This is a genomic window from Enterobacillus tribolii, from assembly GCF_003363015.1.
Taxonomy (GTDB): Bacteria; Pseudomonadota; Gammaproteobacteria; order Enterobacterales; family Enterobacteriaceae; genus Enterobacillus; species Enterobacillus tribolii.
This window is the reverse complement of record NZ_QRAP01000001.1, coordinates 573,830-804,515: the sequence shown is the minus strand read 5'-3', so window position 1 is coordinate 804,515 and position 230,686 is coordinate 573,830. Positions and strand designations below refer to the sequence as shown.

Here is a 230,686-nt window from a genome sequence, read left to right as displayed (position 1 = left end):
AGACCGCGTCAATTTGTTGGTGATCTTTTTGCCCCGGCGCGGTTTCCACGCCGGAGTTAAAATCCAGGCCGGCACAGCCCAGCGCGGCGGCGCTGGCGGCATTGGCGGCGCTCAGCCCGCCGGCCAGCAACACGTTGTCCAGCACGTTGCCCAGCAGGGCGGTCCAGTCGAAGCATTTGCCGGTGCCGCCTGCGCCGTTGTCCAGCACATAACGCTCGACGTGCATCAGATTGCGTGGCGGAATTTGTTCGCCTACGCTCAGCGCTTTCCAGATCTGGCAGGTCAGCGGCAACCGTTGGCGCAATTCGCTGATGTAAGCCTGTGATTCGTCGCCGTGCAGCTGTACGGCGCTCAGTCCGAGCCGTTCTGCTGCGAGAATCACGGTTTCCTGCTTGGCGTTGCGGAACACGCCGACGTACTTCAGCGGCGCGGCGGCGATCACCGCGCGGGCCTGCGAAATATCCACATAACGCGGCGAACTGCCGACGAAAATCAGCCCGCCGTAGACAGCGCCGGAACGATAAGCGGCGGCGGCGTCTTCGGGGCGGGTCAGTCCGCAGATTTTATTGTCGCCCAGCAGGACGCGGCGTACCGCCAGGCGGAGATCCGGTTCCGACATCAGGGCGCTGCCGATCAAAAAGCCGTTGGCGTACTGGCTCAGCTCGCGGGTCTGCGCGTAAGTGTGAATGCCGGACTCGCTGATAACCGTGACGCCCTGCGGCAGGCGCGGCGCCAGGCGGCGGGTGCGGTTCAGGTCGATGGAAAGATCGCGCAGGTCGCGGTTGTTGATGCCGACCACTTTTGCCTGCAATGCGATGGCGCGTTCCAGTTCCTCATCGTTGCTGACTTCGGTCAGCACGCCCATGTTCAGGCTGTGCGCCACTTCCGCCAGGTGGCGGTATTGCGCGTCGTCCAGCACGGACAGCATCAGCAGAATTGCGTCTGCCTGATAAAAACGCGCCAGGTAAATCTGGTATTCGCTGATGATGAAATCTTTGCACAGCACCGGCTGATGCACGGTTTGGCTGACCAGCGTCAGGTAGTCGTAGCTGCCCTGGAAATATTTCTCGTCGGTCAGCACCGAAATCGCGGAGGCAAAGTCACGATAAATGGTGGCAATGGCGACCGGATCAAAATCATCGCGGATTAATCCTTTGGATGGCGACGCCTTTTTGCATTCGAGAATGAACGCCGTGTTGTCGCCTCCCAGCGCCTGATAGAAGCTGCGGGTGCTGGGCGTGACCTGATCGCGGAAGCTTTCCAGCGGCTGACGCGCCTGGCGGTCGGCCACCCAAATCGCTTTATCACGGACGATTTTGGTCAATACAGTCTCTTGCATTTCTGTTTATCCCCTTGCAGCCAGTGCGGTTACTCTCTCGAAGGCTGTTCCGCTATGAATCGTGTCAATCGCCAACTGTGTGTTATGACGCAAATTTTCCTGGCCGAAGAGTTTCAGCAGCAGGGCTACGTTGGCGGCTACGGCAGCAACGTGTGCTGCTTCTCCTTTACCTTGTAATAAGCGGGCCAGAATGTCACGGTTTTCCTCCGGCGCGCCGCCGCGCAGGGTGTCCAGCGCATAGCTGTCGAGGCCGAAATCCTGCGGCGTCAGGCGGTAGGTTTCGATCTCGCCGTTACGCAACTCGGCAACGTCGGTCGGGGCGTGGATCGCCACTTCATCCATGCCGCCGCCGTGTACCACCGCGGCATGCTGATAACCGAGCACGCGCAGCGTTTTGGCGATCGGCTCTACCAGCTCCGGGCTGTAAACCCCAATCAGCGCCTTGGGCGGACGCGCCGGGTTAATCAGCGGCCCCAGCACGTTAAAGATGGTGCGGGTGCCAAGCTGTTTGCGCACCGGCATTGCGTGGCGGAAACCGGTGTGATACTGCGGCGCGAACAGGAAGCAAACGCCCAGGTCGTCCAGCGCGCGGCGTGAATCTTCCGGCGACATATCCAGACGGATACCGAACGCCTGCAACAGATCCGAGGAACCGGAACGGCTGGAAACGCTGCGGTTGCCGTGTTTGGCGACCCGTGCGCCGCTGGCCGCCGCCACGAAGGCGCTGGCGGTGGAAATGTTGATGCTGTTGGTGCCGTCGCCGCCGGTGCCGACGATATCGGCAAAGTCATAATCCGGGCGCGGGAACGGCTGCGCATTGGCGAGCAGCGCGCTGGCGGCTCCGGCGATTTCATCAGGGCTTTCGCCGCGCATTTTCATGCTGATCAGCGCCGCCGCCAGTTGGCTGTTTTCCAGTTCGCCGTGCATGATGGCGCTGAACAGAATCTGGCTCTCTTGCTGGCTCATGGCCTGGGCATTGTAAAGCTTGTTCAAAATCGGTTGCATGGTGTGTACTCCTCGTCTCACGCCAACGCCCAGTTCAGGGTCTGCTCAAGCAGACGCGCGCCCTGAGTGGTTAAAATTGATTCCGGGTGGAACTGAAAACCGCATACCCGATCGGCTTCGCTGCGTACCGCCATCACCATGTCGCGGAAGGTGGCGTTAACGGTCAGCGCATCGGGAATCTGGCTCCCGACCAGCGAGTGATAACGCGCCACCGGCAGCGGTGAAGGCAGGCCATGGAACATCGCTGCGCCATCATGCTCAATCAGCGAGGCTTTGCCGTGCAGAATTTCACCGGCCTGGCCGACGTAGCCGCCGTAAGCTTCCACGATGGCCTGATGACCGAGGCAGATGCCGATAATCGGCAACTGGCCGCGCAGCGCGCGCAGGAGCTCGGGCATACAGCCGGCCTGAGACGGCGCGCCCGGCCCCGGAGAAAGCATCAGCACCGGCTGGCTGAGGGTGCCGAGCTTGTCGATGATCGCGGCAGCCGGCAGCTGGTTACGGTAAATCAGCACCTGATGACCGCCGGCACGCAGTTGATCGACCAGGTTATAGGTAAAAGAGTCAACGTTATCGAGCAACAGGATGTTAGCCATCAGCACACCTCCGGCGCATTGTGCGCACTGGCGATAGCGCGCAGTACGGCCCGTGCTTTATTGCGGGTTTCATCCGCTTCGGACTGGGGAACGGAGTCCAGCACCACGCCGGCGCCGGCCTGCACGGTGGCGATGCCGTCTTCCACGTAGGCGGAGCGGATAACGATGCAGGTGTCCAGATCACCGTGCGCGGTGAAGTAGCCGACGGCGCCCCCGTAGCTGCCGCGCCGTGTGCCTTCTGCGTCGGCAATCAGTTGCATGGCGCGCACTTTTGGGGCGCCGCTGAGGGTCCCCATGTTCATGGTGGCCTGATAGGCATGCAGTACGTCGAGATCGGCGCGCAGCGTGCCGACCACGCGGGAAACCAGATGCATAACGAACGAGTAACGGTCGACTTTGGTCAGATCGGCAACGTAGCGTGAACCGGGTTCGCAGATGCGGGCCAGGTCATTGCGCGCCAGATCGACCAGCATCAGGTGCTCGGCCAGCTCTTTGTGATCGGTGCGCATGTCGAGTTCGATGCGGCTGTCCAGATCCCGGTTCAGGCTGCCGTCGGCGTTGCGGCCGCGCGGGCGGGTGCCGGCGATCGGGTAGATTTCGATTTGACGGTCAGTGGCATTATATTTCAGCGCGCTTTCCGGCGAGGCGCCGAACAGGGTGAAGTCGCGGTCCTGCATGTAAAACATGTACGGGCTGGGGTTGTTCAGCTTCAGCGTGCGGTAGGCGGCCAGCGGCGCGGGGCACGGCAGGCTGAAACGGCGCGACGGCACGACCTGGAAGATTTCACCCTGACGGATAGCCTGTTGCAGGGTGCTGACGACGTCGCCGTAGGCTTCGTCGCTGAGGTTGCACATCAGCGCCATCTCTTTGACCGGCGTGGTGGTCAGTTCCGGCGCCGGCTGGGCCATTTGTTGCTGTAATTGCTGCAGGCGCAGGGTCAGGCGCTGATGCTCTGCCGGATTGTCGCCGAAAACGGCGGCCTGGAGGCGGGCGCTGTGATGCTGGTGGTCAAGAACCAGCAGGGTTTCCGCCAGATAAAAACAGAAGTCCGGGCAGTTGTGCTCGCTGCGCACCGCGGGCAGGTCTTCGAAGCCGGCAACCAGATCGTAGGCAAACAGTCCGCCGAACAGCATGGCTTCGCGCTCGTTTTCCGGTACGCTGACCAGCGTCATCAGGATGCGCAGGGCGTCAAATACCGACAGGGACTTCAGCCGCGCGTCTTCATCCTGAAATGCATCAATCGGCGGGAAGTGCAGCGTACGCTGATTGGGGCTGATGAGGTTCTCTACGCCGGCGGGCAGGGCGTTGTCCAACAGCGCCAGCAATGCCATGCCGTTGTCGCTCAGGGCCTGAAGCGTTACCCGGCGGCCCAGGGCGGAGATGCGTAATGCGCTGTCAACGATCAGCAGGCTTTTCAGATCCTGCTTGCTGTCAATTTCGGCTGATTCCAGCAGCAGTGTTGCGGGGCGTGTGCCGCACACCTGATGGAACAAAGCGGTAGGGTTGTTGTGGTAAGCGGCTGGCGCCGTAATCAGTTGTAATGCAGGTTGCTCATTAATCATTTTATTCTTTTTCCGCTTGATGCTTTATTCCGGTGGTTGAGCGGACGTTTTTTAGCCATAAAAAAACCCGCTTTAAGCGGGCGGTGCTGATGAAGGACCGATATGCGTCATCACGCCGCCCGAACAGGGAGTGAGCTATGCCACCAGATTGCATTTACGGTCATTACGGATACGGACATCATCTTCACCTCTGATTCATTACCACTTAACGTTGCGTTTGGTCGTTTTGTTCTCTCCGACCTTTCGTACTAGTAAACTAGTTTGGTGGTTGTGTGTCAAGAGGGGAATACAGAGAAAATTCATCTATTTTTCCGGGAGAGATTCGGGTTACTGATTTGTGATCATAGGCAATGCATGCGTATGATAGACCTTACGATCATGACGGAGCGCTATCTTGGCCGAAATACTTCCAGAAGAATTACCGGAGCTATACGACTTACATAGCCATACCACGGCTTCAGACGGTCTGTTAACGCCCGCGCAGCTGGTTTTGCGCGCCGCGGAGATGAAGGTGACTACGCTGGCGATTACCGATCACGATACCGTGGACGGGCTGGCGGAGGCGCAGAAAACCATTGATGACGCGTCGTTGCCGCTGACGCTGATCGCGGGCATTGAGATTTCCACCCTGTGGGAAAATCACGAGATCCACATCGTCGGCCTGAATGTCGATGCTAACGCACCGGCGCTGAGCCAGCTTATTGAGGTGCAGAAGGCGCGGCGTCAGGCGCGGGCACGGGAAATCGCCCACCGGCTAGAGAAAGCGCGTATTCCCGGCGCCTGGGAAGGGGTCAACCGCATTGCCGGCGGGGCGGAAGTGACCCGCGGCCATTTTGCCCGTTACCTGGTGGAGCAGGGATATGCCGTCTCAACGGCGAACGTGTTTAAACACTTTCTGGCAAAAGGGAAAACCGGCTATGTCCCGCCGCAGTGGTGTACAATTGAAGAAGCGGTTTCAGTTATCCATCAGGCCGGCGGCCGGGCGGTGCTGGCGCACCCCGGACGTTACCGGCTGAGCACGAAATGGCTCAAGCGTCTGCTGACGCTGTTCAAGGCGTGCGGCGGCAATGCGATGGAGGTTGCGCAATGCCAGCAGGCGCCGGGCGAACGTGAGCGCCTTGCCGCGTATGCCGTACAGTTTGAACTGCAGGCATCGCAGGGTTCCGATTTCCATCAGCCCGTACAGTGGGTTGAGCTAGGGCGCAAGCTGTGGCTTCCCGACGGCCTTGAACCGGTCTGGCTCGGCTGGAATGCAGCGCGGCCTGATTCTGAATAATAACGAGGAAGATAATGGGGCAATTTTTTTATATTCATCCTGACAACCCGCAGCCGCGGCTGATTAATCAGTCCGTTGACGTGTTGCGTAAGGGCGGGGTGATCGTCTATCCCACCGATTCCGGCTATGCGTTGGGCTGCATGCTGGAAGAGAAAAACGCGATGGAGCGTATCTGCCGCATCCGTCAGCTCGACAGCAACCACAATTTCACCCTGGTGTGCCGTGATCTGTCTGAAATCTCGTCTTATGCTTTCGTGGACAACGCTGCGTTTCGCCTTATCAAGAACAACACGCCGGGAAACTACACCTTTATCCTGAAGGCGACCAAAGAGGTGCCGCGCCGCCTGATGAGCGAAAAGCGTAAGACCATCGGCCTGCGCGTACCGTCGAACCCGATAGCGCTGGCGCTGCTTGAAGCGTTGGGCGAACCGCTGATGTCCACGACCCTGATGCTGCCGGGCAACGACTTTGCCGAATCCGATCCGGATGAAATCAAAGAGCACCTGGGCAAGCAGGTTGACCTGATTATTCATGGCGGATTCCTCGGCCAGCAGCCCACCACGGTTATCGACCTGACGGAAGAGAGCCCGCAGGTGGTGCGCGTCGGCGCCGGCGATCCGAAGCCTTTCGAATAAAGAGCGGCTGAAAAAGCGATGACTGATAAAAACCTCGTTGATAAAGAAGGAAAGCGCATGTCTCAGATGCTGACTGAGAGCGAAGAACTGGCCTCTGATCTGGTGGCCTGCCAACTGGTGATAAAGCAGATTCTGGACGTGATTGACGTAATCGCGCCGACGGAGGTGCGCGATAAGATGGCGCATCAGCTGAAAAGCATTGACTTCGACAAACCGGGGATCGATCAGGTTACCCGTCGCGGCGTGCAGAAGGCGATAGCGTTGATTGAACTCAAGTTTTCCCAGCAGGATGTGCAGCATTAATCCGCATACGGCGCCCGTCGGGCGCCGTTTCTTATCGTGACGTTGTCACCGAATTTCGTTTAACCAGATACGCATTTCTCCCTCGCCGCGATTGGCCCAGCAGAACCACGGAATCAGCGTGAGTTTTTGCGGCGCCGCATCAGGCATTCCCGGCATGTCATAGCGGTAGAGCGGCGCGTTACGCGCATTTTCGCTGCTGATGCGTTGCACCGGGGTTTGCAGCAGCAAGCTTCCCTTCAGGACGCCTGCGCCTTCAATCACCCGGAATTCCGCCCGTGGGTCCAGCCAGAGATTGTGCAGTGCGCTGCCGTTGTCCGCCTCTTCCGCGCAGTAAACCAGCGGGCCGCGCTGGATGGCGACTTTACCGGCGATATGGCGCAGTAAAGGGTTGCCATAGACGCGCCGGACCGGCATCGGTAAATTAATCGTGACACTGTCACCATCTGACCATAACCGGCTGATGTGGAAATAGCCGCGTTTTACTTCCCCGGCACACGGTTTGCCATTAAGCAACACGACCGGGTCTTCGCACCATTCCGGCAGGCGCAGCGCCAGCGTTTGCTGAACGGGCTGCGCCGTTTTGACCGCGATTGTGACTTCGCCGTGCCATGGGTAGTTGCCGCTGATGCTCAGCGTCAGGCCATCCGGCAACTGCGTGGTATTGCCGACGTACAGGTTAACGTACAGCGCATCTTCACGCCGGGTGTAGATATAGTGCCCGAGCGAGGTCAGGATGCGGGCGATATTGGGCGGGCAGCAGGCGCAGCCGAACCAGCGTTGCCGCACCGGTTTAACGTGATCGTAAATATGGTTGAACGGAATGCTGCGCGGATGCACTTCCAGCGGGTTTACGTAGAAGAAGTGCCTGCCGTCCAGCGCCATGCCGCCCAGCACCGTATTGTACAGCGCGCGCTCCATGGCGTCGGCGTAGCGGGCGTCGCCTTCGAGTTGCAGCATGCGGTTGGCGAACATCATCAGGCCGATGGAGGCGCAGCTTTCCGCGTAGACGGTATCGTTGGGCAGATCGTATTCCGATGTGAAAGCCTCGCCGCTGCTTTGTGCGCCGATACCGCCGGTAATGTACATCTGGCGGTTCACCATATCGTCCCACAGGCGGCGGCAGGTTTTATGCAACTCCGCGTCGTGGTTCAGCCGGGCGAGGTGGGCGGCGCCGCTTAACAGGTAGACGAAACGCACCGCGTGACCGATGGCGCTTTGTTGCAACGCCAGCGGCAGATGAGCCTGGCTGTAGGCTTTGTCTTTCACCATCCAGGCCGGGCCGTGGGTCGGCCAGTAGGCGGTGCGGCCGCGCTTTTCATATTCGGCGTCGTAATAATGGGGCTGTTTGCCGCGTTCGCTGATGAAATAATTCACCAGCGCCATATAACGCGGGTTGCGGGTCACTTCATACAGCCGCATCAGGGCCAGCTCGATTTCCGGATGACCGGGGTAACCATGCAGTTGGTGTTCTGCGGGGCCGAATACGTCGTCGATGTGATCGGCCAACCGGCATACGACGTCCAGCAGGTTGCGTTTTCCGGTGGCGCAGAACCAGGCGACGCCGGCTTCAATCATGTGCCCGGCGCAGTACAGCTCGTGGCATTCGGCCAGGTTGGTCCAGCGCTCCTGCGGCGCCTTTACCGTAAAGTAGGTGTTCAGGTAGCCATCTTCGCACTGTGCTGCCGCAATCAGGGCGATAACCTCATCGGCGCGTTGTTCCAGTTCGGGATCGGGCCGCTGGCACAGCGAGCCGGCCACGGCCTCCAGCCATTTGGCGACGTCGCTGTCCTGAAAAATCATGCCGTAGAATTCGCCCTGTTGCTGACCGGCGGCAATGCGGAAATTTTCGATGGCGTGACTTGGCTCGGTGTCTTCCAGACGATCGTTGAGCGCGTCCCACTGATAAGGGATCACGACGTCGCGCACCAGGCGCTGATATTGCCCCAGAAACGGATCGTTGATATTTACCCGGTGTAAATCCAACTCCTGAACGGGGTCAGCGGTAGCTAAAACGGTCATTGAGGGTCTCCTGATATTAACGATTCTGATGACGATCGCGCAGATCGGCAGCAATGCGCGCCATCATGGCATTGTCGAGGCGGCAATAACGGATGGCGAACGCCAGGGCCAGATGGAACAGGGCCGGCAGCAGGGACTCCATCGATTTGATCCCCGCCAATGAGGCCGGCGTTTGATTTTCCATACCGGGTTGGTAAGCCACCCAGATAAACACCAGGCTGATGATGCCCGCGCTAGAGGCCCAGGCCAGCTTGATGAAAAACAGGTTGAAGGCGAAATTCATGCCGGAAGAACGGACGCCGGTTTTCCATTCGCCGTAGTCGTCGGCGAATGCCATGATGGCGAAGTGCAGCGGCAGGGTGAAACCAAGAATGATGCCGTTGCCCAGGATGACGGCCAGCCACAGCGTCTGCCAGCCGGGGCCGGTGGGCAGAAACCACATGCCGGCGGCCAGTGCGGCCAGCACCAGGTTGGTGATGCAATAGAGGCGTGAGGCGTCAATGCGGCGTGATATCGGATTAACGATGATGGCGCCCACTATGGCGGCCAGCGTCACCATGGTGAAAAACAGCGAGGTGTAACCGGTGCCGCCCTGCAGCGCATAGGTAATGAAGTACATATAACCGCCGCCGCGCAGGTTGAACACGTTAATCAGCAGGAACGACATCACCAGCATCAGGAGCAGTTGATCGTTGCGGCGTAATCCGGCGAGGTGTTCACGCAGGGTGAATTTTCCCATTGCGGTGAGGGAGATACGCTCCCGAACCCAGAAAAAGCAGCACAGGAACATCACCACCGCGAGCGCGCACAGCAGGCCGACGCCGGTTTGATAGCCGAGCGCCGCGTCGCCCTGGCCGAAGCGCGCGACCAGCCAGGGCAGCCCGACGGAAACCAGGAAGCCGGCCCCGCCGCACAGCACAAAACGCCAGGACTGACAGGCGATCACCTCATCATGGCGGGTCGTCATAGTGTTGATCAGGGCGCAATAGGGCACGTTGATGGCGGTATAGCTGATCGACAGCAGGAAGTAGGTGACGAACGCCCACAAAATCTTCATGTTCATGCTGACGTCCGGCACGGTAAACGTCAGTACGCCGATGATGCCGATCGGGAACGCGATCCACAGCTGCCACGGGCGGAAGCGCCCCCAGCGGCTGTTGGTGCGGTCTGCCAGGATGCCCATCAGCGGATCGGAAATCGCATCGACGATGCGCAGGGCGATAAACAACGTGCCGACCAGCGCCGGCGTCAGGCCGAAGACGTCGGTATAAAAGAAGGTCAGAAAGTTCATGATGAGGCAGGTGATCACCGTGCCTCCCGCGTCACCCAAGCCGTAACCGACTTTTTCTTTAATCGTCAGGCCCGGAACGGTGCTCGGATTAACGCGTTCCGTCTGCTGCTCAAGGAGAGAGGTACTCATAGTGATTCCTTGTTTTTAGCGACATATTCCCGTCGTGTTTCGCGTTGTGGCCAGGTGCGGATGACTCAGGGAAAAAGAGCGCCGGGAATGGCATCTGGGCCGGTTCCGGCGGGCGGTTAGGGTGTCGACGGAGGTAATTTGTCACAGACGCCGGAGAGCAACAAGATAAGGAAAAAGCATAAAAAAGGGGGTAATTCCGACTTATGGCGTGAAATGTGAGTTGGATCAATGGTGGAAAATTCAGCAATGCATCATGTGCAGTAAACGTACTACCATGACGTCTCGTTTCCGGGCAGAGGGGCGTCATGATCACCATTGATATTGATTTACCGCTGAAGGTACAAAACGGCGGATTGTTTATTTCGCGCGGCATTGGCCTGCATCCGGAGCGTGTTCTGGATTCCTGGGAGCTGATTTTCGTTGAGAAAGGCGTTTTATCCATACGTGAGGAGGGGCGTGATTTTCATGTCCGCGCCGGCGAATCCCTGCTGCTTTATCCTCATCGTCACCACATCGGAATAGAAACATTTCCGACTGACCTGCGTTTTTACTGGATTCACTTTGAATGGAATCATCCGCCGGCAGAAGGAGGTCATGTCTCGCGTCTTTCTCTGCCGCAGTACCGGAAAGTCCATGATGGGAACTACATCGTCAGCCTGTTCCGCCAGTTTCTGAACGAGCAGGAGAATAACGTGCGTCCGCCGGTGCTGGAGCTGATCCTGTTACTGATTTTGCAGCGGCTGTCTGACGCGTTTCCCGATGAAGATCAAATCAGCGACGGCGGCATGGCGTTGGCCTATAAGGCGCGCCAGTTGATCCGCACGCGCTTTCATCAGTCACTCAGCACCGCGGCGATTGCGGCGCAACTGCACTGTAATCCGGATTATCTGGGGAGGGTCTACCGTAAAACGTTCGCGATGACGTTAACGCAGGCGATCCACCGGCAGCGCATTGGTCACGCGGAAAAGTTGCTGATTAACGATGCCTGCCCGTTGCGTGAGGTCGCGTTGCGCTGCGGCTTTAGCGACGTCGGGTATTTTCGTGAGATTTTTCGCCAGCTTACGGGAATGACGCCCTCGGCGTATAAGCGTCGCTATTGTAAAGAGCACATCAATTCGGACTGAAATCAGGGAAAAAGACGGGCGGGAAGTTGATCTTTCTCACAATACAAAGAAAACAAATTGTTAATAAAATGTATTGTGATATTCTAACTTTGTTGAATAACTTCGACATAGAGTTTCTCATTGCATTTGCACCCGCTCATCGTAGCGGGTTTTTTCTTTTCTGCGCCGGGAGAAGATGCCCCTGAAAAGCGTCAGGGACATCAACCGGTTACTCGTAACGACGGTAGTAAACTTCCAGGCGGGTTTGCAGTTTGCTCAGTACGGTGCTGAACAGCAGGTAAATCAGCGCGGCTTCAACGTAGAGCACCAAAGGCTCATAGGTCACGGAAACGATACGTTGCGCTGCCAGGAACATCTCCGGCACCGTGATGACTGCCGCCAGCGAGGTATCTTTGATTAATGAAATGAATGAGTTGGAGAGCGGCGGCAGGGAAACGAAAACCGACTGCGGCAGGATCACCCGGCGCATCGCCTGGGAACTGCTCATGCCGATGGAGTAGGCGGCTTCCCACTGACCTTTCGGGACGGACATAATCGCGCCGCGAATAATTTCCGATGTATAGGCGCCCACGCTGACGGTAAAACCAATCAACGCGGCGGGGAAGGCGTCCAGCGTAATTCCTGCGCTGGGCAGGCCGTAAAAAATCAGGAACAGCTGCACCAGCAGCGGCGTACCGCGGATCACCCAAACGTAAAAATCGAACAGCCACTTGACGGGCTTCGGCGCATACAGGCGCGCCAGCGCGGTGATAAACCCGACGATCAGCCCGCCGATGAACGACAGGATCGCCAGCGGCACGGTAAAGGTCAATCCGGCGGAGAACAGGCTCCAGAACGAATCGATCATCAGTTGGAGCCAGGGAATACCGGCGGCGTAGTCGAGGGGATGCTGTAGCCAAAGAGGCATTGGTGCTTACTCCTGATAAAACATAAGCCTGCCCCGGCGTTACCGGGGCAGGCTCTCTAACTGAAAAACAAGGCTGTTACTTGGAAACGTCCTGACCGAAGTAGCGGACGGAAATTTCTTTGTATGTCCCGTCGGCTTTAATCTCATTCAGCGCTTTGTTCAGGGCGCTGACCAGCGCCGGCTGATCTTTACGCACCAGAATCGCGGAGTTTTCCGTGTTCTCATCGGCGGCCACCACTTTTACCTTGGCGTCCGGCTTGTGCTTCTTAAAGTCGAGGAAGGAGAGGTTATCATTCAACGTTGCCGCAGCGCGACCACTTAATACCAAATCCAGCGATTGGTTAAACCCATCGGTCGGTACCAGATCGGCGCCGTATTTGGTCGCCAGCTTAGAATAGTTGCTGGTCAGGCTCTGGGCGGACTTCTGGCCTTTCAGATCGGCGAAGCTTTTAATCGTGTCGTTATCATTACGGACGATCAGTACGGCTTTGGAACCAATATAAGGCTCGGAAAAATCGAATTTGGCCTTACGCTCGTCGGTAATGCCGACCTGGTTGATGACGGCGTCGTAACGTTTGGCGCTCAGCCCGGCGATCAGGCCGTCCCAGCGGCCTTCGATGAACTCGGCTTTCACACCCATTTTTTCTGCGACGGCGCGGGCGACATCAACGTCAAACCCAACCAGTTTGCCGCTCTGATCATGATAGGTATAAGGCGCGTAGGTGCCTTCCGTTCCGAATTTTATGACGCCGTCAGACTTGATGGCCGCAAAATCATCCGCCGCCTGAACCAGTGCGGTGGTGGCGAACAGGGAAGTGGCGAGCAGCGCTAAGGTGATTTTTTTCATAGGTATCCCAGTGTCTTACTGTCGAAGAGGTGTGCGTTTGATTTCGCACCGTTATGGATGATGAAGCTAAACCAAAATTCACGCCGCACTAAATCACATTCTGCGCTTATTTAGATTAAAAAAGAATAACGCGCTGAACGCATCCGGTGCGAATGAGGGTTAAAAGGACATGCATCAACCATAGCTACGCCATCATGAAATGCAAATATTTACCCTGACGCCGGCAACAGCAGCCAGCCGAGCAGCGCGGCCAACAACAGCGCGGGAATGGAAAAGGCGTGAAAGCGCAGCCAGATCCGGCTTTCATTGGCCAGACGCAGGGCGATCAGGTTGGCCATCGAGCCCAGCGCGAAGCCGAATCCGCCGATGTTGACCGCGTAGGCCAGCGTGACGCCGGAAGGCACGAAGTTGAGCATCATGATGGTCGCCGGAACGTTGCTGATGACCTGGGAAAGCAAAATACCGGTCAGGTAGAGGCCGCCGTCATGCAGGGCGGCGGCCTGCGCCGCGACCGGCTGCAGGAAAGGTAACTGGCTGAGCAGTTTGACGTCGATGAACATGGCGATAAACACCAGAATCAGCGGCCAGTCGATGGCCAGCAGCACCCGGCGGTCGAGAAACAGAAGGGCGATGGCGACCAGCAACAGGCCGGGGAACGCCATTTTCAGGTCGACCAGCACGATGAACGCGACATACAGCAGTAAACAGGCCCACAGCAACGTCCGCTTTCCCGTCGCTTCGGCATCGGCCGTGGCCGGGCGGATGGTCCGGGAGGGGAAAAACAGCCAGACAGCAAGCCATAACAGCACCATCAGCACGGCGGCCAGCGGCAGCATAGACTGAATAAACGTCAGGAACCCGACGCCGCTGCGGTTCCACAGCAGGATGTTTTGCGGGTTGCCGATGGGCGTCAGTAACGAGCCGACGTTGACCGCCAGCGCTTCAAAGATAATCAGCCGGCGCACCGGAATGCCGACCAGCTTCTTGAGCGTGACCGTCAGCGGCACGACGATAAACAGCGCCACGTCGTTGGTCAGAAAGGTGGACAGCAGGGCGGAGGTGGAAACCAGAAACAGGGCCAGCGTTCGCTCGTTACGCATGCGCAGCGTCAGCCGGCGGCCCAGCCAGACAAAATAACCGCTCAGTTCCACGCTTTTGGTCAGCAGCATCAGACCGATCAGGGTGACGATGGTCGGCCAGTCGATCCAACGCGGAAATGAAGAAACAGCGGCCGGCTGATACAGGGTCAGCACAATGCCGGCAACCAGCAGAATATGCAGCAACCGGTCGCGCAAAAAGGGTTTCAACAGGGCAGTAAGCGGTGAAGGCATGTTTCAGGCGACCAAAGAAGGGCTGTCAGGCACTCTCACGTAACAGCACGTGCAGCGGTTGAAGCGTGGAAAGTTGCAGATCGTGTTGCAGCCGGTAGTTGGTCGGCGTGATACCGAAATGTTTACGGAACATATAGGTAAAATGCGACTGGGAGGCAAAACCGTAGAATACCGCGATGTCGATAATGGAATCTTCGGTATGACGCAGGCGGTTAGCCGCGCCGGAGAGTTTGCGTTCACGAATATAGCGCCCCAACGACATGCCCGTGGTTTCACGGAAAATTTTCTGCATATGCCACAGAGAGTAGCCGGAATAACGGGCCAGCTCATCCAGATAAATATCCCTGCCCAGATGTTGTTCTATCCATTCGCTCAGGGCGCATACCAGGGCAACGTTGCGTTCATTTTGTGTCATACGGTATCCCGTTGGTAGCGATTCTCATTTTACACATTTTACCGATCCCCTACTGCTATGCAAACCGGCGGCGGACCCTGGGGCACGTACGGATCATAAAAGAATGCACCAACCGCATCAAAAAATAAGACGAATCCAATCTAATTGATAGGATGGGGGAAAGCTAACCGTTGGATTTTGTTATGAATAGTGATTTAAAAATTTTCTTGCGTGCTTGTGCTGAATTTCTGATCGTCGCAGGAATAACAGGATTCGTCTGCCTGTTGCCATATATCGATATCAATATATTGCACAACGGCATCAGCGAATTTTCTCTGGTTGAGCTGGTGCAGGAATTATTCTTGCTGAGCAGCGCCTTGTTGTTCTTTCGCGGTGCGCGTAAGCGGCCTGAGGTGCGCGGCGGGTTAATTTTGGTCGGCGGATTTTTATTCTGTATGTTTATCCGCGAGCTTGACGTTTTGTTTGATCTGATCTCCCACGGAAGCTGGTTCTGGTTCGCTATCGCCGCCACGCTGATTTGCGTGACATATGCCGTAATACACCCCCGCACGACGCTGCGCGGGCTGGTGGACGTCGTCTCCTGGCGGGGGTATGCAATGCTGCTCGCCGGGCTGATGTGCGTATTGATTGTCTCCCGCGTGTTCGGGATGCAAGTGCTGTGGGAGCATATCTTACAGGAAGGGTATCTCCGTATCGTGAAGAACGCCGTAGAGGAAGGTACGGAACTGTTCGGCTACACGCTGATTTTTATCGCTTCGCTGGGCTATGCCTTTCAGCAGCGTTTGCCGCTCCGTTAAGCGGAAACGTGCGTTTGTGGCTTCTTGTTGATTGTCATGAGCGGCCGTTGGTGCGGGATTACCTGGAGCGGCATATTACCCGCTGAATAAGGTGTATCCCGCCTCACTGGCCTGACCGCTGCGCTCCGTTTATTTCCCCTGCTTGGGTTCATACGGCATTGTCGGCAGTTGCAGCGTCCGGTAATACGTCAGTCTTTCGCGAAAGTAAGCCCGGAGCGCCTGCGGTTGCTCCTTTTCCACCAGCTCCGCGACGACCGGCATGTTGTAGCGTTCTTTGTATGAAACGCCGGATGCGGCCAGGTCGACGTTGACTTTGTCCATCTCTTCTTGTGAAAGCGTTGCCAGATTGATGCTCATATTGCCTCCTGTAAACCGCGCCATTATTCCAGAATTTCCCGTTGCTGGCATCCCCGTATCACGCAAGCGCTTGCCGGCGGCGGCAGTTTGACGTCATCCGGCTTTTCTTTTAGTGGAATGTACATTTTTGCTACTTTTTATTTATCTTTTATGGGGTATTTTTACAGATACTTAACCAAGCTGGTGGTGTTGTGGCGGTCATTCGTCAGTGGATGATCATGTGGTTTTTATAAGCAGCGGACTGGTTTCATGAAATATGTAGTGTTGCTTTTGCTGATATTGTGCGTGGTTTATGTTCATCGCAGGGGGAAAGTGCGTTATCCGTTCTGGCGGCAGCTTTCCGATCATTCAACGTTTGTATCCCCGATCAACGTATTCATGTACCTGTTTTCCCGGGTGCCGGCTAACCAGCCTTATCTGAATCTGGCTGATTTCCCTGAGCTGCGGCCGTTGCAGGAGAATTGGGAAACGATTCGCGCCGAGGGGCAGAAGCTGATGGAGATTCAGAAAATCTCGGCGTCTGATAAATATGATGACGCCGGATTTAACTCCTTTTTCAAAACCGGCTGGAAGCGTTTTTATCTGAAGTGGTATGAAGACAATCATCCTTCCGCGATGACGCTGTGCCCGGAAACCACCGCGTTGCTGCGCGCCATTCCGTCGGTAAAAGCGGCGATGTTTGCGGAATTGCCGGACGGCAGTCGCCTGCCGCGCCACCGCGATCCCTATGCAGGGTCGCTGCGTTATCATCTGGGGCTGCTCACGCCCAATGACGACCGCTGTTTTATCGACGTTGACGGCGTGCATTACAGTTGGCGCGATGGCGAGGGCGTGATGTTTGATGAAACCTATATTCATTATGCGGAGAACGCCAGCGGGCGCGATCGTCTGATCCTGTTTTGCGACGTGGAGCGCCCGATGAAATACCGCTGGGCGCAGCGGGTGAACCACTGGTTCGGGCGTCATTTACTGAGTGCGGCGTCGGCGCCGAATGATGAAGGCGATCGTACCGGCGGCATCAACCGGATGTTTAAATATATTTATGCGGTGCGTAAGGTGGGTAAACGGCTGAAGAAATTTAACAAAGCGCTGTATTACGCCATCAAATGGGCATTATTCGGCGGTATCGCCATTCTGGTGTTCTGGGCCGTTTGAGTTAATGTAAAGTTCGGTCTTGCCGGCGGCGTAATCGCGGGGAAACTGTTATGTTTCCTGAATCTGACTGCCGGGAGCTGATGTGAAAAAAAATCCTTACTACGATGCCAGTCGTGCCCACCATACGCCGCGCGGGTTCCGCAACCCGGAGCCATCGCAGCGGCGTCAGGGGGACGTTGAGCGCTGGCATAAGGAACGCAAGCAGGCGGGTTTGCCTCATCCGCCGGCCATGGGGTATGAGGCGTTCTGCCGCCGTTGGTGGCAGCCTTGTGATTTCAGCCACACCGGCGACGGCGCCTGGTGGCTGGGCCATGCCGGGGTGCTGCTGCGCAGCGGCGGCCGGCATATTTTGCTGGACCCGGTGTTTTCCGAGCGAGTCTCCCCGGTCAGTTTTTATGGTCCGCGGCGCAAGACGCCGCCGCCGGTGTTGCCGGACGCACTGCCGCCCATCGATCTGGTGCTGATATCCCACAATCATTACGACCATCTGGACACTCCCTCCCTGACAGCGCTGTTGCGCCGCTTCCCTGACATGCATTGCATGGTGCCGCTCGGCCTGAAGCGCCGCCTGCTGCGTTGCGGGTTCCGGAACGTCAGCGAGCTGGACTGGTGGGATTTGCAGGCTTTCGGCGGGCTGGAGGTGCATCTGGTTCCCGCCCGTCACTGGAGTATGCGCACGCCGTGGGATCGTAACCGCAGCCTGTGGGGCGGTTGGGTGATAGCGGGCGCGGGCGGTCGCTTTTACTTCTCGGGCGATACCGGATATTCCGCCAGTCTGGGCGAAATATCCCGCCGCCTGGGAACCATCGATCTTGCCGCATTACCCATTGGCGCCTACGCGCCGCGCTGGTTTATGGCGGAGAATCATATTGCGCCGGAGCTGACGGTGCGTCTGTTTCAGGAGCTGGCCTGCCGGCAGGCTTTCGCTATGCACTGGGGCGTGTTTGAGCTGGGGGATGAGCCGCTGGACGAACCGCCGCGGCTGCTGCAGGAAGCCCTGGCCGCCGCGGGTATTCCGGATGCGCAGTTCAGCGCGCTACCCATCGGCGGGTTCGTCGCCATGTCTGCCGGTTAATGAATACCGGCGTAACGCAGCAGGGCGGTGACCAGCGCGGCAGCCAGTATCACCACGATCAGCGGTACTTTCCGCCAGGTAAGAAAAACGGCGACGGCGACGCCGGAAACGCGGGCGATGCCGGAGAAATGCCCCCCTTCATAAAAGGTTGTGACCAACGCGACGGCAAACAGCAGCGTGGTGGCCGCGTCGGAAAGCAACGCCTGCGAGCGTTCGGTGAAGGTCAGACGGTTTCCGAGCTTCGCGCCGCCAAAGCGCATCAGATAGGTGCCGAGTGACAAAACGGCAATGCCGATAACGATCATAAGCGTGTCGGCCATCATTTCTTCCTCGCCAGCAAACCGAACATAGACAGCAGGGCGGGCAGCCCGACCGGCGTGAAGGGAACCGCCGCCAGCGAAATAATCGCACCGGCGGAGGCCCGGATTAACGTCGTTCTGTTTTTAAACGCCGGGATCACCAGGGCCAGCAGAATGGCCGGGAATACGGCGTCCAGCCCGATAAGTTCGGTGCTCGGCAAAACTTTACCGATCACGCATCCCACCAGCGTGCCGACAGGCCAGAAAACCGCGACGCCGATACCGCACAGCCAGTAGGCCGCTTTACGTTTTTCTGCCGTGGGCTGCGACAGGCCGAAGGCCACGCTCTCGTCATTCATGATATGGCTGCCCAGCAGCGCGTTGAAACGGGTGCCGACCAGGTTGCGGACGGCGACGCCGAACGGAAAATGGCGGGCGTTGACCAGCAGCCCGGCCAGCGCGCCGGCAAGGGGATGACCGCCGCCGGCGACAATGGCGATAAACATAAACTCTGACGCGCCGGCCAGGACGAAAAACGATGAGAACAGCGGCACCCACAGCGGAAATCCATAGGCCGTAGCCAAAGAGCCGTAGGAAACCCCAACAACGCCGACGGCCAGGCAAACAAAGAAAATGGCTTTTTTGGCGTCTCCGTTCAGGCAAGAAAAACGTTGGGTGAACATGCGTTACCTATCTATCGAACATTTGGTCTATTATAATGAACATAACTACGCTACAGTTCAAGACGAACATTATGTTCATTTTATCGAACATTGAGAACATTGTTATGACACAGCCGATCGACGTGATTGCGAAAAGCCTTGTCCGTGAGCGTACCAGGGTTGGTTTGTCACTGACAGAGGTCGCAAAACGCGCCAATATTGCCAAATCCACGTTATCGCAACTGGAAGCCGGGAACGGCAACCCCAGCCTGGAAACACTCTGGGCATTATGCGTCACATTAAACATTCCGTTTGCTAAGCTTCTTGAACCGGTGGCAAACAGCACGCAGGTGATACGGCGCGGCGAGGGGACGAAAGTCGTCGCCGAACAGGCGCATTATCAGGCGGTATTGTTAGCCGCCTGCCCGCCGGGCGCACGCCGCGATATTTATTTACTGACGGCCCAGCCGGGCGCAGACCGTATATCAGAACCGCATTCCCCTGGCTCCGTAGAGCACATTATTGTGACGCAGGGGCGGGCGCTGATCGGCCTCACCGAGGGGCCGGAAGAGCTGGAAGCGGGAGACTATATCTGTTACCCGGCGGATCAGTCGCATATTTTCAAAGCGTTGGAGCCGGATACGATGGCGATTCTGGTCGCGGAACAGAATTAGCCGCCGGCTTGCTTTGCCCCGGAGCGCCATGGGGCTGGGGCGTAAATAATAAAGGTAGTTACAGTGTGGGTAAAACAGGGTATAATAGCGAATCTCAAATAGGTTAACTTATTGATTTATTTGAGGTTATCGAATTCTTTCCGACGCCTGTGAAGGCGGCATCAGAGGTTGCTCAATGAGCGAAAAATTACAGAAAGTGCTGGCCCGCGCCGGCTACGGTTCCCGTCGTGAAATCGAAGGGATGATCCAGCAGGGGCGCGTCAGCGTCGACGGCAAGCTGGCTACGCTGGGCGATCGCGTTGACGTGACGCCGGCAATGAAAATTCGTATTGATGGTCATGTTGTTTCCATTCGTGAGTCTGCGGAAACCATCTGCCGCGTTCTGGCTTATTACAAACCGGAGGGTGAGCTGTGTACGCGCCACGATCCGGAAGGCCGCCCGACGGTGTTCGATCGTTTGCCGAAAATGCGCGGTTCGCGCTGGATCGCGGTTGGGCGTCTGGATATCAATACCTCCGGGCTGTTGCTGTTCACTACCGACGGTGAACTGGCGAATCGACTGATGCATCCGAGCCATGAAGTAGAGCGTGAGTATGCGGTGCGTGTCTTCGGTCAGGTTGACGATGAAAAGCTCAACCAACTGAGGAAGGGCGTGCAGTTGGAAGACGGCCCGGCCGCGTTTAAAACCATCAGCTTTCAGGGCGGTGAAGGGATTAACCAGTGGTATAACGTTACGCTGACGGAAGGCCGCAACCGCGAAGTACGCCGGCTGTGGGAAGCCGTCGGCGTGCAGGTCAGTCGCCTTATTCGCGTGCGTTACGGCGATCTGCCGTTGCCCAAAGGTCTGCCGCGCGGCGGCTGGACCGAGCTGGCGCTGAAGGACGTCAATTATCTGCGTGGGCTGGTAGCGCTGTCGGAAGAGACGGCCAGTAAAGTGCCGGTTGAGCGTGAACGCCGCCGGATGAAGGCGAACCAGATTCGCCGTGCCGTGAAGCGTCATGGCCAGCAGGTATCCGGCGCCGCCCGGCGTAATAACAGCACGGGTAAAGGCGCGAAGAAGGGATAAGTCGCACTATCCGGAACACTAAAAACCGCAGCGGGGTTATCTTTGCTGCGGTTTTTTTATGCCGTGAATCCTACCAGTCAATGCCGCGCTGCGCCTGGATGCCGGCGTCAAACGCATGCTTAACCGGGCGCAGCTCGCTGACGGTGTCGGCCATTTCCAGTAGCTCGCGGTGGCAGCCCCGGCCGGTGACGATCACCGTCTGGTGCGCAGGCCGTTGTTGCAGCGCCTGCATAACCTCCTCCAGCGGCAGGTAGTGATAGCTGACCATGTACGTCAGCTCATCCAGCAGCACCACATCCAGCGTCGGATCGGCCAGCATACGCCGGGCGTGCTGCCATACTTCGCGCGCGGCGAGGGTGTCGGTTTCGCGGTTTTGCGTGTCCCAGGTAAAGCCGGTCGCCATCACCTGAAACTCCACGCCGTGCGGCTCCAGCAGGTTACGCTCGCCGTTGTCCCAGGTGCCTTTAATGAACTGGATCACGCCGGCTTTCATGCCATGCCCGACGGCGCGGGTGACGGTGCCGAATGCGGCGGTGGTTTTGCCCTTACCGTTGCCGGTGAACACAATCAGAATGCCGCGGGTTTGTTGTGCGGCGGCGACGCGCGCTTCCACCTGTTCTTTCAGGCGCTGCTGCCGTTGTTGATGACGCTGTTCTGAATCGCTCATTCCGCCGGCCCCGGTTTACGGCCCGGTTGGGCGTCAAAGCTGATGCCGGTTTTACGCCGGCTGTCGTCGCCCATCAGGTAAAGATAAATCGGCATGATGTCCGCCGGTGTTTTCAGCTTGTCCGGATCCTCCAGTGGGAAGGCGCTGGCGCGCATGCCGGTACGGGTGCCGCCGGGGTTGATGCAGTTGACCCGCAGCGGAGTATGCTGATACTCCTCGGCCAGCACCTGCATCATGCCTTCGGTGGCGAACTTCGACACCGCATAAGCGCCCCAGCCGGAGCGGCCTGCACGCCCGACGCTGGAGCTGGTGAAAATCAGGGAGGAAGACGGAGACTTCAGCAGCAGGGGGAGCAGCGCCTGCGTCAGCATAAAGGTGGCGTTAACGTTAACCTGCATGACGTCGTGCCAGGTGTCGTAGGCCAGCTCGCTCATCGGCGTGATCTCGCCCAGCAGGCCGGCGTTATGCAGTACGCCGTCAAGATGCGGATAGTCCGCCGCGATGCGTTCTGCCAGCGTGTGGCAGGACGCCGGCGTGGCGGTAAGCAGATCGAGCGTATACGTACGTGCGGGAAGGCCGCCTTCATCGGCGATTTGCTGGCGGACCTGCTCAAGCTTGTCCGGCGTACGCCCGAGCAACAGCAGGCGGGCGCCGAAGCGTGCATAGGTCAGGGCGGCTTCGCGCCCGATGCCGTCACCGGCGCCGGTGACCAAAATGATACGGTTTTGCAGAAGTGCGGGCTGCGGTTGGTAATGCATGTGTAATCCTCGCAGGCGTGTCCGGCATTACCGGAAGTCATCATGGGGGAAATGCCGGCATAAAAGCCCGGGCATCCCCGGACAACAATAGCGGAAATGTTCAATTGTTGCCGCAGAAAGAGGTGATATATGCCTGACTCTGATATAAATTTCAACGGTATTGTTCTGAACCGTGCGGCATTCGCGCATCCTGGGTTACACTGTCGCGATCAGTAACTGAATGAATCTTAAGGCGGTAAATTGTGGAGTGGTTATCCGTGTACGGGTTGTTTCTGGCTAAAGTGGCTACCGTCGTTGTGGCGATAGGCGCCCTGATTTTATTGATCTTTATACTGCGCCAGAAAAAAGGTGGATATAAAGGAGAGCTGCAGCTTTCCGATTTGGGAGAGGAGTACCGCGCCATGCGCCGCAGTATGCAGGAAGCGCGCATGGATGATGCCGCGCTGAAAGCATGGCAAAAGCAGCAAAAGAAAGAAGAAAAAGAGAAAGCGAAACGGCAGAAAGACGCGGCCAAAAATGGCGGCGGCGAGATCAAACCCTGCCTGTATGTGATTGACTTCAAAGGCAGTATGGATGCCCATGAGGTCGGGGCGCTGCGTGAAGAAATCAGCGCAGTGCTGGCGGTGGCGAAAAACGGTGACGAAGTGTTGCTGCGGCTGGAAAGCCCCGGCGGCGTGGTGCATGGCTATGGCCTGGCCGCTTCGCAGTTACAACGTCTGCGTCAGGCGGGCGTCCGCCTGACGGTGGCCGTTGATAAGGTTGCCGCCAGCGGCGGATATATGATGGCGTGTGTGGCCGATCGCATTGTGGCGGCGCCGTTTGCTATCATCGGTTCTATCGGCGTCGTGGCGCAGATCCCCAACTTTAACCGTTGGCTGAAAAAGAATGACGTGGATGTGGAGCTGCATACCGCCGGCGAGTTCAAGCGTACGCTGACGATGCTGGGTGAAAACACGGAGCAGGGCCGGGAGAAGTTTCGCGAGGAGCTGAATGTGACTCATCAACTGTTTAAGCAGTTTGTGTCCCAGCAGCGCCCTTCGCTGGATGTCGACAGCGTGGCGACCGGAGAACACTGGTATGGCGCGCAGGCGAAGGACAAAGGGCTGGTTGACGCCATCGGCACCAGCGATGACCTGCTGATCGCTGAAATGGAGAATCATGACGTTATCGGCGTACGTTTTGCGCCGCGTAAACGTTTAATGGATCGTTTCGCCATCGGGCTGACAGAGGGGGCCGACCGCCTGATGCTACGCTGGTGGCAGAGAAGCGTGCGACCTGAAATGTAACGCCGTAATCCAACCCCGCCGCCATGGCGGGGTTTGTTTTTTCGTGCGCTTACTTGGCTAAATGGTATTTTTCCGACAAAACTTCAGCCAGATGTTTGAACATATTAAAAACCGCGGTGGTTTTCGGCGTGGGAATGCCGTCTTCATCGAGAAAATATTCGCCGCGGAATACCAAGACATCGCCTTTTTGCTCTACGTCGGTGGCTTCCATTCCATGTATAAAATCTTCATGCTCACGGATAATTTTATTGGCTTCCGCCAGCAGCGTTTCGCGATCGATTGGGGTCGTATTACCAAACATTTTTTTCTCCAACTGGGTGTTACATAACATATTCTACCGTTCAGGATGAATCATTCGCAAACAAAGGTGTAAAAAACTGTCTGAGCGTATCTTATTGGCAAAAAAGACCATTCCGTGCTAATTAAGTTGCGTGACATTCTTATTCAGGTAGAGTGAGTGCCTTTGTGAGGCCGGCGTTTGGCCTGCTTTTTGCTTACAAAACATTAACAATTTCATTCGTACAAAGGTGTACGAGTAAAATTTACGGCGATTTTCAGTATATTGCGTCCGATGCGAGCGGTTGAATGCGGATTATAAAAAAACAACTTGATCTCCGGGCACGCTGACGCAATATAAAAAAAGAGTTTTTAATAGCGCCCGGAATAACGGCGCACCAAGTCTCCCGGAAGCGGGGGAGTTCATTCAGGTAAAGGGTATTATGGGTAAAGCTCTCGTTATAGTTGAGTCCCCGGCAAAAGCCAAAACGATTAATAAGTATCTGGGCGGTGACTACGTGGTTAAATCCAGCGTGGGGCATATCCGTGACTTACCGACCAGTGGCTCGGGCAGCAAAAAAAGTGCCGCCGAGGACAAAACCACCAAGCCGAAAGTAAAGAAAAATGAGCGAGATGCCCTGGTAAACCGGATGGGGGTAGACCCTTATCACGGTTGGAAAGCGCATTACGAAGTTTTGCCGGGCAAAGAAAAAGTCGTGGCGGAACTGAAAAGCCTGGCGGAAAAAGCCGACCACATTTATCTCGCAACCGACCTTGACCGCGAAGGGGAAGCTATTGCCTGGCACCTGCGGGAGGTGATCGGCGGCGATGATAATCGCTATAGCCGCGTGGTATTTAACGAAATCACCAAGAATGCCATTCAGCAGGCGTTTAACCAGCCGGGCGAACTGAACGTCGACCGCGTTAACGCACAACAGGCGCGTCGTTTTATGGACCGCGTTGTGGGCTATATGGTGTCGCCGCTGCTGTGGAAAAAGATCGCGCGCGGCCTGTCTGCCGGCCGTGTTCAGTCCGTGGCCGTGCGCCTGGTGGTCGAGCGTGAACGCGAAATCAAGGCGTTCGTGCCGGAAGAATACTGGGAAATTCACGCCGATCTGAACGATAAGAACATGGCCGTGTTGCAGATGCAGGTGACGCATCAGCATGATAAACCGTTCCGTCCGGTTAACGGCGAGCAAACGCAGGCGGCGGTGAAGCTGCTGGAAAAAGCGCGCTATACGGTGCTGGAGCGGGAAGATAAACCGACCAGCAGCAAGCCGTCGGCGCCGTTTATCACCTCGACCCTGCAGCAGGCCGCCAGCACCCGTCTCGGCTACGGCGTAAAGAAAACCATGATGATGGCCCAGCGCCTGTACGAAGCAGGGCACATCACCTATATGCGTACCGACTCCACCAACCTCAGCCAGGACGCGCTGAACATGGTGCGGGGATATATCGGTGAGCAGTTCGGCGATCGTTATCTGCCCAAGCAGGCTAACGTGTATGCCAGCAAGGACAACTCACAGGAAGCGCACGAAGCGATCCGTCCTTCCGACGTGAATGTACAGTCCGAGCAGTTAAAAGATATGGAAGCGGATGCCCAGAAGCTGTACCAGCTGATCTGGCGGCAGTTCGTTGCCTGCCAGATGACGCCGGCGCAGTATGACTCGACGACGCTGTCGGTGCAGGCCGGTGACTTCACGCTGAAAGCGCGCGGCCGTACCCTGCGTTTCGACGGCTGGACCAAGGTGATGCCGCAGCTGCGCAAGGGCGATGAAGACCGCACGCTCCCGGCGGTGGAAGTCGGCAGCGTGCTGGATTTGCAGCAGTTACTGCCGAGCCAGCACTTTACCAAACCGCCGGCCCGCTTCAGCGAAGCGTCGCTGGTGAAAGAGCTGGAAAAACGCGGTATCGGGCGCCCGTCAACCTATGCCTCCATCATCTCCACCATCCAGGATCGTGGCTATGTGCGGGTAGACAACCGCCGTTTCTATGCGGAAAAAATGGGGGAAATCGTTACGGATCGCCTGGAGGAAAACTTCCGCGATCTGATGAACTACGATTTTACCGCCCGCATGGAAGACGAGCTGGATCAGGTCGCCAATGCGAAAGAAGACTGGAAAACGGTGCTTGACGGTTTCTTCAGCGATTTCAGCAAACAGCTGGACGTTGCCGGGCAGGAGCCGGAAGAAGGGGGAATGCGCCCCAACCAGATGGTGCTGACCAGCATCGACTGCCCGACCTGCGGCCGTAAGATGGGTATCCGTACCGCCAGCACCGGCGTGTTCCTCGGTTGTTCCGGCTATGCGCTGCCGCCGAAAGAGCGTTGCAAGACCACCATCAACCTGGTGCCGGAAGCGGAAGTGCTCAACGTGCTGGAAGGCGATGATGCGGAAACCAACGCGCTGCGCGCCAAGCGTCGTTGCCCGAAGTGCGGGACCGCGATGGACAGTTATCTCATCGATAACCATCGTAAGCTCCACGTTTGCGGCAATAACCCGGCCTGTGACGGTTACGAAATCGAAGAGGGCGAGTTCCGCATCAAGGGTTATGACGGCCCGGTGGTGGAGTGTGAGAAGTGTGGCTCCGAGATGCACCTGAAAATGGGGCGTTTTGGTAAGTACATGGCCTGCACCAACGACGAATGCAAGAACACGCGCAAGATCCTGCGTAACGGTGAAGTCGCGCCGCCGAAAGAAGATCCGGTGCCGTTGCCTGAGCTGCCGTGCGAAAAGTCGGATGCTTATTTCGTTCTGCGTGACGGTGCGGCCGGGGTATTCCTGGCGGCGAATACGTTCCCCAAATCCCGCGAGACCCGTGCTCCGCTGGTTGAGGAACTGGCTCGCTTCCGCGATCGTCTGCCGGAGAAACTGCGTTATCTGGCGGATGCGCCGCAGCAGGATCCGAACGGCAACAAGACAATGGTTCGCTTCAGCCGTAAGACCAAGCAGCAGTATGTGGCTTCGGAGAAGGATGGAAAAGCGACCGGCTGGTTGGCGTTTTACATCGATGGTAAGTGGACCGAGTCAAAGAAATAGCCCGTGGGTAACATTGTATAAAAAAGCGCCCTTTGGCGCTTTTTTTGTCTATAGACAGTCTTTGTTATTCTTTTTCTGGATAGATTTGCGTTAAGATTGAATGAATAGTTATGATATTGTTACCAGAGCTATGCAGCCGAAAGTAAAATGATGTAGTGATTATAAGCTTAATCAAATAATACTTTTCAGTTATTAGCTTCCTCCCGGAGGCCGCGCGGCGCTTGAACCCGGAACGCGGGGAAATCGTCAGGTGATAACCGAAACCAAACTGCCCGTTAGCAGTGTTTCAACCTAGGATGGTCTAAGCTATGAAATTGCAGCAGCTTCGTTATATCGTTGAAGTTGTGAACCATAATCTGAATGTTTCTTCAACGGCGGAAGGCTTATACACCTCACAACCGGGGATCAGTAAGCAGGTCCGCATGCTGGAAGATGAATTGGGTATTCAGATATTTTCCCGCAGCGGCAAGCATTTGACGCAGGTTACACCGGCAGGCCAGGAAATCATCCGGATTGCGCGTGAAGTATTGTCTAAGGTTGACGCGATTAAGGCGGTGGCCGGAGAGCATACCTATCCGGATAAAGGATCGCTGTACGTTGCCACGACGCATACCCAGGCTCGCTATGCGCTGCCTGCGGTCATTAAAGGGTTTATCGAGCGTTACCCCCGTGTTTCCCTGCACATGCATCAGGGCTCGCCTACGCAGATAGCAGAGGCCGTTTCCAAGGGCAGTGCGGATTTCGCCATCGCGACGGAAGCGCTGCATCTTTATGACGACCTGGTGATGCTGCCTTGCTACCACTGGAATCGCGCCGTGGTGGTGAAACCGGATCACCCGCTGGCCGGGAAATCCGGAATTACGATTGAAGAGTTGGCGGAGTACCCGATCGTGACTTACACCTTCGGGTTTACCGGGCGTTCGGAGCTGGATACGGCGTTTAACCGCGCCGGTCTGACGCCGCGCATCGTATTTACGGCAACAGACGCCGATGTGATTAAAACTTACGTCCGGCTGGGGTTAGGGGTTGGCGTTATCGCCAATATGGCCGTGGACCCGGTTCAGGATCCGGATTTGGTGACCGTTGATGCGAGCAACATCTTTACTTATAGCACAACGAAGATCGGTTTCCGCCGCAGCACCTTCCTGCGTAGTTACATGTATGACTTTATACAGCGTTTTGCTCCGCACCTGACGAGGGATGTGGTGGATACTGCTGTTGCGCTGCGATCCAATGAAGAGATCGAAGCGATGTTTAAAGATATCAAACTGCCGGTAAAATAAGGCGATATTGCCGCGGTGAAGTTTATTTTTCCCCGCGGCATATTTTCCAGAGTAATCCTAATTACATCTTCGGCGTAAAATATTCTCCCCGATTATTTCTGTTATTCATTAATATCGTGCAGGAGATTATTTAATCACTCCGGGTTATCCGTTGTTAAAACTGCCAACGCAGCCATGTAAATAATACGTTCCCGTTATTGTATGTGCCGGGAATATAGGTTGTTTGCACCGAGACGCGGTTGTATTCAATCGAGAGCAACGGCAATACGATAGGAATCGGTATATACAGATAGTCGGATCGTGCGGTTATGCTGGCGGTGTAACCAGCCCCGAAGCGCCAGCCGTCCCTGTCACCGGGGATCCACATCCACTGGAAGCCATAGCCGGCGATGGGTTCAACGTGGCTGTGTGAGTCCAGGAACGCCATGGCGTAAATAGAGTGCCAGTTGTCATTCTCATCAAAACGATACGTGCCGTACCCGATGCCCCAGGGGCGTTCATTATATTTATCCGTTTTGGATTTATCGTACATCGCACGGTTATGCCAGGTGTTCAGCGGAACATAAAGCTCACGCCCCGGCGCTTCCCAGGTCTTGCGGACTTGATCTTTTGTTTTTGCCCAGAAGCCGGTGTCGGCGGCGGTATGTTCTCCCTGGTCGCCTGACGAAGCAGAAACGGGCGCGGTGGCCGCAATGGCGTAATGCACGTTTAGGGTTAACATTATCCCAAAGAACGGACCGTGTTTCTTCAACAGTGTCATTTAGTGTCTCAATAACAATATGCTAGTCACATCACTGAAATATAACAAAGGTAAAAACGAACATTTAAATGTGGGTAGACTACCTTGTCCCATTCTTTATAAATCCTAGTTCAACATGCTACCGGACTCAATATGAATGAGGGGTAAACGTCTCCACACTTCGGGTTTTCTTTAATTATAAGAAATGTCCCGGATTCTTATAGGGGAATGAAAGCAGGGGGGCAGTCGGGCTGTGACAACGTGGGAAATGTCAAGTTTTGTCTTTATTATTTTGAAAGTCAAAATAAATCAGTGTGCTAATAATCTAAAAATCATATTTATGCCAATGTGGCATAACGTATGCCACAAATGGCAAGAATATAGGCAATTGCCGTACAGCGAAACCGGTTTCCTTCAGGGAAAAACGCATTCATGTAACGAACTTGTTGGCTTATGCCCATGGTTTTTGGTCATTAAATACATTTTATGCATATCACGGTAAAAAAGAGTCCAGACTATTAATTAATTTCATGGCTTTAACGGATGACGTGAGGGATAAAATAGCGTAAAAAGAAAGGGACGGAGAGATGGAGAACACGTTGTCACGCCCGTTAGGTTCCAAAGTCCCGGCAGCAGAAAATGTTACTCGGATCAAGGAATTTTAGCATAAGCGCGCACAGTTTTCCGTCGACCGTTTTATTTATGTGCGACGTGTCGTTCACTGGATAAAAATGGCTTGCCATTGAATAAATAGTGTGTGATAACGCATTTGGGTAAAACGAGGTACAGTTCTGTATATGTGTGGCATTTTCAGTAAAGAAGTCCTGAGTAAAGACGTTTGCGTTGACTACCGCTTCTCTGCCGATCCTTATCTTAGTGCCTCAAGCAGTAACGACTCTAGTTTGTCTATGTAACGCCCTCGGGCGGGTTAAACAATCCAAAGGAAATACTCAAGATGGCTAAGATTAAAGGTCAAGTTAAGTGGTTCAACGAAGCTAAAGGTTTCGGTTTCATCACTCCGGCTGACGGCAGCAAAGACGTGTTCGTACACTTCTCTGCAATTCAGGGTAACGGTTTCAAAACTCTGGCTGAAGGTCAGCAGGTTGAGTTTGAAATCCAGGACGGCCAGAAAGGTCCGTCTGCAGTTAACGTAACTGCCATCTGATAAAACAGCGTCAGCTGCTAAAAACCCGCGAATGCGGGTTTTTTTATGTCTGCGATTCGGCGTCCGGGTGGCGCGCTACGGCAGGATGACTAAGCCGGAGTATTGGTTTCTGCCTTTGATGCCGGGGTGAGACGGGTTGCGTTCCCGGCGGTGGGTGTTGCGGCGAAAGCTGGTGTAGCGAAAATGATTGACCGCCGCGCTGTCGCTTTCCGGCGTGCAGATGGTGCATTGTCCGGTGGTTTCAGCGCTGGCAAAGCCCATTTCGAGCAACTTGGCTCTGGCGATGGCGGCCAGGTCAAGATAGCGCGGGCGTGGCGCGATGAGCGACTGCGCATAGGGCAGCTCCTGACAGAAACGCGCATACAGCGCCTCATCGACTTCGTAGCAACAGGGCGCGGCGGCAGGGCCGATGATGGCATGCCAGTGCGCTAAATCGTCGTCACGGGCGATACAGGCGGCCGTACGCTCCAGGATGCCGTCAATAAGCCCGCGCCAGCCTGCGTGCGCCACAGCGATGCGCTGGCCGTCCCGGCGGCTGAACAGCACCGGCAGGCAGTCCGCGGTTAATACGGTCAGCAGAATGCCGGAGTGGCGGGTATAGAGGGCATCTGCGTCACCACAATGCTCGCCGGCTTCGGTGACGTCACAGATACGGGTGCCATGCACCTGTTTTTTCTCTGGCATGGAGGCGCGAAAAGGGTGCAATGACTCCGGCATCAGCGCGGTTTTATGGCCGAAACCAAAGCGGATCCCCGGAATCTGGCTAAACATACTGCTCACGCATGGCTCCTTCGTGGCGGGAATGATAATCACCAAAGAGTGTAGCAGAGCCGGTTGCAACGCCGTAATCCCTTAATTAGACTGTGTGACTTTCCTTGTCCGCCCGGATTTCCGCTATGTCCTATCTGTGTCCCTTGTGTCACACCCCGCTGAATGAACACGACCGCCAATGGCGCTGCGTGAATAACCATCAGTTCGATCGCGCCAAAGAAGGGTACGTCAATCTGATGCCGGTACAGTTCAAGCATTCCCGTCAGCCGGGTGATAATGCGGACATGATGCAGGCGCGCCGGGCTTTTCTGGACGGCGGATTCTATCACCCGCTGCGTCAGGCGGTGTGCACGCTGCTGGATCAGGCTTTGCCCGCACAGGCCGGGCAGGTGCTGGATATTGGCTGTGGGGAAGGGTATTACACCGCGCAGATTGCCTCAGCGCTGGAAAGCCGGTCGATAAAAACGTTCGGCCTGGATATCGCCAAAGTCGCCGTGCGCTATGCCGCCAAACGTTATCCGCAGGTTTCTTTTTGTGTGGCGTCAAGCCATCGTCTGCCGTATGCCGATGCTTCAATGGACGGCGTTGTGCGTATTTATGCGCCATGCCGTGCCGGAGAGCTGGCGCGGGTTGTCAGCGCCGGCGGTATTTTAGTGACAGTGTCACCCGGTCCGCGCCACCTGTATCAACTGAAGGCGCAGGTTTATGAGCAGGTGGTTCTGCATGCGCAGAAAGAGGAAATATTGCCGGGATTTGCGCTGGAGCGTGAAGAGACGCTGTCTTATGTGCTGGAACTTCCGGGAGAGCAGGCGGTGAACTTGTTGCAAATGACGCCTTTTGCCTGGCGGGCCGCGCCGGCGGTGTTTCAGTCGCTGGCGGCCCTTGAGCGGTTTTCCTGCGAGACGGATTTCACAATCCGTCTCTACAGGCGCAATCCTTAAGCCGCGCCGCTCAGGTGTTCACTCAGTATCAGGCAACCGATGCCGATTAACACCAGGCCGCCCAGAATCTCCGCGCGTTTGCCCAACAGGGGGCCAATAAAGCGGCCAATCATCATGCCCACCGTCGCCATCAGCATGGTGGCGAAACCGATAGCCAGCGCGGTATGCAGGATGTTGACCTGCAGGAACGCCAGCCCGACGCCGACGGCCATTGCGTCAAGGCTGGTTGCGACAGCGGTGGTGACCAGCAGCCAGAAGCCGTGGCGGCGTATCGCGGGCGCATCATCCTCGCGGCCTTTGAGGCCTTCGTAAATCATGCGTGCGCCGAGCACGAACAGCAGGGTGAAGGCGATCCAGTGATCCCATTCCATCACGTACTGACTGGCCAGCAGGCCGATGCCCCAGCCGATCAACGGCGTAATGGCTTCGACCACGCCGAAAATCAGTCCGGTACGGAAGGCTTCACGAAAACGGGGTTTATGCAGAACGGCGCCTTTGCTGATGGAGGCGGCGAAGGCATCCATAGACATGCCAAATGCAAGGATCATCGTTGCGGAAAAGTTCATACCAAAACCTCGGCCGGGAGCTCCATATACACGCAACCCACCCCCAACCAACGACGGAGCTGCATGCCTATGGTCTCGCCTACCGTTCGGTTGCCCGCACCACGTTCTGTATGAACGAGTATGTTGATACGGGCGCTTATGGGCGGATGGATTATCCTGTCACCACAAGCCGGCTACTCCCCAAATGACGGGGCGATGATAGGGTATTTTCCACGGGATGACAATAGCAGAGTATCACCAAAGTTGTTGTTAGTATTGATAATTATTATCATCGATTCAGGGGTGAGGCGGGATGAGCAAGTAACAAACGGGTGGGCAAAGCAAGAGCGGTGTCCATATGCCACCGCGATGTGTCTTACTGGTGTTCCACAAAAAACTTCAGGATGTCATCCAGATCGTCCATACGGGCAACCTGAATTAGCAAACGACGCTTTTCCAGATCGATAACCAGGTAGCCATCTTCGGATAAATTCATGTTTTTTATGCGGCTGTAGAGAATAAAGACGTTGCCGTAGTAAAACCCTTCGGCCTTAAACAGCAGCTTAGGCCAGCGGATGTAAAAGACGTAAATAACGATAATCGCCAGGGTACACAGCAGCCAGGTGGTGAAGGCCGTACCGTGATCGGTGATGTTTTTGTAAGCGAGGATGGCCAGCAGGGCGACGAAAATCAGGCTGTCGATCTTGTTTCTGCGCCGCAGATTCACCCTCAGCAACGTTTTGCCATTACGCGCGGACATAATGATTTCATCGTAAACCGCATAGAGCAGAAACAGAAAGATAAGAACCAGCAGGGCGACGTCGGTTAATGTCATGAAAACTCCGCGGAGAATAAAAAAGCCGGGTGTGCGTGCGCAACACCCGGCCAGAGAACGGATTATTGACCCAGCAGGCCGATCCAGTAACCGAAGATACCGATGAAGAAGAAGCCGATGATGATCCACAGCGCGTTAACTTTCTTACGCAGCAGCCACATACAGCCGAAGGTCAGCAGCAACGGCACCAGGCCAGGCATCAGCTGATCGAGAATGCTCTGCACGGTGGTTACGTGCTCGGCACCGGTCTGGTCGGTGATTTTTGACACCACAAGTGGAATATTAACGTGCGTCCACTTGTTAACCAAGGCCCCCATAACAAACAGACCGAGAATTGACGCCCCCTCCGTCAGTTTCTGCAGGAAGCCGCCGCCCATATCGCTGACGATGTCGATCCCTTTCTTATAGCCGTAAGCGACGCCGTAGTAACGTACCAGCAGACGCACCAGGTTAAACAGCACGAAGAACAGGATCGGGCCGAGCAGGCTGCCGGTCATGGCGATGCCGGCGCCCAGCGCGGCGAATACCGGACGGGCCGTACCCCAGAAAATCGGGTCGCCCACGCCGGCCAGCGGTCCCATCAGGCCCACTTTGATACCGTTGATGGCGGCATCGTCAATCGCTGCGCCGTTAGCACGCTGTTCTTCCATCGCCGCGGTAACGCCCAGGATAGGCGCGGCCACGAACGGCTGGGTGTTGAAGAATTCCAGGTGACGTTTAATGGCCTGGCGGCGTTCTTCGTTGTTTTCCGGATACAGGCGACGGATCACCGGCACCATGGAGAAGCAGAAGCCCAGCGCCTGCATACGTTCGAAGTTCCAGGAACCCTGAAACAGGTTCGAACGGAGAAATACGCCACGCAGATCGCCCGCGGTGAGTTTCTTTTCACCTTTGGCGGAGGCAACAGATGAAGTTGTATCAACCATTTCGCTCACCTTATTAATCTAATTCGTTATCGAGGTCGCTATTGCCGGCAGCCTGAACGACCTGGGATTTGTTGTATTTCGGGCTGAGCTGGATATACAGGATAGCCATCATCAGGCCCAGAACACCCAGGGCAACCAGGTTGAAGTTGGTGAATGCGGCGGTAACGAAGCCCAGATAGAAGAACGGCATCAGGTAGCCGGCGCGCATCATGTTGATGACCATCGCATAACCGACGACCACGATCATGCCGCCCGCGATACCCAGACCGGTGGTGACCACTTCAGGGATAGCGTTCAGCATGGAGTGAACCGCGTCAGTACCCACGGATACCGCAACGACCACCGCCGGAATGGCGATACGCATGGCCTGCAGGATCAGGGCGGAGCAGTGCAGAACGGTGATGGAACGCAGGTCGCCGCGCTCGGCCGCGCCGTCAGCCGCGTGCTGGAAGCCCACGGTGATGGTACGAACGATGATGGTCAGAACCTGGCCGGCAGCCGCCAGCGGAATCGCCAGGGCGATACCGGCGCCGACGCTTTGGCCGCCGGCGATAACCAGAATGGTAGAAATAATGGAGGCCAGGGCGGCATCAGGGGCGACAGCCGCACCGATGTTCATCCAGCCCAGCGCGATCATCTCCAGAGTACCCCCGATGATGATCCCGGTTTTCATATCGCCCAGCACGATACCGATTAAGGTACAGGCGACCAGCGGACGGTGGAACTGAAACTCATCAAGGATGGATCCCATCCCTGCGATACAGGCAATAATAAATATCAGCACAATCTGAAGAGTTGTGATCTCCATTGTACTTCTCCTCTAAACCAAAGAGCCGAGTAAAAAACGCAAGCCATGCAACAATGCCAGCCGGGCGTTAGTTCATTTTATTGATCAAGTCCATCATGTTCAGACGGGTATCGGTGGAAACCTTACGGACTTCCAGTTCGATACCGCGGGCATTCAGCTTTTTGAATGCTTCGATGTCTTTTTCATCAACGGATACCGCATTGTTTACCTGCGTTTTACCCTGACGGAATGCCATGCCACCGATGTTGACCGAGGTGATTTTCACACCGGCCTCAACCAGACGCTCAACGTCGGTCGGGTTGGTGAACAACAGCATGACGCGGTCATTACCGTATGTCGGGTTGTTGTAGACGCGGATCATTTTCTCTACGTCCACCACGTGGGCGGTTACGCCGGGAGGAGCAACCTGCTTGAGCAGGGTGGAGCGCACCTGATCTTTGGCGACTTCGTCACTGACCACGATGATGCGTGCTACGTTGGTTTCCTTGGTCCAACGGGTTGCCACCTGACCGTGGATCAGACGGTCATCGATACGGGCCAGGCCGATCTTCATGTGGTCTTCCGGTCCCATCGGCGCACGGGGCGCTGCGGGGGCTTTAGCCTTCGGTTTAACGGGCTCCGGCTCCGGTTCTTTGGCGCGCAGGGCGCGAACGCCTTCGCGGCCGGTTTCCAGCGCGTGCGCCACCAGTTCGTCAAAACCGGGGTTGTCGTCGCGGGCCATAAAGGTCTCAACCAGCATCGGTACGTTAACGCCGGTGATGACCTCATAGTGCTCTTTATCAAGCACTATGCGGCTGGCGGCGTTGAACGGACTGCCTCCCCAGGTATCAACCAGGAAGATCACGCCTTCGCTGGTATCCAGATGGGTCAGGCGCTCGTTGTATTTTTCAATTAACGTTTCAGCATTTTCACCGGGCACGAAATCGATATAGGCGACGTTACTCTGTTCGCCCAGTAGCATTTCTGCGGTCTTGAGCAACTGCTCCGCCGCTGCCCCGTGAGTGCCGATGATAATCGCAATACTCACTGCTACCTCCTCTCTGCTTGCTTGCGCGTCATGCATTTACGCAATAAAAAAAATCGATAAAAAACATGACATAAAGGTAAAATATTTGTTGTAAGCAACATCCCTGTAGAGCAACCGCCTGATGAACCAACGCATGGATCTGACCGATGTATACTAATATAGCCTATAAGTATCAATCTGTTAGTTTCATGAATCGATTCAAGTAAAACTTACCGGGCTTATGCGTCGGTGCGATTTATTTTAGTTAGTAAAAAAATAAATTTTGTGACCTTCCTCAGCTATTAGCACATGTAATTTATAAGATTTATGCAAAAGCTCGCTTTGAGCGATTTATAACCTTAATGATGAGCTTACAAAACATGACAAAATCATGTGATATCGGTACTGTCTGGGGCGGGAATTTCTTGTTAACATACGGATCCTTTTCGTAATTAGGAGGTAATGGGTATATCCCAACTTTATGGACCGTCACCGATGTGGCTTTAATCTGAACGCCCGCCTTTTGCCCGGCTTTGAGCTCCGCGGCATCCCTTCATTAGTACGTTTTTCACCCGCTGTCCGCCACAGGCGCTGTTTCCCCGCATCCGGACCGATGCAAAACCGGGACGCCGCCGTGCAGACGCGTTGCAATCCAGCTGATTCAGGATGGAACCGCACATGGAATTTTTAATGGACCCCTCAATATGGGCAGGCCTGTTAACGCTGGTCGTGCTGGAAATCGTACTGGGTATCGACAACCTGGTTTTTATTGCCATCCTGGCGGATAAGCTGCCGCCGAAGCAGCGCGACAAAGCGCGTATCATCGGCCTTTCTCTGGCGTTATTGATGCGCCTGGGGCTGCTTTCCGTTATTTCGTGGATGGTGACCTTAACGCGTCCGTTGTTTAGCGTAGCTGATTTTTCGTTTTCAGGACGAGATCTTATCTTGCTGGTAGGCGGTATCTTCCTGTTGTTCAAGGCAACGATGGAGCTGCATGAACGGCTTGAAGGGCAGGCTCATGAGGTTAACCAGAAAGGCTATGCCAGTTTCTGGGCGGTCGTGGTACAGATTGTGGTGCTGGACGCGGTCTTCTCCCTCGATGCGGTCATCACCGCCGTGGGGATGGTCGACAACCTGGCGGTAATGATGTGCGCCGTGGTGATTGCCATGGGCATTATGCTGCTGGCCTCAAAGCCGCTGACCAACTTCGTCAACGCCCATCCGACGGTTGTGGTGCTCTGCCTGAGCTTCCTGCTGATGATCGGTCTGAGCCTGATGGCGGAAGGTTTCGGCCTGCATATTCCGAAAGGGTATCTGTATGCGGCGATCGGGTTCTCTATCCTCATTGAATTCTTTAACCAGGTGGCGCGCCGTAACTTCCTGAAAAATGAACGCCGTCGCCCGATGCGTCAGCGTACCGCCGAAGCCATCATTAAGCTGATGGGCGGCGATCGTTCCGCACCGGGCACGCAGGGCGAGGAGCGGCTTACCATCGCGGATCGCGATGAAACTTTTGCCGCCGAAGAGCGCTATATGATCAGCGGCGTGCTGACGCTGGCCTCCCGCTCGCTGCGTACGATCATGACGCCGCGCAACGAAATTTCCTGGGTGGACTGCCGCAGTTCCCCGCAGGAAGTCCGCAGCCAGCTGCTTTCCACGCCGCACAGCCTGTTTCCGGTGTGTGACGGCGAACTGGATCAGTGGATCGGCGTAGTCAGGGCCAAAGATTTGCTGGTGGTGCTTGATGCCGGGCAGTCGATTGAAGAGTACGCCGCCCAGCACCCGCCGATTGTGGTGCTCGACAGCCTGGACGTTATCAACGTGCTTGATGAACTGCGTCAGGCGAAAGGGCGCTTGGTGATGGTGAGCGATGAATTCGGTATCGTGCAGGGCGTGGTAACGCCGCTGGACGTTTTGGAGGCTATCGCCGGCGAATTCCCGGATGAAGACGAAACGCCGGATATCCTGGTTGACGATCAGGGCTGGCTGGTGAAGGGCGGTACTGATTTGCATACCCTGGAACAGGCGCTGGCGTGCGATAACCTGATCAGCGAATCCGGGGATTATGCTTCGCTGGCCGGGCTGCTGCTGGCGCATTTCGATCAGATGCCGCGACCGGGCGAGTCGCTGGTGCTGAACGGGCTGCGTTTCCGCGTAATGGAGATCGATGAATACCGGATAGAGCTGGTGCGCATCGAGCGCATCATTTCGGAAGAAGAACACGACGACGCATAAATGATGGCGGCGGGCATTCTGCTGATGCCCGCCGCAAATCAGGCCATCGACTTCGCCGCAAGGCTGCGGCGATAGTTGCTGAGCCACTGGGGAAAATCTTCCAGCGGCATCGGCATAGAGAAAAAATACCCCTGTATGCATTCAACGTTGCGCTGCTTCAGGTAATCGACCTGCTCCTGCGTTTCGACCCCCTCCGCGACCAGCTTCAGCCCCAAATCCTTACCCAGCGAAATCATGCTGTCCAGCACCCTGGCGTTAATGGCGTCAGTACCGATTGTGGCGCAGAAGCTGCGATCGATTTTCAACACGTCCGGCTGCAACTGCTGCAAATAGCTGAGGGAACTGTGTCCCGTGCCGAAATCATCAATGGCGAGCCTGGCGCCCAACTGGTGCAGGCGGGTCAGCAGTTGATTGTCGATCCGTTCCAGGGCAGTCCTTTCCGTTAATTCCAGCACCAGTGTCGGGGCCGGTAAATGGTGGAACCAGTGGGTCTGCAAATCATCCAGAATCTGGCCCTGCGTAAAATGCTCCGCGGCGATGTTGATGCTGATGGTAAAGTCGCAGGTACGGGGAAACAGGTAAAGGCGCTGAACCAGCTGGATCAGCAGGTAACGGGTCAGCGACTGGATCAGACCGTGCTGTTCCGCCAGGGGAATGAATACGTCCGGAGAGATCCATCCCTGCCGCTCGTCGTGCCAGCGCAACAGGATCTCCACGCCGGTGCAGTCGCCGCTGTGAGTGTCGATTATCGGCTGGCAATAGAGCAAAAACCGTTTTTGCTGAATGGCGGAGGAGATGTGATAGGCCAGATTCAACCGGTTGGCCGAAGCCAGATAAACAATACCGAACGCCAGCAGGAAAACCAGCAGGAACAGGGGGATATGCTGGGGTAATGAGCGTATCGCCAACTGCCAGTCCGGCGCGGAGAAAATCGACACTGAATAGGGGAAACGCACCGACGCCTGGCTGTAACAGGCATCGTCCTTCACGCCGTCGCCGAAGGGCAGAATGGCGCGCTCGCCATAAAGCAGGCGTGAATGACCGACGTTCAGCGCCATGCGATCGACGTAAGGATGCGGCTCAAGGATGAAGTCGGACAGCATGGTGATATGCAACGAATGGACGATGCCGCTGCGCGGGGCGCCTGGCACCGGAACCCAGAAAATCAGCGTCGGGCTGCCTTTGTCTACTATCAGGGCGCTTTTCAGCATCAGGGTTTGCCCTGATTGGGTCAGATCGGGAAACATTTTGGCGAAGTCATAGTCGCGTTTGCCGAACAGACTGGAACAAAACACTTCATTATTTTTGACCAATAGAACGGCGCGCGTAACCTGCAGTTGCACCGAAATATTGAGCAAGCGTTGCTGAACCAGCGGACACGTCGTGTTGACCAGATCAAGGTGCTGCTGCGATATCCGCTGCACGTTGGCAAGCATGCGGTCGAGCCGTTGTACGGTGTCGGATGCCGCCTGACGCTGGGCGTCATGCACCAGATTGATTTCCTGGAAGTAACGGCTGCCGATGGAAATGACAAAAGCCAACGTCGCCGCTCCTGTCGCAAGCAACAGACGGTGTAACCGGTATTTTTTTATTGCTTGCTGTGTAAAACGCATTGGGCGCCTTTGTTCTGCCGGAAGAGTGATTTCATACCGTCACTATCCATCATCTGCTGAACTAAGTGTAGCTATGACAGCAGGGTTAGGAAAAATGTACGAACTTTCCGGGATAAATGTAAAGGCATAAAAAAGCCGGATGCGTGTGGCATCCGGCAGGTTAGGTGCGGCGAAGTCACGTGATCAGGTGCATTGTACCTTGATCGCCAGACCGCCGCGGGAAGTTTCACGGTACTTGGCGTTCATGTCTTTACCGGTTTCGTACATGGTTTCAATCACTTTATCCAACGATACGCGCGGCTCGGAGGTCCGGCGCAGCGCCATACGCGCTGAGTTGATCGCCTTGACCGAGGCGATGGCGTTACGTTCGATGCAGGGAACCTGAACCTGTCCGGCAACCGGGTCGCAGGTCAGGCCGAGGTTGTGTTCCATGCCGATTTCCGCTGCCACGCAGACCTGCTCCGGGCTGCCGCCCAGCAGTTCGGCCAGGCCGGCCGCGGCCATGGAGCACGCCACGCCGACTTCGCCCTGGCAGCCGACTTCCGCGCCGGAAATTGATGCGTTCATCTTATACAGCGCGCCGATAACGCCGGAGGCAAAGAAGTAGCGCACGAAGATGTCCGGCGTAACCGGCTCGATAAAGTGGTTGTAGTAGGCCAGCACTGCGGGCACGATGCCGCAGGCGCCGTTGGTCGGCGCGGTTACCACGCGGCCGCCGGCGGCGTTTTCTTCGTTGACCGCCAGGGCGAACATGTTGACCCAGTCAATCACGTTCATCGGATCCTGAGAATATTTGTCGCTGGTCACCAGCATACGGCGCAGCGCAGAAGCGCGGCGGGGAACGCGCAGCGGGCCGGGCAGAACGCCTTCGGTGTTCAGGCCGCGATCGATGCAGGCCTGCATCGTGTCCCACACGCCGGTGAAGTAAGCATATATCTCTTCTTTACTGTGCAGCGCCAGTTCGTTTTGCATCACCAGCCCGCTGAGGGAAAGGCCGGTTTCATGGCAATGGTTCAGCAGATCCTGCGCCGATTTGAACGGATAGGGGACGCTGACGCTGTTCGCGGTCTCTTGCCCGAAGTGATCTTCGTCGACGATAAAACCGCCGCCGATGGAGTAGTAGGTTTGGGCGTAAACTTCCTGGTCGCCGGCAAAAGCGTGAATTCGCATCCCGTTTTCATGCAGCGGCAGGTTATCGTTATGGAAGTTCATGCCGCCTGCGTGCGGAAAATCGACTTCATGGCATCCGTTCGCCAGCAGCAGACGCTGACGTTGCTCCACATCGCGGATAAAGCCGGGAATGGCGTCAATATCAACGCTGTCGGGCATGTTGCCCGCCAGTCCCATAATAATGGCGATGTCGGTGTGGTGCCCTTTGCCGGTCAGGGCCAAAGAGCCGTAAACATCAACGGACACCCGCGTGACGGAAGGCATCAGCCCTTTTTCTGTCAGATCGTCGACAAACTGTTTGCCGGCTTTCATCGGGCCCACGGTATGCGAACTGGAAGGACCGATGCCGATCTTGAACATGTCGAAAACACTAATCACGCTGAAAACTCCTTAGAGGCGAATAACGGTGTTGAAATTGCGGCGGGCGGATTGGCCACCGCCGGGCCGCGGACGCCGGCCGGAACGCAGACTTCGCATGAATAAAATTTATCTTTAACGCGAAGCCGCCGCCGGGGCGCGCCAACAATAACCGAACTCCGGCACAGACGCACGCGCAATTCGCAAACCGGTGAGGGAAAATGCCGGTAATGGCCGATTACCCCCGTAAATGATGTTGGCTTTTCTCCTGCACCGGCGGGAAATTGCGTCAGGCCTCATTTCTGACGTATGCCGCCGGCGCGGGAGACTGTAAGCCAAATTCATCACAGCGACTTATTATGATATTGGTGCGTCATACAGATAAATCAAGCTGCTGTTGGCATATTTGGCAGTGTTTACTCCAGGTATGATAGCGCCGATTTAGTGAATCCGGAGAAAAAGAGAGTGACCGCGATCGCGGAACCGTATGTTTTTTTATCCGGCAGCGGAGAATAAGGCAGGGAAAAACGCTCGCATTAGCTAAAGTAAGGCAAAAATCAGACGGCGATTTGCTGGGCCAGACGCCGGATAATGGCGGCGGTCAGCCCCCAGACGAAGAAACGCTGATACCAGGAAAGGTAGACGCGGTGATGCCCGCCGCGGCGGTGGATGTCCAGCGGGTGATAGCGTGACAGCGCCAGGGCTTCGCGCAGCGGCATTTCGAACATGGCGGCGACTTCGTCGTCGCTGGCGCTGAGCGTGATATCTGCGGGAAGAATACCCAGCACCGGCGTAACCTGAAAGCCGGTGACGCTGTTTTCCGCGGGGAGGCTGCCGAGGATATGGACGTTTTCCGGCGCGATGGCGACTTCTTCCTGTGCTTCCCGCAGTGCGGTGAAAATCGGCGAACCGTCGCCCGGATCGGCGGCACCGCCGGGGAAGGCAACCTGCCCGGCGTGCTTGCGCAGCTGGCTGGAACGCTGGGTTAACAGCAGAGTGGGTTCCGGGCGGTTAATGATAGGGATGAGCACGGCCGCCTGGCGCAGCCCCGGATCGGATGAACGCCAAACCGGCATCTGCAACTGAAAGCGGGTGATGAACTGCTCCAGCTCCGGGGAAAATGTCATACGTTCTGCGCCTTGGGTTCACTGAGGATGGGTAATATTTTAGCCAGTTTATCAAATGATTCCTGATATTCCGCATCGGAATGACTGTCAGCCACGATACCACCGCCGGCCCAGCAGTAAAGGCGGTTTTGTTCTGCAATCAGCGTGCGGATGGTAATGCTGGTATCCATATTTCCGCAGCGGCTGATATAGCCGATGCTGCCGCAGTAGGCGTTACGCCGCTGCGGCTCCAGCTCTTCAATGATCGCCATGGCCCGGATTTTAGGCGCGCCGGTAATCGAACCGCCGGGAAAACAGGCGCGCAGCAGGTCCGTGGCATGCAGATCTTCCTTCAGCCGGGCGGTTACCGTGCTGACCAAATGATGCACCGCCGGAAACGGTTCAACGGTAAAAAGTTCGGGTACGCGCACGCTGCCCGGCGCGGCAACGCGGCCGATGTCGTTACGCATCAGGTCGACGATCATCAGGTTTTCCGCACGGTCTTTTTCTGACGCGGCCAGGCGGGCCGCCTGAGCGGCATCTTCATCCGGATCGGCGCAGCGCGGCAGGGTGCCTTTTATCGGGCGGGTGGCGACTTCTCCCTGACGCAGTTCAAGGAAACGCTCCGGCGAGAGGCTGAGGATCGCCGCATCGGGAAAACGCAGGAAAGCGGAAAACGGCGCCCGGTTTGCCTGGCTCAGGTGCATGAAAGCCTGCCACTCATCGCCTTCGTATGGCGCGCTGAAACGCTGCGTCAGGTTGATTTGGTAGCAGTCGCCGGCGCGGATGTAGTGCTGGATGCGCTCAAAGCGTTCCCGGTATTGCGCCTGGGTCATATTCGCCTGCCAGGGGCCGGTGAGCCGGAAAGCATCAGCGGCGAAGGCCGGTGTATTTTCGAGCCAGCGCAGGCGGGCATTGCTATCGCCATGGCAGAGTAAAAACAGTTTTTGCGCATGATGATCGGCAATTAACGCCCAGTCATAGATACCAACGGCCATATCAGGTGTGACAATGTCACTTTCACTGCGTGCCGGTAAACGTTCGAAGCGTCGCCCCAGATCGTAGCCCCACAGCCCGACGGCTCCGCCGTAAAACGGCAAATCACCCGGCGCAGGCAGTGCGGGCAACAGCGTATCCAGTTGTTCCTGAAGCAGTTGCAGCGGATCGCCGGCCGAGCGGGTCGTTGTTCCGTCAGCATGGCCTATCAGGGTTTCGCTGCCGCGGGTCGTCAGGGTGGCTAACGGCCCGGCGGTCATGATGTCGAAGCGGTTATGGGCATGGAGGGCAAAGCCGGAGTGCAGCAGCATTGCCCAGGGCGTTGAGGAAAAAGGCGCGAATGCCTTCAGGACAGCATCAGGGGTGTACGGGAGTTCACGAAGAGAAAAAGCGCAATCAGGCACGGTTTTGGCACTCATACAAACGGCGATGGTGGATCGGCGTTGGGCCGGAAGGCCGCTTTGCCGTATAATTCTGCTCTCTATTGTGACACAGCCGGATAGCATTGAGGAGTACGCCATGAGCAGCGGAATGCCTGCCTTATCTCATGAAGAACAGCAGAAAGCCGCCGAGCGCATCCATCAACTGATGGAAGAGGGGCTGAGCAGCGGCGAAGCCATTGCCCGGGTTGCGGCGGAAATTCGTGAACGGCACCAGGGTAACGCCGTTCACGTAAGGTTTGATGACGAGGACGAAGAGGAATAACGCTCGCCGAAAACGACCACCCCGCCGTCAGCGGCGGGGTGCGGGGATTATCCTTCGGCAACCACGCCGCTGCTGACTTTCTTCGCCAGCGCTACCGCTTCTTCTACGCTGTCGCCGTAGGCCAGCGCGACGCCTAAACGACGGGTTCCCTCAATTTCCGGTTTACCGAATAACCGCAGCTGCGTTTTCGCTGCCAGGGCGGTGTCGAGTTGTCTGAACACCACGTCGTGGCTATGCAGGCTGGGCAGCAGTACGGCAGAGGCGCTCGGCCCGAACTGGCGGATTACGCCGATCGGCATACCAAGGAAAGCGCGCACATGCAGGGCGAATTCCGACAGATCCTGGGAGATCAGCGTTACCATGCCGGTGTCATGCGGACGGGGCGATACTTCGCTGAAAATGACGTCATCGCCGCGCACGAACAGCTCCACGCCGAACAGGCCGTAGCCACCCAGCGCTTTAACGACGTTACCCGCAATTTCCTGCGCCCGTTGCAGGGCCAGATCGCTCATGTGCTGTGGCTGCCAGGATTCCCGGTAGTCGCCGTCCTGCTGACGGTGACCGACGGGCGCGCAGAAGTGCAGGCCGTCAACCGCGTTGATGGTCAACAGTGTGATCTCAAAGTCAAATTTGACCAATCCTTCGACGATAACCTTGCCGTGACCGGCGCGGCCGCCCTGTTGGGCATATTCCCAGGCGGCGGCGAGGGCAGCGGGTTCGCGGATCAGGCTTTGGCCCTTGCCGGAAGAACTCATTACCGGCTTAACGATGCAGGGAAAACCGATAGCGTGCGCCGCCTCGGTAAATTCTTGCTCCGTGGCGGCGAAACGGTAAGGGGAGGTCGGCAGCGCCAGCGTTTCTGCCGCCAGGCGACGGATGCCTTCACGGTTCATGGTCAGGCGTGTCGCATCGGCGCACGGCACGACTTTCTGCCCGTCGTGTTCCAGGGCTACCAGGGTTTCCGTTGAAATCGCTTCGATTTCCGGCACGATGTAGTCCGGCTCCTCGCGTGCTACGATGTCCCGCAATGCTTCTCCGTCAAGCATATTGATTACGTAGCTGCGGTGAGCGACCTGCATGGCCGGTGCGTTCTCGTAGCGATCGACGGCGATAACTTCGATTCCCAGCCGCTGGCACTCAATTGCCACTTCTTTCCCCAGCTCGCCGGAGCCTAATAACATCACGCGGGTTGCGCGCGGGCACAATGCGGTTCCAATAGATAACATCTGCTCACCCTGTCAAAACGATTGTTTCAAAAATGATGGTTTTTCAAAAATGATGGTTTCATGGCTCCCGAAGAGGCTGACAGTATATACGAAAACGTTTGCGTACACAGCAGGAGATTTGTTTGCCGCCAGTCTGAAAAGTGAGTATCGCCGCTCTTGCTGTAGGAAAATTCATCAATAACGCAGGCTACGTAACGGGAGAAAAAACGAGCGTTAAGAATGCGTTATATTTCGGCATAAAGGGAGTTTATAGTTTTTCCTATTCAGAGGATCTGTCATTTGAAGAATATGCTGCGGATATAGATATGAACATTATGGCAACCTTAATATACACTTTGATTCTGATTAAATATTCTTCAATGATATAATCAGGTAAATAAATTATGTCTTTTTTCATGCCGGAATTGCGGATAAATGTGATCTGTGCCTGATTATTCTGAATAAATTTTTTGCATTTTCTTACGTGGTGATTAATGGCATGTGTTCATTTTATCATCATGATTTATTTGGTATTAATGGCTTTTCATATTGTCTGGAATCGTTACCGGATGTTGATGAAAATATACGCGTCATATTTATCATTTTTATCACGAAAGGTTTGCGCCCATGCTTAAACTGTGCGTTAATGCTTGCGCTCTGATAATTGATAGAGTGTGTTCTGAATGCGATAAAAAGCATTTTATGTTAGGTGGCGCAATACTGATTCTGTCACTTTCATAGATGGTTTTTATATCATCGCGGCGTCATGCGATAATTATCGGTGTATATTTATGCCCTGCGGGCAGGTTAGCCAAAGTAAAGGAAAGTTCAATGAGCAAGAAAACTGGTCACGTTAAATGGTTTAACGAAAGCAAAGGATTTGGGTTCATCACCCCGACCGACGGTTCCAAGGATGTTTTCGTCCATTTCTCCGCTATTCAGTCTGACGGGTTTAAGACCCTGGCTGAAGGCCAGCAGGTTGAGTTCTCTATTCAGGATAGCCCGCGTGGCCCGTCCGCGGCGGATGTCGTCGCACTGTAATTCAGCCTGCGTCTATCATGCTGAAAAAAACCCGCTTCGTGCGGGTTTTTTCTTTCCTGTATGCTGTGAACCGCGATTAAGGAGGCATGACGCCATGAACATTCAGTTAGCACAGGAACACCATTTGAGTTCGCTGGCCGGCATTGAGCTGGAGGCAGTGAAAGTCTTTCCGCCGGGAAGGTTTCCGGAAGCGTACCTTACGCATACGCTGCCGCTCAGTCAGTTAGAGGAAGGACGGCAGCGGTCGCTGCTGTGGGTCGCACTCTCAGGTGAAACGGTCGTGGGGTTCGCGCTGGTGGAAAGCCAACATGACTTCGCGCACCTGGTTGAAATCGGCGTTCTCCCGGCGTTTTCCCGCCGCGGCATCGGGCGGCAGCTCGTTGAACACTGTCTTGCCGCCGCGCGCGATCGCGGTTATCGCGGCATGGGGCTGACGACCTTTGAAGATTTACCCTGGAATGCGCCGTTTTATCACCGTTGTGGTTTTCGCATCGTGGATGAACGGGATTATCCGCTTCTGAAACAGGCGCTGGACGCCGAACGGGCAGACGGATTGCAGCATCGGGTAGCGATGTTTGCGGCTTTCCTCTGAAAAGCAGACGGCAGGTGCATTTTTGTCATCAAAAGCGTTAACATAGTGTTAAGATTCACAAGGCGTTTACGCATATGGATCTATTATGAAACGTAAAGCAACCTTTTTTGCCGTTTTTGGGCGTGTTCATCCGCCGCAATGCTTGTTACGGCAACGCAGGGTACGGCAACGCTTCAGGCCCCGGAGCCGGGCGGAATCAGGCAGTTTGTCCGAAGGAACGGTAGGTATTGCATCTGAAGACGTTTGCTATGCGTGGACAAGAGGCAACAAGAGAGGAATGAAAATGAACAAAATTGCATTAGGTTTGGGTGTTGCTGCAATGTTGGTTACGGGCCTGGCACAGGCGGTGCAAACGGAATCCCGCACGGCCAAGATCGCCAGTTGCGAAAGCGCGAAACCGGCCCAGATGGTTTCGATGATCAAAAATGATTTCCTGCAAAATCGCCTGCCGCGCTGGGCGGATGATAAGAAACTGCTGGGCACCTCAACGCCGGTGGTGTGGGTGCAGGACGATCAGATCGTGCAGAACGGCGATAGCTGGCAGATTCCGCTGAAGGTGCGCGGCACCAAGGTTGACCGTACCTATACGGTGAAGGTCGATTGCAAGGCGGGCGATCTGGAATACTCCCTGCCGGAGTAGCGCCACGTTCTCTCCGGGTCACCCCTGCGGTGGCCCGATCTGACGGGGTCTTTCCAAAAAAACATCGCCTTTCCCGCAAATTCCCTTCGTAGCGTTAACTTTTCTTATCATATACTAAGCAGATATCGCGCTGCCGGGGGCTTCTGGCAACGGGGTATCCGGCTGAATCGTTTTCTTGTCATTTTGCCGTTCGTGAACGGCGCAACAGGTTCCCAGATGAAAAAAGCTCCCGTCGCTGCAAAACACCCGTATGAATTACGCCAACACGGTGATGTCCGGATCGATGACTACTATTGGCTGCGTGATGACGAACGCAGCGATCCGGCGGTACTGGATTACCTGAATGCCGAAAACGCCTACACCGATGAAATGCTGAGCGGCGAAGCGCCGCTACGCGCCGCGCTGTACGATGAGATGGTAGCCCGTATCCCGCAGGAGGATGAATCGGTTCCCTATACCCGCAACGGGTATCGCTACCAAACCCGTTTCGCGCCGGGGCAGGAGTATGCCAGCTATATCCGCTGCAAGGCGGACGGCGGGGAAGCCTGGAGCACCATTCTGGACAGCAACCTGCGTGCCGAGGGGCATGAATTCTATGCGCTGGGCGGGATGGAGGTGAGTCCGGACAACCGCCTGCTGGCGGTGGCGGAGGACTTTCTCTCCCGGCGGCAGTTTGACATCCGGGTCAAGCGGCTGGCGGATGACGGCTGGCTGGAAGAGGTGCTGGAAAATACCGCCGGCCAGTTTGAGTGGACCAATGATTCCGCGATGCTGTACTACGTGCGTAAACACCCTCAGACACTGCTGCCTTATCAGGTTTATCGTCATCGTCTGGGAACGGCGGTTGCCGATGATGAACTGATTTATGAGGAAACGGACGACACGTTTTACGTCGGGCTGGAGAAAAGCATCTCCAACCGCTACGTCATCATCCATCTCTCCAGTACGACGACCTCGGAGATCCTGCTGCTGAATGCCGACGATCAGCAGGCGCAGCCGGAAATATTCCTGCCGCGGCGTCGTGACCATGAATACGCGCTCGATCATTACCGCGATTGCTTTTATATCCGCTCCAACCGGGAGGGGAAAAACTTTGCGTTGTATCAGACGCATGAGAAAGCGGAATCGGCATGGCAGCCCCTGATAGCCCCGCGTGAAGATGTCATGCTGGAAGGATTCTGCCTGTTCCGCGACTGGCTGGTGGTGGAAGAGCGTGAGCGGGGGTTAACCCGTCTGCGCCAGATTCACTGGCAGAATGGCGAAGACCGGCAGATCGCCTTCGATGATCCCACCTACGTGACCTGGCTTTCGTTTAATCCGGAGCCGGAAACCTCATTGCTGCGTTATGGCTACTCTTCCATGACCACGCCCTCATCGGTGTATCAGATCGATCTCGACAGCGGCGAGCGGCAGTTGCTGAAGCAGCAGGAAGTGAAGAATTTTAATGCGGCGGATTACCGCAGCGAGCGGGTGTGGATCCCGGCGCGTGATGGCGCTGAGGTGCCGGTTTCCCTGGTTTACCGTGCGGATTTGTTCACGCAGGGGGGGAATCCGTTGCTGGTTTACGGTTACGGCGCGTACGGCAGCAGTATGGACCCGGCGTTCAGCATCAGCCGCCTCAGCCTGCTGGACCGGGGCGTCGTTTTTGCTCTGGCGCATATCCGCGGCGGCGGCGATTTGGGGCAGCAGTGGTACGATGACGGGAAATTACTGCATAAACAAAATACCTTCAGTGATTTTATCGATGTTACCCGGGAACTGGTAGCCCGGCGCTACGGCGATAAAACGCGGGTTTTTGCCATGGGCGGCAGCGCCGGCGGCCTGCTGATGGGGGCGATTGCCAATCAGGCTCCGGAATTGTATTACGGCATCGTGGCGCAGGTGCCATTCGTTGACGTTGTGACGACCATGCTGGACCCCTCTATTCCGCTGACGACCGGGGAGTACGATGAATGGGGGAATCCGGAAGAGAAGCGCTATTACGATTATATTCTGCAGTACAGTCCTTATGATCGGGTTACGGCGCAGGATTACCCCCATATGTTGATCACCACCGGATTGCATGACTCGCAGGTGCAATATTGGGAGCCGGCCAAATGGGTGGCGAAACTGCGCGAGCTGAAAACCAATGACAATTTGCTGTTGCTCTACACGGACATGGACGCAGGCCACGGGGGAAAATCAGGACGCTTTAAAGCGTATGAAGATATTGCCCTGGAATATGCGTTTCTTTTGACGTTGTCGGCAACGGTCTGACATTTCCGTCGTTGTACGACGGTTTAAATTGTTTTAAATCAAACGGGAGTGGGTATGCCAACTTTGCAACTACATCAGCGCCGGATGCACTATTTGGATCAGGGCAAGGGATTTCCTTTGTTGCTGGGTCACAGCTATCTGTTTAACGCCGCCATGTGGGCGCCGCAGATTGAAGCGCTGAGTCAGAATTACCGGCTCATCGTGCCGGATTTGTGGGGGCACGGCGACTCGGAGGCGTTGCCTGACGGGCACCGCGATCTGGACGATCTCGCCGATGATTATCTGGCGCTGATGGATGCGCTGAATATTTCCGAATTCGCCGTTATTGGTCTTTCCGTCGGCGGCATGTGGGGAGCGGCGCTGGCGGCGAAAGCGCCGGAAAGGGTTAAGGCGCTGGTGCTGATGGATACCTTCGTCGGCCTGGAGCCGGAAGTCAGTCATCAGAAGTACTTCGCCATTATGGACGCCATTGAGGCGAGCGGTCAGGTGCCGCCGGCCATGGCCCAACAGGTTGCCGCGATGTTCTTCCGGCGCGATTTCCCGGACGAAGCCATGATCAGGGTACTGACGGAGCGCCTGATGGCGATGCCGAAGGAAACGTTGCTGAACACGATTGTCCCGTTGGGAAGGATGATTTTCGGCCGCGCCGATGGTTGCCCGCAACTGGAAACGCTGAAGATGCCCGCGCTGGTGATTACCGGTGAGCAGGATCAGCCGCGCCCGCCGCTGGAAGGGCATCTGATGGCGGAGATTCTGGGATGCCGTCAGGAGGTTATTGCCGGCGCGGGGCACATTTCCACGCTGGAACAGCCAGAGCGGGTGAATCAGGTACTGGCGGAATTTTTGGCGTCGGTATTGTAAAAAAAAAGAGCGCCTTACGGCGCTCTTTCTGCATATGCGGTTGGTGCTATTATGCGCTGGCGAGCTGGGCAATCAGCGCCTTGGCGTCTTGCTGGGCTTTGCTGGCCATATCCGGACCGTAAGCGATACCTTCTTCGAAAACGAATTCCACGTCGGTCAGGCCGATGAAGCCCAGGAATACGCTCAGGTACGGCGTTACCAGGTCGGTCGGGGTATCTTTATGAATGCCGCCGCGGCTGGTCAGAACATAAACGCGTTTGCCTTTCAGCAGGCCTTCCGGACCTTTTTCGGTGTAACGGAACGTCACGCCGGCACGGGCAATCAGGTCAAAGTAGTTTTTCAGCTGCGTTGAAATGTTAAAGTTGTACATCGGCGCGGCAATGACGATAACGTCGCTGGCCTGCAGTTCTTCAATCAGCGTATCGGACAGTTTCAGGGCTTCCTGCTGGCGCGGCGTCAGCGGCGTTTCGGAAGGACGCAGGGCGCCAACCAGTTCACCATCCAGCACCGGCACCGGATTGGCGGCCAGGTCACGTACGCTGATTTGGTCGTCGCTGTGCTGCTGGCGCCATTGCTCAACGAAGTAGTCAGCCAAAACGTTGGACTGAGAGTAGTTAGCCAGGATGCTTGATTTCAGAACCAGTACTTTACTCATTGCATTTTCCTTTGTCAGTTGTGCCGTCCGGACCCTTGCCCGAACGCCTGAAGTAATAGGTTGTGTGAATGATTGCGCTATGGGGGATACTCTATTCAGATTTGCCGGGCAGTGATAGCGCAATATTTCGAGGCCTTTGTTCGATTTTGTTGAACAACTTTATTGAACAACTTCCGGCAGAGGAAAGTGAGTGACGGGCTGAGGCTGTGTTACCATTAATCCAACAGAATGATAAAACCGGCGACCGGCCGGTATCCGCGAAAAGCAGTAAGGAATTTTTCATCGTGAAATCCCCGTTTAGCGCGCTGATGGCGCAGCTTGATACCCTCATGCTGCGCGACCGTCAGCGCCTGATGCGCCGCATTCAGGGCGCCAAAAAAGTGCATAATCCGCAGGCCCAGCAGGGTATCGCCGAGGCGATTTCTGCGGAGATCGCGACCGCGCGCGTCCGTGTTGATGCCCGTCGTGCCGCCTGTCCGGCGATTACTTATCCGGAAAACCTGCCCGTCAGTCAGAAGAAAGACGACATTATGGCGGCCATCCGCGATCACCAGGTGGTGATCGTCGCCGGTGAAACCGGCTCAGGAAAAACGACGCAGCTACCCAAAATATGCCTTGAGCTTGGGCGCGGCGTCCGTGGCCTGATTGGGCACACGCAGCCGCGCCGCCTGGCTGCCCGCTCGGTTGGCGAACGCATCGCGCACGAGCTGGATACCACGCTGGGAGCCAGCGTGGGCTATAAGGTTCGCTTCAGCGATCAGGTCAGCGACACCACCATGGTCAAGCTCATGACGGACGGGATTCTGCTGGCGGAGATCCAGCAGGATCGCCTGCTGATGCAGTACGACACCCTGATCATCGATGAAGCGCATGAACGCAGCCTGAATATCGACTTCATTCTTGGCTACCTGCGGCAGCTATTGCCGAAACGCCCCGATCTGAAAGTCATTATCACATCGGCAACCATCGACCCTGAACGTTTCTCGCGCCATTTTAACAATGCGCCGATCATTGAAGTTTCGGGGCGTACTTATCCGGTTGAGGTGCGCTATCGCCCGATCGCGGATGACGATGATGACGGCGACCGCGATCAGCTGCAGGCTATTTTTGACGCCGTGGATGAGCTTCAGCGCGAGGGGCCGGGTGACATCCTGGTCTTTATGAGCGGGGAACGGGAAATCCGCGACACGGCGGATGCGCTGATGAAGCAGAATTTGCCGCACACCGAGATTTTGCCGCTGTATGCCCGCCTGTCCGCCGGTGAGCAGAACCGGGTGTTCCATAGCCATACCGGGCGGCGTATCGTGCTGGCGACCAACGTGGCGGAGACGTCGCTGACCGTACCGGGGATCAAATACGTTATCGATCCGGGCACTGCGCGCATCAGCCGTTACAGCTACCGCACCAAGGTTCAGCGTTTGCCGATTGAACCGATTTCCCAGGCGTCGGCGAATCAGCGTAAAGGACGCTGCGGCCGTGTTTCCGAAGGGATCTGCATCCGGCTGTATTCCGAACAGGATTTCCTGTCACGGCCTGAATTTACCGATCCGGAAATTCTGCGCACCAACCTGGCATCGGTTATTTTGCAGATGACGTCGCTGGGGTTGGGGGATATCGCCGCGTTTCCGTTCGTGGAAGCGCCGGACAACCGCAATATTCAGGACGGCGTGCGCCTGCTGGAAGAACTGGGTGCGGTTTACAGCACGGAAAAAGGACATCAGCGCCTGACGCCGCTGGGCGCACAGCTGGCGCAGTTGCCCATCGATCCGCGCTTGGCGCGTATGGTGATCGAAGCGCAGAAAAATAATGCCGTCCGGGAGGTGATGATCATTGCCTCAGGGCTGTCGATTCAGGACCCGCGCGAACGTCCCGCCGAGAAGCAGCAGGCATCGGATGAGAAGCACCGTCGCTTTGCCGATAAAGAAAGCGACTTTATGGCGCTGGTCAATCTGTGGAATTATTTGAAAGAACAGCAAAAGGCGCTGTCGTCCAATCAATTCCGCAAGCAGTGCAAAAGCGATTATCTCAACTACCTGCGGGTGCGGGAATGGCAGGATGTTTACACGCAACTGCGTCAGGTGGTGAAAGAACTCGGTTTTGCCGTGAACTCGGTTGATGCGGACTACCGCAGTATTCACACCGCGCTGCTGAGCGGACTGTTGTCGCACGTCGGTCAGAAAGACAACGACAAACAGGAATATACCGGTGCACGTAATGCGCGCTTCGCGATTTTCCCCGCGTCAGGCCTGTTTAAAAAGCCGCCTAAGTGGGGCATGGTGGCGGAGCTGGTGGAAACCAGCCGCCTGTGGGGGCGTATTGCCGCGCGCATCGAGCCGGAGTGGATTGAACCGCTGGCGCAGCATCTGATTAAGCGCAGTTACAGCGAGCCGCACTGGGAGAAGTCCCAGGGCGCTGTGATGGCCGTTGAGAAAGTGACGCTCTATGGTTTGCCCATCGTGGCTGCACGTAAGGTGAACTACGGTAAAATCGATCCGCAAACCTGCCGTGAGTTGTTTATTCGTCACGCGCTGGTGGAGGGCGACTGGCAGACCCGCCATGCTTTTTTCCGTGCTAACCAGAAACTGCGCGACGAAGTGGAGGAGCTTGAACACCGCACCCGCCGCCGCGATATTCTGGTCGATGACGAAACCCTGTTCGAATTCTACGATCAGCGTATCGGCCATGACGTGGTTTCCTCGCGTCATTTTGACAGCTGGTGGCGTAAAGCAAGCCGCACCGATCCCGAATTGCTTAACTTCGAAAAATCGATGTTGATCAAAGAGGGGGCGGAAGGCGTGAGCACGCTGGATTACCCCAATTTCTGGCATCAGGGCAACGTTAAGCTGCGCCTTTCCTATCAGTTCGAACTGGGGGCTGATGCGGACGGGGTGACGGTGCATATTCCGCTGCCGATACTGAACCAGATCGAAAACGTAGGATTTGAGTGGCAAATTCCGGGAATTCGCCGCGATCTGATTATTGCTCTGATCAAATCACTGCCCAAGCCGGTGCGGCGTAACTTTGTTCCCGCACCAAACTACGCTGAGGCGTTTCTGGCCAGGGCTACGCCGCTGGCAATGCCATTGGTTGAATCGCTGGAGCGGGAGCTGCGGCGCATGACCGGCGTGACGGTGTCACCTGATGAGTGGCAATGGGATTTGGTGCCCGATCACCTGAAAATGACCTTCCGCGTGGTCAGCGAGAAGAACAAAACGTTGGCGGAAGGGAAAGATCTTGAGGCGCTCAAAAATCAACTGAAAGGGGAAGTGCAGCAGACGCTCTCCGCCGTTGCCGATGATGGCCTGGAGCGGCAAGGCCTGCACGTCTGGAGCTTTGGCACGCTGCCGGAACGTTATGAGCAAAAGCGGGGGGGTTACGAAGTTCGGGCCTACCCGGCGCTGGTTGATGAAAAGGACAGCGTAGCGATTAAGCTGTTTGAAACCGAGCAGGAACAGCAGCAGGCCATGTGGCAGGGGTCGCGCCGGCTGTTGTTGCTCAACATTCCTTCGCCGATTAAATACCTGCACGAAAAATTGCCCAACAAGGCCAAACTGGGGCTCTATTTCAACCCATACGGCAAAGTGCTGGAGCTGATTGACGACTGCATTGCCTGCGGCGTGGATGCGTTGATCGCCCGTGCCGGCGGCCCTGCCTGGACGGAAGCGGGGTTTGAGCAACTGCATGAGAAAGTTCGCGCGGAGCTGAATGAAGAGGTCGTCGCTATCGCCCGCCAGGTGGAGCGGATTCTGACCACCGCGAATGGCATCAATAAGCGGCTGAAGGGACGGGTGGACATGACCATGGCCCTGGCGCTTTCGGACATCAAAAATCAGATGAACCATTTGATTTACCGCGGGTTCGTTACGGCCAGCGGCGCCGATCGTCTGGCGGATATCGAACGTTATCTTCACGCCGTGGAGCGGCGTCTGGATAAGCTTGCCATCGATCCGCACCGCGATCGCGCACAGATGCTGAAGGTGGAGCAGATGCAGCAGGCCTGGCAACAGATGGTCAACAAGCTCCCGCCGCAAAAAGCTGTGCTGCCGGAGGTGCAGGACGTACGCTGGATGATTGAAGAACTGCGCGTCAGCTACTTCGCCCAGCAATTGGGAACGCCTTATCCGGTGTCGGAGAAGCGCATTCTGCAGGCGATCGATCAAATCGCAGGGTGATGCATTCCGCCCCGGTTTGTTGGGGGCGGAAAGTCACGCTATTTTTCGCCGGAATCGACGGGTTGTTGCAGCAAGGCTTTTAGCTCGTCATTGAAGGCGGTAGCGGAAACCGCACGGTTGTCGGCCCGGTAACGGTTTTCCGGCGCCGGGGCGGAACTCTGTATGGCGACCAGGCTCCAGAGGCCAGAGGCATCTTTCAGCAATAATGGAGAGCCGCTGTCGCCGGGTAAGGTGTCGCATTGATGGTTGAATACGCCTTTCTGCGCCCAACCGGTGATCAGGCAGTTTTCATGGCTGTACAGGTCGTCGAGAAAATCCTGCGGGTAGCCCGCCTGAGTAACATGGCGGCCGGTTGCCTTCAGGGCTTCGTTTAGCTGAGAAACATCGCCTTTCCAGAGCGGAATGGGACGCAGCGGTGGCAAGTCGTCGCTGTCGATCCTGATCAACGCATAGTCCTGCGTGGCGGCGGAAGGGGGAACGACCCAACCCTCTCCGTCGGGCTTCAGACGTTTGCCGAGCCGCATATCGACCAGTGCTTTCAACTGAGTAATTTCATAACGCCATTTGTGATTGCGGGATACAAAACGCAGGGCGACAGGGCGGTCCAGCTTTCCCGGCGGGGCCAATACGCAGTGGCCGGCAGTAAGAACCAGATGAGGCGCGATCAGCGTAGCCGTGCACAGGTTGCCGCTTTCCGTCTCGATTTGCCCGATGGCCTGCCAGGGCCAGTCGCCGACGTCTTTAATTTTGATGCGGTCGTCCTTACCGTAAAACAAGCGCAACTGCTCGTCAGGCGACAGGGTGTCGTCGTCGGCATAGGCGAAAGTCAGCCATAACGAGGAGCAGATGACCGGAAGACACAAAAAAATCAAACGCAGTATTCGCATAGGTTGACCTGATAACGGATATCCTCTGACAGGAATTCTACCTAAATCCGTGTGATCTACCGAATTTTTTCGCAACGGCAGTCTTTCTTAAACCGTAAAGAGGGTGGAACCCCGGTTTTACAGGTAGAAGCACGCAATAATCACAGCACATACGATGAGCGAGACCAGCAAAATCTCAAACAGGTGGCGACGAATCATAGGGTTCCTCAGACAGAAAGCCAAAAGGTTATCCTGGCGATGGAGAGCTCCGGTAGCTGGCGTTACCTGGTGATATACATTTGCCAATGCCCGGCTGCGGGAAGAATAGCGCTATGTTAAGCAGGCACGGTGTGCGGTGCTGTGAGTCATTGGTTTCGGCGTGTAACGTTATGTACTTATTTTAGTTACAACATACATTTGTTTGCTTTCCTGTATCGTCATTAACCACTGTACACTTTGTTTTTTCTTTCAGGCGAGAAGGGGGAAGGGGCATTCAAAGGGGAGTTCCTCTCCTATCTCTCTATATTATTATGGTTTATGCATGTCGTATATTAAGTATTGCCAATGAATAAAACATATTTCCCTAATGAACATATGGCGCCTTAATTATTAAATGAATTAGGCGTATCCGGTTATTTTTAATTAATTAAATCGCTCTTGTTTGCAAATAAAATTAAGTGTGGTAGATTGCGCTTGTTCTCTGATGAATGAACTTTGCGTTTCTAATTAACGATTTCTTTAATTAATATATTAAAGTGGTTTATTCACGAGAAAACAATGACGTTATATATAACATATGAAAATAAAAGGGAGTTATTATGAAGCAGGCTTCAATGAACGACGTTGCGCGTGTTACCGGTGGCGCCAGTTCCAGCTGTAGTGTTATTGGCTATAGCAGGACCAGCAATGGTAGTTGCACGCAGCTGTTCCAGTGCAGAGACAAGCATGGAAAGGTAAGCGGTAATTACAATTCTGCCGTCAGTGATAGCTACTGTAAAGGCAAGTGAGTAAAAATGAAATAAAAAAGGCTACGCTCTTTTTTATTTCCCCCTCTTTGTATATTTATATTCAATGATTGAGTTATTATCCCCATAGTTAAAGGAAATTATTATGAAGTTTACAACCCTTATGGATATTGAAAATGTCGTCGGCGGTGGTAATACGTGTTATACCCGCTATTACTTTGGCTCGCCTGCCGTTGCCGGTGGTAAAACGAACTGTGTAAAAGATGATTCATGCTATGATAAGCATGGCCGGCAGGTATCTTCAAGCTGGAAACCCGTTGATTATAGCTACTGCAAATAACGTATTGTGCTGATATTGTTCTGTCGGTAAATACAATAAGCCGATAGTTCAATGACTGTCTATATATTCAAAGCCGCGATAGATTATCGCGGCTTTCTGTCATTCAGCGCTAAATTAAATCTGCTGATACCGGTAGAGAGATCAATAGGTATCCGGCATCACGGATTGTGCACAGCTGTTACCCGCTCCGTTATCAGGACCATCACAGGTTTGTAAGTTATCATGAGGAGCAGAGCCATCTGAAGACGGCTGAGATCCTCCCGGTGATAGACAACCTGAGAGGACACAGATCGCCAGGGCGATAAAGATGGATTTCATAGAAACACCTCCGTTCATTACCCTGCAATTATAGGTGCCATAAAGTATCTGTGCGATGCGCCCGGTGAATATGGCTGCTGAGGGCGTCATACCGGCAGAGGCGGTGGTATTGGATGTCCGGGATGATGTCAAACATGATACGTGCGGTGCCAACCCTGGTTATCCTGATGCATCCAGATATAACCCGGTGCGGGCATGGCATAAACCGGCGGAACGGAAATTAACGCCGGGCATTGACCCGGCGTTAAAGTCTGTGTCAGAAGTGAAAATCAACTGAGGTAGCGTTGTTCAATATGACGGCGGAACCACTCCGGATTCAGCGTCTCTCCCGTGGCGTTACGGATGAGGGTATCCGTGTCAAAGCGTGAACCATGCTGCCAAATGTTTTCCCGCAGCCAGGTGAACAAAAGGGACAGATCGCCATGGGCAATGTTTTCATCCAACGAGGGATGGCAACGGCGGACAGCGGCGAAAAGCTGGGCGGCATACATCGCTCCCAGGGTATAGGTCGGGAAGTAGCCGAAAGCGCCATCGGTCCAGTGAATATCCTGCATACAGCCGTCACGGTAGTTACCCCGGGTGTCTAATCCAAGGTAGTCCATCATCTTTTTATTCCAGATTTCCGGAATATCCCCGGCTTCAATCTCTCCCTCAATCAGCGCACGTTCAATTTCATAACGCAGGATCACATGTGCGGGGTAGCTGACTTCATCCGCATCAATACGGATGAACCCCGGCTGAACGCGGTGGTTGATGCGGATAAAATTCTCGCCGTGGAACGCATTCTGATCGCCGAAATGTTTTTGAACATATGGGCGTAGTACGTTGAGGAACGGAGTTCCGCGCGCCAGCTGCATTTCAAACAACAAGCTTTGCGATTCGTGTATTGCCGTTGAGCGGGCTTCGGCAATCGGCAGTCCGGCCCACTGACGGGGCAGATTCTGCTCATAACGGGCATGGCCGGTTTCATGAATAATGCCCAGTAAGGCGCCGAGAAAGTCTTGCTCGTTATAGCGCGTCGTGATGCGTACATCGTCAGGGACGCCGCCGCAGAAGGGATGGGCGCTGACGTCCAGGCGCCCGTGGTTAAAATCAAACCCCAGCAGACCCATCACATCGACGCCCAGCGCCCGCTGTTGCTCAACGCTGAACGGCCCCTGAGATTCGGTAAGTGTCTGGCTGCGCTGTTTTTCGATGATTTGTTGCAGCAATGACGGAAGCCATTGCTTTACCTGCGCAAAAATCGCATCAAGACGGGCGGCGGTCATACCGGGTTCATAGCGATCAAGCAAGGCATCATAACGGCTGAGGCCGCTGGCTTGGGCGCGAATTTGCGCTTCTTCCCGGCTCAGGCGCACCACTTCGGTGAAATTCTTCAGGAATCCCTGCCAGTCATTGTTGCGCCGTTGCTCACGCCAGGCATGCTCACAATGCATCCCGGCCAGCGCCTGGGCGGAAACCAATGATTCCGGCAGAACGACGGCATGGCCGTAACGACGCGCCATTTCCCGCAGACTGGCGTGCTGCTCGTCGCTGAGTGGCTCTTGCTGCGCCTGCTGCAATAACTCACCGACGTGCGGATCGGTCAGGATCTGATGGCTGAGGATGCGTAATTCCGTCAGCGCTTCAGTTCTGGCGGCACTGCCGCCGGAGGGCATACAGGTCTGCATATCCCATCCGGCAATGGCGTCGAGATGGGAAAAACGCGCAAGGCGGGTAAAGGTTTCGCACAATCGTTGGTAAGCATTGCTCATAAGCGGTAGCGGTCCTTTGTGGAGAGGAGAAGTGGTCGGTCAATTCGTTGAGTCGACGGGAGCGTTGGCTTGCTGAATCAGTATTTTGCGCGGCCAGGTGAAGCGAAAGCAAGCCCCGCCCAATGGGCTCCCTTCAACAGAAACCTGCCCCTGATACGCCTGGGCGATACTGTGCACGATAGCCAGCCCCAGCCCGCATCCGCCGGTTGCCCGGTCGCGGCTTGGGTCCAGGCGTACAAAAGGTTCAAATACGCGCTGACGCTCTTCGGGAGGAATCCCCGGACCGTCGTCTTCAACCTGCAAGCAGGCATCGTTGCCGTTGAACCACAGCCCGACGCGCAGTCGTTCGTTGCTGTAACGCAGGGCGTTGTTGACCAGATTATCCAGCACCCGCTCCATCAGGCGTAAGTCTACGGCGCCAAAGTTTCCCTGATGGGGGATGTCCAGGCCGATGGTGCGTTCCGGATGTACCAGTTGCATGTCACTGACTTTTTCCTGTAGCCAGCCGGACAGGTCGATCTGTTCCATTTTTATCGCAACCTGGGGCCGATCGAGGCGGGCGTAGGTCAGCAGCTCATCAATTAAGGCCTCTAACTGACCGATATCGCGGTTCAGCGCCTGCTGTTCATTTTCGGTCAGATTATCGCTCATCGCCAGGCGGTAACGCAGCCGGACCAGCGGCGTTCTCAGCTCATGGGCAATACCGTCAATCAGCTGTTTTTTGCTGGCGATCAGGGTGTTGATGTTGTCTGCCATCTGGTTAAAGGCGATGCCCAGCCGGCTCAGGCTGGACGTGCTGTCGAAATGGGTTCGTTCATTCAGGTGCCCTTCACCGAGCCGCTGCGCGGCGGTTTCCAGCTTGAGCAGATCCTTCCAGTGCGGGCGCATCCAGAGGAAAACGGGCAGGGCGAGAGAAAGGCCGATGAACAGTAACAGCGCAAAGTCCAGCAGGCGCATTTCATGCAGGTAAAACAGATAGGGGATCGGACCGACGGCCAGTACGTAGTGGCTGCGTGGAATACGCTGAATAAAGGTGTACTCACTGTCCAGCGCGACGATTTCGCCATTATGTAACCGTTTTTCCTGAGCAGGCGTTAGCTGCCGTTTTCCCTGTGGTTCAATGTGCAGTTTAAACGAGAGATTCCAGTCCAGTTTGTTGATGGTTTTGTTCCAGTCCCGCGGCGGGATTTCGCGCAGTTCGCTGCGGATCAGGTAGAGCGAACTTTTCATCAGGTCGTCCATTGACTCCCGCCCCGCACGTTCGGCCGTGATCTTGTACACCAGGCCGACCAGCATCGCCATCACCAGAAAGCAAACGAACAGCAACAGGTAGAACTGTACGAACAGCTTTTTCATGGCCGCTATTCCCAGGCATTAGGGGCGAACAGGTAACCTTTGTTGCGCACGGTTTTTATTCTGAATGGTTCCAGGGCATTGTCGTCAAGCTTGCGGCGCAGGCGGGAAACCGCAACATCAATGCTGCGATCCATGCCGTCATAGCTAACGCCGCGCAGGGTTTTCAGCAGGGCGTCGCGGTCCATGATTTTTCCCGCATGGGTCGCCAGTTCCCATAACAGATCGAAATCGGAAGTGGAAAGACTGATATTTTCCTCTTTCAATATCACCTCGCGGTTTACCGGATCGATGCTCAGTTGCCCGAAGCGGATGCTGTTATTGGTGTTGATTTTCTTGGTGTTGTTTTCTTCTGGTTGCGTCTGGGGCTGATGTTGGCGCAGATGCAGACGCAACCGGGCCAGCAACACGGCGGGCGGTGTGGTTTTCAGAATATAGTCGCTGGCGCCCATCTCCAGGGCAAGAATATGGTTCATGTCGCTGTCCAGCGAGGTCAACAGCACAATCGGGCCATCGTAGAGCGGGCGTAAATCCCGGCACAGCGTCATGCCGTCTTTACCCGGCAGCATGATGTCCAGCATCACCAGATCAGGCTTCAGGTTCTGGATCGTCTCCAGCGCCGTATCGCCGCGGGGTTCGATCACCACGGTAATATCATGCTTACCCAGATACGCTGCAATTAACTGACCTACATCCTGATCGTCTTCAACAAACACTATGGTATTCATCATGTCTTCTTTATGAGGTCATTTATCGGGCGACGGGCTAGCGCAGGGGGCGCCCGCCATCTACTGCTATGGTACGCCCGGTAACAAAACGGCTGTTCAACAGAAACTCAATAGCGTTGACGATTTCTTGTTCGCCCGGCGCGATCTTCATCAATGATTTGTCCAGCGCCTGACGCCGGTATTGCTCGTCATCACCGGGGTTGAACATGATCAGCGCTGGCGCGATAGCGTTAACTTTGACTTCCGGCGCCAGTTTTCGGGCGAAAGAGCGGGTCATATTATCCAGCGCTGCTTTACTGGCGGCATAAGCGATATGCTTGTCGCTCCCTTTCTCTACCACATAATCGGTCAGATGAATAATATCCGCGCCGGCTTCCCCCTGGCCGCATAACAGAGGTTCAAGTAGCTGATTGAGTAAATACGGAGTATAGACATGGATCTGCAACATGGTTTGCAGCGTTTGCTCCGGCGGCGTCCCGCTGTTCTCGGCCAGCCAGGCGCTGGCATTATGGACAATACCGCGCAGCTTCGGCGTAAGCGCTGCGACACGGCGGGCAAAATCATAAATCCCTTCATGTGCCGAGAAATCCCCCTGTAAGCAATGCGCCCCGGCGGCCCGTAATCCCTCCAGGGCGGGGTATTCGCTGCGGTATGCGACGATAACCGGCTGATGCCGTGAAAGCAGGGCATGCGCCAGGGCAAGACCGATGCGCCGTGCGCCTCCGGTAATTAAAATCGGCTGGGGAGCGGTATTTGTCATCGCACAAGCTTCCGTTTTGTTAATCGCATTGTTTTCCACCGGATATCATATCAATGAGATATACCCATCTTCTATTTTATTTTAGCGGTATATAGTGCAGTGTCTGGTGGAGAAAGTCACGGAGTGTGGTGAACATGGGAAGAACAAAGACAAAAGCCCCGATTATTTTCGGGGCTTTTACATTTAAGAAAGGCTATCAGAACTGATAAACCAAACCCAGGGCAAATATATCATCGGTAGAGATATTATTGTTCCGGGTAAAATCATTATCATCAAGCAGGTTAATTTTATAATCTGCGTAAGTAGACATGTTTTTGTTGAAATAGTAAGTAGCGCCTACCTCAACATATTTCACCAGATCCTGATCGTCGCCATAGGCGCTGTTGAGGTCCTTGCCTTTTGATTGCAGATAAGCAACCGAGGGGCGCAGGCCGAAATCGAACTGATATTGCGCGACGACTTCAAAGTTTTGCGTTTTGTTGGCAATACCGCCGCCTTCCGGGCTGTCGGTGCTACCGTATGGCGTCATATTGCGGGTTTCTGAGTACATGGTCGCCAGATAAACGTTGTTGGCATCATACTTCAGGCCCGCGGTCCAGGCATCGGCTTTATCGCCGCCGGCATAAGTGCCGCCGTGGTTGACCTGGGCATTGGTACGATCGGACGACGTATAGGCCGCGCCGGCGCTGATGCCCATTCCCAGATCATAAGTCGTGGAAAGGCCCCAGCCATCGCCGTTTTCAAAACGGGTGTCGCGGCCATTATTGGTGCCTTCATTGCCGTTACCCGTCGATTCGTTATTGCCCTGATATTGGACGGCAACGTTCAGGCCATCCACCAGTCCGAAGAATCCGCTGTTGCGGTAGGTCGCTACGCCGTTAGCGCGCCCGGTCAGGAAGTTATCAGCCTGGGTGTAGGTGTCGCCGCCGAATTCCGGCAGCATATCCGTCCAGCTTTCAACATCGTACAGAACGCCATAATTGCGGCCATAGTCAAAAGAACCATAGTCGCCTAACTTCAGGCCGGCAAAGCCGAGACGCGTCCAGCTTTGGTTTTCACCCTCTGTGGTGTTGGCCTGTACGTTATATTCCCATTGCCCATACCCGGTGAGCTGATCGGTGATTTGGGTTTCGCCTTTAAACCCCATACGAATATAGGACTGATCGCCGTCTTTGCCTGCATCATCTGAGAAATAATGCAGACCATCTACTTTTCCGTATAAATCCAGCTTATTGCCATCTTTGTTATAAATTTCTGCGGCCTGCGTGGCTCCTGCCGCCAGAATGGCCGGAATAACGATGGCTAATACTTTTTTGCTCATATTGAGGCCCTTTTATGAGTTATATATGAAGTAATGTAACGCGCATAATATCTTGCAGTGGCAGCGTTATCATACGGAATGGAGGAATTAAGACGAACGTGCCATTTATTTCAGGATATTTTTCCTGTGCGTGATTATAATATTCTCATAGTGAATGGTTGTTTATTCCTTATTTTTATTCTCATTGAATTTGGTATTGGCATTTGTGAGCCTCATCAAACATAATTTTTCTTTTTTTGAAATGCCAAAATAATTGTTAATGATGGCTTTATAAAAAATTAAAAAAATGTTCAAAATCATGCGAATGGAAATTATGCTATTTCTTATTGTGAGAAATAAATAGAAACATTTGGTTGTGTTTTGTACGACTTTTTATTACTGCAAGGCATAAATATGCAGGAATGTATCACAAAAGTAATGAGATCAATCCTGTTATTCACAAATTTGAAACAATCAACTTATCTTAATTATATGATTTATATTGAGAATTAGTTTTATTCAGAATGGTGGTTTTTCTAATCAAAAGGTGACATGATAGCCAACTGAATATATGCCTGTTAATCACAACAACACTGTGGAAAGAGGGTTGAGGGAGATGTCTGGCGATCATCTTACAATCAGGAACAGTGAACGGGTCTGCTTTGATTATACGGATTTTCTTTCTGCATCATGCAAAAAGCACTGGAGTTTTGTAGATGCAATTTATGGCGTAATGCCGTTATTTGGCATGGTCACACGGACAAAAGCGGAAGCAATCGATCAAAACAGCCGGCTGAAATCACTGGCACTGCAGGTGTTATCGACTCAGGTCAGCGATGAAACGAATATCATCCGGTTGATTGAGCTTGCACAGCAGCAAGGGTTCGATGGCTTGGATATCCAGTTGCCTTATGCGCTGGATGACGCCCAACTCACTTCAATCGTCCGCGGTTGCGGCCTGCGTGTTTTCCTGTCTCAGGAGAACGAACACCTGAAGGTCCAGCTGGCGGGCTGAGTCAAACGGAATCGGGGCGGTTAATCCGCCCCGATTGTTATCTGGCTGCTGTTACCTGGCTTGTGTTATCCGGCCCGGCATTTATCCTCAGCCGAACATAAACCATCCCGCAGGCAGCGTTGCCGCCAGCAGCAGAAAAATACCCGTACGTTCAAGCAGGGAGAGCGCTTCTCTTTCCGCGGCGTTACGGCGCGCATACATAAAGACCAGCAGCCCGGGCGCATATAACAGGACGGACATCAGCAGATGCGTTAACCCGGAGGCATACAGCAGCCACAAGCCGTATATGCAGGCGCCGGTTGCGGCGATAAGAATACGGGTGTCTCCCTTGCGCTTCGCGACTTTAAACAAGAAGGCGCCGACCAGGAAATAAGGAACCAGAATCATTTCTGACGCGACGGTCAGCAGATTGTTATAGTTGGCGCCCGTCAGCCAGATGATAACCAGCGTGACCTGAACCGCGCCGTTGGTCAGCCACAGCGAGGACGCCGGCGCTTCCCGGGTATTCTGGCGTCCGAAAATCTTCGGAAACGCCCCGTGCTGTGCGGCAAGGTAGGGCACCTCCGCGGCCATGATCGTCCAGCTCAGGTAAGCGCCGCATACGGAAATAATCAATCCTGCCGCAATGATAATCTCACCGACCGGCCCGATCATGTTGACCATCAAACCGGCCATCGATGGGTTGCGCACTTCAGCCAACTCCGCGCGGGGCATTACGCCGAGCGAAAGCAGGGTAATCAGCAGATAAATTGCCAGCGCGGAAACCACGGCCAGCATCGTTGCGCGCCCGACGTCTTTCTTCTCACGCGCGCGGGCGGAAACCACAATCGCACCTTCCACGCCGATAAATACCCACAGGGTGAACAGCATGGTGTTTTTTACCTGTTCCCAAACGGGTACGCCAAGCGCGACGCCGGTGAAGTCCAGCTTGAATACCTCGGTCTTGAAGGCCAGGGCGGCAAGAATGATAAACAGACCGAGCGGCAGCAGCTTTGCCAGCGTGGCGGCTAAATTAATGCCGGCAGCGGTTTTAACGCCGCGTAATACCTGAAGGTGAACGATCCAAAGCAGCAGGGACTCGCCTAACAGCGCTTGCCAGGTATTGCCGTCGCCGAAAATAACGTGTTGCGGCGAGTCGGTGAAAAAGCTCAGCGCGGCAAACACGATAACCAGATAGGACACGTTGGCGATCACGGCGCACAACCAGTACCCCCAGGCGGAGCAGAAACCAATCAGTTCGCCGAATCCTTCGCGGGCGTAGGTGAAGATCCCGCCATCAAGATCGGGGCGCAGACGGGTTAACAGCAGCATGGCGAAAGCCAGGAACAGGATACCGACGCCGGTGATCCCCCAGCCGATCAGCAACGCGGCCGGGCTTGCCGCTTCCGCCATATTTTGCGGCAGACTAAAAACGCCGGCGCCGAGCATGGAGCTGAGCACCAGGGCGGTCAGCGCGGTAAGTCCAAGTTTCTTTTCCAATGAGATGTTCCGGTAACATAATTAACTAACGGATAACATGGTGTCAGCGTAAAGCAATAATATTCCGGCTGACAACGAGATAACCGACTATGGAAGCCGCGCAGATTTTACGGAGTGTGTGCAGGGGTTGCAATGGATGATTATGCGCAAAGGACAAAAAATTATGCATGACAGGGGCGGGATCGCAGGTATAAAAAAGGGCGGCAGCGCCGCCCCGGAATCTGCCCCGGCCTTATTTGAACAGGTCAGCGCTGACGGTCAGGTTGCCGCCGCTCTTGTTCTGCCACTGGCGGGTGATGTGATAGTACTTCGCACCTTTCTTCGCCGCGCGTTTGGCGACTTCTTCTGATACATCGGTCATGCTGTTGTAGTGACCGGTGAAGGTAACAGAGTCAAACGGCACCATCTGCGCCGCGGTGATTTTGTTAACTTCCTGAATTTTCGTCCCGTCAGAAAGCGTGACAGTGTAACGCTTGCCGGTAGAAGACTGCGTTTCGAAGAAGCGCCCGACGCTGTCGCTCGGCGTGCCGGAAGAAGCTACGCCGGGGATTTCAACGTTGGCGGCAGCGGAACCGCCGGCGGCCAGGGCCGCGCGTCCGGCATCGGAATCTGCCGGAATGGCGTCAGGGCTTTGTACCTGGCGTTTGGCCGCGTCGGCTTTGTAGACGTATGCGGTAATGTATTGGTTGCCGCCGCTGTTGGCGTCAATTTGACGGACGATATAGAAAGAAGCAGCGCCTTTGTCTTTGGCGGCTTTGGAGATTGCGTCGTTCACGTCAGGCTGGCTGCGGTAGAAACCGCTGATGCTGACGGTGTCGAACGGTTGCAGAACCAGGGCTTCAGACTTGGGGAGTTCTTTTATGCCGTTAAACGTGCGGTATTGCGTCTCTTTGGAAACTTCAGTGGCGTCTTTAGCATAGAGATCCGCCGTAACGCGCCAGTTGCCGCCGTTGTTATTGCTGTTGATGTCCTGGATATAAAAGTACGCGGCGCCCAGCTCATCGGCGCGGCGTGAAACGGCGTTGGCGGCTTCATTGATGGCGTTGAAGCGACCGGTCAGGGTAATGCGTTCGGAAGGTTTAAGCTCGGCGGCTTTTTCCGGCGTCAGCTCCTGCGCTGCCTGTACGGACATCGCGGTAAGGGAAAACAACGCTGACGCGATAATTGTGGTTTTCAGCTTCATAAAAAATCCTTTACACCTTGCACATTAACGGGTGTTGCGAGCGAATCCGCAGGGGAAACGCCGGGCTTACGCCAAACCATCGTTGTTGAATAATGGGATCTCAGAAAAGATTGGGGCAGATTATTGCACGTAATAAGCGACTCTGCTTCAGGAATTTATGCGGTGAGTGTGACATAAGCATCACACCGCATGTTTTCATCGATATCGTAATTCGCTGATTATTCCGGATAACGGGTATGTTGCCCGCTAATTATTAATAATTCATTAACATCGGTACGCTACCGGCTGGGGAGTGCAGAAGATATGTCGGTAAGATCGCGTGATTAGTGGCGTGAAATCATGCTGACGCGGTGTTTTTTCGGCATTTTTTCCCCGGATTTAGCCCGGGAGTTTTCCTAAGCGACGGTTTTTAACGATTATCTGCATTCCGGCGATGTTGATGAGTGGATCATAAGTCTCATTTTCAGTAGTTTATAGAAAGCTATGCCCGGCGTGTTTCAAGCTACCGCCCGTTTAGGGTGGCAGCCTGAAAGACAAAGGGTCTATTTGGCTAAAATAACGCCTCCGGTGGTGGTTAGCCGGAGGCCGGTGGTTGTCACCGGTCGGAGTCGGGAGCGGTGAAGCCATCATCACAGACATCTCATCACAGACAGATGAAAGGGAATACTATGCGTATTGGTGTACCAAGAGAGCGGTCAGCCAATGAAGCCCGCGTGGCGGCAACGCCCAAAACGGTGGAGCAGTTGCTGAAACTGGGCTTCACCGTCGCGATTGAAAGCGGTGCGGGAAAGCTGGCAAGTTTTGATGATAACGCATTCCGCGAAGCGGGAGCGGAGGTTGTCGGTTACGAAGATGTTTGGCAGTCGGACATCGTCCTGAAGGTTAATGCGCCTGAGGATGAAGAGATTGCCCTGATGAAAGCGGGGAGCACGTTAATCAGTTTCATCTGGCCAGCGCAAAATCAGGATTTGTTGAAAAGACTGTCTGACGCCGGCGTTACCGCCATGGCGATGGACTCCGTTCCGCGTATTTCACGCGCGCAGTCGATGGACGCGCTCAGCTCTATGGCTAACATCGGCGGTTATCGCGCCATTGTGGAAGCCGCGCATGAGTTCGGCCGTTTCTTTACCGGGCAGATTACCGCGGCGGGTAAAGTACCGCCAGCCAAGGTGATGGTTATCGGCGCCGGGGTTGCCGGATTGGCGGCAATCGGCGCTGCCGGCAGCCTGGGGGCGATCGTACGCGCTTTTGATACGCGCCCGGAGGTTAAAGAACAGGTCAAGAGCATGGGGGCGGAGTTCCTTGAGCTGGACTTTGAAGAAGAAGCGGGCAGCGGCGACGGTTATGCCAAAGTGATGTCCGAAGCCTTCATCAAGGCCGAGATGGCGCTGTTCGCCGAACAGGCCAAAGACGTGGATATTATCGTCACGACCGCGCTCATTCCCGGGAAACCCGCACCGAAGCTGATCACCAAAGAGATGGTGGATTCCATGAAACCGGGCAGCGTGATCGTCGATCTCGCTGCGCAAACCGGCGGTAACTGTGAGTACACCGAAGCGGATAAGGTGGTCAACACCGCCAACGGCGTGAAAATCATCGGCTATACCGATCTGCCCAGCCGTTTGCCGACGCAGTCTTCCCAGCTTTACGCCACCAACCTTCTGAACCTGCTGAAGTTGCTGTGTAAAGAGAAAGACGGCACGCTTGACGTCAATTTCGAAGACGATGTCATTCGCGGCGTCACCGTCGTTAAAGCCGGTGAAATTACCTGGCCGGCTCCGCCGATCAAAGTTTCTGCCGCGCCTCAGGCCGCGAAAGCCCCTGAGCCGGTAGCAAAAGCGCCGGAAAAACCGGCGTCTCCGGTGAAAAAATACGTACTGCTGGCATTGGCGATTATCCTGTTCGGCTGGCTGGCCAACGTCGCGCCGAAAGAGTTCCTTTCCCACTTCACTGTATTTGCCCTGGCCTGCGTGGTGGGATACTACGTGGTCTGGAACGTTAGCCATGCGCTGCATACGCCATTGATGTCGGTCACCAACGCCATTTCGGGAATTATCGTGGTCGGTGCGCTGCTGCAGATTGGGCAGGGCGGCTGGATCACGTTCTTTGCCTTTATCGCGGTGCTGATCGCCAGCATCAACATATTCGGCGGATTCACCGTTACTCAGCGCATGCTGAAGATGTTCCGGAAAAATTAAGGGGTAACATATGTCTGGAGGATTAGTTACAGCTGCATACATTGTTGCCGCTATTCTGTTTATTTTCAGTTTGGCCGGATTGTCCAAACACGAAACGTCCAAGCAGGGCAACATTTTCGGCGTCGTCGGGATGGCGATCGCGCTGATCGCCACTATCCTGGGGCCGGATTCCAGCAACGTTGGCTGGATCATCGTCGCGATGGTGATTGGCGGCGCGATCGGCGTTTATCTGGCGAAGAAGGTAGAAATGACCGAAATGCCGGAGCTGGTCGCCATTCTGCACAGCTTCGTCGGCCTGGCCGCCGTGCTGGTCGGCTTCAACAGCTTTATCGGGCATGACGCGGGAAGCATGCCGCAGGTGATGGAAAACATTCACCTGACGGAAGTTTTCCTCGGCATCTTTATCGGTGCGGTAACCTTCACCGGCTCTATCGTGGCATTCGGTAAACTGCGCGGCATTATTTCGTCCAAGCCGCTGATGCTGCCGCATCGCCATAAGATGAACCTGGCGGCGATGGTGGTGTCCTTCCTGCTGATGGTTTGGTTTGTGAAAACCGACAGTATCGGCGTGGAAGTCTTCACCCTGTTGCTGATGACCATCATCGCGCTGGCTTTCGGCTGGCACCTGGTGGCGTCCATCGGCGGTGCGGATATGCCGGTCGTGGTATCTATGCTGAACTCCTATTCTGGTTGGGCGGCGGCGGCGGCGGGCTTTATGCTCAGCAACGACCTGCTGATCGTGACCGGTGCGCTGGTCGGTTCTTCTGGTGCCATTCTGTCTTACATCATGTGTAAAGCCATGAACCGTTCATTCATCAGCGTTATTGCCGGTGGTTTCGGTACTGACGGCTCTTCGACCGGCGACGATCAGGAGATGGGCGAATACCGTGAAGCGAGTGCGGAAGACGTGGCGGAACTGCTGAAAAACTCCACCTCCGTCATCATCACGCCGGGCTACGGCATGGCGGTGGCGCAGGCGCAGTATCCGGTGCATGACATCACGGCGAAACTGCGCGCGCGCGGCATCAACGTGCGCTTCGGGATTCACCCGGTGGCGGGGCGCCTGCCCGGTCATATGAACGTGTTGCTGGCGGAGGCCAAAGTGCCTTACGACATCGTGCTGGAGATGGATGAAATCAACGAAGATTTCCCGGAAACCGATACGGTGCTGGTGATTGGCGCCAACGATACGGTCAACCCGGCGGCGCTGGAAGATCCGCGCAGCCCGATTGCGGGAATGCCGGTGCTGGAAGTATGGAAAGCGCAGAACGTTATCGTATTCAAGCGTTCGATGAATACCGGTTATGCCGGCGTGCAGAACCCGCTGTTCTTTAAAGAAAATACCCAGATGCTGTTTGGCGATGCCAAAGACAGCGTTGAGGCGATTTTGCGGGCGCTGTGATGCGTCAGAGAAAAGAGAAGGCCGCATAATGCGGCCTTTTTTCTATTCAGCGGATGGTGTTCAGCGGATGGTGTTCACTGATAACGATTTATTCATCGTCATGTTCGTCGTCATCATCGGCAATTTCGACCGGGCAATTAAACCCGTCAGGTTTGATGGCCAATAAATCACACTTCAGATGATCAATCACATGCTCTGCCGTATTACCGATAAAGGCGGCGGAGATACCGGTACGCCCCAGCGTGCCGAGCACCACCACACCGGCGTTTAAATGCTCGGCGACATCCGGTAATACCTCTTCAGGCAACCCTTTTTCGACGTGAGTCACCTCTTCCCGCAGGCCAAATTTTTGCCGCAGGGCCTTCATCGCCAACAAGTGTTGGCCGCGAATCGCATCGTTATAGACGCTGGGATCGAAGTCGGGCAGATCGATGGCGATATTGATCGGCGTTACCGGGTACGCGCCCACCAAATGGACGGCGGTTTGGTCGACGTGTTCGGCCAGTTCCAGTGTCTCTTTTACTAATTTTTCATTCAGCGGATCGTGATAAGGCTCTTCGGAGGAGAGGTTGACCGCCACCAGCGCCACGCCGTCAACCGGCCAGGGCTGATCTTTCACCATCCAGACCGGGCAGGGGCATTTACGCAGCAAGTGCCAGTCGGTAGGGGTAAAGATAACCGACTCCAGACGATCGTGCTGATGCGCCATCTTCAGCAACAAATCATAGCCGCCGCTGACCACTTCCTGGATGATGGCTTCAAACGGGCGGTTATGCCACACCACCTTGATGTCGATGGGGATACCCTCTGCCAGGTAAAAACGGCACTGCTCCTGAATCCAGGCGGTACGCTGGCTGATAACGCCCTGACGCATTGAGTGGCGTTCGTCCGGCGACAACAGCGTGGTCATCTCGTAGGAAAGATCGTAAATCGATAAGAAAGCCGTAATATGGCCGCCGTTGCGCTTAACCAGATAGACCGCACGGCGCAGCGCCGGTTGATCGTCCTGATTGGGGTCAATCGCCACCAGCAGGTTTTGATACTTTACCATTGGACCTCCTCATTGCGGCTGCATAAACAGTCATACCGGCAGTGTCATAATGCAGAAACGACGCAGACATTGTCATCGTGGTCTGCTCCTAAAGAGTAAACCATCGGGAAAGAAGAGGATAGGAGAAAGAAGGGAACCGGATCAACTATTATAGAAATAAATGATCCGGTTTATTATTAAATTCAGCTTATTAGAACGGCTTACTCAACCTGATTGCGCGGGGTGCCGGCCAGCTGCGCCAGCGAGTCAACGTCCTGAATGGTGATGTATTTCCCTTTGACGCTGAGGATATCGCTTTTCTGGAAACGACCGAGCAAGCGGCTGATGGTTTCCACCGTCAGGCCGAGATAGTTACCGATATCGCCGCGCGTCATCGTCAGGCGGAACTCGCGCGGAGAGAAGCCGCGCTGGGCGAAACGGCGCGACAGATTATAGATGAAGGCCGCCAGGCGTTCTTCGGCGTTTTTCTTCGACAACAGCAGGATCATATCCTGATCGCCTTTAATCTCTCCGCTCATCAAACGCATCATTTGTTGGCGCAGACTGGGCATCTTGCCGGAAAGATCGTCAAGGGTTTCGAACGGAATTTCGCACACCATGGACGTTTCCAGCGCCTGTGCAAAGCTGGGGTGCTGCTGGTTGCCGATGGCGTCAAAGCCCACCAGGTCGCCGGCCAGGTGGAAAGCCGTGATCTGCTCATCGCCTTGCTCAGTGATGGTGTAGCTTTTAATGGTTCCGGAGCGGATGGCATACAACGATTTAAGCTCATCACCCGCCTTGAACAATGCCTGCCCTTTTTGAATGGGTTTCTTGCGCTCAATGATATTATCGAGCTGGTCCAACTCATGCTCATTCAGTGTGAAAGGGATGCATAACTGGCTGATGCTGCAATCCTGACAGTGGATCGCACAACCACCAGACTGTATACGGCGGATAACGCGTTTTTCCGGAATCATAAACTCTTGCCCAGGCCAATATTGATATCGGTCAATTTTAACATCTTTTTCTGAAAGTGATAAGTCCCATACTCTGTCAGGGTGAGAATATGCGAATTGAAACACACTAATCCCCCGAAATTGATGGGAATTAATGAAAAATAGCAAAGAGAAAATTTAAATTTCAAATTTATCTTTGATAAACAATATATTGGATTTGTCTGATCAGGAGGGATTGCGCTGCTTGAAATCTGAGGAATCAGATTAAGGGAAATCCCCCGTTTTTTATCCTGCGTCACCAAGAGTTAATACAACATAATATTTACATATGTGGTGTGAATTTAATGGTTTAATAACAATGGCGGGTAAAATATTTCCCATGCAAAAACAGGAGAAGTGAAGTACTTCTCCTGCCCGGGGGTTAATTAATCTTATTCACCTGTTTTACGTCTATTTCCGTGGAGTTCCAGTCTTTATCCACTTTACCGCGGATCTCAATGGTGTCCTGCGGGGTAATGGTTTGGCCGTTCCAGCGTTTACGATCAATTTCAACGTTAATGGTGCCGGACTTATCGCGGAATATGTAGGTGTCTTCGCTGATACGGCGCTCAATATTCCCGCGCAGAATCACCCAGGCGTCGTCATTGAGCGATTTTGCATTTTCCACCGTCGTCAGGCTGCTGCCCGGTCCCTCGAATCCTCCCCGGGGAGCGCTCTGCGTGGTTTGCGTCGTCGTTGCATTCGGATCAACAAAACCACCGTTTTGTGCCAGCGCCGGGGCGCCGATCAGTGCGGCGGCCAAAACCATAATCGTCATCTTTTTCATTTTCTTTTCTCTCATCTGTTGAATGGCTCATTAGCGTAAGCCAGAAAAGTAACCGGTCATCTGCAACAGATTAAAGCAGACAGTTATTAACGAAATCTTAAGGGAAAACGTGAAATAGCCGTTTTGTGCAAAATTATGATCGGGAAGGGGAAATAGCGGATTGGTGCTGTACAAGCGCTTTTGCCCCGTCTTACATTACAGGCGGGATGAAGCGATAAGGTAGCAGCAAATGCGCATTTTACTGATAGAAGACGACGCCCTGATCGGCGACGGCATTAAAGCCGGACTGATTAAACTGGGGTTCAGCGTAGACTGGTTCACCGAGGGAAAAACCGGACTACAGGCGCTGGATGCCGCACCTTATGACGCCGTGGTGCTGGATCTCAGCCTGCCGGGCCTGGACGGACTGGATATTCTGCGGGAGTGGCGTAAACGGGGGCATCAGGAGCCCGTGCTGATCCTGACGGCCCGCGATGCGCTGGAGCAGCGGGTTTCCGGTTTGCAGCAGGGGGCGGATGACTATTTGTGCAAGCCGTTCGCGCTGGCGGAGGTTGCCGCACGCCTGCAGGCGCTGATTCGCCGCAGTCACGGTCAGGTAACGCCGGCCCTGCGTCATGGCGATGTCTGCTTTGATCCGGCTTCGCGCAGCGTTACCTTACGTAAACAGCCTTTGATACTGAAACCCAGGGAGCTGGCGCTGCTTGAGCTGTTTTTGCTGAATGCCGGCCGGGTGCTGCCGCGCGCCCTGATTGAAGAAAAACTCTATAACTGGGACGAGGAGGTCAGCAGTAACGCGGTTGAAGTTCACATTCACCACCTGCGCCGTAAGCTGGGTAACAGCTTCATCCGTACGGTACACGGCGTGGGTTATATCCTGGGAGACGGCGCATGATACGTTCCAGTCTCCGCGCCCGCCTGATCGTCTCATTCGGCCTGCTGGCATTGCTGACCTGGTGCGTCGCCAGCGTTCTGGCCTGGGATCAGACACGCAGCCACATCAATGAACTGTTCGACACCCAGCAGATGGTGTTCGCCAAACGCCTTTCCGTTATCGATCCCGGCCATTTACGCGGTGAAGGCCAACTGCGTGAAACCAAAAAGACGGTGCGTAAGTTCCGGGGTGAACAGGATGACGATGCGCTGGCCTTCGCCATCTTTACCCGCAACGGCGATATGGTGCTTAACGACGGCGACAACGGCCGCGATTTCATCTTTAACTATCAGCATGATGGCTTTGTCGACGCCCTGATTGATGACAGTAATGATCCCTGGCGTATTGTCTGGCTGGCGTCGGCGGACGGCGAGCATGTGATCGCCGTCGGGCAGGAGTGGGAATACCGTGATGACATGGCGTTTGCTATCGTGAGCACTCAGCTTTTGCCATGGTTGATTGCTCTGCCAATCCTGTTGGTGCTGATGATCGTGCTGATCGGACGGGCGCTGTCGCCGCTGCGCCGTATTGCCGGACGGCTGCAGGCGCGCAGGCCTGATGAGACTGAAACCCTGGAAACGGACAATTTGCCGAGCGAAGTGCTGCCGTTGCTGAATGCGCTTAACGGACTTTTCATCCGCACCGGCGCAATGCTGGAACGGGAGCGGCGCTTCACCTCGGATGCGGCCCATGAACTGCGCAGCCCCCTGGCGGCGCTGAAAGTGCAGGCTGAAGTGGTTCAACTGTCCGGGGATGACGAGCACGTCCGCCTTCATGCGCTGAAAAACCTGACCATCGGTATTGACCGCGCCAGTCGGGTCGTCGATCAACTGTTGGTTCTGTCGCGACTGGATAACCGGTTGGCGCTGGACGATGCTGAAACCGTGCAGTGGGATGCCTTACTGCAAAGCACTATCGCCGATATCTACCCCTATGCCGCACAGGCCGGGGTGGAAATTGCCCTGAAACGGGAAGGGGAACCGGCACCGCTGCGGGGAAATTCCGTCTTATTAAGCGTCATGATCCGCAATTTACTGGATAACGCTATCCGCTACGGCCAGGCAGGCGGCAAAACGGACGTCGTGCTGACTGTCCGGGGATTCCGTGTGGAAGACGATGGCCCCGGCGTTGACGCCGAGGCGCTGGCACGGATCGGGGAGCGGTTTTATCGCCCGCCAGGTCAGGAGAAAACCGGCAGCGGACTGGGATTATCCATCGTACAGCGTATCGCGGATCTGCACGGGCTGCAGGTTACCTTCGGCAACCGGCCGCAGGGCGGTTTTCGCGCCGAGGTAAATGGTTAAGCGGGGGATTCGTCGCCGGCAGAGGTGGTGTGCAGATGGATTAAAAAGCGCTGCAACACGCCGGAGGGCGTTTCATTTTTACGCCAGAAAACGCCTACGCTGCCTTTTTGTTCAATACGGGGCAGCGGTAAAATCGCCAGTTGCCCTTGTTCCTCGTAGCGCTGCGCCAGCCGTAAAGAGAGGATCGACACCATCTCGCTGGCCTGTACCATATTAAGGGTGACACTCATCGATGAGGATTCGAGGTAATTCTCCGGCAGCATGACGCCGTGCTCGACCAGCGCATTATCGATGCTGACCCGGATCGGCGTGCCGGTCGGCCAGACGATCCAACGGTAATCCAGCAAGTCCTGCCAGGTGATGCTTTTCTTGCACGCCAGCGGATGTTCGCGGTTGCTGACGAAGCAAACCGGTTCGGTATACAGCACCCGGTAGTTCAGCGGCAGCTCCAGCGCCCGCCCGCCGACGCGGCCGACCACCACGTCCAGCTTGGCGGACAGCAGGCTTTGCAGCAGGGGCGTCATCACGTTTTCCACCACCTGTAACCGCAGCGTCGGGTAGTCGGCGGTCAGCGGCAGCAGCGCCTGTGCGACGCAGTCGGTCGCTACCGGCGAACAGCCAACCAGCAGGCTTCCCTGCGCGCCTTGTTTAAACTGCTCGATGTCTGCGCGCGAGCGTTCCAGATCGTTCAGGATACGCCGGGCATGTTCCAGCATCAGCCGCCCGCCTGCTGAAGGGCGCAGCCCTTTACTGTGGCGTTCAAACAACGTCAGTCCGATATCGTCTTCCAGCGCGGCAAGCCATTTCGACAGCGCCGGCTGGGTGATGTTCATCATACCGGCCACCTGCGACAGATTCCCCTGTTCGCCGATGCATATCAGCAGCCTTAAATGCTGCACCTTCAGTTTTTGCGTCCAGTCGCTCACTGATATAACCCCCAGGTTATAGGTCGGGCCGAAATACCATTATCTTTTCACACCATCAGAATACATAGTACTTCTCATCACATTGAATACACATTTTCGCAACGCAACTCACAAAACAATCACAAATAAATCCTCAACCTACAATTGCGAGGCCAAAAGATGAACCAACCCCGTAGCATGACAATTCAGGAGGTCATTGATGCTGCGCCCGTATCCGCCTTTCAGTGGCGGGTGCTGGTCTGTTGCTTTCTGGTCGTTACCCTGGACGGATTTGACACCGCAGCCATCGGCTTTATCGCACCGGCAATACGCCATCAATGGCAACTGGATGCAGCGCATCTGGCGCCGCTGTTCGGCGCCGGCTTATTCGGCCTGACCCTCGGGGCGCTGATGTTCGGCCCGCTGGCCGACCGCTTCGGGCGTAAAAACATCATGTGGCTGAGCGTGGCGTTTTTCGGCCTGATGAGCGTACTTTCCGCCTTCGCGCAGGACATGAGCATGCTGACGCTGCTGCGTTTCCTGACCGGGCTGGGGCTGGGCGGCGCAATGCCCAACGCCATTACGCTGACGTCGGAATTCGTTCCCGCCCGCCGGCGCGCCGGGTTGGTAACCCTGATGTTTTGCGGCTTCACGCTGGGGTCCGCCTTGGGCGGCGTGGTCAGCGCCCAGTGGGTGCCGGTGATCGGCTGGGAGGGCATCCTGATTCTGGGCGGCGTGCTGCCGATAGCATTGAGCGTGGTGCTGCTGTGGATATTGCCGGAGTCGCCGCGCTACCGTGTGCTGAGCGGCAAACAGCCGGAAAAAATTGGCGAAGTGCTGCACAGAATTACCGGGAAAGACTATACCGGCGTGCAGTTTCATCTGGATGAGAAAGAAGCGAAGGGCAATAACGGAAAAAGCGCCGTCACCACGCTGTTCGCAGAAGGCGTTTTTCCGGTCACGCTGCTGCTGTGGTGTGTTTTCTTCATGAGTCTGCTGATCATCTATTCACTGTCGAGCTGGCTGCCAACCATGCTCAACAGCGGCGGTATCGATCTTCAGCATGCCGCCTGGGTGACCGCCTCTTTCCAGATCGGGGGCACCGCCGGCGCGCTGCTGCTCGGTCAGTTGATGGACCGCTTCAATCCTTACTGGACGCTGGCCATCAGCTATGCCTTTGGCGCCGTCTGCATTGTTTTAATCAGCGTCAGTGAAGGCTCGTTGTGGGCCATGTCGCTGGCGGTATTTGGCACCGGCATCGGCATCAGCGGATCGCAGGTCGGGCTGAATGCGCTGGCCGCCTCCCTGTACCCCACGCGCTGCCGGGCGACCGGCGTAAGTTGGTCGAACGCCATGGGCCGCTGCGGCGCCATCGTCGGGTCGCTGAGCGGGGGAATGATGCTGGCATGGAATATCTCCTTTAGCGCGATGTTCCTGGTGATCTCCCTGCCAGCCGTAACGGCTGCCGTGGCCCTGATCGGGCTGTGGATATACGGACGACGTACGCAGTTCGCGGTTTCCGCCACCCGCGTGTCCGCACTGAGCAAATAACACCGAAGAAGGAGTCTGATATGTACGAAATTCATGCTACCGCGCCAAGCCGCCGGGAAAGCTTTTATCAGGAAATCGCCACGCTGAATTTGTCTCCGTTGTGGGAATCCCTGCATCAACTGGTGCCGCCGTCGCCGCATACGCCGGCAGTGCCCGCCTTATGGAACTACCAGCAGGTGCGCCCGTTCCTGATGAAAAGCGGCGAGCTGATCGGCGCTAAAGAAGCGGTGCGCCGGGTGTTGGTGCTGGAGAACCCGTCGCTGCGCGGTCAGGCGTCGATTACCTCCTCATTGTATGCCGGCCTGCAATTAATCATGCCGGGCGAAGTGGCGCCGAGCCACCGCCATACCCAGTCGGCCCTGCGTTTTATCGTAGAAGGACAGGGCGCCTTCACCGCCGTGGACGGCGAACGCACCATGATGCATCCGGGCGACTTCATCCTGACGCCGCAGTGGCGCTGGCACGATCACGGCAACCCCGGCAACGAGCCGGTGGTATGGCTCGATGGCCTGGATCTGCCGCTGGTTAACTATCTTGGCTGCGCCTTCGCGGAAAATTACCCGGAAGATCAACAGCCGGTTACCCGTCCGATGGGCGATTACCTGCCGCGCTATGCCGCCAACATGCTGCCGGTGCGCTATCAATCCGGCAATTCGTCGCCGATTTTCAACTATCGCTACGACCGCAGCCGCGAGGCGCTGGAGCAGCTCAGCCGTAACGGCGATCCCGACGAATGCGAAGGCTTCAAGCTGCGTTACGTCAACCCGGCCAACGGTGGCCACCCGATGCCGACCATGGCGACGTTCATGCAACTGTTGCCGCGCGGGTTAACCACGCAGCCGATCCGCGCTACCGACAGCACTATCTATCATGTGGTGGAAGGGGAAGGCCGGGTCACGATAGGTAAAGAACAGTTCACCTTCGCGCCGAAGGACATTTTCGTCGTGCCGTCATGGCAGCCGCTCAGCATTGAGAGCCTCGCCGACACCGTACTGTTCAGTTTTTCCGACCGTCCGGTGCAGGAAGCGCTGGGATTGTTCCGCGAAATGCGCGGTTGATACGCCATTCATATTTACGTTGATGATTTTTTAAGGAGTTCGCTATGAGTCAGTACGTTTTTTCTCCCGCCCCACAGGTTGCCGTACCGGTTGTTGGCAGCGATGCGCTGTTCCCGGTTCGCCGTGTTTATTGTGTCGGTCGTAACTACGCGGCGCACGCCCGTGAGATGGGGTTCGATCCGGATCGTGAGCCGCCGTTCTTCTTCTGCAAACCGGGCGATGCGGTTGTACCGGTGAAAGAAGGGGAAACGCTGACGCTGGATTACCCGGCGCAAACCGACAACTACCACTACGAAATCGAACTGGTGGCGGCGATTGGCAAAGGCGGCAAGGACATTCCGGTCGAGAACGCACTGGAGCACGTTTACGGCTACGCCACCGGGCTGGACATGACGCGCCGCGATCGTCAGATGGAAATGCGCAAAATGGGGCGGCCGTGGGAAATCGGTAAAGCTTTCGACCGCTCCGCGCCCATCGGGCCGATTTATCCGGCGGCGACCTGTAACAACGTTGAACAGGCCGGGATCTGGCTGCAGGTCAACGGTGAAGACCATCAGCGTAGTGGCGTGAATTTCCTTATCTGGTCGGTGGCGGAAACCATCAGCTACCTTTCCGCGTTTTTCGAGCTGCAGCCGGGCGACCTGATCTACACCGGAACACCGGAAGGTGTTGGCCCGGTGGTGAAAGGCGACACCATCACCTGCGGCGTTGAAGGGTTATCGGATCTGACTGTCGTTATCCGCTGAAACGGTACGGGATAAGGATGAAATGATGAAGTTATTCACCTTTTTCAACAGCTCGGCGTCGTACCGCGTGCGCATTGTCCTGGCGCTGAAGGGCATTGACTACGACGCCCTGGGGGTCAACATCCGCAACGGCGAGCAATTCCGTGAGGACTATCTGCGCCGGAACCCGATGGCGGTAGTGCCCACGCTGATCACCGATAACGGGCAGGATATCGGCCAGTCGCTGGCGATAATCGACTATCTGGATCGCCGTTATCCCGCGCCTTTACTGGTGCCGGATGACGAGCGGCAGCGGGCGCAGGTGCTGGAGATCGCGCTGGCGATCGCCTGTGATATTCATCCGGTGAACAACATGCGCGTTCTGCGCTACCTGAGCGATGAGCTGAAGGTATCCGACGCGGAGAAAAAACGCTGGTACGCCCACTGGATCGAGCAGGGGCTGAGCGCGGTAGAACGTCTGCTGGAGCAGGCGGACTCCGGCGACTACTGCGTCGGCGGGCGTGTAACCCTGGCGGATTGTTGCCTGATTCCGCAATGGGCCAACGCCAAACGTATGGGATGTGAGCTGTCCGCATACCCGCGCTGTCAGCGGGTTTATCAACATTGCACCGGACTACCGGCATTTATTGCCGCGGCGCCGGAACATCAGGCAGACGTGATCCCCGTGTAAAGCGGGGTTCCGGGGAAAGTTACCGGGGAAAATTGCTGAAGGAGAACAATTATGAGCAAAACGCAAAGTGCCATCGTTGTCGGTGGCGGTATTGGCGGCGCGGCAACGGCGCTGTCTCTGGCCCGTGCGGGCATTAATGTGATGTTACTGGAACAGGCCCATGAAATCGGCGAGATCGGCGCGGGCATTCAGCTGGGGCCGAATGCGTTTTCCGCGCTGGACAGCCTGGGCGTAGGGCAGGTGGCGCGCGAACGTGCGGTGCATACCGATCATATTTCCATGATGGATGCGATTGACGCCCACGAAGTGGTGCGCATCGAGACCGGGCAAGCGTTCCGCGATCACTTCGGCGGGCCTTACGCGGTTATCCATCGCGTCGATATTCATGACACCGTTTGGCAGGCCGCGCTGAAAAACCCGCGCGTCAGTTATAAAACGTCGACGAAAGTGGTTGATATCCGGGTGAATGACGACAACGTCGAGGTTTTTGACGAGGAAGGCAATCGCTATGAAGCGGATATTCTGGTCGGCTGCGACGGCGGTAAATCAGTGGTGCGGGCTTCCACGCTGGGCGACAAACCGCGGGTGACCGGGCACGTGGTTTACCGCGCGGTTATCGACAGCGAAAACATGCCGGAAGATCTGCGCATCAATGCGCCGGTGCTGTGGGCCGGCCCGCGTTGTCACCTGGTGCATTACCCGCTGCGCGGCGGGAGCCAGTATAACCTGGTGGTTACGTTCCACAGCCGCAAAGAGGAAGAGTGGGGCGTGACAGACGGCAGTAAGGAAGAGGTGCTCTCTTACTTCGAAGGCATTCACCCGCGTCCGCGTCAGATGCTGGACAAACCCACCTCATGGCGGCGCTGGGCCACGGCGGATCGCGAGCCGGTCGCATCCTGGGGGCACGGCAGGGTAACGCTGCTGGGCGATGCCGCGCATCCGGTCGCGCAATATATGGCGCAGGGTGCCTGTATGGCGCTGGAAGATGCGGTCACGCTCGGCGAAGCCATTAAAGCCTGCGACGGCGATGCGGTGAAAGGCTTCCGGCTGTATGAGTCCGTTCGTATTCCGCGCACGGCACGTATCGTGTGGTCAACGCGCGAGATGGGGCGGCTTTACCATGCCGAAGGCGTGGAGCGTCAGGTGCGTAATTTGCTCTGGCAGGGCAAAACCCAGCAGGAATACTACCGCGCATTAGAGTGGCTGTATGGCTGGAAAGAGGAAAATTGCCTGAAACCGCGCTGATTTCACGGCAAAACACGACAAATTGGTTCACGTTTATGACGTGAACCAATAATTTGCCTTAAAGCGAAAATTCCCGGCGGCCGTTTTATTTACTTTGATCGTCGCTTCACCTAACGTTTACAGCAGATAAACGGCAGATTCCAGGGGATATCTATGAATAAGAAAAGTGTGTTGCTGATGGCGGCGATGGCGGTCAGTACATCGGCGTCCGCCGCCGCTTTCGGTTATAAGGACATGATCGGCAAATGGCGGGTGACGGGCGTTCAGTTGGCTAACGACGGGGCCATTCAGGCACTGGTTGAGAACGATCCCCTTTATATGGGCGCTGAGCTGCAATTCAGCGCGGACGGCATTGTCTGGCTCAAAGGCGGCGGCGACAGCCCGGGCGAGCATCTTCAGGACAACTGCTATTCCCGTCCGCATCTGACGCCGGCAGACGATAACGATCCCGATGCCGGTTACCGTGTGGCGGGCGGGTTCAACGTCATCTGCGGCGACACCGTCTGGGGGCCGGGATCGGGGGCGGTGATCAAACCCGGCAATACGCAAACTGTTCAGCTCTATTGGTACGATAACGGCGTACTTACCCTGACCAAAACGTCCTGATCCAAAAATTCCCGTCCGGCGTACAGGCCGGGCGGAAAAGGCTACCGCCCTAAAATTCGTTTCAACCCCGCTTTCTTCATTTCTCCCGGCCGGGCGAACATCACCAGATTGCCTGTCAGGATCAGCATCAGGCCGATCACCGCGTTGATCCGCCATTCGTAGCCCTCGTAAACCGTCGATAAAGCCAGCGCAACCAGCGGGAACAGCAGGGTGCTGTAAGCGGCCTGTCCGGCGCCGATTCTGCCGACCAGGCTGAAGTAGGCCGTAAAAGCGATCACCGAACCGAATATCGCCAGATACAGCAGCGAACCGACATACTGTGCCGATCCTATCAGCGTGAATGTCTCCTGACGCCACAGCGCCACGCCGCCCATCAGCACGGCGCCGTAGCACATGGCGTAAGCATTGGTGGAAAGCACGTCCAGCCCGCGTTTCTGATGGCGCGCACTGATCATATTGCCCAGCGAAAAGCAGTAGGTGCCCAGCGCACTCAGCCCGATTCCTGTCAGCAACTCAGGGGAAATGCGCGCAGCGGTTAAATCGTGCCAGAACAGCGCTACGATGCCGGTCATGCCGAGAATGCCGGCCGGCAACAGGTTAGCGCCGGGCTTTTGGCGGAAAAACACCATGCCGTTCAGGGCATTAAACAGTACCGCCATTGAGAAAATCACCGACTCCAGCCCGGTGCTGATATAGGCGGCAGCCTGGTAAAAGCAGAGAAAGTTAAGCCCGAACACGCAGCCGCCCTGCAACAGGCAAAACAGATGATCGCGCGGCGTCAGGCGGCGTAACCGCCCGGTCAGCAGCAGTAACGTCATCATCACACCGCCGGCGATTAAAAAACGGTAAAAGACGGAAACCGGCACCGCGACAACCCCCTGCTGCATGGCGATCGCCAACCAGGTCGTTCCCCAGATAACCACAACGGAAAGGTACAACAACGCATTCATGACGCTACCCCTGTGAAGTTTGAAAGAGGGAGTATGAAGCAAAACGAAAAAGGCGGCTTTCAACGGCTTGCCGGTGGTTGCATAATCTTGCGCTTTTTTTGAAGGCTGCCCGTCGGCGGCTGGAATGCCGTGCGTGGAGACAGTAAACTGAAAAAAACAGCGATCCCGGAGCCAACGGAATGCCCAGCTACGACGCATTTGAGAACCTGAGGCAACAATTCAAAGCCACACTGCACGACAGCGTGTGGTTGGGATCAGGTATTCAGCTCGCAGCCTGGTCGAATAAACACGATCGCGTGACGCTGCAAAGCAATCACCATACGCTCAGCCTGTATGTTGCCGACGGTTACGAGTGTTACCAAAAAACCCCGCGCGGCTGGCGTAACGGCGGCGGCCCGGATCACTTCTGCCTGATGCCGAAAGACAGCCTGTATTCCTGGGATATCCGTGACGATCTGTCGTTCGTGCACCTCTATTGCACGGACGAACACTTGCGCCATCTGGCGGAACAGATTTGGGATCGCAGCCCGGCCTCGATTCAGATTGATGAGCACATATTCGGCCGTGATGAACACATTACCCTGCTGTACAGGCAGTTTTTGCTTAACTGCCGCTGGCAGGATACCAGCAATCACCTGCAACTGAGCAGCGCCACGATGTTGCTGATGACCCACTTGGTGCGCAACTACACCCAGCTGCAATGGCAGCCGCCTCCGGTACGTGGCGGTCTGGCGCCTTCGGTGCTGAAACGTATCCGGGAATATATCGACGCTAATCTGTCACGGCCTTTACTGCTGGCCGATCTGGCGGCGCAGGCCGGGCTCAGCGAATATCATTTCGCCAGGATGTTCAAGCAGAGCACGCAATTTGCGCCTCATCAGTACGTGCTGCATCAGCGGTTGGAACACGCCGAGCGACTGCTGCGCTGCAGCGCGCTTTCCTTACAGGATATCGCCCTGGAATGCGGGTTCAGCTCTGCCAGCCACTTCAGTAACCGGTTTCGGTTGTTCTATGGCCAGTCTCCGTCTTCGCTGCGCGAGAATCGCTGAGTTGGGGGGGAGATGGGAATAAAAAACCCCGCCGTAATGGCGGGGTTTTGGTCAGGCTTCAATCAAACGCTTGAATAACAACTGCTGGATGTCCTGTCGTTGCGACAAAATTACGTGGACAGTTACCGTGTCAGCGGATACTGAGTAGAACACCCGGTATCCGTTGGCAGTGTTGCACTCACGATAACGATCAACACCAATTTTTACCAACTCCGGCGAGACCGGACATCCCAGAGGGAACATTTGGTCTTATCGCAACTGAACAGAAAACCACTGTCCGCGTTAAACCCACCAAACCAGACTCTATGTTAATTAGTTGATTTATATGGAATGAGGGCGCCACGCGTGTTGTCTTCCGCCTGACCAAAAATCATTAACACACTGATTTTAAAAGGATGACAAATAAAGAGGTTATTAAAATACGGCATTTATGACTACAATATGCCGCGTTTTTTCCTTATCCCGTTGACGGTATCCCATGCTTTTATCCAACCAGATCGAACTGCTCAGCCCCGCCCGTGACGCCGAGATTGCGCGCGAAGCCATTTTGCACGGGGCTGATGCGGTCTACATCGGCGGCCCCGGCTTCGGCGCCCGCCATAACGCAGGCAACAGCCTGAGTGATATCGCCGCGCTGGTCGAATTTGCCCGCCGTTACCGGGCCAAAGTATTCGTTACCCTCAACACCATTTTGCACGACAATGAACTTGAGCCGGCCCGCCGTTTGATTCATCAGCTGTATGACGCCGGCGTTGATGCGCTGATCGTGCAGGACATGGGCATTCTGGAACTCGACATTCCGCCGTTTGAACTGCATGCCAGTACCCAAACGGATATCCGCAGCGTGGAAAAGGCGCGCTTTTTGTCCGATGTCGGTTTCTCTCAGTTGGTGCTGGCGCGTGAGCTGAATCTCGCGCAAATCCGCGAAATCAGCGATAACGTCGATGCGGCGGTTGAGTTTTTCATTCATGGCGCGTTGTGCGTGGCGTTCTCCGGGCAATGCTATATTTCCCATGCCCAAACCGGCCGCAGCGCCAACCGCGGCGACTGTTCGCAGGCCTGCCGGTTGCCGTATACCCTGAAGGACGATCAGGGGCGGGTAGTGGCCTATGAAAAACACTTGCTGTCGATGAAGGATAACGATCAAAGCCGCAACCTGACGGCGCTGATTGATGCCGGCGTGCGTTCGTTCAAAATCGAAGGGCGCTATAAAGACATGAGTTACGTGAAGAACATCACCGCGTATTACCGTCAGCACCTGGACGCCATCCTCAACGAACGCGCCGATCTGATGCCGGCTTCGTCGGGCCGCACCGAACATTTCTTTATTCCGTCGCCGGACAAAACGTTTCACCGCGGCAGCACTGACTACTTCGTCAACCAGCGTCAGATCGATATCGGCGCTTTTGACTCCCCCAAGTTCGTTGGCCTGCCTGTCGGGGAAGTGCTGAAGGTCGGTAGTGATTATCTGGATGTTGACGCGGCCGAGCCGTTGACCAACGGCGACGGGCTGAATGTGCTTATCAAGCGCGAAATCGTTGGCTTCCGCGCCAATAAAGCGGAAAAAATCGCCGAACGCCGCTACCGTATCTGGCCCAACGAAATGCCGGCAGAGCTGCACAAGCTGCGTCCGCATCATCCGCTCAACCGCAACATGGACCACAACTGGCAGCAGGCGCTGATGAAAACCTCTGCCGAGCGCCGTATTGCCGTTGACGTCCTGCTGACGCAAAGCGATGAGGGATTAACGCTGACGATGATCAGCGAAGAGGGCATCAGCGCCAGCCGTACGCTGACCGGAACTTTCGACGTTGCCAATCAGCCGGAAAAAGCCTTGAGCACGCTGCGCGACGGCATCAGTAAACTGGGGCAGACGCTCTACTATCCGCGCGATGTTCACGTTGAACTGGCGCAGGCCTGTTTCGTGCCCAACAGCCAAATCAATCAGCTGCGCCGTGACGTAACGGCGGCATTAGACGACGCGCGCCTGGCTGTGCAGGAGCGCGGCAGCCGCAAAGCGGTTTCCGTACCGCCGCCGGTCTATCCTGATACGCACCTGACGTTTCTGGCAAACGTGTATAACCAAAAAGCGCGTGAGTTTTATCACCGTTACGGTGTCACGTTAATTGACGCCGCTTACGAAGCGCACGAGGAAAAGGGCGATGTTCCGGTGATGATTACCAAACACTGCCTGCGTTTCGCCTTCAACCTGTGCCCCAAGCAGGCCAAAGGTGTTCAGGGCGTGAAGGGGCGCGCTACGCCGATGCAACTGGTGCATCAGGATGAGGTGTTGACGCTGAAATTTGACTGCAAGCCCTGTGAAATGCACGTTATCGGCAAAATTAAGAACCATATTCTGAAGATGCCGCTGCCGGGCAGCGTGGTCGGGGCGATATCGGTAGACGACCTGATGGCGACGCTGCCGGGAAAGCGCAAATAAAGAACGGATAAAACGCCGGGCCATATGGCCCGGCGTTTTGCATTTCATCCCGCGCTTTTTTCCTGTGCTTTTGACGCGACGCCGGGAATCACGGCAATCGCTACGGTATGGTAATATTTACGCCATTTTTAAGGTCGAAATTTAAGGACGAAACCATGACCCGCATTATTCCCCGGCTCCGGCTTATTCATCCCCTTGCCGCGCTGATCGCGCTGGCCTGTGCCGCTCCGGCATCCGCCGCCCTGACAGAGGCGGTGAAACTGGAGAACGTGACCGTTTTTATCCGCGGCGCAGAGTTGTTTAACAGCGGCAAAGTCACGCTGCCGGCGGGTGAGAGCGAAGTGGTTTTCACCAACATCGCCGCCGATCTGAACGAACAAAGCCTGATGGTGGAAGCGGATAACGGCGTGGTGGTGCAGTCCACCGGAATTCGCCGTGATTTCCTGAGCGAAAACCTTTCGCCGGACGTTGAGGCGCTGAAGCAGCGCGTGGATGCCGCCGCGCGGGAAAAACAAAAGCTCGAAGCCCGCCGTAATGTGATTCAGGCGCAGCTTGCGGTGCTGGAAGAAAACCGGGCGATGGGCGGGGAAAGCGCCGGGGTTTCTGTCGACCAGGTGAACCAGATGCTGCAACTGATCGGCAGCAAAATGGATGAGCTGCTGACGGCTGATATTGACCTGAACCAGCAGTTGGAAGAGGCCGGGAAGACCCTGGATAACCTCAGCAAACAGTTGGCGGAAGCGCAGCAGAAAAACGAGCGGGCGATCAATCAGGTTGTCGTTAAGTTTTATGCGGAAAAAGCCGTTACCAGCAATATCCGGCTCTCTTATGTGGTCAACGATGCCGGTTGGGTGCCCGCCTATGACGTGCGGGTGGAGAGCATCAGCAAGCCCGTGCGTCTTGATTACCGGGCGAACGTTTACCAGAACAGCGGCATCAACTGGGACAAGGTTCGCCTGACGCTTTCCAGCGGAAACCCGAGCGAAGGCGCGCAGGCGCCGGTATTGAGGCCCTGGTATATTGACCTGGACAAAGTGACGGTACTCAGCAGTTTGGATCGCAAAACGGCGTCCGTACCGCCGGCGCCCGCGCCGATGGCGGCCCCGATACAAGAGGAACGCGCGCTGATAGCGGGCGGCGGCGCGAGGCGGATGAAGAAATCGCTGTCGGAATATGTCATCACGGATGCCGGCGGCGTAAATACCCGGTTCAGCATCTCTTTGCCCTATAACATCGCCTCCGACGGTAAGTCGCATGCCGTGTTGATTAAGCAAAACGAAGTGCAGGGCAATTACCGCTATATTGCCGTTCCCAAACGGGAGCAGGACGCATTTTTGCAGGTACAGCTCAAAGAATGGGAAAAACTGAACTTACTGCCGGGTAAATCCAACGTTTTCTTTGAAGGATCGTTTGTCGGCCAGGGGATGATTAATCCACGCGCGGTGCGTGATACGCTGGATATCTCGCTTGGCCGTGATAAAAAAATCCTGATTAAACGCGAGGACGATCGCCTTACTACCGATAAAGCAGAGTTTTTCGGTAACAGCAGCAGTAAAAAATTCTCGTATGCCATCGAAGTGAAAAACACCCGCCAGGAGCCGATCAGCCTGACCGTGCTGGACCAGATACCGCTCAGCCGCAACAGCTCGGTGGTGGTGGAAGACATCAAATATACCAACGCAGATTATAACAAAGATACAGGGGAAGTTAGCTGGACGCTGGAGCTGAAGCCCGGAGAAGATCGTAAGCTCGGGCTTTCCTATGCGGTTAAGTATCCTCAGAACGAACACGTGCGGGGTCTGTAAAGCAGGCCGGGGCGATCTTCGCGTCGCCCCGGCTGACAGGCGCCTGTGAGTGTGACAAAATAATCATTTCATATGCACCTTTAAGGATTTCTACACCATGGCAAACCGTCCCGATAATTACTACACCGAGAAATACGCGCTGACCGCCACCCATTCCGAGGTGCTCAATGCCTGCCGCTTTATCGCCCGCGGCGACGCGCTGGATCTGGGCTGCGGTCGCGGCCGTAACGCCCTGTTCCTCAACCTGAAAGGGTTCAACGTGACGGCCTGGGATAAAAACCCGATGAGCATTGCTGCGCTGAACGACATCATCACCGGAGAAGGTTTGCAAAACATCCGTGCCGCGGCGCGTGACGTTAACGTGGAGGCGATCGAAGGCAGCTATGACTTCATCCTGTCCACCGTGGTGCTGATGTTCCTCAACCGCGAACGCATCCCGTCGCTGATTCGCGAAATGCAGGCCTGCACCCGTCCGGGCGGTTATAACCTGATCGTCTCCGCCATGGATACGCCGGATTACCCCTGCACCGTGGATTTCCCGTTCACTTTCGCGCCGGAAGAGCTGCGCAATTATTACCACGGCTGGGATTTCATCAAATACAACGAAGATGTCGGCGAGTTACACCGCGTAGACGCTAATGGTCAGCGCATCAAGCTGCGTTTTGCGACGATGCTGGCTATCAAACCGGAATAAAATCAGTGCGGAAATTTATCCGTTGATCGGGCAAACTAATAAGTGTCACTGACCTGCACGCATCGTGCGGCATTGCAATGATTACCGAAAGGGAGCTGCCATGAGTCATCTGTTTTCACCGGTTAAAATAGGATCGCTTGAACTTGATAACCGCATCGTGATTGCGCCGATGTGCCAGTATTCCGCGGAACGGGGGCTGCCGACCGACTGGCATACCCTCCATTTGGGAAATCTGGCGCTGTCCGGCGCCGGATTGTTAATCATTGAAGCCACCGCTGTCGAACCCGCGGGGCGGATCAGCGATCGGGATCTGGGGCTGTGGAACGAAGAAATGACGGTGGCGCTGACCGGCATTATTCAAACCCTGCGCCGTTACTCTCCGATTAAGATTGGTATTCAGCTCGGCCATGCGGGGCGTAAAGCGTCGAACGCCGTTCCGTGGCTCGGAGGAAAAGCCATTGCGCCGGATGAGGGCGGTTGGCAAACGCAGGCGCCTTCAGCGCTGGCGTTCGGCGATCATCCCGTACCACAGGCCATGTCGCTGGCGCGCATCGGCGAAGTAAAACAGGCGTTCGTGAATGCGGCGCGCCGGGCGGTACAGGCCGGCGTGGAGCTGATAGAACTGCACGCCGCGCACGGCTATCTGCTGCATCAGTTCCTTTCTCCGTTGTCCAACATCCGTGATGATGACTATGGCGGTTCGCTGGAAAACCGGATGCGTTTGTTGCTGGAGGTATTTCGCGAGGTGCGGGAGGCCATTGGGGAGCAGGCGGCTGTCGGCGTTCGCGTGTCTGCCTCCGACTGGGTTCCCGGCGGTTGGGATCTGGCGCAAACGCAGGTGTTGGCGCAGCAGCTGGACGCGTTAGGCTGCGATTATATTCACGTTTCCAGCGGCGGCCTGGATGCCGCGCAGCAGATCCCGGTCGGGCCGGATTATCAGGTGCCGTTTGCCCGTCAGATTCGTGAGCGTGTCACTATGCCGGTTATTGCGGTGGGGCTGATCACCGAGCCGGAGCAGGCCGAGGCCATCGTCGCTACCGGGCAGGCGGACATGATTGCCCTGGCGCGCGGAATTCTCTACGATCCGCGCTGGCCATGGCATGCCGCCGCTAAACTGGGGGCGACCGTATCCGCCGCGCCGCAGTTTTTGCGCTGTGAGCCGCATAACATGCGCGGCTTGTTTAAATAACCATTATTTCAGATAGCTGCCGCATCCAGGGAAGGCATGATTACTCTTCAGTATGTGATTCATCCGCATGGCGTGCCGGCGCTTGCCCGGCAGGTCTGCGGCCAAAACGGTGATTTGCAGCCTGCTGAGCGGCAGCGGCGGCTTTTCCGGTTTCTGTGGCGGGGCTATTGCCGGGTGGCGACCCTTTTTGTTCTGATTTTTTCGCTGGCGTGTTTGCCGGAGCACAGATCACAATAAAATGATTTTTCCGGGACAAACGTTCTCTGACCCATTCAGCCAGCTTGCCAGACCACACAAAGTCATTTAGTGGCTTCAGGAAAATTGCTTACCATAGACCTCAAGATTTGTTTACACTATCAACCAGGTGGAGCAAACAGGTCTTGGTATGGAACATATTTTAACCAAACGGCGCTACTTTGACATTGGGCTGCAAATAGAAGAATTACTCTATTCCGGTGTTTTCAAAGCTGGCGAGCGTCTTCCCGCTGAGAGAGAACTTAGCGAACGCTTCAAAACAAGCCGAACAACAATCCGTGAAGCTATTATTATGCTTGAGCTTAAAGGTGTTGTAGAGGTCAAGCAGGGGGCTGGCACTTACTTTATTGACAGCACGGAGAAAATCAACCAAAAGGCGCTGTTGCCCTATTCAGATATCGGCCCCTTTGAACTGTTGCAGGCCCGGCAGGTTATCGAAAGCAACATTACTGGTTTTGCTGCCACGCAAATCAGGTTCAACGAGCTAAAGGAACTTAAGCGCATCATCGAACAGCAGGAAAAACAGATCGGTGGCGACAGTGACAAGTTCGAAGAGTTAGACCGCCAGTTCCACAATATCATTGCGGAATCCACGCAGAACAGAGTATTGATGAAACAGTCCGCCGAGCTTTGGCGGGCCGTCAGAACCGAAAACCCGCGCTGGAAGCAGCTAAACTATAAGTATCTGCATAAAAAAGAGTTAAGAATGAAGTGGGTGGAAGACCACCGCAGCATCTTTCTCGCTTTACAAAAAAAGGATGCCGAGCTGGCCAGACAGGCGTCCTGGAACCACCTTGAAAACAGCAAGAATGAACTGGTGAAAATTTTCCAGCAGGATAGTTCGTTGGAAGATTTTGACGATTTTTTCTTTGCGACCTGAATTTCCGCAATTCGTTAAGTCATTTGCCGGGCTCGCCGTTAAAAACACAGGCCCGGCAGGAATGAATCAGACTTCGTACGGACGCAGTTTATCCCAATCAAACTCTACGCCAACGCCGCAGGTATCCGGCGCAACGGCGCGGTATTTTTCCACGACCAGTGGACGTTTGGTGTATTGATCAATAGGGAAGCTGTGAACCTCCAGCCAGCCGGTATCAAATGCGGAAACCAGGCTGACGTGCAGTTCCTGCATGCCGTGAGAGCATACGGAAAGGCCGTGGTTTGTCGACAGACGCGCAGCCTTAAGCCAACCGGTAATACCACCACAGTTCGACGCGTCGGGCTGAATGTAGCTCAGTTTAGCCCTGTCCAGCGCATAACCAAATTCGTGGATAGTGTGGAGATTCTCACCCATCGCCAGAGGGATGGTCGTCTGTTCCGCTATCTTTGCATAGCCGTCGTAGTCATCAGGGATGGTTGGCTCCTCAAACCAGGTGATATTGCAGGACTCCACCGCCTTCGACAGCGCGACGGCCTGCTCCACTGAAAGGGAGTAGTTAGCGTCGATCATAAACGTCACATCAGGCCCGATGAGCTTACGTACGGCTTTGATTCGCTCAATGTCTTCCTTCGGGTCCTTACGGCCAATCTTTATTTTTACGCCGTTAAACCCGCTGTCCAGATAGCCCTGAATATTGCTTAACAGCTTTTCTAGCGAAAACGCCAGGTCGATTCCACCACAGTAGGCTTTACAGGTATTATTCTTACCGCCAGCCATTTTCCACAGCGGCAGCTTTTCTCTTTTGCCCTTCAAATCCCAAAGAGCGATGTCTACCGCAGACATTGCAAATGACGCAATGCCTCCCCGGCCAACGTAATGAATATGCCATTCCATAAAGTCATAGATATCGTCAATTGCAGCGCCGTCTTTCCCGACGAGTACCGGTGCAAGGTCGTGGTCGATCATCGCCTTAATCGCATAGCCTCCTTTTCCTCCGGTATAGGTATATCCGGTGCCCGTCGATCCGTCTTCCAGTGTAATCGTCGTGGTGATCAGCTCAAAATGGCTGTGGTCGCCATGCTTTGCATCCACCAGCACTTCAGCCAAAGGGACTTTGAAAAGCTTCGTCACAACGTTTTTAACCTGCGTCTTCATTAACTCTCTCCTTTTTATAACTCTCTATATTAATCAATGTGTTAATTCATTATAACGTCTGCGGCGCTACGTATCCCTTCACGCTGACCAACTTACGCTTTTACGTTAGGAACCACATCGGTCACCAGTAAATCCGTCTTGATTGTTGTACCAATCGCCGCATTTACATTTGAAATATTCACGGTGTTTATCTATCAGGGTTTTAATTAATTTCATATAAATCAGCTAATTATTGCTTATTTGTACGCAAGTTTTTTGGTTTACCAAATCAAGCAATACATTAAACCAATATGAGCAATAATATATGGAATCATTGTGCTACTGATGATAACAGGCTGATATTCAATGTAATAGTAAATTCCAGGACCTAAGTGCATTAACGCCGAATGGTATACCAATGAGTGATCGTGTTTTATAACCGAAATCACATTTTGATAAATCTCAAAATTTCACTTTTGGAGGTTGCTTTATAGCTCATTGATTAATATAAATTTATTGTATTTCTGGAATGAGAGCGGCATGTCGATTCACTAATCAAGCATTACGTTTGTGATCAAATTCACGGATTTTGGTATGGTGATTAATCAAAATTGGTCGACAAATAACAAAGGAAAAAAGTTAATGGAAATGCTCTCTCATCCAATCAACGCCGCGAAACACCCGTTGAAAACGACTTATTCGCGCGCAGAGATGGAAACCAACATCGTACACATCGGTTTTGGCGCTTTTCATCGTGGTCACCAAGCGGTTTATAACGATCTCTCCAACGAGATAACCGGAAAACTTTGGGGTATTTTTGAGATTAACCTGTTTGGCGATGCGGGTCTGGTTGACGCGCTAAACGAACAAGACGGTTTGTTTACCGTGGTGGAGACCTCGGCGAGTGCCGTCAACAGCCGCCTGGTTCGCACCGTTACTGGCGCGTTGCACACGCCGAAGTCCGGGATTCAGGCCGCTATCGACAAGCTGACGGAACCACAGGTTAAAATCGTTTCGCTGACGATAACGGAAAAAGGCTACTGTACCGATCCTCAGTCCAGATCGCTCGATCTCAACCATCCGCTCGTCAAACACGATCTTGCCGACCCGAATCATCCCCAATCAGCCCTTGGGCTGATTGTTGAAGCCTTGCGGATACGCCGCCAGCGGGATCTCATGCCTTTTAGCGTACTGTCATGCGACAACATTCCGGAAAATGGTCATTTGACCAAAGCGGCGACCATCGCGTTTGCCGCTTGCCTCGACCCGGAACTGGCAAGCTGGATAGAGCAACACGTCACCTTTCCCAATACGATGGTAGACCGGATTGTTCCGGCAATGACGCCTGAGCAGTTTGAAACGATCGACGCTGAAACCGGTTACCCCGACCCCTGCGGAATTGTATGTGAAGATTTTCGCCAATGGGTTATCGAAGACAACTTCGTTGCCGGTCGGCCCGACTGGGATAAAGCCGGTGCGATGTTCGTATCAGACGTGCTTCCTTACGAAGAAATGAAACTGCGCATGCTCAACGGCAGTCATTCATTTCTTGCTTATAACGGCAGCCTGGCCGGGTATGAGTTTATTTACCAGTGTATGCAAGACGCCGTTTTCAAGGCTGCTGTACATCACCTGATGCTCGAAGAGCAGGCAAAATCCCTGGATCCAAATTTGGCTGTAGACGTCAACCAATATGCGCAGCTGCTTATTGAGCGATTCAGTAACCCAAACGTAAAGCATAAAACCGGCCAGATCGCTATGGACGGCTCTCAAAAGCTTCCTCAGCGGGCGGTTGATCCTTACCTGACGCTCCAAACGCGCGGCATTAAAGGCAGGGCGTTAGCAGTGCTGATTGCGGGCTGGCTCCACCACGTCATTAATACTATTTCACAAGGCAAGAGCGTTTCCGATCCGCTCAACAATGAATTCAATTCATTGATTAACAGCAAAAAAATGCCATGGGAACAGGCTATGTCGTTACTCCGGATAAGCAGCATCTTTGGAACGCTGGCGAGCGATAACGCTGAGTTTTTAGACGACGTCCGGAAGGCTTTTGACAGTATTGAATCAGATGGCGTCATCGCCACCGTTAACCGTTTATCTTTATAGGATCAAACATGAAAACGCTTATTTGCAACAATCCGGGAAGTATTGAATATATCGAAAGAGACCTTCCGCCATTTAAAGAAGATGAAGTCTTATTAAAAATAAAAGCCGTTGGTATTTGCGGTACCGACATCCATGCTTTCGCAGGGAGGCAGCCGTTTTTCTCCTATCCACGGGTATTAGGCCATGAAATTTGCGGCATTGTGGAGGCGTCAGGCAAGTCGTGCCGCACGGCGAAAGTGGGTCAGCGCTATAGCGTGATTCCCTGTATCCCCTGTGGTACTTGCGCCGCGTGTAGGGAAGGGAAAACCAACTGCTGCGAGAAGGTCTCACTGTACGGCGTTCATCAGGATGGCGGTTTCACGGAATACCTGGCCGTTCGTGAGCAAAATCTGGTTGAGCTGCCGGAAATTCTTACTGACAGCGCGGGCGCACTGGTCGAATGCTTTGCCATTAGCGCCCATGCGGTGCGCCGTGCTGACATTAAGCCACAGCAGAATATTCTGGTGGTCGGCGCTGGGCCTATTGGGTTGGCGGCGGCGGCAATTGCGAAAGCAAAAGGCGCTTGCGTCGCCGTTGCGGATATTGATGCTGAACGCCGTCGTCAGGTCGCCGAGAAGGTTGGCGTCGAAACGCTCGATCCTTCATCTGAGGGCTATATTGATGCGCTGAGAGCCTGCTTCTCCGGTGAACTGGCCTGTACTTTGCTTGACGCTACTGGCAACAAATCCTCTATGAGCCGCGCTGTCGAACTTATTCGCCACGGCGGAAAAATCGTATTTATCGGACTCTATATCGGCGAACTTGTCATCGACGATCCGACCTTCCATAAAAAAGAAACCACGCTGTTAAGCAGCCGCAACGCGACGCGCGAAGATTTCGAATGCGTCATTGAGCTCATGGCCCAAGGCGCCATTAGTGAGACGATGATGAAAAATCATGAGTATGACTTCTACACGTTCGGCCATCAGTACAAGGAAAACGTGGTAGAAAACAAAAAATTAGTTAAAGGCGTTATTAAATTTTAATAGTGGAACAATTATGTCAATGGTACTTGTTAAAGAAAACGACTTAAAAGCGCTGGCGTTTAATAAATTAGCACAGGCAGGTCTGGATGCAGAGACCGCGCAGCAGGTAACGGACGTTCTGGTCCATGCCGACATGACTGGCGTCCATTCACACGGCGTCATTCGGGTAGAACATTATTGCACTCGCTTGAAAGCCGGTGGCCTTAACCCAAAGGCGAATTTCAGTATTGAGCAAATTTCCCCTTCAGTCGCTATTTTAGACTCTGACGATGGCATGGGGCACTCAGCGTTGATCGCCGCAACGGATCACGCCGTCAAGCTGGCGAAAGAAACCGGCTTAGGGTTCGTCAGTATCAAGAACACCTCTCACTGTGGCGCGCTGTCCTACTTTGTCGAGCGAGCCACCGCTCGGGGAACCCTCGCCATCGCCATGACGCAAACCGACACATGTGTTGCTCCTCATGGCGGCGCCGAGCGGTTCCTGGGGACGAACCCGATCGCCTTTGGGTTTCCTGTAAAGGACAGCAGCCCAATGATTGTCGACATGGCTACCAGTGCGATCGCTTTCGGAAAAATTCTGCACGCCAAAGAAACCGGTAAACCTATCGGACACGGCCTGGCTTTGGACAAGGACGGCAACGTCACCACCGATCCCCACAAAATTGAAAACCTGCTGCCCTTCGGCGGGCACAAGGGGTCCGGCATTGCGCTGGCGATCGATGCGCTAACGGGCGTGCTGATGGGGGCAAATTTTGGCAACCACATTGTTCGCATGTACGGCGACTATGACAAAATGCGCAAACTGGCAAGCCTGGTGATCGTTATTGACCCACAGAGGCTGGGCAACCCTTTCTTTGCCGCAACCATGAGCGCGATGGTAAACGAGCTAAGAGCAGTAAAACCTATGCCCGGTGTTGATAACGTGCTGGCGCCAAACGACCCTCAGGTCGCTTACAAAGAAAAGTGCTTAAAAGACGGGATACCAGTGGCTGAAGGTATTTATCAGTATCTCGCCGGCCAATAATTACAACTGCTGTCATTAATCCTATAGGACAGAAATACCATGTTATATGGAAATATAGAGCGACTTGCCTTACTACCTTACGTTAATAACATTATTAAAACGCTTATAAATGAAGCAATAGACGTATCCAAAAGCAAGGGTTTTGGAAAGTATGAACTCTCTCTGCCGGGAACATTTCTTATTCTCAGTGAGGGGGAAACGGATTTGCCATCAAACCGAAGGGCCGAAGTTCATAAAGAATATGTAGATATTCAGATTTTATTAGATGGCCAAGAAAAAATTGGCTATTCAAATGAGTTTGATGATGAAATAAAGAAATCTGAGCGTTTTCCCAACGACATCATGTTTCTCGATCTCGTCGTCAATGAGCAGTTTGTTACGTTGGTTCCCGGTGACTTTGCGCTCTTCTATCCTCACCAGATTCACCGTCCGCTCTGTACGCACGGCGAACCTGCGGTGGTTAAAAAAGCGATAGTCAAGATTCCAGCATCAACGTTTAGTGAGTTAACCTCGCTTGACCAGGTGAAGGAATAAGAAAAGCGTCAAATGAAATGAGGAAAAAACCGCCAATATGATATTTATTATCTGTATTGCGGCCAGAGGAAGATTAAAACCTTATTAATAATAAGAAAACCTTTATCCTGGAGAATGAAATGTATACAAAACGCAGGTATTTTATCCTGATATTGCTTTTCATCGCATCGATGATTAACTATATCGACCGGGCGGCACTCTCTATTCTTGCCCCCTATATAACAGCCGATCTTAATGTTAACAAGGCTGAATTGGGCTTAATATTCAGTAGCTTCGCTATTGGTTACGCCGTATTTTGTTTTATCGGCGGCTGGCTGTCAGATAAATATGGGCCACGCCGGATCTTTGCCGGCGCTATGGGCCTGTGGTCGCTGTTCGCGGGCCTTACCTGTGCGGCATTCAACTTTGTTTCCCTGTTCGTCATTCGCGTTATATTCGGCGCTGCCGAAGGGCCAATGGGATCAGTAACTAATAAAACTATCGTTAAATGGTTTCCGGCAAAAGAGCGTGCAAGGGCGGTCGGGGTATCTTTTTCCGGCAACCCGCTGGGTGGGGCGGTATCGGCGCCAATCGTCGCCGCCGCTGCGCTGGCTTTCGGCTGGCGACTCACTTTTATCGGCATGATGCTGGTTGGTTTTGTGTGGGTTGTTATATGGCTGGCGGCAACAAAAGATTCTGAAGGTAAAAAGAGCGATCAACCCGCCGCCGATGCGCCATCAGCCGTTGACGATGCAGGAGAGCCAGATAAAAAGCTTTCCGATTATTTGAAGCAGCCTATCATTCTTTTTACCGCACTGGCATTCTTTGCCTATAGCTACATTTTATTCTTCTTTATGACCTGGTTCCCAAGCTATCTGCTGGACGCCCGGGGGCTTAACATGCGCGACATGAGTATTGCCAACGTGTTGCCCTGGCTGCTTGGTTTTGTGGGCCTGATTTCCGGCGGTTTTATTTCAGACTACATCTATAAAGTCACCAACAATCTGCTTTTTTCACGCAAGGTCATTATCGTTACCGGGCTTATTATCGCCGCTATTTGCATCACGGCCTCCGCACTTGTCGCCAATCTTTACGGCGCAATCGGGCTAATGTCTGTCGGTATGTTCGCCATGTATGTAACGACTTCCTGCTATTGGGCTATCGTACAGGATACAGTAAAAGGTAATAACGTTGGCGCCGTCAGCGGTTTTATCCACTTCCTCGCGAATTTGGCAGGTGTATTTGCGCCGATGATTACAGGGTTTATCGTTCAGGGGACAGGGCAGTACTATTCGGCTTTCTACCTGGTTGGCGCGCTAGCGATAATATCAGCAGTTTTATTAATGCTGGGAGGGAGAAATTCGAATCCTAAATACATTGAGTCAGAAAATTGATTCTAAGAATTTCATCTGTATTTTTTATACATCAAGGGGCTTTGTTGTATAAATCAAAACCAACCGATAATGGTTCTCCTTACGGAGATTCTATTGCGTAATACGAGAGCTATCCGGCATCCTTAATGTGGGAATACACGAGAAGGCTATCCACCGAAAAGGTTATCGGGGTTTTATATTTTCTAATGATTGTCGTCATTGCTGAACATTTCGCATAACCAGGCCAGAGGCCTGGTTTTTTTAATTTTGTTACGCCACACGCCTTATTCCACCGCAATATGAGAAATCTTGCTGCGCATGATCCACTTTCTCAGTAACGGGGAGGTCAGTACCGCAGCTTTGAGAATTTTCCCGTACAGCTTAAGGCGCAGTCTGCGGGTTGCCGCCCAATAACGCCGGTTGAGGTTGCTGCCGTCGTCGGCGTGGTTCAGGAGCCGGCTGAGAATTTCTGAGCTGTCGAAGGCATAACTGATCCCTTCCAGTGAGCTGGCGCTGATAAATCCTGCGGCTTCGCCGATAAGGAAGACGTTGTCTTGTCCACAGCGAAAATCGCAGAAACGTGAAGGGCAGAGCACGATGCATTTTTCGCTTTTTACCGCCTCACCGAAACGAAAGCCGAACCCGCCGAGTTTTGCCTTCATCTGTTCAAAGTTGGCCGTGGCGCTTTTTAGCGGGAAAGCGCCGCCGATGATGAAGTAGCCGTCTTTAGAAATACTCCAGGCATAACAGTCGGTCAGCGCGGCGTCGAAGATGCAGGAATAGAACGGCACCGGATGGCGATCGGGAAACCATTGCTGAACCGCAAGATATTGGCGGATGTGATGATCGGGGTACAGATTGCGCCGTATCATGGAATTCGCGCCGTCGGCCCCAATGAGGTAACGCGCGGTGATAACTTCCTCTCTGCCATTCTGACTAAACGTTACCCTGTAACGTCCATCATCAAGACGCCCGATACGGCGGCACAGGGTGTCGTGACGCACGTCGACGGCGGGCGGGATCAGGGTTTTAAGCCAGAGATCGAATGGATGCCGGTTGATATTGACGTAAGTTCGCTGATAGTTGCGGATCAGCCGGGTGTTCAGGTCGTAAGTTTTTACGCTGAAAATCTGTGGGTTAGCCAGTACGTCGGTGGGCAGATTCAGGTTGAAGCGAATGAAACCGCGCTGGGCATCGGTCGCCAGCAGGCCGCCGCAGGGCTTTTGAAAGCCTTCATCGCCGTTGTCGCGTTTCTTATCCAGTGCGATCACCCGCAGCCGGCTGTCAAGCAGGCGCGCCAGCGTAGCGCCCGCCGGACCCAGCCCGATAATGGCGATGTCGTAGTCGTTCATATTCCGTTCCAGTCACAGGGATTGCACGGAAGTGTGAACGTGGCGGGTGAAGTCTTTGTGAAGCCGGGATGAAGCGACTTACATTTTCTGCCGCATTTTCTCCAGCAGGGCAGTTTTCACCTGCGGCCATTCGTCGTCGATGATGCTGAAACGCACGGAGTTGCGCTTACGCCCGTCCGGCATGATGCGCTCATGGCGCACGATGCCTTCCTGCACGGCGCCGATCCGCAGAATGGCGGCCCGCGAGCGGGCGTTCAGTTCATCGGTGGTGAACTGTACTCGGACGCAGTGCATCACCTCAAAGGCGTGGCTGAGCAGTAAAAATTTTGCTTCGGTGTTGATACCGCTGCGTTGAACCGACGCGCTCAGCCAGGTATGGCCGATTTCCAGCTTGCGGTTTACCCGATCAATTTTCCAGAAACGGGTGCTGCCGACCACCACGTTGTCGGTTTTACGCACGATAACAAAAGGCATAACGCTGCCCGCGCGTTCGCCCTCTGCGGCTTTGCTGATATAGGCATCGACGCTGTCCGGGCCGGGGACGACGGTCAGCGTCATATTCCATAGCTCACCGTCGGCGGCGGCATTCAGCAACAACGGCGCGTGTTCTTGGCGCAGCGGGCGCAGTTCGGCCAGACGGCCGCTCAAAACCGGGGTGATACAAGGCTCCATGATCGCATTCTCTGTGACGAAAAGCGCATTATAGCGGTTTGATCCCGAAACCAGGAAAGCGGAATTATTGTGCCGGTAGCTTTAATTCAAGCAAACTGCTCAGCGTTACAACCTCTTCATCACCACGGTAAACACGCACAGTGCTGTTCATCAGCGAAACGCTTTTGGGCACCGGCGTTATTTCCGCGCTGAATTTTAAAACCGTATCCGCACAGATCAATTTTTCTGCCGAAAGCTGGGTATTCTGTACACAGAAACGCACGGCTTCACCGTATTTTTCCCTGAGCAACTCGCCGGTGACCTGAAAGGCCGTTTGTGAAATGATGGCGACCGGCCAGCACGGATAGCCGGAAAAATGCCCGGCGCATTGCTGGGGAGAAAGCGGGCCGGCATACGCATCCAGCTTTGCTTCCCGCAAGGTCAGATTGTGAAGGGGAATCAGGTGCTGGTAAGGGGAGATCGGCGGAAGGGGAACGTCGTCGCCGGCATAATGCCTGAAGTTACGCTGAAACAGCGCCGGCGAAAGAATGGCATATTCGCAGATAAGCTCGGCAACAGGCGCATCGCACCAGGCCTTAGCGGAAACTTTCAGCGTACGTTTGTCGATATTCAACACCCTGGCGCTGGCATGAAAAATATCTTGTGCCGGGAGCGACGCCTCAGGTTGGCGGATGAAATGCGCCTTCGTCGCCAGATAGTAACCTTCAGGAGCGTTATGCAACGCAACGGCGCTGCAGCTTCCCAGAATAGCTAAATGCCTTCCCAGTTCACCGGCGGTGATAAGACCGGTTTCATAGGCCAAAGGTTGTTCGGTCGCAAAGTTGCCCACCAGCGATTCGCCATCCTGCCACAGTTGCCAGAAGGCAAAATAGGGTTTTTGTACCTTGATGCGTTGAGAAATTTCATGAATATCAAAGAAATTATCCTGGAGTTTTATGCTCATACATACCTGGCCTGTGTGGAACCTGAATAAAGGGAAATGGTATAGCCAGTGGGTAAGCATAGCCTCTCTTTGGGTAATTAAATAATTTGGATGTAAATATTATTATTTTGTAACTATTTAGTTTTGCTTCACTGTAATGTGCTGTTTTATTCCGTTCCTTCCGGGCCTGGAAGCCGTCGGGCTGGCGATTGCCCGCCATTTCCCCCAGGACGTCCTGAGTCTTAAAAAGATGCCGCTGTTCGGCAGGTAACGCGCACAAAAAAGCAGGAACTGCGATTTTTGCGGTAAGCCTCTATCCATTGAAATATGGGTTGTGACATAGTATCCCGTTGACTCATTTAACATTTAATTAATAAATGTATTGTTTATCAGGGATGGCTCCATGTCTGAATTGGCGTTAACGGGTATTCTGACGGTTGTGATCGTCGGCCTTTGGGCCACGGGGAAATTGCCGGAGTACTATGTCGCGCTGCTGTTTTTCTGCGTGGCGATGCTGACAAAAATCGCGCCGGCGCCGGTGGTGTTTTCCGGTTTCGCTTCTTCTGCTTTTTGGTTGATTCTCAGCGGCTTTATCCTGGCCGCAGCGTTGCGTAAAAGCGGACTGGCGGATTGGTTGGCCTATCGCTTCCTGCCCGTGATGTCTGGTTCCTGGCTGCGTATGGTGGCCGGCGTGGTGGTGCTGAGCTGGCTGCTGGCGTTTCTGATGCCGTCGAACATGGCCAGGATCACATTGCTGATGCCGGTGGTCATGGCGTTGGCGGATCAGGCCGGGGTGGCATCCGACGCCCGCGGACGGATCGGGCTGGCGCTGGCCGTAGGGCTGGGAACCTTCGAGCTTTCCGCCAGCATTTTGCCCGCCAACGTGCCGAACATGATCATGATTGGCGCTATGGAAAGCGGTTACGGCGCGCACATCACCTACCTGCCGTATTTGCTGCTGCATGCCCCGGTCATTGGCGTCATGAAGGGGATCGTTCTTACGTTCATCATCTACAAATTGTTTCCCACCCGGATGGAAAAAAAGACGTTTGATGCAACGTACCCGCCGTTAACCGCGGTGCAAAAACGGCTGGGCGCGATACTGCTGGTGACCGTGATGCTGTGGGTTTCGGAGGGGGTGCACGGCATCGCGCCGGCGTGGGTTGGTCTGGGTGCAGCCTGCCTGTGCCTGCTGCCGCGTGCGGGCTTCCTGACCTCAGAGGAGTTTGCCGCCGGGGTTAACGTCCGCAGTTGCATCTATGTGGCGGGCATCATCGGTCTGACGGCGGTGGTGACCATCAACGGGCTGGGCGACTGGATGGGTAATCAGCTGATTCATATTATGCCGGATACCCGTGATTCGCCGTTTCTGGCCTACCTGAGCAACACCTTCATTGCCGGCGCGCTGAGCTTTGCGGTGACAGCAAATGGTGTACCGGCGTTGTTCACCCCGCTGGCGCAGTCGCTGTCTGAGATCACGTCGTTGCCGCTGATGACGGTGCTGATGACGCAGGTTATTGGTTACAGTACGCCGTTCATTCCCTATCAGGCGCCGCCGCTGGTGATCGCGATGGCGATTGGCAGGGTGCCGCTGCGGGAAGGAATTCGCGTGTGTACCATTCTGGCATTGGTAACTTACCTGTTTCTGGTGCCGATGAACTACGTGTGGTTTGCGATCACGGGCTGGATTTAATGTATGGCGGGGTGGGCGGAATGGAGATAAGGCAAAGCGGGATCCGTGACGTAACGTGCGGTAATAACGTCGTCGTGTATGAACCGGCAAATATATACGGCTGCACCCTGTACGATGAGGTTTTCGTCGGGCCGTTCGTTGAAATACAGCGGCATTGCGTGATTGGCCGGGGAACGCGCATTCAGTCCCATTCATTCCTGTGCGAGTACGTAACGGTCGGGGAGCGTTGCTTCATCGGCCATAACGTCACGTTTGCCAACGATTTATTTAAGCGCGGCGGCCCGGACGCCGATGCGGCAAATTGGCTGCGCATCCGCATCGGTCATGATGTCACTGTCGGCAGCGGCGCCGTTATTCTGACCGACTTCGTCTGTGATGGCGCAGTGATTGGCGCAGGGAGCGTGGTGGTTAAGCCCGTTACCGTGCGGGGCGTTTATGCCGGAAATCCGGCACGGTTGCTGCGTACGCTGTAGCCTGTTGCGATCAGATTTATCCCCCTTCCATTTGTCGATATTGCGCTATTTCCTCCCGTCCGCTATTCCTTAATAGTTCACACTTATTTATGAATCAACGGCGACGGGGAAAAGCACGATGTCTGAAGTGAAAACCGCACTGATTGCGGGGGGCGGCATTGCCGGTATGACGGCGGCCATTGCATTGAGAAAAGCCGGGGTTCACGTTGATGTTGTGGAGAAATACGGGCGTAATCCGGCAATCGGCGTTGGGATTATTTTACCGGGCAACGCGCTCAGGGCATTGGAGCAACTGGGGCTGGCGGAAGCGACGATACGTGCCGGTTATCCGTTCGGCGGCAGTTGCCTGCACGACGCGCAAGGCAACCATCCCCGCGACATTCCGGAGTACCGCATGGCGGGCGAAAAACTTCCCCCGCAGTTGGGCATTACGCGCACCGCATACAGCGTACTGTTGACGGACGCGGCGGAAGCCAGCGGGGCGCGCATCAGTTACCACAAACACATTACCGGATTTGAGCAAGATGAGCACGGCGCTGAAGCGCATTTCTCTGACGGTTCACACGGGCGCTATGATTTGGTGGTGGCCGCAGACGGTATTCATTCAACGCTGCGCCCCCGGCTGTTCGGGGATCTCGGCGCGCCGGTGTACAGCGGGCAATCTTCATGGCGTTACAATCTGCCGCGACCGGAGTACGTCGACAAAATCATGATGTACCTGGGTGAGGACGGAAAGACCGGTTTTGTGCCGCTGCGACACGACCTGATGTACCTGTTTTTGACCGACAGACAAACCCATCAGGCTCCCCCCCGTGAAGACGCCTTAAACGTTTTGCGGGCCAGGCTGGCGGAGTTCGGCGGACCCGTCGCGTATTACCGTGACACCGTGATCAACGACCCGGATCAGGCATTGTGGAAACCGTTTGAAACCGTGGATTTACCTTCCCCCTGGTATCGGGGGCGGACGATTGTCATCGGCGACGCCGCGCATGCTACGACCGCGCATTTGGGACAGGGGGGCGCCATGGCCGTTGAGGATGCCGTAGTGCTGGGCGAAGAAATCGCTAAGCCCGGTGCGTTACAGGCGGCGCTGGAACGTTTTATGGCTCGCCGCTTCCCGCGTGTCAGCTTTATTCAATCGGCCTCGCGGCAACTTTGCCGTTGGGAAATTGAACATACCGCCGGTGCGGATTTCGTCGGCCTGATGGGGGAAGCAAACCTGAAGGTGAGGGAACCGATATAACGGACACCGGGACGATAAAAAAAACGGCAACCCTTGGGTTGCCGTTTTCGTCCGGAGAAGGAACTATTTTTCCTTGCCGTGGCGGGGCAGCATGCTCTCCATCACGCCATCGCGATCGATAAAGTAGTGCTTGAGCGCAAGGAGAATATGACCGAGAACCAGCGCGCCGGTTATCCAGGCCAGCCAGATGTGCACCTGCTTGGCCAGGACATAGTAGGCCGGGTTGGGATCGACCAGCGGCGGAAGCTGGAACAGCCACAGCACCATAATGGGCTTATCCGCAACCGAGCTCCACATCCACCCGGATACTGGCAGTGCGATCAGCGCCACGGCATACAGCAGGAAATGCCCCCAGTGAGCGGCGCGCTTCATCAGTGGCGTCATGGAGTCCGGTAGCGCGGGGGCTGGGTGCGTCAGGCGCCAGAAAACGCGGATGACGATCAGGAACAACAGCGTGGCTGCCAGCGCTTTATGCGCGGCGGTCAGCCCGTGGCCGGGGTTCAGGGCTTCCCGCCAGTTGGCTGCAGCGTAACCGATGATCCACACGGCCAGCCAGAGAAAGCCCATCAGCCAGTGCAGCAGGCGGGCGACGGGGGTGAATTTTTGCAGGTGGGGGGGTTGTGCTTGCATTATTATGATTTCCCTTAATCAATTTCAGTACAGCCTTGTTCGTGCCGCGCATAATACACGACCGATAAGCCGGATGAATCGAATTTACAGAAAAATTACATTTCAACCCTATGAAAAGGATATCTATTTTAAGAAAAACGGACAAAACGGCGGAAAGGGAAATTAAATGCCGTGGGGCGGCAAAAAAGGGCAAGGAGTAAACTGCCGTTGCTTATAGCGGAAAGGCTATGTTATCCCGCAACCTTTCTTACTTTTTAGTGACTTTTCCCCGAAATCGCCCCCTGGGCTAAACGGCCACCCCTGCGGAATATTCGAACGATTATCATCCTGATATACCTCGTTTTATCAATCTGAAACTAATCCTGTCATCCATGATAAAACCCATGTAATTACGTATGAGTATTAATTATTGGGTTTAATGAATTTGTGTGAGCGCTATCACAATGATTCGATGCGGAAACGTCATCCCTGTTTTTTGGCATACGTATTGGATCTTTTCAGGGTGGATAACCATGACTTGAAGAGTGGCGAACGAGGCAATCAGGTTCGTCTCTGACAAAAATAAGAAGGAGAATGCGATGCGAGCTTCACGTTCTGCGTCTGTCCGGCGCGTGGATGGATTGGCTAAAGTCCGAGGTACCGCGGTTTACGGCAACGATGTTACGTTACCCGGCATGCTGTACGGGGTTTGCCGCTATGCGGATATCGCGGCCGGTAAAATTGAGGAGATCGATCTTAGCGAGGCGCTGAACGTCGACGGCGTGGTTAAAATCGCAACCTATCAGGATATTCCCGGCGAACCCGTGGTCGGCATTATCGTGAAAGACTACCTGCCCATCGTTAAAGACGAGGTGGTGTTCCACGGCGATGTTATCGCGGTGATTGCGGCAAAAACCTACGAAGCCGCCTGCGCCGCGGCGGATAAAATTCGCGTCCGCTATACGCCCTATACGCCGCTGACTGATGTCGAGCAGGCGCTGGCCAGCGACGCCCGCCTGATTCATCCGGATCTGGGCAGCAACGTCGCGGCGCATCACCATACGCTGAAGGGCGATGTTGATGAAGGGTTTGCCCGTTCGCGCCATATCCTGGAGCGTGAATATGAGGTCGGCTTTCAGGAGCATGCTTATATCGAGCCGGAAGTCGTCCTGACCTGGCTCGACCCGACGGAGCGGCATCTGGTTATTTCCGGTTCGATTCAAAACCCGCACCGCGTGCGCAGCTTCGTCGCGCGTTTTATGGGGTGCCCGCAGAGCGACATCAACATTAAGCGTGCGGTCATGGGCGGCTCTTTCGGCGGCAAGGACGATGTGATCGATCACCTGGCCTGCCGCTCAGCGTTGCTGACCCAACTGACGGGGTGCCCGGTCAAATTTACCTATACCCGCGAGCAGTCCATTCTGGAAAGCTGCAAACGCCACCCTTATAAAATGAAATACAAGGTCGGCCTGGATGATGCGGGGCATATCCTGGCGATGAAAATCAATATCCTGGCCGACAGCGGCGGTTATGCCGCCTCGACGCCGTTCGTGACCTGGCGCAGCTCCGTGCAGGCGGCCGGCCCCTATAACATTCCGAACGTCCATATTGATGTGACGGGCGTCTATACCAACAACAGCTACACCTCCGCCATGCGCGGATTCGGCTCCCCGCAGGTGGTATATGCCAACGAATCGCTGATGGATGAAATCGCCGGGCACCTGAATATGTCTCCCGTCGAAATCCGCCGGATTAACGCGCTGCGTCAGGGAGACACCTCTGTAACCGGGCAGGTGTTCGACAAACATACCGTCTCCGCCCTGGAGGTGTTGGACAAGGCTGTGGCGGCGTCGGAGTTTGAGGCCAAACGCCGTCATTATCAGGAAATGAACCAGCGCGGCGGGGTGTACCGTTACGGTATCGGCCTGGCGCTCAGCTACCGCGGATGCTCCATCGGGGCGGAAGGGGTGGATACCTCAACGTCGTTGATTCAGGTTAACGAAGACGGCAGCGTCAACATCGCAACCTCGGTGTCTGAAAACGGCCAGGGGCTGCAGACTACGATGTCCCTGATTGCGGCGGAAGCCTTTGGGATCCCGATGTCCGTGATCCGTTTCTGCGAACCGCCGACCTCGATGATCGGCGACGGCGGCTCTACGGCCGCCACACGCGGGACGTTGGTTGGCGGCGGCGCGATTCTGGATGCCGCAAAGAAGATCAAACAGCGCATTTTGAGCGTCGTCGGTGAAACGATCGGCACGCAAAACCTGCCTGATACGCTGTGGCAGGACGGTTTTATCATCAACCGTCAGGACCCGGAAAAACGCATTGCATTTAACGTTGCTGTTAACAAAACCAAGTGGGCCAGCGTCAGCCTGACAGAGTACGGCTGGTTCGTGCCGCCGCCGATCCACTGGGATGAAGAGAAGGGATGCGGCAGCCCGTATTTCACCTGGGTATATGGCTGTCAGGTGGCGGAAACCCGGACGAATATCAGCACCGGAAAAACGGATTTGCTGCATGTGACGGCGGCGCATGACGTCGGGCACGTGATTAACCCGGTCGGTTTTGAAGGACAGGTCAGCGGCGGCGTGGCGCAGGGCTTCGGCTATGCGTTGCTGGAAGATTTCAACATTGAGCAGGGCGAAGTTAAATCCGAGAACTTCGACAGCTATCTGCTGCCCACGATCAAGGATATCCCCAAAATCACCGTGATTGGCGTTGAGAACCCGGACGGCGCGGGGCCGCTTGGGGCAAAAGGTATCGGCGAACCCGCAACGGAACTGGCGGCGGCGGCGATCAACAACGCGGTCAGCGAGGCGTTGGGTACACGGCTTAACAAGCTGCCGCTGACGCTTGAGCAGGTGATTCTGGGCTACAACCTGAAAAAACCGGCCAGGCAGAGTGAGCTGATGATTGAACCATCGGCCAGAAAGCAGGTGCTGCGCTTAACCGACGTCACGGTGATCCGCCCGGAGAATCTGGAGGACGCGCTGGCGCGGCTGGCGGCCGGGGGAATGGGCGTTATTGCCGGTGGTACGGACGTCATCGTTCAGGGGCGTTTGCAAACCAAGCCGATGAATCTGATAGATATCTCCCGTTTGCCGGAGCTAACGCAGATTACGGAAGATGCTGCATCCGGGGAGGTATTCATCGGCGCGGCGGTAGCGTTTAACCGCATTGTCGAACATCCGCTTATTCGCGAACGTTATCCCTTACTGGCCCAGGCCTGCCGCACGGTGGGATCGAACCAGATCCGTAACCGGGCCACCATTGGCGGAAACATCGTGAACGCGGCGCCCTGCGGGGATTCAATCCCGCCGGCGATTATTTATGACGCAAGCATCGAACTGCGCTCCTGCAATGGCATGCGCCGCATGCAACTGAGTGAATTTTTGCTGTCAGGTTACAAAACGCAGCGCCAGGCGGATGAGTTATTGACGCAGGTGATCCTGCCGGCGCCAGCGGTGCCGTCCGCGCAGGGCTTCTATCACCAGTTGGGCCGCAGAAATGCCCTGAATATTACACGCCAGAGCCTGACATGCCTGATCGCCTGTGACGAAACCGGCGCCGTTAGTTATTGCCGGTTGGTTGACGGTGCGCTCTTTAGCAAACCTCAGCGCCTGCTCGATATTGAACGGTGTTTGTCAGGGCGGAAGCTTTCTGACGACATCGTCGCTGAGGCCTGCCAGATCCTGGACAAACTTATCTATGCCGCCATCGGCAAGCGTTGGTCAGCCGCGTACAAACAGCCCGTATTCGTCAACATGTTCCGCGACATGATGGCTGAGGTGAAGCAACGTCTGGGTTAACAGACGAACAGCACCAGAGTACTGGATAAATATCAGGTAACCCTATAACCGGGTACTGAACATAAAAATCGGTATCCGGCATACAGTGGAAGAGATGCTATGAGTACGATAAAAGTGAAAGTAAACGGCAATGTCGTAGAGGCCCAGGTCACGGGAAATATGCGCTTGCTGGATTTGATTCGCGACAAATTTCAGCTCACCGCCACCAAGGAAGGGTGCGCAATAGGCGAGTGTGGCGCGTGTACGGTAATGATGGATGGTAATGCTGTTTGCTCCTGCCTGGTATTGGCGGAGCAATGCCATGGCGCGGAAATCATGACGCTGGAGGGGCTGGCGGATAACCCGGTTACCCAACAACTGCAGGACGCATTCGTTGAGCGTGGCGGCGTACAGTGTGGCTTTTGCACGCCGGGCGTGCTGGTGAGCACGACGGCGTTGCTGGCCCGGCATCCTGAGCCGAGTGAAGAGCAGTTGCTGGATGCGTTGGAAGGAAATATTTGTCGCTGTACGGGATATCAGCCGATCCTTGACTCGATAAACCACGTTCTGAAACGTAACTAGCAGATAAAAAGAAGCCGGCGTAAGCCGGCTTTTTAATCGCAGTGGTTACTGGTAGGAGATAAGAAAAACGACGGTAGCATCGGCGCGGCCCGGCGTCAGCGTATCTTCCGTCTGAATGTAACGGGCGACCAGCGGCAGCGTCTGCGTGGAGGCGTCTTCGCTGCGGTATATCTTGATGCCGCCGAACGAAACCGGAGTCGGGGCCGCATCCGATGTTGTGCCGTGAGCCATTTGTATACCGACGCCCTCGGCGCTGTTTTCTGAATGCTGGATTGACAGTATGCCGTTGTTGCTGTCGATAACGGTGGTATTGGGGGTCAGCATCAGCCAAAAGGTGTTGGGCGTAAATGTCCCGGTTCCCGTGGTGCCGTCATCGGAGGCGAAGGTTTTTTCGCCGTTGTTCAGCGTACCGTAAAAACGCGGGCAGTTGGTCAGCTTGATGGAGGAATCTACCCAGGCTGACGTACTGCCTTTTCCGGTGAAAGAGTGGTTGATGTCATATTGCCCCAGGCTCACGTAAACGTCTGGCGTGGTGCAGGTTTGCGACACGACGTTCAGCGAGCCGGAAAAGCTGGCCGTAGCGATCCTCGTTTTTACGCCGCCAAACTCAAAGTCATAGGCGATCGTGGGCAGGTTGCTGCCTGAGATGATCCCCGGTGAAATCGCGCCGGTTTTGATCAGGTAAATATCAAACGTAGGTGATGAGCGGTGTTTAAAATCCGTATTGCTGCCGCTGTGAAAGATATCCGTCGTGTCAGAGTACGGGAAGCCGTTACCGGCATACCAGGCGACGATGCCGATGCCGGGGATTCCTGTTTCATAGACCTGGCCGCCAACGGGGCTGGAGCCGCCCGACAACGGCAACGGCGTGTTGAGATAGCTGTAGGTATTGGAGTAGGAATATGTGGTATTGGGCGTGAGATCGGAACAATACCCCACCGGCGTATAGGACGGCTTGAAGGTTTGCCGGAACAGCACGCTGCCGATGGCGACGTCCGGACCCGCCGTAATATTGCCGCCCTGCAAAGGCAACGTAGTGGTAATCGCATTCACCGGATTTGAGAATTCATCCGTAGTGGTACAGGTTATGGCAGCGCTGTTGCTGCTGTAAAAAAAAGACGCCATCAGCATGAATAAGCTAACCGGACCTGTCTTACGATTGAACGCAAATGTGTATTTCATAGCGAATTATTCCTGATCACGTCATTACTCGCAGACGGTATTGAAGCGCTGCGTAGTGTTATTGACTCGTCCCGGCTTCGTCGGCATCAGGCGGTAGGACACCTTACATTGTGACGCCGCGTTGTTCCCCCAGCGGACGGTTAACTGGCCCTGATCTTTCTCCACGCGGGCGTAAATCTGTCCGCCCTGGCCCACAGCGCCGATGCTGCGTCCTTTGGCGTCAAGCACTTCCGCGCCGAAGGGCAACGGCGCGTCTTGCCAGGTGGCCATGATTAATACCGGCGTTCCCCGTTTGGTGCCGTATTTCAGTTTCACAACTGCGCCGGAATAGGGGGCGACTTTTTGGTCGGTATATTCCAGTTCGACATCTGTCCCGGTGTCTTTCGGATCCAGCGAGACGCTGTTGAGCCGGTATGGGCTCAGGTAGGGCACCAGAGCATACCCCCAGCGATCGATGCGGACGCCCGGATAAGAGGAGACGGAAGCGCCTTGTGCGCCTTTGGCTTCGACCAGCGCAAGCGTGTCAGAGACGTAAGGTGTGAAGGTGACGCCGCCGCTGTGCGCTACCATCGATCCCATCATGCCGAGGGAAGCGCTCTGGTAGTGCTTGCCGACGCTGTATGAGCTGGAAAGCGAGGTGTAATCGGAACGGTACTGCCCGTTGACGGAACCGCTGGTGCCCACGCCCTTATTCGCGTTCATGGCGCTTACGCCATAGCTGAATTGGTTTTCGTTACCGGCAGTACCGGAGATAGCGACCTGTTCGCTGTAGCGTCCGGTGCTGTCGCGATCAAGCTGCCCTCTCAGGCTGGGACGAAGGCCGTCCGCTTTCCGTCCGAGCGGAACGGTGAAGCTGAGCGTTATCGTATCTTGTTTCTCACCGACGCCGGAATAGGTTCTGCCCACGGAAATGCGGTAAACCATGTCACGGAACATGTTGCTGTAACCAAACTGGTATTGCTTATCCGTACCCTGGTAATTCCAGTAAGTCTGCAATGAGGCGTTCAGGTAGAACTGCCCCCAGCCATCGGGCAGTGACTGGCTGGCAGACGCGGTGAAACGGTTCTTGGATCGCCAGATCGAGTTTCTGTCGTAGCCCCGCTGGATGGCGTCACGGGTCTGCATGGCCGTCAGGTAGTCCATATAGCCGCTGGTCGAAAAGCGGTAGGCGGCCAGCCCGAGATTACTTTGCGTGGCCTGGATCAGCTTGCTGTAGCTGATTTTGTAACTCTGCCCGGAACGGCTGTTGCCGCGCTGATCCAGGTGCGTGCGGGCCTGGGTGACATCTACGGCAACGGCGCCGACTTCGTTGCCGCCGAAGGCCGCGCCGAGCTGCGTGGCGTAATAATCCTGGCTGGCCTGAACGCCGCCATAGCCGGTTACGTAGTTAGTCAGGCCGCGCTGGTAGGTTGCCTGATACAAAGCCGGGTTATCTTTGACGGAGTCATTACGCAATTGCCCGGCGGTAAACGCGTATTTAGACATGCCGGGCCGCAGCAATTCCGTGACTGAGGCATAGGGGACGGTAAACGTTTGCTGGCTGCCGTCGGCTTCATCTATCGTGACCGACAGATCGCCGCCGTAGCCGGTAGGGTAAAGATCGTCGATTAAAAACTCACCGGGTTGTACGGTGGTTTCATAAATAGCCTGCCCGTTCTGGTGAATCGTTACTTTGGCGTTGGTGCGTGCGACGCCGCGGATTGCCGGCGCATAACCGCGCTGCGACTCGGGCAGCATACGTTCATCGCTGGCTAACTGAACCCCGGAAAAAGGAAGCGTGTCGAACACGATACCGGTGGTATTGGACTGGCCCACCAACAGTCGCCCGCGGATCGCAGGGATATCGCGCTGTAAATAGGTATTCAGGGTGTTATAGCTGTGTTCGCCGTCTTTCTCCCAGTTGTAGTTACCGTTGTGGCGCAGATACCACGCGCCGAGGTTCAGCCCCGCGTTAATGTTGCCGTAAAAGGATTTATACTCACGACCATGGGATTCACTGGCGTAAGCGTTAAGGCTGTAGCCAAGCATTGCCGCAGCGATCCCGCTGTCCCACAGCGCCGGACTGACGCTGCCGCGGGCCAGGCGTGATACGTACATTTGCGGGATCTGAATGTCCAACTGCTGCTCGTTACTGTCGAAGTAAATGGTTGCGGCAGGGATGGCCTGCATGAGATCGATACAGACCTGATCGTTTTCTAACAGATTGGCCGGCAGCCGGCTGAAATCAAGGGGAAGTTGCCGGACTAACGCGGCGGTGAGGCAAGGGGTAACGCTCTTATCGCTGTTCTGACGAAACTCAATCTCTGCATCTGTAAGTGGTGCGCCGTTAACGTACACGGCAACGGTGTATACGCCCGGCGTTGCCGCCGCGCCTCGGCTAAAGCGGGACAAGTCCATATTAGCCGCATCTTCCATGTTCAGAAACGCGGGATCGAACTGAACGTCCTGACTGGCGTAAGGCGCAATGGCATTTTCATCCTGCCGGGCATTAACGTCATCGCCGTATAAAACGGCAAGAATGGCGATCAATATCGGCGAAATCCTGCCGCGATATCCATACGCCTGGTGTTTGCTCATCATCTCTAATCCCTGTTATCAATAACTTTGAGAAAAAATCGTGCATGTTATTATTTTAAAACGGCAGATAACGGCACGATGGCGCCAAAATCGTTAACGTAGCTGGCGTCAATTTTCGCGCCGGGTGCAGCCCGCAGTTTGAGCGTTATGGTCGATTTAGGGGCGATCATGTCGGCTTCCACGGTTGTTCCGTTCGCGGTGGCGGTAACCAGCGAAACAAAATAGGGCGACGGATTTTCCACGCGCACTTCTGCGCCGGAGGCTTTCCAAATCAGGGAATCCGCTGCCTGCGCCGGGCTTTCCGGCAGACCTTTCGGGCGATAAAACATTTTGATGCGCGTTCTGAACGCCATCTTCAGGTAGTTCTCTGTGGTGACGGACTGCTGCTTTATGGCCGGAATTTCAAGAACGTTCAGCCAGAAAAGCGACTCCTGATCCGACGGCAGCTCGGCCGGCAACGCGCCGATACGCAGCGTTTGCCCTTTGTCCGGATCGACCCGGTTGATTGGCGGCGTAATCGTGAACGGGACGTCAATTTTCTCCGGCGTAGCGTCAATGTCGCCGGTATCAATCCAGCTTTGAATCAACACCGGGCTTTTCCCGACATTACTGAGCTTGACGCTGACCTCGCGGGAATCCGAAGGATAAATAACCCGGGTGCCGGTGATCACCACGCTGGCGGAGGCTGCGACACTGACAAGCATTAAAAATGCAAAAGTCATAGTCGAAAGGAAAGTTAACGGGCGAATATACATATCGAGCCTGTCCCTGATATCCATATGATAAAAGGGGGAAGAAATCTTCCCCCGAAATTACGTTTGTTTAGCGATTACTTGTACTGAATGGAGTAAACAACGTTACTCACAACAGTACCCGGCGTGGTTGCGCCTTCAGCATAGTATTCAACTTCATACGGCAGCGTGGCTGAAGTAGAAGAGATATCAACATAGGTCGTGTTGTTTACCTGGTTGCCGTTACCCACCTGGATAACGTTGCTGTTGGCACCGTCACGCATTTGCAGGGAAACACGACCAGCGGTACCGCCGGTATTCTTCAGACGACCGGTTGCCGCATCAACGGTGGAACCTGCCTGGAAGTAGGCAGAAGCGGTCTGCAGCGTACCGGTACAGTTGCTCAGCGCCATGTTGAAGCTGGTACGGCCGGCAGTTGCTCCCGGAGCATTCAACTGGTTGGTACCAATGGTCGGCAACTTGATCGTTGCGTTTTCGCTCTGATTATCCACAATCACATCGCAAGTATTCGCGGTCAGCTCACCGTTGAAATAGATGGTTCCCGTAGATGCCGCATTAGCAGCAAAGGAAGCGACAGAGAGGGTGGACAGTACGGCTGCAAAGATCGCAGTTTTTTTCATGATTACTCCTTTAATTTATAAAATTGATAAAAACAAAATAGGTTGTTTAAAAAATGTATAACTACATGGACTTATCTTTTGCTCTCTTTAACATACCTCCGTTATTCATTTATGTACTCCCATGCTCAGGATGAGCGTAAGAATATTTCTATGAACAATAAAACACGAACTCCCTGGCTGTTTCAGAAAGCTGGTTACTGGTCTGCTGAGCACTGTCAAAATATCAACTTCAATTCATCGGTCTGCATGATACTTTTTTAATTAACGGTATTTCAACCTCAAAAATATTAAAAATGATGATAATTATCAACCGAGGCAGAAGACAGATTAATTAACTATTCTGAATGGTTTTGTGAGATCTTGTTATGAGATAACGCTTCAGATTTGGAATGAGATATCGCAAGTACCATTGAAATACCTTTTAACGCAGTGATTAACAAGGTAATTATTCTTAAACATAGGGGGTGGCATGATATTAGCATGCATCACCAAAGGATAATTCCTGTTTTTTTGAGTATTGGCCCTAAGTATTGCGATGTAATGAATTGATTGAATCAATTAATAAATATGATCAATAGTTCATCCTCTGTATTACCTGAATTAAACTGAAAGGGAATTATCTGTAATGGTTGAGAATACATTTAGGATGATTGTCTCATGGCTTTGAACGCTATAAATCAAGATGGGGTAAATTCAATTTTCCATATATAGGGCCATAGGATTAATGTGCGAGCGATTAACCCTAATAGATTTAAAAATAATCTATGCGATATTTTAAACTTCATTTTTATCGTCGATTGATGAAAAACATCGGAGTTTTTCGTGCAGAAGAAATAATGCCGGATAGTCAGGCGTAAGATTTTGACCACGAAGGTTCGTACCCAATCCAGGTCGCCTTTATGTTGACCGTGGAATCAGAAAGTAATGTCCACCACCAGCATATCCGTATAGGTTCCTGCTGCCGGCGTACTTTGGCCGCTCAGGATCCGCGCCAGATATTTGTAGTAACGGGTCAGTCCGTCGCTGCTGAGCGAGCTGGATGCGGCGCTGGACCAGCGCTGGTTGCCGCTGCTGCCCCAACGGCTGGCAGCGGGGGTATCCTGATAGATATCATAGGCGATGCGGTTGCTGCCGCTGATCATCTGCCTGACGCCATTAACGGCATTTTGCCCGTCGCTGATGCCCACGCTGTAAACGCTCCCTTTGGTACAGGTGATGCTGATGCTCTGTGCAACGTCAGGCAGGCCGCTGACCAGCGGCGCACTGCCGAAATCAACGTTGGGCGCATCAATGGTGATGCAATCGTTCGTGACGGTCAGCGTCAGCTCCGGCGAAAGCGTGGTGCTGCTGTTTTGCTGGTTCACGCAGAGAATGTTGCCAACCCCCAACGTACCGCAGATATTCCAGGCGATTAAAAGATCCACCTTAACCTTATATTGCCCGGCGGCGACATTTTGTCCGGGGGTGGTCTGGAAAGTAATCGGAATGGTGAACGTCGTCGATGTAAGTAACTTCGCCAATGTATCGCGCGGATAGTTGGCTTTGTCACTTTTCTGGATGGAACTGGAACAGTCGGATGAGGAAGGGCATACATTGATGGGGATGTTGTCGGTGCCCGTCGTATCGACTTTCAGCGTCGCCTGTGAGCCGTTCAGGTTGGTCGCATCACTGAAGGTGATTGATACGTAGTCGCTGTCAAACAGGGAGAGCAGAACCAGATCGCATTTCAGCATCAGGTTGACGGAAGTCGTAAACTTCCCGCTACTGACCAGAAATGAGCTGGCCGAACCGAAACTGGGCGCAAGGGTGGAAAGCGTGGCCTTGCAGGCGGCACGGGCGCCGTCGCTGAGCGCCAGCATACCCAGAAACAGCAGAAGCAACGGGAAACAACGCTTAATCATCTGAGGCGACTCCGGAACGGGAAGAAGGGCGGCACACCAGCGGGCCGTAGGTTTTAAGTTGTTGCGGAAGCGTCGCCGGCAGCGTCAGCGTCGTTTGGCAAACGCGCCCGTCCGGCATGCGGACGCGCAGCGGGTTATGTTGCGCGACATCTTCCAGATAAACGAGGCCGTCCCAGCCCACGTAAACATCAGCATGCCCCCGGCGGCTGACGGTGCTGGAAAGCGGAACCGGATGCCCCGTCTCATCAGCCAGAATGACGCTGACCGCCCGCTGCTGTTTGATTGGGAAATGCAGCACATAACCGCTGCCCCGGCGTACCGCTGCCTGTTGTTCGGTTTTATCGGCCACGACATCTGCCGGCATGTTCAGCACGTTGATACCGTAGTGGGCCGGGTAGTAAGAGGTGACGCCGGGGATCAGCAGATAACCGCTGCCGTTGGTTTTGCCAATCGGCTGATGTTCATAGTTCACCTCAACGTCCGGATAGCCTTCAGTGCTGACGATCACGAAAGCATCGTTGACTTTGTTCGCCGTCAGCAATGCGCCTTCCATCATGACCAGCGAGCCAGTGGCTTCCCCCCATTGCGTCTGGTTGCCTGACGATCCGTAAAGACCGCCCTGCAACTGAATATGTTCGTTACGCCAGGTGAGCGATCCCTGTTGATAGTCATCCTGAGGGTGCTGGCGGGCATAGGCCAGATCCCAGCTGAATCCGCCGTCGCTGGGCATGGCGCGGCTATAGCTCACCTCTTGCAGACGTTGGCCGGATGCATTGTTCTCATAGTTAAACGTCACTGAGTCCAGCGCGTTGAACGGCACCTGGAACGTCAGCGCGAAGGTCCAGTCCTGTTGATCGGGATCGCGGCTGGCGGAAAGATAAAAACTGCTGTTGTGCCACAGGTTTTTACTCCAGGAGAGGTTAAACAGGCGCGTTTTATTGTTATCAAAACTGCGTACGTCCAGGTAAGCCAGCCCGATATTGCCATAGCGCGCCAGGGACAAGGAGGCGGCGTACTGCGTGCTGCTGCGGCTGAGCGTTGCCTGTGGCTGCCCGTCACCCGAATCTTCGCCGTTGTCATACAGCGCCAGGTTGCCGAAACGGGCGTCGCGCTGAATCCGCTGTGCGGACAGGCTGAAACGCGCATTGCTGTATTGATAGCCGAAACCATACTGAGCACCGTGCTTGCCATACATCCGGCTGTCGGAGTAGGAGCCGTTGACTACCCCCAGATTACCGATCCGGACCGACGAACCGACGCCCAGCAGCGCCAGTTCCTCCGCGCCTTCGGCATGACTCTCCAGCGTCCAGGCATCGTTGACCCCGTAGCGCCACACGGCGTTGGCCGCCGCGGGGCCGTAGTCGAAGTCCTCCGTGCCGTAGCTGCGCCGCAGGGCGCCGGTGGAGAATGAGGCGTCGGAAAGCCCCGGCTTGAGCAACGTATTCGCGACATAAAACGGCAGGCTGGTAGAAACCTGGCGCCCGAGCGCATCGGTAGTCACCAGCACGGCCTCGCCGGCGCCATTAATATACGGCGTGTTGGTCAGGGTGAAAGGGCCGGGCTGTAACTCCGTGCTGCTGGCCTTATAGCCATTGATGAAAAGATCGGCGGAAGTCGGCACCGCCGCATTGCCGGAAAACGCGGGCAGCGGATACGTAATGACGTCCGGGCGTACGGAAAAGTCACGGCTGACGGAAATTCCACCCAGCCTGACGCTGCTGCTCCAACTGAGCGCGTTACTGATGACGTCGCCGACGGCCCATTTCAGGATGTGATTTTCATTGACGTCGCTGAGCGTTGTGTCATAGCGGGTGTACGTTTTATCCTGCCCGGTATCGTCGCCGTCAATGTTGCGGCGCAGTACGCCGGTGTTGGACAACGTACCGGCATCGCTGAAGAAGCGCACTTCGTTCCAGGCGGAGAGCTGGGTCGCGCCGCAGCCGGTCCGGCTGGCGTAGACGTCATAGTTAAGCAGCGTGCCGCGTCCGCTGAGGGAGGCGAAACGCACTCTGTCCGGGTCGCCGTTTAACAACTGCGGCGGCAGCCACTCAGAGGGAACCTGCAATAATAAACGTTGCCCGGCGCTGTCGTATTCCACGTTAACGCCGGCGAGCTGCGTGACGTCGGTCTGCGGTTCGGTCAGTACCGCAGCGGGCAAACCGGCGCGCCGTAAATCGGCGGCGCTGACGCGGTAGCGCCCCTGATATTCCGTGACGGGCACCACTTGCCCGCTGGGGCGGCGGTTAATGACCAGCTCCAGCCGGTACTGAATTTCCTGCGCCACGGACTCCGCGCCCGGCGGCGGAGGTAGCTCCGCTGAGCGTTCGTCGGCGGCGCCGTCCGATAACGGCGCGAATACCAGTATCAGCAACGCCGGTGCGGTTCGCCCGGCTGAAAAGCTGTAGCGCGGCATGGGCGTACTCAGCGTTGGGCCGTGGCTTGCCAGGGCGCGTTGTCACTGTTTATCCTGGCCTGGATATTTTGGCTGTGTTGCAGGGCGGAGGGCAACGGCCAGATCTGACTGGAATTCGCCAGGACATAACCCAGCAGGCCTGGCGTCAACGGGCGGCCATCGAGAGAAACATTGCTTAACCGGGCGTGAAGTTGCCCCTGGTTAACGATCTTGATTGCCGGCTGGCCGTTTAGCGTGGTATGACGCCAGGAAAGCAGGGCATGACCGGCGGTAGGGGGCGTGGCGGTCGCTGGTTTCGCGCCCGCACCGTAAACGAAAAGCGGAACGGAATAGCGCATCTGTAATTTAACGCCGGTGCCGGTGCCGGCCTGCGGAATTTCGTCAATCAGCACGCGGTAGGCCAGCTCTTTGCCCGGCGTGGGCGTGATCTGGCGAATCAGGCGGATAAGCTGCTTTTTTCCTGCTTCGATGCGTACGATGGGCGGGCTGGCGACGACGTCCTGCTGGCGCGGCTGATAACTTTCCCGGCCGTCGATTTGCTGCCAGCCGATAACCCGGACCTGCATGGTCACAGGGCCGCTGCCGTTGTTTTCAATCCACAGTTCCGTCGCGCTGTTATCCGCCGTCACCACGGGGTCGATGGGCCAGAGCAGAATGTTGCCGGCGGCGCGGACGTCCGGGGAAAAGGCCAGCGTCAGGCCGAGTATGCCGCACGATACCGTGCGCAGAAAAGTTGCGATCATATAATGCTCCGTAGTTACCAGGACAAGGTGACAGTTAGGGTGTCGGTGTAGATCCCGGAATGACTAAAACCGTTCAGTTGCGCCAGCGCATAGATGGGCAAAGTAATGTTATTGTTGCTGCTTCCCAGGGAGACCGGCTGATCCGCCAGGATCTCACTGGCCGCGGAGTAATTGCTGCTGGTATAGAGATGATACGGAATCCGGATGCTGTACCCGCTCTGCGCCAGGTTACGCACCGAGGTGTAGTTGGCGCCGCCGTTGATGCTCATGCTCAGCGTGACGCCCGGCGTGCAGGAAAGCGTGAGCCCCACCGTTTGTACAAAGCCGGCCGGCGCGGCGGCGGAGCTGGTTCCCGGATACTTGCCGAAATCCAGCTGGCCGAATACGCCCCCGGTCGCGCCCTGAATGGCGCAGCCGGGGACGATGATTGCCGATACCTGAAACGAACGGCTGGGAACGGCAAGCGCAGGCTGAGCAAGCAGCCAGAATGTCGGGCCGAGAATCACCGTATAACGCTGTAGCCAGTGCACGCATGCCTCCGCGCCGGCGACAGGGTGCCGGTACGCTCATCTGTTCAACAGATTTTTTTAGTAAGTGACCCTGATGTTGATTTCGTCGGTATATATCCCGGCCTTGACGGCGGTGCTGCTGCCGCCGCCTTTGATGCCGCCGTACAGCGTGTAGTTATCGATATTGTTGGTTGTGGAGGTTTTGGTCAGCATCCCGTTATCGATAGCGGTTGATAAGCCGGAGTCGCTGTAAAGGCTGTAGGCGATGCCCTGGGTGGCATCTGTGGTGCTGATCAGATAACGCGGCGGTGTTCCTACGGTGCCGATGACGGTAGTGGGGGCGCTGTTTTTACTGCTGACAACCTCAACCGTGTAACTGACGCCGTCGGTACAGCGGATACCGAACGAACTGCCCCCTCCGCTGCTGAGCGTTGCGGTCAGATTGCTGAACGTTGCAGGGTGGACGCCGAAGTCGAGCGTGCCGAAATTGACGCCGCTTTGTGCCGGTGAACCGTTGATCAGGCAACCGTTGGTCAACTGAAGTGTGGCGTTGATGATACCTGTGCTGGTCACGGCAGCCTGAGCCTGGCCTGCGATGCTTAAGCCGCATAATGCGGCGAGCGTAAGCGTTTTGACATTCATAATGAATCCCCTGAGATCGGTGTTCGGCTTTTGCTGTGTGTATTTATGTTAAAACGATTAAATAAACTATTTGTTTTCCTATTGATAATAAAATGTAGATTAACTGTTTCAATAGAGCCAGAGCAAAGCGACAAAAATTAATTATTTAAATTTCAATCTGTTGCTTTATTTTTCTTTCAGGGGCGCAAAGATTTGCTGGTACAGTCCGTTAATAAAGAATAGACGCATTATCTAAAGTGTTATCAAGGGATAGTTTGAGTGGGGAAATCTGCGGGTATCGTGATGGATACCGCCCCCTGAGCGCTTATATATCTACGCAGATTGATGCGGATTTAGCGCTTTCGTTCTTTGATGAGTCGGCGCCAAACGGTGAGGGCGGAGGGAGGCTCAGGAAATATCAGACGGCTCCGTTTACGGTGATGATTGGCTAACTCAAAATAGCTAAAGCCTTAACATCAGGCTTCCTGATTTTGTTATTTAATAACATGATTACCTCAAATCGATGAACCAGAAATCCTTGCTAACTGAATGATTTTACGAATTAATATGTGGGGTTTTCGATCAATGCGTTTCAACGCCTGAGTGGTGTATCGAACTGCTGATGGTTTGGTTGAGAGAATCAATGACCTGGTGTTGCAGGGGCTGATTGACAAAGCGGGGCGGTTGTTACTGGCATAAACAGGCGGTTTATTGCGTGATGAGTATAAATACTTCTGACTTATGGCGTTATGAGCGAACAAATGGTGTGAAACCAAATTGAGGTACAGGTATATAGAGTTATATCAGTAACTCGAACGAATTTACGACGTTTATGGTTGAGTAAATTTTCGATAACAAAAGAATAGGATTTTTCTTATTTAAATTGATTAACATCAATTATGTTAACAGGGTTTTGCTGCAAGAATAGACGCTCTAAAAGATTTCCCTGGTGTTAAGCCAATTGGCATCCGCCGAACTATCATAGTCGGCGGCTTTTTTTTATTGTCACAATTTGTGTGGTCATAGACCCTGGCATACACAAGCATGACTAATGAATCCGCCTGACGGACTGGCTGGCATCAGGGAAAATACTTACGGTTATAAGTAACCGTATATCCGCTGCATCGTGTCATCCATGATGGCGTTAAGGGATATTCTCCGCCAGGAAGGAATGTTATAAGGAGGGGCAGTCATACCGTGAAGGGGAGCTTCCCCTTCGAAACAACGAATGGGAGAGGGCTGGTAACCGATGCAACTGAATATGCTGGAAGCCATGGAGATTTACGTTAATGTCGTGGAGCAGGGTAGTTTTACCCGCGCGGCAGAGGCGCTTGAGTTGCACCGTCCTGCTGTTACCCGCGCCGTTCAGAATCTCGAGCAGGATTTGGGCGTTAAGCTTTTACATCGCACCACCCGGCAGATCAGCATGACTGACGAAGGAGAAGAGTTTTACCAGCGCTGCCTGTCGCTTCTGAGCGAGTTGAACGAGGTCCGGCGTTTGTTTTCAGGCACGCAACCACCGAAAGGACGCCTGCGCCTTGATGTCCCTATCATGCTTGCCCGCTCGATTATCATCCCGGCTCTCAGCGATTTTCAGAACCGTTACCCGGATATCGAGATTGTCCTTGGTTCGTCGGATCGCAAGATCGATTTGATTGCCGAGCGCGTGGACTGCGTTATTCGTCTTGGCGAGCTCGATGACTCCAGTTTCGTTGCCAGGCGTCTGGGGTCGGCAGGCATGGTGACCTGTGCTGCGCCTTCTTATCTGGCGAAGTACGGCACGCCACACACGATTGATGAGCTGATGAAGTCACATCGTGCTGTGAATTTCTTCAGTAACCGCAGTCTGCAGATAATGGAGTGGAAGTTCACCGTTGACGGTAATATCAGGTCAATAAAAATACCTTCCAGTATTCTGGTGGACAATTCAGAGGCATTTCTTTCGTGCGGGCTGGCAGGGCTGGGGGTTCTCCACGGATTGCGTCCGTCTCTGGCTCCTTTTATTGCGAGCGGTGAACTGACAGAAATCCTGACAGATTTTCCACCCCCGCCAAAACCGGTCTCACTGCTTTATCCGGATCGTCGGTATCTGGCGCCCAAGGTTCGCGTATTCATTGACTGGTTGTACGAAGTTTTTGGCCCGGATGCACAGCTCTGATAAGTCTCAGGTTCATCCCGCAGCATAAATAAGCCCCGCAGGCACTCAGTCTTTTCAATTATTGGCGCGGACAATGCGCACGATCATTAAAACCCTCATTATTATTACTGAATTAGTAATTCTGTTTTAAAGATTAGGCGCTTTTTCGTAACAATAACGAAGCTTAGGATCTTCCCCAGGGCAATTTTCATATCACGCCGCCGGAACAGGTGGGCGCTGAACAACGCTTTTGAAGGAGATCAAAGCATGAAAAACAACCGTATCTGTCAAATATTGGGGATCGAAAAGCCTGTTATTCAAGGGCCCTTATCGTGGCTCACCGATGCGCGGCTGGTTGCCGCCGTGAGTAACGCTGGCGGCCTGGGCGTGCTCGGACCCAACGCGGGCTTAACGGCGGAAACCGCGGTTTCAACACCGGAAGAAACGGCCGAGAAGATGCGTGAAGAAATTCGTAAAACCAAACGGCTGACGGAAAAACCATTCGGGGTAAACCTTATTCCCACCCCTGAAAACGATATCTGGACGCCACCGATCCTTCAGGTCATCAAGGAAGAGGGCGTCAGGGCTGTGGTTTATACCGGCTACGGTGAAGGTGCCGTCATACCGGACCTCTTTAAGGAATTAAAGGAGGCCGGTATTGCAATCATCTACCGTGATATCAACCCGACGCCTGAAAATACCCGCCTCGCGGAAGAGGCAGGCGCCGATATTATCGTCGCAACAGGTTTTGACGAGGGGGGCACTTTACCAGGAACTGCGCTGGGAACCTTTTCGATCGTGCCATTGATTGCTGATTCCGTGGAAAACATTCCGGTAATGGCGGCAGGCGGCATTACCGACAACCGCACCGCGAAAGCAGCACATGCACTTGGTGCTGAGGGCGTGTTTGCCGGTTCGGTTTTCATTGGTACGGAAGAAAGCCGTGTGCCGGCGTCGGTTAAAAAGAAAATCATTGATGCCAACGGACTTGATTTACTACTTTTCCGGACCTTGCCTGATTACTATCGTTCACTTCCAGGCAAGCTGGCAGAGAAGCTGGTGTCGATGGATAAAGCGGGTGCAAGCAATGAAGAACTGGGCAAAGTAATGGGCGGATTACGTGGCTTGCGTATCGGCATGCTTGAAGGAAATACAGATGAAGGCTACATCTCACTTGGCACGGGAATAGGAAACATTCGCAGCGTTAAAAGCGTAGCGGAGGTAGTCGACGAGTTAACCGTGGGTTGACATTAAAACGGAATCAGGCAGTCTGCATGAGCGCAGACTGCCTGATTCTATTCACGGGGGATTCACAAAGCGTGCGTTCAGAATTCTGTGTCAGGTTAAACGGACTGCAGTGTCATCACTTTATTCAGTTGTCCAACTGGGACAGGATAAATACCGCACATTACACATCAGTGGATGTCAGACCTAATGCAGAAAAAGGGGAGTATCTCTCAACGTTCCCAACTCATTGATTTCTGGCAGAGCATCAGTACGGCACGTAGTAATGGTTGTCGATATTCAATTTAACATAATATACATTATGCGAACCAAGGTAAAAGTAAGCGGATTTTAAAGGTTTTTGGTCACTGAGCCTCATATGTAATCGTTCGCAACTTACGTCCTGGTCAAGCTGCGGAGATGCCCGGTATCACGCCACGTCATTCAGTGCTACTCATCTGACGCTTCAGGATCGCGCCTTGCCATAGATCGAGCAGATTGAAACCGGCTATTCAACCGAGCCTTTCTCGCAGAATCCCTTCAGCAATAACCGCCATACCTGCACCTGAGACTTCACTATCGGTATTGCTGATCGCGTGACCTGGTCACTTCTTTTAACCGCTGAGGACTTTCATCCCCGGGCAAAAGCCGCTGCTCGTTCAATCAGCGCTTCATCAGGCCTGACGCCGGTATAAAGCACAAACTGCTCCAGCGCCTGAATGGCGATAACTTCCGCGCCGGAAACAGTCTGCTTGTTCAACCGACGTCCCAGCGTGATCAGCGGTGTTTCAGCCGGCAGTGCAACAACATCAAAAACGATATCTGCCCGCTTCACCATTTCTTCGCTGAAGGACAACTGATGCTCTTCCGGACCACCGCTCATGCCTACCGGCGTTACGTTGATAATCATCCGGGCATCGGCGCCCTTTTCGTCCGGCAGCCACTGATAACCATAAAGATCTGCCAGATGACGGCCGGCAGTTTCGTTACGGGCAATAACAGCCCCGTTTTTAAAGCCGGCGCCGTGCAGCGCGCCAAGTACGGCTTTTGCCATGCCGCCGCTGCCGCGTAAGGCAAAATGAAGGGTGTTGTCGATGTGATATTTAGCCAGCAAACGCTCAATTGCAATGTAATCGGTGTTGTAGGCTTTAAGGTGGCCGTCACTGTTTACGATGGTATTCACCGACTCAATTGCTGCGGCGGACGGATCCAACTTATCCAGAAAAGGAATGCATGCTTCTTTGAACGGCATAGAAACCGCGCATCCGCGGATGCCCAGCGCCCGCACGCCGCCGATGGCAGCCTGTAAGTCATTGGTGGTAAACGCTTTGTAGATATAGTTCAGCCCCAGTTCCTGATACAGATAGTTATGAAAGCGAGTGCCGAAGTTGCCCGGCCTGCCGGCCAGGGACATGCATAGTTGGGTATCTTTATTGATGATCATCATAACTTTCCTGCATAGATAAAAACCGGAGAGACAGCCGGCAATGAATGGGTTTTCAACGGTATATCACGATGAGTACGCACAATTTGCTTTCGCTCAAGACTCTGGCTTAAGCAAACATAAAAATAACGTGTCTGTAGTGAAAGAACCGTCCGGCAGAATTTCAAAATGGTGATGAACCTCGCGTGGCATGGCGTTTTGTAACTGACGGATCGCCGTTGCCAGGGCCTCCGGCGTGCGCATACGCGCTACCCAACTGCTGAATTCCAGGTGAAGGCGGTCGTGTTCCAGCCCGGTAATGCGCAATTTTGCGTCGCTGGCCAATTGCAGCCATTCCGCCGAGGAATAATCCCGGACGTGAGAAGTATCACGCAGCATTTCAACCGTTTGCAGGTAGGTATCTAACAACGGATGCCCCGGTGAACAGACATCAATAATCACCACCCGCCCTCCGGGTTTCAGCACCCTTCCGATCTCGCGCATGCCTTGACCGACATCCTGCCAGTGATGTGCGGAGTAACGGCTGATTACGTAATCAAACGTCGCCTCGCCAAACGGCAGACGCTCAGCCTGCCCCTGACGGGTCGTGATATTATCCAGCTTACGCTCAGCGGCGGACTGCGCCACCACGGCCAGCATTGATGCCGACAGGTCATACGCCGTCACCTGCGCCACTTCCGGTGCGACGGTAAAGCTGACGTGCCCGGCACCGCAGCCCAAATCCAGAACCTGTGCGTGAGATTTCCCCGCCAGCAGAACCTGCAATTTTTCCAGGTCGACCCCGCGGGCATGGACGTGGCTGCTCAAGTACGCAGCAGCCTGTTCCCCAAACTGGCGGTCGACGTTATTTTCATGATTCTGGCGGTGTGACATGGTTTCCTCCGGCAACGGAATTGGGTTTCTTACTTATATGATACAAACCCCGGACAAACGCAATAATTGATTTTTATTTTCAATGCGTTACAAAATAAGATTCTTCCCATAAAACCATGCATCCGCCCCGCATCGGCCTAGGTTTTCTTGTTTCTAAATAAGTGTTTACCGTATTCCACGAGTGAATTCACTTCGCTTAGACTGCCTTTACATAGACGACCTCGTTATTAAAAAGGAGCAGTAATAATGAAAATTACCGTTACGCCGCACAGGGATGAAGTAACGCTTCAGTATGATCAGGCTAATCAAAAAGTTACCATTAAATGCGATCCCTGCCCGACCATGAGTAATGAACTCAGTAAATCCGTTACGCTCAATCTGACCGATTTGCCGTCGCTGATTCGCGGGCTGGAGCAGGTTGTAAATTCCACGGAAATCAACGTGTAATGTGACCCCTGTGCCGCACCCGTTTATCATGTCGTTGTGCGGCATTTTTTTACCTGCCAAAGCTGAATATTCCCCGCCGTAAGCCCCCTATCCATAAAAAACCGGTAACACATTGATTTCCCAAAACTGTTTATGAGCCACTTTATGTGATACAACTACTGATGCCAACAGAAGCCGGTATATGGCTTCCTCTTCAGGATCAACATCACACGCTCTGAGGAAATAACAAATGAATGTTTTTGTAACCGGGGCAACCGCCGGGTTCGGTGCCGCCATCGCGCGTAAGTTCGTCAAACACGGTCATCAGGTTATCGCCACCGGGCGTCGTCTGGAACGACTGGAGCAACTGAAAGATGAGTTGGGCGATGCGGTAACCATCATCCAGCTCGATGTCTGCAACCGCGCTGCGATTCAGGTCGCGCTGGACGGATTGCCGGCCGAGAAACGTCACATCGACGTGCTGGTCAATAATGCCGGGTTGGCATTGGGCCTTGAACCTGCTCACAAAGCCAATATCGATGACTGGGACACCATGATTGACACCAATGCCAAAGGGCTGGTCAACATGACGCGCGCGGTTTTGCCGGACATGGTGGAGCGTAATGTCGGCCATGTGATCAACATCGGTTCCACCGCGGCAAACTGGCCTTATGCCGGCGGCAACGTTTATGGCGCCACCAAAGCCTTCGTTAAGCAGTTCAGCCTGGGATTGAGAGCCGATCTGCACGGCACGCACATACGTGTTACGGATATTGAACCTGGCCTGGTTGGTGGTACGGAATTTTCCAACGTCCGCTTTAAAGGCGATGACGCCAAAGTGTCAAAAACTTACGAAAACGCGAATGCATTGACGGCAGACGATATTGCCGAAGCCGTTTACTGGGTCGCTACCCTGCCGGCTCACGTGAATATCAACACGATGGAGATGATGCCGGTTTCCCAATCTTTTTCGGCACTTTCCGTATATCGCGGCTAATGCTCTTAAGTGACAACGTCACTCTTAACATTACTTTACTTAACCGGGGCTAAATAGCCCCGGTTGACGTCTACCTGAATACTGCCCTCAGTGGTATAGTGCGTAAAACCCGTGCTAATCCCGGTTAGCCTGCGGGGGAACAATGGATAGCGATTATCGAAAAGGAATCGGGACATTTGAGGGCCAATATCGTGAAATTAACATCTCTTTCTACAGCAATGCGCTGGATGCCGTTGGCAGCCGTACTTCTTACCGGCGGCTGGCAGGTTTCGGCCATGGCTGCGACCTGCTCATCCGGCAGTACCTGCGTGTTCGGATCGGAAGGCGGTCAGGAAAACTCCATGACCAAAGAAGCTGCCCGTGAGAATAAAGAGCAATGGGACGATACGCGCAACCTGCGTCAAAAAGTAAACCGTCGCGCCGAGAAGCAGTTCGACAAGATCGACAATGCGATTGACAGTGAAGAGAGCTGCGACAAGAGCCTCAACCTGAATGCGTATTGGGAACCGAATACCCGTCGTTGTCTGGATCGCAGTACGGGACGTCCGCTCAATCCGTAATCCCCTGTTCTATTGAGAACGAACAATTTGATAAGGATGGAAAGATGAAAAAAACGCTTTGGGTTTCTCTGGTGATGCTCTTCGTCGCCCCTCTGGCACAAAGTGCAACCTGTGAAGCCATTAAGGCGGACATTGCCCAGAAAATTATCAATAATGGCGTTCCTGAATCAGGTTTTACGCTGGATATCGTTCCGAACGATCAGGTCGAGCAAGCTGGCGGCCTGGTTGTCGGGCACTGTGGTAATGACACGCAGAAGATCATTTATCACCGCCATCTTAACGGTGATGACGTGTCGCCGGCGTCCGATAACCCGGATTCGTCAGACGATACCGCGCAGCAATAAGCGAAAGGGCCACATTTTGTGGCCCTTTTCATATCGGTGACATCCCTTCTTTCTTGGCCTGGTGGGGGTTAGTTACACAACCTGACCAGCGCTGCGACGACAATCCCAAACGTAATGGCAATCAAGGGCCTTTTAAAAACCAGCATCAGAATAGTGGTGGTCAGCAATGCCATCTGGGCGCCTTTGTCGCCGGTGAGTGCAACGGGGGCTAAAATTGCCACAAGAACGGAGCCTGACATGCCCTGAATAAACGCTTTTATTCGGTTGTTAAACGGAACAAAGGACATAACATAGACACCGCCCCACCGGGTGATGAGGGTGACCAGCGCCATAACAATAATAATAGCCAGAAGCCCTGTTCCCGCAGTATCAATATTCATTTTTCCTCTCTCATGATAATTCCAGCAATGCCCCCGGCAAGTGCCCCGGCGATCACGTGGCTATTTTCTGGCAACCATTTATAGGCCATCAGCGATGCGCCGGCAGCTACGGTCCAGATAATAGGCATCCTCAGGCTTCTTTCACCTTCAAACACCATTGAAAGGAGGAAACACCCCATCACCATATCAAGCCCATAGCTTTTGGGATCCCGGACTACGCTGCCAAAATAGAGCCCTGCCATGGTACCGGTGATCCAAAAAAGCCATAACGCCAGACCGCCGCCAAAGAGTAAACCCAGGCCCGGCCTTCCCCGGCTGAATGCCTGAATGGACATGGCCCAGTTAGCATCGGATACAACCATCATGATCCCATAGCGTTTAGCGGGCGATAAAGAGCGCAACCACGGATACAAGGTGGCTCCCATTAATAAATGCCTGGCATTAATGGCAAAAACGGTGGCTATAAGAGTGAATAAGGGAACCTGATCTGCCCAAAGGTCTAACGCGGCGAATTGCGCATAACCGGCAAAAACCAGCATACTCATCATTGTCGCCGGCAACTGGCCCAGCCCTTTCTGTGATGCGGCAAGACCAAAGGCGGCACCAAAAACAGCGACAAATATTGAAACCGGTATCAGCTGACGAAAACCAGACCATATCAGCGAATGATTCAGTTGGGATAAATTGGGCGCGTTATCCGTTATCTGCGACATCGTGATCTTCCAAAATAGTAAACTGACAGCCACTATGCCTGTGTTGTAAAAACAATAAAAACGCATAATAATGAAGGCTACTATTTGATAATCGAATATCAGGAGCCGGCGTGCATTACCAGGATATCCAGATAGACTGGCTCAAATGTTTTGTCGCGGTAGTGGATGCGGGTTCACTTTCGGCAGCCGCCCCGGAAGTTCATCGCTCACAGTCTGCGGTCAGCATGCAGCTCAAAAAGCTTGAGTCTGCGCTAGGCTGCCAATTGTTGCTACGTGGGCCCCGGCAAAATCAGCTCACCGCAGAAGGACAAAAACTGCTGGGGTATGCCCGCAGGATGCTCGATCTTCATACTGAAACCCAGGCTGCCTTTCATGGTAAGGAGTTAACAGGGCGTATCCGTCTGGGGGTTCCTGATGACTATGCGGCAAAATACCTCACCCCTGCGCTGAAAAAATTTGCGCCTAACTTTGGTTCAGTCGAGATTGAACTGAGTTGCGAGCAGTCAACGTCATTGCTCCCCCGCGTTGAAAGTGGCGATTTGGACCTTGCACTGGTCTCCCGGGAGCATCCCAGTCAGGGGACATTATTATTCTATGAACCCATGGTGTGGGTAGGTTCCCCACAATTTGAGGTCTGGAGGCGCGACCCATTACCCATAGCGGTATACGAAAGTACAAGCCTGGCTAAACGGAGTGCGATAAATGCATTAGCGTTACAGGGAAGGCGATATAAAGTCGTCTACAACAGCTCCAGCCTGTCGGGACAGATTACAGCCGTGGAGAGTGGGCTGGCCGTGGCCGTTCTGACCCAGTGCAGCGTGCCGCCTCATTTGCAGGTTCTTGGCAGTGAGCATTTTTTGGGGCCCCTTGAACCGATGGAAGTCGCACTGTACAGAAGCCGTAACTCTAAAGGTTCTTCTGCTGTCGATAGTTTGTATGACTTACTTCTCAGGACATTACGATCATCTACGGCGCCCTCAGCCCGCCCTTAGCCGCCTGCCATGATGCCTGATTAAGAAACGGGCCTGGCGCAGGATATTTCCCTTTTCCCTGACGGCCCAAAAGATCCTCCTGAGCGCCTTTTTATACTTTCAATCCCCGGACTCGCCTTCGCGTACACTGTTATTGCTCATCACAGCACGCAGGTTTCCCTGCGCCGTCTATCGGTTTATGCCGCGCCGGCAGCAGCCAGGTCGCAAAAACGGTTAATACGGATATCGCTGCCGCCGCCATAAACACCCAATGCATGGAAATTGCCACCTGTTCGGTTAGCAGAGAGAGTCGTTCAGGCGCCATATCGGTACGGCTGACGAGCGACATTAACGCCTGTACCGGGTCCTTTTCCTGCGGTAAACGCAGATGAAGGTTGATGTTCAGCGTGGCGCCCAGAATGGCGGTACCCAACGCTGAGCCAAGAATCCGGGTGAACAGCGTTGAGGCCGTGGCGATGCCGCGCATTTCCGGCGGCGCTTCATTTTGCACGGAGACCAGGAACGTGGTGTTTGTCATTCCCATACCGGCACCGACCAACAAGGCCGCCGCCCTTCCCCACGCTAAACTGTTTCCGGGCTGTTGCAGCAGCAGAATCAGGCTTCCCGCCATCAGTAATAAGCAGCCGAACAACGCGGTGGTGCGATAGGACGTGAGCATCATAACCCGCCCGCTGAGCGTGCTGGCTATTGGCCAGCCAATCGACATCATCGCCAGCGTGACGCCCGCTTCCAGCGGCGTTCGCCCCATCACGCCCTGCACAAACGTGGGAAGAAACGCCGCGATACCCATCATGGCCGCGCCGATGGATAATCCGCCGATATTTCCGGCCACGATAATCCTGCTTTGCCATAACGACAGGGGGAATAACGGCTCCGGCGTTCTTCGCTCCTGACGACGGAGCATCAAGGCGCTGCCCAAGGCCAAAGCCAGTAAAGGAATCACCCACCACCCCAGAATGTCGGATTGCAGCAGCGCCAGCAGCAATGACGCCACCGCGACGCTCAACCATCCTGCCCCGGCAAGATCCAGTGCGTGACTGCGGGATTCGACGTTTTCCGGGAAGTAACGCCACAGCAAAAACATCGCGGCGAACCCAATGGGCACGTTAACCCAAAAGACCAGCGCCCAGTGAAAGTGAGAGACGATAAATGCCCCCATCAACGGGCCAACGATCGCAGACACGCCCCATACGCTGGAGAGATAGCCCTGCATACGCGGGCGTTCCGAGGGCGAATAGACATCGGCGATCAGCGTAAATGCAATCGGCGTAATCGCTCCGCCGCCGATACCCTGCAAAGCCCGGAACAGGATCAGCCACAGCATATCCGGTGCAAATCCGCAGAGTACCGACCCCAGCAGGAAAATCAGGGTGCCGGTGTAAAACATACGCTTGCGTCCGTACAGATCGGTCAGCCGTCCGTAAATCGGAATCGTTATTGCCTGCGTCAGCAGATAAGCGGCGAATACCCATCCCAACAGGGAGAAACCGCCCAGGTCGGCAATAATGGTTGGCATGGCGGTGGAGACGATGGTCACTTCGATGGCCGCCATGAACGTCGCCAGCATACAAGCGAATAAAACCACGCCGCGGCGTGGAGGTGTTTTAATCATTCACCTCTCCCTGATTTCAGATGAGGGTTACCAAACAACCATAAACGTACCATATAATACGCTGCCGACGATAAGGATATTCCATGATATAAATCCTTATGTCGGGAAAATACCTGCTTTCTTTATCGGATATATCGTGAACGGAGATCACGCCAAATTATTTCAGGCGCATCATTGAGGCACTCTTTTATATTACCTTTTGCGGTGACGCATGTATTGAAATTGTACTAACCGGCACCGCATTCTCGGATGAAATGAAAGAGCAGATGCTTTTTCTCTTTATTTGGTGTTTAATGAATCATTGTATCGTAAGCCGCGATCGATGCCTGGGGCATAAACGGAAAATTGCTTTTTTGTGATCGCCAGCGCGTTTGTTTTTACTGCATTTTCTCTCAGATTTACTCTTAATAGGTACAGGCTATTTGAACGATAGGTCTGTCCTGCCAAATAAATTGACTGTTATCAATAAGTCATTATACATTCCCCCGCATGATTAGCCTGCCGTGAAAATGGTTTTTATGCAGATATTTCCCGGAACTTTTTAATATCTGTTTTTTACGCTCTGAAAAGGAGTTTTTTAATGACAAAAATAACGAAACTACTGGGAGCAGTGGTTACAGTGGGAGTCGTGGGGTATCTGGGGCTGGCAGGATATGCATATTATTTTGACCACCAAAGAACGACCATGCCGACGACCAAGCCGGCCTCAGCGCAAGATCTGAAGGTACTGGAAACATTGAGTCAGCACGGATGTGACTATTGTCATACGCCGTCTGCCGGGTTGCCGTTCTATGCAAACCTCCCGATCGCTAAGCAATTGATGGAGTATGACGTCAATCTTGGCTATAAATCTTTTAACCTGACGCCCGTACGTGAAAGCCTGATTAACGGTAAACCGGCGCCGGAAAGCGATCTGGCGAAGATTGAGTGGGTTATGCAGCATGAAACCATGCCGCCTACCCGCTTCAACGCGGTGCACTGGTCAGGCAGTATGAGTAAAGAAGACACTGCAGTGATGCTGAACTGGGTGAAATCCCAGCGTGAAGCATACTACGCGGCGGCGGATGTCAGTGGTGATATGCGCAACGAGCCGATTCAGCCGTTGCCCCGCACCCTGCCCGTTAACGCGGAGAAGGTTGCACTGGGCTTCCGCCTGTATCACGATCCGCGTCTGTCCGGCGACAACAGCATTTCGTGCGCGCATTGCCACCAGTTGGGCGCGGGCGGCGTGGACGGACTTAAGACGTCAGTTGGCGTCGGCGGTCAGGTTGGACCGATCAACGCGCCTACCGTGTTTAACTCCGTGTTCAACGTAGAGCAGTTCTGGGACGGCCGTGCGCCTGACCTGCAGGCACAGGCCGGTGGCCCGCCGCTGAACCCGATTGAAATGGCGTCTAAGTCCTGGGATGAAATCATCGCCAAACTGGATCAGGATCCGGTGCTGAAGCAGGATTTCACCGCCGTTTATCCGCAAGGCTTTACCGGCGACACCATCACGGACGCCATCGCAGAGTTCGAGAAGACGCTGATCACGCCGGACAGCCCGTTCGACCGCTACCTGCGCGGTGAAAAAGAGGCGCTGACGGCGCAACAGGTCCGTGGTTATCAGCTGTTTAAAGACAACAAGTGCGCAACCTGCCACTCCGGTAAAATCATGGGCGGTCGTTCATACGAACCGCTGGGGCTGAAAACGGATTACGAGTTCGGTGAAATTACCGATGCCGATACCGGCCGTTTCAACGTGACCAAGGAAGAGCGTGACCGCCTGCGCCAGAAAGTACCTACCCTGCGTAACGTCGCTCTGACCGCACCGTACTATCACCGTGGCGACGTCGCTACGCTGGACGAAGCCGTTAAGAAGATGCTGAAGTACCAGGTTGGCACCTCGCTGCCGCAGAAAGACGTCGATGATATCGTCGCCTTCCTGAACAGCCTGAACGGTGTTTACACGCCGTACCCGATTAAGCAGTAATCACGGTAGTTTCGTTTTACCCGCTAATTCAGCGCCGCCTCCGGGCGGCGCTTTCTTTTTGTATTTTTGTTTTATGCCACGGAAACAGTAAACTAACGTCATCACCTTTTTCCGGCGCCCGCGCATGACCTCGCCCCGTATAAAACGCGTTATTCATCTCAAAAATTACCGGCTGATGCTGCGCCGGTTGTTGATTGCCATTGTACTCGGCATTGCGGCGGCAACGGTAGTGTGGTTGTTCCATCAGTCGATGATTTTGCTGGAGTGGCTGCTTCTGGATAGCCGGGAAGGCAGCCTGGTGCAGGCCGCCGTGAACCTTCCTCCCTGGCGGCGTTTCCTGACGCCCGCGTTAGGCGGGCTGGTTGCAGGCACTGTGTTGTGGTTATTCCAGAAATATCAGCATCAGCGCCCTGCCGCGCCAACGGACTATATGGAGGCGATTGACGCCGGCGACGGGCGGCTTGATGTGCAGGCCAGCCTGATAAAAAGCCTGGCGTCGTTGATTGTTGTTGCCAGCGGCAGTGCGATCGGCCGGGAAGGCGCAATGGTGCTGCTGGCCGCCCTGTTTGCCTCTGTTTTCGCCCGAATGTTTACGCCGGAGAAAGAGTGGCGGATCTGGGTTGCCTGCGGCGCGGCGGCGGGTATGGCCAGTGCGTATCATGCGCCGTTGGCCGGCAGCTTGTTTATCGCCGAAATCCTGTTCGGCACCCTGATGCTGGCGTCTTTGGGGCCGGTGGTGATCGCCGCCGTCAGCGCCCTGCTGATGACGAACTTGCTGCACGGCGGGCAGTCGCCATTGTATGAAGCCCTGCCGCTGAGCCCGCCGTTTCCAGTGCAGTATCTGCTGATGGCGCTGTTGGGTATTGTCGCCGGTGTTTGCGGGCCGGTTTTCTTAGCGCTGCTGCGGTTCAGCAGCCAGGGGTTCCGTCATTTACGGCTCTCCCCGCCGCTGCAGCTGGCGCTGGGCGGTGCGGTTGTCGGCGCGCTCTCGCTGTTATTTCCCCAGGTATGGGGAAATGGTTACAGCGTGGTGCAATCCCTGATAAGCGCGCCTCCGGCCGCGTTGCTGATTCTGGCTATTTTGATCTGCAAATTGCTGGCTATTCTCGCCAGCAGCGGATCGGGCGCGCCGGGCGGGGTTTTTACTCCAACGCTGTTTATCGGCGCGGCGCTGGGCTCTTTGCTCGGTCAGGTGCTGTCGCAATGGCCGTACCTGGGGGAGCATACCCCGTTGCTGATGGCGCTAACCGGCATGTCTACCCTGTTGGCGGCCACCACGCATGCGCCGATCATGTCTGCGCTGATGGTGTGCGAAATGACGGGAGAATACACGTTGTTGCCGGGGCTGTTGTTATCCTGCGTGCTGGCCACCACCCTGTCGCGCTGGCTGCGCGCAGGATCGGTTTATCAGCAAAGGTAGGCTTATTTCTGCATGAGCGGCGTGATGTCGAGATATTGCGCCAAATCGCGCTGTTCCGGGCGGAACAGATAGGGAATTTCACCCAGCAGGGGCGCCGGGATCTTTTGCCGCAGCGCATCGATTGTTTCTGCGTAATGGGCCAGGCCGGGGTTGATGCGGTTGGCAACCCAACCGAGCAACGGCAGACCGTCGTTGGCAATCGCCTGAGCAGTCAGGATTGCGTGGCTGATACAGCCCAGCTTGATGCCAACCACCAATATCACCGGCAACTGCTCCTGCACCACCCACTCGGAGAAAGGACGCAGGTCGTGCATCAATACGCGCCAGCCGCCCGTTCCTTCCACCACGATATGCGCCGCTTTTTGCTCCAGATGACGCAGACCGCTGCTGATGTGCCCGTAATCTGGTACGCCGCCGGTATGCGCATTGGCAATTTCTTCTTTTAGCGTGATGGGATTAACTTCATCGTAGTTCAACGCCAAAGAGGATGAAGCCTGCAACGTCAACGCATCTTTGTTACGCAAGCCCTGCGGGGTTTCTTCACTGTCAACGGCAATGGGCTTGTACCCCACCGCGGTTTCACCCAGGGCCTGGATAGATTGTAATAATGCACGGGACACCACTGTCTTTCCAACTTCGGTATCTGTGCCGGTAACAAAAACACGTTTAAACATGAAACAAATACTCCGGAATTACTTCCGCGGCCGGAATTAAACGACCGCAAAATAAGGTACTGGCGTTATGAACTTAATCAAAATAATTCTAGGCTATGAGGTAGTCCGGCAGTTTGCGTTAGCTCAATCTTTTGTCTTTAAGGAAGATCATTGATTATCCAGCCCTTTCGGAGTAATCAATAATGGTTAATTAATCAATTAATAAACGCTATGTAAATCAATGGGTAATCAGCCCTGCAATAACTGAACCAATAGCGCACCATTATAAAGCGCATCTTTTACCAATGCGGCGGCGGGCATTGTGCCGTGATTATGAAAATGGGTGGACTCAACGACTAAGTCTTTGCTGTAATCATGCAAAGACTGCTGTTGAATACAGGTCTGAATAGTCGGATGTAAAATATCACAGGACTGATTGAGCGGCGAACCGATAAGGATTTTATCCGGATTGAATAAATTGACCATGATCGCCACAATACGTCCGACGTTATAACCCACGCCGTTAATTATGTCGCGGGCCAGCCGGTCGCCCATGTTTGCCGCCGCGCATAAATTCTCCACCGTCAGCGGCTGATGATGAAGTAAAGACTGGGGAGAAAGCGGGAGGCGCTGCTGCGCCAGCGTCAGAATATTATCCAGGCCCGCAACGGTCTCCAGGCAGCCATGGTTGCCGCAGTAGCAAAGCTTGCCGTACGGATCGACCTGAGTGTGGCCGATCTCCACCACGCTGTGGCGACGGGTATTGAGCAGGTGCCCGTCCGTGATCACCCCTGCGCCTACGTTATGGTCTATCACAATCTGAATAACGTTCTGGCTGTCTTTCGACGCGCCGAACAGCGATTCCGCCATCGTCCACGCGCAGACGTCATGCTGCAAAAACACCGGAAGCCCGGTGTGCTCACTCAGCGCTGGCCCCAGTGGGACATCCCGGACGTCGGCATAGAAAGGCATACGGTGCACGACGCCCGAGGAGGAATGGATGATGCCCGGCATGGTGATCGCGATAGCTGTTAGACGCTCGAGCTTCTGCTGGTGCCGGTTAAAAAACTGGTCAATTTCATAGATGACGCGCTGCAGAAACGGAAGCTCGGACTGCGCCGGCAGATCCACCGTATCTTCAGCCACCACGTTGGTGCTGAGATCGCGCAAGGTGAGCGTAATGGAACCACGCCCGATTCGGGCGCAAAGAAAATGCCAGGCGGCAGTATCCAGAATCAGCCCCACCGCCGGCCGGCCGCGGCTGCCGACTTCCTGGTATTCCGTTTCCTGCACCAAATGGGCTTCCAGCAGTTCACGTACGATTTTAGTGATGCTGGCAGGCGCTAACTGCGCCCGTTTGGAAAGCTCGATGCGCGATATTGGCCCGCATTGATCAATGAGGCGATACACAGCCCCCGCATTTATCTGCTTAATCTGATCAATATGCCCCGGCTGCCCATCCACGATTGCTGAACCCCTGCTATTTTTCGCGCTTCAAAATAAATATTAACGGGTATGGTGAGACTTTTGCGCAACAGCGTCAAGTATTTGATTAGTTATGTGATTTGGCGCACAAATCATTTTGTACGTTGCTTACAGTTACGTAGATTTTTCAGGCAGTAAGCGAACAGAACGTGTACTCCGCTCCCGGATTCCTGTTTGTCAGGAGAGTAACGAAATTAACGCTGCGGCCTGCGGTGAAACAGGACGTTTGCGATGGTGCACCAGCCACACTTCGGTGAAGGCATTTTCTTCATCCAACGAAAGATAACGAACGCCGTCGATCCGCACACGGGCAAACGATGCCGGCAAAATGGAGATCCCCAATCCGGCGGAAACCAATCCGACGATGGTCATGGCCTCCCCGACTTCCTGCGTAATTTCTGGCGTGATATCCGCAGTTTTCAACAAGGCGAGAATTTCGTCGTGCAATGCGGTGCCAACTTCGCGGGCGAAAAAGACGAAGGGTTGACGGGCCAGATCCCGAAACGTCACGCGGGTATTTCCCGCCGCCGCCAGCGGGTGATCCTGAGGAACGATGGCGACCAACGGTTCACGCAGCAGTACACGGTGTTCCAGGGTTTCCGGCAGCGACGTATTGCGCATAATGCCCAGATCGAGCTTTCCGTCCAGCAAAGGATCGATCTGTTGTTTGGTATTGATTTCACGCATCTGCAAATGAACCTGAGGGTAGCTCTGCCGAAACGCGCGCAGGCTATTGGCAATCAGCGTAATAAACGGCGCAGATGACGTGAAACCGATGGTCAGTTCTCCCAGTTCACCGCTGTGCACCCGCGCTGCTCTTTCCGCCGCCAGGTTTAAATACTCGATGATCCGGTAGCACTCTTTCAGAAACAACTCTCCGGCCTGCGTCAGATGAACGCTACGGTTAGTGCGGGCCAATAACCTGGCGCCGACCTCATTTTCCAGCGCCATGATTTGCTGGCTGAGCGGAGGCTGAGAAATGTTCAGGCGCTCAGCCGCCCTGCCAAAGTGACGCTCTTCCGCAACGGCGATAAAATATTTCAGGTGCCTGATTTCAATACGCATTCGCGGCCTTCCCTCATGTTCCGATAACTTGAATGATATCTTTATGATCTTATACGAGCACCTTTAATATATTAGACAATAATATTCCCGCTTCTTATGATAATTTCAGTCACGCCGCTCTCATTTTTTGGCCTGACTCACGATATTTCATGTCCGATTTTCGGTAAGGATGTAGTTGTGGATTCACCTTCGGCTCAACAGCCGTCCCCGGTCATTGTGGCGGAGGAACCCCTTCCAGCCGCCTCTCCGGTGCCGATCAGGCGCTCGCAGTTAAACAAATTACCTTTCATTGAACGTGGCAGCCCGGCATTTATCCGCGTCACGCTGGCGCTTTTTTCCGCCGGATTGGCGACCTTCGCCCTGCTCTATTGCGTTCAGCCGATTCTGCCGGTGTTGTCGCATGACTTCGGGGTCTCTCCGGCTTCCAGCAGCCTTTCGCTTTCAGTTTCTACCGGACTGCTGGCCGTGGGACTCATGTTTACCGGGCCGCTTTCAGACGCCATCGGGCGGAAACCGGTGATGGTCGTGGCGCTTTTGCTGGCCGCCTGTTGTACGCTGATTTGCGCATTTATGAACAGCTGGAACGGTATTCTGCTGATGCGTGCGCTGATTGGGCTTTCTCTGAGCGGCGTGGCCGCCGTTGCCATGACGTACCTCAGTGAAGAAATCCATCCCAGCTTCGTGGCGTTTTCAATGGGGCTGTACATCAGCGGCAACTCAATTGGCGGAATGAGCGGACGCCTGGTCAGCGGTGTCCTGACCGATTTTTTCAGCTGGCGCATTACGCTGGGCGTTATCGGCCTGATCGCACTTGCCGCCGCCTTCATGTTCTGGCGGATTCTGCCGGCCTCGCGCCATTTCCGCGCGATCCCCCTGCGGCCACGCACGCTGTTGATCAACTTCAGGCTGCACTGGCACGACCGCGGTTTGCCGTTGCTGTTTGCCGAAGGTTTCCTGCTGATGGGGAGCTTCGTTACCCTGTTTAACTACATCGGCTACCGCTTGCTGTCTCAACCCTACTTTCTCAGCCAGGCGATCGTAGGTGTGTTGTCTGTTGTTTACCTGACGGGTTCTTACAGCTCACCCAAGGCCGGCTCCTTGACCGGCAAATATGGTCGTGGCCCGGTGCTCAGCGTTTCAATCCTGATTATGCTGTGCGGCTTGCTGATTACCGCGCTTACCCCACTCACGGCAGTTTTCATTGGTATGATGCTGTTTACAACGGGCTTCTTCGCGGCTCACTCCGTTGCCAGCAGTTGGATCGGCCGGCGCGCCCGCCGGGCTAAAGGCCAGGCATCGTCACTCTATCTGTTCTGTTATTATGTGGGTTCCAGCGTAGCCGGTACGCTCGGCGGCGTATTCTGGTACAGATATGGCTGGCCGGGGATCGTGGTATTTCTGGCGTTGATGTTGGTGCTGGCATTATGGCTTGCGCAACGGCTTAAACGGTTGCCGGAAGCGAAGCTTATCTGATTTCTTGGGGCCGCGTGTGCGGCCTTTCTTGAGAATCTGCAAAGTATTGTACTCCCCCTTAAAACATTTGTAGCTGATGAAATAGGGAATAGAGCTCGGAGGTTACAGAGGGTTGTTTTTAAAAAAAGCCAAATGTATGTTGTAACTAAAATAGCCTATAGGGAAAAGAAAATTATCATGAGCAGAGGTGATATAGCGGGAGAAATGAACGCCTGCTTTACCGAACTTGAGCAAGGGCTTGTGCTAATCGATGAACTTTTAAGATCGTTGACGCCCCTGTCAGCCAGCGTCTTTATGCTGCCGGAGACGGAAAAAGGGACCGAACATGATGAAATAACCCACATCAGCGTTATCCCCGTAAGCGGCCCAGACGCGTTTGATGCCGGGCTACACCACTTCCGCCGGTTGTTTCTTCATCACCATGCTCAGCACATCAGCAGTAAAGCCGCCGTACGCCTGCCTGGTGCGCTGTGCTTTTCTGCCACCTCCCGTCAGATACGAGCCGCCCGGAGCGCTATTGGCGAGGTCAATTTACTCAAACAGAAGCTGGAAAAAATCATCACCGTTGACGCAGGCCTGCCGCCGGAGCAACGTTTCGAGTTCGTGCATCGCCATCTTAAAGGCTTACTGACGCTAAGCGCTTACCGCACCATCACGGTATTGCATAACCCCACTACGGTGCGCTTCGGTTGGGCGAACAAAAATATTATAAAGAACCTGACCCGCACGCAGGTCGTGGAGCTACTGCAAAAAAGCCTGAGCGCCGGACGGGCCGTTCCCCCCTACTCTCGCGAGCAATGGGCAGATTTAGTCAGTCGGGAATTAGATGACATCATGCGCCTGCCGGAAGATGTCCGGCTTAAGATAAAGCGCCCGGTAAAAGTTCAGCCGATCGCCAGAGTGTGGTACCAGGAAATTCAAAAGCAGGTACAGCACGCGTGCGCTATGCCGTTGGTCGTGCTCATTGATGAAAACGCACAAACCCCTGTTCCTGTTTTGGGGGATTTGCCGGATTACGATGCCGGGAATATTAATCTGAAGCATCGGCCGAAGGCGCAGAAATTAGAACTGGTTATTCCACGCCTTCATTTATATCGTCAGCATGACTAGAAGGTGACAACGTCACGCCTTCATGCTCCCCACCATTGCTTCCGGGCGCACCCATTCATCAAACTGTTGTTCAGTAAGATAGCCGAGGGACAGCGCTGCCGCTTTCAGCGTCGTCCCTTCCTTATGCGCCTTTTTAGCGATTTCTGCCGCCTTATCATAACCAATATGGGTATTCAGCGCCGTCACCAGCATCAGGGACTCATTCAGCAATTGCCCGATACGCTGGCGGTTCGGCTCAATGCCACGGGCGCAATGTTCATTAAAGCTGTTCATGCCGTCCGTCAGCAAACGGACGGATTGCAGAAAATTGTGGATGATCAAAGGACGGAAAACGTTTAGCTCAAAATTCCCGGATGCGCCGCCGATATTGATCGCCACGTCATTCCCCATTACCTGGGCGCACAACATGGTCATGGCTTCACATTGGGTCGGGTTCACTTTCCCCGGCATAATCGAACTTCCCGGCTCGTTTTCCGGAATCTGCAATTCGCCGATGCCGCAACGCGGCCCGGATGCCAGCCAGCGTACATCATTGGCGATTTTCATTAACGACGCGGCAAGCCCTTTTAATGCACCATGGGCATGAACCAGCGCATCGCACCCCGCCAGCGCCTCGAACTTATTCGGCGCGGTAACAAAAGGAAGCCCGCACAAACCTGCGATTTCTTGTGCAACGCGTTCGGCATATTGCGGATGCGTGTTCAGCCCGGTGCCAACCGCAGTGCCGCCCAACGCCAGCTCATAAAGATGCGGCAGCGCGTTTTCGATATGACGCTGATTATGCGCCAGCATCGCCGCCCACCCCGATATCTCCTGCCCCAGCGTCAGCGGCGTGGCGTCCTGCAAATGCGTCCGCCCGATTTTCACGATGTCGCTGAACGCCAGCGCCTTGTCACTTAACGTTTGATGCAACATCCTCAGCGATGGCAGCAGGTTTTGGACTAATGCCGTCACGGCCGCCACGTGCATCGCCGTCGGGAAGACGTCGTTGGAGCTCTGGCTTTTGTTGACGTCATCGTTGGGATGCACTTTCCGCGCTTCCCCGCGTTCACCGCCCAGCAGCTCGCTGGCCCGGTTTGCCAACACTTCGTTCATATTCATGTTGCTTTGCGTACCGGAGCCGGTTTGCCAGACCGCCAGCGGAAACTCGCCCGGCAGTTTACCGTCGATGACATCCTGGGCCGCCCGGACTATAGCATCGCCTTTCGTTTCATCCAGCAACGTTAACGCCATATTCGCCAGCGCCGCGCCTTTTTTCACCTGCGCCAGCGCAGTAATCAATTCCGCAGGCATCTTTTCGACCGAAATACGGAAATGCTCCAGCGAACGCTGGGTTTGCGCGCCCCACAGACGCGCGTTCGGAACCGAAATTTCGCCCATTGAATCTTTTTCTTTCCGGAACGTTGTCATCAGATTCCTCCGTCAAAAAATCATCGCAGTCGCCATACGCTTGCGTTTTTCCCGGTTTTATTGCGCCAACCGGTTGCACGCCCGGGCGACGATCCTGTTTACTTACGTAGTTATTCACTTTAGCCCGTTAACCATGGATCATACCAAATGCAGAAGATGATTAATGCCATACAAAACTATGCCTGGGGCAGCCACGACGCGCTCAGCAAACTGTATGGCTTCCCGAATCCCGAAGACAAACCGATGGCGGAGCTTTGGATGGGCGCCCATCCGCTGAACAGCTCCCGCGTAGCGGATAAAAACGGTAATCTGCATCCGTTGCGCGATCAGATCGCCGCGGATACGGCGGGAAACCTGGGCGGCAAGGTTGCGAAACGCTTCGGCGAATTGCCGTTTCTGTTCAAAGTATTGTGCGCCGCTCAACCGCTCTCCATTCAGGTTCACCCCAGCAAAAAGTCCGCTGAAGAAGGTTTTGCGCGCGAAGAGGCTGCCGGAATCCCGCTCAGCGCTGCCAACCGTAATTACAAAGATCCCAATCACAAGCCGGAATTGGTTTACGCCCTGACGTCGTTTCGCGCGATGAACGGCTTTCGCCCGCTGGCCGAAATCGCCGTGCTGTTGAAGCCTGTTCAGGATGCGCATCCGGATATCGCCGCTTTCCTGGCGCACCCTGATAAACAACACCTGACCACGCTGTTCGGCAACCTGTTGGTAATGGAAGATGCGCAAAAAGCGCATGCCCTCAACGTGCTGAAAGGCGCCCTGGAGACGCAGCAAGGCGCGGCCTGGGATGCCATTCGCGGTATCGCACGTTTCTATCCCGACGACGGCGGTCTGTTTTCGCCCCTGTTGCTGAACGTCATTACCCTGCAGCCCGGTCAGGGCATGTTCCTGTATGCCGAAACGCCGCATGCTTATCTGGAAGGAGTCGGCCTGGAAATCATGGCGAACTCCGACAACGTACTGCGCGCCGGCCTGACGCCCAAGTACATCGACGTTCCCGAACTGCTGGCTAACGTGGAATTCATCGAAAAACCGGCCAGCAACCTGCTGACCACGCCGCAGATTAACGGCGCGGAAACCCGGTTCCCGATCCCGGTGGACGATTTCGCCTTTGCCGTACACACACTGAACGCCACGCCCCAGACGCTGGCTCAGGAAAGCGCGGCCATCGTTTTCTGTATTGACGGTGAAGCCTCGTTAAGTAAAGGCAATCAGCAACTCACTCTGAAACCGGGTGAATCCTGCTACATTTCCGCCGCCGAATCGCCGGTCAGCGTTCAGGGCAGCGGGCATCTGGCGCGGGTGTTTAACGATCTTTAACGCCCGTCCTCCCGGATTTTGTTTGCTAATACAACGAATTTGACGTCACAATGCTAAAACGCCTGCGGGCGTTTTATTTTTATCTCCGGGACACTGGCTGACATCCCTGCATTGTCCTCTGGCTTAAGGAAGAACGTCTTTATGAAAAAATCAGCGGTTGCGGTAGCTGTCATCGTTGTTCTGGGCGCAGCCTGGACCGGTGCGTCATGGTACACCGGCACCCTCCTGGAAGAACGGATGGCCGGGGAAGTCACCAAGGCCAATGACGCTATCACTCAATATTTCCCCAAAGCCGGCGTAAAACTCAGCTATGAGGATTATCAACGCCATCTGTTTTCTACCGACGTACGCTTTACCTTACAGGCCGATCCGGCATTTAAAGGTGAAAGCGCCCTGAAGCCGGATCAAAAAATTGTTTTGAAAGAGGCCATCGACCATGGCCCGTTCCCGCTCAGCCAGCTTAAGCGGTTTAATCTGATTCCTTCGATGGCCTCCGTGCATACTGAGCTGGAAAATACACCGGCCGTGAAAGCCATTTTCGACGCAACGAAAGGCCAGTCGCCTTTCGACATCAATTCCCGCATCGCTTACAGCGGCGATACGTCTTCCCGGATTGATTTCGTACCGGTCGACTTTGTTAAAGATAAAACCAGCATAAAATTCAGCGGGGCAACCATTGATGCCGATGTAGGCCGCGATCTTTCGGCCATGAAAATGACCATCGCCAGCGATAGCCTGTTTATCAGCGCCCCCAATCAACATGGCGAAACCGAGAACCTGACCTTACAGGGGCTGAGCCTCGACAACGACACCAAACTGGGTAAGTTCGGCCTGAGTACCGGAACGCAAAAAATTCTGGTGAAAAAGCTGAACCTCGGCATCGACGGTCAGGACGGCGTTCAGTTGGAAAACTTCGCGCTGGACGGCATCGTGAACGATGGCAGCGAAAACGACATCAACGGTGCGCTCACCTACACGCTGGATGCGTTTAAAATCAAAGATCAGGATTTCGGCTCCGGTAAAGCTAATATCAAATTCAGCGGCATTGACGGCGCACAGCTGAAGAAATTCAGTGAACAATACAATGCGTTGGTCACCACAATGCTGGCGAAAGGGGAAAATATCGATCCTGATGCCTATCAGGAGCAGGTCATCGCCCTGTTGGGCCAAAACCTGCCTGCCCTGTTGGCCAGTAAGCCAACCATTCAGCTGCAACCGCTGAGCTGGAAAAACAGCCAGGGGGAAAGCACCTTTACGCTGGACATTACGCTGAACGATCCGCAAAAAGGAACACGTCCGGAACTGGGGATGCTGAATGCCATCGGTAAGCTGGACGCCGCGCTGAACCTTTCCGTTCCGATGGCGACACAATGGGTGAAGCAGTCCGGCGAAATGATGGGTTACAGCGGCGAAGATGCCGCTTCACTGGCGCAGGAGAAGGTAGACAGCCTGGCCGCAATGGGCGAAATGTTCAAACTGACGAAGAAACAGGACAACAGCATCATCAGCACCCTGCACTACGCCGATGGCGTGATTGACCTTAACGGGCAGAAAATGTCAGCGGAAGAACTGCTTCAAATGATGATGAGTCAGCCTGAGGGGTTTGAGCAAGCGCCTGACGACGCGGCACCGGAGCAAACGCAGCCATCCATTGCAGTCCCTCCCGCCAACTAAGCGGATCTCACATCCGTTTTCTCATTTAAAAACGCGGGAATGTCCTCTCCCGCGTTTTTTTATACCGATCCCCTGGCGATCAGCTTCGGCGGCAAAATAATGTGCTGCGGCGGTTCGTCAGGCATCTCGATGCGTTGCAGCAGCCGGTTTGCGGCACTGTGACCAATTTCACGCGCGGAACTGCTGATGAAAGTCAGCGGCGGGTTGGTCAGCTCGGCCTCTGGCACATCGCCGAAACCAATTAACGCCACCTGGCGGGTAAAATAGCTTTCGTTGTTGTCTTTACCCACGGTGTAACCGGTGCCTAACACGCCGAAGTAGGCGCCCAGCGCCACGGACGCCTTATGGCAGAGAATAGCGGTAATCTCAGGATTATGGGTCAGTAATTCCTGCGCTGCCTGTGCCGACGCTTGCTGCCGGCAATCACACTCCACCATCCATTCCGGGCGAAACGGCAGTCCATACTGCAATAATGCGGCGCAGAAGCCGCCTAATCGTTCAGCCCGGGTTAACGAGCCGCCTTCTCCGCCCAGGTAGGCAATCTGCCGGTGGCCGTGTTTAATTAAGTGCTCGGTCGCCACTTTGGCCGCCAGAGAGTTATCAGGGCGAATTACGTCGATGTCATCGAACTCGCTGGCGCGTGCGGCACATACCAGCGGCAGCCGCACGTCCCGGGCTTTCTGTTTCACGACGTCATTCAGAAAGCGCCCGCTGCCGATAATCACGCCGTCAACGCCGTAGGCGCTGAGGCTGTCAAAACAACGGTCAAGATTGCGGCCGTTTCTGCCGCATTGGGTCAAAAACAGCACCTTTCCCTGCCCGTCCAGAATTTCACCGATACCGGCCGCCACTTCGGCATAAAACGGCTCGCTGATGTCGCTGACGATCAGCCCGATAACGTTAGAACCACCGCCGCGCAGCATTGCCGCCTGCTGATTACGGATGTAACCAAGCGCCTCAATCGCTTTGTTTACCCTGACGGCCGTTTTTTCTGAAATCCGTCCTTTACCACTCAACACCAGAGAGACCGTCGTCACCGATACACCTGCGTGCTCTGCCACATCCGTAATGGTGATCTTTTTTGAACTCATACTCCACCCGATCGCCATTGGTTATCGTCTTTGCGAATACCCCGGTAAATGATGACGTTACTTTACCTCAGATTCGATAAAACGTTTAACTGAAGATGGCAAAATATGACGCCGATCTATCGAGCTTTTCTGTGATCATCCCCGTATTTTTCTTTGGTAAAACGTTTTATCTTATTTTACCTAAATTATCAGCCCGTGCTTCGGCCCGTGTTATCATCCAGGAGTCGTTATGCCCACCCCTACGAAACAGAAGATCACGCTGTGGGAATTTTTCCAGAGCCTCGGCAAAACCTTTATGCTGCCTGTGGCATTGCTGTCGTTCTGCGGCATAATGCTGGGAATCGGCAGTTCCCTGAGCAGCCGTGACGTTATTACCCTGCTGCCGTTCCTCAACCATACGGCTTTCCAGCTGGTCTTCACCTGGATGAGCAAAATCGGCTCGTTTGCCTTCAGCTTCCTGCCGGTGATGTTCGCCATCGCGATTCCGCTGGGCATGGCGCGTGAAAACAAAGGTGTTGCCGCCTTTGCCGGCTTCGTCGGTTTTGCGGTATTCAACCTGGCGACCAACTTCTACCTGACGACACAAGGCATTCTGCCGACCACCGATCCGGCCATTCTCAAAGCCAACAACATCCAGAGCGTGCTGGGCATTCAGTCCATCGACACCGGGATCCTGGGCGCGGTCATCGTCGGCATCATCGTTTACCTGTTGCATGAGCGTTTTAACACCATTCGTCTGCCGGACGCGCTGGCGTTTTTCGGCGGCACGCGTTTCGTGCCGATCGTAACGACCGTAGTACTGGGGTTGATCGGTCTGCTGGTTCCCCTGATTTGGCCCTGGTTTGCGATGGGCATTAACGGGCTGGGACGCCTGATCAACGGCGCCGGCGCTTTCGGCCCCATGATTTTCGGCTCCGGCGAACGACTGCTGCTGCCGTTTGGCCTGCATCACATCCTGGTCGCCCTGATCCGTTTCACTGAAGCCGGCGGCACGATGGACGTTTGCGGACACAGCGTCAGCGGCGCCCTGACCATCTTCCAGGCGCAACTCTCCTGCCCGACGACCCAGGGCTTTGCAGAAAGCGCCACCCGCTTCCTGTCACAGGGGAAAATGCCGGCGTTCCTGGGCGGCCTGCCCGGCGCGGCCCTGGCGATGTACCACTGCGCGCGTCCTGAGAACCGTCATAAGATCAAGGGTCTGCTGATTTCCGGCGTAGTTGCCTGCGTCGTCGGCGGCACGACGGAACCGATCGAGTTTCTGTTCCTGTTCGTCGCGCCGTTCCTGTACCTGATTCACGCGATTCTGACCGGCCTGGGCTTTACCGTTATGGCGCTGTTGGGCGTTACCATCGGAAATACCGACGGCAATATTATCGACTTCGTTGTATTCGGCATCCTGCACGGCATGCAGACCAAATGGTATCTGGTGCCGGTTGTCGCAGCGGTTTGGTTTGCGGCGTACTACATGATTTTCCGCTTCGCCATCACCCGCTTTAACATCAAAACGCCGGGCCGCGACGTTGACAATGGTGCCGCCTCCGCGGAGAAAACAGCACCGGTACCGAACAGTAAGTCCGGCTATAACGTCCCCGCCATCCTGAGTGCGCTGGGCGGTGCGGAAAACATCGTGTCGCTGGATAACTGCATCACCCGCCTGCGTATGTCGGTGAAAGACATGAGCCTGGTTGATGATGCCCGACTCAAGGCGCTGCGCGCTATTGGCGTCGTGCATCTTAATGAGCACAACCTGCAGGTGGTCATCGGGCCGCAGGTACAATCCGTGAAAGATGAATTAGACTATTTGATCAGTCAGCCCGCATCCTGATCGCTTTCAACGGGGCGTCTGACGCCCCGTTTTCACGTAACAGAACAAGTGAGTGAACCCATGTTTGATTTTTCCACGCCGATCGACCGTCACGGCACCTGGTGCACCCAGTGGGATTACACCGGCGACCGCTTCGGCGTCAGCGATCTGCTGCCGTTTACCATTTCCGATATGGACTTCGCTACCGCCCCCGTCGTTTTGCAGGCGCTGGAAAAACGCCTGGCTCACGGCGTACTCGGGTACAGCCGCTGGCAGCACGAAGATTTTCTCGGTGCGATCCGTCACTGGTACGCCCAGCGCTTTAACTGCGCCATCGATACCGACATGGCGGTTTACGGCCCCTCCGTCATTTACATGGTGGCGCAGTTAATCCGCATCTGGTCACAGCCCGGCGAAGGCATAGTGGTGCACACGCCGGCTTACGACGCATTTTATAAAACGATTCTCGGCAATCAGCGCCAGTTACTGGCCTGCCCGCTCCAGCGCCATAACGGCGACTGGATGTGCGATATGGCTCATCTGGAAGCCCTGCTGGCGCGTCCTTCTACCAAAATTCTGCTGTTGTGCAGCCCGCATAATCCGACGGGGAAAGTCTGGAGCCGGGCCGAGCTGGATACCATGGCCGAACTGTGCGAACGCCATCAGGTGCGGGTAATCAGCGACGAAATCCATATGGATATGACCTGGGGTGATGCCCGCCATACTCCCTGGAGCGAAGCGGGCCGTACTCCCTGGGCATTGCTGACCTCCGCGTCCAAATCCTTCAACATTCCGGCCCTGACCGGCGCCTATGGCTTCATCAGCGACGCCGCTTCCCGCGATGCTTATTTTCTGCAACTGAAAAGCCGTGACGGACTCTCTTCCCCCGCCGTACTGGCCGTTGCCGCGCATATTGCCGCTTATCGTGACGGCCAACCCTGGCTGGATGCGCTGCGGGCTTATCTGAGCGATAACCTACAATATGTTGCCGATACGCTGAACCGTGCGTTTCCGGTACTTAACTGGCAACCGCCGCAGTCAACCTACCTGGCGTGGATTGATCTGCGCCCTCTGAATGTTGACGATCAGGCATTGCAGCAGGTCCTGATTGATGAAGAAAAAGTCGCGATCATGCCGGGCTTCACCTACGGCGAAGAAGGACGCGGATTCTTGCGTCTGAACGTCGGTTGCCCGCGCAGCAAAGTTGAGCTGGGCGTAGAAAAACTCATTTCCGCCCTGAATAAACTGACGATTCACGCGCAATAATTGATATTAACATCACATTTTTCTGCAACAGCATGGATTGTTGCAGAAAAATGTTTTTATAATGATACGCACTCCCTTTTAACGGATGCGCGCCATTATGATGATCGACCCTCACCTTCCCCTCACCGATATTCACCGCCACCTTGACGGCAACATCCGTCCGCATACCATCCTGGAGCTTGGTCGCCAGTTTAACCTTGAGCTACCGGCCGATGAGCTGGAAGCCCTGCGTCCGCACGTTCAGATTACGGAAACCGCGCCGGATCTGGTGAGTTTTCTGCAAAAACTCGATTGGGGCGTTGCCGTTCTCGGTTCGCTGGATGCCTGCCGCCGGGTCGCCTATGAAAATGTGCAGGATCTGCAGCTAGCCGGCATTGATTATGCGGAACTGCGTTTTTCCCCGTATTACATGGCGATGAAACACCAGTTGCCGGTCCAGGGCGTCGTGGAAGCCGTTATCGACGGCGTGCGCGCCGGCGTCCGCGACTTCGCCGTGGAGGCAAAACTTATCGGCATCATGAGCCGTACCTTCGGTACCGATGCCTGCCTGCGCGAACTGGAGGCGTTGCTCGCCTGCCGTGACGGCATCACCGCGCTGGATCTGGCAGGTGATGAACTCGGGTTCCCCGGTTCGCTGTTCCTCGATCACTTCCGCCGCGCCCGTGATGCAGGTTGGCACATTACCGTGCATGCCGGTGAAGCGGCCGGCCCGGAGAGCATCTGGCAGGCGATTAACGAACTGGGCGCGGAGCGCATCGGTCATGGGGTAAACGCCGTCTCAGATGCAAAACTCATGGACTACCTGGCCGAGAAACGCATCGGTATTGAGTCCTGCCTGACCTCAAACATTCAGACCAGTACGGTGGCGTCACTGGAGCATCACCCGCTGGCCCGTTTCCTGCGCCACGGCATTCTGGCATCCATCAATACCGACGATCCGGCAGTTGAAGGCATTGAAATCGGCCATGAATATCAGGTTGCCGCACCGGCCGCGGGATTGAGCGCGCAGGAAATCCGTATCGCTCAGCAAAACGGCCTGACGACGGCGTTTCTCAGTGAAAAAGAAAAACAGGCGCTGCGGGATAAGAAAGCCGCCTAAGCACGGCAATATGGCCGGGATCCGGATACATTCCGGCCATAATCAGCGGAGGCGTCGCTTTCTGGCTGAATGAATAAACCGGAAGATCTCAATGCGCGCCCTCTTCACCCGGTAAGCCACGATAAAAGGCGTGCCGGCAATCACCAGTATTCTTATGTTCTCATCACCCGGTACAACACCAAGCCGCGGCACGTCAGCCAACCGCGCAGTCTGGCGAATTACGGCTTCATCCTGTTCCAGCGCGGCGACAGGGTTGCGCTCCGCAACGTAATCAATAGCCTGTTCGAATGTCCGGGCGGCGCGATTAGATTATTTGATGAAACGACGGGCGTAACGCTGCGCCAATACCGCGCACACCATTAACTGAATTTGATGAAAAATCATCAGCGGTAATACCATCATCCCCACGGCCTGAGCGGAAAACAGCACGTTAGCCATCGGAATTCCGTTAGCCAGGCTTTTCTTGGAGCCGCAGAACACAATCGTGATCTCATCGGCGGTGTCGAATCCAAGCCAGCGCGCGGCGTAAGTATTGATAATCAGCACCACGGTCAGCAAAATCATGGAGAACACGACGATACTGACAAAAGACCACACGTCAATCTGATGCCAGATGCCTTCAATCACCGCTTCGCTGAAGGCGGTGTATACCACCAGCAGGATTGAGGAACGGTCGGTAACGTTAATGAGTTTGCGGTGCCGGTCGACCCAGCCACCGATCAGTGGACGCGACAGATGGCCGATAATGAACGGCACCATCAGTTGCATAATGATGGCCCCGATGGCATGCAGGGTGTCAGTTTCCCCGTCCTGAGTATGCATCAGCAGTCCCACCAGCACCGGCGAAAGAAAAACGCCGAGAATACTGGACGCCGACGCGCTGCAGATTGCCGCCGCTACGTTTCCCCCGGCCATGGACGTAAAGGCAATCGCGGACTGCACCGTCGCCGGCAGCGCGCATAAGTAGAGAAACCCCAAATATAGCGCCGGGCTTAACATTGTCGGCACGGCCGCGTTCAGCGCCAACCCCAGCACCGGAAACAGGGCGAAGGTGCTGAGAAACACGACCAGATGCAGTTTCCAGTGCCCCATTCCGGACAAAATGGCCTCACGGGAGAGCTTGGCGCCGTGCATGAAAAACAGCAGCGCGATTGCCGCGGTGGTTAAGTACTGAAAGAAGGTTTTGTATGCCCCTTCGCACGGGAATACTGAGGCGAGCGCGACGACAACCACCAGGATCAAAAGAAACTTATCAATACGCAACCGCTGCAACCAAGACATGAAAAATCCTTGCCGAAAGAGATTCTTAAAATATTGCCAAAGCCCGGAGTATTATTTAGTGGGCTGCTCCCCAATTCCCGGTTACGGTCGCCCGCCAGGGGCGACACGAAACCCGGTAAACCTTGTGTTATGCATCCACAACCGGCATGACTCTCCCCTGTAAGGCCGACGCCTCCCCCAGTTCCAGTAATTTCATCACCAAAATCGCCTCCCCGGCGGGTACCGGATTTTCACCGTCTCCGTTAATCGCATCGCGGATACCGGCATAGTACGCCGGATAGTTGCCCGGAATCGTCAACACCGTCTGCTCCGCCATAACGTCCTGCTGCACCAGCGTCAGTACGCCGTCGCGCATGTCGTAACCCCAGTCGGCCTGCGGCGGACGCTCGCCGGATTTGAGGCGATCCTCCTGCGGATCCAGCCCGCGCTTGATATAGCTTCCGCGCGTGCCGTGTACCACGAAGCGCGGCGACTCGGCCGCCACCACCATACCGGCATGCAACACCACCCGCTTGTCAGCGTAGAAAAGAACCGTGTGGAAATAGTCCGTCGTCTGTGCCCCCGGCCTCAGTTGCGCCAGATCGGCAAACAGGCTCTGCGGCTTGCCAAACAGCTGCACCGCCTGATCAAGCAAATGCGCGCCCAAATCAAACCAGATGCCGTTTCCTGCCCCGGCACGCTCACGCCAGCGATCGCGGACTTCAGGGCGGAAACGGTCAAAATGCGATTCAAAATACACTACGTCGCCCAGCGCGCCCTCGCTGACCAGGGATTTCACCGTCAGGAAGTCGCCGTCCCAGCGGCGGTTGTGAAATACCGACAGCACGCGTTTCTGCTGGCGGGCCAGCATTTCCAGCTCCCGCGCCTCGTGCAGCGTAATGGTAAAAGGCTTATCCACCACCACATGTTTACCGGCCAGCAGCGCCGCTTTCGCCAGCGGATAATGCGTGGTATTCGGTGTCGGGATCACTATCAGATCGATGCCGGGATCGCTGAACAGTTGCTCCGGTTCCCCCACCACCGTCATTCCCGGCCAGTCGGCAAGCACTTTACCGGCATCGCTGCTCGACACAGCGGCCAACGTCAGCCCCGGCGTGCCGGCAATCAACGGCGCGTGGAAGGTTTTACTGGCATACCCATAACCAATCAGGCCAACCCGGAGACTTTCAGCCATAGCGTTCCTCTCTTCATCATCTGGCAGACATTCTGCACATTATCAATAATTGTTAACGATTTATCCGTTTATTGCATCTTTGATAGCGGTTTTTATCTGGCCGGGCAACTGATTATTAACAGCCACAGCACGCGCAAGACGCTATGGGAAAAGGATGTTCAGGGGAAAAGCGAAGCGGGAGCGCTGAAATACGCTCCCGCCGGGGAAGAAAGCTGATGATCTGCGCTGCGCGCTCATACCCGCAATAAGGTGCTGTGCCCCTCCGTTTGACGCCGTTCTCCGGCGCTCATCAGCGGCTCATTCAGTTCATGGTTCTTGCGCCGGTAGTCGCTGGGGCTGACGCCGACCCGCTTGCGGAACACGCGGGAGAAATAGAGTTGATCGTCATAGCCCACCACCCGGCCGATGGTGGCGATAGGTTCCTGGGTGGTTTGCAGCAGCAGTTTGGCGCGGATCACGCGTTGATCTTCACGCCAGCGCAGAATATTCACCCCAACCTGCTCACGGAACAGATGCGCCAACCTCGACGGCGACAGGCAAACATGACGCGCCACGTCTTCGATACGCATTTCTTCCGCCAGATTATTGGTCAGGAACTGGCAGGCCTCGATGATACGCGCATCCATAATGCGCTCCGGCGCCTGCGGATCTTCCTCCATCGCCCGCAACAGCAGACGCTCCAGCAGATTCATGGCCAGCTCTTCGGCAAAGCGGCGGCCGGACTTATGCGTCTGCTCAATATTGGCGAACAGGCGGTCAAACTCCAGCAACGCATTCTCCGGCAGCACCATGTGCCCTACGCCGTGAACCTGGCTATGCCACTCCAGCCAGTCTGCCCAATAGGCGCGCGGGCGGAAATAAACCCAGCGGTGATACCAGCAGTCGCTCTGCGGCGCACGGCCATAATAGTGTGTGGCTTTGGGCGGAAACAGCAACAGCTCGCCCGGCTTGCAGTAAAACGTCTCCTCACCGTCGAAGACCTTTCCTTCTCCCTTAATCGTCAGGTTAAGGATGTACCCTTTCATGCCGTCCGGACGATCGATAAAAAAATCGAGCGGACCATCCGCGATGATCGGGGTAAGCCCCGCCACCAGATAAGCATTAAAACTGTACCCCGGCAACAAGGGGTTCGGCTGGGCATCCTGCGTCAAGCGTTGATACATCTCGCCTCCCGGCATCACGTTGAAACATCATTTTACCGGGCAGTGCAGCAATTTCGCCCGGTAAAAATGAAAAGTGTGAATGGGATAAAACTCTTTGTTAATTTATGCCTTAGTTTTAGCCATCTGCTTGTAGCGATCGAAAATTACCGCCGCCAGCAGAATCACGCCGCGCACCACGTACTGGGCGAACGGAGAGATGTTCAGCAGGTTCATGGCGTTTTCTACCGTTCCCAGAATCAATACCCCGGCAATCACGTAAGAGATTTTACCAATCCCGCCCTTCAGGGAAACGCCGCCCAGTACGCAGGCGGAGATGACGATCAGCTCATAACCGATGGAGGTCATCGGCTGGCCGCTGGTCATACGTGAAGCCAGGATAATCCCCGCCGCCGCCGAAACCAGCCCGGTCAGGGTAAAGATAATGATCTTGGTGCGTACAACCGGCACCCCGGCCAGCCGCGCCGCTTCCTCGTTGCCGCCGATAGCCAGCGTATTACGGCCAAAGGTAGTTTTATTGAGCAGGAAGCCAAACAGGATAAAGCAGCCGATGGTGATCCAGATGGGCGCAGGAAGCCCCAGCCAGGAAGCATAGCCCAGGGTGAAGAAACTTTCGTCTTCAATCCCCACCGCTTTACCGTCGGAGATGATGTATGCCAGGCCGCGGGCGATCTGCATGGTAGCCAGCGTGGTGATCAGGGCGTTGATTTTCAGCTTGGCGATAACGAAACCGTTAAGCAGTCCGAACCCCGCGCCTAGCAGCAAACCGGCAAAGACGCCGATCCACAGGCTTTCACTGAGGTTGATCACCACCGCCGTGGTCACCCCGGCGCAGGCAATGACCGACGCCACCGAGAGGTCGAAGTCTCCCGACGCCAGGCAGAACAGCATACCGCAGGCCACCATGCCCGACATGGAAATCGCCAGGCCCAGCCCTTTCATGTTGATGAAGGAAGCGAAGTTCGGCACAAATACCGCGCAGCCTAAAAACAGTACGGCGAACACCACCAGCATGCCGTAGCTGTCCCAGATGCGTCCGAAACTCAGACGACTTTTGTTTTTAACCGCCGTTGCCGGCGATGAGCTGATGTTAGACATAAATTCATTCCCCTGTACGGTCAGGCTACCTGGTGTGAAACGGCGGATTCGGTTTGCGCAACGGTGGATTTCGGCATGGCGAGCGCCAGGGCTTCAGCCTCGCTGGCCTCCCCGCGCCGCAGTTCACCGGCAATTTCCCCCTCGCGCATGACGATGACCCGATCGGCCAGCCCCAGCACCTCCGGCAGGTCACTTGAAGCGAAAAGTACAGCAATCCTCTGATGGGCCAACTGATAGATGACGTTATAAATTTCGTGTTTGGCGCCGACATCAATACCGCGCGTCGGCTCATCCAGCAGGATGACGTTCATCTCTTCTGACAGCCAGCGTCCGAGTATCACCTTCTGCTGGTTGCCGCCGGAGAGGTTCATGATGAGCTGTTCCTGGCTCGGCGTTTTAATATTGAGCGCGCCGATTTGCTTGTCGGCGTTCTCCGACTCCCAGCGCGAATTGATCAGGCAACCGGCCGTGAGGGTGTTGCGCCGCGCGCTGATATTGATGTTCTCGCACACCGAGTGAACGGGAATAATGCCGTCGGCCTTGCGATCTTCCGGGCACAGCATCATGCCCTGGCGGATAGCGTCGATAGGGGAACGCACGTTCATGGTTTTGCCGTCGAGCAAAACCTCACCCTGCGTGATGCGGGTGCCGCCGAACAGCGCCTTCATCAGTTCGCTGCGCCCGGCGCCGACCAACCCGAACAAGCCGACCACTTCACCCCGTCTCACCTGGAGGGAAACCGGTTTCTTCACGCCCGGCGCCACCACATTGCGTACGTCGAGACGCACTTCACCGCATTCGCGCGGCTGATAGCCGTAGATATCGCCCAGATCACGTCCCACCATCGCCTGCACCAGCGTGTCGTGGTTAACCTGGCTCATGTCGTCGAACGTGCGCACGTAACGCCCGTCCTTAAAGACCGTAATCGCATCGCTGAGCGCAAATATTTCTTCCATCCGGTGGGAAACATAGAGGATGACGCGCCCTTCGGCGCGCAGTTCGCGAATAACCCGGAACAGCTGTTCGATTTCGCGCGCCGACAGCGAACTGGTCGGTTCATCGAACGCAATGACCTTCGCGTTACGCGCCAGCGCTTTGGCGATTTCCACCATCTGCCACTGGCCGATGGACAAATATTTGAGCGGCGTCTGCGGATCGATGTCCAGTCCCAGATGCTGAAGCTGCAACCCGCTTTCATAGTTCAGCAGCGACTTGTTCACCAAGCCGCGCTTGCTCGGCAGTTGGCCGAGATAAATGTTCTCGGCAACGCTCATCTCCGGCACCAGGTGCAGTTCCTGATAGATGATCGCCACGCCGCTGTTCAGGGCGTCCATCGTGTTTGCGAACTGAACGGTGTTGCCCTTGATTTTGATCTCCCCCGCACTGGGGGTGTAGCTGCCGCTCAGGATCTTGAGCAGCGTTGATTTTCCTGCCCCGTTTTCACCCATCAGGGCATGGATCTGCCCCGCATGACAGCAAAAACTAATGTCATCCAGCGCCTTCACCCCGGGAAATGTTTTACCGATATGACTGAATTCCAGATAGGGTACGTTGGAAGTCATGACCTTCTCCTCACGCCGTAATCCGCATCGAACGATACCGGGCGGCGCCATGCCGCCCGGCAGCCTGTTACATCAAGCCTTTTTTCTGCAATTCAGTTTTGAAGTTGTCGCGCGTAATCAGCACCACATCGGTGACTTCAGTGAATTTCTCCGGCTCAACGCCTTTGGTTACCCACTCCTGAAGCATCTGGATGCTCTTGTAGCCGTGGATATCCGGGCTGGGCAGCAGAGAACCGAAGAAGCCGGTCGCTTTTTCTTTGGAGAGTTCGCTTACCGCGTCCACGCCGTTGATGCCGATACCAATCACGTTTTCAGCCTTAAAGCCCTGGCCTTCCGTAGCGCGTACGCCACCCAGCACGGTGTTATCGTTCATGCCGACGATCAGCCAGTTCTTCACCTTCGGATACTGCACCAGCATGGAGTTGGCGGCGTCAAACGCGCCGGGGATATCGTTAGACTTGGTGGGAACCTGATAGATTTGCGCGGCAGGGAAGCCGGCGGCCTTCAGCGCGTCCATGGAGCCTGTGGTACGGCGGCGGGCGGTGTCCAGTTCGTTGGAGGTGATCGCCATTACGCCGGTTTCTTCGACTTTCCAGTTGCGGTTATGCATCTCTTTCCACAACTCCTGCCCCTGACGCTCGCCGATCTTGGTCGCGGCCATCATCACCAGCGGCACGCTGTCCATCGGTTTGCCCTTGGCGTTGACGAACTGATCGTCAACTGCGATCACCTTCAGGTCATAGCTGCGCGCCTTGGCAACGATAGCCGGCCCCAGTTTCGGGTCCGGCGTACAGATGACGAACCCTTTCGCCCCGCTGGCCGCCAGGCTGTCGATCGCATTCAGGGTTTTTTCCCCGTCAGGAACGGCGATTTTGATGACGTCGAAGCCCAAATCTTTGCCGGCTTTATCGGCGAACTTCCATTCTGTCTGGAACCAGGGTTCTTCCGGCTGTTTCACCAGAAAGCCCAGCTTCAGCTCATCTGCGATAGCGGATTGTGACATAAAGGCAGCCAGCCCAATCGCAGCTAAAGCCTTAGTGAGTTTATGCATATTTGTAATCTCCGGTCTTGTACTTATCGTCATAATGACGTCGGGCGGTAATCGGAATAAAAACCAAATAGCGCGGGACGTGTGAACCTTGAAAGACGTCCGCTGCCAACGTTTTAGCTGCAAATCCGTAACAGAATGCAGATCAAAATCACACAGGAAGATTACAGCTCATTTGTGCATATATTCAGCCAATCACTCCCCATTATGAGTTTTGAAGCCAGTCACAAAACCGGCTGTGAGAGCAGAAAAATACATACTTGCAGCTAACGTTTCCTCACCCGCCGATCCCGCTTTCACTATGTTGTTCAGCAGTGAAATCTATACCCGACGGATTTCAGGCCCGGCCTGAAAGACAAACGGTTCATAGCGACAGGAGAGTGAGGGAATGAGCGTTAACCCTATTGCGATCGGACTTGATTTCGGCAGTGACTCCGTAAGATCGCTGGCGGTAGATTGCGTAACCGGCCAGGAGCTGGATACGCAAGTGGTGTACTACCCCCGCTGGCGGCAGGGCTTATATTGTCAGCCGTCCCATAACCAGTTCCGCCATCATCCGCTGGACTATATTGAATCGCTGGAACAGGCGATCCGCGCCGTCACCGATCGCATGACGCCGGCGCAGCGCGCGGCGGTCACCGGCATCGGCGTCGATTCAACCGGCTCTACCCCCGCCCCGATGGACGGGGACGGCCAGATACTGGCGCTGAAACCTGAATTCGCCGATAACCCCAACGCTATGTTCGTGCTGTGGAAAGATCACACGGCCATCAACGAGGCTGAAGAGATCAACCGGCTGTGCCATGACGGCAGTTTCCCCGACTACACCCGCTATATCGGCGGCGTGTATTCCTCTGAATGGTTTTGGGCCAAGATCCTGCACGTCAGCCGGGAAGATGCCGCGGTGCGCGATGCAGCGGTTTCCTGGATTGAGCTGTGCGACTGGGTGCCCGCCCTGCTTGCCGGCGCCACCCGCCCGCAGGATCTCAGGCGCGGGCGCTGTGCCGCCGGGCATAAGTCGCTGTGGCATCCGGACTGGAACGGCATCGCGCCGCGTGAGTTTTTACAGGCGCTCGATCCCTGCCTGACGGAACGGCTGCAACAGCCGTTGTTCGGCGATACCCACACCGCCGATCTGCCGGTCGGCACGCTCAGCCCGGAGTGGGCGCAGCGGCTGGGGCTGCCTGAAAGCGTGGTGCTCTCCGGCGGTGCATTCGACTGCCATATGGGCGCCGTCGGCGCCGGCGCTCAGCCTTATACGCTGGTGAAAGTCATCGGCACCTCCACCTGCGATATTTTGATCGCCGAGCGCGAGGTGGTCGGCGACCGTACCATCGCCGGGATTTGTGGTCAGGTGGACGGCAGCGTGGTGCCGGGCTACATCGGCCTGGAAGCCGGGCAATCCGCCTTCGGCGACATGTATGCCTGGTTCAGCCGCCTGCTGGCCTGGCCGCTGCGTCAGGCGGCGAAACAATATCCGCAACAGGCGGAAACGTTCGCCGCGCTGGAGCAGCAACTGCTTCCCCAACTGACGCAGGCCTGGGCCGACAATCCGGATCTGGAACATCTGCCGGTGGTGCTGGACTGGTTCAACGGCCGCCGCACCCCGTTCGCCAACCAGCGCCTGAAAGGCGTGATCACCGACCTCAACCTGGGCAGCGACGCCCCGGCGCTGTTCGGCGGTTTTATCGCCGCTACCGCGTTCGGCGCGCGCGCCATCATGGAGTGTTTCGAGCAACAGGGAATTCCGGTTGAGAACGTACTGACGCTGGGCGGCATCGCGCGCAAGTCGCCGGTGATCATGCAGGTGTGCTGCGACGTCATGAACCGCCCATTGCAGATTGTCGCTTCCGATCAATGCTGCGCGCTCGGCGCCGCCATTTTCGCCGCCGTGGCCGCCGGGACGCATCCGGACATCGCCGCCGCCCAGCGCCACATGGCCAGCCGGGTGGAAAGCACTTTGCACCCGGACAGCAACCGCGTCGCCCGTTATCAACAGCTTTATGAACGTTATCAGCAGTGGTGCCGCAGCGCGGAGCCCTGTTACGCCGCCCCGGCCAAAGCCTGAGCTTCCCCGTTACGTTACTGGCCCGCCGCGGCGGGCCGCGATCCCAGGAGTAATTATGGAACTGTTCAATCATTATGAAGTCTGGTTTGTCGTCGGCAGTCAGCATCTGTACGGGGAAAAAACCCTGCAACAGGTCAGGCAGCAGGCGGAACAGGTAGTTGCGCACCTGAACGGCGTCAAACTGCCGGTGAAGCTGGTGATGAAGCCGCTGGCGACCACGCCCGATGAAATCACTGCGCTATGCCGCGACGCCAACTATCAGGACAACTGTATCGGCCTGTTGGTCTGGCTGCACACCTTCTCTCCGGCCAAGATGTGGATTAACGGCCTGAAGCGTCTGGAAAAACCGCTGTTGCAGTTCCATACCCAGTTCAACGCCCACATCCCCTGGGACACCATGGACATGGACTTCATGAACCTGAACCAAACCGCCCACGGCGGCCGTGAGTTCGGCTTCATCGGCGCGCGCATGCGCCAGGAACACAGCGTGGTGGCCGGTCACTGGGAAGATGCCCGCGCGCACGAAGGCATTGCCCGCTGGATGCGCGTGGCGGCCGCCCGTCAGGAAGGCCAGCATCTGAAAGTGGCGCGCTTCGGCGACAACATGCGCGAAGTGGCGGTCACGGAAGGCGATAAGGTCGCCGCGCAGATCCAGTTCGGTTACAGCGTAAACGGTTATGCGCTGGGCGATTTGGTGTCGGTGGTGGATGCCGTCAGCCAGGGGGATATCAACGCCCTGATAGAAGAATATGAAGCCAGCTACATTCTGACCGATGCGGTCAAGGCCGGCGGCAGCAAGCGGGAGAACCTGATCGACGCCGCCCGTATCGAGCTGGGCATTAAGCATTTCCTCGAAAAAGGCGGATTCCGTGCTTTCACCACCACCTTTGAAAACCTTTACGGCCTGAAGCAGTTGCCCGGCCTGGCCGTTCAGCGCCTGATGCAGCAAGGCTACGGCTTCGGCGCGGAAGGCGACTGGAAAACCGCCGCCCTGCTGCGCATCATGAAAGTCATGGCCGGCGGCCTGAAAGGCGGCACGTCGTTTATGGAAGACTACACCTACAACTTCCAGCCGGGTAACGATCTGGTGGTTGGCTCCCATATGCTGGAGGTTTGCCCTTCCATCGCCAAAGAAAGCAAACCGGTGCTGGACGTACAGCATCTGGGCATCGGCGGCAAAGCTGACCCCGCGCGTTTGCTGTTCAGCGCGCCGGCCGGCGCGGCGCTGAACGCCAGCCTGATCGACCTGGGCGACCGTTTCCGCCTGCTGGTCAACACGGTTGACACGATCGATCAGCCCCACGACCTGCCGAAGCTGCCGGTGGCGCGCGCCATCTGGAAAGCGCAGCCTTCGCTGGCGGTTGCCGCGGAAGCCTGGATCATCGCCGGCGGTGCGCACCACACCGTGTTCACCCAGGCGCTGAATACCGAATATCTGCGTCTGTATGCGGAAATGCAGGGCATTGAGTTCCTGTTGATTGATGAGAACACCACGTTGCCGGCGCTGAAGAACGAAATCCGCTGGAACGAAGCTTACTACACGCTGAAACGCTGATCTTCCGGGCCTTCTGCCACCAGAAGGCCCGCTTTTCCCGCTGTCACCATCGGATAATTCTTCCTGAACATACCGGCCGGTTAATCGTTGTGGCATAATGCGCCGCGACGTTATCCCGGGTCTGCGGCCCATGCTTTCCAGTTAAGGATTACGATACGCGATGACCGACAACGCTTCCCCAATGTTACGCCCCATCAGCCAGATTGCCGCCGCTCTGGGCATTGAATCCCGCCACGTGATGCCTTACGGCGAACACGTCGCAAAAATTGACATTGCCGCCCTGCGCCCCGGCGCCGGTAATGGCCGGTTGGTTCTGGTTTCCAGCATTACGCCGACGCCGCTGGGCGAAGGAAAAACCGTCACCACCATCGGCCTGAGTCAGGGTCTCAACCACATCGGGCAGCGAGCCATCGCCTGCATCCGGCAGCCCAGCCTGGGGCCGGTTTTCGGCGTAAAAGGCGGTGCGGCGGGTGGCGGCGCAGCGCAGGTTTTGCCGATGGAGCGCCTGAATCTGCACCTCACCGGCGACATTCACGCCATTTCCGCAGCGCATAATCTTGCCGCCGCGGCGCTTGACGCCCGTTTGTTCCATGAACAACGTCTGGGCGATAAATTCAGCGAACACACCGGTATGGCGCGGCTGGATATCGATCCCGGGCGCGTGGTCTGGAAGCGGGTCGTCGACCATAATGACCGCGCGCTGCGAGAAATAGAAATCGGCGTCGGTGGCGGCAGCAACGGGGTTACGCGTCACGATGGTTTTGAAATCACCGCCGCCTCCGAGCTGATGGCTATTCTGGCGCTGACGAACGACCTGGCCGACATGCGCCAGCGCATTGGTCGCATTATTCTCGCCTATTCGTTACAGGGTCACGCCATTACTGCGGAGGACCTGGAGGTGGCCGGCGCCATGACTGTGCTGATGCGCGACGCCATTCACCCTAACCTGATGCAAACCAGCGAAAATACGCCGGTGCTGATCCATGCCGGCCCCTTCGCCAACATCGCGCACGGCAATTCCTCCGTGCTGGCGGACCGCATGGCGTTGCAGATGGCCGACTACGTGGTGACGGAGGCCGGTTTCGGCTCCGATATGGGCATGGAGAAATTCTTCAGCATCAAATACCGCCAGGCAGGCATTGCGCCGTCCTGCATCGTGCTGGTCGCAACCTTGCGCAGCCTGAAAGCAAACAGCGGCAAATTCAATATGAAGCCGGGGCAATCGCTGCCCGATGAGGTGCGTCACGCCAACCTTCCCCTGCTGGCCGAAGGATGCGCCAATCTGGGCTGGCACATCGCCAACGCCCGCCGCTACGGGCTGCCGGTCGTGGTCGCCATTAACCGCTTCCCGGAAGACAGCGCCGAAGAACTGTCTTACGTACGCGAATTCGCCCTTTCCCGCGGCGCATTCGGCGTGGAAGTCAGCGACGCCTTCGCCTGCGGCGGCAAAGGCACCTCCCGCCTGGCTGAATGCGTTGTCGCCGCCTGCCGCGAAACCGGCGAGGTCACGCTGTTGTATCCCGACACGTTGCCGCTGGCGGAAAAAATTCAGCAACTGGTTCGTCAGGGGTACGGCGCGGAATGCGCGGAACTGAGCGTGCAGGCTCAGGAAACGCTCGACGATTTGGAACGCCGTGGGTTCGGCCATTTACCGCTCTGCATGGCGAAAACGCCGTTGTCGATCAGCGCCGATTCCGCGCTGAAAAACGTGCCGCATGGTTTCGTCATTCCGGTAAGCGCGCTGGAAGTGTGCGCCGGCGCCGGTTTTATCCGCGTCTATGCCGGAAATATCGTTACGATGCCCGGGCTGAGCACACAGCCGGCTTACCGGCACATCGATATTGATAGCGCCGGAAACATCCGAGGATTAAGCTGAGGAATATTTTTGGCTGCGGTCGTTATCTCATTACCCGGCTCCCTGCGGGGAGCCTGATATTAAGGCTGGAAACAGATGTCTAAACCTTCTCTGCTTGGCGGCTGGCTGTTTGCCCCGATGGTGTATTTATTGCTGGTGCTGCTCAGCTCCAGCCTGATGCTGATCATCTACGTCATGACCGTCGTGCTGCCGGAAACCCGTTCACAACTGCTGGCGAACAGCCAGGCGTTTTCCGTTCAGTGGTATATTTCTTTCGTCACCACGGTGTTGATCTGGATGTACACTTTTTGGCTGCTGTTGCTGTATGGCAAGCGTTCCCGCCGTTTTCCGAAGCATTTCATCATCTGGCTGCTGCTGATGCTGCTACTGGCATTGAAAACCTTTGCATTTGCCCCGGTGTCAGACGCCATCGCCCTGCGCAACCTGTTTATTACCCTGCTGGGCGCAGCACTGTTTGTGCCTTATATCAAGCGCTCTGAGCGGGTAAAAAAGACATTTATTGAGCCATAAGCCACATTTCACGCAAAACCGTGCAAAAGGGGTATTTATTCGTTTATCCCCCTTCATGTTATTATTCACGGAAGTGTTGAATTAAGGTTTTCTCATTATCGTGAGCATGGCTTAGGGATGGCATCGAAATAACCCTGCGTTTCATCAGTTGTCGTCCGGCCCATAAGCGCCGATAATACGGCGGTTTTTCTTCTGTTAGGTAACGTAATGACCGATTATCTGCTGTTACTGGTCGGTACCGTTCTGGTCAATAACTTCGTTTTAGTCAAATTTCTCGGCCTGTGCCCGTTTATGGGCGTGTCGAAAAAACTGGAAACGGCCATTGGTATGGGGCTGGCCACCACGTTCGTGTTAACCCTGGCTTCCGTGTGCGCCTGGGCCGTCAACACGTTCATTCTGGTCCCTCTGGCGCTGGAATATCTGCGCACCCTGGCGTTTATTCTGGTTATCGCCGTCGTGGTTCAGTTCACAGAACTGGTGGTGCGGAAAACCAGCCCGGCGCTGTACCGTTTGCTGGGGATCTTCCTGCCGCTGATCACCACCAACTGCGCCGTGCTCGGCGTTGCGCTGCTTAACGTGAATCAGTCGCACAACTTCATGCAGTCCGCCGTCTACGGTTTCAGCGCTGCGGCCGGTTTTTCGCTGGTGATGGTGTTATTCGCCGCCATTCGCGAACGCCTGGCGGTCGCCGACGTTCCCGCGCCGTTCCGCGGTTCATCCATCGCCTTAATTACCGCCGGGCTGATGTCGCTCGCCTTTATGGGCTTTACCGGTCTGGTGAAATTCTGATGAACGCATTATGGACAGCTATTGTCGCCATCAGCGCCATCGCCCTGGTCTCCGGCATTATTCTGGGCTTTGCCGCCCGCCGTTTCGCCGTGGAGGCCGACCCCATCGTGGAACAGGCCGATGCCCTGCTGCCGCAGAGCCAGTGTGGTCAGTGCGGCTACCCCGGCTGCCGCCCCTATGCGGAAGCGGTCTGCAACAACGGGGAAAAAATCAATAAATGCGCCCCCGGCGGCGAGCAGGTGATGCTGAAGCTGGCGGATCTGCTGGCTATCGAGCCGCAACCGATTGACGGCGACGCCGTTTCGGCCGAGCCAGTGCGGCTGATTGCCCTGATCGACGAAGGCAACTGCATCGGCTGCACCAAGTGCATCCAGGCTTGCCCGGTTGACGCCATCATCGGCAGCACCCGCGCGGTGCATACCGTGGTGAGCGATCTCTGCACCGGCTGTAACCTGTGCGTAGCGCCTTGCCCTACCGACTGCATCACCCTGCGCCCCGTCGAACCGACGCCGTCAACCTGGCGCTGGGACCTGAATACGATCCCGGTCCGCACCATTGAGCCAAGCGCGCCTGTTTCCGTTTACATTGCCCCCCGTCAACAGACCGCGCCGCTCAGGGAAGTCGAACAGCATGTTTAAGTTATTCTCCGCATTCAGACGGGAACGGTTATGGGACTTTAACGGCGGCATTCATCCCCCAGAGATGAAGCTGCAATCAAGCCGCGCGCCGTTGCGCCGTCTTGCTTTGCCGCCGGTGATGATGATCCCGCTGCAACAGCATCTCGGACCGGAAGGCGAACTGTTGGTCAGCCCCGGCGATCATGTGCTGAAGGGCCAGCCGCTGACGCGCGGCAGCGGCCGTATGTTGCCGGTTCATGCTTCGACCTCCGGCACCATCACCGCCATTGCGCCCCACGTCGTCGCTCATCCCTCCGGCCTGAGCGAGCTGTGCATCACGCTGACGCCGGACGGCGAAGATTGTTGGTGCGAGCGTCATCCCGTCGCAGATTTCCATGCCCTGACGCCGCCGGAACTGATTGAGATCATCCGTCAGGCAGGCATCGCCGGCCTGGGCGGCGCAGGTTTTCCCACCGCGCCCAAACTGGCCGGCGGACAACAACGGATCACGACCCTGATTATCAACGCGGCGGAGTGCGAACCCTACATTACCGCCGACGATCGCCTGATGCAGGAGCACGCCGCAGAGATTATCACCGGCTGTGAAATCCTGCGTCATATCCTGACGCCGGAACGCACCCTGATCGGCATTGAGGACAACAAGCCCGAAGCCATCGCCGCCCTGCGCCAGGCGCTGAAAGACCATGACGCCATCAGCCTGCGGGTGATACCCACCAAATACCCGTCCGGCGGCGCGAAGCAACTCACCCGTATCCTGACCGGGAAAGAGGTGCCGTTCGGCAAACACTCTGCCTCCATCGGCGTTCTGATGCAGAACGTCGGCACCGTTTTCGCCATTAAACGGGCCGTACTTGACGGCGAGCCGTTGATTGAACGCGTGGTCACCCTGAGCGGCGAACTGATGAAACAACCGGGCAACGTTTGGGCGTTGCTGGGTACGCCGGTCAAGCACCTGTTGCAGGCCGGCGGTTTTGTGGCGGAAGATCGTACTCCCATGGTCATCATGGGCGGGCCGCTGATGGGCTTTACGCTGTCACGGCTGGACGTACCGGTGGTGAAGATCACCAACTGCCTGCTCACGCCGTCCAGGACGGAGTTCAGCGAACCGGAGGAGGAGCAATCCTGTATCCGTTGCGGGAAATGCGCAGACGCCTGCCCGGCGGGACTATTGCCGCAGCAGCTTTACTGGTTCAGCCGCGGGGAAGAACACGAAAAGGCACGCCAGCACCATTTGTTTGACTGTATCGAATGCGGCGCCTGTGCTTACGTTTGCCCCAGCAACATTCCGCTGGTGCAGTATTACCGTAAGGAAAAAGCAGAAATTCGCCTGTTAGATCAGGACTCGGAACGTGCCGCACAGGCAAAAATTCGTTTCGAGGCTAGGCAGGAACGGCTGGAGCGGGAAAAACAGGCCCGGGAATTGCGTCACAAACAGGCGGCAGTCACCGTGGCTGATTCTGATAAAGCGATCGTGCAGGCTGCGCTGGAGCGGGTGCGCAGCCAACGGCAGGCAGGCGATGCGAACGCGTCGCCGGTTATGCAGCCGTTGAACGCGCCGCGTGACGCGATTCATGCCCTGCATTCCGGCCCGGCAAATGATGGCGATTCACGCAAAGCTGCGCTAGCGGCGGCCATTGCCAGGGCTAAAGCGAAAAAACAGGATGCTGCCGATTCCGTGACACCGCCACATACTGCAGACGATCCACGTAAGGCTGCCGTGGCCGCTGCCATCGCCCGCGCGAAGGCAAAGAAAGCGACACAGCAGGAACCGGCTCCGGCGCAAGATCCCGCAGATGATGCTGATCCACGCAAGGCCGCCGTAGCTGCCGCCATCGCCCGTGCTAAGGCGAAGAAAGCAGCGCAGCAAGAGTCCAACCCGGCGCAGGAGCCCGCTGACGATATCGATCCACGCAAGGCCGCCGTAGCTGCCGCCATCGCACGCGCTAAGGCGAAGAAAGCAGCACAACAGGAACCGGCTCCGGTGCAAGAACCAGCTGGCGACGCCGATCCGCGTAAAGCCGCCGTGGCCGCTGCCATCGCCCGCGTGAAAGCGAAAAAAGCGGCCATGTCGTCCACCGAACAAAACGAGGAATAAATGGCCTTTCGTATCGCCAGTTCACCCTTTACCCATAACCGGCAAAGCACGCAGCGCATTATGTTGTGGGTTATTCTGGCCTGCATTCCCGGCGCTGCGGCGCAGGTTCACTTCTTCGGTTATGGCACGCTGATTCAAATCGCGCTGGCGATGATCACCGCCCTGGCGGCTGAAGGCCTGGTCATGCGGCTGCGTCGGAAACCGATTATCGCTACGCTGGGCGACAATTCCGCCCTGCTTACCGCCTTGCTGCTGGGCGTCAGCCTGCCGCCGCTGGCGCCGTGGTGGATGGTGATCCTCGGTACGCTGTTCGCCATCATTATCGCCAAGCAACTGTATGGCGGACTGGGGCAAAACCCCTTCAACCCGGCAATGATCGGTTATGTCGTCCTGCTGATTTCATTCCCGGTGCAAATGACCGCCTGGCTGCCGCCACAAGAACTGATGGCGACGCCGCCCGACTTCACCGATGCGCTGGCGGTTATCTTCAGCGGCCATACCGCGGCCGGCTACGACATGCACCAACTGATGCTGGGCGTCGACGGCGTGAGTCAGGCGACGCCGCTGGATAACCTGAAAACCACGCTGCGCGCCGGCGGCAACGTAGCCGACATATTACGCCAGCCGATTTACCAGGGAGAGTTGGCCGGTCTGGGATGGCAGTGGGTGAACCTTGGCTATCTGCTGGGCGGTCTTTTTCTGCTGCTGCGCCGGATGATCCACTGGCAAATCCCCGTCAGCTTTCTGCTGGCACTGGCGCTGTGCTCCCTGCTCGGCTGGCATTTCGCACCGGAACAAAGCGCGCCGCCGTTGCTTGAACTGTTTTCCGGCGCCACCATGCTGGGCGCATTCTTTATCGCCACTGACCCGGTCACGGCATCGACCACACCGCGCGGGCGTCTGATTTTCGGGGCGCTGATCGGCGCGCTGGTCTGGGTTATCCGTACCTATGGCGGTTACCCGGACGGCGTGGCCTTTGCCGTGCTGCTGGCGAATATCACCGTGCCGCTGATTGACCATTACACCAAGCCGCGCGCTTACGGCCATCGCTGAGGAGGATGAAAATGCTGACCACGATGCGCCGCCACGGTATCACGCTGGCCGTTTTCGCCGCCATGGCGACCGGCCTGACTGCCGTGGTGAATCAACTGACGCAGGGAACCATCGCCAGGCAGGCGGAAATTCAGCAACAAAAGCTGTTTGATCAGGTCATCTCGCCCACGCTCTATAATAATGCGTTGCAGGAAGCCTGTTACCTGGTCACCGATCCCCGCCAGGGAGGCACCGCGCCGCACCGGTTATATCTGGCGCGTAACGGCGATGAGCCGGTTGCCGCCGTGGTAGAAAGCACCGCGCCCGACGGCTATTCCGGCGCCATTCAACTGCTGGTCGCCGCCGATTTTCATGGTAAGGTGCTGGGCGTGCGGGTGCTGGAGCATCACGAAACGCCGGGGCTGGGCGACAAAATTGACATCCGTATTTCTGGTTGGATCGACAGCCTGCGCGATAAAATCGTTCAGGGCGAAAATGACCCCGCCTGGCAGGTAAAGAAAGACGGCGGACAGTTTGACCAGTTCACCGGCGCGACCATCACCCCGCGCGCGGTCGTGAATGAAGTTCGCCGTACAGCGGCGTTTTTGCAGTCCGCCCACGGGCAACTGGACGCCCTGCCGCGCTGCGCAGGAGAAAAATCATGAGTGAAGCCAAGAAGCTGATCGTTGACGGGCTATGGAAAAACAACTCCGCGCTGGTGCAGTTGCTCGGTCTGTGCCCGCTGCTGGCCGTGTCCTCCACCGCCACCAACGCCCTCGGCCTGGGGCTGGCGACCACGCTGGTGCTGGTTTGCACCAACAGCGCCGTTTCCGCCCTGCGCCGCTGGGTGCCGCATGAAATCCGCATCCCGATCTACGTGATGATTATCGCTTCCGTGGTCAGCGCAGTGCAGATGCTGATTAACGCTTACGCGTTCGGGCTGTATGAGTCGCTGGGCATTTTTATTCCGCTCATCGTCACCAACTGCATCGTTATCGGCCGCGCTGAAGCCTACGCTGCGCAAAACCCGGTCGGGCTTTCCGCTCTCGACGGCCTGGCAATGGGGCTGGGCGCCACCGGCGCGCTGTTCGTGCTCGGCGCGCTGCGCGAGATCTGCGCGAACGGCACCCTGTTCGACGGCGCAGATTTGCTGCTCGGTTCCTGGGCGAAGGCGCTGCGCATTGAGATCATCCACGTCGATACGCCATTCCTGCTGGCGATGTTGCCTCCCGGCGCCTTCCTCGGGCTGGGGCTGCTGCTGGCGCTGAAGTATGTCATCGATGAAAAGATGAAGATGCGCAAGGCCAGCAAGGCGTCATCCGCCGGATCAGTGCCAAACGGCGAGACAATTCTCTAATCATGACGGTAAGAACGGAATGAACCAGGAAAAACGCATTCAAATCCTGCAACGACTGCGGGATAACAATCCGAAACCCACGACGGAGCTGAATTACAGCACGCCGTTCGAATTGCTGATTGCCGTCCTGTTGTCGGCACAGGCCACGGACGTCAGCGTTAATAAGGCAACGGCACTGCTCTACCCGGTCGCCAATACGCCGGCGGCCATACTGGCGCTGGGCGTGGACGGCGTTAAGGAGTACATCAAAACCATCGGCCTGTATAACAGCAAGGCGGAAAACGTCATTAAGACCTGCCGTATCCTGCTTGAGCAACATCAGGGCGAGGTGCCGGAAAACCGCGAAGCGCTGGAGGCGTTACCCGGCGTCGGGCGTAAAACCGCTAACGTGGTGCTTAATACCGCATTCGGCTGGCCGACCATCGCCGTCGACACCCACATTTTCCGCGTCTGTAACCGCACCCGCTTCGCGCCGGGGAAAAACGTGGATGAAGTAGAAGCCAGGCTACTGAAAGTCGTTCCGGCGGAATTCCGGCTTGATTGCCACCACTGGCTGATTCTGCACGGGCGTTATACCTGCGTGGCGCGCAAACCGCGCTGTGGCTCCTGCATCATCGAAGATCTGTGTGAATTCAAAGAGAAAGTTTACCCCGAAAATTGATATTTCACGTATGGGTATTCCCTGCGCCGGGGAATATCCAATCATTCAAGACGCTTCTGCTTTCATGATGACTACAAGTATTTTTTACTTATTATTTTGATCCCGATCACATATAAAAGGGCGATATTTTCGATCATGAATTCTTAGACTATTCAAATTTTGGATAATTGTGTTGGTTTGCTATTTTTCATGCAGATACATCTGGCGATTCCGATATTTATGGCAGATATCCCTGATTTTGATTTTTACAGCAGAATATATCACAAAAACGGCGCCGCTCAGCTTCTGTGCAGAACATTCATTCAACTAAAGCAAAAAAACACAATGAATCATTCTGCGTAACATTTGTAACATCAACGAATTATCCTGCGGGGAGTTTGTGTAACAGAATATGTCAAAACTATTGTCACGATGCGGCATATAGTGAACATTAACCGCCGTCATTCCAGCTCATAACTATCAAACAGGATGCTCCCGCATCGCTGGATTCTACTTTTTTTGTCTTGTCCGTAAGGCAGGTTGTGAAAAACTAGAGGTACCTTGTGTCAACTGCAAACAACAACAGTAATGAAAGCATAAGTCTTAACGCTTTCAAACAACCCAAAGCGTTCTATCTCATCTTCTCCATCGAACTGTGGGAACGTTTCGGGTTTTACGGCCTGCAAGGGATTATGGCCGTCTATCTGGTCAAAATGCTGGGATTGAGTGAAGCAGAATCCATCACCCTGTTCTCATCATTCAGTGCGCTGGTTTACGGCTTCGTCGCCATCGGCGGCTGGCTGGGCGATAAAGTCCTCGGCACCAAGCGCGTTATCGTGCTGGGCGCCATCGTACTGGCTATCGGCTATGCGATGGTGGCTTACTCCGGCCACAGCGTTTCCCTGGTTTATATGGGTATGGCAACCATCGCGGTGGGTAACGGCCTGTTCAAAGCCAACCCGTCTTCGCTGCTTTCCACCTGCTACGATAAGAACGACCCGCGTTTGGACGGTGCATTCACCATGTACTATATGTCCATCAACATCGGTTCTTTCTTCTCCATGCTCGCTACGCCCTGGCTCGCGGCTAAATACGGCTGGAGCGTCGCGTTCTCTCTGAGCGTGGTCGGCATGCTGATCACCATCGTGAACTTCATGTTCTGCCGTCGCTGGGTGAAAAATCAGGGTTCCAAGCCGGACTTCGAACCGCTGAACATCGGCAAGTTGCTGGCAACGCTGGTCGCCGTTGTTATCCTGATCGCCATATCCTCCTGGTTGCTGCATAACCAGAACATTGCCCGCTGGGCGCTGCTGTTTATCTCCCTGGGCATTCTGGCGGTTTTCGCTAAGGAAACCTTCGCCCTGCAAGGCGCTGCCCGTCGTAAAATGATCGTCGCGTTCCTGCTGATGATCGAAGCCGTCGTGTTCTTCGTGCTGTACAGCCAGATGCCGACGTCGCTGAACTTCTTCGCCATCCACAACGTTGAACACGCTATCCTGGGTATTGAGTTCGAACCTGAGCAGTATCAGGCGCTGAACCCGTTCTGGATCATGGTTGCCAGCCCGATTCTGGCCGCGCTGTACAATAAGATGGGCGATCGCCTGCCGATGCCGTACAAATTCGCCATCGGTATGGTGCTGTGTTCCGGCGCGTTCCTGGTTCTGCCGTGGGGCGCCAGCTTCGCCAACGAACAGGGCATCGTTTCCGTTAACTGGCTGATCCTGAGCTATGCGTTGCAGAGTATCGGTGAGCTGATGATTTCCGGCCTGGGTCTGGCGATGGTTGCACAACTGGTGCCGCAGCGTCTGATGGGCTTCATCATGGGTGCCTGGTTCCTGACCACCGCCGCCGCCGCCATTATCGCCGGTAAAGTTGCCGCGCTGACCGCCGTACCGTCCGACATCAGCGATGCACACGCTTCCCTGGCCGTTTACAGCCACGTGTTCATGCAGATTGGTATCGCCACCGCGGTTATCGCTGTGTTGATGCTGCTGGCCGCGCCGAAGCTGAACCGTATGACGCAGGACGATGAGCCGGCTGATCAGGCAAAACTTGCCAAAGCGCAGTAAGCCTTCAGTCATCCTTTAAAAAAGCGCCTGCGGGCGCTTTTTTATTATCATTAATTCATTGCCGCCGACGCAGTCCTGCACGTAAAACGTGCGGCATGGAACTGACATTTCTGTGACATCCCAGTAATATGATGATCACATTACGACCCCTGACTCATCCCAGTCACATAAACCGTCTAAGGAGAGTTTGATGAAACTGTTTTATAAACCGGGTGCATGTTCCCTTTCCCCTCACATCACCCTGCGCGAGGCCGGCCTCGATTTCACGGTGGAAAAAGTCGATCTGGCAACCAAGAAGACCGAGCACGGCGAAGATTATCTCAAGATCAACCCGAAAGGACAGGTTCCGGCCCTGCTGCTGGACGACGGCAGCCTGCTGACGGAAGGTGTGGCTATCGTGCAATACCTGGCCGACAAGGTGCCGGATCGTAACCTGATCGCCCCTCCCGGAACGCTGGCGCGTTATCACGCCATCGAATGGCTGAACTATATCGCCACCGAGCTACATAAGGGGTTCGTCCCGTTCTTCACGCCGCAAACGCCGGAAGAGTATAAGGCTATCGCCCGCCAGAAGCTGGAGCGCCAGTTTGCCTACCTTAACGGCGTTCTGAAAGAGCAGCCTTATGTGCTCGGCTCCCGCTTCAGCGTGGCCGATGCTTACCTCTTTACCGTGATAGGATGGGCCAAAGCGCTGCATTTCGATCTGTCCGCCTACCCGGCGTTGACCGATTATATGGCCCGCGTAGCCGCGCGCCCGGCTGTAGACGCAGCGCTGACGGCAGAAGGCCTGAAGTAATAACGGATTTCCGGCATAAAAAAATCCCGGCTCAGAATGACTGAACCGGGATTCTTCTTTTCTGCCTGCGGCGTTACAGCGCGACGGCCTCGAATTTATGCTGCGGGTGCGCAATCCTGTCCTGCGCCGCGACCACCTGCAACTCATATTCTTGCATTTCTTTGGTGGTCAGCATCACCTCATAAACCGCCGCGGTGACGTGCTCCAGCGCCTTGCCCAGCGACTCCCCTTTAAGCAGGTTAACCAACAGCAGGCCGCTGGTCAGATCGCCCACGCCTACCGGCTGACGTTCACCAAAGTCCACCAACGGACGGCTGATGTGCCATGCCTCATCCGCCGTTACCAACACCATCTCAAAACGATCCGGATTGTAACCGGCATAAGCCAGATGTTTCACCAGCACCACGCGCGGCCCGCGGGCGCAGATCTCACGCGCCGCATCGACGGCCTGCTCCACCGACTGAACGGTACGCCCGCTCAGTTGTTCCAGCTCCAGCAGGTTTGGCGCCATCATATCGCTGCATGCGACAGCATCTTTGCAGAAGAATTCCGCAACGCCGGGCGCGACCACGCAGCCTTTGCCCGGATGTCCCATCACCGGATCGCAGAAATACCAGGCGGCAGGATTGGCCTCCTTCACCCGGCGCACGATATCCAGAATATGTCCGCCCTGCTCAGGCGAGCCGATATAGCCGCTCAGCACCGCATCGCAGGTTTTCAGCTTGCCGATGTGCGCAATGCCCTGAACGATATCGGTCAGGTGGTTGGCGGGCATCACACACCCCGTCCAATGCCCGTACTGGGTATGGTTGGAGAACTGAACGGTATTCAGCGGCCAGACGTTAACGCCCATACGGCGCATAGGAAACACAGCGGCGCTGTTACCGGCGTGGCCAAACACCACGTGTGATTGGATGGACAGAATATTCTTCATGGATACGGCCTGCATCACCGCACAAGGCGGCTATCGTCATTAAAGAGTGAGGGGACGCTGACGTCCCCTCGTTGCTTCCCGTTGCCTTATTTCCAGCAAATCAGGCAATAATGTTTTTTACCGCGGCGCAACAGCGTGTAACGCCCGAACAGACGGTCAGCGTCGGTGAAGACGTATTCCGCATCTGACTGCTTTTCACCGTTAATCGTCACCGCGTTAGAGGAAATCATGGTACGAGCCTGCCCGCGTGACGGAACCAGTTCAGCGTTAACCAGCGCCTGCTGCAGATCGGCATCGCGATCCAGTTCGATAACCGGCATACCGTCCTGCGCCAGCTGGGCGAAGTCATTCTCGGTCAGTTCGTTCAGCGCGCCGGAGAACAGGCTCTGCGTAATACGCTGCGCCGCCGCCAGCCCTTCTTCGCCGTGAACCATACGGGTCACTTCTTCCGCCAGCACATACTGGGCGCGCGGCGCTTTGCCGCTGTTCTTGTCTTCTTCTTCCAGCGCGTCGATATCGCTCAGTTCCATGAAGGTGAAGAACTTGAGGAAGCGATAGACGTCCGCATCCGCGGTATTGATCCAGAACTGGTAGAATTTGTACGGACTGGTCTTTTTCGGGTCCAGCCATACCGCGCCGCCTTCCGTTTTACCGAACTTGGTGCCATCCGCTTTGGTGATCAACGGAACGGTCAGCCCCCAGGCCTGCTTCTGGTTCAGGCGGCGGGTCAGATCAATACCGGAGGTGATGTTGCCCCACTGGTCGGAGCCGCCGATTTGCAGCTCAACGCCATGCAGTTTGTTCAGGCTGGCGAAATCATAGCCCTGCAGCAGGTTGTAAGCGAACTCGGTGAAGGAGATGCCCACGTCGTCGCGGTTGAGGCGCTGCTTCACCGCTTCTTTGTTGATCATCTGGTTCACGGAGAAGTGCTTACCGATGTCGCGCAGGAAGGTCAGCACGTTCATATCGCCGAACCAATCGTAGTTGTTGGCCGCGATGGCGCTGTTTTCACCGCAGTCGAAGTCCAGGAACGGTGCGACCTGGCGGCGGATCTTATCAACCCACTCCTGCACGGTTTCTGTCGTATTCAGCTTACGTTCGGCCGCCTTAAAGCTCGGATCGCCGATCAGGCCGGTCGCCCCGCCCACCAACGCCACCGGCTTGTGACCCTGGAGCTGAAAACGCTTCAGGCACAGCAACGGCACCAGATGGCCCAAATGCAAGCTGTCTGCGGTCGGATCGAAGCCGCAATAGAGTGCGATTGGCCCTTGCGCCAGTCGCTCACCCAGCGCTTCCTCATCCGTTACCTGGGCCACGAGGCCCCGCTCTTGCAATTGCTTTATCAGATTGCTGCTTGCCATTAATGACTCCATTTGATTTATGCCAATAGTCGTTGTTGCACCGACGACCTTAAAACGCCGGCGACGGAACGCTATAGAATAAAGGCCAACTCCCCGTTATGCCAGCGTTTACGGCGCCAGACGGTCGATCGTCCAGCCATCTCCGTCGCGCTGGTATAGAAAGCGATCGTGCAGCCGGCTCTCCCGCCCCTGCCAAAACTCAACGGACTCGATTTTTACCCGGAATCCGCCCCAGAAACTGGGCAACGGGATCTCTCCCTGCGAAAACTTTTGTTTCAATTCCAGAAACTTGCTTTCCAGCACGCCGCGGGTCGAAATACGCGAAGACTGGCGCGATACCCAGGCCGCGATCTGGCTGTCTTTCGGCCTGCTGTGGAAATATTTCATCACTTCAAGCATCGACAAGCGCTCCGCCACGCCCAGAACGCTGACCTGCCGCTCCAGCGTGTGCCAGGGGAAATGCAGGCTGACGCGCGGGTTGTGCGCCAGTTGCTGCGCTTTGCGGCTGCCAAGGTTGGTATAGAACACCATGCCCTGCTGGTCGACGTGTTTAAGCAACACGATGCGCTGATAGGGCTGGCCCCGTTCATCCACGGTGGCGACGCACATCGCCGTCGGATCGGCCAGCCGCGCGTCACAGGCTTGCTTCAGCCAGCGCTCGAATAACTCGAGGGGATCGTCCGTCAGGTCGCTGCGGCGCAGTCCGCCATGGGTATACTCCCGGCGTAAATCTTCAAGATGAAGTTCGTGATTGTCGCTCATATCGTAGTCCTGACCCGTGAATTTTGCTGAAGGCTATTCTGCGCCGGGCAACGTGTAATCTCAATTCACCCGTGACGGGGCACAGGCAGACATATGGCGGCCGTAAAAGACTCTGAAACAAGCTAATAATTTGAATTTAAATGAGATTAGTGCGGATGGGTACAGTAATGACAGTTTCGGCGCAGCTATAGGGACAGTGCCAGGAGGAAACGGTTCCGTCCATCTCCTCCTGCATACGGCCTACTTCGCCGGTTGCAGAGTACAATCGTCGACGACGACCTTATCGTTACGTTCGATAAACGCTTTGTTGCCCTTCGACCAGAAGGTGTAGGTTCCGTTGCTGTAGCGCGCACCGGATGCCGAGACGGTCTGCGGCAACGTCAGCGGCGTGCCGTCCATGATAAAACTGACTTCAGATTTGGCTTTATCGAGGGACACCGTCAGCGGCATCGTGCCGCACTGATAAGACAGTTTCTCCGGCGCCTCATTGCCGCCACGCAGCAGATGACACCCTGACAGGGCCAGCACGGCCCCGGCCAATACAACATATTTGATCATTCTGTTTCTCCCATGGTTACCTTTTCTCTGTCATCGGGGTTGGCCGGATAAATCGCGCCCAGGATTGTTTCCCGCGACGCGCCGGTCACCGAAGGCAAATTTCCCGGCAAACCGGATATCGTCCGGTAAGCCAGCCAGGCAAATGCCAGTGCCTCCATATCATCCCCGCTGACACCATAATTATCGGTGACGCACACTTCCGTTCCCGGTAATAACGCGGATAAACGCGCCATAATCAACGGATTCCTGGCGCCGCCGCCGCACACTAACAAGCGCTCGCATCCTCCGGCAAGCAGCACCTGATCGGCGATGCTCACCGCCGTTAACTCCGCCAGCGTGGCCTGCACATCCTCCGCGCGTAGGCCGGGCAGGCGCCGGAGCTGTTGCTCCAGCCAACCGAGGTTAAACAATTCGCGCCCGGTGCTCTTGGGCGCCGGCCGGGCGAAATAACTTTCCGCCAGCATCTGCTGCAACAACGGTTGGCTGACGTTCCCCTGCTTCGCCCAACCGGCGTCCTTGTCATAAGGCTCGCCCTTATTACGCCATACCCAGGCATCGAGCAGCATATTCCCCGGCCCGGTATCAAACCCCCGTACCGGCACGCCCGGCAACAGCAGGGAAAGATTCGCAATACCGCCGATGTTCAGCACCATACGGCGCTCCGTCGGATGCGCCAGCAAGGCATGATGAAACGCCGGCACCAAAGGCGCCCCCTGCCCGCCGTACGCCATGTCGCGGCGGCGAAAATCCCCGACGGTAGTGATTCCGGTCAACGCCGCCACGCGGTTGTTGTCGCCCAATTGCAGGGTAAACGGCTGCGCGCCTTCCGGCTGATGCCATACCGTTTGCCCGTGGCAACCAATGGCGGCGATGTCGCGCGGCATCAGGCCGCATTGCTTCAGCAAACGGCAAATCGCCTCGGCGTACAGGCTCCCCAGGCGCCGATCAAGCTCGCCGACCTGCGCCAGCGTGGTTTGCTGCCCCTGGCACATCGCCAGAACATCACGCTTAACATCGAGAGGCAAAGGATGAGAATAACGCCCCTGTTGGGCGACCATATTCTCATCGATGGCGGCTAACACGACATCAATGCCGTCCAGGCTGGTGCCGGACATAACGCCCACATAACGTCCTGATCTCATTCCCCTTATCCTTCTCATGACGGTCTATCGCAATATAGGAAGTATTCAGTAAAGCTGAAGCAGATTTATCTAATTTTGCATTTTACGTCCAGAGGTTAGCCTAACAAAAGCCGGGAAACATGACTTTGTGCAGCACGGAGTGTGAGTAATCATTTTTACGGTTACACTACCTTATGCGCAGTTACCGGGATAAACTGGCAGGTAATGGCATGTTTCGCTATACCGGATACAGGAAGTAAAATAACTGTTTATTGTTGGTTGACTCAGTTCAGTTTATGCTGCCGGATATTGAGAGGGGAGCACACATCCCGTATCAACGTCCCTGAGTTAACATTATATTAGCCCGCTACACACAGGTACTTTTCGTACCGGTTATGGAGAAGGCTAAAATGGAAGGAGTATTTATGCTTAAGCGTTTAATCATTGTCGCAATTGCCACCGCAACGCTGGCTGGCTGCGCAAACACCAGTACGTTGTCCGGTGATGTTTACGATTCCCGTCAGGCCAAACAGGCCCAGGACGTCTCCTATGGCACCATCGTCAGCATTAAACCGGTTCAGATTCAGGCTGGCAATGATGCGAACGTAATCGGTACCCTGGGCGGCGCGGTCATCGGCGGTCTGTTGGGTAATACCATTGGCGGAGGCACAGGCCGTAGTCTGGCTACCGCTGCTGGCGCAGTCGCCGGTGGTGTAGCGGGCAGCGCTATCGAAGGTGCTGTTAACCGTACCAACGGCATCCAGATGGTTGTTCGTAAAGATGACGGTAAATCCATCGTTGTGGTACAGAAAAACGGTGATAAGCCGTTTAGTCAGGGGCAGCGCGTTATGCTGATCGGTAGCGGTAATAACGTTACGGTTTCACCGAACTGATTCCCTAATTATTTCCGAATTAAAACGCCTCTTTCACGAGGCGTTTTTTTGTTATAAGCCAAATTTTCCGACTTCTTCCTGAGTAAATATCTTAATTTGAGATAAATCGCTGCATTATCAACCTTGGTATTCAGGAATAAAAAAACCGGAAACAAGGTTTCCGGTCTTTTCAATTTCATTTCGTGTGCTGTAAGTCTAGCCAGATGAAAACAAGTTACCAATTATTTGTTTTGCAGATGAATAATGTTCTGTTCCAGGCGGTCTATCAGGCGAATCAAAAGCTCAACTTCTTCTGTGGAAATACCTGCTAAAATTTCCTTTCTGGTCTGGGTTATCACGCTGTCCACTTCGGTAATCGTCGGTGCAGCCTCTTCCGTTAACTTGATGCGTTTGGCACGTCGGTCATTAGCACAGGTGTGGCGCGTTATTAATCCCTTCTCTTCCAGCTGATCCAGCGTCCGCACCAGTGAAGGTTGCTCAATACCAATTGCTTTCGCTAACTGAATCTGAGACTGCTCAGGCGGCAAGCGATTGATGCTGTAAAGCGTTACCCAGTGTGTTTGGGTTAACTCCAGCGGCTTCAGGCGCTGATCGATCAATGCCCGCCAAACGCGAACTAATCGTGCTAAATCTGATCCTAGTGTTGATTCCAATTTTCCCTCCTTATAATTAGCATGCTAATATATTTTACCCAGACTGTTTTGACTATTTCTTTATGTTACAGGAGCATAAAGCTGATCCTGATGAATACATTGTGATCTATAGTTCTTTACAGCTATGCTAACACCCGATCTTTGCAGCAAACAGGAACACTTCGTGGATACGTTATCAACAAACCCCGGCGCTCCACTGCCCGATCTCATTCTCGGCGCTTCGCTGTATTTTCCTCCGATTTTTAAAGCATTCCTTTTAGGACTCGTATTCTGGTTACTAATTCATCGCGCATTACGCGATTGGATATATTCCGGAGATATTTGGCATCCCACCTTGATGGATCTTTCACTCTTCGTCATCTGCGTCAGCGGAGCGCTTTGGTTATTAACCAGTTGGTAAACAAAATGAAGCATAATACTCTCAGATATTTCTCAACGGTTATTGTTTGCGCAGTCGCCATCTGTGCCGGATGGTGGTTGTGGAATTACTATATGCAATCCCCCTGGACCCGCGACGGAAAAATTCGTGCCGAGCTGGTAAATATCACTCCGGAAGTGTCCGGTAAAATCATTGCCGTTAATATCCGTGACAATCAGAAAGTAAACAAAGGCGATGTACTTTTCAGCCTCGACCCAACGCCCTTTCAGATAGCCCTTGATAATGCCCAGGCCACGCTGGCCAAAGCAGAGTCCGATTTAGCCAAGGCCAATCACGAAGCCTCGCGTCGCGGAAACCTGCCGCCTAACGTAATCTCAGCGGAGAATCTCGACGAAGCCCGACTTAATGCTCAGGCGATGAAAGCCTCGTATAAAGTGGCTCAGGCGAACCTGGCTCAGGCTAAATGGAACCTAGAGCATACCAATATCTCTGCGCCCGCAGAAGGATACATTACCAATTTAGCGACCCGCGTCGGGAATTATGCATCCATCGGTGCACCTTTGGTAGCTTTGGTTGATATAAATTCATTTTATGCAATGGGTTATTTCGAAGAAACCAAGCTACGTCACATTCGGGCGGGCAGCAAAGCAGACATCACACTCTATAACGGCAACATTCCGTTGAAAGGCGAAGTCGAAAGCATCGGGCGTGCTATTTATGACCAAAGCGTGGATGCCAGCGACGATATGCTGATGAACGTTAAGCCCAACGTTCCCTGGGTACGACTGGCTCAGCGAATCCCGGTACGCGTTAAACTGACCGACGTTCCCGAAGGCGTGGTCCTGGTTGCCGGCACCACCTGCACCATTTCGGTTCATGACTGAGCGAGCCTGATGTGAACATTCCGTGGTTAGAATGGAAAAACAGCCCCTGGGGAAAAGCGACCGGCGGGCAATGGCGTTACGCGGTGCGCAATGCCACCGCCATGTGTCTGGCATTATGGATTGCTTTCCTGCTGGATCTGGATGAGCCTTACTGGGCATTCACGTCTGCGGCGGTCGTCAGCTTTCCCACGGTTGGCGGCGTTATCAGTAAAAGCATCGGCCGAATACTCGGCAGTCTGCTCGGCGCCGGCGTTTCAATGCTGATTGCCGGTCAGTGCCTCAACGACCCATGGCTGTTTACTTTCTATATTTGTGCCTGGCTGGCACTGTGTACCTACATTTCCAACCATTATCAGAATAACGTTGCCTACGCTTTCGCCCTTGCCGGCTACACGGCAGCCATCATCGCCTTTACCACCATTGACACCACGGACTCAATGGAGATTTTCGACATCGCGCAGGCCAGGGTATGTGAAGTCATCACCGGGCTGCTATGCGGCGCGTTGATGATGATGATTCTGCCCAGTACCTCCGACGGCAACACGCTGCTGGTTTCGCTGCGCCGCATGCACCAGCGCCTGCTGGAACACGCCACTATGCTCTGGCAGCCGGAAACTACGCTGCAGATGCGCACCTCTCATGAGGGCATCATCAGCCAGATCCTGACCATGAACATCCTGAGAATTCAGGCATTCTGGAGCCACCATCACTTCCGTCGCAATAACGCGACGCTGAATTTTCTGCTGCACCGGCAGCTACGGGTTATCAGCGTTATTTCCAGCCTGCGGCGCATGATGCTGAACTGGCAGGATCGGCCGGATAACCTGCAGGATACGTTACAGGCCCTGCTGCTCGAACTGCAGGACCCCGGCACCAACAAGTACCGCCTGGCAAAAATCCTCAGCCAAATTTATCCGGACGACCCGTTCAACTATCGTCAGCGGGCCTTCTGGCTGCGTTTACGTTATTTTTGCTGGCTCTATCTGCAGAGCAGTCGCTGGCTGCAGCGCGTTGAGCAAGCCAGCCCGGTAGAAACGCTGGCGCCGCCCAAAGTCACCGCCCTTGCCCGCCATACCGACAGTACCGAAGCCGCTTATAACGCCCTGCGCACTTTCCTGTGCCTGCTGCTGGGATGCGCTTTCTGGATTACAACCCAATGGAGCAACGGCGCCGGCGCGCTAACGATCACCGCGATCAGTTGTGTCCTTTATTCCTCCGTTGCCACGCCGATCAACACCCTCATGACGTTGTTCAAATCGATGGCGTTGCTGAGCATCGGTTGCTTTGTCCTGAAATTCGGCCTGATGGTGCAGATTGATGATTTCTGGGTTTTCTGCGCCTTTATGTTCCCGATTCTGCTCACCATGCAGCTATTCAAACAACAGCAGCTCAAATACGCTGCGTTGTGGGGACAGATCATCGTTTACATGGGGTCATTTCTGTCCATCACGAATCCGCCGAGCTATGACTACCAGGATTTCATCAATGACAACCTGGCCAAGCTGTGCGGCATCATGCTGGCCGCCCTCGCGTTCCAGATTCTGAGGCCCAGCTCCGATAAGCGCAAAAGCCGCCGGCTTATCCATGCCCTGCGGCGCGACTTTATCGACCAGCTGAGTAAAAAGCCGCAGCTGACGGAAAGCCAGTTCGAGTCGTTGATCTATCACCGGGTCAGCCAACTTAATCAAAGCAAGGATGAGCAATCCCGCGCCTGGGTGCTGCGCTGGGGCGTGGTGCTGCTGAACTGCAGCCACGTGGTTTGGCAGTTACGCGACTGGCAGACGCGCTCCGATCCGCTGGTTGCGGTGCGCGACGTCTGTATTCACTACCTGAAAGGGATTATGACGGAGAAAGGGGTGCAGCATCATTCGCTGGATGCCACGTTGCTGGAACTGCAGCGGATGAGCAATGCGCTGGCCCAGCATCCGGATCGCGCCGCCCGCGATCTGGCGGGGTTAATCTGGCGGTTGTATTGCTCGCTCTCTCAGTTGCAACAGGGCGGGATTACACCGGGAATTATGCCCGCCGGGAAAACCACGCCGGCATAATTCCCGTCGGCCGGCATCAGCCGGCCGGTCCGGTTCAGCCACCGATCACGCCGCACGCCATGCGCGCACCGCCGCCGCCCAGCGGCGCGGGATCGTCGGCATGGTTATCGCCGCCAACGTGAACCATCAGGGAACGGCCTTCAACGTCTTTCAGCGTTTTCAAACGCGGCGCCAACACCGGATACGTCACGTTTCCTTTGTCGTCTGCGTAAACGGCCGGCAGATCGCCGAGATGTCCGTTCGCATCATACGGCCCCGTGTGTTTACCCGTTTTGGCCGGGTCGAAATGACCGCCGGCCGCCAGGGCCGCCACCGGCTTCCCGTCTTTCATCGCCGTATCGCAACTGGGGTTTTCGTGAACGTGAAAGCCGTGTACGCCGGCAGGCAAGCCGCTCAGATGCGGCGTAAACAGCAGACCATAAGGCGTTTCGCTGATCGTTATCGTACCCACGGAGGCGCCGATTCCCTGATCGGTCACCTGATTCAGCGTTACTTCCTGTGTGGCAGCATGCGCGATACCGCAACATAACAAGGCTGTTGCCAAGATCGTCTTCTTCATCACTGTTCTCCAGACGTATTTTCCATGGGCCAATTCCCCCGGCCTTCAATTCCCTGTTCCGTCAAAACAAAGAAGGTTGTTCCGGCTGGTCCTTGACCTCGCTTTTCGCCGCCCGCGACAGGCGTAAGCGGCGCTGATGGCACAGGCGCAGCACTTCCCGCTTTTGCGGGTCACTGAGTTTCATCCAGTTAAAGCGTTCCTCACGGCTGCGCATACAGCCGCGACAATAACCGCGTTCATCCGTTTGGCAAATGCCCCGGCATGGACTGGGAATATCAAAAAACTCAAGTTGTTGCGTCACCTGATAACCTCCCATAGCATGCCTTAAGTGAAACCGTTAAACCGTGCTTAAGCAAGTAAATTCTAACTTTTACCTCTTTCGGGTAGGTGCTGAAAATAATCACGCAGATAACGCAGCGCCTGGCGGTTCTTTTCGGTATGCACTTTTTCCAGCGTCAGCGCATGCAATTTCAACGGATCGGCGCGCCACTCCGGCAGCAGGACGATCAGTTCCCCGCGCCCCAGTTCGCCATCGATTTCATAGAGCGGCTGTAACGACATCCCCACCCCCTCAAGCGTAAATGCCCGCAGAACGTTCATACTGCTGCTGTTCACCGCTCCGGGAGGAATTCGGAAATGAAAACGCCGGCCGCTGCGATGATGCAGCACCGTCGGCTGCGCCGGGCCGGCGGCGGAACCGTTAATCAGCCAGTGGTGCACCGCCAGTTCCTCAGGCGTTTCCGGCACGCCCCAGCGGCTAAGATAACGCGGCGCGGCGCATATCACCATCGGCCAGTCGGCCAGCGGATGTGCGATATAGGACGCATCCTCCAGCGTGCGGTTCACCCTGAGCGCGATATCCACCCGTTCGCCGATGAGATCGACGATCTCATCATCCGCCAGCACGCGCAGCGTCAGCCCCGGATTGGCCTGGAGCAGCGGAAAAAGCGCCCGGGCTAACGGCGTGCCGCCGATACCGACGGTTGATGCAATGCGCAGTTCCCCCACCAGCGTATCGCGCATTTCCGCCAGCCGTTGTTCCGCCTGATGGGCTTCGTTCAGCATGGCCTGACATCCGGGGTAAAACGCCGCTCCCGCCTCCGTCAGCGCCAGCTTGCGGGTTGAACGGTGAAACAACGCCGCGCCCACCGTCCCTTCCAGCGCCCGGATATGCTGGCTCACCGCCGACGCAGAAATCCCCAGGCGCCGGCCCGCCGCGCTGAACGACCCTTCTGTCACAACGATGGCGAATACCGCCATTCGGTTAAGTTTATCCATCGGTGATTTTAAAGTTTTACTTAAAGAAGTAAGTAAAATATGCCACTTATCATATCTATTATTAAGCTATAAAGTCATCTCATGTGAATACAGACCCATTGAGTGAGGAAAAATGAAACTTGTTATTATCGGCGCCACCGGTTTTGTCGGACGCATCGTCGTAGATGAAGCCCTGCAACGCGGTCATCAGGTCACCGCCATCGCCCGCAGCGCCAAAGATCTGCCGCAGACCCGCGGGCTTACCCTGGCGCTCGGCGATGTGAATGATACGGAATGGCTGACGGCGCAATTGCGCGGGCAAGACGCGGTGATCAGCGCCTTTAACCCCGGTTGGTCCGCTCCTGACCTGTACCAGCAGTTCGTGCGGGGAAGCGATGCCATACTCAGCGCCGTCGAAAAATCCGGCGTACGCCGTTTCCTGGTGGTGGGCGGCGCGGGCAGCCTGGAAGTCGCGCCGGGCGTCGAATTAATTGATACGCCGCAGTTCCCTGCCGACATCCGCCCCGGCGCCCAGGGCGCGCGCGAGCTGCGTAATAAACTGCGCGCCGGAAGTTCGCTGGACTGGAGCCTGATTTCACCGGCCGCTATTCTGAAACCGGGCGAGCGGACAGGTAAATTCCGTCTGGGTACGACGCAGTTGCTGATGGACGGCGATGCGCCGGCCAGTATTTCCGTTCAGGATCTTGCCGTCGCGATTTTGAATGAAATTGAACAACCTCAGTTCATTAAACAGCAATTTACCGCGGCCTATTAATCCTCCGGCCCCTGCTCTTTAATCCTCCGACCCCTGCTCTGTGACGTTGTCACAGAGCATTCTCCTTTAAATATCAACGTATTTTTTCACACACAACTTCTGTAACATTTGTGTTGCTTGCATACGCCTTGACTTAGACCAACTGGTCTACTAGCATCATTCCTGACGCGAGATAATCCGAAACTGCGTTGCAATCAGCAACGATGGATGCAGCCTTTGTCTGAGGAATGTGTATGAAAATTGAAAAGCTGTTTACCCCGGTTACCGTTGGCGCGGTTACGTTACCCAACCGCGTTTTTATGGCGCCGCTGACACGCTTACGCAGCATCGAGCCGGGAGACATTCCGACTCCGCTGATGGGGGAATACTATGGCCAGCGGGCCAGCGCCGGCCTGTTGATTACCGAAGCCACCCAGGTTTCTTTCCAGGCCAAAGGCTATGCCGGCGCGCCGGGGCTGCATACGCCCGAACAGTTTGCCGCCTGGAAACACATCGTTGACGGCGTACACCAAAAGGGCGGACACATTGCCGTTCAGCTATGGCACGTCGGCCGAATTTCCCACAACAGCCTGCAACCGAATAATCAGGCTCCGGTTGCGCCCTCAGCGATCGCCGCCGAAAACACCCGCACCACGCTGCGGGATGAGCACGGTAACCCGGTTCGGGTTGACTGCTCCGTTCCGCGCGCGCTGGAAACAGAAGAAATTCCGGGGATCGTCAACGATTTCCGTCATTCCGTCACCCTGGCGCGTGATGCCGGTTTCGACCTGGTCGAACTGCATGCCGCGCATGGTTATTTACTGCATCAATTCATGTCGCCGGCGTCCAACCACCGTACCGATCAATATGGCGGCAGTATTGAAAACCGTACCCGTCTGACGCTGGAAGTGGTCGATGCCGCCGTCGGCGCATGGAGCGCAGGCCGCATTGGCATCCGTATCTCTCCGCTCGGCCCTTTCAACGGCCTGGATAACGGCGAGGATCAGGAAGAGGCCGCACTATATCTGCTGACGGAGCTTAACAAGCGCAATCTGGCCTACGTACACATTTCCGAACCCGACTGGGCCGGCGGCAAACCGTACAGCGATGCCTTCCGTCAGGCGGTGCGCGAACGCTTCCATGGCGTCATCATCGGTGCCGGCGCCTATGACGCGGAAAAAGCGGAAACCTTACTGAACAAAGGGCTGATTGACGCCGTGGCATTCGGCCGCAGCTATATCGCCAACCCTGATCTGGTGGAGCGTCTGAAACAACACGCCCCGCTCAACGAACCGCATTCGGAAACCTTCTACGGCGGCGGCGCCAAAGGCTATACGGATTATCCGGTTCTGTAATTCCCCGCCCCGGCCATCCGGGGCGTTTTTTCTTTCTCATGGATTCACCCGCTGCATACCGGCACGGGAATATGTTATAAAGCCGGGGTGTTTTTACGGCTACTGAGGAAAATATGCGTTTACTTCATACCATGATCCGCGTTGGCGACCTGAAGCGTTCCGTTGACTTCTACACCAACATTCTGGGCATGCGCCTGCTGCGCACCAGCGAAAACGAAGAATATAAGTACTCCCTGGCCTTTGTGGGCTACAGCGACGAAAGCGAAGGTTCCGTTATCGAACTGACCTATAACTGGGGCGTAGACAGCTACGACATGGGCAGCGCCTTCGGCCACATAGCGCTCGGCGTTGATGACGTCGCGGCAGCCTGTGACAAAATCCGCCGGGCCGGCGGCAAAGTGACGCGTGAAGCCGGCCCGGTCAAGGGCGGTTCGACGATTATCGCCTTCGTTGAAGATCCTGATGGCTACAAAATCGAACTGATCGAAAATAAACAAGCCGGCCAGGGATTGGGCAACTGATTTCCTCCGTGACATCGCGGATGCTGCGGCATCCGCACTTTCATCCCGTTCCGCACCTGCATCGCGCGCGAAAATTTGTCATAATAGCCGCTGATTTTTTTCCAACCCAAAAGTGAACATGGCCGACACATCCAATCCCAACACGCTGAGCGCACGTTTTCGCGGCTTTTACCCGGTCGTTATCGACGTAGAAACTGCCGGTTTTGATTCTCACAGCAACGCATTACTTGAAATTGCCGCCGTTACCCTGCGCATGACCGATGAAGGTTGGCTGGTCCCCCACGAAACCGAGCACTTTCACGTCGAGCCGTTTGAAGGCTCCGTATTGTCGCCGGAAGCGCTGGCGTTTAACGGCATCGATCCGAAAAACCCGCTGCGCGGCGCCGTCAGCGAATATGAAGCGTTGCATGCGATTTTTAAAACGGTGCGCAAAGGCGTGAAGGATCAGGGGTGCAACCGGGCTATTGTGGTGGCGCATAATGCTAACTTCGATCACTCATTCCTGATGGCCGCGGCGGAACGCGCCGGGCTGAAACGCAACCCCTTTCATCCCTTCGCCACCTTCGATACCGCCGCCCTGAGCGGGCTGGTACTGGGGCAGACCGTATTGGCGAAAGCCTGCATCACCGCCAATATTCCGTTTGACAGCAGCCAGGCGCACTCCGCGCTGTACGACACCCGTCAAACCGCCCTTCTGTTCTGCGAATTGGTAAACCGCTGGAAGCGCCTCGGCGGCTGGCCGCTTTCCGCCGATCACCATGAATAGACGCGCGTTGCGGTGATACAAACGACAAAGGCGCCCATCGGCGCCTTTGTTATAAGCCATAACGAAATATTATGCCTGATCTTCCTGAGCCGGATATTTAGCCGCCGTCTCTTTAATCAACGCCTGTAATTCACCGCGCTGATACATTTCCAGGATAATATCGCATCCGCCAACCAACTCGCCATCCACCCACAATTGCGGGAACGTCGGCCAATTGGCGTATTTCGGTAATTCGGCGCGAATATCCAGATTCTGCAGAATATCCACGTACGCGAAACGCTCGCCACAGGCGGAAAGCGCCTGCACCGCCTGAGCGGAAAAACCGCAGCTCGGCAGTTTCGGTGAACCTTTCATGTATAACAGAATCGGGTTCTCAGCAATCTGGCGCTGAATTTTTTCAATCGTCGTCATTATATTACTTCCTCTAACCAGTGTTATGCCCGCGACGTGCACGCCGCCATTGTAACGGTTGTCAGGCGTGGAAAAAAACAACATCTTTTAAAGGGGTATCATGCGAAAAACGTCCTCCGGCAAGCAAAATTCCCCGCGTTCTGTTTGACGTTTCACAAAAACGGACTAAATATACCATTAAGATACTTTTTTATCGCCTTCCGGTGATTTTTAGCGCCGTATGTGGATGAAATGCCAGCGAATCGATGCCATGAAACATTTCGTCACAAACGGAACGGAAATGGAATGATTCAAGGCTGTTTTGTTGGGAAAGTTTCATTAATACTGTCGGCACCCTATTTTTTGGCAAGAAGCTTGGAAACTACAAAAATGCGTTTACTGATTACGCTCTTTGTTCTGCTGTTTGCACAGCTTTTTTCTTATTCTGCGAGCGCATCGCCGCAACATAATAAAGCGGTCACCGATCAGCGAAAATCTCATGCAGCCCCCGGTGCTGTCGCGGATAAAAAGAAGCGTAAGCCCGTTAATAGCAAGAAAGAGAAAGTTGTCGCGCATACCAAAGAAAAAAGTAAACGTACCAAAGCCACATCAATTTCAGAGAAATCCCAAACCGCCCGCAACACGGTAAAGAAAAAGAACGCCACCTCGCGCAACGCAATAAAAACCGCCGGCAACCGCAGCAGCAAACATCAGCACGGTAAAAAGGCGTATGGCACCCAGCGTGGCGGGAAAAAATTAAGATCCGCCGCGTTGGCGCAGAATAATTCCGGCCCGATCCACCTCAGCCCGCAGCATAAAAAACGCTATCAACACGCCAAACAAACGGCGATGAATAAGCTGATGGGGCAAATTGGCAAGCCTTATCGCTGGGGGGGAAACTCTCCTCATACCGGCTTCGATTGCAGCGGGCTGGTTTATTATGCCTATCAGGATCTGGTTAACATCAAGATGCCCCGCACCGCCAATGAGATGTATCACCTGCGCGACGCCGCCCCGGTCAAGAAAGGGGAACTGGAACGCGGCGATCTGGTGTTCTTCCGTATCCATAGCCGCGGAGCGGCAGATCACGTCGGCGTCTACCTCGGCGACGGTAAGTTTATTCAGTCTCCGCGTACCGGAGAAGAAATTCGCATCAGTTCGCTGGGCGATGACTACTGGCAAGGCCATTACATCGGCGCCCGCCGGGTAATTACCCCGAAAACAATCCGCTGAATGCCTTTCGGGGAGGCCGCTGCGCCTCCCCGAATGACATTCTTTCCCACCGTACGCCCCCCGCCTTCTGACGCACTATTCGCCAGCCGATAACTAAAAAACCATTTTTGTCCTGTTATTAGACTGAAAACTTGCTAAAATCCCATCCCATAACAACGCGACAACAAGATTTTTTCATATTTAATAAACCCGTTCACCGGCGTTCAACGCTGGTGAAAGTCCGGAAATAAAATACTGATCTGTTTAAACAGATACGAGGAGAAAGCAATGTCATTCGAATTACCCGCATTACCGTACGCCCAGAACGCTCTGGAACCGCACATTTCCGCAGAAACGCTGGAATATCACTACGGTAAACACCACAACACCTATGTGGTAAACCTGAACAACCTGGTTAAAGGTACCGAGTTCGAAGGAAAATCCCTGGAAGAGATCATCAAGACCTCCAGCGGCGGCGTATTCAATAATGCGGCTCAGGTATGGAACCACACCTTCTACTGGAACTGCCTGTCTCCCAACGGCGGCGGCGAGCCGACCGGCGCTGTGGCTGAAGCCATTAACAAAGCCTTCGGTTCTTTCGCTGCGTTTAAAGACGAGCTGACCAAAGCTGCCGTCGGTAACTTCGGTTCCGGCTGGACCTGGCTGGTGAAGAAAGCAGACGGCTCCGTCGCTATCGTGAACACCTCCAACGCAGCTACCCCGCTGACCACCACCGACAAGCCGCTGCTGACCGTGGACGTTTGGGAACACGCTTACTACATCGATTATCGTAATGCCCGTCCGAAATACCTGGAAAACTTCTGGGCGCTGGTCAACTGGGACTTCGTTGCGAAGAACCTGGCCTGATTATTACGCTGAACGGAAAAGCCCGGCAAACCGCCGGGCTTTTTTATGCCTGAAACCAGGAATTAAAGCGCTTTCCACGCATCCTGCCAGCTGAGCCCGGCGCCCGGTTCGTAGTAAACGGAAGAACTGTTGCACCAGCTGCCTTCCGGATAAGGTTTGCACTGGAACAACGCGCCGCCGTGATTGACGATATCGCCCGGATTCCACTGCTGAGTGTTGCTCCAGGCCGGGTAATCCGTGGTTTTTTCATCGGAAGACGCCGGTTTGGCTTTCACATTCAGTGTGTACTTCGTCGAGTCGCTCAACTTACCATCGCTGACCGTCAGGGTAATCACGTACTGCGCAGCCTGATCTTTTTCCGGCGCATTAAACGTAACGACAGACTTGTTCTTGCCGCTGACCGTCTGCCCGTTCGGCGCTTTCCAGGTATAGGTCAGCGCGTCGCCGTTGGCGTCCGAAGAGGCGGCCGCACTCAGTGAAACATGGCTTCCCGCCTCCACCGCACCCACCGGGCCGGCGATATGCGCGACCGGCGCAACGTTGGCTTCCGGGGCCGGAGTGGGTTCTGTATCCGGTGTCGGCGCAGGCGTAGTACCATCCAGGTCGTCAACAATGTTCACGTTGAAAAAGTGCTCAACGCATTTACTGTAATCGCCTTCCTTGAACGCGCTGAACGGCGTCTGGTAGCCCACCAGCTGGCAGGAGTAACTTTGGTTGCCCGGCGTATTTGCTGACCATCCCCAGTCCTGCTCCCAGTAAATAGGCAATGCGCCAGCGCCGTCATTATCGAACGCCTTCATTTTCTTACAGCCCAGCACTTCATCTGCCGGTACCGGAACTTTCAGATAGTTAGCAAACTCTTTGTAATAAGAGATACGGTTCTGGGACTGTTCGTGCTCAGCCTCTCCGCCACACTCAACGCCGCCGTTGATAATCTGCGTAGTAACGCCGAATCCGGTTACCAGGCCATTATCTTTATCGTGGGCATTCGGCTGCCAGGTGCCATCGATCACGTGCAGCATGCTCGGCTTGGGCGGCTGCGGATAAACGAAGAAGAACAGTGCGCTGGCCAGGTTGAGCCAGGTATCCGCCACTTTTTCCGGCTGTTCCAGCAGCGGACGAACGTCGCCGAACATTGCTTCGGAGAATGGGCCGTAGTTGTAGTTATAGGAGAGCTGCTTCGCGCCGCGGCCAAAATAGCTCAGAAAGTCACCGTCTTTGTCTTTGCCGCACGGCCAGGTCTGCCCCTGCCAGGTATCCGGATTACACTCCACGTTATACCCGTTTTTTTGCCCTTCCGCCCAACCCACTTCGCGCACGTATACCAGCGCCTGACGCCATTGCGGAATTGCCTGATGGCTGTCATGCCCGCCGGTTTCCTGGGCAAAGTGCGCGAACATGGTCGCCAGGGACTTACGGCAGATAGCGTCACTGTCACGCCCATCGGTATAGGTGCCGCAGATGGCCGGGAACTTGCCCACCGCTTTCAGGAAGTTGGAGTAGGTATACTCTTTGGCACGCATCGGGAAAAGGTAGTCCCACTCCTGGTTGCCGATAATGCCCTCAACGCGCTTAACGTTTTCCGGGTTTGCCGCACGGCCCGGCTCAATCTGCTCCACGTCTGCGTTATCCAGCGTACGGATTGAATCTTTCACCGCCTGCATTAACGGAAAGCTCGTCAGCTCCTGCTCTTTTTTCTGCAGATCGCTGGCCTTCATCGTATAGGCTTCGCTGCTGCCAAGCAGCGGAGCCGCATGAACGCCAGGCATGTTCAGGATGATCCCCGCCGCAACGGCGCTCAGCACACCGGTTTTATTAAATGTCATTGTTTTCCCCTATTGATTTCGTCTGCCCGACACCACGTCCGGCAGGGAAAAGAAGTCTAACGGGGGCAATACTCACCTTCCGCCACACTGCATCACCGGGGCAATCACAATTTCTCAGCGCCGATAACCGGAGATAAAACGCGGCGCAGAGGCTACTGTTATAAACAACAAAGCCCCGGTTTTAGCCGGGGCTTCATCAACAATAATATCTTACGGGCGGAAACGTTATCCGGATCCCGGTCATTCGTTAAATCAGTTCAGGGCGGAAATCAGGCCCATAACAACAATCAGCGCCAGTATAGCGATGGTAGACATCAGCGAAAATTTCAGATCGGTATCCATTTTTGTTTCTCCCAGATTTATCAACTGCATCAATTTCTTATTTTACTAATACACGCATTAAAAATGTGTGAAATCATTTTTGCATAAAAAAAATTAAAAATCTGCGGTGAATCGGTGGCTTAAATCACATTTTACTCTTTCACTTTTGAATCAGATACGCCAAAATTTACGGTTTACGCTACGTCTCAGCGCGATAACGCCAATTACGCCGCCCGCAACCGGGCGACACCCGCCGTTACCGGGCTTTCCCCCAATATTGCTGCCTTTTCATGTGATATTGCGAAAATCAGACGCAGGCAAACGATTAACATAACGGCTACGTGACATTCACGTAAGTTCAGGAGTCATCTGTTACATGGCAACGATTAAAGATGTGGCCAAGCGCGCGGGCGTATCCACCACGACAGTGTCTCACGTCATCAACAAAACGCGTTTTGTTGCGGAAGAGACGAAAATCGCGGTGTGGGAGGCGATCAAGGAATTGCATTACTCGCCCAGCGCCGTTGCCCGCAGCCTGAAAGTTAACCACACCAAATCTATCGGCCTGCTGGCGACTTCCAGCGAAGCGCCCTATTTCGCCGAGGTGATCGAAGCCGTTGAAAACAGCTGTTACAGCAAAGGATATACGCTGATTTTGTGCAACTCGCACAACAATCTGGAAAAGCAGAAGGCGTACCTGGCCATGCTGGCGCAAAAACGCGTCGACGGATTGCTGGTCATGTGCTCCGAATATCCGGAAACCCTGCTGGAAACCCTGGAAGATTACCGCAATATCCCGATGGTGGTCATGGACTGGGGAAGCCGGCGCAGTGACTTCACCGATGCCATTCAGGACAACGCGGTCGAAGGCGGTTATATGGCCGGCCGTTACCTTATTGAACGCGGCCACCGCGATATCGGCGTGATCTCCGGGCCTTTACTGCGTAACACCGGCGGCGGACGCCTGAACGGATTTATGAAAGCCTTGCAAGAATCAAACATCCGTCCGCGCGACGAATGGATTGTCGAGGGCGACTTCGAGCCGGAGTCCGGTTACAAGGCCATGCATCAGATTCTGTCGCAGAAGCAGCGGCCGACGGCCGTGTTTGTTGGCGGCGACGTCATGGCGATGGGCGCCATTTGCGCCGCAGACGAGATGGGGTTGCGCGTACCGCAGGATGTTTCGGTGATCGGGTATGATAATATCCGCAACGCACGTTACTTCACTCCGGCGCTGACCACTATCCATCAGCCTAAAGAGCGGCTGGGCGCCATGGCGTTCGAGATGCTGCTGGACCGCATCATCAGCAAACGGGAAGACTCTCAGACCATCGAAGTGTACCCCAAGCTGATTGAGCGCCGCTCAGTCGCGGACGGCCCGTTCCTCGACTATCGCCGTTAAGCTGCATGCGGTTTCCGTCCGCGCTCTCGTTTTTCCCCGCGCTGGTCGCCATTATCATCGCGTTGCCCGCCGGGGCGACGCTGTTGATACTCGGCCAGTCTGCGTTTTCCCGTCCGGCCTGGCAGCAGCTATTTTCCTGGCCGGGCCTGACGCACAGCGTTGCCCTTTCCCTGCTCAGCACCCTTGTGGCGACACTGATTGCGCTGATGCTGGCGTTATCGCTGTGCCAGCGCCGGGCGTTTACCGGCCGCTTCAGCACCCTGCTGCTGGGAATGCCCCATATCGCGCTCGCCACCGGCCTGATTCTGCTGTTGGCGCCCTCCGGCTGGCTGCTGCGCCTGTTTTCGCCCTGGCTGAGCGGGTTTGAACAACCGCCGGACTGGCCGTTAATCAACGATCCCTGTGCCATTACGCTGACGTTGCTGCTGATCATGAAAGAGACGCCTTTTCTGTTCCTGATGGCGCGTAATCAGTGTGAACATATTGATACGCTGAGGCAGTTGCAGACGGGTAGCGCGCTGGGCTATCCGCCCACGCAAACCTGGTGGCGCATCGTGGTGCCGCAGTTGCTGCCCGGCCTGCGTCTGCCGGTATTTTGCGTTCTGGCGTTCAGCCTCTCCGCCGCCGACATCGGGATTTTACTGGGTCCGCAACGTCCGCCGACGCTGGCGACGTTGATCTGGCAATGGTCTGTCGATCCCCGGTTAGCTATGCAGGACCTGGCCGGACGTTTGCCCGCAGAGTTATCCGGCGGCCAGCGCGCGCGCATCAGCGTGCTGCGCACCCTGCTTTCCCGCCCACAGGCTCTGGCGCTGGATGAACCGTTTTCCCGTCTGGACAAGCCGTTACGGCGTCACTTTCGTCAATGGGTATTTGAACGCATCACTCAGGCCGGGATCCCGGCCCTGCTGGTCACGCATGACGATGAGGATATTCCGCCGGGCGGCAGCGTCATCCAGCTTACGCCGCACGCGACGGGCTGAGCCACTCCTGGTTCATGGTGCGGGTATCCCCCAGATAGTCCAGCAACCAGCTGATTGCCGGCGAACGGCTGCGATCTTCCCAGGTCACACAGCAGGCGCTGTCGGGAAACGGCTGCGCCAGCGTCAATATTTTCAGCCGGCCGGCAGATATCAACGGTTGCGCAACGTGTACCGGCATCAGGCCCACGCACAGTCCGTTCTCCAGGCACGCCGCCGCGCTATGCCAGTCAGGCACGACCAGGCGGCGCTGGTTGTCCAGCAGCCAGGTATCACGCTTCGGCAGAGTGCGCGAGGTGTCCTCAATGCACAAGGCCGGGTAAGGCCGCACATGATCGTCCGTTAGCGCGCCCTCAATGGCATTCAGCGGGTGATCCGGGCTGACCACGCAGTGCCAGCGCAGAAACCCCATATCGCGGAATGAAAAACGCCCGCCGGCGGGGACGGCACGCGTCGCGCCGATCGCCACGTCAACCCGGCCGTCCACCAGCGCATCCCACACGCCGTTGAACACTTCCGGGTGGATCATCAATTCCATATCGGGAAAATGACGGTAAAAATCCAGCACCAGCCGCCGCGTGCGTTCAGGTTTAACGATGTTGTCCACGGCGACATTAAGCTGCCCCCGCCAGCCGTTAGCCACCTGCTGACACTGCCTGCGGGTCGAATTCATTTTTTTGATAACCTCACGGGCTTCAGTAACAAAAAATGCGCCTGCATCCGTCAGTTCAACATCCCGGTGACGTCGCTCAAACAGAGGCACCGCCAGCCACTGTTCCAGTTGCCGCACCGTATAGCTCACGGCAGACGGCACCCTGTGCAGCTCCTGAGCGGCAGCGCTGAAACTGCCGGTTCGGGCGACGGCATCGACGACCTCCAGCGAGTACTCAGACCACATGTGAACTCCTTCAAATTTTTGCCAACAATATTTTTGATAACAACATGCAAATTTTAGCGTTTCACAATAATTTAGCTACCCCCTAAACTTCACCGGCTACAAATTCATTCTGCAAATAACTATAACGAGTCACATAAATGAGAAGTTCATCAAGTTTCATGTTGTACCTTGCCGGCCTGAGCATGCTGGGATACCTTGCCACGGACATGTATTTGCCGGCCTTCGGCGCTATGCAGCAGGAGTTCGGTTCCTCCGCCGGCATGATCAGCGCCAGCCTGAGTATTTTCCTCGCCGGTTTTGCCTTCACCCAACTTCTGTGGGGGCCGCTTTCCGATCGTATCGGACGTAAACCGGTGCTGCTGGCCGGCCTGGGTATTTTTGCCGTGGGATGTTTGGGTATGCTGTGGGTGCAGGATACATCCACGATGCTGGTATTGCGCTTTATACAGGCCGTAGGGGTCTGTTCCGCCGCCGTCACCTGGCAAGCATTGGTTATCGACCGTTATCGTAAAGGGCTTGCCAACCGGGTATTCGCCACCATTATGCCGCTGGTTGCATTATCGCCCGCGCTGGCGCCGTTGCTTGGCGCCTGGACGCTTAACCATTTCAGCTGGCGCGCGATATTCGCCATCTTGCTGGTTGTGACGCTGGCGCTGCTGATTCCTACGATTTTCCTGAAAGAGAGCGCCTCTGCCGCGCGTGAAGATGTACAAAAGCACGCAGCTCTGGGCTACCTGCAACTGCTGCGTTCTAATATTTTCTCCGGCAACGTGCTGTTGTATGCCGCCTGCTCCGCCGGTTTCTTCGCCTGGCTGACCGGTTCCCCGTTTATTCTCGGCGAACTCGGCTATTCTCCTGCCGACATTGGCCTGAGCTATATTCCGCAAACGCTGGCCTTCCTGCTCGGGGGTTACGGATGCCGGGCGCTGCTGAGCCGGATGGGTGGCGGTCTGCTGCTGCCCTGGCTGCTGGTGATTTATTGCCTGAGCGTACTGAGCCTGTTCGCGATGGCATTATTTATCGCTTCGCCGACGCTGTTGATGCTGCTGGTTCCGTTTTGCGTCATGGCTTTCGCCAACGGCGCCAGTTATCCGATCATTGTCGCCAATGCCCTGACGCCGTTCCCCAACGACAGCGGCAAAGCGGCCGCGCTGCAAAATACAATTCAGCTTGGAATTTGTTTTGTAGCCAGCTTGCTGGTATCGGCGTTCATCAGCGCGCCTTTGTTCGCCACCACGGCCATCATGGCGGGAACCGTGCTTCTGGTTATGCTGGGATACTGGCTGAAAAGTGACGCTGTCACGCAAAAACGAATTAATTCCGCCACTGAACCGGCCTCCGCTCATAACTCTCGTCATTAATCTTTGCGCGGCCCTTCTCCTGAGGGGCCGCAAACCGCACTAATTCCTCATCATCTGCAGGTTGCGCCTCATCTCACCCCTTGAGAATGCCATTTTCGAGGCCTATACTTTGTAAAGATATTACGCAAATAATTTAACGAAATTGTTGCATTACTTTCGCGATGTGTGGAAGGCATCACGTTTCCTTAAGGACAAGTTCCCTGCTGCTCGCACGGGTTTTCTCAATTTTCCTTTTTATCCTCGCCGGGTCAGTTGCCGCGGATTAGCCGCGCGTATTTACATGCCTGCCGTGCGGCCAGCCGACGGCAGTTGTCAGAGAATCAAGGTTATGGAGAGGCTATGAGTTCATCGTGTATAGAAGATTTTAGCGTTCAGGACAGCCATTGGTACCGAATCGCCAGCGAAATGCTTCAATCCGCGGGGATCACCATCAACGGTAACCAGCCTTGCGATATCATTGTAAAAAACCCGCATTTTTTTAAGCGCGTTTTACAGGAAGGTTCGCTCGGCCTGGGAGAAAGCTACATGGACGGCTGGTGGGAGTGTGAACGCCTCGATATATTTTTCCAGAAAGTCGTTCGCTCGGGCCTGGAGAAAAAGCTTCCCCATCATCTGAAAGACATTCTGCGTATCGCCGTCGCGCGCATGACCAATCTGCAATCCCAAAAGCGCGCCTGGATCGTCGGTAAAGAACATTACGACCTGGGCAACGACCTGTTCAGCCAGATGCTGGACCCCTACATGCAATATTCCTGCGCCTACTGGAAAGATGCAACCACGCTGGAAGAAGCTCAGGAAGCCAAGCTGAAGCTCATCAGTGAGAAACTCACCCTCAAGCCAGGAATGCGGGTGCTCGACATTGGTTGCGGCTGGGGCGGGCTGGCAGCGTTTATGGCCCGGAACTACGGCGTGTCGGTGGACGGCGTAACAATTTCCGCCGAGCAGCAGAAGCTGGCCCAGCAGCGCTGCGCCGGACTGGACGTCAACATTTTGTTGCAGGACTATCGCGACCTGCATAACCAGTATGATCGCATCGTCTCGGTTGGCATGTTTGAACACGTCGGGCCGAAAAACTACCAAACCTACTTCGACGTGGTATTACGCAACCTGAAGCCGGATGGCCTGTTCGTGCTGCACACCATCGGCTCCAACAAGACGGATATGAACGTTGATCCCTGGATTAACAAATACATCTTTCCCAACGGCTGCCTGCCTTCCGTCCGGCATATTGCCGATGCCACCGAAGGGCGCTTCGTGATGGAGGACTGGCACAACATCGGCGCGGATTACGATCGCACGCTGATGGCATGGTACGAGCGCTTCACCAAAGCCTGGCCGCAGTTGGAAAAGAACTATTCGCAGCGCTTCTTCCGTATGTTCAGCTATTACCTCAACGCCTGTGCCGGCGCATTCCGGGCGCGTGACATTCAGCTCTGGCAGGTTGTTCTGACGCCGACAGGAATGCCGGGCGGTCTGCGCGTACCGCGCTGAAACGACAAAGGGGCCAAGAGGCCCCTTTATTTTTTATTGCTGCTGCGTTTATTTCAGATACTGACCGGAACGCAGCGCTTCAATACGCTTATCCAACGGCGGGTGCGATAAGAACAGTTCGCTGAAGGATTTATTACGGCCGTTGATACAAAACGCCATCATCCGCCCTTCTTCCTGCGGCTCATAGCTGGTTTTCAGGCGTTGCAGCGCGGCGATCATCTTCTCACGCCCCACCAGTTTGGCTGATCCTGCATCCGCGTGGAACTCGCGGTAACGGGAGAACCACATGGTAATGATGCTGGCCAGAATACCGAACACCAGTTCCAGAACCATAGATACCGCCATGTAGATCAGCGGGTTACCGTTGCTGCTCTCGCCTTCATCACGGTTGCCGGACAGAAAGCCGGCCGCTACCTGAGCAATCAGGCGGGAAATGAAGATAACGAAGGTGTTCACTATCCCCTGCAACAGGGTCATGGTGACCATATCGCCGTTGGCAACGTGGCTGATCTCATGGGCCAGCACGGCTTCCGCTTCGTCACGGCTCATGTTTTGCAGCAGGCCGGTGCTCACTGCGACCAGCGAGGCATCGCGGCGGGCGCCGGTGGCAAAGGCGTTCATGTCCGGCGCATGATAAATCGCGACCTGCGGCATGGCGATCCCCGCCTGCTGCGACTGACGGCGTACGGTTTCCACCAGCCAGCGCTCGGTTTCACTACGGGGTTGCTCGATCACTTCCCCGCCAACGGAACGCAGCGCCATCCACTTCGACATCAGCAGAGAAACAAAAGAACCGCCAAAGCCAAACAGCAACGCCATGATCATTAATCCCTGAACGCTGCTCGACTGAATTCCCGTCAGGCTCAGTACCAGCCCGAAAACCAGCATGACCGCCAGGTTAGTTAACAGGAACAACGCAATACGCATCATATTTTTATTTTTCCTCGTGACTTTAATTCCGTTGCCCGGCATTGATGACACAACGCCGGACAGCTACTGATTTTTGCGCCCCCGCCTGATTCCACGTAATGAGCGCTAATCAGATCGTAGGGGCATTCCCACCAGATTCAAGAGTTATTAACCGTTAACTAACCAAAGAAACATAACTTTACATTCCTGCGCGCTAAAATGACGTTACAGGCCGGAATCACAGATTAAGACGCTTCTTTTCCCATCACCGGGAGTTAATAAAACGCCCGAAAACCAACGCCGTTGTAACAAACGAAAAAAAGGAGCGATTGAATCGCTCCTTTTTCAACACGCAGCAATGATAATTACTGTGCTTTCTGCGGCTGCGCCTTTTCCAGATGCGCCAGATCCAGCGTAATCTTCACCGTCTCATCCAGATAAGGATCGGGGTCCTGATAGTCTTTAGGAATATCATCCAACGACTTGATCGGTTTCTTCCCAGCCTGCTCCAGGCGCGCATTAATGCGTGACAGGCGCGTGGCGTCATCGTCCTTATTCTCTTTCTCACGCTGAGCGTAGTTCAGGGAGACGATGTTTTTCTTATCCTTCAGCGCCTTATAGTGCGCGATATCCTTGGTGATGTACTGGAATTCCGGATCTTTGGCGATACGCTGATTGTGATCTTTAATCAGCTCAGGATCAAAGCGCTGCACGTCGCCTGCCTTACTGTAGCTGGCCGGCTTGATGCTGTCCCACGGTAACGCGTTATCTTCAAAGCTTTCACCGGTATCCGCCGGATCGACGCCGGTCGGCATGATGATGTCCGGCGTAACGCCTTTGCGCTGGGTACTGCCGCCGTTCACCCGGTAGAACTTCTGAATGGTGTACTGAACGGAACCCAGCTCCGGCCACTCCGGACGCAGCATCTGATCGTAAATACGGCTCAGGGAGCGATACTGCTGCACGGTACCTTTACCAAACGTCGGCTCGCCGACAATCAGCGCGCGATCGTAATCCTGCATCGCAGCGGCGAAGATTTCCGACGCGGAAGCGCTGAAGCGGTCAACCAGCACCACCAGCGGCCCCTTGTAGTACACCACGCCGTCACTGTCGGCATCTTCACGCACACGGCCGTTGTTATCACGAACCTGAACCACCGGACCGCTGGGAATAAACAGGCCGGACAGCGTTACCGCCTCCGTCAGCGCCCCGCCGCCATTGCTGCGTAAATCGATAATCACACCGCTGACGTTCTGTTTTTCCAGCTTCTGCAACTGAACCTTAACGTCATCGGTAAGGCCGACATAGAATCCCGGAATATCCAGCACGCCGACCTTTTCTTTACCGACGGTCTTCACGCTCATCTTCACCGCACGGTCTTCCAGGCGGATACGCTCGCGGATCATCGTCACCGTGCGGGTTTTCGTGCCCTTGCCCGCCGGCAGAATTTCCAGACGCACCTTGCTTCCCTTTGGTCCTTTGATCAGCGCCACTACGTCATCAAGACGCCAGCCGATCACGTCCACCATCGGTTTGCCTTGCTGGCCGACGCCGACGATACGATCGCCGACCTTAAGCGCCTTGCTTTTCGCCGCCGGACCGCCGGGAACCATGGAGTTAATCTGGGTGTAATCGTCTTCCGTTTGCTGCAGCACCGCGCCGATCCCTTCCAGGGACAGGCTCATTTCGGTATTGAACTGCTCGGTATTGCGCGGCGAAAGATAATTGGTATGCGGATCGATTTCATGGGCGAAGGCATTGATAAACAGCTGGAAAACGTCTTCACTTTTGGTTTGCGTCAAACGCTTCATGGCGAACTGATAGCGCTTGGTCAAAATCTTCTGTATCTCCGGCCACTCTTTGCCAGTCAACTTCAGGTTCAGCGCGTCGTATTTCACCTTGGCGTACCAAAGTTTATCCAACTCACCTGTGCTGGCTGGCCACGGCGCCTTGCTGCGATCGAGATCGATGGTATCGTTGCCGTCGAAGGTCATCGGCGTCTTCAGCAGCGACAGCGCATACTGATAGCGTTCAAAACGGCGCTTTTGCGCCAGGTTAAACAAGTTGTAGGCCGTGTCCAGTTGACCGCTTTTCAGCTCATCATCCAGGTGATTCTCTTTGTCTTTAAACTGCGCGACGTCAGATGCCAGCAACACGTTATGGTTGTAGTCCAGCATGTTGAGGTAACGCGCGAAAATCTTTTGGGAGAATTCATCATTGAGAGAGAACTGGCGGTAGTGGGAACGCGTAAAACGCGAAGTTACCCTTTCACTGACGGTCGCATGCTGCGGCTCCTGAGACAGTTTGGGTAACTGGCTGACAGAATAAGTATTATTATCAGCCGCAAAGCTGGCACCCGCGAGCAGCATTATCGCTACAGCCGATAACCGGAAAAAATTGTTCATGCCTTGGTTGGCCTCCGTATCAGAACTGCAAATGTTCTGCGCGCACAATCATTGCCAGACCGTTAGGGAGCTGGACGCGAACGCCATCTTTAGTAATTTCCAGGACGGATGCATCCATTGCGCTTTTGCCGGCGTTAACCTTTATGTTCTGACCAACCTGAAGTTGCGTAATGTCAGTTACCGGAACGGCCTGGGTTTTTGCTGTCGCTTGCTGCGGACGCGGCTTACGCTCCTGCTGCGGGCGGCCGGCGTTGCGCGGCTTACGTGCCTCTTGATCCTGAGCGGTGGCGGCGTCGCTGCGGCGCGGAGCAGGTTTGCGGTTCGCCGGGCGCGGACGCCGGGTTTCCGTATTTTCGCCTGCTTCGCGCTTTTTCGCCTGCTGCTCGGCGCGCTGCGCCTGAACGCGGGCTTTGGCCTCCTCAAGCTGCTGACGGGCATGCTCAACATGCTGCTCGTCTAATACACCACAGCTGTTGCCGTCCAAATCGACGCGGTTTGCCCCGACTTTCACGCCGTACAGATAACGCCAGCTGGACGTATACAGACGGAGTGCCGAACGTAACTGAGTTTTGCTCAGCCCGTTTTCATCACCCTGCATCCGCTCGACCAGATCCTGAAAGATGCCGATCTTCAGCGGGCGGGCTTCACCTTCCGCGCTGAAACACTGCGGAAAGCGTTGGGCTAAAAAAGCGATGACTTCTTTACTACTGTTCAACTTAGGTTGATTTTCCATGAAATTTCCTGATTACAACGGGTTTGCCAACCAGCTCTGGCATGAACAGGCGACATTATAATGAGGCTATCGCCAAAAGCCATGCCGGAGGAGCCACAACATTACGTTAAAGACACAAATTTTGTGCTATCGCAATGTTCCAGATGCCGGCAAAGCGCCGCCGTCACGGCCTTAAGCCCCTGTTCATCTTCTTCATCAAATCGTGAATAAACCGTACTGTCGATGTCTAAAACCCCGATGACTTTCCCTCCGACGTTCAGAGGTAAAACGATTTCTGCATTACTGCTCGCATCACAGGCGATATGGCCGGGAAACGCATGCACGTCGGCCACGCGCTGTACGCGGTTTTCAGCGACAGCGGTGCCGCACACGCCTTTCCCCACGGGAATGCGCAGACAGGCGACTTTGCCCTGGAAAGGCCCGAGCACCAGGGTATCGCCGTCCATCAGATAGAAGCCGGCCCAGTTCACGCCCTCCAGTCGTTCAAACAATAACGCGCTGGCGTTGGATAATGTGGCAATGAAGTTGTATTCCCCGCTGCTCAGAGAAGTCAGGTCGCGGGTCAGGTCGGTATAAAAAGCTTGTTTACTCATCGGTGACTCTGTTTGACATATAATCGGAAATCGTCGGCAACGCCCTCTTTTTCCATCGGTTACGGACGGTGGCGCGGACTCCCCATAAAATAAGCATTAAATGCGCCTGTACACAAGGTTATTCCTGCATGGCTTCACAACAATCACCTCAACGTTGTATCTTTGGCAAGCTTTGTTTATACATTTTTATAACAGTTTGTGATGTTGCATCAGGGGTTTCAATGCCATACTTTCCCGCACGCATTGCTCAATGGTCGTACCCGACGTGAAAATCACCGCACTGAAACCGCTTTCGGAGCAGCATTACAAACGCTGCCCGCAATGTGATCTGATTTTTCAGTTACCCGCGCTGGATAAACGTTTCGTCGCCTATTGTCCGCGCTGCCACGCCAAGATATGCAGCGGCTACGACTGGTCGATGATCCGCCTGACCGCCCTCGCCATCGCCGTGCTGTTGCTGATGCCCCTGGCGCTGAGCGAGCCGCTGATCCGCATTCGCCTGCTGGGCACCGTCATCAACGCCAGCCTGTTGCAGGGTGTGTGGCAAATGGCGATTCAGGGCGATCCGTTCACCGCCAGCATGGTGGCGTTTTGCGCCATCGGCGCGCCGCTGATGTTGCCGCTTTCCCTCCTCTATTTACGCCTGGGACACTGGCTCGGCATGAATCTGCGCCCGGTATTGCTGATGCTTAACCGGCTGAAAGAGTGGATCATGCTGGACGTTTATCTGGTCGGCCTGGCTGTGGCCTGCATTAAGGTGCAGGAGTATGCGGATATCAACGTCGGCCCCGGGTTATATGCTTACATCGCCATGATGATCCTGGTGCAGATATTGTTGATTCGCCTGAACATTGAGCAGCTCTGGGAGCGTTACTATCCGGTCGCGCAGCCCGCCGTTGAACCGCGCCGGCTGCAATTGTGCTGCGCCTGCAACTACACCGGCCTGCCGGATCACCGCGGGCGCTGCCCGCGCTGCCACATCACCATGAGCCGCCGCGCGCCGATGAGCCTGCAAAAAACCTGGGCGGCGCTGATCGCGGCCATCGTCTTCCTGTTCCCCGCAAACCTGATGCCGATTTCCATTCTTTACGTAAACGGCGAGCGGATGGAAGACACCATTTTTTCCGGCGTCATTTCCCTGGCGACTTCAGGAAACATGCCCGTCGCCATCATCGTCTTTATCGCCAGTATCCTGGTGCCGTTCACCAAAGTGCTGGCGCTGCTGTTTTTGTTATGCACCATTCATCTGAAAATCGATCTCAGCCTGACCGCCCGCATGCGCATGCTGCGTGTGTTGGGATGGATAGGACGCTGGTCGATGCTCGACTTGTTTGTGATCGCGCTGATGATGTCGCTGGTTAACCGCGAACAGTTACTCTCTTTCACGATGGGGCCTGCCGCCTTCTATTTTGGCGCCGCAGTCTTTTTAACCATCCTCGCCGTAGAATGGCTGGACAGCCGCTTACTTTGGGATGCTCATGCAACAAGAAACACCGAACCTGACTCTGCCGACCAAAGCCGTCCTGCGGCGTAAACGCCGCATCTCGCCGTTTTGGCTGCTGCCGTTTATCGCCCTGTTGATTGTAGGGTGGTTGCTCTATTCCACGTTTGAAGAGCGCGGAGACACTATTACCATCGACTTTCAGTCCGCCGTGGGCATCGTGCCCGGCCGCACGCCCGTGCGCTATCAGGGGGTCGATATCGGCACCGTCCAAAAAATTTCGCTCAGTAAAGATCTGAACAAAATCACCGTCAGCGCCAGTATCAAGAGCGATATGTCGGACGCGTTGCGCAAAGGCACGCAATTCTGGCTGGTCACGCCGAAAGCCTCTCTGGCGGGCGTCTCCGGCCTGGACGCTTTGGTGGGCGGTAACTACATCGGCATGATGCCGGGCGCAGGGAAAGGGAAAGAAACGACCCACTTCGTCGCACTGGATACCCAGCCCAAGTACCGTCTCAATACAGGCGAGCTGCTGATTCACCTGCACGCCCGCGACCTGGGCGCGCTCAGTACCGGCTCGCTGGTCTACTTCCGCAAACTGCCGGTAGGTAAAGTCTACGACTTCAGTATTTCCGACAATCACCAGGGCGTGAACATCGACGTGTTGATCGAAAAACGTTTCGCCAGCCTGGTAAAAGACAACAGCCGCTTCTGGAACGTCTCGGGCTTTAAGGGCAATTTCGGGCTGGGCGGCGCAACGGTGCAGATGGAAAGCCTGGCGGCGCTGGTTAACGGCGCTATCGCCTTCGACTCGCCCCAGGAGGGAAAACCGGCGCGATCCAATCATGACTTTACGCTCTACCCCGACCTGGCCCAAAGCCAGCGCGGCGTGGTCATTTCACTCGATTTACCAAGTGGCGACAGTTTGAGCGAAGGCCGCACGCCGCTGCTGTATCAGGGCGTTCAGGTCGGTACGCTGACCAAGATCGTGCTGGAACGCGGCGGCAAAGTCAGCGGCCAGCTGATTATCGATCCCGGCATCGTGGACCTGATGCGCAGCGGCACACGTATTGAAATGCAAAGCCCCAGGATCAGCCTGAACAATCCCCGGCTCGGCCAGTTGCTTACCGGTAACATACTGGAACTGATACCGGGGGACGGCGATCCGCAAAACCACTTCACCGTGTTGTCCGGCGCCGAATCCCTGCTTCAGCAGCCGGATGCGCTGGTGCTGACGTTAACCGCCGCACAAAGCTACGGCGTTGACAGCGGGCAGCCCGTCAGCCTGAACGGCATTGCTATCGGCGAGATTATCAACCGGACGCTGACGGATAAAGGCGTGACGTTCCGGGCCGCTATCGACGCCCGTTACCGCCACCTGATCCGCGGCAGCAGTAAATTCGTGGTTAACAGCCGGCTCGACGTGAATCTCGGCATTGACGGAATGAAGGTGCTGGGCGCCAGCGCGCAGGAATGGCTGGACGGCGGCATCCGCGTGCTGCCCGGCGGCACGGGCGATGCGCAAACCAGCTATCCGCTCTATAGCAACAGCGAAAATGCCGCACAGGGCATCACCGGCAGCAAACCACCGGTGACACTGTCACTCAGCGCAGACACCCTGCCGGACATTCAGGCCGGCTCCGTGGTGCTTTACCGCAAGTTTCAGGTGGGTGAGATTATTGACGTCCGTCCGCGCGCCGGAGCATTTGACGTGGATGTCTACATTCAGCCGGAGTACCGCAAACTGCTGACCCCGCAAACCATTTTCTGGGCGGAAGGCGGCGCAAAGGTTCAGATCAACGGCAGCGGGCTGACCGTACAGGCTTCGCCGCTCGACCGCGCCATCAAAGGCGCCATCAGCTTTGATAACCTGGCGGGTGTCACGGTTAATAAAGGAGAAAAAAGGACCCTGTATGCATCGGAAAGCTCGGCCCGCGCCGTAGGCAGTCAAATCACACTGCGCACGTACGATGCCACCAAACTTTCCGCCGGCATGCCCATCCGCTATTTGGGCATCGATATCGGCCAGGTGGAGTCCCTCAAACTCTCCGCCTCACGTAATGAGGTGCAGGCCAAAGCGGTACTGTATCCGGAATACGTCGAAGCCTTCGCCCGCCGCGGCACCCGTTTCTCGGTGATCACGCCGGAAATCTCGGCCACCGGCGTCAGCAACCTGGAGACCCTGCTGCAGCCTTATATCAATATTGAGCCCGGCCATGGCCCGGCGATGCGCAGCTTCGAACTGCAGCCCGCCACCATTACCGACTCGCGTTACCTTGGCGGCCTGAACATCATCGTGGATTCGCCGGAGGCGGGTTCGTTACAGATCGGCACGCCTGTTCTGTTCCGGGGCATTGAGGTAGGAACGGTAACCGGGCTGTATCTCGGCAACATGAGCGATCGGGTGCATGTCGCCCTGCGCATCAGTAAGAAGTATCAGCAACTGGTGCGTAATAACAGCGTGTTCTGGCTGGCTTCCGGCTATAACGTCCAGTTCGGGCTGGCGGGCGGCATGGTGAAAACCGGAACCTTCCAGCAGTTTATCCGCGGCGGCATCGCATTCGCCACGCCGCCCACCACCCCGCTGGCTCCGCAGGCCACTGAACGGCAGCACTTCCTGCTGAATGACGACGAGCCGGAAGGATGGCGTGCCTGGGGAACAGCGATCCCCCTGCGTTAACGCCGCCAAACGGCCTCCCAACACGGAGGCCGTTTTTATTTACGCGCCGGCGTTATTTTCATGAAGAATTTCGTACAAACGCCCGGAGCCAATACCTTGCGCAATAATTAATCTGTCGTTGTGTCCATGCTTTGTTCGCATTCATTGAAAAGGAGTTTTTATGGCTACAACGCGTCGCGATCTACTGAAGTTAAGCGGGATTACCGCAGCCTCCCTGCTGCTTACCCCACGAGTCCTGGCCGGCTGGCAGCCTGCGCAGCGTTATCCCGACCCGGCTGTTGTCGCGCTGGACGACAGTTTCCGCCAATACTGCCTGAGCACGGCCAAAGTCGAGCGGATTGCCGGGGGTTGCCGCTGGGCGGAAGGACCGGTTTGGTTCGGCGACAGCCGGATGCTGCTATGGAGCGACATTCCCAACAACGCCATTATGCGCTGGGATGAAATCACCGGGCAGGTCAGCGTTTTCCGTTCTCCCTGCAACTTCGCCAACGGGCATGCCCGCGACCGTCAGGGACGCCTGATAAGTTGTGAGCATGACACCCGCCGGGTGACCCGCACGGAATACGATGGTTCCATTACCGTCCTTGCCGACAGCTATCAGGGCAAGCCGCTCAATTCACCCAATGACGTCATCGTTCATTCTGACGGCACGATCTGGTTTACCGATCCGCCGTTTGGTATCGCGGGATTTTATGAAGGGCATCAGGCGCACCCCGAACTGCCGCAGAACCTTTATCGTTTCAACCCGGAAACCAAGGCGCTGACGGTTGCCGCTGCGGATATCAGCGGGCCGAACGGGCTCTGTTTCTCCCCTGACGAAAAAACGCTGTATCTGGTTGAAGGGCGCGCTAAACCGAACCGATTGATTTTGGCGTTTGACGTGGTAAACGGCGAGCTGCAAAACAAACGCACGCACATTGATTGCGGCGACGGAACGGCAGACGGCATCGCGTGTGATATTCACGGCAACCTCTGGTGCGGCTGGGGCATGGGCAGCGAAACGCTGGACGGCGTTAAGGTATTCAACCCAGCAGGCAAAGCTATCGGCATGATTCATTTGCCGGAACGCTGCGCCAACTTGTGCTTTGGCGGCCAGTCCCGTAACCGGCTGTTTATGGCCTCCAGTACCTCAGTTTATGCGTTGTACGTAAATACCCAGGGCGCGGTCGTGATATAAAGCAGGCAATTTTACTGCGCTGTCGAAAAAACAGAGAAAAACCGGGGGGTTAAAGTTATCCAGGAACGAGATGCCCATAACAGATTACTCTGGTTAACTCTGTACAATCAGGGCCAGAAAGCAAAGTTCTCTCTTTTAAAAAAGGAATTTACACATGGCATTAAAGATAGCGCTGGATATGCAAAAAATTGACCTAATCGCCAGGCACTTCGGTCACCCCTTTGATCGGAATAATGTATCGCAGGATAACAGATACCGTCCGGACAACCCTTCAGACGTCATTGAAATGGTTTATGCCTGGATTGAAGTTGCCCACAAGAATTCGGAGTTCTGGCAGGAATCTGACGTTGAACAGAATATCGGGCATATTCTGAACGTTCTGAACTTCGGTCCCTGGGCCGAAACGTCACCAGATCCCCGCTACTGGGTCAATCTGGTTAACAAAACGAAGGGCGAAGTATTTGAAATTTTGGGAGAGAACTACCGTAAGTCACTCAACCCTTACATGTAAGCGCTAAGGCCGTTCAGACGATGGCCCGTATCCTGACAGGAGCGGGCCATTTCTCTTTACGCTGCCACTCAGGCCATTGATGCCCTGTTTTGTCTGACGTATATCGCATTAGTCAACGTTATGGCTATTTTCCTCTATGAATCATTAGCCGCGTTAAAATATTCTTTCTGGCAAGCCCCCCCTCTCTCTGCTCTATTAAGCATGAAAGCCCCCCTATCCTAATGGCACATTCAGACATAACTTCCTTATTTGTATCCTCACAGAAGCCTGTTTTTTCTATTACTGCCAACTAAGAATCATCTCATTTTGCGCTAATATTTACAGATCAACAGGCACTTTTCCCCCTCCCAATTCCATTTGCATGGACTCTATTCTGATAAACAGGAGAAGTTGCATTTTGGTGCCATCCCACCTTCACTCAAACCAGGCAACGCCCGCTCATCGTTCTCCTGCCTGACTGCACGCATTCCGATAACATCTATGAATGGGTTGCCTGTCAGAAGAAATTGGATAAGGCAAGAGGGGATATAAACATTACAGACTAAAATAAGAAAAAACCCGCAGAAATAAGATGCATGTGAAATGAGTATTTTCTATCATAACCCGAATTTATTTTAACATCAGCACCGGAGTCAGAATAAAATTATAAATACTGATCTTTTACCAAAATAATTGATCAAAAAAATCATCAAAGCAATATATTGAGATAATTCTCATTGCCCTTGATATACATCAATTTCACTTATGGGTATTATGGCAAGAATAGTAGGAAGATAATCATTCCCTGGTGCTGGCCTATTGGCAACCCGCTGTACTAACGGAGTCGGCGGGCATTTTTTTACCGCCTTTATGCGTCATATCACTCCCACGGAGGATTTGCGTGAAAATGACATTGATTGAAGTCATCATTATATGTGGGATTACGATACTATCCTTGATTACCGGCCTGGTTATCGGGCAATTATTTTAGGCGTTTTTTGTTCTTTAGACGACAAAAACTGTGCTAATAGCGCGTTATTTCAGCGCGGATAGGCTAAGCCCGGAAATTCGGGCTTAGCGGACAAGTATCGTTCCGGTAATTGGCGGCAAAGCCCGCCCTGATAAAAATCGGCCATAGATAATACTCACGCACTCTCGATCAAAGTAATTTCTTAACAAGAGGTTACCGCCGAAAAAAACAGCCTCAGGATGTCACCGATTTCTGTTACTCGTCACCGGATATTGTCGTGCTTTTTTCTTTTCCTCTGTTAATTATTTCTTTCAGCAACTACACGCTCACGGGAAAAGAAGCCAGTGACCGGATGCCGTCATTGCTTCAGCAACCCAAATTGCCCTGGCTGCCCAGCCTCTGGTTCAGGCCCCGTACTCCGGGTTCGTCCAACTATTAATGAAGCATACATCGCAAATTTAACCATTGGCTGACACCAAAGGGTCAGTAACGCAACTTTTGAACAACATTCATCATGCCGAGTGTTATATCAAAGAAGCTGGCGCTCTCACTCACCTGTCAGCATAAGCCGTACACACTCTTTCCACGCCCACAAAATACAACCAGCAACGCTCCTTCATTCAAAACGATTATGAAACTCATCATTCAAGGAGAACAAAATGAGCGATTTACTAGCCGGAAAAACGATAGTTATCACAGGGGCCTCAAGTGGTATTGGCAGAGCTATCGCACTGACGGCCGCTAAGCATGGTGCTAAGGCAGTCATTGTTTCAGATATTACCGAAACGCCGCGTGAAGGCGGTGAACCAACAACAAAAGCCATCGCCGCACTCAGTTTAGGCACATTGACCAAATTTCAGCATGCCGACGTATCCAGCCCCGACGACAATGACAAACTGATCGCTGCGGCTGAAGAATTCGGAGGCGTTGATATTATGATGTGTAACGCGGGCATCTCGCTGAGTGCGGATGGCGCCGATGTCAGCGCAGCAGATTTCCAGAGACTGATGGCGATTAACGTAAACGGTACGCTGTTTGGCGCACAGGCTGCCGCAAGACAGATGAAAAAGCTGGGTAAAAAAGGCAGCATTATTCTGATGGCCAGCATGGGTGGCCTGGCAGGAGCCGCGGTAACGCTCGCCTATTCCACCAGCAAAGGCGGCATTGTGCAGATGGCCCGCTCTCTGGCCGATGCATACGGCCCCGACGGCATACGCGTTAACGCGATCGCTCCCGGCTCTATCGACACCGAGTTACTCAGAGCCACCCCAGGGGTCGCTTCCGTAACAGAAGGCTTCCGCCTGCGCACGCCACTGCGCCGCGTTGGTCAGCCTGATGAAATTGCTAACGTCGTGGTTTTTCTTGGCTCTGATCTGGCGAGTTATATTACCGGGGTGATATTACCTGTTGATGGGGGATTGTTGGCGGTTATTTAGTGAGTTGGGGTGAATGCCGGATAGTTGACGGTCATATCATTTTTGGTAAATATTTTCCGTCAGAGAGAAATGCGCTCCCCCCCTCTAACTATTGATTCCGCAAGGAAAGGGCGTTGGCTTTTTTAAATACCACTCTTCACGCTTTCCCATTCAGTTTTAACTAGAAGGTATCAGTTTATTTAACCCACGCTATTTTGCATAAACACGCACCAAGTTAGTAAACAGTAAAGCACGTTGTGTTCGCCGTCGACAGCCAATCTTGCTCAACTACCTGACAGGCAAACAAGATGGTTCCACGTGTTGATTTTGTCGATCGGTTTTGCTCCGCCGCCCGGCGAACGAATGTTTAATGATCCTTATGGTGGGAGTTTTGCGCAGTAGTTACCCGGGCATAAGTCTGAAAACATGACGAAGATATATTTGGATGACCGGACATCCAGCTTTATTAGGCTAAAAGCATAAGATTTTTCATACAGTTATAAAAAGAGCTGAGATGGAGATTCAGGATTTTTTAAAAGTAGCCATTTAACAACTTGATAAATAAGGACAATAAAAAAAGACCTGACACGATTCCTGTATCAGGTCTAGGGAAATGGCTCTTGGGAGAGAGCCGTGCGCTAAAAGTTGGCATTAATGCAGGCTTGGAACGCCTTGCACTTTAAGAATAGACGAGAATGCTTTTTTTGCCAGTTTTGAGCAAATAGAACTCTTTAAGATGATGGTTTTCACGGAAAATTGTTGGATTCGCCAGGCCGTTATCACCGGGATAACCGAGGTACAGCATCTTATCGTCCTCCCGTTTACGGGAGAAACTACAGAAAGTATAGGTGTAATATCTGGAAGATTAAGAAAAACGCTACCCATGATAGGTAGCGTTTTGATAAGGCGACACCGTCTTCTCCCTCGACGGATGACTCAGGCAATATCAGGTTGCTTACTTAACCTGATATTCAACGTCGTCGTTAATCTCGTCGCCCAGCAGGTTTTCATCATCATCCACCGGCGTCTTGAACGCCACAACGCTGGTCGGTTCTTCTTCCTGCTTCAGTTGCTCGGACTGCCCGATAAACACGCCACCACGCTTGATGGAGAAACTGATGCTGCGACGGGTGCCGCGCAGAATGCCGTGTTCGAGGATGTCGATGGATTTCGCCTCGCAGGTTCCCTCTACCGTTCCGTCAATGATGATTTCCGGCGCGCTGAGCTCGCCTTCCACCCGTCCGGCATGCATTACCCGGATCGTTCCTTCTTTGACGTGAACGTTGCCGCGTACGTCGCCGTAGACCTGAATATCGCCATCTACGTCGATATTACCGGTAAATAACGTACTCTTGGCGATAACGGTACAACGGCGGCTATTGTCAGCAGAAGCAAACGGCTTCTTGTCATCATGAGAGATTGCTGATAACGGCATCGCTGCCGGAACGGCCGGTGCAGATTCAGATTCGGTCTGTTTTCTACCAAACATATGAAAAAATCTCGTTCTAATATTAAAAAAATAGAGCATCAGTCCTAACAGGGAGAGCGCCCCGGAAATCAGACAATACAAGTGGCGGTCATTAATGAAAAAAACCAGTGTGACCGCCCAAAACAGCCAGACGCTGCTAAGCAAAATGTTATCAATGAGATAGTGCTTCTTCATGTCACACCACGTCCTTGTTTTCAGAACATTGCCTGCCTGCAACGATGATTAGACAAACAGGGCGGGGATGAAACCACAGGAGCGACTATAGTCGATGAATAGTCACAGTGACAATCAGGGTATTTCTGTAATTGTCCATTCTGCTATCCGGGTAACATATCGAACATTTATGAATGATAAATTTTTTTAATGTTCATCAAACGACTTCTCGATAAAATTTACCCAGCAGATCGACATCAACGCCTTCTGCGCCTCTTTCGGATCCTTCTTTATGCTTTCCTCCATATCCGGCGCCTCGCGGGCCATGTCGAGCACATCACGCAAATACTCTTCCGTCACCTCGTCAAAATCCTCGGCAAGCGGCGGCTTATTGCCGGATGCCATATATTCACGTATGACCTTTAGTCCCGCGGCGACCGCCTCATCTTCACTTTTGTCATCAATGTAGTAGGTTGACAACACACTCCAGTTTGCAGAGCAATTGGTGTTAAGCAACTCCAGCGCATTCCGCCAGGAGGCTTCTTTATCCAATCCTTCGCACCCCGTCAGCCGGTAATCACTGCGTTCTCCCTTCGGAAGGCCGGGATAGAGATAAAAAATGGCCTGGGGATTCGCATAGGCGAACGGAATAAACTCATTCATTTTGCCGTCGGCTTCGATGACCCTGACCTCTCCGCAAACGTATGTGTCCTTCACGGAGTTGGTGACTAACGCGGTGGATTTGAATTCCAGCACCTTGTCGTCCTTCATCGTCGCCTGCATATCCCGCTGGGCTTCCTGAATCGGATTCGCAAACGCCGGGCAGGCAATGACGCAGCTGAGAAGGATCGCGGCAAGATTCTTTTGCATTCCCTGTTTTTGTCCCTTTACTGATAAGTTCCGTTATCGTTCCCGGATAAAATCGATCGTTGCGATCTTGACGCCGTAACCTGTTACCTTTTCCGTTACGGAAATCGCGTCCATCCGCTCTCCCGATGCCGGGAGCTGAGATTTGTCCATGCACAGCGTCACCGTCCGCCCAAGGCTCTTATCGTCAAACCTGATTTCCGCATTACAGCGCCCTGTCCGCCCCAGCGACGGCGCGGGCGTAGTGACCTGGTATGATGTGGTATAAGAGACAGAATCGCCCGGCATGAAATAAATAGCGGCGGCGGGAAGTTGGGTACCCAGCAAGCTGAATACGCAGGTCGCCATGAAAAAATCTTTGAGCATAATCCGGGGAGGACGATCGAAAAGGCGGTAGTGATCCAAACGGAGCCAGTTGTAGATCAAGCCGCCGATGCATCCCATGGTAATGCTGATCAGGGGGAGCGGTACGCCGTCGTAAAGAAATACGCTGGCAGAAAACTGAATACTGGCAAACACCATCAATGCGGCATAAGCCACAACTACGGGAATCGTCACCCGCCGGCTGATGTGCCCCGCTTTAAAACTGCTCCTTATTTGCTGACCCGCCACTTGAGACCCTTATTTCCGTTATTTCCCGTTACTGCTTTACTGCCTCCCTCGCCCTCAGGCTGGCGAGGAGTATACTCTGAAAATCCAAACGATCCCAGCGATCAAAACTTCTTACACCGTTGTCTGCCGGAAACCTATCGGCAGTTTATTGTCAAAGATGATAAAGTTGACATTGTTATGTGATCTAAATCGCATTTTATTGCCATTTCTTTTAGAATGCCCTCACTTCCTATCTCAACGTATTTGTCTCTTTATCACATGGATCTATCTGGTATTCGCCGCACTACGGCCTGGAAGCGGGTTATTGCGCTGGCTCTCGCGGCCTTCATTTTTAATACGACCGAATTTGCTCCTGTTGGCCTGTTGAGTGACATCGCCGCCAGTTTTTCGATGTCTACCGCACAAGTCGGATTAATGCTGACAATTTACGCCTGGACGGTCGCCCTGACCTCCCTTCCCTTCATGCTGATTACCAGTAAAGTGGAAAGACGGCGATTGCTGACCGGTGTTTTTATTCTTTTTATCCTCAGCCATTTGCTCTCTTCCGTCGCGTGGAACTTCTGGATCCTGGTGATCTCGCGCATCGGTATCGCATTGGCGCATGCCGTTTTTTGGTCTATTACCGCTTCGCTGGCAATCCGGGTCGCTCCCGCCGGGAAAAAGGCACAGGCGCTGGGCCTGCTCGCGACCGGCACCTCGCTGGCCATGGTGCTGGGGTTACCGCTGGGTCGCATCGTCGGGCAGTATCTCGGCTGGCGCATGACTTTTCTGGCAATTGCGATCCTCGCGGCGCTTACCCTGGTTTGCCTGCTGCGGTTGCTCCCGCCGCTGCCCAGCCAGCATTCGGGATCCCTGAAAAGCCTTCCGGTTTTATTTCGCCGGCCGGCGCTGCTCGCGCTCTATGTGCTCACCATTATCCTCATTACCGCACACTTTACGGCCTACAGCTATATCGAGCCTTTTGTGGAAGGCGCCAGCGCGCTGGGAAGCCAGGTCGTCACCGTGCTGCTGCTGACCTTCGGCGGCGCAGGTATTCTGGGAAGTATGCTGTTCAGCCGCTACAGCAACCGCTATCCTTCGGCCTTTCCGCTCATTTCCATCACGGTTCTGGTGCTGTGCCTGACGTGTTTACTGCCCGTTTCAGGAAGCATTGCCAGTATCTTGCCTCTCAGCGTCGTTTGGGGAACCGCCATCATGACCATCTCACTGGCGATGCAGGCGAAAGTCCTGACGCTGGCCCCGGATGCTACCGACGTTGCGATGTCCTTATTCTCAGGCATCTACAATATCGGGATCGGCGCCGGCGCCTTGTTGGGCAATCAGGTCATCCTGCACCTGGGGCTGCCAAGCATCGGCTTTGCCGGGGCTACATTAGGCGTTGCCGCCCTGCTGTGGGCGATAGCCATATTTCATCGTTACCGCTCTGCTTTGGGAAGCCCGTCATAAATGCAAAAACCCGCGCCAGCGCGGGTTTTTTTATCATGATTCACCGAACGATTGCGTATTACAGATCCACGTATTTCTCCGCCGCGGCTTTAAACGCATCACGCAAATTGTTATCGACGCCGTTCAGCGTGATGCTGCGCATGTAGGCATCCCAACTGCGGTACATTTCCGTCAGTATCGCCCGCTCATCGGCACGCACCGTTTTTTTCTTAACGCTTTCATACTGAGGCGAGATGATAGCTTCTGAAGCAACCAATATCTCGGCGGAACATTCTTTAATCTTCTCTTTACCCGCCGCATCCGGCGTTTGCGCCATCCACTGCCCGGACACAAAGTTCGCGGATTCGGCCCGTTCACCCAGCCGCTTCATGTTCGTCAACAGGTCGGCTTTACTGGATACCACCGGGTAATCACTGGATTTGGGGATCTCGCAGCTGAAGCGGCTCTCAAACGGCGTTGTATGCGTTGAACCGGCGCATCCGGCCAACAGCACAGAACCCAAACACACCATAATCATTTTTTTCATGCCCGACATCCTGATGCCTATAAAGATGCGCAGATGATAGCAGCCTTATAGACCCCGAAAAACAGATTTAAAGCGCATTTACAGCCAGCGCCGAACGCGTTTTTTATAACGCAGATAAGCGTCGCCGTAACATGCTTCAAGTACCCGCTCTTCCGGCAATATGTTTGTCAGCGTGACCAGGAGAACAAACAACAACGTTGTCACGACAAAAATCCAGCCTGCCAGCAAAATGCCGATCCCGGCCATCAACAGCGCCATCCCGAGGTAGATTGGGTTTCTGCTTAGCCGGAATGGGCCGTCCGTAATCAGATTCTGCGGCGTCATTCGCGGATCGGGTGAAGTATGATGCATACGAAAACTGAACAGGCAGTAACATAGCCACAGCCCCGCAGCCGCAATCACCGCTCCGCCGGAGAATAGGTTCAACGGCGGCCCCCCCGGCGCTGCCGGTAAAAAACGTACGCCCGCCCCAATCATTAGCAGCGCTCCCCAGATAAACGGCGGTAGCCGCATCCAGGATACCGCGTTCATTTTACTGCTCCTGCTCATCCCCGCTTCCTTTTGTCACACGCCATCATGCCGAATAAAAACAAATAAAATCATGCAATTATTAATGCATCCTGGGTGTCAGAAATATTGTTTATTTTTTTCTTGGCAGTTCGTGAATCAGGTCACACCTATCCTGCCGCAATAGCGCTAGTTTGTTAGCATTGTAGGCAAAGAAGGGAGGCAGATGAAGACACTGAAACTACTAAAGACGGTCGTTATCACTGGAACAACATCCACTTCTGTTACGGCCTTCCCGGGGAGAATCTGCACAAACGGCAGATCGGGATAAAAGCCACGAGTTAGTGGCTGTTGAAAGATTTCAAAGGGTCTCACAAGAGACCCTTTTTCATGCCTGCAAGACACAAAAAACCCGGCGCTGCCGGGTTCATTTATGCGGTCAATGCTGTTAATCCGCGCCGTCACGCTTATTGCGTTTTTCCGCGCGTTTCTCCTTCAGCGTTTTTTCCGGCTTTTTCTTGGCTGACTTATCCTTACCTCTACTCATAAACTCCTCGCTTATTTTGTAAGACTCGGGTAGTAAAACCAAATCGTCCTCTTCATTGAGAACAGCATGAGTAATATCAAATTAGCGCCGCAACTTCAAGGCCGTAAATTTTGCCCGGCATTTTCCCGGAGAATACTGACGATAAAAAAGAGGGCTAACGCCCTCTTTTTTATCGTACACGCAATTGCTATCATCACCCGCTATTTTTTATTGCGGGTTTTTATCGTAGTCAGCGCAAGACTGGTAGCCTTTATTCAATACTTTTCCGGTTTCATCGTAGCTGACAAAATAATTTTGCGGAACGTTTTGAGAGCCCGTAATCAAATAGGTGCTGCACGTGCCGCGGGCATTAACCATCGTAATTTCTGTCGCTGGTTTGCCAGCAATGCTGATAACCTGTTGCTTCGTCATCCCGACTTTGACGTCTTTAACCACCGGCTCCGTCACGTAACTGGAAGCGCGATCGTAAGCAGTACAGGCGGCCAGAGACAACGCCATAGCGCCTAAAGCCACGCCCGTAACGACAGATTTAATACACTTCATAGCTCACTCCTTTTCAGCCTTATGTAGCAATAACCTTAGAATAAAAATTCAGATTATTCAAATTTCATTAAACAGGAGTCTGTGATTCACAGAATTGAGAGATTTATCACTCAGGTAAAGCCATTCCTGACAGTACCTTGCCCTTATTAGCACCGGCGATTATGAATCTGTTGGATATTTTTTGCAGAAAGCTGAGGCTTACTAATAAAAATACGCAGGAATATCAGAATATGTGCAGATGTACCGAAAGGCAGGTAAAAATTCGACCCGGGTTTTCATACGCACTCAGGCACACTGACGGGCGGCATTTAACAGCTGCGTGCTTTCATCACCGGCATTCTGCGTCAAATAAATATGAACGCTTGCCTGATTATCGCTGACTAATTGAACCTGCGCCGACGCGGTTTCACCGCGGCCATTTAAATAACTGGTCACCGTATGGGTGTCATTCATGCTGAAGTAACGCGTCGCCGGATTAAGTTCAGACCAGCGTTGGTTCAGACAGTGCGCATACACCCCCGCCGATTTGCTTATTTTAGCATCCATGACCTGATGTTTGTCCTGAGAAACGGTTGTTGTGCTGGAACAGCCGGCAACAGACAGCACTAACAGCGCCATAATGACGTGCTTCATGAAATTCTCCTCTGAGTGGCAGTATAGTAGCGAGTTCAGGTAGGAATTTTTTTACCATTTGTGTGATTTCAATCACGTAATAATTGCAGTTTGAGTTAATAACTCAACAGGAAGATTCTTAATAAACAGGAAGGGAAAACGCTGTAAAGAAAAGACAGGCCATGTACGTAACGCATCACACGGCCTGCTGTAAATACGGCTTAGCGGTAATCTACTGTCACTTTACCCCAGTTGTTGTGTGGCCCGAACCACTCAATATCCACCTGACCGGCATCGGCAGGCAGCATGAAACTGTCATTCTGATACGTCACCTGACGTGCACGACTCACCTGGTGACTCTCTTGTAAGCACGATGATATAAGCTTCCCCTCTTTCATCGTTACTTTGCATGGCCCCTCGACCAGTGCCCCAGTGAAGTGTACGTACCCTCCACCGATGGCCTGACCTGCTGAAAGAGCCGACATTCCAATAATCGCGATAAAAACCGTCCGTTTTGCTTTATTCCACAGCATAAAAATCTCCTTTGCGACAGGACTCTTACAGTATAGGAACTTTCCAAGATTTTTTTTGATCTGGAGTACATAAAAGACTAAAAGATGAATATTTACCAGATTTAAATACCAATAAAACAGGATGAAAAGCAAAAAATTCCATGCAATCTTTAAAAAAAACTTATAGCTTTGTTTTATTTTTCGCCATGGCGCCTGTTCTGTGAACGATGTGACGAAAAGTCATACGCCAGGACACTGAGATTGAAACCGATTATTTCCCTCATAGAAACAGGCTATTTCACCAATACCGACAAGCCATTAGTTTTCCCTTCTGAGGCTCATATACTGTTCCTGACAGCAAATCAATACTGAGAAGGATACGTTATGAACATTAAAAAAATGCCAGGTAAAACGACGACACCAACGCTGATCTACACCCGCAATGATATTCCGGCAGAAATTAAAGAAGCGACGATCATGGTATTAAGTCGCATGGTAACGCAGTTTATTGATTTAGCGTTGATCACTAAACAAGCCCACTGGAATATGAGAGGCGCTAATTTTATTGCCATTCATGAAATGCTTGATGGCTTCCGCAGCACGGTTCTGGAACATCAGGACACCTTCGCCGAACGTATTGTACAGCTGGGCGGCACTGCGTCAGGTACGTTGCAAACAGCTGTTGAACAAACACCGCTGAAGCCCTATCCGCTTGATATTACGTCCGTAAACGATCACCTTGAGGCGCTGGCTGAACGCTACGCTATCGTAGCCAACGATCTGCGGGCTGCGATATCGCCAACGGAAGACGAAGACACCGCGGATATGTTCACCGCAGCGTCACGCGATTTGGATAAATTCTTGTGGTTTATTGAAGCCCATCTGAATTAGTTCACGTTTCATCACGTAAACCATCATTTAAAATAAATAACACGGAGGGTGCCTCTCTCCGTGTTATCTTTTTTCTTTTCCGTCTATTTTATTAGCGCACGAACTCAGATTTTTCTTCCTTCCGCAATCCGTAAGGAAAATGTGATACCCTGAATAGGAATCCATTTATAAGAATAGAAAATGAAGAGTCAAATCCTCTTTTGGACAATCATCGGCAGCGGCGCATGTTTACTCATGAGCGGATTTGTAATGCACTCCCTCTTTGAGGGCGCAACCGGCTCCCTGTTGATTTTATACAAGTTACTGGTCAGTTAGTGGCCGAAACCCAGACGGCTCCGGCCACACGCATGTCAGAAGTGATTTAGCGGCACATTCTGCTGGCAAAGATAGTGATACAACGATTCCACGTCCCGTTTCAGGCATAAGCACGTTCCCTGATTCAGGGTGGCCGCACTCCCGGCAGCCACGCCATAACGCGCCATATCCAATAGATCGGCACCCTGCGCCAAACGCATGACCATCGCGCCAACCATACTGTCACCGGCCCCGACGGTGCTCTGTTTCTTCACCGGCGGCGGGACGACTTGCACCCATTGGTGACGATTCACGGCCAGCGCGCCCTGTGGCCCAAGGGAAACCACGACGTTTTCCACACTGCCCCGTTCCACCAATGCCCTCGCCGCCAGCAGCACCGCATCCGGTTGATCCAATACCTTCCCCGTCAGCGCCGCAAGCTCATTCTGGTTAGGCTTAACCAGCACCAGTCCTCCCTGTTCCAGACCGGCCGCCAACGCATCGCCGGAGCTGTCCAGAATGCAACGCAGCCCCTGACGTTGTGCCTGTTGCAGCAAATCCCGGAGTGAGCCGGTGTCAACGCCCGGCGGCAGGCTGCCGCTGATAACCAACAGGCTGCCGGACGGGATCGCCGCGAGCCGCTCCCCGATCAGCGCCAACTCCGCCGCACTCAGCTTCGCTCCCGGCATCACGAAACGATACTGCTCTCCCGTGGATTCTGTGTGAACGTGGAGGTTCTGACGCGTCCAGTCCTGAGTCGTTACCGCCTCGATATTTACACCCTCCTGAACCAACAGCGCCTGCAAGTGCTCGCCGGTCGCCCCGCCACAGGGAAATATCGCCGTGGCCTGCCCCTCTAAATGGACGATCGCCCGCGCTACGTTAATCCCGCCGCCGCCCGGTTCAAATACGGGTGTTGTACAGCGCAGTTTCCCTTCCGGGTAGATTTTATTGGTGGTCGTGGCGCTATCAAGCGAAGGAGAGAGTGTAACCGTATAAATCTGCGTCATAATGCATCCTCATACCGTGAATATTTTCCTAGGGTAGCATGCCGCACCGGCGTTTTATTGACCTAACCGGGGAACCGGTAGCTGAAGCGGGAGCTTTTTTGTTTGCGCTGGATCCTGTAACAAAAATGACACAGTGTAATGTTATGAGTGTTAGTGCTATATATTGTTCTGCCTGCGGGCAACCGCAGGCAAGCCGTTACCAAAATAACTGATTGATATTCTGTATTATGAGGCCTGCATGAAGCGAATCATTAAAGGCGATACAAATTTCTCTCACCTCGTTGTTGCCCATGCCGCGATCGACCGGCATGAGCGAGCTTACGGATATACCCGCCAGGGTTGGCCCTCTACTTACCACATGAAATACCGGGATAAAATGATTGCGGTCGAAGTTATAACGCGCCGTCAGTCATACGTCGCCACCATTATGGTCGGCGCACGCACGTTGTCTAAACTATGCGGCATGCCGACCGCAGCATAACCACCACTATCAGGGCGCACCGGCATGTGTGCCCTGCATGAAAAATCCCGCGTTACTGACACAGCGCCTGTGCGCGACGCACAAAAGGTTCCGTACTCATTTTCTTTCCCGGCGACGCTTTATCATCGAGCAGGATCGTATCCAGCGGCTGTGCATTCACTTGCCCGCTTTTCGCCTGCTCCAGCGCCAGATCGTTAAGCGGATACTGCGCCAGCGTACCGGCATTGATGACATACAGCGCCCCGTTTTTCGTGCACTGCAACATAACTTCTTCCTTAGTAAACGCCCATTGCCCGCCAAATTGCGCTTTACTGACAGTAATCACGGTCTTGGCCGCCAAAGCGTTACCGGACAGCACCAGCAGCGCGGCCAGCAAGGTAATCTTCTTCATCATAACCTCTTGATATCCCCAATTAGTGCGGAGCTAAAGTAGCAAAGAAACTCACGGTAAACAAAGCTGATAACATCAACATTACCTGTAAAGCGCAGTTACGGGCCAGTAAACGCAGTGCTGCTTCCCGCGCCTTCCGCATCCGGGGAATCAGCCAATAGCGGTTATAAACAGCAATGGCAATGAGCCCGCAAACCAAAAACATCTTCAGCCATAATCCCGTCAGATAGCCCGAACGCCAGACGGGGACTTCCCATACCGACAGTAACCCGCCGTTAAGAATACCGCTCAACACCACCCCGGCAACCGCCAGATGTCCCCAAAAAGAAAAGTGAATCAACGCGGTAACGGCCGCAGCCGAATCACCGGCGGGGTTGCGCAGGTAACGTACGGTGCGCCAGAAAGGATAAAGCCCGCCGGCCCAATAGCCGGCGCACAGCAGGTGCAGTGAATTATTCAGGCGGTGCAGCGTACCGGAAATGCCGGGCGTCGCGGCGGCATGCCCGGTCCAGGCCAACGAGATCAGCAGCGCTGACGCCAGAAAGAACGCCGCACGCTCCCGCCCTTTCCGCTCCGGCAGGCAAAAGAGCAGCAGCGCACTGAAGCACAGTTGGTATCGCCAAACCTGGCCGAAGGACGTCTGCATAACCGCCTGCCAGACAGCGGGCCTGATACTGTCACGCCAGCCATCCCCCATCATGCCGGCCTGCAACACAACCATCATCACCGCAGTCAGCAGCGTTATCACGGCGCTCCAGGTCAGGATCCCGTGCATGGCGTCCCGCATCCGGGCACGGTAAACGGAAGGCGTCAGAAACCCGATGAAGCAGCTAACGCCAAACACCTGCATAAGCGCGGCAAAGTGCAGCCAACGGCACAGGACATACCCGATTGCGATACTCACCAGCCATCCTTACTGCACGCGAAAAGCATAGGCTCCCTGGGTTTTGTGCCCGTCAACGGAAACGACGCGCCATGTCACGCGGTACTCTCCGGAAGACAGCGTTGTCGTTAGCGGTATCACGATATGCGTTTTGTCTTGCGTCGCCACAACCGGGTTACTGGTTGGCACGATTTGCCCCCGGGCATCGTTCAGCACGATCTGGCTGAAATTCATTTCGATACCTTCGGAGAAGGTCAATTGCAGCTGACTCGGCGTAGGCACCGTGCTGTTTTCAACCGGCGCCTGCTCAATAAGGTGAGCATGAGCGCTGGCTTGCTGAACGGGAAGAAGAGCGGAGCAAACAAACAGGGCAGCCATCAGGCTGGAACGATTCGGACGAAAGAGCATAGGTTTCTTCCTTATTGTTATGTGAAACAAGCAGGTGAAGGAAGACAGCGTCCTTTCTGTCTGGGCCTGGCTGGCCCGGCGGAAGCATGAATCCGCGGCGCTATTTTACTCCTGCTCTGACGCTGTGGCTATGAAGGCTTGCGGTGTACCCAAAAGCGGACACCTCCCAGCCCAACTTTAATCAACAGAAAATCAGCGAAATGCAGAAATCCGCACGGGCACGACTTGCATATGGTCAGGATCGGGACTGTAGTTAAGCAGTTACGCAACCATCCCAACCTTAGGTTAAGAGAGGTCATCATGAGCAAAGGTATGGACAGCAAGAAAAACGCCAAGAAGAAGCCGCTGAAAACCCCGGCGGAAAAGCGGGCAGAAAAACGCGCTAAACGCGCACATCCGGACGGTGAATGATATCTGTGCACACGCGCCTCTTCCCTTTGGGGTGAGGCGCAACCTCTTCCTGTATCTGAGCCAATAAACAGAGACTACATCGCCTCTTTTCCTGAATGCTATTGTTTCATTCATAGTCATTACTATTTCGTGCTATCAATCGCGCTCATCAGATGTCCAGGTGATAACAATCAGCCATCATAGCCTTGATTAAATTAAATTTATTCCTATTACAAAACAAATGCCAATTCAGCAAGCAAATCGCACGTTTTGATTAAACAGCACGATAACCAGACGTTTCAAATACGTATTACCCACCTGCGGCATGACATAAGATCAGATATCTTTACCAAACTTTTAATATGCGCAAAGCTCTTCCAAATCCATTCTTTGCAATTAATGCTAAACACACTTTACGCCTCTCAAAGGGATTGTTCTCAGCACGATTTGCACAACGCGTTTCTGCGCAAGATATAGAAGCGGCATATTTTCCCATAAGATACAAATCTTACAAATTGCCGCACAAATAGATAAGTATAGATGAAATTTGTACGTTTCTCCTGCTCCCCCACATGTTCACAGCAAGAAAGAAAAACAATCACAATGCATTGATTTTAAATGATTTTTATATTATTCCAAATAAAAAAAAGCCGGCCCCAATATGGGTCCGGCTTAAGTAAATTGTAAGACACAGTATAAACAAAAATGCAGTAACAATGATGAGATTTAAGTATACACGATGCGAAATCGAATTATGAGCAAATCGTGTGATCTTTACGTTTCATGACCTTTTTATCTTCCGCATTATTATAACCGTGCACAACTATCTCTGGTTGAGATATTCACCCTGACAGGTAAAATATGTCTGTTTCGTAAAGAAAATGCACCCGGAGAAACATTTACATACATTTTATTACCGGGGAAAATAGCTTAATCACACATTTGCACTTTTTATTTTATCCGTAATGTACTTATTATTAGGTTATACTTTGCGGCGTGAACTTGGACAGAAGGAACGCACTTAAGTTCACAACGGGAAGTATAAAATACAAATAAAGCAGTGGCACATATATCAGACCAGCAGGTCTGCAACCAAGAAGGAATATCACGGTGAAACGTAATCTCCTGGCAGTTCTCATCCCGGCTCTGTTAGTAGCTGGTGCAGCAAATGCGGCGGAAATCTACAATAAAGACGGCAACAAGCTGGACCTTTACGGCAAACTCGACGGCCTGCACTACTTCTCAGATAACAACGGAGCCGATGGCGACCAGTCCTACGTTCGCTTTGGCTTCAAAGGTGAAACGCAGATCAATGACCAACTGACCGGTTACGGCCAGTGGGAATATCAGGCAAACCTGAACCACGCAGAAAGCCAAGACAACCAGAACTTCACCCGTGTTGGCTTTGCGGGCCTGAAATTCGGCGACTATGGCTCATTCGACTATGGTCGTAACTACGGCGTTATTTACGATATCGGCGCATGGACTGACGTTCTGCCGGAATTCGGCGGCGATACCTACGGCGCGGATAACTTCCTGTTCCAGCGTGCTAACGGCGTAGCCACCTACCGTAACAACAACTTCTTCGGTCTGGTTGACGGCCTGAACTTTGCCCTGCAATACCAGGGTAAAAACGGCAGCCCGGAAGAAACCAACAACGGTCGTGACGTCCTGGGTCAGAACGGCGACGGCTACGGTATGTCCGTATCCTACGATCTCGGCTGGGGCATCAGCGCAGCTGCAGCGTTCTCCAGCTCCAAACGTACCGACGAGCAGAACCGCAGCACGATCCTGGGCAACGGCGACAGAGCTGAAATCTACACCGGCGGCCTGAAATATGACGCTAACAACGTATACCTGGCTGCTATGTATACCCAGGCATACAACGCCAACCGTTTCGGCAGCTCTAATGCGTCCGTATACGGCTATGCGAACAAATCTCAGAACTTCGAAGTTGTGGCTCAGTACCAGTTCGACTTCGGCCTGCGTCCGTCCGTGGCTTACCTGCAATCCAAAGGTAAAGACATCGAAGGTTACGGCGACCAGGATCTGGTTAAATACGTTGACGTAGGCGCTACCTACTACTTCAACAAAAACATGTCTACCTACGTGGACTACAAAATCAACCTGATCGATGACAACAAATTTACCTATAACGCCGGTATCAACACCGACGACATCGTAGCGTTGGGTCTGGTTTATCAGTTCTGATTCGTCCCGTACGTATATGAAAGCAAAACCCCGGCCGTGGCCGGGGTTTTTATTTTATGACGGCATGCGCGCTTCAGGGTTTCTGTAACCACTTCCCGTTAATCCCGCGCACATACTCTCCCGCCGCCGCGCGATCGATCAATTTCTGCCCCGCCATCTTGGCGACTTCATCGCGGCTGACATGGTTGCTTGTGGCGATCTCCTGATATTTTTCCGCCCTGCCGGCGTTGATCCGCTGAACGAAGTCCAACGTTTCCGGATCCTGTTTCACTGCGGCAATATATCCGCTGAGTGTTTCACCTACCCGCCCCTGCCGCTTGGCGTCATCAAGGGTCAGAGCCAGCACACCATGACTAAACATCAATCCGGCGCACAACCAGGCGCCGCACAGCATCTTCTTCATCGCAGCTCTCCCCATCAGAACAAACCCGACTGGCTCTTCAGCAAGTTCTCCACGTCCTTGTCCACCTTAATATGAATTTCATGTTCAATCTTGACGTTCATATTGATAGTAATCGGTTCCTTCGGCGCCGCCACCTCAATGCGCGGCACGCATCCTCCTAATAAAGGAAGCAGCAGCAACAGGCCAGCTCCCCGGAGTTTATTGTTGCTCATGCCCTTTCCTCGCCGGTAATGAGAGATTTTGCTCCAGCCACTCCTGCAAATTGTCACCAAAACGCAGGCTGCGCCAAAGCTGAAAAACATTCTCTTCATGATGATAATTGAGCACCACTTCCCGGTGCGCGCTTTTTTGCGGATTCATGCCGTGAACCGTTGCGGCCATCGTCAGCATACCAAGGTTATCCAGATTAACCTCCGCCCGTGAACGGCTGATCTCCATGTAACGCAGCCAATCAATCGCCGCGCCGCCGACCATATTATTTTCGGCAATGGCGTCCGCCATTTGCGGGTCCAACCGGAGCGTCAGCAGGCTGGCATTATCAATCCAGCCATCGCGCACCAGCCAGTGCGGATCGTCCAGATAAAGCGGCAATTCGCCGTCGACTTTGCCCGACATGGCGAACTGCTTGGGTTTCAGGGCGGTAAACAACTCGCTGAGATCGACGCCGCGCAGCTTCAGCACCGCAGACATCGGGCGCGGAAAACGCAATGCCTCAAATCCCGCATGGCCACCCAGCATGTCAACGCCCACGTTAGAAAGCACCAGCGGCGCTTTATCACTGTAGGGATAGTAGCCCTGCAAATCCGCGCTGATATTTTGCAGCGGGAACAGGTTGTCCAGCTTACGGATACGCAGGCTGACCGGTTGTTTAACGCCCAATTGCCAGCGCTGATTTTTCATCCGGTAGGACATCAGAAAATCCAGGCCGCTCATCTCACCGTCGGTCAGCCACATACCGGCGTCTTTCACCACCAGGTGCCCGCCGGCTTCAAAGCCCTGCACGCGGGCGGCGGAAAACGCCGCCTGTCCGTAAAAACTCCCGTCGCGCAACTTCATCTTGAGATCGGAAGAAATCAGCGGCTGGAAGACCGTTGCAGACTGTTTAGCCCACCAGGCCTGCCCGCGCAGCCGTTCACCGTCCCAGCGGCCATTCAGGCTAATCGGTCCGATTTTACCAGCCTGCAGATCCCCTTTCAGCAGAAAGGCATCCGGCCCGCGCCCACTCGCCGTCAGGTTAAGCACTGCATGCGGCAGGAAACCGCCGTAGTCAAAGGCAATACGCGGCGTATCAAGCTGAAAACTGCCGCCAAACGCGCTGTTAGCCTGGCTGTCACGTTGCCAGGTCAACGGTTTGGTCAGCGTAAGGCGCGGTTTTTCCACGTTCATCATGCCGTAATGCAAACGGTCAAACCCGGTGGAAAGCTGCGTCAGCCGGACGGTGCTCCCCGACCAGGCGCCACGCCCTCCGACATCCCACCTGGCATTGAGCGGCGGTAAATCGCCGTTACCCCAATATTGCCACTGCCAGATTCCCTGGTCAGGCAGGAATTTCTCTGCCTTGCCGTCCAGATGCAAACGAAAATCGCCCCAATAAGCGTCCTTCAGTTGGACGATTGCCTGAAGCCGGCCGCTCACGCCCTCGTGATTCACCTTTATTCCGGCCAACGGCCAGCGCGCTTCACGCAGCGTCGTCTGATCATCAAGCTTGCCCCAGGCGCGCAGCAACGAGCCGCTTTCCAGCGTCATTTCCGGG

205 protein-coding genes, 4 pseudogenes and 1 riboswitch (2 of these 210 cut by a window edge) are annotated in these 230,686 nt (G+C 54.8%); of the genes and pseudogenes, 103 read left to right on the top strand and 106 right to left on the bottom strand.

Features of this window, described 5'->3' with window-relative positions; all coding sequences use genetic code 11:
* The 3 genes and pseudogenes from trpCF to C8D90_RS03515 form a co-directional block, all read right to left on the bottom strand.
* Positions 1–1,339 carry the 5' portion of a bifunctional indole-3-glycerol-phosphate synthase TrpC/phosphoribosylanthranilate isomerase TrpF gene (gene trpCF, locus C8D90_RS03530; protein WP_115457006.1) on the bottom strand. 23 nt of this gene lie to the left of the window's left edge, so 1,339 of the gene's 1,362 nt are visible here — the first part of the coding sequence; its start codon is at positions 1,337–1,339; its stop codon lies beyond the left edge, outside the window.
* A gap of 6 nt (positions 1,340–1,345) precedes the next feature.
* Positions 1,346–2,940: pseudogene (gene trpD, locus C8D90_RS22210) on the bottom strand (bifunctional anthranilate synthase glutamate amidotransferase component TrpG/anthranilate phosphoribosyltransferase TrpD).
* Positions 2,940–4,502 (bottom strand): anthranilate synthase component 1, encoded by a 1,563-nt coding sequence (locus C8D90_RS03515; RefSeq protein WP_115457003.1) that lies wholly within the window; start codon positions 4,500–4,502, stop codon positions 2,940–2,942. The pseudogene trpD and the gene C8D90_RS03515 overlap by 1 nt, the downstream one beginning before the upstream one ends.
* Before the next feature lie 403 nt (positions 4,503–4,905).
* On the opposite strand from C8D90_RS03515, the gene rnm reads away from it, so the two are divergent.
* Genes rnm through C8D90_RS03500 form a run of 3 tightly spaced genes read left to right on the top strand, consistent with a single transcriptional unit; the run spans position 4,906 to position 6,716 of the window.
* Positions 4,906–5,778, top strand: coding sequence for an RNase RNM (gene rnm, locus C8D90_RS03510; protein ID WP_115457263.1), 873 nt, complete (start codon positions 4,906–4,908; stop codon positions 5,776–5,778).
* A gap of 14 nt (positions 5,779–5,792) precedes the next feature.
* Positions 5,793–6,413, top strand: a complete 621-nt coding sequence (locus C8D90_RS03505; protein WP_115457002.1) for an L-threonylcarbamoyladenylate synthase — start codon at positions 5,793–5,795, stop codon at positions 6,411–6,413.
* Between the two features lie 57 nt (positions 6,414–6,470).
* The gene (locus tag C8D90_RS03500) at positions 6,471–6,716 is read left to right on the top strand and encodes a DUF2766 family protein (RefSeq protein WP_115457262.1); all 246 of its coding nucleotides are present in this window, start codon (positions 6,471–6,473) and stop codon (positions 6,714–6,716) included.
* A 45-nt stretch (positions 6,717–6,761) separates the two neighbouring features.
* On the opposite strand, the gene C8D90_RS03495 is transcribed toward C8D90_RS03500, so the two are convergent.
* Entirely contained in the window at positions 6,762–8,735 is a 1,974-nt protein-coding gene (locus C8D90_RS03495) for a glycoside hydrolase family 127 protein (RefSeq protein ID WP_115457001.1), read from the bottom strand.
* 16 nt (positions 8,736–8,751) lie between these two features.
* The gene (locus C8D90_RS03490; RefSeq protein ID WP_115457000.1) at positions 8,752–10,155 is read right to left on the bottom strand and encodes an MFS transporter; all 1,404 of its coding nucleotides are present in this window, start codon (positions 10,153–10,155) and stop codon (positions 8,752–8,754) included.
* Positions 10,156–10,460: 305 nt separating this feature from the next.
* Here C8D90_RS03490 and C8D90_RS03485 point away from each other — a divergent pair, with 305 nt between their 5' ends.
* Complete coding sequence (locus C8D90_RS03485) at positions 10,461–11,279, top strand: helix-turn-helix domain-containing protein (RefSeq protein WP_115456999.1); 819 nt, start codon at positions 10,461–10,463, stop codon at positions 11,277–11,279.
* Between the two features lie 208 nt (positions 11,280–11,487).
* Here C8D90_RS03485 and C8D90_RS03480 read toward each other — a convergent pair whose 3' ends face one another.
* The 4 genes from C8D90_RS03480 to C8D90_RS03465 form a co-directional block, all read right to left on the bottom strand.
* On the bottom strand, positions 11,488–12,186 hold the full coding sequence (locus C8D90_RS03480) for an amino acid ABC transporter permease (protein ID WP_115456998.1): 699 nt from the start codon (positions 12,184–12,186) through the stop codon (positions 11,488–11,490).
* Positions 12,187–12,262: 76 nt separating this feature from the next.
* Positions 12,263–13,033: an amino acid ABC transporter substrate-binding protein gene (locus C8D90_RS03475; protein ID WP_115456997.1), complete on the bottom strand. Its 771-nt coding sequence runs from the start codon at positions 13,031–13,033 to the stop codon at positions 12,263–12,265.
* A 209-nt stretch (positions 13,034–13,242) separates the two neighbouring features.
* Complete coding sequence (locus C8D90_RS03470) at positions 13,243–14,364, bottom strand: SLC13 family permease (protein ID WP_115456996.1); 1,122 nt, start codon at positions 14,362–14,364, stop codon at positions 13,243–13,245.
* A gap of 25 nt (positions 14,365–14,389) precedes the next feature.
* The gene (locus C8D90_RS03465; RefSeq protein ID WP_115456995.1) at positions 14,390–14,779 is read right to left on the bottom strand and encodes a helix-turn-helix domain-containing protein; all 390 of its coding nucleotides are present in this window, start codon (positions 14,777–14,779) and stop codon (positions 14,390–14,392) included.
* 263 nt (positions 14,780–15,042) lie between these two features.
* On the opposite strand from C8D90_RS03465, the gene C8D90_RS03460 reads away from it, so the two are divergent.
* A complete protein-coding gene (locus C8D90_RS03460; protein WP_230472939.1) occupies positions 15,043–15,576 on the top strand; it encodes a hypothetical protein in 534 nt (177 codons plus the stop codon).
* Positions 15,577–15,705: 129 nt separating this feature from the next.
* Here C8D90_RS03460 and C8D90_RS03455 read toward each other — a convergent pair whose 3' ends face one another.
* Positions 15,706–15,933: a DNA polymerase III subunit theta gene (locus C8D90_RS03455; RefSeq protein ID WP_115456993.1), complete on the bottom strand. Its 228-nt coding sequence runs from the start codon at positions 15,931–15,933 to the stop codon at positions 15,706–15,708.
* A 249-nt stretch (positions 15,934–16,182) separates the two neighbouring features.
* Between C8D90_RS03455 and lpxO the strand changes: the two genes are divergently transcribed.
* Positions 16,183–17,088, top strand: a complete 906-nt coding sequence (gene lpxO, locus C8D90_RS03450; protein WP_115456992.1) for a lipid A hydroxylase LpxO — start codon at positions 16,183–16,185, stop codon at positions 17,086–17,088.
* Positions 17,089–17,170: 82 nt separating this feature from the next.
* Complete coding sequence (locus tag C8D90_RS03445; RefSeq protein ID WP_115456991.1) at positions 17,171–18,163, top strand: MBL fold metallo-hydrolase; 993 nt, start codon at positions 17,171–17,173, stop codon at positions 18,161–18,163.
* Here C8D90_RS03445 and C8D90_RS03440 read toward each other — a convergent pair.
* A complete protein-coding gene (locus tag C8D90_RS03440) occupies positions 18,160–18,483 on the bottom strand; it encodes an AzlD domain-containing protein (protein WP_115456990.1) in 324 nt (107 codons plus the stop codon). The genes C8D90_RS03445 and C8D90_RS03440 overlap by 4 nt on opposite strands.
* Positions 18,483–19,145: an AzlC family ABC transporter permease gene (locus C8D90_RS03435; protein WP_115456989.1), complete on the bottom strand. Its 663-nt coding sequence runs from the start codon at positions 19,143–19,145 to the stop codon at positions 18,483–18,485. The genes C8D90_RS03440 and C8D90_RS03435 overlap by 1 nt, the downstream gene beginning before the upstream one ends.
* Before the next feature lie 104 nt (positions 19,146–19,249).
* Between C8D90_RS03435 and C8D90_RS03430 the strand changes: the two genes are divergently transcribed.
* A complete protein-coding gene (locus tag C8D90_RS03430; RefSeq protein WP_115457261.1) occupies positions 19,250–19,798 on the top strand; it encodes a helix-turn-helix domain-containing protein in 549 nt (182 codons plus the stop codon).
* Between the two features lie 175 nt (positions 19,799–19,973).
* On the top strand, positions 19,974–20,864 hold the full coding sequence (rluB, locus tag C8D90_RS03425) for a 23S rRNA pseudouridine(2605) synthase RluB (RefSeq protein WP_115456988.1): 891 nt from the start codon (positions 19,974–19,976) through the stop codon (positions 20,862–20,864).
* Positions 20,865–20,934: 70 nt separating this feature from the next.
* Here the strand turns inward: rluB and cobO are convergent, their stop codons facing one another.
* Both cobO and C8D90_RS03415 read right to left on the bottom strand, forming a co-directional pair.
* A complete protein-coding gene (gene cobO, locus C8D90_RS03420) occupies positions 20,935–21,531 on the bottom strand; it encodes a cob(I)yrinic acid a,c-diamide adenosyltransferase (RefSeq protein ID WP_115456987.1) in 597 nt (198 codons plus the stop codon).
* Positions 21,528–22,289 carry a YciK family oxidoreductase gene (locus tag C8D90_RS03415; RefSeq protein WP_115456986.1) on the bottom strand — a complete coding sequence of 254 codons (762 nt, stop codon included), beginning with the start codon at positions 22,287–22,289 and terminating at the stop codon, positions 21,528–21,530. Before C8D90_RS03415 ends, cobO begins: the two co-directional genes overlap by 4 nt.
* A gap of 242 nt (positions 22,290–22,531) precedes the next feature.
* Between C8D90_RS03415 and sohB the strand changes: the two genes are divergently transcribed.
* A complete protein-coding gene (gene sohB, locus C8D90_RS03410) occupies positions 22,532–23,575 on the top strand; it encodes a protease SohB (protein ID WP_115456985.1) in 1,044 nt (347 codons plus the stop codon).
* A gap of 49 nt (positions 23,576–23,624) precedes the next feature.
* Here sohB and C8D90_RS03405 read toward each other — a convergent pair whose 3' ends face one another.
* Positions 23,625–23,876 carry a YciN family protein gene (locus tag C8D90_RS03405; protein ID WP_115457260.1) on the bottom strand — a complete coding sequence of 84 codons (252 nt, stop codon included), beginning with the start codon at positions 23,874–23,876 and terminating at the stop codon, positions 23,625–23,627.
* Positions 23,877–24,294: 418 nt separating this feature from the next.
* Between C8D90_RS03405 and topA the strand changes: the two genes are divergently transcribed.
* Complete coding sequence (gene topA / locus C8D90_RS03400) at positions 24,295–26,889, top strand: type I DNA topoisomerase (protein WP_115456984.1); 2,595 nt, start codon at positions 24,295–24,297, stop codon at positions 26,887–26,889.
* Positions 26,890–27,197: 308 nt separating this feature from the next.
* On the top strand, positions 27,198–28,172 hold the full coding sequence (gene cysB / locus C8D90_RS03395) for an HTH-type transcriptional regulator CysB (protein WP_115456983.1): 975 nt from the start codon (positions 27,198–27,200) through the stop codon (positions 28,170–28,172).
* A 154-nt stretch (positions 28,173–28,326) separates the two neighbouring features.
* On the opposite strand, the gene pagP is transcribed toward cysB, so the two are convergent.
* Positions 28,327–28,893: a lipid IV(A) palmitoyltransferase PagP gene (gene pagP, locus C8D90_RS03390; RefSeq protein ID WP_115457259.1), complete on the bottom strand. Its 567-nt coding sequence runs from the start codon at positions 28,891–28,893 to the stop codon at positions 28,327–28,329.
* 815 nt (positions 28,894–29,708) lie between these two features.
* On the opposite strand from pagP, the gene C8D90_RS03385 reads away from it, so the two are divergent.
* Together C8D90_RS03385 and cspE (C8D90_RS03380) are read left to right on the top strand one after the other, a co-directional pair.
* Positions 29,709–29,825 (top strand): DUF2627 domain-containing protein, encoded by a 117-nt coding sequence (locus tag C8D90_RS03385; RefSeq protein ID WP_115456982.1) that lies wholly within the window; start codon positions 29,709–29,711, stop codon positions 29,823–29,825.
* A 41-nt stretch (positions 29,826–29,866) separates the two neighbouring features.
* A complete protein-coding gene (gene cspE / locus C8D90_RS03380) occupies positions 29,867–30,076 on the top strand; it encodes a transcription antiterminator/RNA stability regulator CspE (RefSeq protein WP_115456981.1) in 210 nt (69 codons plus the stop codon).
* Positions 30,077–30,151: 75 nt separating this feature from the next.
* On the opposite strand, the gene pgeF is transcribed toward cspE (C8D90_RS03380), so the two are convergent.
* Positions 30,152–30,847: a peptidoglycan editing factor PgeF gene (pgeF, locus tag C8D90_RS03375; RefSeq protein WP_115457258.1), complete on the bottom strand. Its 696-nt coding sequence runs from the start codon at positions 30,845–30,847 to the stop codon at positions 30,152–30,154.
* Between the two features lie 125 nt (positions 30,848–30,972).
* On the opposite strand from pgeF, the gene rlmA reads away from it, so the two are divergent.
* Positions 30,973–31,788 carry a 23S rRNA (guanine(745)-N(1))-methyltransferase gene (rlmA, locus tag C8D90_RS03370; RefSeq protein WP_115456980.1) on the top strand — a complete coding sequence of 272 codons (816 nt, stop codon included), beginning with the start codon at positions 30,973–30,975 and terminating at the stop codon, positions 31,786–31,788.
* Here rlmA and mntP read toward each other — a convergent pair.
* The 5 genes from mntP to manX form a co-directional block, all read right to left on the bottom strand.
* A complete protein-coding gene (gene mntP / locus C8D90_RS03365; protein ID WP_115456979.1) occupies positions 31,785–32,354 on the bottom strand; it encodes a manganese efflux pump MntP in 570 nt (189 codons plus the stop codon). The genes rlmA and mntP overlap by 4 nt on opposite strands.
* 8 nt (positions 32,355–32,362) lie before the next feature.
* Positions 32,363–32,549: riboswitch (yybP-ykoY riboswitch) on the bottom strand.
* A gap of 160 nt (positions 32,550–32,709) precedes the next feature.
* Entirely contained in the window at positions 32,710–33,168 is a 459-nt protein-coding gene (locus C8D90_RS03360; RefSeq protein WP_115456978.1) for a DUF986 family protein, read from the bottom strand.
* Between the two features lie 62 nt (positions 33,169–33,230).
* The gene (locus C8D90_RS03355; RefSeq protein ID WP_115456977.1) at positions 33,231–34,094 is read right to left on the bottom strand and encodes a PTS mannose transporter subunit IID; all 864 of its coding nucleotides are present in this window, start codon (positions 34,092–34,094) and stop codon (positions 33,231–33,233) included.
* Positions 34,095–34,107: 13 nt separating this feature from the next.
* Positions 34,108–34,902 carry a PTS mannose/fructose/sorbose transporter subunit IIC gene (locus tag C8D90_RS03350; protein ID WP_115456976.1) on the bottom strand — a complete coding sequence of 265 codons (795 nt, stop codon included), beginning with the start codon at positions 34,900–34,902 and terminating at the stop codon, positions 34,108–34,110.
* Positions 34,903–34,969: 67 nt separating this feature from the next.
* Positions 34,970–35,929, bottom strand: a complete 960-nt coding sequence (gene manX, locus C8D90_RS03345; RefSeq protein WP_115456975.1) for a PTS mannose transporter subunit IIAB — start codon at positions 35,927–35,929, stop codon at positions 34,970–34,972.
* Between the two features lie 657 nt (positions 35,930–36,586).
* On the opposite strand from manX, the gene C8D90_RS03340 reads away from it, so the two are divergent.
* A complete protein-coding gene (locus tag C8D90_RS03340) occupies positions 36,587–38,143 on the top strand; it encodes a TerC family protein (protein WP_115456974.1) in 1,557 nt (518 codons plus the stop codon).
* A gap of 38 nt (positions 38,144–38,181) precedes the next feature.
* Here C8D90_RS03340 and C8D90_RS03335 read toward each other — a convergent pair whose 3' ends face one another.
* The 4 genes from C8D90_RS03335 to pabB all read right to left on the bottom strand — a co-directional run bounded on the left by C8D90_RS03335 (position 38,182) and on the right by pabB (position 43,804).
* Complete coding sequence (locus C8D90_RS03335; protein WP_230472938.1) at positions 38,182–39,684, bottom strand: EAL domain-containing protein; 1,503 nt, start codon at positions 39,682–39,684, stop codon at positions 38,182–38,184.
* Positions 39,685–39,939: 255 nt separating this feature from the next.
* Positions 39,940–41,304, bottom strand: coding sequence for an L-serine ammonia-lyase (gene sdaA, locus C8D90_RS03330; RefSeq protein ID WP_115456972.1), 1,365 nt, complete (start codon positions 41,302–41,304; stop codon positions 39,940–39,942).
* Between the two features lie 536 nt (positions 41,305–41,840).
* Positions 41,841–42,410: a CoA pyrophosphatase gene (locus C8D90_RS03325; RefSeq protein ID WP_115456971.1), complete on the bottom strand. Its 570-nt coding sequence runs from the start codon at positions 42,408–42,410 to the stop codon at positions 41,841–41,843.
* Positions 42,407–43,804 carry an aminodeoxychorismate synthase component 1 gene (gene pabB / locus C8D90_RS03320; RefSeq protein ID WP_115456970.1) on the bottom strand — a complete coding sequence of 466 codons (1,398 nt, stop codon included), beginning with the start codon at positions 43,802–43,804 and terminating at the stop codon, positions 42,407–42,409. The genes C8D90_RS03325 and pabB overlap by 4 nt, the downstream gene beginning before the upstream one ends.
* 100 nt (positions 43,805–43,904) lie before the next feature.
* On the opposite strand from pabB, the gene C8D90_RS03315 reads away from it, so the two are divergent.
* The gene (locus tag C8D90_RS03315; protein ID WP_115456969.1) at positions 43,905–44,090 is read left to right on the top strand and encodes a YoaH family protein; all 186 of its coding nucleotides are present in this window, start codon (positions 43,905–43,907) and stop codon (positions 44,088–44,090) included.
* 47 nt (positions 44,091–44,137) lie between these two features.
* Here the strand turns inward: C8D90_RS03315 and purT are convergent, their stop codons facing one another.
* A complete protein-coding gene (gene purT, locus C8D90_RS03310; RefSeq protein WP_115456968.1) occupies positions 44,138–45,316 on the bottom strand; it encodes a formate-dependent phosphoribosylglycinamide formyltransferase in 1,179 nt (392 codons plus the stop codon).
* Positions 45,317–46,126: 810 nt separating this feature from the next.
* Here purT and cspE (C8D90_RS03300) point away from each other — a divergent pair.
* From cspE (C8D90_RS03300) to C8D90_RS03280, 5 genes are all read left to right on the top strand, one after another.
* Positions 46,127–46,336 (top strand): transcription antiterminator/RNA stability regulator CspE, encoded by a 210-nt coding sequence (gene cspE / locus C8D90_RS03300; RefSeq protein ID WP_115456966.1) that lies wholly within the window; start codon positions 46,127–46,129, stop codon positions 46,334–46,336.
* 94 nt (positions 46,337–46,430) lie between these two features.
* The gene (locus tag C8D90_RS03295; RefSeq protein ID WP_162844348.1) at positions 46,431–46,928 is read left to right on the top strand and encodes a GNAT family N-acetyltransferase; all 498 of its coding nucleotides are present in this window, start codon (positions 46,431–46,433) and stop codon (positions 46,926–46,928) included.
* Positions 46,929–47,211: 283 nt separating this feature from the next.
* On the top strand, positions 47,212–47,568 hold the full coding sequence (gene yebF, locus C8D90_RS03290) for a protein YebF (RefSeq protein ID WP_115456964.1): 357 nt from the start codon (positions 47,212–47,214) through the stop codon (positions 47,566–47,568).
* A 216-nt stretch (positions 47,569–47,784) separates the two neighbouring features.
* Entirely contained in the window at positions 47,785–49,824 is a 2,040-nt protein-coding gene (locus tag C8D90_RS03285) for a S9 family peptidase (RefSeq protein WP_115456963.1), read from the top strand.
* Positions 49,825–49,878: 54 nt separating this feature from the next.
* Positions 49,879–50,685 (top strand): alpha/beta fold hydrolase, encoded by an 807-nt coding sequence (locus C8D90_RS03280; protein WP_115456962.1) that lies wholly within the window; start codon positions 49,879–49,881, stop codon positions 50,683–50,685.
* A 49-nt stretch (positions 50,686–50,734) separates the two neighbouring features.
* On the opposite strand, the gene C8D90_RS03275 is transcribed toward C8D90_RS03280, so the two are convergent.
* Positions 50,735–51,340, bottom strand: coding sequence for an FMN-dependent NADH-azoreductase (locus tag C8D90_RS03275; RefSeq protein WP_115456961.1), 606 nt, complete (start codon positions 51,338–51,340; stop codon positions 50,735–50,737).
* 308 nt (positions 51,341–51,648) lie between these two features.
* Between C8D90_RS03275 and hrpA the strand changes: the two genes are divergently transcribed.
* Positions 51,649–55,512: an ATP-dependent RNA helicase HrpA gene (gene hrpA / locus C8D90_RS03270; RefSeq protein ID WP_221810548.1), complete on the top strand. Its 3,864-nt coding sequence runs from the start codon at positions 51,649–51,651 to the stop codon at positions 55,510–55,512.
* A gap of 38 nt (positions 55,513–55,550) precedes the next feature.
* Here hrpA and C8D90_RS03265 read toward each other — a convergent pair whose 3' ends face one another.
* Together C8D90_RS03265 and ydgU are read right to left on the bottom strand one after the other, a co-directional pair.
* Entirely contained in the window at positions 55,551–56,399 is an 849-nt protein-coding gene (locus C8D90_RS03265; RefSeq protein WP_115456960.1) for a trypsin-like serine peptidase, read from the bottom strand.
* Positions 56,400–56,516: 117 nt separating this feature from the next.
* Positions 56,517–56,597, bottom strand: a complete 81-nt coding sequence (gene ydgU / locus C8D90_RS22555) for a small membrane protein YdgU (RefSeq protein WP_456236433.1) — start codon at positions 56,595–56,597, stop codon at positions 56,517–56,519.
* An 891-nt stretch (positions 56,598–57,488) separates the two neighbouring features.
* Here ydgU and C8D90_RS03260 point away from each other — a divergent pair.
* Positions 57,489–57,683 carry a DUF4762 family protein gene (locus C8D90_RS03260; RefSeq protein WP_115456959.1) on the top strand — a complete coding sequence of 65 codons (195 nt, stop codon included), beginning with the start codon at positions 57,489–57,491 and terminating at the stop codon, positions 57,681–57,683.
* A 587-nt stretch (positions 57,684–58,270) separates the two neighbouring features.
* Here the strand turns inward: C8D90_RS03260 and C8D90_RS03250 are convergent.
* The 5 genes from C8D90_RS03250 to ompC all read right to left on the bottom strand — a co-directional run bounded on the left by C8D90_RS03250 (position 58,271) and on the right by ompC (position 63,917).
* The gene (locus C8D90_RS03250) at positions 58,271–59,755 is read right to left on the bottom strand and encodes a carboxypeptidase M32 (RefSeq protein WP_115456957.1); all 1,485 of its coding nucleotides are present in this window, start codon (positions 59,753–59,755) and stop codon (positions 58,271–58,273) included.
* Between the two features lie 39 nt (positions 59,756–59,794).
* Complete coding sequence (rstB, locus tag C8D90_RS03245; protein WP_115456956.1) at positions 59,795–61,111, bottom strand: two-component system sensor histidine kinase RstB; 1,317 nt, start codon at positions 61,109–61,111, stop codon at positions 59,795–59,797.
* A 5-nt stretch (positions 61,112–61,116) separates the two neighbouring features.
* Entirely contained in the window at positions 61,117–61,836 is a 720-nt protein-coding gene (gene rstA / locus C8D90_RS03240; protein ID WP_115456955.1) for a two-component system response regulator RstA, read from the bottom strand.
* Positions 61,837–61,873: 37 nt separating this feature from the next.
* A complete protein-coding gene (gene folM / locus C8D90_RS03235; RefSeq protein WP_115456954.1) occupies positions 61,874–62,596 on the bottom strand; it encodes a dihydromonapterin reductase in 723 nt (240 codons plus the stop codon).
* A gap of 196 nt (positions 62,597–62,792) precedes the next feature.
* Complete coding sequence (gene ompC, locus C8D90_RS03230; protein ID WP_115456953.1) at positions 62,793–63,917, bottom strand: porin OmpC; 1,125 nt, start codon at positions 63,915–63,917, stop codon at positions 62,793–62,795.
* 595 nt (positions 63,918–64,512) lie between these two features.
* Between ompC and C8D90_RS03225 the strand changes: the two genes are divergently transcribed.
* Positions 64,513–64,911, top strand: a complete 399-nt coding sequence (locus C8D90_RS03225) for a hypothetical protein (RefSeq protein WP_115456952.1) — start codon at positions 64,513–64,515, stop codon at positions 64,909–64,911.
* Positions 64,912–64,998: 87 nt separating this feature from the next.
* On the opposite strand, the gene C8D90_RS03220 is transcribed toward C8D90_RS03225, so the two are convergent.
* Both C8D90_RS03220 and ydgH read right to left on the bottom strand, forming a co-directional pair.
* Complete coding sequence (locus tag C8D90_RS03220; protein ID WP_115456951.1) at positions 64,999–66,390, bottom strand: amino acid permease; 1,392 nt, start codon at positions 66,388–66,390, stop codon at positions 64,999–65,001.
* Between the two features lie 232 nt (positions 66,391–66,622).
* Positions 66,623–67,573, bottom strand: coding sequence for a DUF1471 family protein YdgH (gene ydgH / locus C8D90_RS03215; RefSeq protein ID WP_115456950.1), 951 nt, complete (start codon positions 67,571–67,573; stop codon positions 66,623–66,625).
* 668 nt (positions 67,574–68,241) lie between these two features.
* Between ydgH and pntA the strand changes: the two genes are divergently transcribed.
* Together pntA and pntB are read left to right on the top strand one after the other, a co-directional pair.
* Positions 68,242–69,771 (top strand): Re/Si-specific NAD(P)(+) transhydrogenase subunit alpha, encoded by a 1,530-nt coding sequence (gene pntA / locus C8D90_RS03210; RefSeq protein WP_115456949.1) that lies wholly within the window; start codon positions 68,242–68,244, stop codon positions 69,769–69,771.
* Between the two features lie 10 nt (positions 69,772–69,781).
* A complete protein-coding gene (gene pntB, locus C8D90_RS03205; RefSeq protein ID WP_115456948.1) occupies positions 69,782–71,173 on the top strand; it encodes a Re/Si-specific NAD(P)(+) transhydrogenase subunit beta in 1,392 nt (463 codons plus the stop codon).
* A gap of 88 nt (positions 71,174–71,261) precedes the next feature.
* Here pntB and uspE read toward each other — a convergent pair whose 3' ends face one another.
* The 3 genes from uspE to C8D90_RS03190 all read right to left on the bottom strand — a co-directional run bounded on the left by uspE (position 71,262) and on the right by C8D90_RS03190 (position 73,985).
* Positions 71,262–72,224, bottom strand: a complete 963-nt coding sequence (gene uspE / locus C8D90_RS03200) for a universal stress protein UspE (protein ID WP_115456947.1) — start codon at positions 72,222–72,224, stop codon at positions 71,262–71,264.
* A 200-nt stretch (positions 72,225–72,424) separates the two neighbouring features.
* A complete protein-coding gene (locus C8D90_RS03195) occupies positions 72,425–73,180 on the bottom strand; it encodes an FNR family transcription factor (protein WP_115456946.1) in 756 nt (251 codons plus the stop codon).
* A 400-nt stretch (positions 73,181–73,580) separates the two neighbouring features.
* On the bottom strand, positions 73,581–73,985 hold the full coding sequence (locus tag C8D90_RS03190; RefSeq protein ID WP_115457256.1) for a YgiW/YdeI family stress tolerance OB fold protein: 405 nt from the start codon (positions 73,983–73,985) through the stop codon (positions 73,581–73,583).
* A 229-nt stretch (positions 73,986–74,214) separates the two neighbouring features.
* Here C8D90_RS03190 and qseB point away from each other — a divergent pair, with 229 nt between their 5' ends.
* A complete protein-coding gene (gene qseB, locus C8D90_RS03185) occupies positions 74,215–74,877 on the top strand; it encodes a quorum sensing response regulator transcription factor QseB (protein ID WP_115456945.1) in 663 nt (220 codons plus the stop codon).
* Entirely contained in the window at positions 74,874–76,220 is a 1,347-nt protein-coding gene (gene qseC / locus C8D90_RS03180; protein WP_115456944.1) for a quorum sensing histidine kinase QseC, read from the top strand. The genes qseB and qseC overlap by 4 nt, the downstream gene beginning before the upstream one ends.
* On the opposite strand, the gene C8D90_RS03175 is transcribed toward qseC, so the two are convergent.
* A complete protein-coding gene (locus C8D90_RS03175) occupies positions 76,217–77,146 on the bottom strand; it encodes a LysR family transcriptional regulator (RefSeq protein ID WP_115456943.1) in 930 nt (309 codons plus the stop codon). The genes qseC and C8D90_RS03175 overlap by 4 nt on opposite strands.
* A 159-nt stretch (positions 77,147–77,305) precedes the next feature.
* Here C8D90_RS03175 and mhbT point away from each other — a divergent pair, with 159 nt between their 5' ends.
* From mhbT to C8D90_RS03145, 6 genes are all read left to right on the top strand, one after another.
* On the top strand, positions 77,306–78,676 hold the full coding sequence (gene mhbT, locus C8D90_RS03170; protein ID WP_115456942.1) for a 3-hydroxybenzoate transporter MhbT: 1,371 nt from the start codon (positions 77,306–77,308) through the stop codon (positions 78,674–78,676).
* A 20-nt stretch (positions 78,677–78,696) separates the two neighbouring features.
* On the top strand, positions 78,697–79,734 hold the full coding sequence (gene gtdA, locus C8D90_RS03165; RefSeq protein WP_115456941.1) for a gentisate 1,2-dioxygenase: 1,038 nt from the start codon (positions 78,697–78,699) through the stop codon (positions 79,732–79,734).
* Positions 79,735–79,778: 44 nt separating this feature from the next.
* A complete protein-coding gene (locus C8D90_RS03160) occupies positions 79,779–80,480 on the top strand; it encodes a fumarylacetoacetate hydrolase family protein (protein WP_115456940.1) in 702 nt (233 codons plus the stop codon).
* Positions 80,481–80,505: 25 nt separating this feature from the next.
* Entirely contained in the window at positions 80,506–81,150 is a 645-nt protein-coding gene (maiA, locus tag C8D90_RS03155; RefSeq protein WP_115456939.1) for a maleylacetoacetate isomerase, read from the top strand.
* 51 nt (positions 81,151–81,201) lie between these two features.
* On the top strand, positions 81,202–82,395 hold the full coding sequence (locus C8D90_RS03150; protein WP_115456938.1) for a 3-hydroxybenzoate 6-monooxygenase: 1,194 nt from the start codon (positions 81,202–81,204) through the stop codon (positions 82,393–82,395).
* A 153-nt stretch (positions 82,396–82,548) separates the two neighbouring features.
* Positions 82,549–83,001: a hypothetical protein gene (locus C8D90_RS03145; protein ID WP_115456937.1), complete on the top strand. Its 453-nt coding sequence runs from the start codon at positions 82,549–82,551 to the stop codon at positions 82,999–83,001.
* Between the two features lie 41 nt (positions 83,002–83,042).
* Here C8D90_RS03145 and C8D90_RS03140 read toward each other — a convergent pair whose 3' ends face one another.
* Complete coding sequence (locus C8D90_RS03140) at positions 83,043–83,951, bottom strand: DMT family transporter (RefSeq protein ID WP_115456936.1); 909 nt, start codon at positions 83,949–83,951, stop codon at positions 83,043–83,045.
* Between the two features lie 179 nt (positions 83,952–84,130).
* Between C8D90_RS03140 and C8D90_RS03135 the strand changes: the two genes are divergently transcribed.
* The gene (locus C8D90_RS03135) at positions 84,131–85,000 is read left to right on the top strand and encodes a helix-turn-helix domain-containing protein (protein ID WP_115456935.1); all 870 of its coding nucleotides are present in this window, start codon (positions 84,131–84,133) and stop codon (positions 84,998–85,000) included.
* A 51-nt stretch (positions 85,001–85,051) separates the two neighbouring features.
* On the opposite strand, the pseudogene C8D90_RS22205 reads toward C8D90_RS03135, so the two are convergent.
* Positions 85,052–85,240, bottom strand: a pseudogene (locus tag C8D90_RS22205) (type II toxin-antitoxin system RelE/ParE family toxin); the annotation flags it as partial.
* Positions 85,241–85,478: 238 nt separating this feature from the next.
* Between C8D90_RS22205 and C8D90_RS03125 the strand changes: the two are divergent.
* The 5 genes from C8D90_RS03125 (at position 85,479) to C8D90_RS03100 (ending at position 92,263) form a co-directional block, all read left to right on the top strand.
* Entirely contained in the window at positions 85,479–87,440 is a 1,962-nt protein-coding gene (locus C8D90_RS03125; RefSeq protein ID WP_115456934.1) for a peptidase U32 family protein, read from the top strand.
* Positions 87,441–87,595: 155 nt separating this feature from the next.
* Complete coding sequence (locus tag C8D90_RS03120; RefSeq protein ID WP_162844347.1) at positions 87,596–89,245, top strand: DUF4139 domain-containing protein; 1,650 nt, start codon at positions 87,596–87,598, stop codon at positions 89,243–89,245.
* A 97-nt stretch (positions 89,246–89,342) separates the two neighbouring features.
* Positions 89,343–89,939: a tellurite resistance methyltransferase TehB gene (tehB, locus tag C8D90_RS03115; protein ID WP_115456932.1), complete on the top strand. Its 597-nt coding sequence runs from the start codon at positions 89,343–89,345 to the stop codon at positions 89,937–89,939.
* Between the two features lie 100 nt (positions 89,940–90,039).
* The gene (locus C8D90_RS03110; RefSeq protein ID WP_115456931.1) at positions 90,040–91,128 is read left to right on the top strand and encodes an NADH:flavin oxidoreductase/NADH oxidase; all 1,089 of its coding nucleotides are present in this window, start codon (positions 90,040–90,042) and stop codon (positions 91,126–91,128) included.
* A gap of 385 nt (positions 91,129–91,513) precedes the next feature.
* Positions 91,514–92,263 (top strand): FadR/GntR family transcriptional regulator, encoded by a 750-nt coding sequence (locus tag C8D90_RS03100; RefSeq protein ID WP_115456929.1) that lies wholly within the window; start codon positions 91,514–91,516, stop codon positions 92,261–92,263.
* Between the two features lie 66 nt (positions 92,264–92,329).
* Here the strand turns inward: C8D90_RS03100 and C8D90_RS03095 are convergent, their stop codons facing one another.
* A complete protein-coding gene (locus tag C8D90_RS03095) occupies positions 92,330–93,418 on the bottom strand; it encodes a mandelate racemase/muconate lactonizing enzyme family protein (RefSeq protein ID WP_115456928.1) in 1,089 nt (362 codons plus the stop codon).
* Between the two features lie 621 nt (positions 93,419–94,039).
* On the opposite strand from C8D90_RS03095, the gene C8D90_RS03090 reads away from it, so the two are divergent.
* The 5 genes from C8D90_RS03090 (at position 94,040) to C8D90_RS03070 (ending at position 99,462) form a co-directional block, all read left to right on the top strand.
* Complete coding sequence (locus tag C8D90_RS03090; protein WP_115456927.1) at positions 94,040–95,506, top strand: mannitol dehydrogenase family protein; 1,467 nt, start codon at positions 94,040–94,042, stop codon at positions 95,504–95,506.
* 8 nt (positions 95,507–95,514) lie between these two features.
* The gene (locus C8D90_RS03085; RefSeq protein ID WP_115456926.1) at positions 95,515–96,531 is read left to right on the top strand and encodes a zinc-binding alcohol dehydrogenase family protein; all 1,017 of its coding nucleotides are present in this window, start codon (positions 95,515–95,517) and stop codon (positions 96,529–96,531) included.
* A 13-nt stretch (positions 96,532–96,544) separates the two neighbouring features.
* Entirely contained in the window at positions 96,545–97,555 is a 1,011-nt protein-coding gene (locus C8D90_RS03080) for an Ldh family oxidoreductase (RefSeq protein ID WP_115456925.1), read from the top strand.
* Positions 97,556–97,594: 39 nt separating this feature from the next.
* Positions 97,595–98,089 carry a YhcH/YjgK/YiaL family protein gene (locus C8D90_RS03075; RefSeq protein WP_115456924.1) on the top strand — a complete coding sequence of 165 codons (495 nt, stop codon included), beginning with the start codon at positions 97,595–97,597 and terminating at the stop codon, positions 98,087–98,089.
* 119 nt (positions 98,090–98,208) lie between these two features.
* Positions 98,209–99,462 carry an MFS transporter gene (locus C8D90_RS03070; RefSeq protein ID WP_115456923.1) on the top strand — a complete coding sequence of 418 codons (1,254 nt, stop codon included), beginning with the start codon at positions 98,209–98,211 and terminating at the stop codon, positions 99,460–99,462.
* A 263-nt stretch (positions 99,463–99,725) separates the two neighbouring features.
* Here C8D90_RS03070 and C8D90_RS03065 read toward each other — a convergent pair whose 3' ends face one another.
* The 3 genes from C8D90_RS03065 to C8D90_RS03055 form a co-directional block, all read right to left on the bottom strand.
* The gene (locus C8D90_RS03065; protein WP_115456922.1) at positions 99,726–100,793 is read right to left on the bottom strand and encodes an FAD-binding protein; all 1,068 of its coding nucleotides are present in this window, start codon (positions 100,791–100,793) and stop codon (positions 99,726–99,728) included.
* Positions 100,794–100,871: 78 nt separating this feature from the next.
* Positions 100,872–101,465 carry a GNAT family N-acetyltransferase gene (locus C8D90_RS03060; RefSeq protein WP_115456921.1) on the bottom strand — a complete coding sequence of 198 codons (594 nt, stop codon included), beginning with the start codon at positions 101,463–101,465 and terminating at the stop codon, positions 100,872–100,874.
* Between the two features lie 64 nt (positions 101,466–101,529).
* Positions 101,530–102,408 carry a hypothetical protein gene (locus C8D90_RS03055; protein ID WP_115456920.1) on the bottom strand — a complete coding sequence of 293 codons (879 nt, stop codon included), beginning with the start codon at positions 102,406–102,408 and terminating at the stop codon, positions 101,530–101,532.
* Between the two features lie 382 nt (positions 102,409–102,790).
* On the opposite strand from C8D90_RS03055, the gene C8D90_RS03050 reads away from it, so the two are divergent.
* From C8D90_RS03050 to C8D90_RS03040, 3 genes are all read left to right on the top strand, one after another.
* A complete protein-coding gene (locus tag C8D90_RS03050) occupies positions 102,791–104,080 on the top strand; it encodes an SLC13 family permease (RefSeq protein ID WP_115456919.1) in 1,290 nt (429 codons plus the stop codon).
* Between the two features lie 20 nt (positions 104,081–104,100).
* Positions 104,101–104,553, top strand: coding sequence for an acyltransferase (locus tag C8D90_RS03045; RefSeq protein WP_115457255.1), 453 nt, complete (start codon positions 104,101–104,103; stop codon positions 104,551–104,553).
* Positions 104,554–104,671: 118 nt separating this feature from the next.
* Positions 104,672–105,796 (top strand): FAD-dependent oxidoreductase, encoded by a 1,125-nt coding sequence (locus tag C8D90_RS03040; protein WP_115456918.1) that lies wholly within the window; start codon positions 104,672–104,674, stop codon positions 105,794–105,796.
* Positions 105,797–105,859: 63 nt separating this feature from the next.
* Here C8D90_RS03040 and C8D90_RS03035 read toward each other — a convergent pair whose 3' ends face one another.
* Positions 105,860–106,426 carry a cytochrome b gene (locus C8D90_RS03035; RefSeq protein WP_115456917.1) on the bottom strand — a complete coding sequence of 189 codons (567 nt, stop codon included), beginning with the start codon at positions 106,424–106,426 and terminating at the stop codon, positions 105,860–105,862.
* Positions 106,427–107,004: 578 nt separating this feature from the next.
* Between C8D90_RS03035 and C8D90_RS03030 the strand changes: the two genes are divergently transcribed.
* Together C8D90_RS03030 and C8D90_RS03025 are read left to right on the top strand one after the other, a co-directional pair.
* Positions 107,005–110,217, top strand: a complete 3,213-nt coding sequence (locus C8D90_RS03030) for a molybdopterin cofactor-binding domain-containing protein (RefSeq protein ID WP_115456916.1) — start codon at positions 107,005–107,007, stop codon at positions 110,215–110,217.
* Between the two features lie 99 nt (positions 110,218–110,316).
* Positions 110,317–110,778, top strand: a complete 462-nt coding sequence (locus C8D90_RS03025; protein ID WP_115456915.1) for a (2Fe-2S)-binding protein — start codon at positions 110,317–110,319, stop codon at positions 110,776–110,778.
* A gap of 45 nt (positions 110,779–110,823) precedes the next feature.
* Here the strand turns inward: C8D90_RS03025 and C8D90_RS03020 are convergent, their stop codons facing one another.
* The 9 genes from C8D90_RS03020 to C8D90_RS02980 form a co-directional block, all read right to left on the bottom strand.
* Positions 110,824–111,960, bottom strand: coding sequence for a fimbrial protein (locus tag C8D90_RS03020; protein WP_115456914.1), 1,137 nt, complete (start codon positions 111,958–111,960; stop codon positions 110,824–110,826).
* A gap of 24 nt (positions 111,961–111,984) precedes the next feature.
* Positions 111,985–114,537: a fimbria/pilus outer membrane usher protein gene (locus tag C8D90_RS03015; RefSeq protein WP_115457254.1), complete on the bottom strand. Its 2,553-nt coding sequence runs from the start codon at positions 114,535–114,537 to the stop codon at positions 111,985–111,987.
* Between the two features lie 50 nt (positions 114,538–114,587).
* Positions 114,588–115,241, bottom strand: a complete 654-nt coding sequence (locus C8D90_RS03010) for a fimbrial biogenesis chaperone (RefSeq protein ID WP_230472936.1) — start codon at positions 115,239–115,241, stop codon at positions 114,588–114,590.
* A gap of 125 nt (positions 115,242–115,366) precedes the next feature.
* Positions 115,367–115,909 (bottom strand): fimbrial protein, encoded by a 543-nt coding sequence (locus tag C8D90_RS03005; RefSeq protein WP_115456912.1) that lies wholly within the window; start codon positions 115,907–115,909, stop codon positions 115,367–115,369.
* Positions 115,910–116,823: 914 nt separating this feature from the next.
* Positions 116,824–117,810: a Csu type fimbrial protein gene (locus tag C8D90_RS03000; RefSeq protein ID WP_115456911.1), complete on the bottom strand. Its 987-nt coding sequence runs from the start codon at positions 117,808–117,810 to the stop codon at positions 116,824–116,826.
* Complete coding sequence (locus tag C8D90_RS02995) at positions 117,803–120,223, bottom strand: fimbria/pilus outer membrane usher protein (RefSeq protein ID WP_115456910.1); 2,421 nt, start codon at positions 120,221–120,223, stop codon at positions 117,803–117,805. The genes C8D90_RS03000 and C8D90_RS02995 overlap by 8 nt, the downstream gene beginning before the upstream one ends.
* 8 nt (positions 120,224–120,231) lie before the next feature.
* Entirely contained in the window at positions 120,232–120,966 is a 735-nt protein-coding gene (locus C8D90_RS02990) for a fimbrial biogenesis chaperone (RefSeq protein WP_115456909.1), read from the bottom strand.
* 14 nt (positions 120,967–120,980) lie between these two features.
* On the bottom strand, positions 120,981–121,472 hold the full coding sequence (locus C8D90_RS02985) for a Csu type fimbrial protein (protein ID WP_115457253.1): 492 nt from the start codon (positions 121,470–121,472) through the stop codon (positions 120,981–120,983).
* An 81-nt stretch (positions 121,473–121,553) separates the two neighbouring features.
* Complete coding sequence (locus C8D90_RS02980) at positions 121,554–122,117, bottom strand: spore coat protein U domain-containing protein (RefSeq protein ID WP_115456908.1); 564 nt, start codon at positions 122,115–122,117, stop codon at positions 121,554–121,556.
* A gap of 1,228 nt (positions 122,118–123,345) precedes the next feature.
* Here C8D90_RS02980 and C8D90_RS02975 point away from each other — a divergent pair.
* A complete protein-coding gene (locus tag C8D90_RS02975; RefSeq protein ID WP_115456907.1) occupies positions 123,346–124,254 on the top strand; it encodes a LysR family transcriptional regulator in 909 nt (302 codons plus the stop codon).
* A 246-nt stretch (positions 124,255–124,500) separates the two neighbouring features.
* Entirely contained in the window at positions 124,501–125,481 is a 981-nt protein-coding gene (locus C8D90_RS02970) for an NAD(P)H-dependent flavin oxidoreductase (protein WP_115456906.1), read from the top strand.
* A gap of 607 nt (positions 125,482–126,088) precedes the next feature.
* Here C8D90_RS02970 and C8D90_RS02965 read toward each other — a convergent pair.
* Together C8D90_RS02965 and C8D90_RS02960 are read right to left on the bottom strand one after the other, a co-directional pair.
* Positions 126,089–126,898, bottom strand: coding sequence for a shikimate 5-dehydrogenase (locus C8D90_RS02965; RefSeq protein ID WP_196238485.1), 810 nt, complete (start codon positions 126,896–126,898; stop codon positions 126,089–126,091).
* A 99-nt stretch (positions 126,899–126,997) separates the two neighbouring features.
* Positions 126,998–127,774: a class I SAM-dependent methyltransferase gene (locus C8D90_RS02960; RefSeq protein ID WP_115456904.1), complete on the bottom strand. Its 777-nt coding sequence runs from the start codon at positions 127,772–127,774 to the stop codon at positions 126,998–127,000.
* A gap of 246 nt (positions 127,775–128,020) precedes the next feature.
* Between C8D90_RS02960 and C8D90_RS02955 the strand changes: the two genes are divergently transcribed.
* The 4 genes from C8D90_RS02955 (at position 128,021) to C8D90_RS02940 (ending at position 130,101) form a co-directional block, all read left to right on the top strand.
* Positions 128,021–128,221 carry a hypothetical protein gene (locus C8D90_RS02955; RefSeq protein ID WP_115456903.1) on the top strand — a complete coding sequence of 67 codons (201 nt, stop codon included), beginning with the start codon at positions 128,021–128,023 and terminating at the stop codon, positions 128,219–128,221.
* A 229-nt stretch (positions 128,222–128,450) separates the two neighbouring features.
* Complete coding sequence (ydfG, locus tag C8D90_RS02950) at positions 128,451–129,197, top strand: bifunctional NADP-dependent 3-hydroxy acid dehydrogenase/3-hydroxypropionate dehydrogenase YdfG (protein WP_115456902.1); 747 nt, start codon at positions 128,451–128,453, stop codon at positions 129,195–129,197.
* A gap of 218 nt (positions 129,198–129,415) precedes the next feature.
* Positions 129,416–129,757 carry a DUF1283 family protein gene (locus tag C8D90_RS02945; protein WP_162844361.1) on the top strand — a complete coding sequence of 114 codons (342 nt, stop codon included), beginning with the start codon at positions 129,416–129,418 and terminating at the stop codon, positions 129,755–129,757.
* Positions 129,758–129,801: 44 nt separating this feature from the next.
* A complete protein-coding gene (locus tag C8D90_RS02940; protein ID WP_115456901.1) occupies positions 129,802–130,101 on the top strand; it encodes a DUF1161 domain-containing protein in 300 nt (99 codons plus the stop codon).
* A gap of 68 nt (positions 130,102–130,169) precedes the next feature.
* Here the strand turns inward: C8D90_RS02940 and C8D90_RS02935 are convergent, their stop codons facing one another.
* Positions 130,170–130,481: an AzlD family protein gene (locus C8D90_RS02935; RefSeq protein WP_115456900.1), complete on the bottom strand. Its 312-nt coding sequence runs from the start codon at positions 130,479–130,481 to the stop codon at positions 130,170–130,172.
* Positions 130,478–131,194: an AzlC family ABC transporter permease gene (locus C8D90_RS02930; RefSeq protein ID WP_115457251.1), complete on the bottom strand. Its 717-nt coding sequence runs from the start codon at positions 131,192–131,194 to the stop codon at positions 130,478–130,480. The genes C8D90_RS02935 and C8D90_RS02930 overlap by 4 nt, the downstream gene beginning before the upstream one ends.
* 110 nt (positions 131,195–131,304) lie before the next feature.
* On the opposite strand from C8D90_RS02930, the gene C8D90_RS02925 reads away from it, so the two are divergent.
* Positions 131,305–132,186, top strand: a complete 882-nt coding sequence (locus C8D90_RS02925) for a LysR family transcriptional regulator (RefSeq protein WP_115456899.1) — start codon at positions 131,305–131,307, stop codon at positions 132,184–132,186.
* A 130-nt stretch (positions 132,187–132,316) separates the two neighbouring features.
* Here the strand turns inward: C8D90_RS02925 and C8D90_RS02920 are convergent, their stop codons facing one another.
* The gene (locus tag C8D90_RS02920; protein WP_230472934.1) at positions 132,317–133,798 is read right to left on the bottom strand and encodes an MDR family MFS transporter; all 1,482 of its coding nucleotides are present in this window, start codon (positions 133,796–133,798) and stop codon (positions 132,317–132,319) included.
* A gap of 580 nt (positions 133,799–134,378) precedes the next feature.
* Here C8D90_RS02920 and C8D90_RS02915 point away from each other — a divergent pair.
* The gene (locus C8D90_RS02915; protein ID WP_115456898.1) at positions 134,379–135,770 is read left to right on the top strand and encodes a cytochrome-c peroxidase; all 1,392 of its coding nucleotides are present in this window, start codon (positions 134,379–134,381) and stop codon (positions 135,768–135,770) included.
* Positions 135,771–135,909: 139 nt separating this feature from the next.
* Positions 135,910–137,190, top strand: a complete 1,281-nt coding sequence (gene clcB / locus C8D90_RS02910; protein WP_115457249.1) for a voltage-gated ClC-type chloride channel ClcB — start codon at positions 135,910–135,912, stop codon at positions 137,188–137,190.
* Between the two features lie 2 nt (positions 137,191–137,192).
* Here the strand turns inward: clcB and bioD are convergent, their stop codons facing one another.
* The 3 genes from bioD to C8D90_RS02895 form a co-directional block, all read right to left on the bottom strand.
* On the bottom strand, positions 137,193–137,864 hold the full coding sequence (bioD, locus tag C8D90_RS02905) for a dethiobiotin synthase (protein ID WP_115456897.1): 672 nt from the start codon (positions 137,862–137,864) through the stop codon (positions 137,193–137,195).
* Positions 137,865–138,092: 228 nt separating this feature from the next.
* Complete coding sequence (gene mlc, locus C8D90_RS02900) at positions 138,093–139,310, bottom strand: sugar metabolism global transcriptional regulator Mlc (protein WP_230472951.1); 1,218 nt, start codon at positions 139,308–139,310, stop codon at positions 138,093–138,095.
* A gap of 195 nt (positions 139,311–139,505) precedes the next feature.
* Positions 139,506–140,393 (bottom strand): LysR family transcriptional regulator, encoded by an 888-nt coding sequence (locus tag C8D90_RS02895; RefSeq protein WP_115456895.1) that lies wholly within the window; start codon positions 140,391–140,393, stop codon positions 139,506–139,508.
* A 249-nt stretch (positions 140,394–140,642) separates the two neighbouring features.
* Between C8D90_RS02895 and C8D90_RS02890 the strand changes: the two genes are divergently transcribed.
* The gene (locus C8D90_RS02890; protein ID WP_230472950.1) at positions 140,643–141,866 is read left to right on the top strand and encodes an MFS transporter; all 1,224 of its coding nucleotides are present in this window, start codon (positions 140,643–140,645) and stop codon (positions 141,864–141,866) included.
* Between the two features lie 177 nt (positions 141,867–142,043).
* The gene (gene tus, locus C8D90_RS02885; protein ID WP_115457248.1) at positions 142,044–142,976 is read left to right on the top strand and encodes a DNA replication terminus site-binding protein; all 933 of its coding nucleotides are present in this window, start codon (positions 142,044–142,046) and stop codon (positions 142,974–142,976) included.
* Positions 142,977–142,988: 12 nt separating this feature from the next.
* Here the strand turns inward: tus and fumC are convergent, their stop codons facing one another.
* Positions 142,989–144,386: a class II fumarate hydratase gene (gene fumC, locus C8D90_RS02880; protein ID WP_115456893.1), complete on the bottom strand. Its 1,398-nt coding sequence runs from the start codon at positions 144,384–144,386 to the stop codon at positions 142,989–142,991.
* A 147-nt stretch (positions 144,387–144,533) separates the two neighbouring features.
* Between fumC and manA the strand changes: the two genes are divergently transcribed.
* Entirely contained in the window at positions 144,534–145,709 is a 1,176-nt protein-coding gene (gene manA, locus C8D90_RS02875; protein ID WP_115456892.1) for a mannose-6-phosphate isomerase, read from the top strand.
* A gap of 141 nt (positions 145,710–145,850) precedes the next feature.
* Positions 145,851–147,383, top strand: coding sequence for a YdgA family protein (locus C8D90_RS02870; RefSeq protein ID WP_115456891.1), 1,533 nt, complete (start codon positions 145,851–145,853; stop codon positions 147,381–147,383).
* A gap of 59 nt (positions 147,384–147,442) precedes the next feature.
* Here C8D90_RS02870 and malI read toward each other — a convergent pair whose 3' ends face one another.
* Positions 147,443–148,474, bottom strand: a complete 1,032-nt coding sequence (gene malI, locus C8D90_RS02865; RefSeq protein ID WP_115457247.1) for a Mal regulon transcriptional regulator MalI — start codon at positions 148,472–148,474, stop codon at positions 147,443–147,445.
* A gap of 229 nt (positions 148,475–148,703) precedes the next feature.
* On the opposite strand from malI, the gene malX reads away from it, so the two are divergent.
* The 3 genes from malX to add all read left to right on the top strand — a co-directional run bounded on the left by malX (position 148,704) and on the right by add (position 152,643).
* Positions 148,704–150,299, top strand: coding sequence for a maltose/glucose-specific PTS transporter subunit IIBC (gene malX, locus C8D90_RS02860; protein ID WP_115456890.1), 1,596 nt, complete (start codon positions 148,704–148,706; stop codon positions 150,297–150,299).
* Positions 150,300–150,359: 60 nt separating this feature from the next.
* Positions 150,360–151,544: a MalY/PatB family protein gene (locus C8D90_RS02855; protein WP_115456889.1), complete on the top strand. Its 1,185-nt coding sequence runs from the start codon at positions 150,360–150,362 to the stop codon at positions 151,542–151,544.
* 100 nt (positions 151,545–151,644) lie between these two features.
* A complete protein-coding gene (gene add / locus C8D90_RS02850) occupies positions 151,645–152,643 on the top strand; it encodes an adenosine deaminase (protein ID WP_115457246.1) in 999 nt (332 codons plus the stop codon).
* Between the two features lie 42 nt (positions 152,644–152,685).
* Here add and C8D90_RS02845 read toward each other — a convergent pair.
* The 7 genes and pseudogenes from C8D90_RS02845 to C8D90_RS02815 form a co-directional block, all read right to left on the bottom strand.
* Positions 152,686–152,940: pseudogene (locus tag C8D90_RS02845) on the bottom strand (type II toxin-antitoxin system RelE/ParE family toxin); the annotation flags it as partial.
* A gap of 12 nt (positions 152,941–152,952) precedes the next feature.
* Positions 152,953–153,924, bottom strand: a complete 972-nt coding sequence (locus tag C8D90_RS02840; RefSeq protein WP_115456887.1) for a bile acid:sodium symporter family protein — start codon at positions 153,922–153,924, stop codon at positions 152,953–152,955.
* Positions 153,925–154,051: 127 nt separating this feature from the next.
* Entirely contained in the window at positions 154,052–155,098 is a 1,047-nt protein-coding gene (locus C8D90_RS02835; RefSeq protein ID WP_115456886.1) for an oxidoreductase, read from the bottom strand.
* A gap of 233 nt (positions 155,099–155,331) precedes the next feature.
* Positions 155,332–156,261 carry an arabinose operon transcriptional regulator AraC gene (gene araC / locus C8D90_RS02830; RefSeq protein ID WP_115456885.1) on the bottom strand — a complete coding sequence of 310 codons (930 nt, stop codon included), beginning with the start codon at positions 156,259–156,261 and terminating at the stop codon, positions 155,332–155,334.
* 102 nt (positions 156,262–156,363) lie between these two features.
* Positions 156,364–157,356 (bottom strand): L-arabinose ABC transporter permease AraH, encoded by a 993-nt coding sequence (araH, locus tag C8D90_RS02825; RefSeq protein ID WP_115456884.1) that lies wholly within the window; start codon positions 157,354–157,356, stop codon positions 156,364–156,366.
* A gap of 20 nt (positions 157,357–157,376) precedes the next feature.
* Complete coding sequence (araG, locus tag C8D90_RS02820; RefSeq protein WP_115456883.1) at positions 157,377–158,918, bottom strand: L-arabinose ABC transporter ATP-binding protein AraG; 1,542 nt, start codon at positions 158,916–158,918, stop codon at positions 157,377–157,379.
* 67 nt (positions 158,919–158,985) lie between these two features.
* Positions 158,986–159,969 (bottom strand): arabinose ABC transporter substrate-binding protein, encoded by a 984-nt coding sequence (locus C8D90_RS02815; RefSeq protein WP_115456882.1) that lies wholly within the window; start codon positions 159,967–159,969, stop codon positions 158,986–158,988.
* Between the two features lie 385 nt (positions 159,970–160,354).
* Between C8D90_RS02815 and C8D90_RS02810 the strand changes: the two genes are divergently transcribed.
* The 13 genes from C8D90_RS02810 to gstA all read left to right on the top strand — a co-directional run bounded on the left by C8D90_RS02810 (position 160,355) and on the right by gstA (position 175,391).
* A complete protein-coding gene (locus C8D90_RS02810; RefSeq protein WP_115456881.1) occupies positions 160,355–162,034 on the top strand; it encodes a ribulokinase in 1,680 nt (559 codons plus the stop codon).
* 55 nt (positions 162,035–162,089) lie between these two features.
* Positions 162,090–163,589, top strand: coding sequence for an L-arabinose isomerase (gene araA / locus C8D90_RS02805; RefSeq protein WP_115456880.1), 1,500 nt, complete (start codon positions 162,090–162,092; stop codon positions 163,587–163,589).
* A gap of 160 nt (positions 163,590–163,749) precedes the next feature.
* On the top strand, positions 163,750–165,465 hold the full coding sequence (locus C8D90_RS02800; RefSeq protein ID WP_115456879.1) for a formate--tetrahydrofolate ligase: 1,716 nt from the start codon (positions 163,750–163,752) through the stop codon (positions 165,463–165,465).
* 75 nt (positions 165,466–165,540) lie between these two features.
* On the top strand, positions 165,541–165,975 hold the full coding sequence (locus C8D90_RS02795) for a DUF2569 domain-containing protein (protein WP_115456878.1): 435 nt from the start codon (positions 165,541–165,543) through the stop codon (positions 165,973–165,975).
* Positions 165,976–166,182: 207 nt separating this feature from the next.
* Positions 166,183–166,764, top strand: a complete 582-nt coding sequence (rsxA, locus tag C8D90_RS02790) for an electron transport complex subunit RsxA (protein WP_115456877.1) — start codon at positions 166,183–166,185, stop codon at positions 166,762–166,764.
* Entirely contained in the window at positions 166,764–167,402 is a 639-nt protein-coding gene (gene rsxB / locus C8D90_RS02785; protein WP_115456876.1) for an electron transport complex subunit RsxB, read from the top strand. Before rsxA ends, rsxB begins: the two co-directional genes overlap by 1 nt.
* A complete protein-coding gene (gene rsxC / locus C8D90_RS02780; RefSeq protein ID WP_115456875.1) occupies positions 167,395–169,497 on the top strand; it encodes an electron transport complex subunit RsxC in 2,103 nt (700 codons plus the stop codon). The genes rsxB and rsxC overlap by 8 nt, the downstream gene beginning before the upstream one ends.
* Positions 169,498–170,550, top strand: a complete 1,053-nt coding sequence (gene rsxD / locus C8D90_RS02775) for an electron transport complex subunit RsxD (RefSeq protein WP_115456874.1) — start codon at positions 169,498–169,500, stop codon at positions 170,548–170,550.
* Between the two features lie 11 nt (positions 170,551–170,561).
* Complete coding sequence (gene rsxG, locus C8D90_RS02770) at positions 170,562–171,194, top strand: electron transport complex subunit RsxG (RefSeq protein WP_115456873.1); 633 nt, start codon at positions 170,562–170,564, stop codon at positions 171,192–171,194.
* Entirely contained in the window at positions 171,191–171,886 is a 696-nt protein-coding gene (locus C8D90_RS02765; protein WP_115456872.1) for an electron transport complex subunit E, read from the top strand. The genes rsxG and C8D90_RS02765 overlap by 4 nt, the downstream gene beginning before the upstream one ends.
* A 19-nt stretch (positions 171,887–171,905) precedes the next feature.
* On the top strand, positions 171,906–172,547 hold the full coding sequence (gene nth / locus C8D90_RS02760) for an endonuclease III (RefSeq protein WP_115456871.1): 642 nt from the start codon (positions 171,906–171,908) through the stop codon (positions 172,545–172,547).
* 542 nt (positions 172,548–173,089) lie between these two features.
* Positions 173,090–174,595, top strand: a complete 1,506-nt coding sequence (gene dtpA / locus C8D90_RS02755; protein WP_115456870.1) for a dipeptide/tripeptide permease DtpA — start codon at positions 173,090–173,092, stop codon at positions 174,593–174,595.
* A 190-nt stretch (positions 174,596–174,785) separates the two neighbouring features.
* The gene (gene gstA, locus C8D90_RS02750; protein ID WP_115456869.1) at positions 174,786–175,391 is read left to right on the top strand and encodes a glutathione transferase GstA; all 606 of its coding nucleotides are present in this window, start codon (positions 174,786–174,788) and stop codon (positions 175,389–175,391) included.
* Between the two features lie 73 nt (positions 175,392–175,464).
* Here gstA and pdxY read toward each other — a convergent pair whose 3' ends face one another.
* The 5 genes from pdxY to anmK all read right to left on the bottom strand — a co-directional run bounded on the left by pdxY (position 175,465) and on the right by anmK (position 180,148).
* A complete protein-coding gene (gene pdxY, locus C8D90_RS02745) occupies positions 175,465–176,325 on the bottom strand; it encodes a pyridoxal kinase PdxY (protein WP_115456868.1) in 861 nt (286 codons plus the stop codon).
* 86 nt (positions 176,326–176,411) lie between these two features.
* Positions 176,412–177,686, bottom strand: a complete 1,275-nt coding sequence (tyrS, locus tag C8D90_RS02740) for a tyrosine--tRNA ligase (protein WP_115456867.1) — start codon at positions 177,684–177,686, stop codon at positions 176,412–176,414.
* Positions 177,687–177,794: 108 nt separating this feature from the next.
* On the bottom strand, positions 177,795–178,448 hold the full coding sequence (gene pdxH, locus C8D90_RS02735) for a pyridoxamine 5'-phosphate oxidase (protein WP_115456866.1): 654 nt from the start codon (positions 178,446–178,448) through the stop codon (positions 177,795–177,797).
* 240 nt (positions 178,449–178,688) lie between these two features.
* The gene (locus C8D90_RS02730) at positions 178,689–179,006 is read right to left on the bottom strand and encodes an MliC family protein (RefSeq protein ID WP_115456865.1); all 318 of its coding nucleotides are present in this window, start codon (positions 179,004–179,006) and stop codon (positions 178,689–178,691) included.
* Positions 179,003–180,148, bottom strand: a complete 1,146-nt coding sequence (anmK, locus tag C8D90_RS02725) for an anhydro-N-acetylmuramic acid kinase (protein ID WP_115456864.1) — start codon at positions 180,146–180,148, stop codon at positions 179,003–179,005. The genes C8D90_RS02730 and anmK overlap by 4 nt, the downstream gene beginning before the upstream one ends.
* Before the next feature lie 404 nt (positions 180,149–180,552).
* Here anmK and C8D90_RS02720 point away from each other — a divergent pair, with 404 nt between their 5' ends.
* The gene (locus C8D90_RS02720; RefSeq protein ID WP_115456863.1) at positions 180,553–181,020 is read left to right on the top strand and encodes an outer membrane lipoprotein; all 468 of its coding nucleotides are present in this window, start codon (positions 180,553–180,555) and stop codon (positions 181,018–181,020) included.
* Positions 181,021–181,241: 221 nt separating this feature from the next.
* On the opposite strand, the gene slyA is transcribed toward C8D90_RS02720, so the two are convergent.
* Positions 181,242–181,673, bottom strand: a complete 432-nt coding sequence (gene slyA, locus C8D90_RS02715) for a transcriptional regulator SlyA (RefSeq protein WP_115456862.1) — start codon at positions 181,671–181,673, stop codon at positions 181,242–181,244.
* A 124-nt stretch (positions 181,674–181,797) separates the two neighbouring features.
* Here slyA and C8D90_RS02710 point away from each other — a divergent pair, with 124 nt between their 5' ends.
* The 3 genes from C8D90_RS02710 to C8D90_RS02700 are packed head-to-tail and all read left to right on the top strand — an operon-like array spanning position 181,798 to position 184,984.
* Complete coding sequence (locus C8D90_RS02710) at positions 181,798–182,073, top strand: DUF1656 domain-containing protein (protein WP_115456861.1); 276 nt, start codon at positions 181,798–181,800, stop codon at positions 182,071–182,073.
* Positions 182,074–182,078: 5 nt separating this feature from the next.
* Positions 182,079–182,936: an efflux RND transporter periplasmic adaptor subunit gene (locus C8D90_RS02705; RefSeq protein WP_115456860.1), complete on the top strand. Its 858-nt coding sequence runs from the start codon at positions 182,079–182,081 to the stop codon at positions 182,934–182,936.
* 11 nt (positions 182,937–182,947) lie between these two features.
* A complete protein-coding gene (locus tag C8D90_RS02700; RefSeq protein WP_115456859.1) occupies positions 182,948–184,984 on the top strand; it encodes an FUSC family protein in 2,037 nt (678 codons plus the stop codon).
* Between the two features lie 34 nt (positions 184,985–185,018).
* Here C8D90_RS02700 and sodC read toward each other — a convergent pair whose 3' ends face one another.
* The 3 genes from sodC to C8D90_RS02685 all read right to left on the bottom strand — a co-directional run bounded on the left by sodC (position 185,019) and on the right by C8D90_RS02685 (position 186,821).
* Positions 185,019–185,543 (bottom strand): superoxide dismutase family protein, encoded by a 525-nt coding sequence (gene sodC / locus C8D90_RS02695; RefSeq protein WP_115456858.1) that lies wholly within the window; start codon positions 185,541–185,543, stop codon positions 185,019–185,021.
* 61 nt (positions 185,544–185,604) lie between these two features.
* Positions 185,605–185,844 (bottom strand): DUF1289 domain-containing protein, encoded by a 240-nt coding sequence (locus tag C8D90_RS02690; protein ID WP_115457245.1) that lies wholly within the window; start codon positions 185,842–185,844, stop codon positions 185,605–185,607.
* Between the two features lie 62 nt (positions 185,845–185,906).
* Positions 185,907–186,821 (bottom strand): LysR substrate-binding domain-containing protein, encoded by a 915-nt coding sequence (locus C8D90_RS02685; protein WP_115456857.1) that lies wholly within the window; start codon positions 186,819–186,821, stop codon positions 185,907–185,909.
* A gap of 112 nt (positions 186,822–186,933) precedes the next feature.
* Here C8D90_RS02685 and C8D90_RS02680 point away from each other — a divergent pair, with 112 nt between their 5' ends.
* The 4 genes from C8D90_RS02680 to rnt all read left to right on the top strand — a co-directional run bounded on the left by C8D90_RS02680 (position 186,934) and on the right by rnt (position 190,196).
* Positions 186,934–187,575: an NAD(P)-dependent oxidoreductase gene (locus C8D90_RS02680; RefSeq protein ID WP_115456856.1), complete on the top strand. Its 642-nt coding sequence runs from the start codon at positions 186,934–186,936 to the stop codon at positions 187,573–187,575.
* 233 nt (positions 187,576–187,808) lie between these two features.
* Positions 187,809–188,909 carry an alkene reductase gene (nemA, locus tag C8D90_RS02675; RefSeq protein ID WP_115456855.1) on the top strand — a complete coding sequence of 367 codons (1,101 nt, stop codon included), beginning with the start codon at positions 187,809–187,811 and terminating at the stop codon, positions 188,907–188,909.
* Positions 188,910–189,022: 113 nt separating this feature from the next.
* Entirely contained in the window at positions 189,023–189,430 is a 408-nt protein-coding gene (gene gloA / locus C8D90_RS02670) for a lactoylglutathione lyase (protein ID WP_115456854.1), read from the top strand.
* A 118-nt stretch (positions 189,431–189,548) separates the two neighbouring features.
* The gene (rnt, locus tag C8D90_RS02665; RefSeq protein ID WP_115456853.1) at positions 189,549–190,196 is read left to right on the top strand and encodes a ribonuclease T; all 648 of its coding nucleotides are present in this window, start codon (positions 189,549–189,551) and stop codon (positions 190,194–190,196) included.
* Positions 190,197–190,265: 69 nt separating this feature from the next.
* Here the strand turns inward: rnt and C8D90_RS02660 are convergent, their stop codons facing one another.
* Entirely contained in the window at positions 190,266–190,610 is a 345-nt protein-coding gene (locus C8D90_RS02660) for a Grx4 family monothiol glutaredoxin (protein WP_115457244.1), read from the bottom strand.
* Between the two features lie 366 nt (positions 190,611–190,976).
* Here C8D90_RS02660 and C8D90_RS02655 point away from each other — a divergent pair, with 366 nt between their 5' ends.
* Positions 190,977–191,819 carry a C40 family peptidase gene (locus C8D90_RS02655; RefSeq protein WP_115456852.1) on the top strand — a complete coding sequence of 281 codons (843 nt, stop codon included), beginning with the start codon at positions 190,977–190,979 and terminating at the stop codon, positions 191,817–191,819.
* 267 nt (positions 191,820–192,086) lie between these two features.
* Positions 192,087–192,665: a superoxide dismutase [Fe] gene (gene sodB / locus C8D90_RS02650; protein ID WP_115456851.1), complete on the top strand. Its 579-nt coding sequence runs from the start codon at positions 192,087–192,089 to the stop codon at positions 192,663–192,665.
* A 62-nt stretch (positions 192,666–192,727) separates the two neighbouring features.
* Here the strand turns inward: sodB and C8D90_RS02645 are convergent, their stop codons facing one another.
* A complete protein-coding gene (locus C8D90_RS02645; RefSeq protein ID WP_115456850.1) occupies positions 192,728–194,491 on the bottom strand; it encodes a chitinase in 1,764 nt (587 codons plus the stop codon).
* Positions 194,492–194,743: 252 nt separating this feature from the next.
* The gene (gene cydH / locus C8D90_RS02640) at positions 194,744–194,833 is read right to left on the bottom strand and encodes a cytochrome bd-I oxidase subunit CydH (protein WP_115457243.1); all 90 of its coding nucleotides are present in this window, start codon (positions 194,831–194,833) and stop codon (positions 194,744–194,746) included.
* A gap of 355 nt (positions 194,834–195,188) precedes the next feature.
* Here cydH and purR point away from each other — a divergent pair, with 355 nt between their 5' ends.
* Together purR and C8D90_RS22200 are read left to right on the top strand one after the other, a co-directional pair.
* Positions 195,189–196,214 (top strand): HTH-type transcriptional repressor PurR, encoded by a 1,026-nt coding sequence (purR, locus tag C8D90_RS02635; RefSeq protein ID WP_115456849.1) that lies wholly within the window; start codon positions 195,189–195,191, stop codon positions 196,212–196,214.
* A gap of 710 nt (positions 196,215–196,924) precedes the next feature.
* Positions 196,925–197,197: pseudogene (locus C8D90_RS22200) on the top strand (ATP-binding cassette domain-containing protein); the annotation flags it as partial.
* Here the strand turns inward: C8D90_RS22200 and punR are convergent.
* Positions 197,175–198,092, bottom strand: a complete 918-nt coding sequence (punR, locus tag C8D90_RS02625) for a DNA-binding transcriptional activator PunR (RefSeq protein ID WP_115456847.1) — start codon at positions 198,090–198,092, stop codon at positions 197,175–197,177. The pseudogene C8D90_RS22200 and the gene punR sit on opposite strands and share 23 nt — an antisense overlap.
* A 137-nt stretch (positions 198,093–198,229) precedes the next feature.
* Here punR and punC point away from each other — a divergent pair, with 137 nt between their 5' ends.
* Complete coding sequence (gene punC / locus C8D90_RS02620; RefSeq protein ID WP_115456846.1) at positions 198,230–199,453, top strand: purine nucleoside transporter PunC; 1,224 nt, start codon at positions 198,230–198,232, stop codon at positions 199,451–199,453.
* Between the two features lie 339 nt (positions 199,454–199,792).
* Complete coding sequence (gene cfa / locus C8D90_RS02615) at positions 199,793–200,944, top strand: cyclopropane fatty acyl phospholipid synthase (protein WP_115456845.1); 1,152 nt, start codon at positions 199,793–199,795, stop codon at positions 200,942–200,944.
* A gap of 48 nt (positions 200,945–200,992) precedes the next feature.
* On the opposite strand, the gene htpX is transcribed toward cfa, so the two are convergent.
* The 4 genes from htpX to C8D90_RS02595 all read right to left on the bottom strand — a co-directional run bounded on the left by htpX (position 200,993) and on the right by C8D90_RS02595 (position 205,584).
* Entirely contained in the window at positions 200,993–201,874 is an 882-nt protein-coding gene (gene htpX / locus C8D90_RS02610) for a protease HtpX (protein ID WP_115457242.1), read from the bottom strand.
* A 344-nt stretch (positions 201,875–202,218) separates the two neighbouring features.
* Positions 202,219–204,258 (bottom strand): carboxy terminal-processing peptidase, encoded by a 2,040-nt coding sequence (gene prc, locus C8D90_RS02605; RefSeq protein ID WP_115456844.1) that lies wholly within the window; start codon positions 204,256–204,258, stop codon positions 202,219–202,221.
* 19 nt (positions 204,259–204,277) lie between these two features.
* Positions 204,278–204,991: an RNA chaperone ProQ gene (gene proQ / locus C8D90_RS02600; RefSeq protein WP_115456843.1), complete on the bottom strand. Its 714-nt coding sequence runs from the start codon at positions 204,989–204,991 to the stop codon at positions 204,278–204,280.
* 101 nt (positions 204,992–205,092) lie between these two features.
* Complete coding sequence (locus C8D90_RS02595) at positions 205,093–205,584, bottom strand: GAF domain-containing protein (protein ID WP_115456842.1); 492 nt, start codon at positions 205,582–205,584, stop codon at positions 205,093–205,095.
* Positions 205,585–205,849: 265 nt separating this feature from the next.
* Here C8D90_RS02595 and yebS point away from each other — a divergent pair, with 265 nt between their 5' ends.
* The 5 genes from yebS (at position 205,850) to C8D90_RS02570 (ending at position 213,778) form a co-directional block, all read left to right on the top strand.
* On the top strand, positions 205,850–207,118 hold the full coding sequence (gene yebS, locus C8D90_RS02590; RefSeq protein WP_115457241.1) for a membrane integrity lipid transport subunit YebS: 1,269 nt from the start codon (positions 205,850–205,852) through the stop codon (positions 207,116–207,118).
* Positions 207,063–209,705, top strand: a complete 2,643-nt coding sequence (locus C8D90_RS02585) for a PqiB family protein (RefSeq protein WP_115456841.1) — start codon at positions 207,063–207,065, stop codon at positions 209,703–209,705. Before yebS ends, C8D90_RS02585 begins: the two co-directional genes overlap by 56 nt.
* A gap of 160 nt (positions 209,706–209,865) precedes the next feature.
* Complete coding sequence (locus C8D90_RS02580) at positions 209,866–210,882, top strand: SMP-30/gluconolactonase/LRE family protein (protein ID WP_115456840.1); 1,017 nt, start codon at positions 209,866–209,868, stop codon at positions 210,880–210,882.
* Positions 210,883–211,036: 154 nt separating this feature from the next.
* Complete coding sequence (locus tag C8D90_RS02575; protein WP_115456839.1) at positions 211,037–211,393, top strand: hypothetical protein; 357 nt, start codon at positions 211,037–211,039, stop codon at positions 211,391–211,393.
* 1,608 nt (positions 211,394–213,001) lie between these two features.
* Complete coding sequence (locus C8D90_RS02570; RefSeq protein ID WP_115456838.1) at positions 213,002–213,778, top strand: SDR family NAD(P)-dependent oxidoreductase; 777 nt, start codon at positions 213,002–213,004, stop codon at positions 213,776–213,778.
* A gap of 934 nt (positions 213,779–214,712) precedes the next feature.
* On the opposite strand, the gene C8D90_RS02565 is transcribed toward C8D90_RS02570, so the two are convergent.
* The 3 genes from C8D90_RS02565 to C8D90_RS02555 all read right to left on the bottom strand — a co-directional run bounded on the left by C8D90_RS02565 (position 214,713) and on the right by C8D90_RS02555 (position 216,878).
* Positions 214,713–215,192 carry a bactofilin family protein gene (locus tag C8D90_RS02565; protein ID WP_230472932.1) on the bottom strand — a complete coding sequence of 160 codons (480 nt, stop codon included), beginning with the start codon at positions 215,190–215,192 and terminating at the stop codon, positions 214,713–214,715.
* Between the two features lie 414 nt (positions 215,193–215,606).
* Positions 215,607–216,269 carry a hypothetical protein gene (locus C8D90_RS02560; protein WP_115456837.1) on the bottom strand — a complete coding sequence of 221 codons (663 nt, stop codon included), beginning with the start codon at positions 216,267–216,269 and terminating at the stop codon, positions 215,607–215,609.
* A 33-nt stretch (positions 216,270–216,302) separates the two neighbouring features.
* Positions 216,303–216,878: a hypothetical protein gene (locus tag C8D90_RS02555; RefSeq protein ID WP_147291312.1), complete on the bottom strand. Its 576-nt coding sequence runs from the start codon at positions 216,876–216,878 to the stop codon at positions 216,303–216,305.
* 258 nt (positions 216,879–217,136) lie between these two features.
* On the opposite strand from C8D90_RS02555, the gene C8D90_RS02550 reads away from it, so the two are divergent.
* On the top strand, positions 217,137–218,324 hold the full coding sequence (locus C8D90_RS02550) for a sugar transporter (protein WP_115456835.1): 1,188 nt from the start codon (positions 217,137–217,139) through the stop codon (positions 218,322–218,324).
* A 58-nt stretch (positions 218,325–218,382) separates the two neighbouring features.
* Here C8D90_RS02550 and C8D90_RS02545 read toward each other — a convergent pair whose 3' ends face one another.
* The 5 genes from C8D90_RS02545 to C8D90_RS02525 all read right to left on the bottom strand — a co-directional run bounded on the left by C8D90_RS02545 (position 218,383) and on the right by C8D90_RS02525 (position 221,592).
* The gene (locus tag C8D90_RS02545; RefSeq protein ID WP_115456834.1) at positions 218,383–218,850 is read right to left on the bottom strand and encodes a hypothetical protein; all 468 of its coding nucleotides are present in this window, start codon (positions 218,848–218,850) and stop codon (positions 218,383–218,385) included.
* Positions 218,851–218,928: 78 nt separating this feature from the next.
* Positions 218,929–219,399, bottom strand: a complete 471-nt coding sequence (locus tag C8D90_RS02540; RefSeq protein ID WP_115456833.1) for a methyltransferase family protein — start codon at positions 219,397–219,399, stop codon at positions 218,929–218,931.
* Between the two features lie 712 nt (positions 219,400–220,111).
* Positions 220,112–220,447, bottom strand: coding sequence for an osmotically-inducible lipoprotein OsmE (gene osmE / locus C8D90_RS02535; RefSeq protein ID WP_115456832.1), 336 nt, complete (start codon positions 220,445–220,447; stop codon positions 220,112–220,114).
* 285 nt (positions 220,448–220,732) lie between these two features.
* Complete coding sequence (locus tag C8D90_RS02530) at positions 220,733–221,080, bottom strand: RNA helicase (protein WP_115456831.1); 348 nt, start codon at positions 221,078–221,080, stop codon at positions 220,733–220,735.
* A 200-nt stretch (positions 221,081–221,280) separates the two neighbouring features.
* Positions 221,281–221,592: a hypothetical protein gene (locus tag C8D90_RS02525; RefSeq protein WP_147291311.1), complete on the bottom strand. Its 312-nt coding sequence runs from the start codon at positions 221,590–221,592 to the stop codon at positions 221,281–221,283.
* 363 nt (positions 221,593–221,955) lie between these two features.
* Here C8D90_RS02525 and dps point away from each other — a divergent pair, with 363 nt between their 5' ends.
* On the top strand, positions 221,956–222,462 hold the full coding sequence (gene dps, locus C8D90_RS02520; protein WP_115456829.1) for a DNA starvation/stationary phase protection protein Dps: 507 nt from the start codon (positions 221,956–221,958) through the stop codon (positions 222,460–222,462).
* 350 nt (positions 222,463–222,812) lie between these two features.
* On the opposite strand, the gene pfkB is transcribed toward dps, so the two are convergent.
* Positions 222,813–223,766 (bottom strand): 6-phosphofructokinase II, encoded by a 954-nt coding sequence (pfkB, locus tag C8D90_RS02515; protein WP_115456828.1) that lies wholly within the window; start codon positions 223,764–223,766, stop codon positions 222,813–222,815.
* 238 nt (positions 223,767–224,004) lie between these two features.
* Between pfkB and C8D90_RS02510 the strand changes: the two genes are divergently transcribed.
* The gene (locus tag C8D90_RS02510) at positions 224,005–224,247 is read left to right on the top strand and encodes a DUF4060 family protein (RefSeq protein ID WP_115456827.1); all 243 of its coding nucleotides are present in this window, start codon (positions 224,005–224,007) and stop codon (positions 224,245–224,247) included.
* Between the two features lie 52 nt (positions 224,248–224,299).
* On the opposite strand, the gene C8D90_RS02505 is transcribed toward C8D90_RS02510, so the two are convergent.
* Genes C8D90_RS02505 through copC form a run of 3 tightly spaced genes read right to left on the bottom strand, consistent with a single transcriptional unit; the run spans position 224,300 to position 225,929 of the window.
* Positions 224,300–224,638: a YebY family protein gene (locus C8D90_RS02505; protein WP_115456826.1), complete on the bottom strand. Its 339-nt coding sequence runs from the start codon at positions 224,636–224,638 to the stop codon at positions 224,300–224,302.
* A 22-nt stretch (positions 224,639–224,660) separates the two neighbouring features.
* Positions 224,661–225,542, bottom strand: a complete 882-nt coding sequence (gene copD, locus C8D90_RS02500; protein WP_115456825.1) for a copper homeostasis membrane protein CopD — start codon at positions 225,540–225,542, stop codon at positions 224,661–224,663.
* A 9-nt stretch (positions 225,543–225,551) separates the two neighbouring features.
* On the bottom strand, positions 225,552–225,929 hold the full coding sequence (copC, locus tag C8D90_RS02495; protein WP_115456824.1) for a copper homeostasis periplasmic binding protein CopC: 378 nt from the start codon (positions 225,927–225,929) through the stop codon (positions 225,552–225,554).
* A 1,500-nt stretch (positions 225,930–227,429) separates the two neighbouring features.
* Here copC and C8D90_RS02490 point away from each other — a divergent pair.
* On the top strand, positions 227,430–228,530 hold the full coding sequence (locus tag C8D90_RS02490; RefSeq protein WP_115456823.1) for a porin OmpC: 1,101 nt from the start codon (positions 227,430–227,432) through the stop codon (positions 228,528–228,530).
* Between the two features lie 73 nt (positions 228,531–228,603).
* Here C8D90_RS02490 and C8D90_RS02485 read toward each other — a convergent pair whose 3' ends face one another.
* The 3 genes in view from C8D90_RS02485 to C8D90_RS02475 are tightly spaced (at most 14 nt apart) and all read right to left on the bottom strand, a layout consistent with a single transcriptional unit that may run on beyond the window.
* On the bottom strand, positions 228,604–228,933 hold the full coding sequence (locus C8D90_RS02485; RefSeq protein WP_115456822.1) for a YdbL family protein: 330 nt from the start codon (positions 228,931–228,933) through the stop codon (positions 228,604–228,606).
* 14 nt (positions 228,934–228,947) lie between these two features.
* Complete coding sequence (locus C8D90_RS02480) at positions 228,948–229,145, bottom strand: YnbE family lipoprotein (protein WP_115456821.1); 198 nt, start codon at positions 229,143–229,145, stop codon at positions 228,948–228,950.
* A protein-coding gene (locus C8D90_RS02475; RefSeq protein WP_115456820.1) for a YdbH family protein crosses the window boundary here: on the bottom strand, positions 229,132–230,686 show its 3' portion. It continues 1,073 nt past the right edge of the window; 1,555 of the gene's 2,628 nt are visible here — the last part of the coding sequence; the start codon falls outside the window, past its right edge — the gene reads right to left on this strand; its stop codon occupies positions 229,132–229,134. The genes C8D90_RS02480 and C8D90_RS02475 overlap by 14 nt, the downstream gene beginning before the upstream one ends.

Excerpts from the sequence above, each read along its gene's own strand:
- C8D90_RS03515 (WP_115457003.1), bottom strand. The coding sequence starts at position 4,502 with ATGATTAATGAGCAACCTGCATTACAACTGATTACGGCGCCAGCCGCT.
- C8D90_RS03505 (WP_115457002.1), top strand. The coding sequence starts at position 5,793 with ATGGGGCAATTTTTTTATATTCATCCTGACAACCCGCAGCCGCGGCTG.
- C8D90_RS03500 (WP_115457262.1), top strand. The coding sequence starts at position 6,471 with ATGTCTCAGATGCTGACTGAGAGCGAAGAACTGGCCTCTGATCTGGTG.
- C8D90_RS03495 (WP_115457001.1), bottom strand. The coding sequence starts at position 8,735 with ATGACCGTTTTAGCTACCGCTGACCCCGTTCAGGAGTTGGATTTACAC.
- C8D90_RS03490 (WP_115457000.1), bottom strand. The coding sequence starts at position 10,155 with ATGAGTACCTCTCTCCTTGAGCAGCAGACGGAACGCGTTAATCCGAGC.
- C8D90_RS03485 (WP_115456999.1), top strand. The coding sequence starts at position 10,461 with ATGATCACCATTGATATTGATTTACCGCTGAAGGTACAAAACGGCGGA.
- C8D90_RS03480 (WP_115456998.1), bottom strand. The coding sequence starts at position 12,186 with ATGCCTCTTTGGCTACAGCATCCCCTCGACTACGCCGCCGGTATTCCC.
- C8D90_RS03475 (WP_115456997.1), bottom strand. The coding sequence starts at position 13,033 with ATGAAAAAAATCACCTTAGCGCTGCTCGCCACTTCCCTGTTCGCCACC.
- C8D90_RS03470 (WP_115456996.1), bottom strand. The coding sequence starts at position 14,364 with ATGCCTTCACCGCTTACTGCCCTGTTGAAACCCTTTTTGCGCGACCGG.
- C8D90_RS03465 (WP_115456995.1), bottom strand. The coding sequence starts at position 14,779 with ATGACACAAAATGAACGCAACGTTGCCCTGGTATGCGCCCTGAGCGAA.
- C8D90_RS03455 (WP_115456993.1), bottom strand. The coding sequence starts at position 15,933 with ATGAGCATCAATCTGGCAACGCTTTCACAAGAAGAGATGGACAAAGTC.
- lpxO (WP_115456992.1), top strand. The coding sequence starts at position 16,183 with ATGAAATATGTAGTGTTGCTTTTGCTGATATTGTGCGTGGTTTATGTT.
- C8D90_RS03440 (WP_115456990.1), bottom strand. The coding sequence starts at position 18,483 with ATGGCCGACACGCTTATGATCGTTATCGGCATTGCCGTTTTGTCACTC.
- C8D90_RS03435 (WP_115456989.1), bottom strand. The coding sequence starts at position 19,145 with ATGTTCACCCAACGTTTTTCTTGCCTGAACGGAGACGCCAAAAAAGCC.
- C8D90_RS03430 (WP_115457261.1), top strand. The coding sequence starts at position 19,250 with ATGACACAGCCGATCGACGTGATTGCGAAAAGCCTTGTCCGTGAGCGT.
- rluB (WP_115456988.1), top strand. The coding sequence starts at position 19,974 with ATGAGCGAAAAATTACAGAAAGTGCTGGCCCGCGCCGGCTACGGTTCC.
- cobO (WP_115456987.1), bottom strand. The coding sequence starts at position 21,531 with ATGAGCGATTCAGAACAGCGTCATCAACAACGGCAGCAGCGCCTGAAA.
- C8D90_RS03415 (WP_115456986.1), bottom strand. The coding sequence starts at position 22,289 with ATGCATTACCAACCGCAGCCCGCACTTCTGCAAAACCGTATCATTTTG.
- C8D90_RS03405 (WP_115457260.1), bottom strand. The coding sequence starts at position 23,876 with ATGTTTGGTAATACGACCCCAATCGATCGCGAAACGCTGCTGGCGGAA.
- topA (WP_115456984.1), top strand. The coding sequence starts at position 24,295 with ATGGGTAAAGCTCTCGTTATAGTTGAGTCCCCGGCAAAAGCCAAAACG.
- cysB (WP_115456983.1), top strand. The coding sequence starts at position 27,198 with ATGAAATTGCAGCAGCTTCGTTATATCGTTGAAGTTGTGAACCATAAT.
- pagP (WP_115457259.1), bottom strand. The coding sequence starts at position 28,893 with ATGTTAACCCTAAACGTGCATTACGCCATTGCGGCCACCGCGCCCGTT.
- C8D90_RS03385 (WP_115456982.1), top strand. The coding sequence starts at position 29,709 with ATGTGTGGCATTTTCAGTAAAGAAGTCCTGAGTAAAGACGTTTGCGTT.
- cspE (WP_115456981.1), top strand. The coding sequence starts at position 29,867 with ATGGCTAAGATTAAAGGTCAAGTTAAGTGGTTCAACGAAGCTAAAGGT.
- pgeF (WP_115457258.1), bottom strand. The coding sequence starts at position 30,847 with ATGTTTAGCCAGATTCCGGGGATCCGCTTTGGTTTCGGCCATAAAACC.
- rlmA (WP_115456980.1), top strand. The coding sequence starts at position 30,973 with ATGTCCTATCTGTGTCCCTTGTGTCACACCCCGCTGAATGAACACGAC.
- mntP (WP_115456979.1), bottom strand. The coding sequence starts at position 32,354 with ATGAACTTTTCCGCAACGATGATCCTTGCATTTGGCATGTCTATGGAT.
- C8D90_RS03360 (WP_115456978.1), bottom strand. The coding sequence starts at position 33,168 with ATGACATTAACCGACGTCGCCCTGCTGGTTCTTATCTTTCTGTTTCTG.
- C8D90_RS03355 (WP_115456977.1), bottom strand. The coding sequence starts at position 34,094 with ATGGTTGATACAACTTCATCTGTTGCCTCCGCCAAAGGTGAAAAGAAA.
- C8D90_RS03350 (WP_115456976.1), bottom strand. The coding sequence starts at position 34,902 with ATGGAGATCACAACTCTTCAGATTGTGCTGATATTTATTATTGCCTGT.
- C8D90_RS03340 (WP_115456974.1), top strand. The coding sequence starts at position 36,587 with ATGGAATTTTTAATGGACCCCTCAATATGGGCAGGCCTGTTAACGCTG.
- C8D90_RS03325 (WP_115456971.1), bottom strand. The coding sequence starts at position 42,410 with ATGACATTTTCCCCGGAGCTGGAGCAGTTCATCACCCGCTTTCAGTTG.
- pabB (WP_115456970.1), bottom strand. The coding sequence starts at position 43,804 with ATGAGTGCCAAAACCGTGCCTGATTGCGCTTTTTCTCTTCGTGAACTC.
- C8D90_RS03315 (WP_115456969.1), top strand. The coding sequence starts at position 43,905 with ATGAGCAGCGGAATGCCTGCCTTATCTCATGAAGAACAGCAGAAAGCC.
- purT (WP_115456968.1), bottom strand. The coding sequence starts at position 45,316 with ATGTTATCTATTGGAACCGCATTGTGCCCGCGCGCAACCCGCGTGATG.
- cspE (WP_115456966.1), top strand. The coding sequence starts at position 46,127 with ATGAGCAAGAAAACTGGTCACGTTAAATGGTTTAACGAAAGCAAAGGA.
- C8D90_RS03295 (WP_162844348.1), top strand. The coding sequence starts at position 46,431 with ATGAACATTCAGTTAGCACAGGAACACCATTTGAGTTCGCTGGCCGGC.
- yebF (WP_115456964.1), top strand. The coding sequence starts at position 47,212 with ATGAACAAAATTGCATTAGGTTTGGGTGTTGCTGCAATGTTGGTTACG.
- C8D90_RS03285 (WP_115456963.1), top strand. The coding sequence starts at position 47,785 with ATGAAAAAAGCTCCCGTCGCTGCAAAACACCCGTATGAATTACGCCAA.
- C8D90_RS03280 (WP_115456962.1), top strand. The coding sequence starts at position 49,879 with ATGCCAACTTTGCAACTACATCAGCGCCGGATGCACTATTTGGATCAG.
- C8D90_RS03275 (WP_115456961.1), bottom strand. The coding sequence starts at position 51,340 with ATGAGTAAAGTACTGGTTCTGAAATCAAGCATCCTGGCTAACTACTCT.
- hrpA (WP_221810548.1), top strand. The coding sequence starts at position 51,649 with ATGGCGCAGCTTGATACCCTCATGCTGCGCGACCGTCAGCGCCTGATG.
- C8D90_RS03265 (WP_115456960.1), bottom strand. The coding sequence starts at position 56,399 with ATGCGAATACTGCGTTTGATTTTTTTGTGTCTTCCGGTCATCTGCTCC.
- ydgU (WP_456236433.1), bottom strand. The coding sequence starts at position 56,597 with ATGATTCGTCGCCACCTGTTTGAGATTTTGCTGGTCTCGCTCATCGTA.
- C8D90_RS03260 (WP_115456959.1), top strand. The coding sequence starts at position 57,489 with ATGAAGTTTACAACCCTTATGGATATTGAAAATGTCGTCGGCGGTGGT.
- C8D90_RS03250 (WP_115456957.1), bottom strand. The coding sequence starts at position 59,755 with ATGAGCAATGCTTACCAACGATTGTGCGAAACCTTTACCCGCCTTGCG.
- rstB (WP_115456956.1), bottom strand. The coding sequence starts at position 61,111 with ATGAAAAAGCTGTTCGTACAGTTCTACCTGTTGCTGTTCGTTTGCTTT.
- rstA (WP_115456955.1), bottom strand. The coding sequence starts at position 61,836 with ATGAATACCATAGTGTTTGTTGAAGACGATCAGGATGTAGGTCAGTTA.
- folM (WP_115456954.1), bottom strand. The coding sequence starts at position 62,596 with ATGACAAATACCGCTCCCCAGCCGATTTTAATTACCGGAGGCGCACGG.
- ompC (WP_115456953.1), bottom strand. The coding sequence starts at position 63,917 with ATGAGCAAAAAAGTATTAGCCATCGTTATTCCGGCCATTCTGGCGGCA.
- C8D90_RS03225 (WP_115456952.1), top strand. The coding sequence starts at position 64,513 with ATGTCTGGCGATCATCTTACAATCAGGAACAGTGAACGGGTCTGCTTT.
- ydgH (WP_115456950.1), bottom strand. The coding sequence starts at position 67,573 with ATGAAGCTGAAAACCACAATTATCGCGTCAGCGTTGTTTTCCCTTACC.
- pntA (WP_115456949.1), top strand. The coding sequence starts at position 68,242 with ATGCGTATTGGTGTACCAAGAGAGCGGTCAGCCAATGAAGCCCGCGTG.
- pntB (WP_115456948.1), top strand. The coding sequence starts at position 69,782 with ATGTCTGGAGGATTAGTTACAGCTGCATACATTGTTGCCGCTATTCTG.
- uspE (WP_115456947.1), bottom strand. The coding sequence starts at position 72,224 with ATGGTAAAGTATCAAAACCTGCTGGTGGCGATTGACCCCAATCAGGAC.
- C8D90_RS03195 (WP_115456946.1), bottom strand. The coding sequence starts at position 73,180 with ATGATTCCGGAAAAACGCGTTATCCGCCGTATACAGTCTGGTGGTTGT.
- C8D90_RS03190 (WP_115457256.1), bottom strand. The coding sequence starts at position 73,985 with ATGAAAAAGATGACGATTATGGTTTTGGCCGCCGCACTGATCGGCGCC.
- qseB (WP_115456945.1), top strand. The coding sequence starts at position 74,215 with ATGCGCATTTTACTGATAGAAGACGACGCCCTGATCGGCGACGGCATT.
- qseC (WP_115456944.1), top strand. The coding sequence starts at position 74,874 with ATGATACGTTCCAGTCTCCGCGCCCGCCTGATCGTCTCATTCGGCCTG.
- mhbT (WP_115456942.1), top strand. The coding sequence starts at position 77,306 with ATGAACCAACCCCGTAGCATGACAATTCAGGAGGTCATTGATGCTGCG.
- gtdA (WP_115456941.1), top strand. The coding sequence starts at position 78,697 with ATGTACGAAATTCATGCTACCGCGCCAAGCCGCCGGGAAAGCTTTTAT.
- C8D90_RS03160 (WP_115456940.1), top strand. The coding sequence starts at position 79,779 with ATGAGTCAGTACGTTTTTTCTCCCGCCCCACAGGTTGCCGTACCGGTT.
- maiA (WP_115456939.1), top strand. The coding sequence starts at position 80,506 with ATGAAGTTATTCACCTTTTTCAACAGCTCGGCGTCGTACCGCGTGCGC.
- C8D90_RS03150 (WP_115456938.1), top strand. The coding sequence starts at position 81,202 with ATGAGCAAAACGCAAAGTGCCATCGTTGTCGGTGGCGGTATTGGCGGC.
- C8D90_RS03145 (WP_115456937.1), top strand. The coding sequence starts at position 82,549 with ATGAATAAGAAAAGTGTGTTGCTGATGGCGGCGATGGCGGTCAGTACA.
- C8D90_RS03140 (WP_115456936.1), bottom strand. The coding sequence starts at position 83,951 with ATGAATGCGTTGTTGTACCTTTCCGTTGTGGTTATCTGGGGAACGACC.
- C8D90_RS03135 (WP_115456935.1), top strand. The coding sequence starts at position 84,131 with ATGCCCAGCTACGACGCATTTGAGAACCTGAGGCAACAATTCAAAGCC.
- C8D90_RS03125 (WP_115456934.1), top strand. The coding sequence starts at position 85,479 with ATGCTTTTATCCAACCAGATCGAACTGCTCAGCCCCGCCCGTGACGCC.
- C8D90_RS03120 (WP_162844347.1), top strand. The coding sequence starts at position 87,596 with ATGACCCGCATTATTCCCCGGCTCCGGCTTATTCATCCCCTTGCCGCG.
- tehB (WP_115456932.1), top strand. The coding sequence starts at position 89,343 with ATGGCAAACCGTCCCGATAATTACTACACCGAGAAATACGCGCTGACC.
- C8D90_RS03110 (WP_115456931.1), top strand. The coding sequence starts at position 90,040 with ATGAGTCATCTGTTTTCACCGGTTAAAATAGGATCGCTTGAACTTGAT.
- C8D90_RS03100 (WP_115456929.1), top strand. The coding sequence starts at position 91,514 with ATGGAACATATTTTAACCAAACGGCGCTACTTTGACATTGGGCTGCAA.
- C8D90_RS03095 (WP_115456928.1), bottom strand. The coding sequence starts at position 93,418 with ATGAAGACGCAGGTTAAAAACGTTGTGACGAAGCTTTTCAAAGTCCCT.
- C8D90_RS03090 (WP_115456927.1), top strand. The coding sequence starts at position 94,040 with ATGGAAATGCTCTCTCATCCAATCAACGCCGCGAAACACCCGTTGAAA.
- C8D90_RS03085 (WP_115456926.1), top strand. The coding sequence starts at position 95,515 with ATGAAAACGCTTATTTGCAACAATCCGGGAAGTATTGAATATATCGAA.
- C8D90_RS03080 (WP_115456925.1), top strand. The coding sequence starts at position 96,545 with ATGTCAATGGTACTTGTTAAAGAAAACGACTTAAAAGCGCTGGCGTTT.
- C8D90_RS03075 (WP_115456924.1), top strand. The coding sequence starts at position 97,595 with ATGTTATATGGAAATATAGAGCGACTTGCCTTACTACCTTACGTTAAT.
- C8D90_RS03070 (WP_115456923.1), top strand. The coding sequence starts at position 98,209 with ATGTATACAAAACGCAGGTATTTTATCCTGATATTGCTTTTCATCGCA.
- C8D90_RS03065 (WP_115456922.1), bottom strand. The coding sequence starts at position 100,793 with ATGAACGACTACGACATCGCCATTATCGGGCTGGGTCCGGCGGGCGCT.
- C8D90_RS03060 (WP_115456921.1), bottom strand. The coding sequence starts at position 101,465 with ATGGAGCCTTGTATCACCCCGGTTTTGAGCGGCCGTCTGGCCGAACTG.
- C8D90_RS03055 (WP_115456920.1), bottom strand. The coding sequence starts at position 102,408 with ATGAGCATAAAACTCCAGGATAATTTCTTTGATATTCATGAAATTTCT.
- C8D90_RS03050 (WP_115456919.1), top strand. The coding sequence starts at position 102,791 with ATGTCTGAATTGGCGTTAACGGGTATTCTGACGGTTGTGATCGTCGGC.
- C8D90_RS03045 (WP_115457255.1), top strand. The coding sequence starts at position 104,101 with ATGGAGATAAGGCAAAGCGGGATCCGTGACGTAACGTGCGGTAATAAC.
- C8D90_RS03040 (WP_115456918.1), top strand. The coding sequence starts at position 104,672 with ATGTCTGAAGTGAAAACCGCACTGATTGCGGGGGGCGGCATTGCCGGT.
- C8D90_RS03035 (WP_115456917.1), bottom strand. The coding sequence starts at position 106,426 with ATGCAAGCACAACCCCCCCACCTGCAAAAATTCACCCCCGTCGCCCGC.
- C8D90_RS03030 (WP_115456916.1), top strand. The coding sequence starts at position 107,005 with ATGCGAGCTTCACGTTCTGCGTCTGTCCGGCGCGTGGATGGATTGGCT.
- C8D90_RS03025 (WP_115456915.1), top strand. The coding sequence starts at position 110,317 with ATGAGTACGATAAAAGTGAAAGTAAACGGCAATGTCGTAGAGGCCCAG.
- C8D90_RS03020 (WP_115456914.1), bottom strand. The coding sequence starts at position 111,960 with ATGAAATACACATTTGCGTTCAATCGTAAGACAGGTCCGGTTAGCTTA.
- C8D90_RS03015 (WP_115457254.1), bottom strand. The coding sequence starts at position 114,537 with ATGAGCAAACACCAGGCGTATGGATATCGCGGCAGGATTTCGCCGATA.
- C8D90_RS03010 (WP_230472936.1), bottom strand. The coding sequence starts at position 115,241 with ATGCTTGTCAGTGTCGCAGCCTCCGCCAGCGTGGTGATCACCGGCACC.
- C8D90_RS03005 (WP_115456912.1), bottom strand. The coding sequence starts at position 115,909 with ATGAAAAAAACTGCGATCTTTGCAGCCGTACTGTCCACCCTCTCTGTC.
- C8D90_RS03000 (WP_115456911.1), bottom strand. The coding sequence starts at position 117,810 with ATGATTAAGCGTTGTTTCCCGTTGCTTCTGCTGTTTCTGGGTATGCTG.
- C8D90_RS02995 (WP_115456910.1), bottom strand. The coding sequence starts at position 120,223 with ATGCCGCGCTACAGCTTTTCAGCCGGGCGAACCGCACCGGCGTTGCTG.
- C8D90_RS02990 (WP_115456909.1), bottom strand. The coding sequence starts at position 120,966 with ATGATCGCAACTTTTCTGCGCACGGTATCGTGCGGCATACTCGGCCTG.
- C8D90_RS02980 (WP_115456908.1), bottom strand. The coding sequence starts at position 122,117 with ATGAATGTCAAAACGCTTACGCTCGCCGCATTATGCGGCTTAAGCATC.
- C8D90_RS02975 (WP_115456907.1), top strand. The coding sequence starts at position 123,346 with ATGCAACTGAATATGCTGGAAGCCATGGAGATTTACGTTAATGTCGTG.
- C8D90_RS02970 (WP_115456906.1), top strand. The coding sequence starts at position 124,501 with ATGAAAAACAACCGTATCTGTCAAATATTGGGGATCGAAAAGCCTGTT.
- C8D90_RS02960 (WP_115456904.1), bottom strand. The coding sequence starts at position 127,774 with ATGTCACACCGCCAGAATCATGAAAATAACGTCGACCGCCAGTTTGGG.
- C8D90_RS02955 (WP_115456903.1), top strand. The coding sequence starts at position 128,021 with ATGAAAATTACCGTTACGCCGCACAGGGATGAAGTAACGCTTCAGTAT.
- ydfG (WP_115456902.1), top strand. The coding sequence starts at position 128,451 with ATGAATGTTTTTGTAACCGGGGCAACCGCCGGGTTCGGTGCCGCCATC.
- C8D90_RS02945 (WP_162844361.1), top strand. The coding sequence starts at position 129,416 with ATGCGCTGGATGCCGTTGGCAGCCGTACTTCTTACCGGCGGCTGGCAG.
- C8D90_RS02940 (WP_115456901.1), top strand. The coding sequence starts at position 129,802 with ATGAAAAAAACGCTTTGGGTTTCTCTGGTGATGCTCTTCGTCGCCCCT.
- C8D90_RS02935 (WP_115456900.1), bottom strand. The coding sequence starts at position 130,481 with ATGAATATTGATACTGCGGGAACAGGGCTTCTGGCTATTATTATTGTT.
- C8D90_RS02930 (WP_115457251.1), bottom strand. The coding sequence starts at position 131,194 with ATGTCGCAGATAACGGATAACGCGCCCAATTTATCCCAACTGAATCAT.
- C8D90_RS02920 (WP_230472934.1), bottom strand. The coding sequence starts at position 133,798 with ATGATTAAAACACCTCCACGCCGCGGCGTGGTTTTATTCGCTTGTATG.
- C8D90_RS02915 (WP_115456898.1), top strand. The coding sequence starts at position 134,379 with ATGACAAAAATAACGAAACTACTGGGAGCAGTGGTTACAGTGGGAGTC.
- bioD (WP_115456897.1), bottom strand. The coding sequence starts at position 137,864 with ATGTTTAAACGTGTTTTTGTTACCGGCACAGATACCGAAGTTGGAAAG.
- C8D90_RS02895 (WP_115456895.1), bottom strand. The coding sequence starts at position 140,393 with ATGCGTATTGAAATCAGGCACCTGAAATATTTTATCGCCGTTGCGGAA.
- tus (WP_115457248.1), top strand. The coding sequence starts at position 142,044 with ATGAGCAGAGGTGATATAGCGGGAGAAATGAACGCCTGCTTTACCGAA.
- fumC (WP_115456893.1), bottom strand. The coding sequence starts at position 144,386 with ATGACAACGTTCCGGAAAGAAAAAGATTCAATGGGCGAAATTTCGGTT.
- manA (WP_115456892.1), top strand. The coding sequence starts at position 144,534 with ATGCAGAAGATGATTAATGCCATACAAAACTATGCCTGGGGCAGCCAC.
- C8D90_RS02870 (WP_115456891.1), top strand. The coding sequence starts at position 145,851 with ATGAAAAAATCAGCGGTTGCGGTAGCTGTCATCGTTGTTCTGGGCGCA.
- malI (WP_115457247.1), bottom strand. The coding sequence starts at position 148,474 with ATGAGTTCAAAAAAGATCACCATTACGGATGTGGCAGAGCACGCAGGT.
- malX (WP_115456890.1), top strand. The coding sequence starts at position 148,704 with ATGCCCACCCCTACGAAACAGAAGATCACGCTGTGGGAATTTTTCCAG.
- C8D90_RS02855 (WP_115456889.1), top strand. The coding sequence starts at position 150,360 with ATGTTTGATTTTTCCACGCCGATCGACCGTCACGGCACCTGGTGCACC.
- add (WP_115457246.1), top strand. The coding sequence starts at position 151,645 with ATGATCGACCCTCACCTTCCCCTCACCGATATTCACCGCCACCTTGAC.
- C8D90_RS02840 (WP_115456887.1), bottom strand. The coding sequence starts at position 153,924 with ATGTCTTGGTTGCAGCGGTTGCGTATTGATAAGTTTCTTTTGATCCTG.
- C8D90_RS02835 (WP_115456886.1), bottom strand. The coding sequence starts at position 155,098 with ATGGCTGAAAGTCTCCGGGTTGGCCTGATTGGTTATGGGTATGCCAGT.
- araC (WP_115456885.1), bottom strand. The coding sequence starts at position 156,261 with ATGTATCAACGCTTGACGCAGGATGCCCAGCCGAACCCCTTGTTGCCG.
- araH (WP_115456884.1), bottom strand. The coding sequence starts at position 157,356 with ATGTCTAACATCAGCTCATCGCCGGCAACGGCGGTTAAAAACAAAAGT.
- araG (WP_115456883.1), bottom strand. The coding sequence starts at position 158,918 with ATGACTTCCAACGTACCCTATCTGGAATTCAGTCATATCGGTAAAACA.
- C8D90_RS02815 (WP_115456882.1), bottom strand. The coding sequence starts at position 159,969 with ATGCATAAACTCACTAAGGCTTTAGCTGCGATTGGGCTGGCTGCCTTT.
- C8D90_RS02810 (WP_115456881.1), top strand. The coding sequence starts at position 160,355 with ATGAGCGTTAACCCTATTGCGATCGGACTTGATTTCGGCAGTGACTCC.
- araA (WP_115456880.1), top strand. The coding sequence starts at position 162,090 with ATGGAACTGTTCAATCATTATGAAGTCTGGTTTGTCGTCGGCAGTCAG.
- C8D90_RS02800 (WP_115456879.1), top strand. The coding sequence starts at position 163,750 with ATGACCGACAACGCTTCCCCAATGTTACGCCCCATCAGCCAGATTGCC.
- C8D90_RS02795 (WP_115456878.1), top strand. The coding sequence starts at position 165,541 with ATGTCTAAACCTTCTCTGCTTGGCGGCTGGCTGTTTGCCCCGATGGTG.
- rsxA (WP_115456877.1), top strand. The coding sequence starts at position 166,183 with ATGACCGATTATCTGCTGTTACTGGTCGGTACCGTTCTGGTCAATAAC.
- rsxB (WP_115456876.1), top strand. The coding sequence starts at position 166,764 with ATGAACGCATTATGGACAGCTATTGTCGCCATCAGCGCCATCGCCCTG.
- rsxC (WP_115456875.1), top strand. The coding sequence starts at position 167,395 with ATGTTTAAGTTATTCTCCGCATTCAGACGGGAACGGTTATGGGACTTT.
- rsxD (WP_115456874.1), top strand. The coding sequence starts at position 169,498 with ATGGCCTTTCGTATCGCCAGTTCACCCTTTACCCATAACCGGCAAAGC.
- rsxG (WP_115456873.1), top strand. The coding sequence starts at position 170,562 with ATGCTGACCACGATGCGCCGCCACGGTATCACGCTGGCCGTTTTCGCC.
- C8D90_RS02765 (WP_115456872.1), top strand. The coding sequence starts at position 171,191 with ATGAGTGAAGCCAAGAAGCTGATCGTTGACGGGCTATGGAAAAACAAC.
- nth (WP_115456871.1), top strand. The coding sequence starts at position 171,906 with ATGAACCAGGAAAAACGCATTCAAATCCTGCAACGACTGCGGGATAAC.
- gstA (WP_115456869.1), top strand. The coding sequence starts at position 174,786 with ATGAAACTGTTTTATAAACCGGGTGCATGTTCCCTTTCCCCTCACATC.
- pdxY (WP_115456868.1), bottom strand. The coding sequence starts at position 176,325 with ATGAAGAATATTCTGTCCATCCAATCACACGTGGTGTTTGGCCACGCC.
- tyrS (WP_115456867.1), bottom strand. The coding sequence starts at position 177,686 with ATGGCAAGCAGCAATCTGATAAAGCAATTGCAAGAGCGGGGCCTCGTG.
- pdxH (WP_115456866.1), bottom strand. The coding sequence starts at position 178,448 with ATGAGCGACAATCACGAACTTCATCTTGAAGATTTACGCCGGGAGTAT.
- C8D90_RS02730 (WP_115456865.1), bottom strand. The coding sequence starts at position 179,006 with ATGATCAAATATGTTGTATTGGCCGGGGCCGTGCTGGCCCTGTCAGGG.
- anmK (WP_115456864.1), bottom strand. The coding sequence starts at position 180,148 with ATGAGATCAGGACGTTATGTGGGCGTTATGTCCGGCACCAGCCTGGAC.
- C8D90_RS02720 (WP_115456863.1), top strand. The coding sequence starts at position 180,553 with ATGCTTAAGCGTTTAATCATTGTCGCAATTGCCACCGCAACGCTGGCT.
- C8D90_RS02710 (WP_115456861.1), top strand. The coding sequence starts at position 181,798 with ATGCTAACACCCGATCTTTGCAGCAAACAGGAACACTTCGTGGATACG.
- C8D90_RS02705 (WP_115456860.1), top strand. The coding sequence starts at position 182,079 with ATGAAGCATAATACTCTCAGATATTTCTCAACGGTTATTGTTTGCGCA.
- sodC (WP_115456858.1), bottom strand. The coding sequence starts at position 185,543 with ATGAAGAAGACGATCTTGGCAACAGCCTTGTTATGTTGCGGTATCGCG.
- C8D90_RS02685 (WP_115456857.1), bottom strand. The coding sequence starts at position 186,821 with ATGGATAAACTTAACCGAATGGCGGTATTCGCCATCGTTGTGACAGAA.
- C8D90_RS02680 (WP_115456856.1), top strand. The coding sequence starts at position 186,934 with ATGAAACTTGTTATTATCGGCGCCACCGGTTTTGTCGGACGCATCGTC.
- nemA (WP_115456855.1), top strand. The coding sequence starts at position 187,809 with ATGAAAATTGAAAAGCTGTTTACCCCGGTTACCGTTGGCGCGGTTACG.
- gloA (WP_115456854.1), top strand. The coding sequence starts at position 189,023 with ATGCGTTTACTTCATACCATGATCCGCGTTGGCGACCTGAAGCGTTCC.
- rnt (WP_115456853.1), top strand. The coding sequence starts at position 189,549 with ATGGCCGACACATCCAATCCCAACACGCTGAGCGCACGTTTTCGCGGC.
- C8D90_RS02655 (WP_115456852.1), top strand. The coding sequence starts at position 190,977 with ATGCGTTTACTGATTACGCTCTTTGTTCTGCTGTTTGCACAGCTTTTT.
- sodB (WP_115456851.1), top strand. The coding sequence starts at position 192,087 with ATGTCATTCGAATTACCCGCATTACCGTACGCCCAGAACGCTCTGGAA.
- C8D90_RS02645 (WP_115456850.1), bottom strand. The coding sequence starts at position 194,491 with ATGACATTTAATAAAACCGGTGTGCTGAGCGCCGTTGCGGCGGGGATC.
- cydH (WP_115457243.1), bottom strand. The coding sequence starts at position 194,833 with ATGGATACCGATCTGAAATTTTCGCTGATGTCTACCATCGCTATACTG.
- purR (WP_115456849.1), top strand. The coding sequence starts at position 195,189 with ATGGCAACGATTAAAGATGTGGCCAAGCGCGCGGGCGTATCCACCACG.
- punR (WP_115456847.1), bottom strand. The coding sequence starts at position 198,092 with ATGTGGTCTGAGTACTCGCTGGAGGTCGTCGATGCCGTCGCCCGAACC.
- punC (WP_115456846.1), top strand. The coding sequence starts at position 198,230 with ATGAGAAGTTCATCAAGTTTCATGTTGTACCTTGCCGGCCTGAGCATG.
- cfa (WP_115456845.1), top strand. The coding sequence starts at position 199,793 with ATGAGTTCATCGTGTATAGAAGATTTTAGCGTTCAGGACAGCCATTGG.
- htpX (WP_115457242.1), bottom strand. The coding sequence starts at position 201,874 with ATGATGCGTATTGCGTTGTTCCTGTTAACTAACCTGGCGGTCATGCTG.
- prc (WP_115456844.1), bottom strand. The coding sequence starts at position 204,258 with ATGAACAATTTTTTCCGGTTATCGGCTGTAGCGATAATGCTGCTCGCG.
- proQ (WP_115456843.1), bottom strand. The coding sequence starts at position 204,991 with ATGGAAAATCAACCTAAGTTGAACAGTAGTAAAGAAGTCATCGCTTTT.
- C8D90_RS02595 (WP_115456842.1), bottom strand. The coding sequence starts at position 205,584 with ATGAGTAAACAAGCTTTTTATACCGACCTGACCCGCGACCTGACTTCT.
- C8D90_RS02585 (WP_115456841.1), top strand. The coding sequence starts at position 207,063 with ATGCAACAAGAAACACCGAACCTGACTCTGCCGACCAAAGCCGTCCTG.
- C8D90_RS02580 (WP_115456840.1), top strand. The coding sequence starts at position 209,866 with ATGGCTACAACGCGTCGCGATCTACTGAAGTTAAGCGGGATTACCGCA.
- C8D90_RS02575 (WP_115456839.1), top strand. The coding sequence starts at position 211,037 with ATGGCATTAAAGATAGCGCTGGATATGCAAAAAATTGACCTAATCGCC.
- C8D90_RS02570 (WP_115456838.1), top strand. The coding sequence starts at position 213,002 with ATGAGCGATTTACTAGCCGGAAAAACGATAGTTATCACAGGGGCCTCA.
- C8D90_RS02565 (WP_230472932.1), bottom strand. The coding sequence starts at position 215,192 with ATGCCGTTATCAGCAATCTCTCATGATGACAAGAAGCCGTTTGCTTCT.
- C8D90_RS02560 (WP_115456837.1), bottom strand. The coding sequence starts at position 216,269 with ATGCAAAAGAATCTTGCCGCGATCCTTCTCAGCTGCGTCATTGCCTGC.
- C8D90_RS02550 (WP_115456835.1), top strand. The coding sequence starts at position 217,137 with ATGGATCTATCTGGTATTCGCCGCACTACGGCCTGGAAGCGGGTTATT.
- C8D90_RS02545 (WP_115456834.1), bottom strand. The coding sequence starts at position 218,850 with ATGAAAAAAATGATTATGGTGTGTTTGGGTTCTGTGCTGTTGGCCGGA.
- C8D90_RS02540 (WP_115456833.1), bottom strand. The coding sequence starts at position 219,399 with ATGAGCAGGAGCAGTAAAATGAACGCGGTATCCTGGATGCGGCTACCG.
- osmE (WP_115456832.1), bottom strand. The coding sequence starts at position 220,447 with ATGAAGTGTATTAAATCTGTCGTTACGGGCGTGGCTTTAGGCGCTATG.
- C8D90_RS02530 (WP_115456831.1), bottom strand. The coding sequence starts at position 221,080 with ATGAAGCACGTCATTATGGCGCTGTTAGTGCTGTCTGTTGCCGGCTGT.
- C8D90_RS02525 (WP_147291311.1), bottom strand. The coding sequence starts at position 221,592 with ATGCTGTGGAATAAAGCAAAACGGACGGTTTTTATCGCGATTATTGGA.
- dps (WP_115456829.1), top strand. The coding sequence starts at position 221,956 with ATGAACATTAAAAAAATGCCAGGTAAAACGACGACACCAACGCTGATC.
- pfkB (WP_115456828.1), bottom strand. The coding sequence starts at position 223,766 with ATGACGCAGATTTATACGGTTACACTCTCTCCTTCGCTTGATAGCGCC.
- C8D90_RS02510 (WP_115456827.1), top strand. The coding sequence starts at position 224,005 with ATGAAGCGAATCATTAAAGGCGATACAAATTTCTCTCACCTCGTTGTT.
- C8D90_RS02505 (WP_115456826.1), bottom strand. The coding sequence starts at position 224,638 with ATGAAGAAGATTACCTTGCTGGCCGCGCTGCTGGTGCTGTCCGGTAAC.
- copC (WP_115456824.1), bottom strand. The coding sequence starts at position 225,929 with ATGCTCTTTCGTCCGAATCGTTCCAGCCTGATGGCTGCCCTGTTTGTT.
- C8D90_RS02485 (WP_115456822.1), bottom strand. The coding sequence starts at position 228,933 with ATGAAGAAGATGCTGTGCGGCGCCTGGTTGTGCGCCGGATTGATGTTT.
- C8D90_RS02480 (WP_115456821.1), bottom strand. The coding sequence starts at position 229,145 with ATGAGCAACAATAAACTCCGGGGAGCTGGCCTGTTGCTGCTGCTTCCT.